The organism is Pseudoxanthomonas sp. LjRoot143 (assembly GCF_964252945.1).
Classification (GTDB): Bacteria; Pseudomonadota; Gammaproteobacteria; order Xanthomonadales; family Xanthomonadaceae; genus Pseudoxanthomonas_A.
Map to the genome: position 1 here is coordinate 2,529,698 of NZ_CAXUPM020000001.1, position 224,071 is coordinate 2,753,768.

The 224,071-nt window shown below is 67.2% G+C and carries 224 protein-coding genes, 4 tRNA genes and 2 pseudogenes (1 of these 230 only partly in view); 74 read left to right on the plus strand and 156 right to left on the minus strand.

Annotation, left to right across the window (positions count from 1 at the left end; translation table 11 throughout):
* Positions 1–34: 34 nt before the first annotated feature.
* The 4 genes from folP to rlmE all read right to left on the minus strand — a co-directional run bounded on the left by folP (position 35) and on the right by rlmE (position 3,812).
* Positions 35–934, minus strand: coding sequence for a dihydropteroate synthase (gene folP, locus ACSQ1W_RS12240; RefSeq protein ID WP_436043824.1), 900 nt, complete (start codon positions 932–934; stop codon positions 35–37).
* Positions 934–1,131, minus strand: coding sequence for a hypothetical protein (locus ACSQ1W_RS12245; RefSeq protein WP_436043826.1), 198 nt, complete (start codon positions 1,129–1,131; stop codon positions 934–936). Before ACSQ1W_RS12245 ends, folP begins: the two co-directional genes overlap by 1 nt.
* Before the next feature lie 67 nt (positions 1,132–1,198).
* Positions 1,199–3,130 carry an ATP-dependent zinc metalloprotease FtsH gene (gene ftsH, locus ACSQ1W_RS12250; protein WP_436043828.1) on the minus strand — a complete coding sequence of 644 codons (1,932 nt, stop codon included), beginning with the start codon at positions 3,128–3,130 and terminating at the stop codon, positions 1,199–1,201.
* A gap of 49 nt (positions 3,131–3,179) precedes the next feature.
* The gene (gene rlmE, locus ACSQ1W_RS12255; RefSeq protein WP_436046177.1) at positions 3,180–3,812 is read right to left on the minus strand and encodes a 23S rRNA (uridine(2552)-2'-O)-methyltransferase RlmE; all 633 of its coding nucleotides are present in this window, start codon (positions 3,810–3,812) and stop codon (positions 3,180–3,182) included.
* Between the two features lie 101 nt (positions 3,813–3,913).
* Here rlmE and yhbY point away from each other — a divergent pair, with 101 nt between their 5' ends.
* Genes yhbY through ACSQ1W_RS12270 form a run of 3 tightly spaced genes read left to right on the plus strand, consistent with a single transcriptional unit; the run spans position 3,914 to position 5,257 of the window.
* On the plus strand, positions 3,914–4,219 hold the full coding sequence (yhbY, locus tag ACSQ1W_RS12260; RefSeq protein WP_436043830.1) for a ribosome assembly RNA-binding protein YhbY: 306 nt from the start codon (positions 3,914–3,916) through the stop codon (positions 4,217–4,219).
* Positions 4,220–4,242: 23 nt separating this feature from the next.
* Positions 4,243–4,620, plus strand: a complete 378-nt coding sequence (locus ACSQ1W_RS12265; protein WP_436043832.1) for an Mth938-like domain-containing protein — start codon at positions 4,243–4,245, stop codon at positions 4,618–4,620.
* Positions 4,621–4,636: 16 nt separating this feature from the next.
* Positions 4,637–5,257 (plus strand): D-Ala-D-Ala carboxypeptidase family metallohydrolase, encoded by a 621-nt coding sequence (locus ACSQ1W_RS12270; RefSeq protein ID WP_436043834.1) that lies wholly within the window; start codon positions 4,637–4,639, stop codon positions 5,255–5,257.
* Positions 5,258–5,281: 24 nt separating this feature from the next.
* Here ACSQ1W_RS12270 and ACSQ1W_RS12275 read toward each other — a convergent pair whose 3' ends face one another.
* Genes ACSQ1W_RS12275 through surE form a run of 4 tightly spaced genes read right to left on the minus strand, consistent with a single transcriptional unit; the run spans position 5,282 to position 8,237 of the window.
* Entirely contained in the window at positions 5,282–6,082 is an 801-nt protein-coding gene (locus ACSQ1W_RS12275; protein WP_436043835.1) for a peptidoglycan DD-metalloendopeptidase family protein, read from the minus strand.
* 39 nt (positions 6,083–6,121) lie between these two features.
* On the minus strand, positions 6,122–6,778 hold the full coding sequence (locus tag ACSQ1W_RS12280) for an exopolysaccharide biosynthesis protein (protein ID WP_436043837.1): 657 nt from the start codon (positions 6,776–6,778) through the stop codon (positions 6,122–6,124).
* 5 nt (positions 6,779–6,783) lie between these two features.
* A complete protein-coding gene (locus tag ACSQ1W_RS12285; RefSeq protein WP_436043838.1) occupies positions 6,784–7,461 on the minus strand; it encodes a protein-L-isoaspartate(D-aspartate) O-methyltransferase in 678 nt (225 codons plus the stop codon).
* Positions 7,458–8,237: a 5'/3'-nucleotidase SurE gene (gene surE / locus ACSQ1W_RS12290; RefSeq protein ID WP_192272058.1), complete on the minus strand. Its 780-nt coding sequence runs from the start codon at positions 8,235–8,237 to the stop codon at positions 7,458–7,460. The genes ACSQ1W_RS12285 and surE overlap by 4 nt, the downstream gene beginning before the upstream one ends.
* Positions 8,238–8,326: 89 nt before the next feature.
* On the opposite strand from surE, the gene ACSQ1W_RS12295 reads away from it, so the two are divergent.
* Positions 8,327–8,869, plus strand: coding sequence for a Smr/MutS family protein (locus ACSQ1W_RS12295; protein ID WP_436043841.1), 543 nt, complete (start codon positions 8,327–8,329; stop codon positions 8,867–8,869).
* Between the two features lie 45 nt (positions 8,870–8,914).
* Here ACSQ1W_RS12295 and ACSQ1W_RS12300 read toward each other — a convergent pair whose 3' ends face one another.
* From ACSQ1W_RS12300 to ACSQ1W_RS12345, 10 genes are all read right to left on the minus strand, one after another.
* Complete coding sequence (locus ACSQ1W_RS12300) at positions 8,915–9,139, minus strand: hypothetical protein (RefSeq protein WP_192272062.1); 225 nt, start codon at positions 9,137–9,139, stop codon at positions 8,915–8,917.
* A 115-nt stretch (positions 9,140–9,254) separates the two neighbouring features.
* Positions 9,255–10,310, minus strand: a complete 1,056-nt coding sequence (gene truD / locus ACSQ1W_RS12305; protein ID WP_436043843.1) for a tRNA pseudouridine(13) synthase TruD — start codon at positions 10,308–10,310, stop codon at positions 9,255–9,257.
* Positions 10,307–10,798 (minus strand): 2-C-methyl-D-erythritol 2,4-cyclodiphosphate synthase, encoded by a 492-nt coding sequence (gene ispF / locus ACSQ1W_RS12310; RefSeq protein ID WP_436043845.1) that lies wholly within the window; start codon positions 10,796–10,798, stop codon positions 10,307–10,309. Before ispF ends, truD begins: the two co-directional genes overlap by 4 nt.
* A gap of 18 nt (positions 10,799–10,816) precedes the next feature.
* Positions 10,817–11,515, minus strand: a complete 699-nt coding sequence (gene ispD / locus ACSQ1W_RS12315) for a 2-C-methyl-D-erythritol 4-phosphate cytidylyltransferase (protein ID WP_436046178.1) — start codon at positions 11,513–11,515, stop codon at positions 10,817–10,819.
* Positions 11,512–11,856, minus strand: coding sequence for a cell division protein FtsB (gene ftsB, locus ACSQ1W_RS12320; protein ID WP_192272068.1), 345 nt, complete (start codon positions 11,854–11,856; stop codon positions 11,512–11,514). Before ftsB ends, ispD begins: the two co-directional genes overlap by 4 nt.
* Positions 11,857–11,859: 3 nt before the next feature.
* Positions 11,860–13,146: a phosphopyruvate hydratase gene (gene eno, locus ACSQ1W_RS12325; protein ID WP_436043847.1), complete on the minus strand. Its 1,287-nt coding sequence runs from the start codon at positions 13,144–13,146 to the stop codon at positions 11,860–11,862.
* Positions 13,143–13,622 carry a hypothetical protein gene (locus tag ACSQ1W_RS12330; RefSeq protein WP_436043849.1) on the minus strand — a complete coding sequence of 160 codons (480 nt, stop codon included), beginning with the start codon at positions 13,620–13,622 and terminating at the stop codon, positions 13,143–13,145. Before ACSQ1W_RS12330 ends, eno begins: the two co-directional genes overlap by 4 nt.
* Positions 13,619–14,452 carry a 3-deoxy-8-phosphooctulonate synthase gene (gene kdsA, locus ACSQ1W_RS12335; RefSeq protein WP_436043851.1) on the minus strand — a complete coding sequence of 278 codons (834 nt, stop codon included), beginning with the start codon at positions 14,450–14,452 and terminating at the stop codon, positions 13,619–13,621. Before kdsA ends, ACSQ1W_RS12330 begins: the two co-directional genes overlap by 4 nt.
* Before the next feature lie 52 nt (positions 14,453–14,504).
* Entirely contained in the window at positions 14,505–16,166 is a 1,662-nt protein-coding gene (locus ACSQ1W_RS12340) for a CTP synthase (protein ID WP_436043852.1), read from the minus strand.
* 140 nt (positions 16,167–16,306) lie between these two features.
* On the minus strand, positions 16,307–16,561 hold the full coding sequence (locus ACSQ1W_RS12345) for a hypothetical protein (protein ID WP_192272076.1): 255 nt from the start codon (positions 16,559–16,561) through the stop codon (positions 16,307–16,309).
* Positions 16,562–16,723: 162 nt separating this feature from the next.
* Here ACSQ1W_RS12345 and ACSQ1W_RS12350 point away from each other — a divergent pair, with 162 nt between their 5' ends.
* From ACSQ1W_RS12350 to ACSQ1W_RS12360, 3 genes are all read left to right on the plus strand, one after another.
* On the plus strand, positions 16,724–17,437 hold the full coding sequence (locus ACSQ1W_RS12350) for a hypothetical protein (protein ID WP_436043854.1): 714 nt from the start codon (positions 16,724–16,726) through the stop codon (positions 17,435–17,437).
* Between the two features lie 15 nt (positions 17,438–17,452).
* Positions 17,453–19,342 (plus strand): DNA topoisomerase IV subunit B, encoded by a 1,890-nt coding sequence (parE, locus tag ACSQ1W_RS12355; RefSeq protein ID WP_436043856.1) that lies wholly within the window; start codon positions 17,453–17,455, stop codon positions 19,340–19,342.
* Positions 19,343–19,455: 113 nt separating this feature from the next.
* Positions 19,456–20,592: a carboxylate-amine ligase gene (locus tag ACSQ1W_RS12360; RefSeq protein WP_436043858.1), complete on the plus strand. Its 1,137-nt coding sequence runs from the start codon at positions 19,456–19,458 to the stop codon at positions 20,590–20,592.
* 8 nt (positions 20,593–20,600) lie between these two features.
* Here the strand turns inward: ACSQ1W_RS12360 and ACSQ1W_RS12365 are convergent, their stop codons facing one another.
* The 6 genes from ACSQ1W_RS12365 to ACSQ1W_RS12390 all read right to left on the minus strand — a co-directional run bounded on the left by ACSQ1W_RS12365 (position 20,601) and on the right by ACSQ1W_RS12390 (position 26,924).
* The gene (locus tag ACSQ1W_RS12365; protein ID WP_192273898.1) at positions 20,601–21,488 is read right to left on the minus strand and encodes a DMT family transporter; all 888 of its coding nucleotides are present in this window, start codon (positions 21,486–21,488) and stop codon (positions 20,601–20,603) included.
* 106 nt (positions 21,489–21,594) lie between these two features.
* Complete coding sequence (gene hutG / locus ACSQ1W_RS12370) at positions 21,595–22,371, minus strand: N-formylglutamate deformylase (protein WP_192272084.1); 777 nt, start codon at positions 22,369–22,371, stop codon at positions 21,595–21,597.
* 35 nt (positions 22,372–22,406) lie between these two features.
* Positions 22,407–23,762 (minus strand): glutathione-disulfide reductase, encoded by a 1,356-nt coding sequence (gene gorA / locus ACSQ1W_RS12375; RefSeq protein WP_436043860.1) that lies wholly within the window; start codon positions 23,760–23,762, stop codon positions 22,407–22,409.
* Entirely contained in the window at positions 23,759–25,009 is a 1,251-nt protein-coding gene (locus tag ACSQ1W_RS12380) for an NAD(P)/FAD-dependent oxidoreductase (RefSeq protein WP_436043861.1), read from the minus strand. The genes gorA and ACSQ1W_RS12380 overlap by 4 nt, the downstream gene beginning before the upstream one ends.
* Positions 25,010–25,083: 74 nt before the next feature.
* Positions 25,084–26,331 carry a DUF418 domain-containing protein gene (locus ACSQ1W_RS12385; RefSeq protein ID WP_436043863.1) on the minus strand — a complete coding sequence of 416 codons (1,248 nt, stop codon included), beginning with the start codon at positions 26,329–26,331 and terminating at the stop codon, positions 25,084–25,086.
* A gap of 113 nt (positions 26,332–26,444) precedes the next feature.
* Positions 26,445–26,924 carry an FKBP-type peptidyl-prolyl cis-trans isomerase gene (locus ACSQ1W_RS12390; protein WP_436043865.1) on the minus strand — a complete coding sequence of 160 codons (480 nt, stop codon included), beginning with the start codon at positions 26,922–26,924 and terminating at the stop codon, positions 26,445–26,447.
* 83 nt (positions 26,925–27,007) lie between these two features.
* Between ACSQ1W_RS12390 and ACSQ1W_RS12395 the strand changes: the two genes are divergently transcribed.
* From ACSQ1W_RS12395 to ACSQ1W_RS12405, 3 genes are all read left to right on the plus strand, one after another.
* Positions 27,008–27,565 (plus strand): C40 family peptidase, encoded by a 558-nt coding sequence (locus ACSQ1W_RS12395; RefSeq protein ID WP_436043867.1) that lies wholly within the window; start codon positions 27,008–27,010, stop codon positions 27,563–27,565.
* 119 nt (positions 27,566–27,684) lie between these two features.
* On the plus strand, positions 27,685–28,464 hold the full coding sequence (locus ACSQ1W_RS12400; protein WP_436043868.1) for a C40 family peptidase: 780 nt from the start codon (positions 27,685–27,687) through the stop codon (positions 28,462–28,464).
* A 173-nt stretch (positions 28,465–28,637) separates the two neighbouring features.
* The gene (locus tag ACSQ1W_RS12405; protein WP_436043870.1) at positions 28,638–29,507 is read left to right on the plus strand and encodes a bile acid:sodium symporter family protein; all 870 of its coding nucleotides are present in this window, start codon (positions 28,638–28,640) and stop codon (positions 29,505–29,507) included.
* Here ACSQ1W_RS12405 and ACSQ1W_RS12410 read toward each other — a convergent pair.
* Both ACSQ1W_RS12410 and ACSQ1W_RS12415 read right to left on the minus strand, forming a co-directional pair.
* Complete coding sequence (locus ACSQ1W_RS12410) at positions 29,504–29,941, minus strand: GNAT family N-acetyltransferase (RefSeq protein WP_436043872.1); 438 nt, start codon at positions 29,939–29,941, stop codon at positions 29,504–29,506. The two genes, ACSQ1W_RS12405 and ACSQ1W_RS12410, sit on opposite strands and share 4 nt — an antisense overlap.
* A complete protein-coding gene (locus ACSQ1W_RS12415) occupies positions 29,938–31,215 on the minus strand; it encodes a dicarboxylate/amino acid:cation symporter (protein ID WP_436043874.1) in 1,278 nt (425 codons plus the stop codon). The genes ACSQ1W_RS12410 and ACSQ1W_RS12415 overlap by 4 nt, the downstream gene beginning before the upstream one ends.
* Before the next feature lie 176 nt (positions 31,216–31,391).
* On the opposite strand from ACSQ1W_RS12415, the gene ACSQ1W_RS12420 reads away from it, so the two are divergent.
* Positions 31,392–33,050 (plus strand): alkaline phosphatase, encoded by a 1,659-nt coding sequence (locus tag ACSQ1W_RS12420; RefSeq protein WP_436043876.1) that lies wholly within the window; start codon positions 31,392–31,394, stop codon positions 33,048–33,050.
* A gap of 112 nt (positions 33,051–33,162) precedes the next feature.
* On the opposite strand, the gene ACSQ1W_RS12425 is transcribed toward ACSQ1W_RS12420, so the two are convergent.
* The 6 genes from ACSQ1W_RS12425 to ACSQ1W_RS12450 all read right to left on the minus strand — a co-directional run bounded on the left by ACSQ1W_RS12425 (position 33,163) and on the right by ACSQ1W_RS12450 (position 38,121).
* Positions 33,163–35,256 carry a peptidase domain-containing ABC transporter gene (locus ACSQ1W_RS12425; protein WP_436043878.1) on the minus strand — a complete coding sequence of 698 codons (2,094 nt, stop codon included), beginning with the start codon at positions 35,254–35,256 and terminating at the stop codon, positions 33,163–33,165.
* 284 nt (positions 35,257–35,540) lie between these two features.
* Positions 35,541–35,714 carry a class IIb bacteriocin, lactobin A/cerein 7B family gene (locus tag ACSQ1W_RS12430; RefSeq protein WP_436043880.1) on the minus strand — a complete coding sequence of 58 codons (174 nt, stop codon included), beginning with the start codon at positions 35,712–35,714 and terminating at the stop codon, positions 35,541–35,543.
* 44 nt (positions 35,715–35,758) lie between these two features.
* Positions 35,759–35,971: a hypothetical protein gene (locus ACSQ1W_RS12435; protein WP_436043881.1), complete on the minus strand. Its 213-nt coding sequence runs from the start codon at positions 35,969–35,971 to the stop codon at positions 35,759–35,761.
* A gap of 173 nt (positions 35,972–36,144) precedes the next feature.
* Positions 36,145–36,597, minus strand: coding sequence for a hypothetical protein (locus ACSQ1W_RS12440; RefSeq protein WP_436043883.1), 453 nt, complete (start codon positions 36,595–36,597; stop codon positions 36,145–36,147).
* The gene (locus ACSQ1W_RS12445) at positions 36,587–36,742 is read right to left on the minus strand and encodes a hypothetical protein (RefSeq protein ID WP_436043885.1); all 156 of its coding nucleotides are present in this window, start codon (positions 36,740–36,742) and stop codon (positions 36,587–36,589) included. The genes ACSQ1W_RS12440 and ACSQ1W_RS12445 overlap by 11 nt, the downstream gene beginning before the upstream one ends.
* Positions 36,743–36,825: 83 nt before the next feature.
* A complete protein-coding gene (locus ACSQ1W_RS12450) occupies positions 36,826–38,121 on the minus strand; it encodes an HlyD family secretion protein (protein ID WP_436043887.1) in 1,296 nt (431 codons plus the stop codon).
* A 286-nt stretch (positions 38,122–38,407) separates the two neighbouring features.
* Here ACSQ1W_RS12450 and ACSQ1W_RS12455 point away from each other — a divergent pair, with 286 nt between their 5' ends.
* A complete protein-coding gene (locus ACSQ1W_RS12455; RefSeq protein ID WP_436043889.1) occupies positions 38,408–38,794 on the plus strand; it encodes a helix-turn-helix domain-containing protein in 387 nt (128 codons plus the stop codon).
* 159 nt (positions 38,795–38,953) lie between these two features.
* Here the strand turns inward: ACSQ1W_RS12455 and ACSQ1W_RS12460 are convergent, their stop codons facing one another.
* The gene (locus ACSQ1W_RS12460) at positions 38,954–39,370 is read right to left on the minus strand and encodes a CopD family protein (protein WP_436043890.1); all 417 of its coding nucleotides are present in this window, start codon (positions 39,368–39,370) and stop codon (positions 38,954–38,956) included.
* A 99-nt stretch (positions 39,371–39,469) separates the two neighbouring features.
* Here ACSQ1W_RS12460 and ACSQ1W_RS12465 point away from each other — a divergent pair, with 99 nt between their 5' ends.
* Positions 39,470–40,078, plus strand: coding sequence for a class I SAM-dependent DNA methyltransferase (locus tag ACSQ1W_RS12465; protein WP_436043891.1), 609 nt, complete (start codon positions 39,470–39,472; stop codon positions 40,076–40,078).
* A gap of 80 nt (positions 40,079–40,158) precedes the next feature.
* Positions 40,159–41,406 (plus strand): polyhydroxyalkanoate depolymerase, encoded by a 1,248-nt coding sequence (locus tag ACSQ1W_RS12470; protein WP_436043893.1) that lies wholly within the window; start codon positions 40,159–40,161, stop codon positions 41,404–41,406.
* A gap of 134 nt (positions 41,407–41,540) precedes the next feature.
* Here the strand turns inward: ACSQ1W_RS12470 and ACSQ1W_RS12475 are convergent, their stop codons facing one another.
* The 9 genes from ACSQ1W_RS12475 to cyoA all read right to left on the minus strand — a co-directional run bounded on the left by ACSQ1W_RS12475 (position 41,541) and on the right by cyoA (position 49,790).
* Entirely contained in the window at positions 41,541–42,461 is a 921-nt protein-coding gene (locus ACSQ1W_RS12475) for a sensor domain-containing protein (protein WP_436043895.1), read from the minus strand.
* Complete coding sequence (locus tag ACSQ1W_RS12480; protein WP_062355736.1) at positions 42,458–42,823, minus strand: PadR family transcriptional regulator; 366 nt, start codon at positions 42,821–42,823, stop codon at positions 42,458–42,460. Before ACSQ1W_RS12480 ends, ACSQ1W_RS12475 begins: the two co-directional genes overlap by 4 nt.
* A gap of 177 nt (positions 42,824–43,000) precedes the next feature.
* Complete coding sequence (locus ACSQ1W_RS12485; protein WP_192272112.1) at positions 43,001–43,540, minus strand: response regulator transcription factor; 540 nt, start codon at positions 43,538–43,540, stop codon at positions 43,001–43,003.
* Positions 43,527–44,822, minus strand: coding sequence for an ATP-binding protein (locus tag ACSQ1W_RS12490; RefSeq protein WP_436043897.1), 1,296 nt, complete (start codon positions 44,820–44,822; stop codon positions 43,527–43,529). The genes ACSQ1W_RS12485 and ACSQ1W_RS12490 overlap by 14 nt, the downstream gene beginning before the upstream one ends.
* A gap of 31 nt (positions 44,823–44,853) precedes the next feature.
* Positions 44,854–45,651, minus strand: a complete 798-nt coding sequence (locus ACSQ1W_RS12495; protein ID WP_436043899.1) for an SURF1 family protein — start codon at positions 45,649–45,651, stop codon at positions 44,854–44,856.
* Positions 45,648–46,052 (minus strand): cytochrome o ubiquinol oxidase subunit IV, encoded by a 405-nt coding sequence (gene cyoD, locus ACSQ1W_RS12500; protein ID WP_436043901.1) that lies wholly within the window; start codon positions 46,050–46,052, stop codon positions 45,648–45,650. Before cyoD ends, ACSQ1W_RS12495 begins: the two co-directional genes overlap by 4 nt.
* Positions 46,052–46,684, minus strand: coding sequence for a cytochrome o ubiquinol oxidase subunit III (gene cyoC / locus ACSQ1W_RS12505; protein ID WP_436043903.1), 633 nt, complete (start codon positions 46,682–46,684; stop codon positions 46,052–46,054). Before cyoC ends, cyoD begins: the two co-directional genes overlap by 1 nt.
* Positions 46,677–48,686: a cytochrome o ubiquinol oxidase subunit I gene (cyoB, locus tag ACSQ1W_RS12510; RefSeq protein ID WP_436043905.1), complete on the minus strand. Its 2,010-nt coding sequence runs from the start codon at positions 48,684–48,686 to the stop codon at positions 46,677–46,679. The genes cyoC and cyoB overlap by 8 nt, the downstream gene beginning before the upstream one ends.
* 42 nt (positions 48,687–48,728) lie before the next feature.
* Positions 48,729–49,790 carry a ubiquinol oxidase subunit II gene (gene cyoA / locus ACSQ1W_RS12515; RefSeq protein WP_436043907.1) on the minus strand — a complete coding sequence of 354 codons (1,062 nt, stop codon included), beginning with the start codon at positions 49,788–49,790 and terminating at the stop codon, positions 48,729–48,731.
* 158 nt (positions 49,791–49,948) lie between these two features.
* Here cyoA and ACSQ1W_RS12520 point away from each other — a divergent pair, with 158 nt between their 5' ends.
* The gene (locus tag ACSQ1W_RS12520) at positions 49,949–51,259 is read left to right on the plus strand and encodes an MFS transporter (protein ID WP_192272124.1); all 1,311 of its coding nucleotides are present in this window, start codon (positions 49,949–49,951) and stop codon (positions 51,257–51,259) included.
* Positions 51,260–51,342: 83 nt separating this feature from the next.
* Complete coding sequence (locus ACSQ1W_RS12525) at positions 51,343–52,248, plus strand: peptidylprolyl isomerase (protein WP_436043909.1); 906 nt, start codon at positions 51,343–51,345, stop codon at positions 52,246–52,248.
* 89 nt (positions 52,249–52,337) lie between these two features.
* Here the strand turns inward: ACSQ1W_RS12525 and ACSQ1W_RS12530 are convergent, their stop codons facing one another.
* Positions 52,338–53,216, minus strand: coding sequence for a DMT family transporter (locus ACSQ1W_RS12530; RefSeq protein ID WP_436043911.1), 879 nt, complete (start codon positions 53,214–53,216; stop codon positions 52,338–52,340).
* Between the two features lie 125 nt (positions 53,217–53,341).
* On the opposite strand from ACSQ1W_RS12530, the gene ACSQ1W_RS12535 reads away from it, so the two are divergent.
* Positions 53,342–54,286: a LysR substrate-binding domain-containing protein gene (locus ACSQ1W_RS12535; protein WP_192272129.1), complete on the plus strand. Its 945-nt coding sequence runs from the start codon at positions 53,342–53,344 to the stop codon at positions 54,284–54,286.
* A 22-nt stretch (positions 54,287–54,308) separates the two neighbouring features.
* On the opposite strand, the gene ACSQ1W_RS12540 is transcribed toward ACSQ1W_RS12535, so the two are convergent.
* Together ACSQ1W_RS12540 and ACSQ1W_RS12545 are read right to left on the minus strand one after the other, a co-directional pair.
* The gene (locus ACSQ1W_RS12540; protein ID WP_436043913.1) at positions 54,309–55,076 is read right to left on the minus strand and encodes a DUF4349 domain-containing protein; all 768 of its coding nucleotides are present in this window, start codon (positions 55,074–55,076) and stop codon (positions 54,309–54,311) included.
* An 11-nt stretch (positions 55,077–55,087) separates the two neighbouring features.
* Positions 55,088–55,438 (minus strand): GFA family protein, encoded by a 351-nt coding sequence (locus ACSQ1W_RS12545; RefSeq protein WP_192272131.1) that lies wholly within the window; start codon positions 55,436–55,438, stop codon positions 55,088–55,090.
* 113 nt (positions 55,439–55,551) lie between these two features.
* On the opposite strand from ACSQ1W_RS12545, the gene ACSQ1W_RS12550 reads away from it, so the two are divergent.
* Positions 55,552–57,363 carry a DUF885 domain-containing protein gene (locus ACSQ1W_RS12550; RefSeq protein WP_436043915.1) on the plus strand — a complete coding sequence of 604 codons (1,812 nt, stop codon included), beginning with the start codon at positions 55,552–55,554 and terminating at the stop codon, positions 57,361–57,363.
* 110 nt (positions 57,364–57,473) lie between these two features.
* Here ACSQ1W_RS12550 and rraA read toward each other — a convergent pair whose 3' ends face one another.
* A complete protein-coding gene (gene rraA / locus ACSQ1W_RS12555) occupies positions 57,474–57,956 on the minus strand; it encodes a ribonuclease E activity regulator RraA (RefSeq protein WP_436043917.1) in 483 nt (160 codons plus the stop codon).
* A gap of 69 nt (positions 57,957–58,025) precedes the next feature.
* On the opposite strand from rraA, the gene ACSQ1W_RS12560 reads away from it, so the two are divergent.
* A complete protein-coding gene (locus tag ACSQ1W_RS12560) occupies positions 58,026–58,850 on the plus strand; it encodes a DUF72 domain-containing protein (protein ID WP_436043919.1) in 825 nt (274 codons plus the stop codon).
* A gap of 9 nt (positions 58,851–58,859) precedes the next feature.
* Here the strand turns inward: ACSQ1W_RS12560 and ACSQ1W_RS12565 are convergent, their stop codons facing one another.
* Positions 58,860–60,161, minus strand: a complete 1,302-nt coding sequence (locus ACSQ1W_RS12565) for an MFS transporter (protein ID WP_436043921.1) — start codon at positions 60,159–60,161, stop codon at positions 58,860–58,862.
* Between the two features lie 300 nt (positions 60,162–60,461).
* On the opposite strand from ACSQ1W_RS12565, the gene ACSQ1W_RS12570 reads away from it, so the two are divergent.
* Positions 60,462–61,409 (plus strand): DMT family transporter, encoded by a 948-nt coding sequence (locus tag ACSQ1W_RS12570; RefSeq protein ID WP_436043923.1) that lies wholly within the window; start codon positions 60,462–60,464, stop codon positions 61,407–61,409.
* 21 nt (positions 61,410–61,430) lie between these two features.
* On the opposite strand, the gene ACSQ1W_RS12575 is transcribed toward ACSQ1W_RS12570, so the two are convergent.
* The 6 genes from ACSQ1W_RS12575 to ACSQ1W_RS12600 all read right to left on the minus strand — a co-directional run bounded on the left by ACSQ1W_RS12575 (position 61,431) and on the right by ACSQ1W_RS12600 (position 70,131).
* Positions 61,431–61,853 carry a universal stress protein gene (locus ACSQ1W_RS12575; protein WP_436043925.1) on the minus strand — a complete coding sequence of 141 codons (423 nt, stop codon included), beginning with the start codon at positions 61,851–61,853 and terminating at the stop codon, positions 61,431–61,433.
* A gap of 93 nt (positions 61,854–61,946) precedes the next feature.
* On the minus strand, positions 61,947–63,017 hold the full coding sequence (locus ACSQ1W_RS12580) for a sensor domain-containing diguanylate cyclase (RefSeq protein WP_436043927.1): 1,071 nt from the start codon (positions 63,015–63,017) through the stop codon (positions 61,947–61,949).
* An 89-nt stretch (positions 63,018–63,106) separates the two neighbouring features.
* Positions 63,107–63,826: a pseudouridine synthase gene (locus ACSQ1W_RS12585; protein WP_192272147.1), complete on the minus strand. Its 720-nt coding sequence runs from the start codon at positions 63,824–63,826 to the stop codon at positions 63,107–63,109.
* A 37-nt stretch (positions 63,827–63,863) separates the two neighbouring features.
* A complete protein-coding gene (locus tag ACSQ1W_RS12590) occupies positions 63,864–66,299 on the minus strand; it encodes a putative bifunctional diguanylate cyclase/phosphodiesterase (RefSeq protein WP_436043929.1) in 2,436 nt (811 codons plus the stop codon).
* 135 nt (positions 66,300–66,434) lie between these two features.
* Entirely contained in the window at positions 66,435–68,093 is a 1,659-nt protein-coding gene (locus tag ACSQ1W_RS12595; protein ID WP_436043931.1) for a sensor domain-containing diguanylate cyclase, read from the minus strand.
* A gap of 139 nt (positions 68,094–68,232) precedes the next feature.
* Positions 68,233–70,131 (minus strand): DEAD/DEAH box helicase, encoded by a 1,899-nt coding sequence (locus ACSQ1W_RS12600; RefSeq protein ID WP_436043933.1) that lies wholly within the window; start codon positions 70,129–70,131, stop codon positions 68,233–68,235.
* A 310-nt stretch (positions 70,132–70,441) separates the two neighbouring features.
* Between ACSQ1W_RS12600 and ACSQ1W_RS12605 the strand changes: the two genes are divergently transcribed.
* The 3 genes from ACSQ1W_RS12605 to ACSQ1W_RS12615 are packed head-to-tail and all read left to right on the plus strand — an operon-like array spanning position 70,442 to position 71,794.
* Positions 70,442–70,873 (plus strand): RNA polymerase sigma factor, encoded by a 432-nt coding sequence (locus ACSQ1W_RS12605; protein ID WP_436046180.1) that lies wholly within the window; start codon positions 70,442–70,444, stop codon positions 70,871–70,873.
* 28 nt (positions 70,874–70,901) lie between these two features.
* Positions 70,902–71,546, plus strand: coding sequence for a hypothetical protein (locus tag ACSQ1W_RS12610; RefSeq protein ID WP_436043935.1), 645 nt, complete (start codon positions 70,902–70,904; stop codon positions 71,544–71,546).
* A gap of 26 nt (positions 71,547–71,572) precedes the next feature.
* Positions 71,573–71,794, plus strand: coding sequence for an RNA-binding S4 domain-containing protein (locus tag ACSQ1W_RS12615; RefSeq protein WP_436043937.1), 222 nt, complete (start codon positions 71,573–71,575; stop codon positions 71,792–71,794).
* A 237-nt stretch (positions 71,795–72,031) separates the two neighbouring features.
* Here ACSQ1W_RS12615 and ACSQ1W_RS12620 read toward each other — a convergent pair whose 3' ends face one another.
* The gene (locus ACSQ1W_RS12620) at positions 72,032–73,186 is read right to left on the minus strand and encodes a hypothetical protein (protein WP_436043939.1); all 1,155 of its coding nucleotides are present in this window, start codon (positions 73,184–73,186) and stop codon (positions 72,032–72,034) included.
* Positions 73,187–73,306: 120 nt separating this feature from the next.
* Positions 73,307–73,696 carry an MAPEG family protein gene (locus ACSQ1W_RS12625; RefSeq protein WP_436043941.1) on the minus strand — a complete coding sequence of 130 codons (390 nt, stop codon included), beginning with the start codon at positions 73,694–73,696 and terminating at the stop codon, positions 73,307–73,309.
* Between the two features lie 320 nt (positions 73,697–74,016).
* Between ACSQ1W_RS12625 and ACSQ1W_RS12630 the strand changes: the two genes are divergently transcribed.
* On the plus strand, positions 74,017–77,220 hold the full coding sequence (locus ACSQ1W_RS12630) for a putative bifunctional diguanylate cyclase/phosphodiesterase (RefSeq protein ID WP_436043942.1): 3,204 nt from the start codon (positions 74,017–74,019) through the stop codon (positions 77,218–77,220).
* Positions 77,221–77,241: 21 nt separating this feature from the next.
* Here the strand turns inward: ACSQ1W_RS12630 and ACSQ1W_RS12635 are convergent, their stop codons facing one another.
* Positions 77,242–78,138 carry a LysR family transcriptional regulator gene (locus ACSQ1W_RS12635; protein ID WP_436043943.1) on the minus strand — a complete coding sequence of 299 codons (897 nt, stop codon included), beginning with the start codon at positions 78,136–78,138 and terminating at the stop codon, positions 77,242–77,244.
* A gap of 113 nt (positions 78,139–78,251) precedes the next feature.
* Between ACSQ1W_RS12635 and ACSQ1W_RS12640 the strand changes: the two genes are divergently transcribed.
* The 7 genes from ACSQ1W_RS12640 (at position 78,252) to ACSQ1W_RS12670 (ending at position 83,147) form a co-directional block, all read left to right on the plus strand.
* Positions 78,252–78,665 carry a DoxX family protein gene (locus tag ACSQ1W_RS12640; RefSeq protein ID WP_436043944.1) on the plus strand — a complete coding sequence of 138 codons (414 nt, stop codon included), beginning with the start codon at positions 78,252–78,254 and terminating at the stop codon, positions 78,663–78,665.
* A gap of 144 nt (positions 78,666–78,809) precedes the next feature.
* Positions 78,810–79,898, plus strand: a complete 1,089-nt coding sequence (locus ACSQ1W_RS12645; protein ID WP_436043945.1) for an SMP-30/gluconolactonase/LRE family protein — start codon at positions 78,810–78,812, stop codon at positions 79,896–79,898.
* 10 nt (positions 79,899–79,908) lie between these two features.
* A complete protein-coding gene (locus tag ACSQ1W_RS12650; protein ID WP_436043946.1) occupies positions 79,909–80,415 on the plus strand; it encodes a hypothetical protein in 507 nt (168 codons plus the stop codon).
* Positions 80,416–80,448: 33 nt separating this feature from the next.
* Positions 80,449–80,970, plus strand: a complete 522-nt coding sequence (locus ACSQ1W_RS12655; RefSeq protein ID WP_436043948.1) for a hypothetical protein — start codon at positions 80,449–80,451, stop codon at positions 80,968–80,970.
* Between the two features lie 74 nt (positions 80,971–81,044).
* The gene (locus tag ACSQ1W_RS12660; protein WP_436043950.1) at positions 81,045–81,686 is read left to right on the plus strand and encodes a MarR family winged helix-turn-helix transcriptional regulator; all 642 of its coding nucleotides are present in this window, start codon (positions 81,045–81,047) and stop codon (positions 81,684–81,686) included.
* 91 nt (positions 81,687–81,777) lie between these two features.
* A complete protein-coding gene (locus ACSQ1W_RS12665; protein ID WP_192272176.1) occupies positions 81,778–82,536 on the plus strand; it encodes a hypothetical protein in 759 nt (252 codons plus the stop codon).
* A gap of 53 nt (positions 82,537–82,589) precedes the next feature.
* Positions 82,590–83,147 carry a redoxin domain-containing protein gene (locus ACSQ1W_RS12670; RefSeq protein ID WP_436043952.1) on the plus strand — a complete coding sequence of 186 codons (558 nt, stop codon included), beginning with the start codon at positions 82,590–82,592 and terminating at the stop codon, positions 83,145–83,147.
* A 193-nt stretch (positions 83,148–83,340) separates the two neighbouring features.
* Here the strand turns inward: ACSQ1W_RS12670 and ACSQ1W_RS12675 are convergent, their stop codons facing one another.
* Positions 83,341–83,730: an STAS/SEC14 domain-containing protein gene (locus tag ACSQ1W_RS12675; protein WP_436043954.1), complete on the minus strand. Its 390-nt coding sequence runs from the start codon at positions 83,728–83,730 to the stop codon at positions 83,341–83,343.
* A gap of 95 nt (positions 83,731–83,825) precedes the next feature.
* Positions 83,826–84,506 (minus strand): GNAT family N-acetyltransferase, encoded by a 681-nt coding sequence (locus ACSQ1W_RS12680; protein ID WP_436043956.1) that lies wholly within the window; start codon positions 84,504–84,506, stop codon positions 83,826–83,828.
* 82 nt (positions 84,507–84,588) lie between these two features.
* On the opposite strand from ACSQ1W_RS12680, the gene ACSQ1W_RS12685 reads away from it, so the two are divergent.
* On the plus strand, positions 84,589–85,689 hold the full coding sequence (locus ACSQ1W_RS12685) for a DUF1615 domain-containing protein (RefSeq protein WP_436043958.1): 1,101 nt from the start codon (positions 84,589–84,591) through the stop codon (positions 85,687–85,689).
* Between the two features lie 7 nt (positions 85,690–85,696).
* Here ACSQ1W_RS12685 and ACSQ1W_RS12690 read toward each other — a convergent pair whose 3' ends face one another.
* Positions 85,697–86,428: a hypothetical protein gene (locus tag ACSQ1W_RS12690; RefSeq protein WP_436043960.1), complete on the minus strand. Its 732-nt coding sequence runs from the start codon at positions 86,426–86,428 to the stop codon at positions 85,697–85,699.
* 138 nt (positions 86,429–86,566) lie between these two features.
* Between ACSQ1W_RS12690 and ACSQ1W_RS12695 the strand changes: the two are divergent.
* The 3 genes and pseudogenes from ACSQ1W_RS12695 to ACSQ1W_RS12705 form a co-directional block, all read left to right on the plus strand.
* Positions 86,567–86,926: pseudogene (locus tag ACSQ1W_RS12695) on the plus strand (DUF1428 domain-containing protein); the annotation flags it as partial.
* Positions 86,915–87,304 (plus strand): DUF1428 domain-containing protein, encoded by a 390-nt coding sequence (locus tag ACSQ1W_RS12700; RefSeq protein WP_225589571.1) that lies wholly within the window; start codon positions 86,915–86,917, stop codon positions 87,302–87,304. The pseudogene ACSQ1W_RS12695 and the gene ACSQ1W_RS12700, both read left to right, overlap by 12 nt.
* Before the next feature lie 504 nt (positions 87,305–87,808).
* Complete coding sequence (locus ACSQ1W_RS12705) at positions 87,809–90,379, plus strand: TonB-dependent receptor plug domain-containing protein (protein ID WP_436043962.1); 2,571 nt, start codon at positions 87,809–87,811, stop codon at positions 90,377–90,379.
* 48 nt (positions 90,380–90,427) lie between these two features.
* Here the strand turns inward: ACSQ1W_RS12705 and ACSQ1W_RS12710 are convergent, their stop codons facing one another.
* On the minus strand, positions 90,428–91,345 hold the full coding sequence (locus ACSQ1W_RS12710) for a LysR substrate-binding domain-containing protein (RefSeq protein ID WP_436043964.1): 918 nt from the start codon (positions 91,343–91,345) through the stop codon (positions 90,428–90,430).
* A gap of 154 nt (positions 91,346–91,499) precedes the next feature.
* Here ACSQ1W_RS12710 and ACSQ1W_RS12715 point away from each other — a divergent pair, with 154 nt between their 5' ends.
* On the plus strand, positions 91,500–92,597 hold the full coding sequence (locus ACSQ1W_RS12715; protein WP_436043966.1) for an alkene reductase: 1,098 nt from the start codon (positions 91,500–91,502) through the stop codon (positions 92,595–92,597).
* Positions 92,598–92,643: 46 nt separating this feature from the next.
* The gene (locus ACSQ1W_RS12720; RefSeq protein WP_436043968.1) at positions 92,644–93,657 is read left to right on the plus strand and encodes an aldo/keto reductase; all 1,014 of its coding nucleotides are present in this window, start codon (positions 92,644–92,646) and stop codon (positions 93,655–93,657) included.
* A 34-nt stretch (positions 93,658–93,691) separates the two neighbouring features.
* Here the strand turns inward: ACSQ1W_RS12720 and ACSQ1W_RS12725 are convergent.
* The 4 genes and pseudogenes from ACSQ1W_RS12725 to ACSQ1W_RS12740 all read right to left on the minus strand — a co-directional run.
* Positions 93,692–94,504, minus strand: a pseudogene (locus ACSQ1W_RS12725) (TIGR03915 family putative DNA repair protein); the annotation flags it as partial.
* A gap of 9 nt (positions 94,505–94,513) precedes the next feature.
* Positions 94,514–95,764, minus strand: coding sequence for a putative DNA modification/repair radical SAM protein (locus ACSQ1W_RS12730; protein ID WP_436043970.1), 1,251 nt, complete (start codon positions 95,762–95,764; stop codon positions 94,514–94,516).
* 157 nt (positions 95,765–95,921) lie between these two features.
* On the minus strand, positions 95,922–96,593 hold the full coding sequence (locus tag ACSQ1W_RS12735; protein ID WP_436043972.1) for a ChrR family anti-sigma-E factor: 672 nt from the start codon (positions 96,591–96,593) through the stop codon (positions 95,922–95,924).
* Complete coding sequence (locus ACSQ1W_RS12740) at positions 96,590–97,216, minus strand: sigma-70 family RNA polymerase sigma factor (RefSeq protein ID WP_436043974.1); 627 nt, start codon at positions 97,214–97,216, stop codon at positions 96,590–96,592. Before ACSQ1W_RS12740 ends, ACSQ1W_RS12735 begins: the two co-directional genes overlap by 4 nt.
* A gap of 144 nt (positions 97,217–97,360) precedes the next feature.
* Between ACSQ1W_RS12740 and ACSQ1W_RS12745 the strand changes: the two genes are divergently transcribed.
* The 8 genes from ACSQ1W_RS12745 (at position 97,361) to ACSQ1W_RS12780 (ending at position 104,880) form a co-directional block, all read left to right on the plus strand.
* Positions 97,361–98,149, plus strand: coding sequence for a hypothetical protein (locus ACSQ1W_RS12745; RefSeq protein ID WP_436043976.1), 789 nt, complete (start codon positions 97,361–97,363; stop codon positions 98,147–98,149).
* A 120-nt stretch (positions 98,150–98,269) separates the two neighbouring features.
* On the plus strand, positions 98,270–99,169 hold the full coding sequence (locus ACSQ1W_RS12750; protein WP_436046181.1) for an acyl-CoA desaturase: 900 nt from the start codon (positions 98,270–98,272) through the stop codon (positions 99,167–99,169).
* A gap of 2 nt (positions 99,170–99,171) precedes the next feature.
* The gene (locus ACSQ1W_RS12755; RefSeq protein WP_436043978.1) at positions 99,172–100,458 is read left to right on the plus strand and encodes an NAD(P)/FAD-dependent oxidoreductase; all 1,287 of its coding nucleotides are present in this window, start codon (positions 99,172–99,174) and stop codon (positions 100,456–100,458) included.
* The gene (locus tag ACSQ1W_RS12760) at positions 100,455–101,231 is read left to right on the plus strand and encodes a DUF1365 domain-containing protein (RefSeq protein ID WP_436043980.1); all 777 of its coding nucleotides are present in this window, start codon (positions 100,455–100,457) and stop codon (positions 101,229–101,231) included. Before ACSQ1W_RS12755 ends, ACSQ1W_RS12760 begins: the two co-directional genes overlap by 4 nt.
* Positions 101,228–102,481 carry a class I SAM-dependent methyltransferase gene (locus tag ACSQ1W_RS12765; protein WP_436043982.1) on the plus strand — a complete coding sequence of 418 codons (1,254 nt, stop codon included), beginning with the start codon at positions 101,228–101,230 and terminating at the stop codon, positions 102,479–102,481. The genes ACSQ1W_RS12760 and ACSQ1W_RS12765 overlap by 4 nt, the downstream gene beginning before the upstream one ends.
* The gene (locus ACSQ1W_RS12770; protein ID WP_436043984.1) at positions 102,478–103,275 is read left to right on the plus strand and encodes a DUF1295 domain-containing protein; all 798 of its coding nucleotides are present in this window, start codon (positions 102,478–102,480) and stop codon (positions 103,273–103,275) included. The genes ACSQ1W_RS12765 and ACSQ1W_RS12770 overlap by 4 nt, the downstream gene beginning before the upstream one ends.
* Complete coding sequence (locus ACSQ1W_RS12775; RefSeq protein ID WP_436043986.1) at positions 103,272–104,351, plus strand: class I SAM-dependent methyltransferase; 1,080 nt, start codon at positions 103,272–103,274, stop codon at positions 104,349–104,351. The genes ACSQ1W_RS12770 and ACSQ1W_RS12775 overlap by 4 nt, the downstream gene beginning before the upstream one ends.
* A 1-nt stretch (position 104,352) precedes the next feature.
* Complete coding sequence (locus tag ACSQ1W_RS12780; RefSeq protein ID WP_436043988.1) at positions 104,353–104,880, plus strand: lipocalin family protein; 528 nt, start codon at positions 104,353–104,355, stop codon at positions 104,878–104,880.
* A gap of 72 nt (positions 104,881–104,952) precedes the next feature.
* Here ACSQ1W_RS12780 and ACSQ1W_RS12785 read toward each other — a convergent pair whose 3' ends face one another.
* Positions 104,953–105,096, minus strand: coding sequence for a hypothetical protein (locus tag ACSQ1W_RS12785; RefSeq protein ID WP_436043990.1), 144 nt, complete (start codon positions 105,094–105,096; stop codon positions 104,953–104,955).
* Between the two features lie 336 nt (positions 105,097–105,432).
* Here ACSQ1W_RS12785 and ACSQ1W_RS12790 point away from each other — a divergent pair, with 336 nt between their 5' ends.
* The 5 genes from ACSQ1W_RS12790 (at position 105,433) to ACSQ1W_RS12810 (ending at position 110,146) form a co-directional block, all read left to right on the plus strand.
* On the plus strand, positions 105,433–106,089 hold the full coding sequence (locus ACSQ1W_RS12790; RefSeq protein WP_436043992.1) for a hydrolase: 657 nt from the start codon (positions 105,433–105,435) through the stop codon (positions 106,087–106,089).
* Between the two features lie 184 nt (positions 106,090–106,273).
* Complete coding sequence (locus ACSQ1W_RS12795) at positions 106,274–108,130, plus strand: amidohydrolase (RefSeq protein WP_436046183.1); 1,857 nt, start codon at positions 106,274–106,276, stop codon at positions 108,128–108,130.
* A gap of 2 nt (positions 108,131–108,132) precedes the next feature.
* A complete protein-coding gene (locus ACSQ1W_RS12800; RefSeq protein WP_436043994.1) occupies positions 108,133–109,767 on the plus strand; it encodes an MFS transporter in 1,635 nt (544 codons plus the stop codon).
* A complete protein-coding gene (locus tag ACSQ1W_RS12805; protein ID WP_436043996.1) occupies positions 109,764–109,994 on the plus strand; it encodes a XapX domain-containing protein in 231 nt (76 codons plus the stop codon). Before ACSQ1W_RS12800 ends, ACSQ1W_RS12805 begins: the two co-directional genes overlap by 4 nt.
* On the plus strand, positions 109,991–110,146 hold the full coding sequence (locus tag ACSQ1W_RS12810) for a DUF1427 family protein (RefSeq protein WP_436043998.1): 156 nt from the start codon (positions 109,991–109,993) through the stop codon (positions 110,144–110,146). The genes ACSQ1W_RS12805 and ACSQ1W_RS12810 overlap by 4 nt, the downstream gene beginning before the upstream one ends.
* Before the next feature lie 323 nt (positions 110,147–110,469).
* Here ACSQ1W_RS12810 and hutU read toward each other — a convergent pair whose 3' ends face one another.
* Positions 110,470–112,137, minus strand: coding sequence for a urocanate hydratase (gene hutU / locus ACSQ1W_RS12815; RefSeq protein ID WP_436044000.1), 1,668 nt, complete (start codon positions 112,135–112,137; stop codon positions 110,470–110,472).
* 107 nt (positions 112,138–112,244) lie between these two features.
* Here hutU and ACSQ1W_RS12820 point away from each other — a divergent pair, with 107 nt between their 5' ends.
* Positions 112,245–112,973 (plus strand): ThuA domain-containing protein, encoded by a 729-nt coding sequence (locus tag ACSQ1W_RS12820; protein WP_436044002.1) that lies wholly within the window; start codon positions 112,245–112,247, stop codon positions 112,971–112,973.
* A 40-nt stretch (positions 112,974–113,013) separates the two neighbouring features.
* Here the strand turns inward: ACSQ1W_RS12820 and ACSQ1W_RS12825 are convergent, their stop codons facing one another.
* Both ACSQ1W_RS12825 and ACSQ1W_RS12830 read right to left on the minus strand, forming a co-directional pair.
* The gene (locus tag ACSQ1W_RS12825) at positions 113,014–113,355 is read right to left on the minus strand and encodes a hypothetical protein (protein WP_436044004.1); all 342 of its coding nucleotides are present in this window, start codon (positions 113,353–113,355) and stop codon (positions 113,014–113,016) included.
* 87 nt (positions 113,356–113,442) lie between these two features.
* Positions 113,443–113,964, minus strand: a complete 522-nt coding sequence (locus ACSQ1W_RS12830; protein WP_436044006.1) for a YybH family protein — start codon at positions 113,962–113,964, stop codon at positions 113,443–113,445.
* A 57-nt stretch (positions 113,965–114,021) separates the two neighbouring features.
* Between ACSQ1W_RS12830 and ACSQ1W_RS12835 the strand changes: the two genes are divergently transcribed.
* From ACSQ1W_RS12835 to ACSQ1W_RS12845, 3 genes are all read left to right on the plus strand, one after another.
* On the plus strand, positions 114,022–115,287 hold the full coding sequence (locus tag ACSQ1W_RS12835; RefSeq protein ID WP_436044008.1) for an ectonucleotide pyrophosphatase/phosphodiesterase: 1,266 nt from the start codon (positions 114,022–114,024) through the stop codon (positions 115,285–115,287).
* A gap of 49 nt (positions 115,288–115,336) precedes the next feature.
* Entirely contained in the window at positions 115,337–116,833 is a 1,497-nt protein-coding gene (locus ACSQ1W_RS12840) for an AlkA N-terminal domain-containing protein (RefSeq protein WP_436044010.1), read from the plus strand.
* A gap of 98 nt (positions 116,834–116,931) precedes the next feature.
* Complete coding sequence (locus ACSQ1W_RS12845; protein WP_436044012.1) at positions 116,932–117,429, plus strand: methylated-DNA--[protein]-cysteine S-methyltransferase; 498 nt, start codon at positions 116,932–116,934, stop codon at positions 117,427–117,429.
* 5 nt (positions 117,430–117,434) lie between these two features.
* Here ACSQ1W_RS12845 and ACSQ1W_RS12850 read toward each other — a convergent pair whose 3' ends face one another.
* The 4 genes from ACSQ1W_RS12850 to ACSQ1W_RS12865 all read right to left on the minus strand — a co-directional run bounded on the left by ACSQ1W_RS12850 (position 117,435) and on the right by ACSQ1W_RS12865 (position 122,454).
* On the minus strand, positions 117,435–118,196 hold the full coding sequence (locus ACSQ1W_RS12850) for a LytR/AlgR family response regulator transcription factor (protein WP_436044014.1): 762 nt from the start codon (positions 118,194–118,196) through the stop codon (positions 117,435–117,437).
* Positions 118,193–119,425 (minus strand): sensor histidine kinase, encoded by a 1,233-nt coding sequence (locus ACSQ1W_RS12855; RefSeq protein WP_436044016.1) that lies wholly within the window; start codon positions 119,423–119,425, stop codon positions 118,193–118,195. Before ACSQ1W_RS12855 ends, ACSQ1W_RS12850 begins: the two co-directional genes overlap by 4 nt.
* Complete coding sequence (locus ACSQ1W_RS12860; protein ID WP_436044018.1) at positions 119,422–121,053, minus strand: serine hydrolase; 1,632 nt, start codon at positions 121,051–121,053, stop codon at positions 119,422–119,424. The genes ACSQ1W_RS12855 and ACSQ1W_RS12860 overlap by 4 nt, the downstream gene beginning before the upstream one ends.
* 144 nt (positions 121,054–121,197) lie before the next feature.
* Entirely contained in the window at positions 121,198–122,454 is a 1,257-nt protein-coding gene (locus ACSQ1W_RS12865; protein WP_436044020.1) for a formimidoylglutamate deiminase, read from the minus strand.
* A gap of 66 nt (positions 122,455–122,520) precedes the next feature.
* On the opposite strand from ACSQ1W_RS12865, the gene ACSQ1W_RS12870 reads away from it, so the two are divergent.
* A complete protein-coding gene (locus tag ACSQ1W_RS12870) occupies positions 122,521–122,742 on the plus strand; it encodes a hypothetical protein (RefSeq protein WP_436046273.1) in 222 nt (73 codons plus the stop codon).
* Positions 122,720–123,976 carry an imidazolonepropionase gene (gene hutI, locus ACSQ1W_RS12875; RefSeq protein ID WP_436046185.1) on the plus strand — a complete coding sequence of 419 codons (1,257 nt, stop codon included), beginning with the start codon at positions 122,720–122,722 and terminating at the stop codon, positions 123,974–123,976. The genes ACSQ1W_RS12870 and hutI overlap by 23 nt, the downstream gene beginning before the upstream one ends.
* A gap of 65 nt (positions 123,977–124,041) precedes the next feature.
* Here the strand turns inward: hutI and ACSQ1W_RS12880 are convergent, their stop codons facing one another.
* Both ACSQ1W_RS12880 and ACSQ1W_RS12885 read right to left on the minus strand, forming a co-directional pair.
* A complete protein-coding gene (locus tag ACSQ1W_RS12880) occupies positions 124,042–124,218 on the minus strand; it encodes a 30S ribosomal protein THX (protein WP_055941418.1) in 177 nt (58 codons plus the stop codon).
* 140 nt (positions 124,219–124,358) lie between these two features.
* A complete protein-coding gene (locus ACSQ1W_RS12885) occupies positions 124,359–124,766 on the minus strand; it encodes a MerC domain-containing protein (RefSeq protein WP_192272333.1) in 408 nt (135 codons plus the stop codon).
* Between the two features lie 89 nt (positions 124,767–124,855).
* Here ACSQ1W_RS12885 and ACSQ1W_RS12890 point away from each other — a divergent pair, with 89 nt between their 5' ends.
* From ACSQ1W_RS12890 to ACSQ1W_RS12900, 3 genes are all read left to right on the plus strand, one after another.
* Positions 124,856–127,027 carry a TonB-dependent receptor gene (locus ACSQ1W_RS12890; protein WP_436044022.1) on the plus strand — a complete coding sequence of 724 codons (2,172 nt, stop codon included), beginning with the start codon at positions 124,856–124,858 and terminating at the stop codon, positions 127,025–127,027.
* A 111-nt stretch (positions 127,028–127,138) separates the two neighbouring features.
* A complete protein-coding gene (locus ACSQ1W_RS12895) occupies positions 127,139–127,594 on the plus strand; it encodes a MarR family winged helix-turn-helix transcriptional regulator (protein WP_436044024.1) in 456 nt (151 codons plus the stop codon).
* The gene (locus ACSQ1W_RS12900) at positions 127,591–128,826 is read left to right on the plus strand and encodes an MFS transporter (RefSeq protein WP_436044026.1); all 1,236 of its coding nucleotides are present in this window, start codon (positions 127,591–127,593) and stop codon (positions 128,824–128,826) included. The genes ACSQ1W_RS12895 and ACSQ1W_RS12900 overlap by 4 nt, the downstream gene beginning before the upstream one ends.
* An 87-nt stretch (positions 128,827–128,913) precedes the next feature.
* On the opposite strand, the gene ACSQ1W_RS12905 is transcribed toward ACSQ1W_RS12900, so the two are convergent.
* Together ACSQ1W_RS12905 and gltX are read right to left on the minus strand one after the other, a co-directional pair.
* On the minus strand, positions 128,914–129,402 hold the full coding sequence (locus ACSQ1W_RS12905) for a Fur family transcriptional regulator (protein WP_192310064.1): 489 nt from the start codon (positions 129,400–129,402) through the stop codon (positions 128,914–128,916).
* Between the two features lie 13 nt (positions 129,403–129,415).
* The gene (gene gltX / locus ACSQ1W_RS12910; protein ID WP_436044028.1) at positions 129,416–130,822 is read right to left on the minus strand and encodes a glutamate--tRNA ligase; all 1,407 of its coding nucleotides are present in this window, start codon (positions 130,820–130,822) and stop codon (positions 129,416–129,418) included.
* A gap of 89 nt (positions 130,823–130,911) precedes the next feature.
* On the opposite strand from gltX, the gene lpxH reads away from it, so the two are divergent.
* Positions 130,912–131,649, plus strand: coding sequence for a UDP-2,3-diacylglucosamine diphosphatase (gene lpxH, locus ACSQ1W_RS12915; RefSeq protein ID WP_436044030.1), 738 nt, complete (start codon positions 130,912–130,914; stop codon positions 131,647–131,649).
* Positions 131,650–131,759: 110 nt separating this feature from the next.
* Here the strand turns inward: lpxH and ACSQ1W_RS12920 are convergent, their stop codons facing one another.
* The 9 genes from ACSQ1W_RS12920 to ACSQ1W_RS12960 form a co-directional block, all read right to left on the minus strand.
* On the minus strand, positions 131,760–132,557 hold the full coding sequence (locus tag ACSQ1W_RS12920; RefSeq protein ID WP_436044032.1) for a ferritin-like domain-containing protein: 798 nt from the start codon (positions 132,555–132,557) through the stop codon (positions 131,760–131,762).
* 16 nt (positions 132,558–132,573) lie between these two features.
* Positions 132,574–134,043 (minus strand): amidophosphoribosyltransferase, encoded by a 1,470-nt coding sequence (purF, locus tag ACSQ1W_RS12925; RefSeq protein ID WP_192272348.1) that lies wholly within the window; start codon positions 134,041–134,043, stop codon positions 132,574–132,576.
* Between the two features lie 7 nt (positions 134,044–134,050).
* Complete coding sequence (locus ACSQ1W_RS12930; RefSeq protein ID WP_436044033.1) at positions 134,051–134,662, minus strand: CvpA family protein; 612 nt, start codon at positions 134,660–134,662, stop codon at positions 134,051–134,053.
* Between the two features lie 43 nt (positions 134,663–134,705).
* Positions 134,706–135,713, minus strand: coding sequence for an SPOR domain-containing protein (locus ACSQ1W_RS12935; RefSeq protein ID WP_436044035.1), 1,008 nt, complete (start codon positions 135,711–135,713; stop codon positions 134,706–134,708).
* Between the two features lie 67 nt (positions 135,714–135,780).
* Positions 135,781–137,058, minus strand: coding sequence for a bifunctional tetrahydrofolate synthase/dihydrofolate synthase (folC, locus tag ACSQ1W_RS12940; protein ID WP_436044037.1), 1,278 nt, complete (start codon positions 137,056–137,058; stop codon positions 135,781–135,783).
* A gap of 22 nt (positions 137,059–137,080) precedes the next feature.
* A complete protein-coding gene (locus ACSQ1W_RS12945) occupies positions 137,081–137,905 on the minus strand; it encodes a TonB family protein (protein WP_436044039.1) in 825 nt (274 codons plus the stop codon).
* Positions 137,906–137,985: 80 nt separating this feature from the next.
* Complete coding sequence (locus ACSQ1W_RS12950; protein ID WP_436044041.1) at positions 137,986–138,774, minus strand: energy transducer TonB; 789 nt, start codon at positions 138,772–138,774, stop codon at positions 137,986–137,988.
* Between the two features lie 49 nt (positions 138,775–138,823).
* On the minus strand, positions 138,824–139,468 hold the full coding sequence (locus ACSQ1W_RS12955; protein WP_436044042.1) for a histidine phosphatase family protein: 645 nt from the start codon (positions 139,466–139,468) through the stop codon (positions 138,824–138,826).
* 113 nt (positions 139,469–139,581) lie between these two features.
* Positions 139,582–141,750: a S46 family peptidase gene (locus tag ACSQ1W_RS12960; protein ID WP_436044044.1), complete on the minus strand. Its 2,169-nt coding sequence runs from the start codon at positions 141,748–141,750 to the stop codon at positions 139,582–139,584.
* 181 nt (positions 141,751–141,931) lie between these two features.
* Between ACSQ1W_RS12960 and tdh the strand changes: the two genes are divergently transcribed.
* Positions 141,932–142,966, plus strand: a complete 1,035-nt coding sequence (gene tdh / locus ACSQ1W_RS12965) for an L-threonine 3-dehydrogenase (protein WP_062354788.1) — start codon at positions 141,932–141,934, stop codon at positions 142,964–142,966.
* A 69-nt stretch (positions 142,967–143,035) separates the two neighbouring features.
* Here the strand turns inward: tdh and ACSQ1W_RS12970 are convergent, their stop codons facing one another.
* From ACSQ1W_RS12970 to ACSQ1W_RS12995, 6 genes are all read right to left on the minus strand, one after another.
* Positions 143,036–143,740 (minus strand): TorF family putative porin, encoded by a 705-nt coding sequence (locus tag ACSQ1W_RS12970; protein ID WP_436044046.1) that lies wholly within the window; start codon positions 143,738–143,740, stop codon positions 143,036–143,038.
* Positions 143,741–143,913: 173 nt separating this feature from the next.
* A complete protein-coding gene (locus ACSQ1W_RS12975; RefSeq protein WP_436044048.1) occupies positions 143,914–144,981 on the minus strand; it encodes a sulfate/molybdate ABC transporter ATP-binding protein in 1,068 nt (355 codons plus the stop codon).
* 11 nt (positions 144,982–144,992) lie between these two features.
* A complete protein-coding gene (gene cysW / locus ACSQ1W_RS12980; protein ID WP_192272366.1) occupies positions 144,993–145,952 on the minus strand; it encodes a sulfate ABC transporter permease subunit CysW in 960 nt (319 codons plus the stop codon).
* A 1-nt stretch (position 145,953) separates the two neighbouring features.
* Positions 145,954–146,814 (minus strand): sulfate ABC transporter permease subunit CysT, encoded by an 861-nt coding sequence (cysT, locus tag ACSQ1W_RS12985; protein ID WP_436044050.1) that lies wholly within the window; start codon positions 146,812–146,814, stop codon positions 145,954–145,956.
* Between the two features lies 1 nt (position 146,815).
* Positions 146,816–147,832 (minus strand): sulfate ABC transporter substrate-binding protein, encoded by a 1,017-nt coding sequence (locus ACSQ1W_RS12990; protein WP_436044052.1) that lies wholly within the window; start codon positions 147,830–147,832, stop codon positions 146,816–146,818.
* A gap of 16 nt (positions 147,833–147,848) precedes the next feature.
* On the minus strand, positions 147,849–149,315 hold the full coding sequence (locus ACSQ1W_RS12995; protein WP_192272372.1) for an OprO/OprP family phosphate-selective porin: 1,467 nt from the start codon (positions 149,313–149,315) through the stop codon (positions 147,849–147,851).
* 172 nt (positions 149,316–149,487) lie between these two features.
* On the opposite strand from ACSQ1W_RS12995, the gene kbl reads away from it, so the two are divergent.
* Entirely contained in the window at positions 149,488–150,687 is a 1,200-nt protein-coding gene (gene kbl, locus ACSQ1W_RS13000) for a glycine C-acetyltransferase (RefSeq protein WP_436044054.1), read from the plus strand.
* 24 nt (positions 150,688–150,711) lie between these two features.
* On the opposite strand, the gene ACSQ1W_RS13005 is transcribed toward kbl, so the two are convergent.
* The 4 genes from ACSQ1W_RS13005 to ACSQ1W_RS13020 form a co-directional block, all read right to left on the minus strand.
* Positions 150,712–151,002 (minus strand): hypothetical protein, encoded by a 291-nt coding sequence (locus tag ACSQ1W_RS13005; RefSeq protein WP_436044056.1) that lies wholly within the window; start codon positions 151,000–151,002, stop codon positions 150,712–150,714.
* Between the two features lie 74 nt (positions 151,003–151,076).
* A complete protein-coding gene (locus ACSQ1W_RS13010; protein WP_436044058.1) occupies positions 151,077–151,871 on the minus strand; it encodes a pseudouridine synthase in 795 nt (264 codons plus the stop codon).
* A gap of 44 nt (positions 151,872–151,915) precedes the next feature.
* Positions 151,916–152,419 carry a hypothetical protein gene (locus ACSQ1W_RS13015; protein WP_436044060.1) on the minus strand — a complete coding sequence of 168 codons (504 nt, stop codon included), beginning with the start codon at positions 152,417–152,419 and terminating at the stop codon, positions 151,916–151,918.
* Positions 152,420–152,618: 199 nt separating this feature from the next.
* Positions 152,619–153,695, minus strand: coding sequence for an OmpA family protein (locus tag ACSQ1W_RS13020; RefSeq protein WP_192272380.1), 1,077 nt, complete (start codon positions 153,693–153,695; stop codon positions 152,619–152,621).
* A gap of 319 nt (positions 153,696–154,014) precedes the next feature.
* Here ACSQ1W_RS13020 and ACSQ1W_RS13025 point away from each other — a divergent pair, with 319 nt between their 5' ends.
* Positions 154,015–154,821: a dioxygenase family protein gene (locus ACSQ1W_RS13025; protein WP_436044062.1), complete on the plus strand. Its 807-nt coding sequence runs from the start codon at positions 154,015–154,017 to the stop codon at positions 154,819–154,821.
* Here the strand turns inward: ACSQ1W_RS13025 and ACSQ1W_RS13030 are convergent, their stop codons facing one another.
* A complete protein-coding gene (locus tag ACSQ1W_RS13030) occupies positions 154,822–155,742 on the minus strand; it encodes a LysR family transcriptional regulator (RefSeq protein ID WP_436044064.1) in 921 nt (306 codons plus the stop codon).
* Between the two features lie 98 nt (positions 155,743–155,840).
* On the opposite strand from ACSQ1W_RS13030, the gene ACSQ1W_RS13035 reads away from it, so the two are divergent.
* Together ACSQ1W_RS13035 and ACSQ1W_RS13040 are read left to right on the plus strand one after the other, a co-directional pair.
* Entirely contained in the window at positions 155,841–157,049 is a 1,209-nt protein-coding gene (locus ACSQ1W_RS13035; RefSeq protein ID WP_436044066.1) for an MFS transporter, read from the plus strand.
* Positions 157,050–157,131: 82 nt separating this feature from the next.
* Positions 157,132–158,148 carry a zinc-binding alcohol dehydrogenase family protein gene (locus ACSQ1W_RS13040; RefSeq protein ID WP_436044068.1) on the plus strand — a complete coding sequence of 339 codons (1,017 nt, stop codon included), beginning with the start codon at positions 157,132–157,134 and terminating at the stop codon, positions 158,146–158,148.
* A 110-nt stretch (positions 158,149–158,258) separates the two neighbouring features.
* Here ACSQ1W_RS13040 and ACSQ1W_RS13045 read toward each other — a convergent pair whose 3' ends face one another.
* Genes ACSQ1W_RS13045 through ACSQ1W_RS13055 form a run of 3 tightly spaced genes read right to left on the minus strand, consistent with a single transcriptional unit; the run spans position 158,259 to position 163,082 of the window.
* A complete protein-coding gene (locus tag ACSQ1W_RS13045; RefSeq protein WP_436044070.1) occupies positions 158,259–161,066 on the minus strand; it encodes an ATP-binding protein in 2,808 nt (935 codons plus the stop codon).
* The gene (locus ACSQ1W_RS13050; protein WP_436044072.1) at positions 161,059–161,766 is read right to left on the minus strand and encodes a hypothetical protein; all 708 of its coding nucleotides are present in this window, start codon (positions 161,764–161,766) and stop codon (positions 161,059–161,061) included. The genes ACSQ1W_RS13045 and ACSQ1W_RS13050 overlap by 8 nt, the downstream gene beginning before the upstream one ends.
* Complete coding sequence (locus tag ACSQ1W_RS13055) at positions 161,763–163,082, minus strand: hypothetical protein (RefSeq protein ID WP_436044073.1); 1,320 nt, start codon at positions 163,080–163,082, stop codon at positions 161,763–161,765. Before ACSQ1W_RS13055 ends, ACSQ1W_RS13050 begins: the two co-directional genes overlap by 4 nt.
* A gap of 168 nt (positions 163,083–163,250) precedes the next feature.
* Here ACSQ1W_RS13055 and ACSQ1W_RS13060 point away from each other — a divergent pair, with 168 nt between their 5' ends.
* The 3 genes from ACSQ1W_RS13060 (at position 163,251) to ACSQ1W_RS13070 (ending at position 166,804) form a co-directional block, all read left to right on the plus strand.
* Positions 163,251–165,293: an FAD-dependent oxidoreductase gene (locus tag ACSQ1W_RS13060; RefSeq protein WP_436044074.1), complete on the plus strand. Its 2,043-nt coding sequence runs from the start codon at positions 163,251–163,253 to the stop codon at positions 165,291–165,293.
* 337 nt (positions 165,294–165,630) lie between these two features.
* The gene (locus ACSQ1W_RS13065) at positions 165,631–166,086 is read left to right on the plus strand and encodes a cell wall hydrolase (RefSeq protein ID WP_093296426.1); all 456 of its coding nucleotides are present in this window, start codon (positions 165,631–165,633) and stop codon (positions 166,084–166,086) included.
* A gap of 106 nt (positions 166,087–166,192) precedes the next feature.
* A complete protein-coding gene (locus ACSQ1W_RS13070) occupies positions 166,193–166,804 on the plus strand; it encodes a glutathione S-transferase family protein (RefSeq protein ID WP_436044077.1) in 612 nt (203 codons plus the stop codon).
* 16 nt (positions 166,805–166,820) lie between these two features.
* Here the strand turns inward: ACSQ1W_RS13070 and ACSQ1W_RS13075 are convergent, their stop codons facing one another.
* From ACSQ1W_RS13075 to prpB, 3 genes are all read right to left on the minus strand, one after another.
* Positions 166,821–167,318 (minus strand): hypothetical protein, encoded by a 498-nt coding sequence (locus tag ACSQ1W_RS13075; RefSeq protein WP_192272398.1) that lies wholly within the window; start codon positions 167,316–167,318, stop codon positions 166,821–166,823.
* A gap of 171 nt (positions 167,319–167,489) precedes the next feature.
* Positions 167,490–168,644, minus strand: a complete 1,155-nt coding sequence (gene prpC / locus ACSQ1W_RS13080; protein WP_192272400.1) for a bifunctional 2-methylcitrate synthase/citrate synthase — start codon at positions 168,642–168,644, stop codon at positions 167,490–167,492.
* Between the two features lie 14 nt (positions 168,645–168,658).
* Positions 168,659–169,543, minus strand: coding sequence for a methylisocitrate lyase (gene prpB / locus ACSQ1W_RS13085; RefSeq protein WP_192272402.1), 885 nt, complete (start codon positions 169,541–169,543; stop codon positions 168,659–168,661).
* A gap of 135 nt (positions 169,544–169,678) precedes the next feature.
* Between prpB and ACSQ1W_RS13090 the strand changes: the two genes are divergently transcribed.
* Together ACSQ1W_RS13090 and ACSQ1W_RS13095 are read left to right on the plus strand one after the other, a co-directional pair.
* Entirely contained in the window at positions 169,679–170,905 is a 1,227-nt protein-coding gene (locus ACSQ1W_RS13090) for a citrate synthase family protein (protein WP_436044079.1), read from the plus strand.
* Positions 170,906–170,992: 87 nt separating this feature from the next.
* Complete coding sequence (locus ACSQ1W_RS13095) at positions 170,993–172,396, plus strand: M14 family zinc carboxypeptidase (RefSeq protein WP_436044081.1); 1,404 nt, start codon at positions 170,993–170,995, stop codon at positions 172,394–172,396.
* Positions 172,397–172,402: 6 nt separating this feature from the next.
* On the opposite strand, the gene prpE is transcribed toward ACSQ1W_RS13095, so the two are convergent.
* The 6 genes from prpE to ACSQ1W_RS13125 all read right to left on the minus strand — a co-directional run bounded on the left by prpE (position 172,403) and on the right by ACSQ1W_RS13125 (position 179,208).
* Entirely contained in the window at positions 172,403–174,304 is a 1,902-nt protein-coding gene (gene prpE / locus ACSQ1W_RS13100; RefSeq protein ID WP_436044083.1) for a propionate--CoA ligase, read from the minus strand.
* Between the two features lie 117 nt (positions 174,305–174,421).
* Positions 174,422–175,402, minus strand: a complete 981-nt coding sequence (locus ACSQ1W_RS13105; RefSeq protein ID WP_436044085.1) for a hypothetical protein — start codon at positions 175,400–175,402, stop codon at positions 174,422–174,424.
* 84 nt (positions 175,403–175,486) lie between these two features.
* Positions 175,487–176,473 carry a malate dehydrogenase gene (locus ACSQ1W_RS13110; RefSeq protein WP_436044087.1) on the minus strand — a complete coding sequence of 329 codons (987 nt, stop codon included), beginning with the start codon at positions 176,471–176,473 and terminating at the stop codon, positions 175,487–175,489.
* A 79-nt stretch (positions 176,474–176,552) separates the two neighbouring features.
* Positions 176,553–177,755, minus strand: a complete 1,203-nt coding sequence (locus tag ACSQ1W_RS13115; RefSeq protein WP_436044088.1) for a pyridoxal phosphate-dependent aminotransferase — start codon at positions 177,753–177,755, stop codon at positions 176,553–176,555.
* Between the two features lie 129 nt (positions 177,756–177,884).
* The gene (locus tag ACSQ1W_RS13120) at positions 177,885–178,706 is read right to left on the minus strand and encodes a hypothetical protein (RefSeq protein ID WP_436044090.1); all 822 of its coding nucleotides are present in this window, start codon (positions 178,704–178,706) and stop codon (positions 177,885–177,887) included.
* Positions 178,707–178,710: 4 nt separating this feature from the next.
* On the minus strand, positions 178,711–179,208 hold the full coding sequence (locus tag ACSQ1W_RS13125) for a peptidylprolyl isomerase (RefSeq protein ID WP_436044091.1): 498 nt from the start codon (positions 179,206–179,208) through the stop codon (positions 178,711–178,713).
* Between the two features lie 359 nt (positions 179,209–179,567).
* Here ACSQ1W_RS13125 and typA point away from each other — a divergent pair, with 359 nt between their 5' ends.
* The 4 genes from typA (at position 179,568) to ACSQ1W_RS13145 (ending at position 187,154) form a co-directional block, all read left to right on the plus strand.
* Positions 179,568–181,397: a translational GTPase TypA gene (gene typA / locus ACSQ1W_RS13130; protein WP_192272421.1), complete on the plus strand. Its 1,830-nt coding sequence runs from the start codon at positions 179,568–179,570 to the stop codon at positions 181,395–181,397.
* Positions 181,398–181,412: 15 nt separating this feature from the next.
* Positions 181,413–181,883, plus strand: a complete 471-nt coding sequence (locus tag ACSQ1W_RS13135; RefSeq protein WP_192272423.1) for a DUF2127 domain-containing protein — start codon at positions 181,413–181,415, stop codon at positions 181,881–181,883.
* Positions 181,884–181,934: 51 nt separating this feature from the next.
* Positions 181,935–183,533 (plus strand): amidase, encoded by a 1,599-nt coding sequence (locus ACSQ1W_RS13140; RefSeq protein WP_436044094.1) that lies wholly within the window; start codon positions 181,935–181,937, stop codon positions 183,531–183,533.
* Between the two features lie 102 nt (positions 183,534–183,635).
* Complete coding sequence (locus tag ACSQ1W_RS13145; RefSeq protein WP_436044096.1) at positions 183,636–187,154, plus strand: bifunctional diguanylate cyclase/phosphodiesterase; 3,519 nt, start codon at positions 183,636–183,638, stop codon at positions 187,152–187,154.
* A gap of 18 nt (positions 187,155–187,172) precedes the next feature.
* Here ACSQ1W_RS13145 and ACSQ1W_RS13150 read toward each other — a convergent pair whose 3' ends face one another.
* The 48 genes from ACSQ1W_RS13150 to pth form a co-directional block, all read right to left on the minus strand.
* Positions 187,173–188,567, minus strand: coding sequence for a class II 3-deoxy-7-phosphoheptulonate synthase (locus tag ACSQ1W_RS13150; RefSeq protein ID WP_436044098.1), 1,395 nt, complete (start codon positions 188,565–188,567; stop codon positions 187,173–187,175).
* A 51-nt stretch (positions 188,568–188,618) separates the two neighbouring features.
* The gene (locus ACSQ1W_RS13155) at positions 188,619–189,134 is read right to left on the minus strand and encodes a disulfide bond formation protein B (RefSeq protein ID WP_436044100.1); all 516 of its coding nucleotides are present in this window, start codon (positions 189,132–189,134) and stop codon (positions 188,619–188,621) included.
* 161 nt (positions 189,135–189,295) lie between these two features.
* Entirely contained in the window at positions 189,296–189,670 is a 375-nt protein-coding gene (rplQ, locus tag ACSQ1W_RS13160; RefSeq protein ID WP_142124587.1) for a 50S ribosomal protein L17, read from the minus strand.
* Positions 189,671–189,862: 192 nt separating this feature from the next.
* A complete protein-coding gene (locus tag ACSQ1W_RS13165; protein WP_056878832.1) occupies positions 189,863–190,861 on the minus strand; it encodes a DNA-directed RNA polymerase subunit alpha in 999 nt (332 codons plus the stop codon).
* Between the two features lie 50 nt (positions 190,862–190,911).
* Entirely contained in the window at positions 190,912–191,541 is a 630-nt protein-coding gene (gene rpsD / locus ACSQ1W_RS13170; protein ID WP_055941309.1) for a 30S ribosomal protein S4, read from the minus strand.
* Positions 191,542–191,555: 14 nt separating this feature from the next.
* Positions 191,556–191,948: a 30S ribosomal protein S11 gene (gene rpsK, locus ACSQ1W_RS13175; RefSeq protein ID WP_055941307.1), complete on the minus strand. Its 393-nt coding sequence runs from the start codon at positions 191,946–191,948 to the stop codon at positions 191,556–191,558.
* A gap of 12 nt (positions 191,949–191,960) precedes the next feature.
* Entirely contained in the window at positions 191,961–192,317 is a 357-nt protein-coding gene (gene rpsM / locus ACSQ1W_RS13180) for a 30S ribosomal protein S13 (protein ID WP_062352394.1), read from the minus strand.
* Between the two features lie 342 nt (positions 192,318–192,659).
* Positions 192,660–194,021 (minus strand): preprotein translocase subunit SecY, encoded by a 1,362-nt coding sequence (gene secY / locus ACSQ1W_RS13185; RefSeq protein ID WP_192272437.1) that lies wholly within the window; start codon positions 194,019–194,021, stop codon positions 192,660–192,662.
* Positions 194,022–194,028: 7 nt separating this feature from the next.
* The gene (gene rplO / locus ACSQ1W_RS13190; protein WP_082563251.1) at positions 194,029–194,472 is read right to left on the minus strand and encodes a 50S ribosomal protein L15; all 444 of its coding nucleotides are present in this window, start codon (positions 194,470–194,472) and stop codon (positions 194,029–194,031) included.
* On the minus strand, positions 194,472–194,663 hold the full coding sequence (gene rpmD / locus ACSQ1W_RS13195; protein WP_055941302.1) for a 50S ribosomal protein L30: 192 nt from the start codon (positions 194,661–194,663) through the stop codon (positions 194,472–194,474). Before rpmD ends, rplO begins: the two co-directional genes overlap by 1 nt.
* Entirely contained in the window at positions 194,656–195,198 is a 543-nt protein-coding gene (gene rpsE / locus ACSQ1W_RS13200) for a 30S ribosomal protein S5 (protein WP_192272439.1), read from the minus strand. Before rpsE ends, rpmD begins: the two co-directional genes overlap by 8 nt.
* A 156-nt stretch (positions 195,199–195,354) precedes the next feature.
* The gene (gene rplR / locus ACSQ1W_RS13205) at positions 195,355–195,711 is read right to left on the minus strand and encodes a 50S ribosomal protein L18 (RefSeq protein WP_055941298.1); all 357 of its coding nucleotides are present in this window, start codon (positions 195,709–195,711) and stop codon (positions 195,355–195,357) included.
* A 29-nt stretch (positions 195,712–195,740) separates the two neighbouring features.
* Positions 195,741–196,268, minus strand: coding sequence for a 50S ribosomal protein L6 (rplF, locus tag ACSQ1W_RS13210; protein WP_062352408.1), 528 nt, complete (start codon positions 196,266–196,268; stop codon positions 195,741–195,743).
* A gap of 16 nt (positions 196,269–196,284) precedes the next feature.
* A complete protein-coding gene (rpsH, locus tag ACSQ1W_RS13215; protein WP_093296356.1) occupies positions 196,285–196,683 on the minus strand; it encodes a 30S ribosomal protein S8 in 399 nt (132 codons plus the stop codon).
* A 204-nt stretch (positions 196,684–196,887) separates the two neighbouring features.
* A complete protein-coding gene (gene rpsN, locus ACSQ1W_RS13220; RefSeq protein WP_062352415.1) occupies positions 196,888–197,193 on the minus strand; it encodes a 30S ribosomal protein S14 in 306 nt (101 codons plus the stop codon).
* Between the two features lie 20 nt (positions 197,194–197,213).
* Positions 197,214–197,756, minus strand: coding sequence for a 50S ribosomal protein L5 (rplE, locus tag ACSQ1W_RS13225; protein ID WP_055941290.1), 543 nt, complete (start codon positions 197,754–197,756; stop codon positions 197,214–197,216).
* 11 nt (positions 197,757–197,767) lie between these two features.
* Positions 197,768–198,085, minus strand: a complete 318-nt coding sequence (rplX, locus tag ACSQ1W_RS13230) for a 50S ribosomal protein L24 (RefSeq protein WP_055941288.1) — start codon at positions 198,083–198,085, stop codon at positions 197,768–197,770.
* Between the two features lie 15 nt (positions 198,086–198,100).
* Positions 198,101–198,469, minus strand: a complete 369-nt coding sequence (rplN, locus tag ACSQ1W_RS13235; protein ID WP_013535986.1) for a 50S ribosomal protein L14 — start codon at positions 198,467–198,469, stop codon at positions 198,101–198,103.
* A gap of 14 nt (positions 198,470–198,483) precedes the next feature.
* A complete protein-coding gene (gene rpsQ / locus ACSQ1W_RS13240) occupies positions 198,484–198,750 on the minus strand; it encodes a 30S ribosomal protein S17 (RefSeq protein WP_055941286.1) in 267 nt (88 codons plus the stop codon).
* A 12-nt stretch (positions 198,751–198,762) separates the two neighbouring features.
* On the minus strand, positions 198,763–198,948 hold the full coding sequence (gene rpmC, locus ACSQ1W_RS13245) for a 50S ribosomal protein L29 (protein WP_055941284.1): 186 nt from the start codon (positions 198,946–198,948) through the stop codon (positions 198,763–198,765).
* A complete protein-coding gene (rplP, locus tag ACSQ1W_RS13250; protein WP_097121890.1) occupies positions 198,948–199,361 on the minus strand; it encodes a 50S ribosomal protein L16 in 414 nt (137 codons plus the stop codon). Before rplP ends, rpmC begins: the two co-directional genes overlap by 1 nt.
* Before the next feature lie 6 nt (positions 199,362–199,367).
* Entirely contained in the window at positions 199,368–200,087 is a 720-nt protein-coding gene (gene rpsC, locus ACSQ1W_RS13255; protein ID WP_056878821.1) for a 30S ribosomal protein S3, read from the minus strand.
* 2 nt (positions 200,088–200,089) lie between these two features.
* Positions 200,090–200,425 (minus strand): 50S ribosomal protein L22, encoded by a 336-nt coding sequence (gene rplV / locus ACSQ1W_RS13260; RefSeq protein WP_055943295.1) that lies wholly within the window; start codon positions 200,423–200,425, stop codon positions 200,090–200,092.
* 12 nt (positions 200,426–200,437) lie between these two features.
* Positions 200,438–200,713 (minus strand): 30S ribosomal protein S19, encoded by a 276-nt coding sequence (gene rpsS, locus ACSQ1W_RS13265; protein WP_055941277.1) that lies wholly within the window; start codon positions 200,711–200,713, stop codon positions 200,438–200,440.
* Positions 200,714–200,719: 6 nt separating this feature from the next.
* Complete coding sequence (gene rplB, locus ACSQ1W_RS13270) at positions 200,720–201,547, minus strand: 50S ribosomal protein L2 (RefSeq protein ID WP_162338027.1); 828 nt, start codon at positions 201,545–201,547, stop codon at positions 200,720–200,722.
* Positions 201,548–201,558: 11 nt separating this feature from the next.
* Positions 201,559–201,858 (minus strand): 50S ribosomal protein L23, encoded by a 300-nt coding sequence (gene rplW / locus ACSQ1W_RS13275; RefSeq protein ID WP_055941273.1) that lies wholly within the window; start codon positions 201,856–201,858, stop codon positions 201,559–201,561.
* Complete coding sequence (gene rplD, locus ACSQ1W_RS13280; protein ID WP_192272441.1) at positions 201,855–202,460, minus strand: 50S ribosomal protein L4; 606 nt, start codon at positions 202,458–202,460, stop codon at positions 201,855–201,857. Before rplD ends, rplW begins: the two co-directional genes overlap by 4 nt.
* Before the next feature lie 11 nt (positions 202,461–202,471).
* The gene (gene rplC, locus ACSQ1W_RS13285) at positions 202,472–203,125 is read right to left on the minus strand and encodes a 50S ribosomal protein L3 (RefSeq protein WP_436044103.1); all 654 of its coding nucleotides are present in this window, start codon (positions 203,123–203,125) and stop codon (positions 202,472–202,474) included.
* 11 nt (positions 203,126–203,136) lie between these two features.
* Positions 203,137–203,448 carry a 30S ribosomal protein S10 gene (gene rpsJ / locus ACSQ1W_RS13290; RefSeq protein ID WP_027070119.1) on the minus strand — a complete coding sequence of 104 codons (312 nt, stop codon included), beginning with the start codon at positions 203,446–203,448 and terminating at the stop codon, positions 203,137–203,139.
* 517 nt (positions 203,449–203,965) lie between these two features.
* Positions 203,966–205,156 carry an elongation factor Tu gene (gene tuf / locus ACSQ1W_RS13295; RefSeq protein WP_192272445.1) on the minus strand — a complete coding sequence of 397 codons (1,191 nt, stop codon included), beginning with the start codon at positions 205,154–205,156 and terminating at the stop codon, positions 203,966–203,968.
* 75 nt (positions 205,157–205,231) lie between these two features.
* Positions 205,232–207,322 (minus strand): elongation factor G, encoded by a 2,091-nt coding sequence (gene fusA, locus ACSQ1W_RS13300; RefSeq protein WP_192272447.1) that lies wholly within the window; start codon positions 207,320–207,322, stop codon positions 205,232–205,234.
* 177 nt (positions 207,323–207,499) lie between these two features.
* A complete protein-coding gene (rpsG, locus tag ACSQ1W_RS13305) occupies positions 207,500–207,967 on the minus strand; it encodes a 30S ribosomal protein S7 (RefSeq protein WP_055945227.1) in 468 nt (155 codons plus the stop codon).
* 12 nt (positions 207,968–207,979) lie between these two features.
* Positions 207,980–208,354, minus strand: coding sequence for a 30S ribosomal protein S12 (gene rpsL, locus ACSQ1W_RS13310; protein ID WP_055945224.1), 375 nt, complete (start codon positions 208,352–208,354; stop codon positions 207,980–207,982).
* Positions 208,355–208,588: 234 nt separating this feature from the next.
* Entirely contained in the window at positions 208,589–212,821 is a 4,233-nt protein-coding gene (rpoC, locus tag ACSQ1W_RS13315) for a DNA-directed RNA polymerase subunit beta' (RefSeq protein WP_436044106.1), read from the minus strand.
* A 92-nt stretch (positions 212,822–212,913) separates the two neighbouring features.
* Positions 212,914–217,065 carry a DNA-directed RNA polymerase subunit beta gene (gene rpoB, locus ACSQ1W_RS13320; RefSeq protein WP_192272451.1) on the minus strand — a complete coding sequence of 1,384 codons (4,152 nt, stop codon included), beginning with the start codon at positions 217,063–217,065 and terminating at the stop codon, positions 212,914–212,916.
* A gap of 237 nt (positions 217,066–217,302) precedes the next feature.
* Complete coding sequence (gene rplL, locus ACSQ1W_RS13325) at positions 217,303–217,674, minus strand: 50S ribosomal protein L7/L12 (RefSeq protein WP_162338033.1); 372 nt, start codon at positions 217,672–217,674, stop codon at positions 217,303–217,305.
* A 60-nt stretch (positions 217,675–217,734) separates the two neighbouring features.
* Complete coding sequence (gene rplJ / locus ACSQ1W_RS13330; RefSeq protein WP_192273911.1) at positions 217,735–218,271, minus strand: 50S ribosomal protein L10; 537 nt, start codon at positions 218,269–218,271, stop codon at positions 217,735–217,737.
* Positions 218,272–218,643: 372 nt separating this feature from the next.
* On the minus strand, positions 218,644–219,342 hold the full coding sequence (gene rplA / locus ACSQ1W_RS13335; protein WP_055945206.1) for a 50S ribosomal protein L1: 699 nt from the start codon (positions 219,340–219,342) through the stop codon (positions 218,644–218,646).
* A gap of 3 nt (positions 219,343–219,345) precedes the next feature.
* The gene (rplK, locus tag ACSQ1W_RS13340) at positions 219,346–219,774 is read right to left on the minus strand and encodes a 50S ribosomal protein L11 (protein WP_055945202.1); all 429 of its coding nucleotides are present in this window, start codon (positions 219,772–219,774) and stop codon (positions 219,346–219,348) included.
* A gap of 200 nt (positions 219,775–219,974) precedes the next feature.
* Positions 219,975–220,532: a transcription termination/antitermination protein NusG gene (gene nusG, locus ACSQ1W_RS13345; RefSeq protein WP_192272453.1), complete on the minus strand. Its 558-nt coding sequence runs from the start codon at positions 220,530–220,532 to the stop codon at positions 219,975–219,977.
* Between the two features lie 13 nt (positions 220,533–220,545).
* Complete coding sequence (gene secE, locus ACSQ1W_RS13350) at positions 220,546–220,935, minus strand: preprotein translocase subunit SecE (protein WP_436044109.1); 390 nt, start codon at positions 220,933–220,935, stop codon at positions 220,546–220,548.
* A 60-nt stretch (positions 220,936–220,995) separates the two neighbouring features.
* A tRNA-Trp gene (locus tag ACSQ1W_RS13355) sits at positions 220,996–221,071 on the minus strand.
* Positions 221,072–221,170: 99 nt separating this feature from the next.
* Entirely contained in the window at positions 221,171–222,361 is a 1,191-nt protein-coding gene (gene tuf, locus ACSQ1W_RS13360; RefSeq protein ID WP_192272445.1) for an elongation factor Tu, read from the minus strand.
* A gap of 36 nt (positions 222,362–222,397) precedes the next feature.
* Positions 222,398–222,473 (minus strand) — tRNA-Thr (locus ACSQ1W_RS13365).
* Between the two features lie 52 nt (positions 222,474–222,525).
* A tRNA-Gly gene (locus ACSQ1W_RS13370) sits at positions 222,526–222,599 on the minus strand.
* A 38-nt stretch (positions 222,600–222,637) separates the two neighbouring features.
* A tRNA-Tyr gene (locus tag ACSQ1W_RS13375) sits at positions 222,638–222,723 on the minus strand.
* A gap of 109 nt (positions 222,724–222,832) precedes the next feature.
* Positions 222,833–223,924, minus strand: coding sequence for a redox-regulated ATPase YchF (ychF, locus tag ACSQ1W_RS13380; RefSeq protein WP_436044110.1), 1,092 nt, complete (start codon positions 223,922–223,924; stop codon positions 222,833–222,835).
* 87 nt (positions 223,925–224,011) lie between these two features.
* A protein-coding gene (gene pth, locus ACSQ1W_RS13385) for an aminoacyl-tRNA hydrolase (protein WP_436044112.1) crosses the window boundary here: on the minus strand, positions 224,012–224,071 show its end. It continues 522 nt past the right edge of the window; 60 of the gene's 582 nt are visible here — the last part of the coding sequence; its start codon lies beyond the right edge, outside the window — the gene reads right to left on this strand; its stop codon occupies positions 224,012–224,014.

Genomic DNA, 224,071 nt, shown 5'->3' on the forward strand with positions numbered 1-224,071 from the left:
GCGCATGCCCTGGCGGGTTTTTGTTGGGCGCCTGTCAGTCGTCGTCGGGCCAGCGGATCGTTGGCGCGGCGGTCGCCTGTCGCGGTAGCGGCACCGCGGCGACGGCGCTCCAGACCTTCAGTGCATCCACCGTCGCAGCCACGTCATGCACGCGCACGATGCGGGCGCCGCGTTGCGCGGCAATCAGGTGCGCGGCCACGGAGCCGGATACCCGCGCCGCCGGCATGTCGCGGCCGGTGAGCTGGCCGATGCTGCGCTTGCGCGACAGGCCAGCCAACACCGGCACCCCCAGTTCGACGAAGCGCTCCAGTTGCGCGAGCAACTGCAGGTTGTGCGCGGTGTCTTTGCCGAAGCCGAAACCCGGATCGACGACGATGCGCTTCTTCGGAATACCCGCCATCTCGGCGGCGAAGATGCGCTCGGCGAGGAAACGGTGGACCTCGCCGACGACGTCACCGTACTCCGGCGCGACCTGCATCGAACGTGGCTCGCCCTGCATGTGCATCAGCACCACCGGCACGCCGAGCGCAGCCGCCGCGTCGAGTGCACCCTCGCGGCGCAGCGCACAGACATCGTTGATCATGCCTGCGCCCGCCTCCACGGCGGCACGCATCACCTCGGGCTTGTAGGTGTCGATGCTGATCGGGACGGCCACGCGGGCGGCGAGCTGCTCGATCACGGGGACCACGCGACGCAGTTCCTCTTCCAGCGACACCTCGCCGGCGCCCGGCCGCGTCGATTCGCCGCCGATGTCGAGCAGGTCGGCGCCCTCTTCCACGAGCTTCAGGGCATGTGCAACGGCGGCAACGGCGGTGTCGTGCGCACCGCCATCAGAGAACGAATCCGGGGTGACATTGACGATGCCCATCACCTGCGGGCGATCCAGTTTCAGCACACGGCCGGCGCAGTCCAGCGTTGGGGTGGTGTCGAACATCACTTCTTCCCATCCCGATCGTCTTCGCGGGACGCGACGCCCGAGCCCACGGCGAACGCGACACCCAGCCCAAGGCCGATGGCGATGCCCGCGCCCAGGTTGTCCATCGCCGTGCCGATCGCGATACCGATCGCGACGCCCGCGCCAATGCCGACCGGCAGCATCGGGTACTTCGGACGCTTGTCGTTGTCTGCCATGGAACCCCGCGCAAAGAAAAAGGCCAGACATCAGTCTGGCCTTTCGTCATCGCACTGGCAACGCGCCTCAGGTCTGCGCGGCAGGCCCCCCGATCGGCGGCAGCGGACGCGACTCGGACTTGTCGTCGTCCTTGCCGCTCTTGTTCCAGCCCATCGGCGGCGGCGGATCGCGGCCTTCCATGATGGCGTCGATCTGCGGCGCATCGATGGTCTCGTACTGCAGCAGCAGGTTGGACATCGTGTGCAGCTTGTCGAGGTTGTCGGTGAGGATCGTCTTGGTCCGTGCGTACGCGCGGTCCAGGATCAGGCGCACGACTTCGTCGATCTTGCGCGCGGTTTCGTTGGAGACGTTCTTGTGCTGCGTCACCGAGCGGCCCAGGAAGACTTCGTCCTCTTCCTCACCGTAGGCGATCGGGCCCATTTCGTCGCTCAGGCCCCACTTGGTGACCATGTTGCGGGCCATCTTGGTGGCACGTTCGATGTCGTTGGACGCGCCGGTGGTGACCTTGTCGGCACCGAAGATAAGCTCCTCGGCGACACGGCCGCCGTACAGCGAGCACAGCTGCGATTCGATGGCCACGCGGTTCAGCGAGTACTTGTCGCCTTCCGGCAGGTACATGGTCACACCCAGCGCGCGACCGCGCGGAATGATGGTGACCTTGTAGACCGGGTCGTGCTCCGGCACCAGGCGGCCGACGATGGCGTGGCCGGCCTCGTGGTAGGCGGTCAGCGTCTTCTCGTCCTCGCTCATCGCCATCGAACGGCGCTCGGCACCCATCAGGATCTTGTCGCGGGCGCGGTCGAAGTGGTCCATGCGGACTTCCTTCGCATTCTCGCGGGCGGCGAACAGCGCGGCTTCGTTGGCGAGGTTCGCCAGATCGGCGCCACTGAAGCCAGGTGTGCCACGGGCGATCACCATCGGCTCGACGTCATCGGCCAGCGGCAGCTTGCGCATGTGCACGCGCAGGATCTGCTCGCGGCCCTTCACGTCGGGCAGGCCCACGACGACCTGGCGATCGAAACGGCCCGGACGCAGCAGCGCCGGATCCAGCACGTCGGGGCGGTTGGTCGCGGCGATCACGATGACGCCTTCGCCGCCCTCGAAACCGTCCATCTCGACCAGCAGCTGGTTGAGGGTCTGCTCACGCTCGTCATGACCGCCGCCCAGGCCGGCGCCACGATGGCGGCCGACGGCGTCGATCTCGTCGATGAAGATGATGCACGGCGCGTGCTTCTTGGCCTGCTCGAACATGTCGCGCACGCGGCTGGCGCCGACGCCGACGAACATCTCGACGAAGTCCGAACCAGAGATGCTGAAGAACGGCACCTTGGCCTCGCCGGCGATGGCCTTGGCCAGCAGCGTCTTGCCGGTACCCGGCTGACCGACCATCAGCACGCCGCGCGGGATCTTGCCGCCCAGCTTCTGGAACTTGCCGGGATCGCGCAGGAACTCGACCAGCTCGCCGACTTCTTCCTTCGCTTCATCGCAGCCCGCGACATCGGCGAAGGTCACCTTCACCTGGTCCTCGCCCTGCAGCTTGGCGCGCGACTTGCCGAAGGACATCGCGCCCTTCGCGCCGCCACCGCCCCCCTGCATCTGCCGCATGATGAAGATCCAGAAACCGATGATCAGCAGCACCGGCAGGAAGTTCAGCAGGATAGTGGTCAGGCTGAGGCCGCTCGGCGGATCCTTCTGGATGATCTCGACCTTCTTGGTGCGAAGGTCGTTGATCAGGTCGCGGTCGAACGGCGCGTTGATGGTCTTGGCTTCGCCGTTGCGCAGGGTGTAGGTGATTTCACCCACGCCGCTGCGGGCGTCGCCACCGAACTCGACGCGCTGCACGTTGCCGCTATCGACCTGGTCGAGGAAGTTCGAATAGGTGGTGCCGCCGGCCATGGCCGCGGTGCTGCCACCCTTCGGCGAGAAGCTCTGGAAGACGACCATCAGCACGACGGCGACGACTACCCACAGCAGCAGATTCTTGGTCAGGTCGTTCATCCGCATCGGCTCCGCTGTTCCTCTTTGCTCATTCGCACGTTACGTCACCTTACTTGATCTGGGCCCGCTTGCCCTGTCCCAGGGCATACACCTCGGGGGAGCGCTTGCGGGACGCGTCCGGCTTGCGGATCGCCACCTTGTCATAGCGGCGGCGAAGCTCGCGGATGTAGTCGTCGGAGCCGGCGCCCTGGAACAGCTTGATCAGGAACGCCCCGCCCGTCTTCAGGTGGGCGTCGGCGAACTCCATCGCCAACTCCGCCAGATGCATCATCCGCGGCTGGTCCACCGCATCCACACCACTCTTATTGGGGGCCATATCGGACAGCACAAGGTCCACCGGCGCGCCGTCGAGCATGGCCTCCAATTGGGATAGGACGCTGTCCTCCCTGAAATCCCCATGAAGGAACTCCACGCCGGCCAGCGGTGGCATGTCCAGGATGTCCATCGCCACCACCCGCCCGCTGTCGCCCAGCGCCTGGCGGACGAATTGCGACCAGCCACCTGGCGCGGCCCCCAGGTCGACCACGACCATGCCCGGCTTGAGCAGGCGGTCGCGCTCCAGCAGTTCCTCCAGCTTGTAGGCGGCACGGGACCGGAGGCCCTCGGCCTGGGCCTTCTTCACGTAAGGATCGGAGAAGTGTTCCTTCAGCCAGCGCTGGCTGCTCTTGCTGCGGGTGGCCATGTCGGCGAGGTCTCCGGGCACGCTGCGACGGGAGCCGCCGGAGCCGTTCGTGGGGGCTGCCATGATACCCTGATCCCCCTTTTCGACCCGTACCGTGCCGCATGCCTGTAGTCCTGACCGCTGCCCAGACCCGTTTCCTGCGCGGCCAGGCCCACGACCTGAAGGCGCTGCTGCAGATCGGCAACAAGGGCATCACGCAGGCCTTCATTGCCGAGCTGGACGCCGTGCTGGAGCAGCACGAACTGGTCAAGGTCAAGGTCGCCGGCGAAGACCGAGAGTCACGCGACGCCATGATCGGGGAACTGGCCGACCAGGCCGATGCCGCCCTCGTGCAGCGGATCGGGCATACCGCCGTGCTGTACCGTCCCAGCAAGGAACGCCGGCAGATCGTGCTGCCGCGCGGCTGAGCCCGGCGCGCAGGCCGCCCGCCGTGCAGTTGAACCACGAACTTCCCGACTACGCCTTCACCCTGCGGGCCGCCGACGGCGTCACGGCCCGGGTGAACGACCGGACGCTTTCGGCCAGCTTCATCCTGTCACCGCAGCAGCTCGTCGAGGACTGGCCGGTGCGCGAGAGCGCCGCGCTGACACCTGACGACCTGACGGCCTTGCTGGCCTTGCAGCCCGAAGTGATCCTGCTCGGCACGGGCGAGCGCCAGGTCTTCCCGCCTGCCGCGGTGATGGCCGCCTGCCTGCGCCAAGGCGTGGGCCTGGAAGTCATGACCAATGCGGCCGCCGCCCGCACGTTCAATGTGCTGGCCAGTGAGTCGCGCAAGGTCGTGGCCGGATTCCTGCTGGCGCCACGCTGACCACCGCGGCGTGACGATGCGGCGCCTGCTCCTGCTGCTCATCGTCCTGTCCACCACCGCCTGCGCCCCTCTTCTGCCGGATGCCACCCAGCGTTACGAGGCGTGGCGACGCAGCAGCGACGCCGAGGCATTAGACGACTACGAACGCATGCTGGCCCGGGCCGGTGTTGGCGGGGTGGTTCCGATGTCTGCCCTGTTGCGGTCCAACCGTCGTTGGCGCATGTGCGGCCCCGAGTTCCTGCTACCACCACGCGAGCATGCGGGCGGGATCGTGCCTACGCTGCGCCTGGTCGCGCAGCTGGAGCGCATGGGTATCGTCGAGGGCGGTAACGTGCGCTCTGGCTACCGTTCGGCCGAAGTGAACCAGTGCGCCGGCGGGAGCACCCGCAGCCGGCACCTGCGCAACAACGCCCTGGATTTCGACCTGGCCGACGACACGCGCACCGAGGTGCTATGCGATTTCTGGCGCAAGCAGGGTCCTTCGCTGCACATGGGGCTGGGCTTCTACACGCCGACGAGGATCCACATCGACACCGCCGGCCACCGTACATGGGGTACGGACTACCGCAGAGGTACGTCGCTGTGCGTCAGACCCCAGGATCGCACCGGCAGCCCCGCCAGCGGACGGCTCCCCTAACGCCCCACCCACACATCATGCCGCTCAGCGCGCCGGCAGGTACAGCAGCGGATCCACCGGCTTGCCGTTGTGGCGGATCTCGAAGTGCAGCATCTCGCGCGACGCGCCGCTGCTGCCCATCTCCGCGATCTGCTGCCCGGCCTTGACGCTCTGGCCTTCGTTCACCAGTCGCTTGCGGTTGTGGCCATACGCCGACAACCAGGCCTCGCTGTGCTTGACGATGATCAGCTCCCCGTAGCCCACCAGGCCTGCGCCGGAATACACCACGACGCCGTCCGCCGCGGCGCGCACCGCCTGTCCGCTGCTGCCGGCGATGTCGACGCCCTGCTTGGTGGCGTCGCCCGCGACATAGCGGCCGATCAGATGACCATCGGCCGGCCAGCGCCAGGAGAATCCGCTGCTTGCGGGCACCGGCGTGGTGGTCGGGCGCGTGACCGTTGCCGGAGGCGGCGTCGGCCTCGTGGGCGTGCCGGTGGCTGGCTTCGTCGGCGTGGTGGCCGTGGTCGCCGGAGGCCGGCTGCCGCTGCCGCCCGGAAACAGCTTGAGCGACTGGCCGGGATAGATGGTGTACGGCGCCGCCAGGTTGTTCCAGCGGGCCAGGTCGTTGACGTCCACGCCGTTGCGGAACGCGATCCCGTAGAGCGTATCGCCGCGCTGCACGCGCACCGTGGCGCCGGGCTTGCCCTGCGATGTCTGTCGCGTCGGCGGCGACGATCCGGAAGGTTCGCGGACCACCGTGGTGGAGCAGGCGCCGAGCACCGCCATGGCGATGCCGATCAGGAAGGCGCGCGTGATGCGATGGCCGGAGCGGAGCGTCGTGGTCATGCGTTCGGTCGTTTCCTCAACAAGGCGGAACCGCAAGGCTCAACCGGTCAGTCGCTGGAACAGCTCGCGGGCGGCGACACCGCCACCGCCGATCAGCACGCTGAAGTAGATGATCGTGCCGATGTTGGCCAAGTGGCCCAGCAGGATCGCCCCCCCGTCGCGCTGGATGAAGCCGATGGCATACAGCAGCAGCGCCAAGGCTGGCAGGGTGTTGCTGAATGGCACGAATCCGAACGGCGCCATCAACAGCAGCGCCGCGAGGATGAAAGCCAGGTTGTTGATGACGCCCTGCCCTGGACCGTCGACGAAGAAACGCAGCCGGTGCGGGCGACTGATCTTCTCCATGCGACGCACCCAGACCAGACCCGCCGTCAGCCCCGGACGCAGGCGATCGGCTGGCAAGGCCTTGTCCTTGATCCGCTGCGGCAACCACAGCGGCCGGTTGAACAGGCGACTGACGCCGACCAGCAGGATGGCCGCACCGAACACCGTGCTCACGCCAGGGATCGAGACCGGGATCAGGAACACCAGCGTCAGCAGGATGGTCAGCAGCAGCAGACCTTCGTCGCTGAAGACATCCAGCAGTTCACCCAGGCTCAACTTGTCGGGCGGCAGCCGTTCGATGATGCCGGCCACCTGCTCGCCCAGCGAGACAGCGCTGTTGGGAAGCCCATCGTGTTGCGCGGAATTCGTCACGTCGTTCAATCCAGCGTGCCGGACAGCAGCGGCACGAACACCACCGGCGCCAGCGTGGTTTCCTCGACGCTGCCATCGGCGCGCTTCACCAGCCGCACCAGCGACTGCGAGCCGCTGCCGCCGACGGGCGCGACGAGTTGCCCGCCGACAGCGAGCTGTTCCACCAGCACCGGCACCAGCGCCGGCGCGGCCGCGGTGACGATGATGGCGTCGTAAGGGCCATGCTCGGCCCAGCCGATCCGACCGTCGTCGTGCTTGCTGCGCACGTTCATGCCCATCTGGCGCAGCCGTTTGCGGGCCTGCCGCAGCAGGTCGCCGATGCGCTCGACGGTGTAGACCTCCAGCCCCAGCACGGCCAGCACCGCAGCCTGGTAACCCGAGCCCGTGCCGATCTCCAGCACCTTCTTGGGTTCGGTCTCCAGCAGCACCTCGGTCATCCGCGCCACCACCCAGGGCTGCGAGATGGTCTGGCTGTGCCCGATCGGCAGTGCGGTGTCTTCGTACGCGCGCGTGGCGAGCGCTTCGTCGACGAACAGGTGGCGCGGCAGCGTGCGAATGGCATTGAGCACGCGCTCGTCGGCGATGCCTGACTCACGGAGGCGCTCGACCAGACGATCGCGCACGCGCTGCGAGGTCATGCCCATGCCTACCGCCTCGGGCTGCAACCGCAACCGTGGCGTCATGCCGAGCCCTCGAGCGCGGCGGTCAGGCCACCGACCCAGCCCGCCACCTTTTCCAGCGCCTGGTAGCGGGTCAGGTCGACGTGGATGGGCGTGATCGAGATGTGGCCGGTGCGCACCGCATGGAAGTCGGTGCCCGGCCCCGCATCCTGCTCACGCCCGGCCGGACCGATCCAGTACACAGTGTGGCCACGCGGATCCGGTTGCGGAACGCAGGGCTCTGACCGGTGCCGGTTGCCGAGACGCGTGACCTCGAAGCCGCGCACGTCGGCCCATGCCAAGTCCGGCACGTTGACGTTGAGGATGGTGTCGGCCGGCAGTGGATCGGCCTTCAGTCGCGCCACGATCTCCACGGCGGCGCGCGCTGCGGTTTCGTAATGCTTCGCATCGTGGTTCTTGGTAACCAGCGACATCGCCACCGCCGGCAGCCCCAGGAAGCGGCCTTCCATCGCCGCGGACACGGTGCCGGAATAGATGACGTCGTCGCCCAGGTTCGCGGTGTTGTTGATGCCCGACACCACGATGTCCGGCTCGAACTCCAGCATGCCGGTCAATGCCAGGTGCACGCAGTCGGTCGGTGTGCCGGCGATGCTGCAGGTGTAGTGATCGATGCGCTTCAGCCGGATCGGCAGGTCGAGCGTCAGCGAGTTGCTGGCACCGGAGCGGTCGCGGTCGGGTGCGACCACGTACACTTCATGGCCCGCGCTGCGCAGGCCCTCTGCCAGGATTCGGATGCCGGGGGCGTCGACGCCGTCGTCGTTGCTGACCAGTACGCGCATGGGTTTCCTCGAGAACGGCCCCATGATACCGGAACCGCGCCGAGGCTTCCCGCGCTTGCGTCACGTCGCGATGCCGCTACGCTGAGGGCATGTCCCGCTCCATGCCGCCCGATGACGATGACGCCGCGCTGTTCCGCGACGCGATAGGCGACGTGCGCAGGCTGCAGGAGGCGCCCCCGCCGCCGCGCAAGGCGCCACCCCGGCCGGCCGCGCGCATGGCCGATCGAGACGAACACGATGCGCGCAGCGAGTTCCACCGTGGCCTGGATACGCTGGATCCGCATGCGGCTGGCGACGTGCTGAGCTATCGCCGCGAAGCGCTGTCGCCGCGCGCGTTCCAGCGCCTCAAGCGCGGACAGTTCTCGGTGCAGGACGAACTGGACCTGCACGGCGCAACAGCCCTGCAGGCGGAAGGATTGCTGCGGCGGTTCCTCGCGGACGCGCATGCGCACGACCATGGCTGCGTGCGTGTGATCCACGGCAAGGGGCAGCGGTCGGGGAGCGAGGCGCCGGTGTTGAAGAACCTGGTCGACCGGATGCTGCGTCAGCGTTCCGACGTGATGGCCTTCCACTCGGCACCGCCCACGCAGGGCGGCACGGGCGCAGTGCTGGTGCTGCTGGCGCACCGCTGACGCGGTCGCGGCCTGCGTTGGACCGCGCCCGCGACGCCAGCGTGCCTACTGCTGGCTGCCGGCTTTTTCTTCGATGCGGGGCGGATTGACCCACGTCAGCTGGATGCCGCGCCGCTTGGCGATGCGCTCCACATAGGCGATGTACTGCTGCTCGGCGGTCAGCGTGCGCTGTTCCGGCGGTGGTGCGGAGGCCGCTCCGCCCGTGCTGGCGCACGCAGCGAGCAGGCCACAGGTGGAAACGACGACGGCAAGACGCATCACGACGTTCATGGCGATCCCTCCGACACAGGGGAAGATGGTCCGGCCCCGCCGATGCACTTCGAAGAAGGCCACGCGGCGGGCCTGATCTCGCTTATACGCCTGCGGTGGGACGCTTCCAGTGCCGTCAGCGGTGTTCCGACGGACGGTCGCCCTGCGATGCGTCGGCAACCTCTCCCAGCTCGTGCAGCACCGCGGTGGCGTAGCTTCCCGGCGGCAGCGAGAACACCAGGCGCAGCGCATCGGGCGACAGCCACGACCACGCCAGCCCGTCGGGCCGGAGGCGCAGCGCACGGCGCTCCTGCCGCAACCCTTCCCGCTCAAGCCCCTGCCGCAACGCCAGTGCATCGTCATCCTGCAGCGCGAGCACCTCGCGCTCGCGGGCGACTGCCTGCGTGCGCGGCTCGCCGGCACCCCACAGAGGTCCGGTGGGATGAATGTCGAAGTCTTCGAGTCGCTGCGCCAGTTGCTCGCTCCACGGTTCGGGCCCGAACACGCTGCGGCTGCCCGCGAGCATCCAGACCTCGCCGTCGATGCCACGATTCCAGCTGCCATCGGCCAGCCGCGCGGCCAGTACCCGGTTGAACAGCTCCGATCGCGCGGCCGATATCAGCAACGAGCGCTGCTCGCGCCGCACGCGCCGTCCCGCGAACATCGCCAGTGCGGCCGCCACGTTGCCGCCGTCGCGCCCGAAGCGCTGTTCGCCGAACCAGTTCGGCAGGCCATGTGCGGCGATATCGCGCAACCGCGCCTCGATGGTTCCGGCATCGCCTTCCATGCCCCGCAGCACCAGTTCGAACCGGTTGCCGGCAAGCGCGCCGCGCGGCAGCTTGCGCGAATGCCAGGTCGACGCCAGCACCGTCAGGTCATCGGAAACGAGTGTTGCCAGATCCGGGGCCACCTTGCGCGGGAAGTGCACGCTGAACCGTTGCCGGGTGACCGCATGGCGATCCTTGAGGCCGGCATAGCCCACGCCCATCTCGGCGATCCCCGCCCACGCGGCGATGCGCTTGGCAGCGAATGCCGTATTCATGCCTCGCTTCTCGACAGTCAGCAGCAGATGCTCGCCTTCGCCGGAAGGTTCGAAGCCGGGCAACTCCTCGACGACGAAGTCCTCCGGCGCGCTGCGTATGCGTGCGGACAGGACGGGGGCGCCGAACGCACGCGGCAACGCCTCGCTCATGCGCGCACCAGCAACACCACGGCCTGTGCCGCGACACCTTCGCCCCGCCCGGTAAAACCCAGTTTTTCAGTCGTGGTCGCCTTGATGCTGACCGCATCCTGGTCGATGCGCAGGTCCTCGGCCACGCAGGCGCGCATGGCGTCGGCGTGGGGGCCGACTTTCGGCCGCTCGCAGATCACGGTGACATCGACATTGCCAACCCGCCAGCCACGCTCGCCGATCAGCGCGTCGCAATGACGGACGAAGGCTCGGCTGTCTGCACCCTTCCAGCGGTCGTCGGACGGCGGGAAGTGCCGTCCGATGTCGCCCAGCGCCAGCGCACCCAGCATCGCATCGCACAACGCGTGCAGCACGACGTCACCGTCGCTATGCGCCAGCACGCCACGCTCGTGCGGCACGCGTACGCCGCCCAGCATGATGTGGTCGCCGTCGCCGAAGGCGTGTACGTCGAAGCCCTGGCCGATACGGATGTTCAATGGGTCGGACATGCTTCTTCCGTTGTCGCGTCAGCGGGTCCGCTGCGCACGTTCATAGGCGAACCGCGCCAGGTCCGCCGGCGTGGTGATCTTGAAGTTGCTTTCGGAGCCTTCCACCAGCAAGGGGCGCAGGCCCAGGCGCTCCATCGCCATCGCCTCGTCGGTGACCTCGACGCCGTCGGCGGTCGCGGCTTCCAGCGCGCGGGTCAACTGCAGGCGGCGGAAAAGTTGCGGCGTGAAGGCGCGCCACAGCCGCTCGCGCGGCTCGGTGCCGTCGATGCCGCCATCGTCGCCGGCACGCTTCAGGGTGTCGCGGACCGGGGCTGCGAGGATCGCGCCGACCAGATCATTGCGACCCCGCTCCAGCAGCTGGGACAGGTCCGTCAGCGACAGGTTCGGACGTGCCGCATCGTGCACCAGCACGAAGTCGTCCGCGCGCACGTGCTCGGGCAGTGCGCGCAGGCCGGCCAGCACGGACGCCGCCCGGGTCGCGCCACCCACACAGACCTGCACGGGCTTGTCGGCGAATGACACCCAGCCGGGCCAGTCGGGATCGTTCTCCGATACCGGCACGACCGCACCTTCCACCGCATCATGCGCGAACAGCGCCGACAGGGTGTGCGCGATCAACAGCGCGCCGTCCACCATCAGATACTGTTTGGGGAGTTCAGCGCCGAAGCGGGTGCCACGTCCCGCCGCGGGCACGACGGCCCAGATACGGGCCATCAGGGTGCAGGCTCTGCGACATCGCTGTCGCCGCCGTCTTCGCTGGCGGCGGCCACCGGAGGGACCGGTTCGACCACGCGGTAGAACTTCTCGCCGGGCTTGATCATGCCCAGCTCGCTGCGCGCACGCTCCTCGACCGCCGATTCGCCGGACTTGAGATCCTCGACTTCAGCGGCCAGGGCGTCGTTGCGTTCCTGCAGGCCCGCGTTCTCGCGCTTCTGCACCTCGACCTGCTGCTCCAGCGCGACGACCTGGCCCGAACTGCCGACGCCGAACCAGAACTTGTACTGCAGCCAACCCAGCAGCAGGACCAGCACCAGCAGGAGCCAGGGCGCCTTGCGCATGGTTTACTTCTTCAGCGACACGAAGGCGTTGCGACCGGCATAGCGCGCCTTGCCGCCCAGCGCCTCTTCGATGCGCAGCAGCTGGTTGTACTTGGCCACGCGGTCGCTGCGGCACAACGAGCCGGTCTTGATCTGCGTCGCAGTGGTGGCGACGGCGATGTCCGCGATCGTCGTGTCTTCGGTTTCACCCGAGCGGTGCGACACCACGGCGGCATAGTTCGCGTGGTGCGCCATCGCGATCGCTTCCAGCGTCTCGGTCAGCGTGCCGATCTGGTTGACCTTGATCAGGATGGCGTTGGCGGTGCCGGACTCGATGCCTTCCTTGAAGATCTTGGGATTGGTGACGAACAGGTCGTCGCCGACCAGCTGCACCTTGCCGCCGATGCGATCGGTCAACAGCTTCCAACCGGCCCAGTCGTCTTCGGCCAGTCCGTCCTCGATGGTGATGATCGGGTACTGCGCGGCCCAATCGGCCAGGAAGTCGACGAACTGCTCGCTGGTCAGGCGCTTGTTCTCGCCGACCAGGTGGTACTTGCCGTTGTCGAAGAACTCGCTGGAGGCCACGTCCAGGCCCAGCAGCACGTCTTCGCCGGCGGTGTAGCCGGCCTTGCCGATGGCTTCCAGGATGGTGTCCAGGGCCTCGACGTTGCTGCGGAAATCGGGGGCGAAGCCGCCCTCGTCGCCGACGGCCGTGCTCAGGCCGTGACCCTTCAGCACCGACTTCAGCGAGTGGAAGATCTCGGTGCCGGCGCGCAACGATTCGGCGAAGGAGTCGAAGCCGACCGGCAGCACCATGAACTCCTGGAAGTCCACGTTGTTGTCGGCATGCGCACCGCCGTTGATGATGTTCATCATCGGCACCGGCAGGGTGACGTCGTTGCCGTTGGCCAGGTGCTGCCACAGCGGGACCTTCTTCGAAGCGGCCACGGCATGTGCGTTGGCCATCGACACGCCGAGCAGCGCGTTGGCGCCCAGGCGGCCTTTGTTCTCGGTGCCATCCAGATCGATCAGGCGACGGTCCAGGCCCTCCTGGTCGGCGGCATCGAAGCCCTTCAGCGCGGACGCGATCGTCGTGTTGACGTTCTCCACCGCCTTGCGCACGCCCTTGCCCAGATAGCGGGTCTTGTCGCCATCACGCAGCTCGACCGCTTCCTTGGTGCCGGTCGAGGCGCCGGACGGCACCATGGCGCGGCCGAAGGAACCGTCTTCCAGCGTGACCTCGGCTTCGAGGGTCGGATTGCCGCGGGAATCGAGGATTTCGCGGGCGTGGATCTTGGCGATATTGGTCATGGGGTTGATTGGACAGTCGAAGGTTGGGATTTAAGAGCGTTCTGCAGTTCCGCCATCAGTCGACGATGTGGCTCGACAGACTCGTAGTAATCCTGCGTCCCCGTTGGAATGCCATCAACCTCGGGAATGCCGAATTTGGTGCGTTGCAAGTCTACAAAGAAAAGTACTTGTGAGCCGACTTGGAGCAAGGCGCCACAATTGCTCGTGCTTGTAACGACCACCCCGACCGCTGGCGGGCGACCCTTCAGCGCTTTGTTCAACCGGTAGGTCGCGACCACGTGGTTGGCATTGCGATTGCTGGCGCTCTTCGGTAGCAGTTCTGCCTTGATGACTTGTGCGACAAATATCTGCTCGGAGCGTCCAACGGCTCCTTCAACGCTCATATCGCGATCGGGTGCCGGCGAACAGGCCAGAACACGGCTGGTTGCCGCCAGCGATATCAACCCGATTGCAGCCGCAATCGAGCTGGTCTTCAAACCGTGGACTCCAGGAACCCGTTCTTCTTGGTGATCGAATCCAGCGCCAGCAACGTTTCCAGCAGCGCTTCCATCTTGTCCAGCGGCCATGCGTTCGGGCCATCGGACAGCGCCTTGGCCGGATCCGGGTGGGTCTCGGCGAACAGGCCGGCGACACCGACGGCGACCGCTGCGCGCGCCAGCACCGGCACGAACTCGCGCTGGCCGCCCGAGCTGCTGCCCTGCCCGCCCGGCAACTGCACCGAATGGGTCGCGTCGAACACCACCGGGCAACCGGTATCGCGCATCACGCTCAGCGAGCGCATGTCGCTGACCAGGTTGTTGTAGCCGAACGAGGCGCCACGTTCGCAGACCATGATGTCCTGGTTGCCGGTGGCCTTGGCCTTCTCGACGACCGGCTTCATGTCCCATGGCGACAGGAACTGGCCCTTCTTGATGTTGACCGGCTTGCCGGCCGAGCAGACCTTCTTGATGAAGTCGGTCTGGCGCACCAGGAACGCCGGCGTCTGCAGCACGTCGACCACGGCGGCGACTTCGTCCATCGGCGTGTATTCGTGTACATCGGTGAGGACCGGTACGCCGACCTGCTTCTTCACCGCGTCGAGCACTTTCAGGCCTTCTTCCATGCCGGGACCGCGGAAACTGGTACCGGACGTGCGATTGGCCTTGTCGAAGCTGGACTTGAAGATGAAGTTCATCCCCAGCTTGCCGGTGATTTCCTTCAGGCGGCCGGCGACGTCGATCTGCAACTGCATCGACTCGATCACGCAGGGGCCGGCGATCAGGAACAGGGGCTGATCCAGGCCGACGTCAAAACCACAGAGCTTCATTCCTCACTCCTTCGTTGCGGGCGCCGCATACCGCGGCGCCGATGCATGACAGTTAGGCCCGCGCTTCCTTCAACAGCTTGCCGCCGGCCTTCTTCTCGCGCGCGGCGCGGATGAAGCCGACGAACAGCGGATGCCCGTCGCGCGGCGTGGACAGGAACTCGGGGTGGGCCTGGCAGGCCAGGAACCAGGGGTGCACGGTACGCGGCAGTTCGACCATTTCCACCAGCAGGTCGTCCATCGACTTGGCGGCGATCACCAGGCCGGCGTCTTCCAGCTGCGTGCGGTAGCGGTTGTTGAACTCGTAACGGTGGCGATGACGTTCGGCGACCACATCCTTGCCGTAGAGATCGCGCGCCAGCGTGCCGGGCTTCAGGCGTTGCTCCTGCAGGCCGAGGCGCATGGTGCCGCCGAGGTCGGAACGTTCGTCGCGCTTCTCGACATCGCCGCTGGCCGTGCGCCACTCGGTGATCAGGCCGATCACCGGATGCGGCGACTGCTTGTCGTTCTCGGTGCTGTTGGCCTCGTCCAGGCCCGCCACATGGCGCGCATAGTCGACCACCGCCGCCTGCATGCCATAGCAGATGCCGAAGTACGGCAACTTCTGCTCGCGGGCGAAGCGCGAGGTCAGCACCTTGCCTTCGAAACCGCGATCACCGAATCCACCCGGCACCAGGATGCCGTCCACGCCCTGCAGCAGGGCCATGTCGGTGTCTTCGAGTTCCTGGGCTTCGATCCATTTCAGGTTGACGCGGGTGCGCTGGCGCAGGCCGCCATGCTTGAGCGCCTCGCCGACGGACTTGTAGGCGTCCTGGTGATCGACGTACTTGCCGACGACCGCGATGGTCACTTCGTCCAGCGGGTTGAGCGTCGCGTCGACCGCGGCTTCCCACTCGGACAGGTCCGCAGACTTCGCGTTCTCGATGCGGAACTGGCGCAGGACGATCTCGTCCAGGCCCTGGCCATGCAGGCCCATCGGGATGCGGTACAGCACGTCCACGTCCGGCACGCTGATGACGGCGCGCTCCGGCACGTTGGTGAACAGCGAGATCTTCCGACGCTCGGAGTCCGGGATCGGCTGCTCGGAACGGCACAGCAGCACGTCGGGCTGGATACCGATCGAGCGGAGTTCCTTCACCGAGTGCTGCGTGGGCTTGGTCTTCAGTTCACCCGCGGCGGCGACGTACGGCACCAGCGTCAGGTGCATGAATAGCGCCTTCTCCGGACCACGCTCGGTGCGGATCTGGCGGATGGCCTCGAGGAACGGCAGCGACTCGATGTCGCCGACGGTGCCGCCGATCTCCACCAGCGCCACGTCGAAGCCTTCGGTGGCCTCGTCGATGCAGCGGCGGATCTCGTCGGTGATGTGCGGGATCACCTGCACGGTGGCGCCCAGGTAGTCGCCGCGGCGCTCCTTGCGGATCACGTTCTCGTAGATCCGGCCGGTGGTGACGGAATTCTTGCGGCTCAGGCGCGTGCGAACGAAGCGCTCGTAGTGGCCCAGGTCCAGGTCGGTCTCGGCGCCGTCGTCGGTGACGTACACCTCACCGTGCTGGAACGGGCTCATGGTGCCCGGGTCGACATTGATGTAGGGGTCCAGCTTCATCATCGTGACCTTGAGGCCACGTGCTTCGAGAATGGACGCAAGCGAAGCGGCGGCGATGCCCTTGCCTAGCGAGGACACAACGCCGCCGGTAACGAAAATCAGGGGAGTCATGGGCGGGGCTCCGGAAAGCCATAGTCTACAGGCAACGCGTGTCGCCCGGAAGCGCGACGCCCCGCCGAAGCGGGGCGTCTGTCAGTGGCCTTGTCGCCGAAAACCCTTGTAACGCCGGGCTTCCAGCATACCTCCGGGACTCAGGGCTTGCGCTCTTCTTCCTCGTCGCCGGCCTTCTTCTGCTGGCCTTCTGCGGCCTTGCGCTGCTTGGCGGCGGCCTCGTTGGCCGCGCGACGGCGCGCCTTGGCCTCGGGATCGGAAGGATCACTGGTCTGGGACTGGTCCTGCTTCGGCTTGTCGGCATCGTTGCCGGTCCGGGACTGGGCGAAGGCCTGGACCGCGAACAGCGCAGCCACGGTGGCGGCGGACAGCAGCAACAGGTTGCGGGACTTCATGGCGATGCTCCTCGAGGATGATGGAAACATGGGGCGCCGGTCGGCGCATTCCAAGGGCATCCCTGTCCACGCGCGCAGTTTCAGGCTGTGCGACTGAACATGGCAAAAATCTGGCCCAGGCGGCACACTGCCGCACCCTTCGATTCCGACAGAGGACGTCGCATGCGCTTCTCCCTCCGGCTGCTCGCCCCCCCCCTCGTCGTTCTGGCCCTGCTGCCTGCGGCGGCATGGGCGCAGCGCGTGCCGCTCCCCCTGAAGGACATCCGTCTGGACCAGATGGCGCAGGACACCCAGCGCACCAAGATCGACGACGACACCATCGAACTGGTCTGGCTGATCCCGTCGCTCTACTGGCAGGTGTCCGCAACGCAGCAGCAGGAGCTGAGCGAGGGCGACAGGAAGCGCTTCCTGGGGCAGCTGGACGACTACCTGCTGATCGCCGCCGTGCGTGGCAAAGTCGGCCTGATGGGCATCGACGAGTTCGCGGGTTCGGACGCACTGCTGGAAGACCTCCGCATCGTCGACGCCGCGGGCACCTCGTATTCCCCCCTTTCGCCGGCGCGCATTCCGTCGCAACTGAAGAACCTGCTCGCCGTATTGCGGCCGGTGATGGCCAACATGCTTGGCCCGATGGGCGACAACATGCACTTCGCTGTATTCAATGCGCGCGACGCCAAGGGCAAGCAACTGTTCGACCCTCTGGTGGACGGCCGTCTTCAGGTGCGCACCGCGAACAACAGCTACCCGTTCCGCACGCCGCTGGGCAGCGTGCTGCCGCCCCAGCACGACCCGAAGACCGGTGAAAGCTTCCCCGGCGACTATCACTACAATCCCTACACCGGCGGAGCCCTGCAGGACTCCGCGCAGCCCCGCTGAGAACACGCACGCACCATGAGCAGCCGCTACAACGCCGCCGACATCGAAGTCCTCTCCGGCCTTGACCCCGTCAAGCGCCGGCCCGGCATGTACACCGACACCGCGCGCCCCAACCATCTGGCGCAGGAAGTCATCGACAACGCGGTGGACGAGGCGCTCGCCGGGCATGCCGGCAGCATCGAGGTCACTTTGTACAAGGATGGCAGCTGCGAAGTCAGCGATGACGGCCGCGGCATGCCGGTCGACATCCATCCCGAGGAAAAGATTCCGGGCGTCGAATTGATCCTCACCCGCCTGCATGCCGGCGGCAAGTTCAGCAACAAGAACTACACGTTCTCCGGCGGCCTGCATGGCGTGGGCGTCAGCGTGGTCAACGCGCTGTCCACGCTGGTGGAAGTGCACATCAAGCGCGAGGGTAGCGAGCACCGCATCACCTTCCGCAACGGCGATCGCGCCACGCCGCTGGAAGTGGTCGGCAGCGTCGGCAAGAAGAATACCGGCACGCGCGTGCGCTTCTGGGCCGACCCCAAATACTTCGACACGCCGAAATTCAACGTGCGCGCGCTCAGGCATCTGTTGCGCGCCAAGGCTGTGCTGTGTCCGGGCCTGAACGTCACTCTGTTCGACGAAGCCACAGGCGAGCGCGACAGTTGGCACTACGAGGACGGCCTGCGCGACTACCTGCGCGGCGAGATGGCCGGCCGCGAGCTGTTGCCCCCGGAGCTGTTCGTCGGCCAGCTGAAGAAGGACAGCGAGGTCGTCGACTGGGCCGTGGCCTGGGTGCCGGACGGCGAGTTGGTGCAGGAAAGCTACGTCAACCTGATTCCCACCGCCCAGCACGGCACGCACGTCAACGGCCTGCGCAGTGGCCTGACCGATGCGCTGCGCGAGTTCTGCGACTTCCGCAACCTGCTGCCGCGTGGCGTGAAGCTGGCGCCGGAGGACGTGTGGGACCGCGTGACCTTCGTGCTGTCGCTGAAGATGACCGACCCGCAGTTCAGCGGCCAGACCAAGGAACGCCTGTCCTCGCGCCAGGCCGCTGGCTTCATCGAGGGCGCCGCACACGATGCCTTCAGCCTGTGGCTGAACCAGCATGTCGACCTCGGCGAGAAGATCGCGCAGATCGCCATCGAGCGCGCCAGCGCGCGCCTGAAGACGGAAAAACAGGTCGTCCGCAAGAAAGTCACCCAGGGTCCCGCCCTGCCCGGCAAGCTGGCCGACTGCATCAGCCAGGACCTGTCGCGCACCGAGCTGTTCCTGGTCGAAGGCGATTCGGCGGGCGGCAGCGCCAAGCAGGCGCGCGACAAGGATTTCCAGGCGATCCTGCCGCTGCGCGGCAAGATCCTCAACACCTGGGAAGTCGCCAGCACGTCGGTGCTCGCCTCCGATGAAGTCCACAACCTTGCCATCGCGATCGGCTGCGATCCAGGCAAGGACGACATCAGCGGACTGCGCTACGGCAAGGTCGTCATCCTCGCCGACGCGGACTCCGACGGCTTGCATATCGCCACGCTGCTGACAGCCCTGTTCCTGCGCCATTTCCCGGCGCTGGTGAATGCAGGCCACGTGTTCGTCGCGATGCCGCCACTGTTCCGCGTCGACGTGGGCAAGCAGGTGTTCTACGCGCTGGACGAGGAAGAAAAGCGCCTGCTGCTGGAGAAGATCGAGCGCGAGAAGATCCGTGGCCAGGTCAACGTCACCCGCTTCAAAGGCCTGGGCGAAATGAACCCGTCGCAGCTGCGCGAGTCGACCATCCATCCCGATACGCGACGCCTGGTGCAGCTGACAGTGGACGACGAGCCTCAGACCCGAGGACTGATGGACATGCTGCTGGCGAAGAAGCGCGCGTCGGACCGCAAGGCGTGGCTGGAGACGAAGGGCGACCTGGCTTCATTGGAAGCCTGATAGCGGAAATTCGTTGCATGGGGCCGATGCGACGGCCTCGCCATGACAGGATCGGATTTTTCGCGGGGCGCGGTTGAACGCATCGTTCACTTCCCCGATGCGATAACCGGCGCATGGCAACGGATCGCGACGCGCACCCCTATACCTTCGGGCTGGAAGAGGAGTACTTCCTCGTCCGCCGCAACGGCCGTCGCCTGCGGCATATGCCGCGGCGATTCTTCAGTGATTGCCGCGAAGCGCTGGGCGAGCGCTTCGGCAGCGAGATGCTGCAGACCCAGGTTGAGGTGCAGACCGGCGTGCACGACGACACGCGAGCCGCCGAAACCGACCTGCGCACGCTGCGCCGTACGGTCGGCGAGATCGCGCATCGGCACGGGCTCGGCATCCTGTCGGCCGGCACGCACCCCTCGGCGCAATGGCGCGGACAGCGCAGCACGGACAAGCCCCACTACGACCAGGTGATGGGCGAGCTGCAGATGCTGGGCCAGCGCAACCTGCTGTGCGGCCTGCACGTGCATGTACAGCCGGCCGATCCCGGCCAGCGTGTTGCCCTGATGGCGCGCATGCAGCCGTTCCTTCCGCTGCTGCTTGCGTTGAGCACCTCCTCCCCCTTCTGGATGGGGCATGCGACCGGCCTGATGGGCTACCGGCAGACGGCCTACCAGGAGATCCCGCGCACCGGGCTGCCGCCGCTGTTCCGCCACCAGGCCGAGTACGAACACTACGTGCAGCGCATGGTCGATGGTCGCGCGATCAAGGATGCGAGCTTCCTCTGGTGGGCGCTGCGACCGTCGCTCGCGTTTCCCACGCTGGAGCTGCGCGTCACCGACGCCTGTACAGACCTGTGCGATGCATTGGCCATCGCACAGGTCTACCGTTGCCTGGTGCGGCACCTCGAGCGCAGGCCCACGCTGTATGCCGGCCTGCAGGCGGGCGACCAGGCGATCGTGGCGGAGAACCTGTGGCGGGCGCAGCGTTATGGATTCGATGCCGGGCTGATCGACCTGGGCAGCCGTCGCCTGGTGTCGGTGCGCGAGATGCTGGAGAACACGCTGGAGGCGCTGGACGACGACATCCGCGCGCTCGACTGCACGCTGCAGGTCGAGCGGGTATGGAAGATCCTGGAGAATGGCACCAGCGCGCACGGACAGCTGGAGCGGTATCGCGCATGCAGGCAGGCCGGCGAAAGCCACGCCGACGCGTTGTCGCAGGTGGTGCAGTGGCTTGCCGACGCGAGCGTGGTCGCCTGACCGGCCCGTCAGCGCGCGATGGTCTTCTGCTGCGAGACCACGAACACGCCCGCCATCACCAGCACGGTGCCCGCGACCTGCCAGGGCCCCATCGGCTCTCCGAGCAGCAGCAGGCTGAGTACGATGGTCGACACGGGGCCGATCATGCCGACCTGCGCGGCGAGCGCGGAGCCGATGCGCGCCACGGCCATCATCACGGCCAGCACCGGGAGTACCGTGCACAGCGTGCCGTTGACCAGCGACAGCGCGTAGACCTCCCAAGGCAGCACCATCGCCTGCATCGGGCGCAGCACCACGAACTGCAGCAGGCACAGTACGCTGGCCACGCTGCTGGCGTACGCGGTCAGCCGCACCGCGCCCACGCGTGCGACCAGTTCGCCACTGCCCACGAGATAGAGCGCATAGGCCAAGGCGCTACCGAAGACCAGCACAGCGCCCAGCAGAATGTTCGATCCGCCTGCTTGCAGATCGTGGCCGAAGGCCAACGCCACGCCCGCATAACTGACCAGTAGCGCGATCGCCTGGCGGCGCGAGATGCGTTTGCCGAACGCCAGCCAGCCGATCAGTGCCACCAGCGTCGGAGTCAGATAGAGGATCAGCCGCTCCAGCGTGGCGGTGATGTAGGCCAGGCCCGCGAAATCGAGGAAGCTCGCGAGGTAGTAGCCGAGGAAACCCAGCAGCAGGATCCGCACGCGGTCCGCGTTCGACAACGGCGCGCTGCGGCGGGCGGCCCAGAACCCCATCAGCAGGAAGAACGGAAAGGCCACCAGCATGCGTAGCGCCAACAACGTGACCGCATCGGTGCCGTACCGGTAACCGAGCTTGACGATGATCGCCTTGCCCGAAAACGCGATGGCGCCCAACGCCGCGAGCACCAGGCCGGAGCGGCTGACCATCTGCAGGACCGGCCGCGACGCAGGCGCATCTACCGCTTCGGCCGGCGCCACGTCCAGCGGCTGCGCCAGTTCGTCTTCCGCCTGCGGGCGCGTCATTGCGGCGACATCAGGCCAGCGTGCATTCCAGCAGGCGCCGGATCAGCACCTGGGTACGCGCTGCGCGGTCCGGCACGTACGCGAACGTGTCCTCGTCCATGTAGTTGAGTTGGGCGAGCTCCAGCTGCACGGCCTGGATACCACGTTCGACATCGGCGTAGTGACGGGTGATGTAACCACCACGGAAGCGTCCGTTGACCACGGAACTGAAGTCCGTCTGCGAGGCCAGCACGTCTTCCAGCGCCTGCTGCAGCGCGGGCGAGCAGCTCGCACCGGCCGCCGTGCCCAGATTGAAATCCGGCAGGCGACCATCGAACAGGAACGGCACCACGCTGCGGATCGAGTGACCCTCCCACAGCACTGCACGCCCATGCACGTCATGGATGCGCGCCAGTTCTTCCTGCAGCGCGCGGTGGTACGGCCGCCAGTAGGTGTCCACGCGCGACGCGATATCGTCGGGTGTCGGCTCCCGTCCCGGCAGATACACGGGATCGCCACTGAAGCGCACGATCGGGCACAGGCCAGTGGTGTTCTGGCCCGGATACAGCGAGACGTCGTCTTCCGGCCGGTTCAAGTCGACCACGTAGCGCGAGTACGCGGGCACGATGATCGAGGCGCCCAGCTGGCGCGCGAAGTCGTACAGCTCGGCGACATGCCAGTCGGTATCCGGCACGCGCCGCGCCTCCGGCGTCAGGCGCGCCGCGATGTGGTCAGGCACCGACGTGCCGTTGTGCGGCAGGCTGATGAACAGCGGCGCCGTGCCGCGATGCAGGGTGAAGGTCTCCATGCCGCCATTGTATCGCCGTGCCCACAGAAGCCGGCTCACCGCATCAGCACGACTTCCTCGGCGCTGGTGGGATGGATGGCAACGGTGTCGTGCAGGTCGGCCAGGGTGATGCCCTTCTTCAGCGCCACCGCGAAGCCCTGGAGCATCTCGTCCGCGCCCTCGCCCAGCAGATGCAGGCCGACGACACGCTTATCCGCGCCCACCAGGACCAGCTTGAACAGGCTGCGTTGCGGCGAATCGGCCAATGCATGAAGCATGGGGCGGAAGCGCGCAGTCAGCACATGGACGTCATCGCCGTGGCGCTCGCGCGCCTCGGCCTCGGTCAGCCCCACCTGTCCAACCGGCGGGTGCGAGAACACCACGGTCGGGATCTGCGTGTAGTCCAATCGGGCGTCGGCCTGCCCGCCGAACAGCCGATCCATCAACCGGCGCGCCGCCGCGATGGCGACCGGCGTCAACGCCGCCTGCCCGGTGACGTCGCCGACGGCATGGATACCGGTAACGCCGGTGTCCTGGTGTGCATCCACCTGCACGAAGCCGTTCGGGTCCAACGCCACGCCGGCAGCTTCCAGCCCCATGCCCTGGGTCGACGCGCGACGGCCTGTTGCGAAGATCACCGTGTCGAAACGCCCGGTGCGCGTGCCATCCTCGGCCAGCATCACCACGCCATCGTCCGGCGCGCGCTCCAGCGCGGCCACCGCATGGCCGAAATGCAGCCGCACACCGTGTTGGCGCATGTCGGCGACCAGTTCGTCGGTGATCTGCGTGTCGAAGCCGTCCAGCACGCGTGGCCCGCGCACGAACATCTCCACCTGGCTGCCCAGCGCCTGCAGCACGCCCGCCAGCTCGACCGCGACGTAACCGCCGCCGATGATCGCCACGCGTGCGGGCGCGACACACAGGTTGAAAAAATCGTCGGACACCTTTCCCAGCTCGGCACCGGGGATGTCCGGGCGTACCGGGTGCCCGCCGGTGGCGATCAGCAGATGCCTGGCGCTGAGCGGAACGCCGTCCGCATTGACCACGGTGTTCGCATCCAGCAGTCGTCCGCGGCATGGCATCAATACGATTCCGTTCTCGTCCAGCCGCTTCATGTAGCTGGCATGGATGCCGGCGATGTAGCGCTGGCGATGGACGATGAACTCTTTCCAGTCCAGCGTGGGCAGTGACGTGTCGAAGCCCAGCGACGACGCCAGCGCGATCCTCTGCGACAGCTCCGCCGCCAGCCACATCGCTTTCTTCGGCACGCAGCCGACGTTGACGCAGGTGCCGCCGAGCTCTTTCGGTTCCAGCAACGCTACCTTCGCGCCGTACGACGCCGCGCGGAATGCACCGGCCAGGCCACCCGAGCCGCCGCCGATCACGATGAGGTCGAACGCCTGGGGGTTCATGCGAATCGCTCCGGTCGGTACGGCGAAGGATCGAAGGCCGGCGCACGGCCCGTCATCAGGTCGGCCATCAGCTGGCCGGTGGCGCTGCTCATGCTGATGCCCAGCATGCCGTGGCCGGCGGCCATCCAGACATGCGCGTGGCCCGGCGCACGCCCCAACAGGGGAAGATCGTCCCACGTCATCGGTCGCCAGCCGCACCAGCGCTCATGCACCTCGGCTCCGACGGGTTCGCGCAGGAACTCGCGCGCGCCCCGTTCCAACGCGGCCAGCCGTGTTTCGTTGAGCGTGTCGTCACGACCGGAGAATTCCATCGTGCTGCCGAGCCGGAATCCGCTCTCCCAGACAGTCACGCACACGGAACGGTCCTTCAGCACCATCGGGTGCCGCGGTACCACCGCCGGGCGCGAATAGGTGATCGAATAGCCCTTGCCCGGCTGGATCGGCGCGCGCAGGCCGAGCCTGCGTGCGAAATCGGGGGTCCAGGCGCCCAGCGCGATCACCGCATCGCGGCCTTCGCGCGGACCCTGCGCCGTCGTCAGCCGCACGCCGGCCGCCGTCGTCTCCAGCCGATCCACGCGGCAGTGCTCTTCGATGACGCCGCCACGCTCGCGCACCACGCGCGCGAGTTCGGCCACGTAGCGATCAGGCCGCAGGCGGGCATCGCCGGGGAAGCGGATCGCGCCAGTGACACCGGGCAGCATTGCAGGCTCTTCAAGCGGGTAGGCGGTGCCGTCGAACACCTGCGTCGCGATGCCGAACTCCGCCAGCACCTTTGCTTCGTCCACGTATTGCTGGAACTTGCGCGGATCGCGGAACACGTAATCGAGCCCTTCTTCCTCGAACTCGCATGCCAACCGATATCGCCCAACCCAATCGGCCAGCCGGGTCCGCGAATCGTTGAGCAGCGCCGCCCGCGCCCGCGTGCTCTGCCGCCAGTCGCGCGCATTGCAGCGTGCAGCGAAACGCAGCAACCAGTGCCACAGGGCCGGGTCGAGGCGGGGCTTGAGGTAGAGCGGCGCGTCGGGGGTGAACATCCAGCGCAGCGCCTGTGCCACCACGCCGGGCGCCGCGAGTGGCGGCGCGTGGCTGGGCGTGATGGTGCCGCAGTTCCCATGGGAGGCACCGCCACCCGCGGCGCCGGCGTCGAGCACACGTACACCGCGTCCGGCTTCCAGCAGCGCCAGAGCGGTCGCCAGGCCGATGGCGCCACCGCCGATGATGAGGACGTCGTCGTGGGGAGAAGTCACCCCGATAGTCTAGGGCCTGTCACCGCTCTTGGCCCCTGACCTGGATCAAAGAGCGGTGACGCGCCCCGGGCGGATCACGCCGTGCGCAGCCGCAGCGGCTGCGGTTTCAGATACGTCGCCGACCGCCACAGCCATTCCATCGGACCGAACCGGAATCGCGCCAGCCACAGATGGCTCACCAGCACCTGCAGGCCGAACAGCGCCAATGCGAACGCCGGCTGCCACGCGCGCGGCAACTGCTCGAAATAGCCCAGCCCGTAGCCGTAGAAGATCCAGGTGCAGACCAGCGACTGCATCAGGTAGTTGGTCAGCGCCATCCGCCCTGCCGGCGCCAGTGCGGACAGCGGCCGCCGCCACAGGGGAGAGCCCAGCGCGCGCACTACCCAGGCCGCGTAGCCCAGGCACATCAGCAGGCTCGCCGTCATCTGCAGCGCGAACGCGGTGGCGATGCGCAGGTCGAACGAGGCGAAGTCCATCGTCGGTTCCAGCGCCACCGACCCCAGCATCGCCAGCAGGCCCACCGGCAAGGCCACCCAGCGCAGGCCGGCATACAGGCGCGGGAGCTCCTGCGGACGCGCGATCGCGCCACTGCGCACGAACCACGCGCCGATCAGGAACATGCCGAATACGATGAAACCGAACATGGTGATGTTGCTGAGCGCCATGCCGGTACTCTTCAGGCGCTGCAGCGTGGCCTCGGCGTAGGTGCCGCTGCCGTAGGCGGTCCGCTCGGCCTCGATCAGCACCTGCATCTGCTTGCCGATCTCGCCCATCATCTTGTCCCATCCCTCGGTACCGCCCATCAGCGATCCCATCGCCCCCATCAGGTACATGAACCCGATCGGCATCACGTAGGCCACCAGTCCCATCCCCACATACCAGCGGTACGGCAACGTGCGGAACGCCAGCAGCAGGAACGAGCACAGCGCGTACATCATCAGGATGTCGCCCGCCCAGATGAAAAGCGCGTGGATCACGCCGATGCAGAGCAGCACCAGCCCGCGACGCCAATACACGCCGGCGAACGGGCGTCCCGCCTGCTCGGCGCGCTGCGACATCACGGCGAACCCCATCCCGAACAGCAGCGAAAACAGCGTGTAGAACTTGCCCTGCACCAGCACGTAGATGAGCAGGTCGACAGTGCGGTCCATGCCGGTGAGCGCCGGATCCAACCCGCTGCCGGAGGCCATCACCGGCCCCACGAAACCCTCCAGGTTCATCAGCAGGATGCCCAGCAGCGCGAATCCACGCAGGACGTCCATCGCTTCAATGCGTTCGGTCACCGCGATCGGTGCCAGGTTCTCCGTGATCGTCGCCGTCATTCCTTTCCCCCGAGTTGGTCCGTCCGATTAGACCACGTGTGCTGCCGCCTCCTGCGTGCCAAAAGAAACGGCCCGCTTGCGCGGGCCGTCCGGATCACACGATGTCGTGCGGCTCAGTGGTGGTGGCCACCGTCGCCGTGCACGTGGCCGTGCTCGAGTTCTTCGGCGCTGGCTTCGCGCACTTCCACGATCTCCACGTCGAAGTGCAGATCCTTGCCGGCCATCGGGTGGTTGAGGTCCACGTCCACCACGCTCATGCCGACCTTCTGGATGGTCACCGCGCGCGGACCGAAGTTGGTCTGCAGCACGACCTGCTGGCCCGGCACCAGGCGCTGGTTGCCGAAATGCTTCTTGGGCACGCGCTGGCCCAGGCCGTCGCGGCGCTCGCCGTAGGCGTCGGCCGCCGACACGTCCACGCCGAAGCTCTCGCCTGCCTCGCGATCCTGCATGGCGTTCTCCAGGCCCGGGATGATGTTGCCGTGGCCGATCAGGATCGCCAGCGGCTCACGGTCCTTCGAGCTTTCGATCGGCTCCTGGCCGGCTTCGGACACGGTGTAGTGGAAACGGACGACGCTGTCTTTTGCGATTTTCATGCGGGACTCTGGACGGGGCCTGCCAGGCGGCAGGACAGGCGCGGCTTGTCGGCCGCAAGGGAATGCGGCGAAGATGCGCCGCGATGAAGGCCCGACATTATCCCGGCTTGCCCGCGCCCGCGCCACTTCGGCCCTGGGCCCTGTCCCTGCTCTGCGCCGGCCTGCTGGCGCTGGCCGGCTGCGGCGGCTCCAAGCCGCAGGCCCACAAGCCATCGCCCCCACCCAGCCAACGCGCCTGGCCGGTGGTGGAGGCCGATGATCCGGCCGCCGCCACCTCCGTCCTGATGCGCGCGATCGGCCTGGTCGGCACGCCCTACCGCTACGGCGGCAACACGCCGGAATCGGGCTTCGACTGCAGCGGCCTGGTGACCTACGTGTACCGGGACATGCTGGATCTGCGCCTGCCGCGCACCTCGCGCGAGCTGGCGCAGGTGCAGGGGCCAAAGATCGAGCCACGCCGCCTGGCACCGGCCGACCTGGTGTTCTTCGGCAGCAAGGGCAACGTCACCCACGTCGGCATTTATGTGGGGGAAGGCCGCTTCGTCCACGCCCCCAGCACCGGAGGGACAGTCCGGCTGGACCAACTCGACGGTCCCTACTGGCGGGACCATTACAGCGGCGCGAAACGCGTGCTTCGTTAGGATTCGGTCAAGTCTGTGACAGCGAACATTCACGCTTAACGAATAAATAACGATTTATGAACCAAATCGGGCCGATCAGCCGGCATTATCGCCCCTGACTTGTTAAACCCTACCCGCGCGTGACGACCGACGACCTGCCGACAGGCCAGCCAGCCGCCACCCACCGCCTGCCGCGGAGGGTTTCCCGACTCCTCATCAGCCTTGGCCTGTGCGCCATGGCGTCCGTTGTGCAGGCCCAGACTGCGCCTGCCGACGTCGACGCGGCGTCAATCCCGGCCTCGCCCGATGTCGTGGCGACCACGCCGGCACCGGCCAGCAAACCCGTCATCACCAGCGTCAAGGAAAAGGCAGCCGAAGCCGCCACCGCGACGCTCTCCGCCCTGCTCCCGCGCCTGGCGGCCAGCGACACGCTGCCGCTGGTCGATCGTTCGGCGATGGTGGCCGGCGACATCAGCAAGCTGCTGGCCGCGTACGACCTGAGCAAGGAAGGTGTGGTCTCGCAGGAACAGCAGGGTGGCAAGGTCCAGGCCGTCCTGCAGCGCGCGCTCGCGCTGATGGGCACACCGTACCGCTGGGGCGGCACCTCACCCGACAGCGGCTTCGACTGCAGTGGCCTGGTCGGCTACGTCTTCCGCACCGCACTGGGCATCGAACTGCCGCGCGTGTCCCGCGACATGGCTTCCAAGGCCGACGCGGAACTGGTCGCTGCACGCGACGAACTGCGCCAGGGCGACCTGGTGTTCTTCGGCCTGAAGGGCCGCATCAACCATGTCGGCATCTATGTCGGTGAAGGCCGCTTCCTGCATTCGCCGAGCAGCGGCAAGGACGTTCGCGTGGACAGCCTGATCACCGGCTATTGGGCCAACCGCTACCTGAGCGGCCGCCGCGTCGCGATGTAACGCGCCGCACGCCGGTGCTGCACCAAGGGAAGGCCGCCTCGTGCGGCCTTCGTGTTTTCCGGTGATCGCGGTGCGCCGCAGCTTGCGTCGAGCGGCGCGTTGCCGCCATTCTCCGGGGGCGCGTCGATCTTCGCGCATCACCTGACCGTTGCGCCGAAGGGGAGTCGTACGCGATGCAGGCTTCACTGTTGACCAATCTGCTGCTCCCGTTGGCCCTGGGCATCATCATGCTCGGGCTGGGACTGGGACTGACGCTGGAGGATTTCCGTCGCGTCGCACGCTATCCGCGCGCCGTCCTGATCGGCCTCGTGCTGCAGACGCTGGTGTTGCCATGGGTGGCGTTCGGCCTGGCGATCGGATTCGGCCTGCCCGCCGAACTCGCCGTGGGCCTGATGCTGCTGGCCGCCTCACCTGGCGGCGCCACCGCCAACATCTACAGCCACCTCGCCCGCGGCGACGTGGCCCTGAACATCACGCTCACCGCGATCAACAGTCTGCTGTGCCTGCTGACGCTGCCGGTGATCCTCAACCTGTCGCTGGAGTATTTCCTCGGCGCCGGCCAGTACGTCCCACCACCGACCAAGAAAGTGGTCGAGGTCGCCGCGATCATCCTGTTGCCCGTGGCCATCGGCATGCTGCTGCGCGCGAAGGCGCCCGGCTTCGCCGCGCGGGCCGAGAAGCCGATCCGCCTGCTCTCCGTGCTGGTGCTCGCCCTGCTGGTGGTGGCCGCAGTCGCGCAGGAGTGGAAGACGCTGACCAGCTACTTCGCCATCGTCGGCCTGGCCTGCCTGCTGTTCAACCTCGCCAGCATGGGCTTCGGCTACGCCGCACCGTTGGCGTTGCGGCTGCCGAAGAAGCAGGCCATCGCCATCGCGATGGAGATCGGCATCCACAACGGCACGCTGGCGATCTTCATCGCGCTCAACGTGCTGCAGAACCCGACCGTCTCGGTACCGGCGGCGGTCTACAGCCTGCTGATGTTCGTCACCGCGGCGGTGTTCGCCTGGTGGGTGTCGCGCGGCACGCGCGAGGCCAGCGCCTAGCGGTCGGCGCCGGGTCCGCGCGCGACATAGGCCATGCCGATCGACGCGGGCGCCGTGTCGGCAAAACCGAACTGCGCATAGAGGTGCTTCGCTCCTCCGTCCGCAACCAGCATGACGTAGGCCGAGGGCGGCGCGTTGGCGCGCAGCCAGGCATCGAGCGCCGCCATGATGCGCCTGCCCAGTCCCTGGCCCTGGTGCTCCCGTTGCACGGCGATGTCCACGACGACGAACACCGTGCCGTTGTCGCCGACCACCCGTCCCATGCCGATGACCTCGCCCGCCTTCACCAGGCTGACGCCGTACAGCGTGTTCGCCAGGCCGCGCGCGGCGGCTTCGGGCGACTTGGGTGACAGGCCGGTCTCGATGCGGAGACGGCGATAGGTCGTTGCGTCGGGAAACGAGGCGACCAGTTCGATCGTCGCGGCGTCACTCATGGCGACGGAGCGGTTTCATCCGCGAGACCCACGTTGCTGGACGCACGCTCATAGACCTCGCGGTCCAGCAGGCCGGTTTCCTTCGCCACCAGGACGGGCACCAGCATCTGGCCGGTGACGTTGGTCATCGTGCGCATCATGTCGAGGATGCGGTCGATCGCCACCAGCAGGCCGATGCCCTCCAGCGGCAGGTTGGCCGCGGTCAGCACCACGGTGACCATCACCGTCGCCGTGCCCGGCACGCCGGCCGTGCCGAAGCTGCCCAGCACCGAGGCCAGCAGGATCAGGAAGTACTGGTTGACCGACAGGTCCAGGCCGAAATACTGAGCCACGAACACCGAGGTCAGTGCGGGATAGATCGCCCCGCAGCCATCCATCTTGATGCTCGCGCCGAGCGGGACGGCGAACGCGGCGTAATCCTTGTCCACGCCCAGGTTGTGGGTGACGCTGCGCAGCGCCACCGGCATCGACGCGAAACTGGACGAACTGGCGAACGCCACCTGCATGCCGGGCGCGGCGCCGCGGAAGAACTTCCACGGGTTCAGGCCATGCGCCAGCAGCAGGCTGCCGTAGACCACGACGATGTGCAGTGCGCAGGCGACGTATAGCGCGCCGATGTAGCTACCCAGCGGCAGCAACTTTTCGAATCCATACGTGCCGACCAGGCTGCCGATCAGGCCGAAGGTCCCGATCGGGGTCATCTCCAGCACGAAGCGCGTGACCTGCACCATGGTGTCGCTGGCCTCACCGGCCAGCTTGCGCAAGCCCGCGCTGCGCTCGCCCAGCTTGACCAGCGCGAAGCCGAGCAGGCCGGCGAAGAAGATCACCTGCAGGATCTTGCCGTCGGTCAGCGCTTTGAACGGATTGGCCGGCACAATATCCAGCAACACCTGCACGGGCGTGGGGACTTCGCGAACCTGATAGTCGGGCGCGGTCATCAAGCCCGTGATTCCCTTGCCGGGCTGCACGATCCAGCCCACCGCCAGGCCCACGCAGACCGCGAGCGCAGCCGTGATGGCGAACCACATGAAGGTGCGTCCACCGAGCGCGGCCACCGACTTCTGCCCGTGCAGGCTGGACACGGCGTTGATCACCGCGAAGAACACCAGCGGCACCGCGATCATCTTGATCAGTGTGACGTAGAGATCTCCGAGCGGCTTGAGCCAGACTTCCGCGTCCGCTCCCATCAGCCAGCCCGCCAGCGCACCCAGCACGAAGCCGGCGACGACGCGCTGCCAGAACGGGATCTTCAACCAGGCCGAGACCAGCTTCATCCAGACGACTCACATAAGCGGACGCGACACCTTAGCCCAAGGCCCCTCGTGCAGCGAGCCTTCACGCGGAATGCCGGGTGTCATGAACAGGACACTGCGCCGGCGTCATAATGGCGCGTCCATCATTCCCCCCGTTTGCCATGCCCTTGCGTTCTTTCGTTTCGCCGCTCGTCGGCATGACCCTGCTCACTGCACTGGCCGGTTGCGCCAGCACCTCGCCCTCCCCGGCTTCCGCGCTCCACGTCGACGTCCCGCCGGTCGCGCACCCGCAGGGTGAAACACCGCAGTGGTGGTATCGGAATGGTGCGGCGAAGGCCGCCGCCAACGGTGCGATGCAGGGTCGCGCGAAGAACGTCATCGTGTTCCTCGGCGACGGCATGAGCCTGACGACGGTGGCCGCCGCGCGCATCTTCGAAGGCCAGCGCAAGGGCACGCCGGGCGAGGAGAACCTGCTGAGCTGGGAGCGCTTCCCGCATACCGCCTTCAGCAAGACCTACAACACCGATTCGCAGACGCCCGACTCCGCCGGCACGATGACCGCCGTCGCCACTGGCGTGAAGACCCATATGGGCGCCATCGGCGTATCCGCCGGCCGCAAGGGCGAATGCACGCCCGACGGCAGCAAGGACCTGCTCAGCTGGCTGACGCTCGCCGACAGCGCAGGGCTCGCTACCGGCATCGTCACCACCGCACGCATCACCCACGCGACGCCGGCCGCCACCTACGCGCATGTCTCGCATCGCGACTGGGAAAACGATACCGACCTGCCGCCGGAAGCCATCGAGGCGGGCTGCAAGGACATCGCGCAGCAGCTGCTGACCGCAGCGCGTTTCGGCCATGGCCCCACCGTCGCGCTGGGTGGCGGTCGCGGCGAATTCCTGCCCATCGACGTGCGTGATCCCGAAGAGGACGACAAGGTCGGCCAGCGCCTCGACGGCCGCAACCTCGTTGCCGAATGGCAGCAGGCGCATCCGCAGGGCGCCTATGTGTGGAACACGCAGCAGCTTGAGGCCGCGGCCGGTGCGCCGCAGCTGCTCGGCCTGTTCGAATACGACCACATGCAGTTCGAGCACGATCGCCGCAAGGACGCCCAGGGCGAGCCGTCGCTGGCCGAACTGACGCGCGTCGCCATCCGCAACCTGTCGCACAACAAGGAAGGCTTCGTGCTGCTGGTGGAAGGCGCGCGCATCGACCACGCCAACCACTACGGCAACGCCTACCGCGCCCTCGACGAGACGGTCGCGATGTCGGACGCCGTGCAGGCGGCAGTGGATGCGACCTCGCGCGACGACACGCTGATCCTGGTCACCGCCGATCACTCGCACACGCTCAACTTCGTCGGCTACCCGGTGCGCGGCAACCCCATCCTCGGCAAGGTCCGTGGTCAGGGCGGCGAAGACGACACGCCGGGCGATCTCGCCCGCGACCAGAATGGCCAGACCTTCACCACGCTCACCTACGCCAACGGTCCCGGCTACACCGGCGCAAGCAACCGTCAGCCCGCAGGCCCGAAGCATTTCCTGCATGCGCCCAGCAGCGTCGAACCGTCGGAAGGCCGCCCGGACCTGAGCCATGTCGACACCGAGCATCCCGACTACCTGCAGGAAGCGCTGGTGCCGCTGAAGTCCGAATCGCACGGCGGCGAGGATGTCGGCATCTGGGCCATCGGCCCGGGCAGCGACGCGGTGCGCGGCACCGTCGAGCAGAACACGATCTACCACTTCGTCGTACAGGCGACACCCGCGTTGCGCGCCCGCCTGTGCGCCGCAGGCACGTGTGATGCGAACGGCGTGCCGGTGGAACTGCCCAAGCCGCGGGATTTCGAGAAGAAGTGATCCCGCTGGGATCAGTAGCGTTTCTGTAGGAGCGGGCCATGCCCGCGATGCTCCTTTCCCCCCATTCCGGGAAAGAGCATCGCGCCCTGGCGGTGCTCCTACAGGGCAGGCGTCAGGCCGGCACGGCCTCGGCCGCCGCGTGCGGCCTGATCTCCTGCACGATCTGCCCCCCCTCCATCACCAACACGCGATCAGCACTGGCGATGGTCTCGGGGCGATGGGCGACGATGACCTTGGTCAGGCTCAGGGCCTTGACCGCATCGTTGACCAGCCGCTCCTTCATCACATCCAGGTGGCTGGTCGCCTCGTCGAGGAACAGTAGCCTGGGGTTGCGATACAGCGCGCGCGCCAGGATCACGCGCTGCTTCTGCCCGCCGGACAGTGAACTTCCCATGTCGCCGATCAGGCTGTGGTACCCCATCGGCATGGCAGCGATCTCGTCGTGGACCGCCGCCAGGCGGGCGGCGGACTCGATGCGCGCCTGGTCCATCTCCGGGTCGAAGAAGCTGATGTTGTCGGCCATGCTGCCGGCAAACAACTGGTCGTCCTGCATCACCGCGCCGACGATGGCGCGGACATTCCTGGGGCCGATCCTGTGCAGGTCATGGCCACCGATGCGGATGACACCCTCACTCGGCGGCAGCAGCCCCAGCAACAGTTTGACCAAGGTGGTCTTGCCGCAACCGGAAGCACCGACGATGGCGACGGACTCGCCAGGCTCGACGGTGAAACGGCAGTCCTTCAGTACCCATGGCTCACCGTCGCCGTAGCGGAACGACAGGTTCTCGACCACGATGCGGGTATCTGCGGGTGGCAATGCCTCGTGCCGGCCCGAATGATCTTCCGGCTCGGTCAACACGATGTCCGCCAGTCGCTCGCCATGAAGGCGCAGCATGCGGAACTCGATCCACTTGTCGATCAAGGCCGCCATGCGGCCCGCAAACTGGTCCTTGTAGGCCAGGTAGGCGATCAGCATGCCCACCGAGAATACGTTCTGCAGGGCCAATGCCGCGCCGATCCAGATCACCGCGATGCGTTCGATGCCGAAGACGAGTTGGCTGGCGCTGTTGAACCCAAGCCCCATCCGCGCCAGCCGAACCTCCTGGTTGACGGTGTCGTGCATCAGGTTGTCGTAGGTGCTGCGGCGCTGCGACTCCTCTCCCGCGACTTTCAGGCTCTGCATGCCGCGCAGGGACTCCAGCAGGTGCGTCTGCTGTTTGGCACCCGCCACCAGCTGCTGCTCGGTACGATCTCGCACAGGCCCGTAGGCGATGGCACGGATACCCAGGTACAGGATGACGGCCAGCAACGTCACCAGCGCGAGCTTCCAGCTGTAGAACAGCATCAATCCCAGGGTAACCACGGCCATCAGGCCATCGATGATGGCCTCGACGAAACTGGTGGTCAGCGTGCGCTGGATGGCCTGCACCGACGACATACGCGAGGTGATGTCGCCGAGATGCCGCTTCTCGAAGTAGTCCAGCGGCAGTTTGAGCAGGTGGGCGAACACGTTGCCCATCCATTGCAGGCCCAGTCGCGACGACAGGTAGACGACGGACCAGCCGCGCAGCAGGCCGATGCCGATCTGCAAGACCAACGCCAGTCCGAAGCCCAGTCCCAGGACCGTCAGCAGGTCGCGATCGGCGGAGACCAGCACTTGGTCCACCACCCACTGCATGTAGAACGGCGCCAGCACCACGAACACCTGCAACGCCACGGACAGCAGCAGGATCTGCGCCAACGCGCGCCACAGGCCACGGATGGGCCCGGTCAGTTGTCGTGCGGTTACCGCAGGCGCTGCCTTTTGCGGCTTGAACTCGGCCGTGGGCGTCAGTTCGAGCGCCACGCCGGTAAAGTGATCGGAGACCTCGGACAGTGAAAGCTTGCGCTCGCCTTTGGCCGGATCAAGGATCGTGACCCTAGACTTGCCTACCTTCGCCAGCACCACGAAATGGTTGAGATCCCAATGCAGGATGCAGGGCAGCTTGAGTTTGTCCAAGTCCTCTATATCGAGCCTGAGCGGTCGTGTGGGAAGACCGAGCTGCTGAGCGATCAGGATCAACTGACTGAGCTTGGCGCCCTTGAGGGACAGCGGGAAGCGGCGACGGAGCTCCGACAGTCCGATCGGCACGCCGTTGGCGCGCGCCACCATGGCCAATGCCGCCAGACCGCACTCGGCGGCCTCGGACTGCATGATCGGCCTCATGCCACTGTCCGATGTGATATCGATGCAGTGGGCGATGCGTGGCGGAAACCTATCCTGACAAGCTTACTTTCCACGGCCCGACTTCTTGTCGAAGAGACCTAGCGACCAAGCGACGACTTCCAGAATCAAGCCCGAGACAAAGACATACGTCACTCCGGAGCGGTCGTACGCAACGTACAGGACGAACGCAAGTAGGAAGCACAGCAACGCAGACACGTGCAGAATTTTCTTCATATGGATCCGAGACGTTAAATCCCCTGAATTCATCATTCAGGGGATCATGATCACCCGACTACTTTCTCGATGGCGGCTTGTATCTTGTCGCCATAGGTCCGGTGGATGGCGGACCCTATCATCCAGCCCAGGTGCGCGGCACCGACCACCGCACCCGCCGCGATGATAACCGGCGGGATGCCGCCCGATACGTTCTCCAGTTCTTCACTATCGATGGTTCTCATGACGTCAGATCCTCCTGACTCAGTTGTCGATTGACGTGATTCGGTTACTTGGTGGCGACCTTGTCCACGAACATGAAACCAAGCCGCGCACCCGTCATGGCGCCTGCCGCCATGCCCACAGGACCGCCTGCGGCACCCAGCAGCGCTCCCACCATGCCCGCTCCCGCCGCCATGATGATGCCGGCCGCCAATTCGCCGCCTGTGTTGATTTCACCGCCGCTGCTCAGTTCGATTTCGCTATCGGACATCTCCCGCATTTTCCATCTCCTTTTGATTTGCCGCAGCACACCCTGCGGCCGGGCCCGGACACTCCGGAAGAACGAATCTTTGTGTCTCAACACCCCGTGCCCGTCCACCGGGCCGTCGTCGCCCCACGGGCTTCGCATGCATACGGAGAAGACGTCCTTCGCGAAGACGGCACGTGACGCGTCTATTCATCCGCTACCGGCAAGGCTTCCCCGACCTGAACGTTGCCTGCCACACAGGTGGAAAACGTCGGCGCCGTGTAATGAGGCTTCCGCGATCCTGGTACGTGGTAGATACCGCGCGAAACAATCACTTCGCCTGCCGTTGCCTGGAACCGCGCGATGGAAACGCCATCCCGTCGGGCCACCACTCGCATAAAGGGAGCGTTGGGCGTTTCCCTTCGGAACAGCACGGCACGGGCGCCGGGACGCAGTTCTCTGCCGCCTGCGCTGTGGCCCTCGATGTGCTCGCACGTTGTGTCATCCAGCATCCGCGATCGCGGCTCAAGGGCCAGCGCTAGGGCTTCCTCCCGTGAGTAGAGCGGCACCGACGATTCTTCCGCCAGCGCCGGTGCCACCGCGAGCAACCACCCGAGCACGCTCAGCCATGCCCGACGGATCGAGCGATCAGAAACCACGAATCGCCCGTTGACGTTCCCGCTCTTCGAGCATCTCCAGAAACTGCTCGATCTGGCGTTCCACTTCTTCGCGGCTCGGACCGGGATAAGGCGCGTCGCTACCGCCATTGACCAGATCCAGTTCCGCCGCATTCAATCCACGCATGGTGCTTCTCCTGTTGAGTTTGGCGCGCTCCCCGCGCCATGGGGCCGGAATCAGTCCGGGCAATTTCATTGCCTCGCATCGAATCAACTGCTGGCCACCTTTCCGCCCAGCGAATACAGCGGCTCGAATATCCATTCGATCAGCGTCCGCTGCTCACCCAGCACATCCGCATCCACCAGCATTCCCGGCTTCAATGCTTCGGGCCTCCCATACGCGGTAATCGCCTGTCGCGCCAGCGACACCGTCACCCGATAGAGCGGCTCCCCTCGCTCCGCGTTGCCGACCAGTGCGCCCAGCTCTCCCGGACTCAACGCACTGCGGCTGATCGCCGCGACGCGCCCTTCCTGATGGCCGAACTTCTGGTACGGGAACGCCTGGTAGCGCAGCAGCACGCGATCCCCGGGCGCGATAAAGCCGATCGCCCGGCTGGGCACCAGCAGCTCCGCTTCGAGCCGACCATCGCCCGGCAGCAGCGTCATCAACGGTTGGCCCGCCTGCACTGCCTGCCCCGGCTTGACCACCTGCGCGGCGACCACTCCGGCGACTGGCGCCTTGACCACCAGCGCCCCGCTGGCTTGCGTCTGCACGCGCTCCTGCTCCAACTGGGCCAGTTCCCGCCGGTAATCCGCTTCGCTGGCCTGCAACTGTCCAGGCGTCTCCTGCCTGGCCTGTTGCAACTGCGCGATCAACCTGCGCGTCCCGATCGCCTGGCGCTGTAGCGCCTGCATCTGCCCGGTGTACTCCAGCACCGTCGCCTCCTGCTGCTTGATCTGCAGCACGCTGACGAACTGCCCCCCCTCAAGCTTGCGCAGGCGCTCCAGCGTTTCGTGGGCGATCCGGATCTGATCCTGGCGGGTGGCGACTTCGGATTCGATCTGCGCCAACTCACGCTGCGCCACCGCCCACTGCATCGACACGCCTTGTAACTGCGCCTGCAACTGCTCCTGCTGTGCTTGCTGCAGCGACCGCAACCCGTCCTGCTTCTCGCGCAATCGCTGTTCCAGCACCACCTGGGTATCGGCGCCGCCTGCGGTCGCTCGCGGCACGGTCACCAACGCCAGCGCGCCGCCCGCCTTCACATGCCCGCCCTCGCCGACATCCACCTGGGTCAGCACCCCGGTTGCCGGCGACAACACCGTGGCGAGCCCCTTGGTGGGCACCAACTGCCCGGTCACCGTGGAGCGCCGCGTATAGGTCGCCAGCGTCACGAACAGGATGATCACTGTCGCCGCGACCACGGCCGCCGTCGTCAACACCCAGAGACGGAGCGGCTGGGCCAACGAGATGCCGCCCAGCCAGCTACCGCGCTTGGCCTGCATGACTTCGGGGCGGAACAGCGATTCCGTCATCGCAATGGATCGTCCTTGTGTGCGGCTCATCAAGTCACTCGGCCGCTCATCTGACTGGATGCACGGCCTTTCCTCGACGCTTGGGGCGATCCTGTCGCAATGACGTTGCGCACATCAATCGGCTCCGCCTCAACGCGCGTCAGCACCACTGGCAATCACACTTTTCGTCGCTCGTCGAATCAATCACTTGCCTCCGACCGCCAGCCAGATTGAACAGATCCGCGCCAGTATTGCTGGCACCCTTCTCGATGTGACTTGAATCACAGCAGGGGTTGCGCGTAGCGTTGCAGGCGCACCACGCACTTCATGGATTTTGATGAAACTCTCGATGCGCATCCGGATCGCGCGCCAACGTGCACGACTCTCGCAGGAAGCCCTCGCCCTGCATCTCGGCGTCACCCGCAGCGCCGTCGCCAACTGGGAATGCGCCGATGGCGTGGTTCCCGCGTCCGCGAGACTGGTCAAGCTCGCTGAACTCACTCACGTCAATATCGAGTGGCTGGCCACGGGGCGCGGCGTCATCAACCATGCGGACAATGAGCAAGAGGCTCCCGCCGTAGAGGGAGAGTTGGTCTACGACGAACTCGAACGTCGCCTGCTCGCCGCCTTCAGACGCATGACAACAACAGCACGTCTGCAGGTTGTCCTGCAGTACGAGTCGATGGACGCTGCAACTACGCGCAGGGAAGAACGCGCGAGCTGACGCCTCGCCCTTCGCGCGTCGTCGTTGTCATCGGCGTTCTCGCGCTGACGGGTCTGCTTCAGAACGGCTTCGCCAGCACCGCGCCCCGACCGAAAGGAAGCGCCGCGATGGGAAACGCGTCGCAACGCGCCGGGGTGCCCCCGCGCTAACGGACCGGCTTCAGAACGGCTTCGCCAGCACCAGCCACACCACCGCGATCAACGCGAACAGCGGCAGTTCGTTGAACCACTTCAGTGCCGTCGGCGAAGGCAGCGACTTGCCCTTCGCCGCGCCCTTCAGCCAGCGGCCGGTGACGATGAAGTGCGCCAGGATAAGCGCGACCAGCGTCAGCTTGGCGTGCAGCCAGCCACCGCTGATCCCGAAGTGGAACCACAGCACGCCGCCGAGGATCACCGCGATCCCGAACATGCTGTGGCCGAAGCCGTACAGCCGGCGACCCATCAGCAGCAGCCGTGCCTGCACATCGGCCTGCCCTGTCGTCTCGGCCAGGTTGACCAGGATGCGCGGCAGGTAGAACACCGTCGCCATCCAGGCGATGACGAAGACGAGATGGAAGGTCTTGACCCACAGGTACATGCGGCTGGCTCCGTCTGGCTGCGCAGGATGGCGTGCGGCGCATAGGATAGCGCGCCGCATCGCGTAAGCTTCCCGCCTTTCCGCACGCCGGACACACGCATGACCAAGCAGTACGACGCCGACTACTTCCAGCGCTGGTACCGCGACGGCGACATCGGCGGCGCCCCGCGCCTCGCGCGCAAGGTGGCGCTGGCGGTCGCGGTGGCCGAATACCACCTGGAGCGTCCGATCCGCACCGTGCTGGACATCGGCTGCGGCGAAGGCGCGTGGCGCGCACCGCTGCTGAAGCTGCGGCCGAAGCTGCAGTACCTCGGCTTCGATGCCAGCGAGTATGCCGTCCGCCGCTTCGGCCGCACGCGCAACCTGCACTACGCGCGCTTCGAGGATTTCGAGTACCTGCGCCCCTGCGAGCCCGCCGACCTGCTGGTGTGCTCGGACGTGCTGCACTACGTGCCGACGCGCGAGCTGAAGCGCGGTCTGCCCGGGCTGGCTGAACTGTGCGGCGGCGTGGCGTTCCTGGAGACGTTCGCGAAGGAAGACGAGTTCGAGGGTGACCACGACGGCTTCCAGCCCCGCAAGGCGGCGTGGTATCGGCAGGCCTTCAACGGCGAGGGCTTCCAGTCCATCGGCAACCACTGCTGGCTGGGTCCGCGTTTGGCGGGCGACGTCGCCGTACTGGAGGCGGCGGACTATCGGCCGATAACCTGAACAGGCTACGCGCGGTGACCCCGGCTTTCCGGTATGCTGCGGCGCAGCACCGCGCACCAAAAGTGGGATTCAGGACCGCCATGACCTTGTACCAACTGCACGAACTTGGACGCGCATGGATGGCGCCGCTGGCCTACATGGCCGAAGCGAACGCGCGCATCTTCTCCGCGCCCACCAGTTGGCTGTCCAACGTGCCGGGTGCCGAGCGCATCGCCGCCGGCAACGAACTGATCTACCGCATCGGCAAGGATTACGAGAAGCCGGCGTGGGAGATCCATGAGGTCGAGGTCGAAGGCCGCACCGTGCCGGTGGTCGAGCAGGAGATCGTCAAGAAGCCGTTCTGCCGCCTGTTGCGCTTCAAGCGCTATACCGACGATGCCGGCACCATCACGGCATTGAAGGATGATCCCACCGTGCTGGTGGTCGCGCCGCTGTCGGGCCACCATGCCACCCTGCTGCGCGACACCGTGCGCACCCTGCTGCGCGACCACAAGGTCTACGTGACCGACTGGGTGGATGCGCGCATGGTGCCGGAGGGCGAAGGCGCTTTCAGCCTCGACGATTACGTCGGCTACGTCGAAGAGTTCATCCGCCACATCGGCGCGGACAACCTGCACGTGATCAGCGTCTGCCAGCCGACCGTGCCGGTGCTGGCCGCCGTCTCGCTGATGGCGGCGCGCGGCGAAGCCACGCCGCGTTCGCTGGTGATGATGGGCGGCCCGATCGACGCCCGCCGCAGCCCCACCGAAGTGAACAGCCTGGCCACGCGCAATCCGCTGTCGTGGTTCGAGAACAACGTCATCCACACGGTGCCGACGCCCTACCCGGGCGAAGGCCGCCGCGTGTATCCCGGCTTCCTGCAGCACGCCGGCTTCATCGCGATGAACCCCAGTCGTCACTTCATGTCGCACTGGGATTTCTACGCCGATCTGGTGAAGGGCGACCAGCAGGACGCCGAATCACACCGCAAATTCTACGACGAGTACAACGCCGTGCTCGACATGCCGGCGGAGTATTACCTGGACACCATCCGCACCGTGTTCCAGGAGTTCCTGTTGCCGCGCGGCAAGTGGAAGGTCAACGGCGAGCTGGTGACGCCTGCGGCGATCAAGAAGACCGCGTTGATGAGCATCGAGGGCGAACTCGACGACATCTCCGGCCAGGGCCAGACCGCCGCCGCGCACGACCTGTGCACCGGCATCGCGAAGGCGCACCACAGGCACCTGACCGTCGAGGGTGCCGGCCACTACGGCATCTTCAGCGGTCGCCGCTGGCGCGAGCAGGTCTATCCGCAGGTACGCGACTTCATCGCCAAGTACGCGGGCTGACGCAGTCCCTCATGTGGGAGCGACGTCAGTCGCGATGCTTTACCTGCACCGCCGCGTGCTCACCGGCGCAATGAAAAGGCCGCCCTCACAGGCGGCCTTTTCGTTCGCGACTGACGTCGCTCCCACACCTGACCTCATACCACCGGCATACGCACCAGCAGGTGCTTGGCCAGCCAGCCGTGGAACAGGCCGACCACGCGCGCCAGATGCAGCGTGGCGAACAGCAGGACGATGCCGACCACCGACGCCAGCGGCAGCAGCCAGGGCGCCTCGATGACGAGGTTCCAGTCGCCGAAATTCATCACGTAGCCGTAGGGCAGGAAGAACGCCACAGGTGCGGCGATCAGCCCCAGTGACAGCGCCAGCAGCGTGATGGCGACGGAGAAGTACAGGATGCCCAGCGGATGCAGCAGCAGCAGGTACAGCATCGCGGTCCAGGTGCGACCATCGGTGAACAGTTCCTTCAGGCGCGTCATCCACGGCTTGTCGCGCTGCGTGTACAGCGGACGACGCGGCATGCGTTCGCCGAGCAGCACTTCGACCACCCGCCCTTCGACCAGCGACAGCATGCGCACCGACATCAGGAACAGCAGCAGCAGCGGAATGCCGATGATCAGGATCAGCAGGCCGGCCGACAGGCTGGCGCCGGTCACGACCCAGGTGAAGTAGAACGTACCGGTCGCCAGCGACAGCAGCATGTAGAACAGCGCACCGTACGTACGCGGATCGGCGGCGACGCCGAAGAACCGGCCGAGCAGCGACTTGCGCTTCGGCGGCACGGGCGGACGCAGTGCCTTGGCGACGGTGACTTCGGTTTCGCGGTAGATGTCGGCCACTTCCTCCGGCGCGCCGTAACTGCCGGCGACCGAGGCGATGACCTCGGCTTCGGACTTGCCGGGGTTCTCCGCCAGTTCCGAGCGCAGGTATTCCTCGGCGTCGTAGACGGCGTCCTGGATCATCGCCTTGTCGGCGCCCAGCAGGGCGGCGCGCAGCTGATCCAGGTATTCGGGGATGGAGGTGGGCAGGCGGCTGCCCGGGGCGGTGGTGGTGTTCATGCAGGAATCCCCTCAAGCACGGAATCGACGGAATCACGGGTGGCACGCCAGGCGGCGGCCCAGGATTGCAGGGTCTGCCGCCCTGCCTCGGTGATGCGGTAGTAGCGGCGCGGCGGTCCGGCGACGGACGGTTCGACGAAGCTGTCCAGCAGCCCGCCGCCCTCCAGATTGCGCAGTACCGGGTACAGCGCGCTCTGCTTGCCGCTGAGGACGCCGTCGCCGACGCGCTCCAGCTGCTTGGCGATCAGGTAGCCGTACAGCGGCTCGCCGGCGCGGGCCAGGACCGCCAGCAGCGCCAGCGACACGGTGCCGGCACTGAGCTCTTTCTGGAACTTCTTCAGGTGGATGTCGGGCTCGTTCATCGCTCCCCCTCTGCGGGACCCCCGCTAGGTTGGAGAGGATGCTATTACGAACTTTGATATAGCGAATGTGCCAGTAGTCACTCTGACCGTCGGGCTGGCCGCGGACGCAGACGGCCGACGGTGCCGATGGCACGGACCGCCCGCGGAACGAGCGTGGGGACAGACAGAAACGTGGCGCTACTTGACCCGACGCTTCTCGAGCTTGCGCGCCAGCGTGCGCCGGTGCAGACCCAAGCGGCGGGCGGCTTCGGAGATGTTGAAGTCGCTGGCGGCCAGCGCCTCGTGGATGTGCTCCCACTCCAGCGTCTTGATGGAGGTGGTGCGCTCGGTCAGCTCGACGTCGGTGTCGCCGGTGGCGCGCTGGAAGGCGGCCTCGATGTCGTCGGTATTGGACGGCTTGGCCAGGTAGTGGCGGGCGCCGAGCTTGATGGCTTCCACCGCGGTCGCGATGCTCGCGTAGCCGGTCAGCACGATGATGACCATCTCCGGATCGAACGCGTGCAGGTGCTTCACGCTGGACAGGCCGGATGCACCGGCGGCGAGCTTGAGGTCGACGACGGCGTGGGTCGGGGCGAATTCCTCCAGCAACGCCGGCATGCCGTCTTCGCCCGCGAGATGACGCACCTGGTAACCGCGGCGTTCGAACGAGCGGACCAGCGTGCGCGCGAATGCAGCGTCGTCCTCGACGATCAGCAACCGGCGATCAGTCTTGCTCATCATCATCGTCGCCCTCCTCGATCGCGATGGCCGCCAGCGGCAGCGCCAGCGTGACGATGGCACCACCCTGCGGCCGGTTCTTCGCCGTCAGGCTGCCACCCAGCGTACGCGCGACGTTCACCGAGAGGAACAGCCCCAGGCCACCGCCCGGCCGGCCCTTGCTGGTGTTATAGGGCGTGCCCACCCGCTGCAGGACGTCCGCCACGAAGCCCGTGCCCGCGTCGCTGATCTCGATCACCAGCATGTCGCCATCGCAGCGCGCGTCCATCGCCACCCAGTGCGGTGACGATTCCAATGCATTGTCCAGCACGTTGAAGACCATCTGTCGCAGGCCGACGTCGGAGACGATGTCCGGATCCACGTCGCACCGGTTGCTGTAACGGAACGACGGCGGGTTGCGCGCGTCGCGCCATTCGTCCGCCAGGTCGTCGAGCATCGCGTGCAACGTGGTTTCGGTCGGCGCCTCGGCGCGCGGCCCACCGGCCGCGAGCAGGATGTTGGTGACGATCGATTTGCAGCGCGCCACCTGCGCCTGCATCTCCAGCACGTCGTTGTGCAGCTCGCCATCGGACGCCATCGTTGGCAGGTGCTGCCAGTCACCGAGGATCACCGAGAGCGTGGATAGCGGCGTGCCCAGTTCGTGCGCCGCACCCGAGGCCAGCAGGCCCATGCGGACGATGTGGTCTTCTTCCGCCGCACGCTGGCGCAGCTCCGCCAGGCGTGCATCGCGCTCGCGCAGGATGCGGCCGATGCGGGTGATGAAGACCACCAGCAGGCTCGCGATCAGCAGGAAGCAGATCAGCAGCCCCTGCACGTAGTGGTCGGCCAGCCCGCGCGCGGGCTCCACCGTCAGTTCGAGCGGCGTGCGCACCAGCGTCAGCCCGGTCACGCACACCGCCGCCGCCGCCGCGATCACCCAGCTCAGCGGTGCACGCAGCAGCACGGTGCCCAGCACGACCTGCAGCAGGTAGAGGAAGACGAACGGATTGGTGATGCCGCCGGACAGGTACAACTGGATCGTCAGCGAGGCCACGTCGACCAGCAGGCCGATCAGCAATGCGACGCTCGACACCTGCTCGCTGCGTCGCCACCACAGGTGGCTGACCAGGTTGAAGACGGCGAGTGCGGCCAGCACGCCGCACATCAGGCCCAGCGGCAGGGCGATGTCCAGGCCGTACTGCACGACAAGGATGGTGGCCACCTGCCCCACCACCGCGATCCAGCGCAGCTGGATCAGCTGCTGCATGTTGCGAACGCCTGCGCGGTCGCGGGAGCTGCTCACCGCAAAGATCCTGCGTGCGCTGGCGGCAACCTCATCCTGGCTCGTGGGTGCGTGCATGATCGGGGTGCGTGCCTTTCCGGCGCCGATCATGGCGCAATCGGCGCTCCGACGCGACTAGATAACCGCCCGCCAGCAGCGTCAGCACGGCCATGCCGAACCAGGTCAGCGCATAGGACAGGTGCGAATCGCGGAACTTCACCACCGTCATGCCGCCGAGTGGCCAGTCCCGGGAGGCCTGGTCGCGGTCGGCATCGATGAAGAACGGCGCAACCCGCCCGACAGGCAATTCCTGCTTCCGCGCGATGGCGGCGACGTCGCGGGAGTACCAGCGATCCTGGTCGGGCACGTTGTGGCGCAGGAAGCCGCCCTCCGGCTCGCTGATGCGCAGCAGGCCTTCCACCACCACGCGATCTACCGGCGCTGGCGCGACGGTGCCCCCGATCGGTACGAACCCCCGGTTCACCAGCACGTAGTCGCTTTCATCGGTCTGCAGGGGCTGCAGCACCCAGAAGCCGCCACCGAGCTCGGTGACCGCCTGCGTGCGCGCTTCACTGTCGGGCACGAAGCGCCCTGTCACCGCGACACGCCGATAGCTGTCGGTCGCCTCGGTGATCGCCGGCCACTGCGCGCGCGAGGGCACAGCCACGGCCTTCGCATGGGTGCGGGCGTCGACGCGGGCGATCAGGTCGTGCTTCCACGCCATCCGCTGCAGCTGCCAGACCCCCAGCGCGATGAATCCGCAGAAGGCGACGGTCAACAACGCGCCGAACGCGACCCGCCACCGCCTGCGCGGCGCATGCAGCGGCGTCGCGGCGGCCGGCTCGGTCACGGCAGGCTCTGCGCCGCTTCCTGCATCTGATGCATGTCGTGCGTGCCGGGCATCATGTTGGTGTTCATGTTGTGCATGACCCACAGGGTACCGATCAGCACGATGACGAGCAGGACCGCGGTGAAGATCAGCGCGAACAGGTTCCAGCCGCCTTCCGACTTCGGATTCATGTGCAGGAAGTAGACCATGTGCACCACCACCTGGACCATGGCGAAGGCCAGGATCACCAGCGTCGTGATGGCGGGCGTCGGCAACACCTTGCCCATCACCAGCCAGAACGGGATCGCAGTCAGGATGACCGACAGCACGAAGCCGGTCACGTACTCCTTCACGCTGACGTGCGGAATGCCGTCCTCGAGGAAGTCGTCGTCGTGGTGGGAATCGGAGGAAGGATGGCTCATCACTGCACGCCCATCAGATAGACGAAGGTGAAGACGCCGATCCAGACGACGTCCAGGAAATGCCAGAACATCGACAGGCAGGCGATGCGGCGCGTGGTGGTGCGGTTGAGGCCCCACTTCTTCACCTGGAAGCACAGCACGACCAGCCAGATGACGCCAAACAGCACGTGCAGGCCATGCGTGCCGACCAGCGTGAAGAACGCCGACAGGAACGCGCTGCGCTGCGGGCCCGCGCCGATGTGGATCAGGTGGTGGAACTCGTAGAGCTCGATCGACAGGAAGCCCAAGCCCAGCAGGCCGGTGACCAGCAGCCAACCGATCGTGGCGCGACTGTTGCGCTTCATCATCGCCAGCATGGCGAAGCCGTAGGTGATCGACGACACCAGCAGGATCGCGGTGTTGATCGCCATCAGGTGCAGGTTCGGGAAGAACAGGTCGCGACCGGACGGACCGGCGGCATAGCTGCCCGAGAACACGCCGAAGGTGGCGAACAGGCTGCCGAAGATCATCAGATCGCTGAGCAGGTAGATCCAGAAGCCCAGCAGCGTGCCGTTCTCCGGTTGATGCTTGCCCTCGGTGTCCAGGAACACCGGCGAGCCATCGGGTCGGTTCAGGGCGATGGACTCAGACATGGACCTGCTCCAGCTGCGCAGTGCGCGCCTGCTCGGTCCTGGCGACCTCGTCGGCGGGGATGTAGTAGTCGCGGTTGCGGTCGAAGCTGTGCCAGATGGCGTAGACGATCGTCGCCAGCAGCGATACGCCCGCCAGCCACCAGACATGCCAGATCATCGCGAAGCCGCACAGCGTGCTCAGCACCGACAGGATCACGCCTGCACCCGTGTTGCTGGGCATGTGGATGGCCTTGAAGCCGCTCTTCGGACGCTCGAACCCGCGCTGCTTCATGTCCGTCCACGCATCGGTGTCGTGCACGACCGGAGTGAAGGCAAAGTTGTAGTCCGGCGGCGGCGAGGACGTCGACCACTCCAGCGTGCGGCCTTGCCACGGGTCGCCGGTGTGGTCGCGCAGCTGCTCGCGGCGGCGGAAGCTGATGTAGATGCAGAACAGGAACGCGGCGATGCCGATGGCCACCAGCACTGCGCCGAAGGCGGCGATCTGGAACCAGATCTGCAGCGACGGATCGTCGAAGTGGCTCATGCGGCGGGTCACGCCCATCAGGCCCAGCACGTACAGCGGGGTGAACGCGAACCAGTAGCCGGCCAGCCAGAACCAGAACGAGACCTTGCCCCAGAAGTCGTCGAGCTTGAAGCCGAAGGCCTTCGGGAACCAGTGCGTCATCGCCGCGAACAGGCCGAACACCACGCCGCCGATGATGACGTTATGGAAGTGCGCGACCAGGAACAGGCTGTTGTGCAGCACGAAGTCCGCCGGCGGCACCGCCAGCAGCACGCCGGTCATGCCGCCCACCACGAAGGTGACCATGAAGCCCATCGTCCACAGCATCGGCACTTCGAAGCGGATGCGGCCGCGGTACATGGTGAACAGCCAGTTGAAGATCTTCGCGCCCGTCGGGATCGAAATGATCATCGTGGTGATGCCGAAGAACGAGTTGACGCTGGCGCCCGAGCCCATGGTGAAGAAATGGTGCAGCCACACCAGGTACGACAGCACGGTGATGCAGACCGTGGCGTAGACCATCGACGAGTAGCCGAACAGGCGCTTGCCCGAGTACGTGGACACGATCTCGGAGAACACGCCGAACAGCGGCAGGATCAGGATGTAGACCTCCGGGTGGCCCCAGATCCAGATCAGGTTGACGTACAGCATGGCGTTGCCGCCAAGGTCGGTGGTGAAGAAGTTGGTGCCGACGTACCGGTCCAGCGTCATCAGCGCGAGCACGGCGGTCAGCACCGGGAACGACACCACGATCAGCACGTTGGTGCACAGCGCCGTCCAGGTGAACACCGGCATCTTCATCATGCCCATGCCGGGCGCACGCATCTTCAGGATGGTCACCAGCAGGTTGACGCCTGATAACAAGGTGCCGACGCCGGCTATCTGCAGCGCCCAGATGTAGTAGTCGAGTCCTACCCCGGGATCCTGGTTGCCGAGGTTGGACAGCGCCAGCCAGCCCGAGGTCGAGAACTCACCCAGGAACAGCGACAGCATGACCAGCACTGCACCGGCGGTGGTCATCCAGAAACTGAAGTTGTTGAGGAACGGGAACGCCACGTCGCGCGCGCCGATCTGCAGCGGCACCAGGTAGTTCATCAGGCCGGTGACCAGCGGCATGGCCACGAAGAAGATCATGATCACGCCGTGGGCAGTGAAGATCTGGTCGTAGTGGTGCGGCGGCAGATAGCCCATGTTGTCGCCGAAGGCCATCGCCTGGTGCAGGCGCATCATGATGGCGTCGGCGAAGCCGCGCAGCAGCATCACCAGGCCCAGCACCATGTACATGATGCCGATCTTCTTGTGGTCGATGCTGGTGAACCACTCGCGCCACAGCCAGCCCCACAGCTTGTACCTGGTGATCACCGCAAGCAGCGCGAGGCCACCGAGGCAGGTGCCGATGAAGGTCGCGGCGATGATCGGGTCGTGCAGCATGGGAATCGCGTCCCAGGCCAGACGACCGGTAATCGGAGAGTGCGTGACGCTGCTGGTATCAAAAGCCATCGGGCGAATCCGGTGTATCCAGGGGTGTGGCGGCAGGGCGCGTCAGGGCGCTTTCAGGCCGCCAGCGGTCGGAACGGGTGAAACGCGGGCCGCCGCTTGCGCGGTCTCGACCGTGCAGAGGTCGGAACGCACGAAGGGACCGCTTGCGAGGTTGCCGCGACGCGGCCGCTGCAACGGGTCGGTGCTGTCCAGGCCACGTCCGCCCATCGCGTCATAGGCCATCATCTGGTCCATGCACAGACGGTCGGTATCGACGCAGCGGTTGACCACCGCCTCGAACAGGCCCGGATCGACGGACGCATACAGGCGCGCCGCTTCGCGGGAGCTCGGCACTTCGAGCTGCAGGTACTCGGCGCGGGTCAGTGCCTTGCCGTCGGCGCGAGCTTCTTCGATCCAGCGGTCGAAGCCGGCATCGGACAGCGCATGGAAACGGAAGCGCATGTGCGAGAAGCCTTCGCCGCTGTAGTGCGACGAGAAACCCTCGTAATCGCCTTCCTTGTTCATCACCGCGTGGAGCTTGGTCTCCATCGCCGGCATCGTGTAGATCATGCCCGCCAGCGCCGGCACGTAGAACGCGTTCATCGTCGACGACGAGGTCAGGCGGAAGCTGATCGGACGGTCGACCGGCGCGGCCATCTGGTTGACCGATGCGACGCCGTATTCCGGGTAGACGAACAGCCACTTCCAGTCGAGTGCGACCACCTGGACTTCCAGCGGCTTGACCTCTTCCGGCACCGGTCGCCCTTCGGCGATGCGGCCCAGCGGACGGTACGGATCCAGCAGGTGCGTGCCGATCCATGTCACCGCACCCAGCGCGATGATGATCAGCAGCGGCACGCCCCAGATGACCAGTTCCAGCTGCGTGGAATGGTCCCAGTCGGGCTTGTAGGTGGCCTGCGTGTTCGACGCGCGATAGCGCCAGGCGAACCAGAACGTCAGCGCGATCACCGGGATGATCACGATCAGCATCAGCGCCGTCGCCACCAGGATCAGGTTGCCCTGGCGGGCGGCGATGTCGCCGGCGGGATTGAGGACCTGCAGGTTGCACCCCGACAGCACGGCGGCGGCGGAGATCGCCACGGCGGCCTGCAGGGCTCTGCGCATGAGGGACATGGGCGTGGGGCTTACAGATTGATCTGGATCAATGTAGTCGGCCGGCCCCGCGCGGAGTATTGGACGTTTTGTCCTATCGCGACGGCGGGTGCGGTCTGCGACCCTATGGGCGTACCTTTCCCCTGGTCCGACCCGGCAGCCCCGTTCCCATGGCGTCCATCAGCCCCACGACTTCCACCCACGACCATGGCACCAAGGCCCATGCCGATGTCGCCCCGGGCGAGATCGCCGTCGGCGTGGTGATCGGGCGCGCGTCCGAATACTTCGACTTCTTCGTCTTCGGCATCGCCTCGGCGCTGATCTTCCCGTCGGTGTTCTTCCCGTTCGTGGATCGCCTGGAAGGCACGCTGTGGTCGTTCGCGCTGTTCGCGCTGGCGTTCGTCGCGCGTCCGTTCGGCACCATGCTGTTCATGAAGATCCAGTCGCGCTGGGGCCGCGGGCTCAAGCTGACCGTGTCGCTGTTCCTGCTGGGCACCGCCACGGCGGGTATCGCGTTCCTGCCGGGCTACGGCTCGCTGGGCGTGGTCTCGATCGTGCTGCTGGCCATCCTGCGCGTGCTGCAGGGCCTGGCGCTGGGCGGTTCGTGGGACGGCCTGCCGTCGCTACTCGCGCTGAATGCACCGAAGGAGCGCCGTGGCTGGTACGCCATGCTGGGCCAGCTGGGTGCACCGGTGGGCTTCATCGTCGCCGCCGGCGTGTTCGCCTTCCTGTACGCCAGCCTGGAAGAAGCCGACCTGCTGACCTGGGGCTGGCGCTATCCGTTCTTCGTCGCCTTCGCCATCAACGTGGTGGCGCTGTTTGCGCGCCTGCGCATCGTGGTAGCCGACGAATACCAGGACAAGATGGGCGAGCTGGAACTGGAACCCACGCCGATCCGCGAGCTGTTCCAGGCCAAGGGCCGCCACGTGGTGATCGGCGCGTTCGCCGCGCTCGCCAGCTACGCGCTGTTCCACATCGTCACCATCTTCCCGCTGTCGTGGATCCTGCTGTATTCGCAGCAGTCGGTCGTCAGCTTCCTGCTGGTGCAGATCCTTGGCGCGTTCATCGCCGCCGGTGCCATCGTGGTGTCGGGCCTGATCGCCGACCGTGTCGGCCGTGCGCGCACGCTCGGCGGCCTGGCCGTCGGCATCGCGATGTTCAGCGGCTTCGCGCCCACGCTGATGGAAGGCGGTCCGGTCGGACAAGGCGCCTTCATCCTGATCGGCTTCGCCCTGCTCGGCCTGTCGTACGGCCAGGCCGCGGGCGCGGTCACCGCCAACTTCGGCCGCCGCTACCGCTACACCGGCGCAGCGCTGACCTCCGACCTGGCGTGGCTGATCGGCGCCGGCTTCGCGCCGCTGGTCGCACTGGGCCTGTGCGCCAACTTCGGCCTGTCGTGGCTGGGCGCCTACCTGCTGTCCGGCGCGCTGGGCACGCTGATCGCGCTGGGCATCAACCGCGCGAAGAACTACAAGACCTGATCGGCCTCGGCTCCGTAGCCCGGGGCCGGCTACCCGCACGCCAGGCGCACTACAATCGGGGCATCCCGTGCCCCGGAGTGTCCATGCGCCGTCTGCCGCTGCTGCTCGCCTGCCTGCTCGCCCTCCCCGTCGCCCATGCGGCCGAACCGCCGAAGCCGCTGACGGCCAAGGACATCCTCGACGCTTCGCCGGACGCCGACTGGCGCACGCTGGATCCCGCGAACACGCTGTACATGGACGTGCCCGGCGGCCGCGTGGTGATCGAGCTGGCACCGGCGTTCGCGCCCGAGCACGTCGCCAACATCCGCACGCTCGCGCACGAAGGTTTCTGGAACGGCCTGGGCATCTACCGCTCGCACGACAACTTCGTCGTGCAGTTCGGCGATGCCGATGCGGAAGACGCGGCCAAGGCCAAGTCGCTCGGCACGGCGAAGACGAAGTTGCCGGCCGAGTTCGCGCGCAAGGCAGCTGGACTGAACTTCACCCGCCTGCCAGACGTGGACGGCTGGGCGCGGCAGGTGGGTTTCGTTGATGGCTTTCCCGCGGCCCGCGACCGGAAGGCCGGCGAAGCCTGGCTTGCGCACTGTTACGGCGCGCTCGGCGCCGGCCGCGGCGGCCCGCCGGACAGCAGCAACGGCAGCGAGCTGTACGTGGTCACCGGACAGTCGCCGCGCCAGCTCGACCGCAACATCACCCTGGTCGGTCGCGTGGTGAAGGGCATGGAACTGCTCAGCGCGATCCCGCGTGGCCCGGAACCGATGGGTTTCTACGAGAAGGCCGAGCAGCGCACACCGATCACCGCCATCCGCCTGGCCCGCGACGTCCCGGAAAGCGAGCGCGTGCCGCTGCAGGTGCTGCGCACCGATTCGAAAACCTTCGCCGCCGCCACCGAAGCGCGCCGCAACCGTCGCGACGACTGGTACGTGCGGACAGCCGGCCACATCGACCTGTGCAACGTGCCGCTGCCAGTGCGCGAAGCGAAGCGCTGAGCCGTTGATCTTCCTGTGGGAGCGACGTCAGTCGCGATGACGCTGCCATGACGCCGTGATCGCGACTGACGTCGCTCCCACAACCATCGTCACGCCGCCCGCTGGCTCACCGCCACGCTGCCCAGGATCAGCGCACCCGCCGCCAGCATCGCCGGCGTGACCGGCTCGTTGAGGAACAGCCAAGCGAAGCCGGCGCCGAACAGCGGCACCAGATAGGTCACCGTCGCCGCGCGTGCCGGGCCGATGCGGTGGATCAGCCGGTAGTACAACAGGAAGGCATAACCGGTGCAGACCACGCCGATGGCGATGGCCGCGCCCCACGCGCCTGCGCCGATCGCATGCGTCGGCCAGTGCGTGGCCGCGAACGGCAGCACCAGCAGTGCCGCGCAGCTGAGCGTGGCGGCGGCCGCTGCCGCGGGCGGGATACCGGCCAGGTGCTTGCGCACCAGGTTCACGCCCACGCCGTACAACAGCGCCGCGGTGGAGCCGGCGATGACCGCACCGCCGACGCTCAATCCGCCGGCCTTGCTGGTCGCCAGCACCACGACGCCGATGAAACCGACCAGCAGCGCCAGCGAGCGGCGCAGGCCGATCTTCTGGCCGAAGAACAGGAAGCCGACCATCGCCGCGAACAGCACTGTCATCGCATTGCAGATCGCACCGATCGCGGCCGGCGAGCGTTGCGCGGCCCAGGCGAACAGCAGGAACGGGATCGCCGAGTTGATCGCGCCGATGATCGCCAGCTTCGGCCACAGGCCGGCACGGAAATGCGCGCGCTCGCGCCACAGGAACGGCAGCAGGACCAGGGCGCCCAGCGCGAGCCGCACCTCGACCAGCGCGAACGGGCCGAACGGATTGGCGGCGATGCGCATGAAGAGGAACGAACTGCCCCAGATCGCACCGAGCACCAGCAACTCCAGCGGGGTGCGCCAGTCGCGCTCCAGCGCTTGCGGCGGTGTCATAGCCATGCTGTCTCCCTGCGCCATCACGGCAGCCCTCGTTCGTGCCTGCGGCCATTCTGGACCACCCGGGGGCGCCTACAAGCGCGTAGCATGCGGGTAAGCCACAAATCTGGCTTGTGCCTGGAACGACCATGAGCCTGCGCCCCGCCCTGCTGCCCGCCCTCGGTGTTTTCGCCGCCGCCGCGCGCCACCAGAACTTCGCCCACGCCGCCGACGAACTGCACCTCACCGCCAGCGCGGTCAGCCACCACGTGCGCAAGCTGGAGGGACTGCTCGGGGTGGTGCTGTTCCAGCGCCATGCGCGCGGGGTGAAGCTCACCGCCGAAGGTCGGCAGCTGGCCGACGCCGCCAATGCAGCACTCGGCGACATCGATGCCGTCGCCTCGCACCTGCGGCTGGCCGGCAGGATCGCGACCCTGCGCATCACCACGCTGCACTCGCTGGCGTACTGCTGGCTGCTGCCGCGGCTACCCCGTTTCTGCGCGCGCCATCCGCATGTGCGCCTGCACGTGGACACCGGCATCGCGCTGACCCGTTTCGACGACGACGGCCCCGAACTCGGCATCCGCCATGGTCCCGGCCAGTGGACCGGACTGACGTCGCATCACTTGATGGACGACGAACTGTTCCCGGTCGCCTCGCCCGCGCTGCCCGGACTCGATGCGGTGCAGGCGCCGCGCCAGATCGCGCAGTTGCCGCTGGTCACCGACCTGGCCCTGCAGGGCTGGCGCGACTGGTTCCGCGCCGCCGGCGTGCGTGGCCTGCGCCTGCCGCCGATGCACAGCTTCAACGACAGCACCGATGCGATGCGCGCCGCCGTCTATGGCGTGGGCGCGGCACTGGCGCGTCGCCACGTGGCGCAACCGTACCTGCAGCGCTACGAACTGGTGCGACTACCCGGCCCCGCGCTGAAAGCCCGCTTCGCCTACTACGCCGTGCATCCGGCGCACCGGCCGCCCAGCGCCGCCGCACAGGCCTTCATCGACTGGCTGAAGGAAGAGGCTCGCGACGAACGTACGCCGCTGCCGCCGATGCCGGACGATTTCCTCGGCCGCGCCGCGCCTGCCGTGCCGTAACACGGCAGGCGCGGCGGAGCGATCACGTGCGGCGTCGGCGCAACCGGCGCCATCCCGCGATCAGGATCGCAAGCACGATCAGCACGGGGATCAGGAACGCGACGGCGCGGATCGTCCACGCGGTGCCGCTGGCCAGCGTCGAGAAGAAGTCACGGACGGCTTGCCGGATTTCGCCGCGACCGCTCTCTCCGCCCGGCGTTTCGAAACGCAACGACAGCTTCTGCGTCTGGATCCTGCGCTGCTGTTGCGCGGCTTCCTGGTCGGCAGCCTCCACCTGCGCCTCCAGCTTCGAGACCTGCTGCGACAGCGCGATCATGTCCGCCACCGAGAGGTCGCGGCGCTGCTGGAACGCCTGCAGACCGGACAACTCCTTCTGCAGCCGCGAGCGCGTCAACGCGTTGTCGCGCACCGCTTCCGCCAGATCCTCCGCGCGCGTGCTGCGGTCTCCCAGGTCGGCGCCCTCGCTGGCGGCCGCGATCAGCGGCTCGACGCCCGACGGCACGATACGGACCGTGAGCATGCCGCGAGGCTCGTCGCCTCCGCGCTGGCTTACCTCCAGTACCGTGCAGTCGCCGTGCTGCTTGCGCAGGCAAGCTTCCTGCAGCGCCTGCACGCGCGCGGGGATCCGCTCCGCCTCCAGTCGCAGCGTGACGTCGTGCTCGTAGGCCAGGAACTCGCCTGCGGAGGATTTCATGACCAGCGCGGCACGCGGCCGGCTGCCACTCTCCTGCTTGGCGCATCCCGTCAGCGCACCGCCCGCGGCCAGCACCACCACGGCCATCCGCAGCATGCCCGGCAACCTCACAGCGCAGCTCCGTCGTACGCCACGACCGTCAGCGAAGCCAGGTCCACCTCCGGCAGGCAACGCACGTTCACCGCCGCCATCTGCGTACCGGTCTTCGGATGGGCGGCTTCCCCGAACGGTGCGATGCCGCACACGGCGCAGAAGTGGTGACGGATGTGGTGCTTGTTGAACGTGTAGGTGGACAGGTCGCCCTCCGGCGTCTTCAGCACCAGCGCCTCGCGCGGCACGAACCACAGCAGGCCGCCACGGCGACGGCACAGCGAGCAATTGCAATCGATCACGTCGCCGATGTCGCCCTCGACATCGAAGGCGACGCGTCCGCAATGACAGCTTCCTTCATGCTTCATGACAGCGGTTCCTGGCCCCGGGGGCGCCAGCGTATATCGAATGGCACGGGTCCGGGCATGACCTTCGGCCTATGCTGTCGTTCCCGACCACCTTGCACCGCAACAGGATTCCCATGCGCAAGACCCTGCTCGCCGCCGCCCTGCTGGCCTCGCTGTCCGCCTGCCAGAAGAGTGAAGCTCCCGTCGCCGCCTCCGGTGCGGAAACCGCCGCCACGGCCACGGATACCGCGAAGGCCGACGCCGCCTTCGCCGACCTGTCAAAGCGCGCGCTCGAGGGCTGGCTGCAGCTGTCGCCGGTCAGCGCCACCCAGATCGGCGAACACAAGTACGACGGTGAGCTGGACGACCTCAGCGCCGACGGCCGCCAGAAGAGCCTCGCCTTCAGCAAGAAGACCCTCGGCGAACTGGACGCGATGGATGTCACCGCGCTGTCGCGCGAGAACCAGGTCGATGCGGCCATCCTGCGCAACCAGCTGCAGTACGACATCTGGACCGCGGAAACGCTGGAAAGCTGGGCGTGGGACCCGCAGGTCTACAACAACGTGGCCGGCGGCGCGATCTACGGGCTGATGGCCCGCGAATTCGCCCCGCTGCCGGAGCGCCTGAAGTCCGCCACCGCGCGCATGCAGAAGATCCCCGCGCTGCTGGCGCAGGCACGCGAGAACCTCGACCCGGCGCGTGTGCCGAAGATCCACGCCGAGACCGTCGCCAAGCAGAACGCCGGCATCCTCAGCATCGTCGACACGTTCATCACACCGAACCTCAAGGACCTGCCCGAGGCCGACCGCCAGCAGGCGCAGGCCGCCATCGACGGCCTGAAGAAGGCGGTCGCCGAACACCAGGCCTGGCTGGACAAGACCCTGGTGCCGAACGCGAAGGGCGACTTCCGCATCGGCCAGACGCTGTATGACCAGAAGCTGCAGTTCGCCCTGCTCTCGTCGCTGTCGCGCGCCGACATCAAGCAGCGCGCGGAAGGCGAACTCAAGCGCGTGCGCGAAGAGATGTACGGCATCGCCCGCACCGTGCTGAAGGACAAGCCCGGCGCCCCGGCGCTGCCCGAGACGCCGACGGCGGACGAGCAACAGAAGGCCATCGAAGCGGCGCTGGAACTGGCCTACGCCGAGCGACCCGCGCGCGACAAGGTGGTGCCGGACGCGGAAGCCGCACTCGCGCAGGCCACCGAGTTCGTGCGCAAGCACGACCTGGTGACGCTGCCCGACGCGCCGGTGGAAATCATCGAGATGCCGGAATTCCAGCGCGGCGTGGCGGTGGCCTACTGCGATTCGCCGGGCCCGCTCGACAAGCACCTGAAGACGTTCTACGCCGTCTCGCCGATCCCGGAAGACTGGGACCAGACGCAGGTCGACTCGTTCCTGCGCGAATACAACAGCCGGATGATCCACCTGCTGAGCATCCACGAAGGCACGCCGGGGCATTACCTGGAAGGCTGGCACTCGGCCAAGTTCCCGTCGACGCTGCGCGCCGTGCTGCGCTCGGGCATGTTCGCCGAAGGCTGGGCGGTCTATACCGAGAAGATGATGTCCGACGCCGGTTACCTGGACAACGATCCGCTGTTCCACCTGGTGCAGATGAAGTTCTACCTGCGCACGATCGCCAACGCGATCCTCGACCAGGGCGTGCAGGTGGACGGCTGGACGCGCGAACAGGCGATGGACCTGATGGTGCGCCAGACCTTCCAGCAGGAGCGCGAAGCCGCGGGCAAGTGGACGCGCGCGCAACTGACCTCGGCGCAGCTGCCCACCTACTTCGTCGGCGTGCAGGAACACTTCGACCTGCGCAAGGCCGCCGAGGCCAAGCAGGGCGCGCAGTTCAACCTGAAGGCCTACCACGACCAGGTGCTGTCCTACGGCGCCCCGCCGGTGAGGTTCGTGCGCCAGCTGATGCTGGACGAACCGATCAAGTGACGTCCCGGCGCGCGCAGCGCCTTTGCCGGGACGTCATCCCCGCGAACGCGGGGATCCAGCGACTTACGCTTCAACGACGAAGGGCAGGCACATCGCCTGCCCTTCTTTTTTCACGCGTCGTGCAATCGGGCGTGGGCGATCAGCACGCCATTGGCGTCGGCGTAGATCCAGTCGCCCGGCGTGACCGAGACGCCGGCGAACGACACCGGCACGTCGACCTCGCCCAGGTCGCGCCGGTCCGTCTTCATCGGATGCGAAGCCAATGCCTGCACACCCAACGGCAACGTGGCGAGCACCTCGACATCGCGCACGCAGCCGAAGATCACCAGGCCGGACCAGCCGTTCTTCACCGCATTGCCCGCGATCAGGTCGCCCAGCAGCGCGCGCCGCAGCGAACCGCCACCATCGACCACGATCACCCGGCCCTCGCCCGGCGTCATCGCCAGTTCGCGCACGCGCGAGTTGTCGTTGAGGCATTTCACCGTCACCGCCGGCCCGGCGAAACGTACCTGTCCGCCGAAGTTGCGGAACACCGGTTCGGCCACCTGCACGTCGGGGAACTGATCGCAGAGGTCGGGCGTGGTCCAGGTCATGCGAGGTCTCCGGCGTGGGATGATCCGATGGTAACGCGGCCGCGACGACGGCCGGGCTATGCTGCCGACATGGACGATCTCTTCGCTTCGGCTCCCTCCACCGCGACCGCCGGCATCCGCGTCGGCATCGGCGGCTGGACCTTCGCGCCCTGGCGCAGCAACTTCTATCCGGCCGGTCTGGTGCAGCGGCGCGAGCTGGAATACGCCAGCCGCCAGCTGACCGCCATCGAGATCAACGGCACCTACTACGGCGCGCAGAAGCCGGCGACCTACGCCAGCTGGCGCGACCAGACCCCGGACGGCTTCGTGTTCTCGGCCAAGGCACCGAAACGCATCATGCAATCGCGCTCGTTGGCGTCGACACGGGCGCAGGTGGAGGACTTCGTCGGCGGCATCGCCGAACTCGGCGCGAAGCTGGGGCCGCTGGTCTGGCAGTTCGAGGCCGGCCGCCGCGTCGATGCGGAGGAACTGGATGCGTTCCTCTCGCTGCTGCCGCGCGAGATCGACGGACGTCCGCTGCGGCATGCGCTGGAAGTGCGCGATCCGGCGGCCGTGACGGCGGACCTGGTCGATCTGGCGCGACGCCACCAGGTCGCCACCGTCTTCACCGATTCCGGCGACTATCCATCGTTCGGCGACCTCACCGCCGACTTCGTCTACGCGCGGCTGATGCGCTCGCAGCCGATCGACACCGGCTACCCGCCGAAGGAACTCGCGCTGTGGGCCGAACGCGCACGCGCCTGGTCGCGCGGCGAAGACATCGCCGGGCTGCCGCACGTGGGCGAACCCGCACCGGCGCTGCCGCGACGCGATGTGTTCGTGTACTTCATCAGCAGTGCGAAGGAACGCAATCCCGCTGCCGCGATGGAACTGATCCACCGGCTGGGCAGCTGACGTCCACGCTCAGTACTGCAGCGGGCGCTTCATCAGCACGAACACCGCAACGCCTACGCCCACCAGGCAGGTGAGGGCGACATAGTGCGCGGGCGCCATCGCGCCCCATGACGTCGACAGCCAGGCGATCATCGGCGGCGTAAGCCCACCGAACACCGCGTACGCGACGTTGTACGAGAACGACAGGCCGGTGAAGCGCACCTCGGGCGGGAACGCGGCCACCATCAGCGCCGGCGTCACGCCGGTCACGCCGCAGCAGAAGCCGGCCAGCGCGTACCACGCGACGAACTGATCGTGGTTACCCGACACCAGTGCGCCGTACAGCGCATAGGCGGACAGGCCCAATCCCAGCGAACCGGCCAACAGCGCGCGTCCCACGCCGAAACGGTCCACCGCCCAGCCCGCCACCAGGCAGCCGGCGATCAGTGCCAGCGTCGCCAGGCTGTTGCCGCGGAAGGCCATGGCGGCATCGATGCCGAAGCTGGTCTGCACCAGCGTCGGCGTGAGCAGCACGATGACCACGATGGCCGCCGTCAGCTGCCACGACGCCAGCATCGACAGCACGACGGCCGGACGGTGTTCGCCGAGCACCTGCTTCACCGGCAGCCTGCGTGCCAGCTGCTTGCGCTCGCGCATCTCCACGAAGACCGGCGTTTCCTCCAGCCAGCGACGCAGCCACACGGCCACAAAGCCGAACACGCCGCCCAACACGAACGGCACGCGCCAGACCCCGGCCTGCACCTCGTCCGGGGTGTAGTTCGCGTTGATCCACGCTGCCAGCAGCGAGCCGATCAGGATGCCCGCCGTCAGTCCCGCCGTCAGCGTTGCGCAGGCAATGCCGACGCAGCGGCGCGGCACGTGCTCGGCGACGAACACCCAGGCGCCCGGCACCTCGCCGCCCACGGCGATGCCCTGTACCAGCCGCATCACCAGCAGCAACACCGGCGCCAGCACGCCGACCTGCGCATAGGTCGGCAGCAGGCCGATCAGCAGCGTGGGCACCGACATCATGAAGACACTGAGGGTGAACATGCGCTTGCGCCCCAGCCGGTCGCCGAAGTGCGCCATCACGATGCCGCCCAGTGGCCGCGCCACGTAGCCTGCCGCGAAAATGCCGTACACCTGCAGCTGCGCCAGCCACGGCTCGGTGCCCGGCGGAAAGAAAAGCACGCCGAGGGTCTTGGCGAAGAACACGAACACGACGAAGTCGTAGAACTCGAGCGCCCCGCCCAGCGCCGACAGGCCCAGCGTCTTCGCATCGCGGCGGTCGAAAGGGCGTTGCGATGGGGGCAGTGCGTCGCCGGTGCTCATGGGGGAATCCTGCGGCCCGGTACGGCCATGGCGCGCGACCATCGCATGGCGCGCGGTAGGCGTCCAGCCTCTGCCATCCTTCCGGTAGGAGCCAGCCACTTTCCTGTGGGAGCGACGTAAGTCGCGATTGCCGGCCGGCCTCGTGAAGCCCCCAAGGGCAAGGTGTCGAGGGCGAAGGGCATTGCGGTCGAAGCCGGGAAAAGCTCGCGACTTACGTCGCTCCCACAAGACAGGTTCCGAGCCCGGTGGTCGCGAGTGGTCCCATCGCCAGCCCCGCAAGGCTTCGGCGACAATGCACGGATGCCGATGACCCCGACCGCCAAGGCCCAGTTGCAGATCCACCTGTGCGTGCTGCTGTGGGGCTTCACCCCGATCCTGGGCAAGCTGATCAGCCTGTCCGCCCTGCCGCTGGTGTGGTGGCGCATGCTGATCGTGGTGGTCGCCCTCGCCTTCCTGCCGCGCGTGTGGCGCGGGCTGCGCGCGATGTCGCCGAAACTGGTGCTGGCCTACTGCGGCATCGGAGTGATCGTGGCCCTGCACTGGTTGACCTTCTATGGCGCGATCAAGCTGTCCAATGCCTCGGTGGCGGTGACCTGTATCGCCCTGGCGCCGGCCTTCACGTCGGTGATCGAGCCCTGGCTGACGCGGCGGCCCTTCTCGTGGCGCGAGCTGCTGTTCGGCGTCGCGGTGCTGCCGGGCGTGGCGCTGGTGGTCGGCGGCATCCCGGATGGCATGCGGCTGGGCGTGCTGGTCGGTGCGATCTCGGCGTTGCTGGTGGCGGTGTTCGGCCCGCTCAACAAGCGCCTGATCGACCATGGCGAACCGCTGACCATCACCGGGCTGGAACTGGGCGCCGGCACGTTGCTGCTGACCCTGCTCGCGCCGCTGATGCCGATGCTGTTCCCCGCCTTCGCCGGCGACCTGTTCGTGTTGCCCGGCCTGAAGGACGGCGCGCTGCTGGTGGTGCTGTCGCTGGCCTGCACGTTGCTGCCGTTCGCGCTGTCGCTGGTGGCGCTGAAACATCTGAGCGCGTACGGCGTGCAGCTGGTGACCAACCTGGAGCCGGTCTACGCCATCGTGCTGGCCATCGTGCTGCTGGGAGAACAGCGCGAACTGACGCCGTTGTTCTACCTCGGCGTGGGCATCATCCTCGCCGCCGTGTTCCTGCACCCGCTGGTGCAGCGCCCGAAGCGCATCGAGCACCCGGAGATGCTGGGCACCTCCGAGGCCAAGAACGTCGTCGACTGAAGCATCGTCGACCGAAGCCGGTCAGCGAGCGACCAGCACCGGCACCGGGCTCAGCGCGATGACCTTCAGCGCGACCGAACCCACGAACAGCTGCTTCAGCGCGCCGCGGCCATGCGTGCCGACGACGACCAGATCGGCCTTCGATGCCTTCGCCTGCTTGACGATGCTTTCCGCGGGCTCGCCGACCAGATAGGTCTCCCGGAACGGCAGCCGCGCGCGCTTGAGCGCGGTGCGTGCCTTCTTCATCGCGTACGCGGCGTTCTCCGCGTGGTAACTCACCACGCCGTCCTTGCCCAGATTCAGTGCGACCGAGCGCAACAGCGGCGGATCGGCATAGAACAGGGTGATGTCCGGCGGTTCCGCCAGCGCCGCACTGAATTCGACCAACTGCCGCACGGCGGCCAGGCCGACCTCGCTTCCATCCACTGCCACCAGGATCTTCATCGTCGTGCTCCGTATGCAGGGCGAGCGCACGATGCGCCGCCGACACGGACACGATGCGTCCGCGGGTCGCAGCGCGCATTGATCGCGATCAAATCAGGCGGCCACCACCACCCGGTCGCGCCCGCTGCGCTTGGCCTCGTACAGGGCCTGGTCGGCGCGACGGAACATGGCCTCGGCGCTGTCGTCCCGCTGCCGGGCGGCCACGCCGATGCTGACGGAGACCGGCAGGCCGATCGGCAGCAGGCCCACGCTCTGGCGCATGAACTCGCACTGCAGGCGCGCCTCTTCCAGCGTGGCCCCGGGCATCAGGATGACGAACTCCTCGCCGCCATGGCGCGCCGCAAGTCCACGGCCCGCCGCCTGCGCCTTCAGCATGTCGCCCAGCGCCACCAGCACGCGGTCGCCCTCGTCGTGGCCGTGGAGGTCGTTGACCGTCTTGAAGTGGTCCACGTCGAGCACCGCAACGGCGAGCGGATCGCCGCTCTGCGCGGCCTTCTGCATGGCGCCGTCCAGCGCCGCCGCGAACGCGCGGCGGTTCGGAAGCCCGGTCAGCGGATCGGTCCTGGTCTGTTCCGAAAGATCGGCATTCTGCTGCTCCAGCTCGTCCTGGTACCGCTGCATCTGCTGCTCGTACCACGTGCGCTCGTGCAGCTGGTGCCGCAGTTGCTTGCTGACGCGACGCAGTTCGAGCAGCTGCACGATCTGCCGCGACAGCGCATCCAGCGCCTGCAACTGGAACGGCGCCAACGCGTGCGGGCGGTCGTCCACCACGCAGAGCGCGCCCAGCGCGAACCCCTCCTGCGTCACCAGCGGCGCGCCGGCGTAGAAGCGGATGCCGTTGGCCGCGGCCACCAGCGGATTAGACGAGAAACGCGGGTCGAGCGTGGCATCCGGCACCACCGTCGCGGCGCCCGGATCCAGCACCGTGTGTGCGCAGAACGAGGTGTCCAGCGACGGATCCGGACTTTCCATGCCCACCTGGGCCTTGAACCACTGGCGGTCGCCGTCGATCAGCGTCACCGCCGCCATCGGCACGCCGCAGATGCCGGCGGCGATGCGGACCAAGTCGTCGAACGCGCGCTCGGGTCCGCTGTCGAGGATGTCGAAGCTGCGTAGCGCGGCCAGACGGGCTTCTTCGTTGTCGGGCTTCGGCGGTCGGCTCATGCCGGCAGTCCTGTACCGGGGATGGGCAGAGTATGCCCGCGTCCGCTTAGCAGGTAAGCACTACTGACGCGACGTCGGTCACGCTACCGCTACCAGGTCTCCTGCTGTGGCAGCAGACCGCGCAGTTCCTGGTCGGTGAGGTTGCGCCAGCGCCCGGCCTTCAGGTCGCCCAGCTTCACGTTGTCGATGCGCACACGCCGCAACTGGGTGACGCGGTAATCGAAGGCTGCGGCCATCAGGCGGATCTGCCGGTTCAGGCCCTGGGTCAGGGTGATGCGGAAACCGAACTTGGCGATCCGGCTGGTGCGGCACGGCAGCGTCATCTGCCCGTGCACGCGTACGCCACGCGCCATGCCGCGCAGGAACTCGTCGGTCACCGGCTTGTTCACCGCCACCAGGTATTCCTTTTCGTGGCGGTTCTCGGCGCGCAGGATCTGGTTGACGATGTCGCCGTTGCTGGTCAGCAGGATCAACCCTTCCGAATCCTTGTCCAGCCGACCGATCGGGAAGATGCGCTGCTCGTGGCCGATGAAGTCGACGATGTTGTCCTTCACCGACGACTCGGTGGTGCAGGTCACGCCGACCGGCTTGTTCAGCACGATGTAGACGTGCTTGCGCTTGCCGGCCTTGGCGGCGCGCACCTTGATCGACTGGCCGTCGACGCGCACCTCGTCGCCCTCGCCGACCACCGCGCCCATGCCGGCGGCAATGCCGTTGACGGTCACGCGGCGCTCGGCGATCAGGCGGTCGGCCTCGCGGCGGGAACAGAAGCCGGTCTCGGCGATGTGTTTGTTGAGGCGGGTGGTCATGCCGCCATTATCCGGGATCGGCCGCCCGGCGTGCGCGTCAGGCGGGTTCGGCCAACGCCTCGGCGGACATCACGTCCACGCTCGCGCCCGCCATGAGTTCACCGATCGGGCACGGGGCATGGACCGCATAGCCCTGCGCATAGCCGATACCCACCTCGCGCAGCTGCGCCAGCACCGCGTCGTTCTCCACCCATTCCGCCACCGTGACCTTCCCCAGTGCCTGGCCCATCTGGCTCATGGAACGGACCAGCGCCAGGTCGGACTCGCCGCGGGCGAGATCGCGGATGAAGGCGCCGTCGATCTTGAGGATGTCCACCGGCAGGCGCTTGAGGTAGGCGAACGACGACAGGCCGCTGCCGAAATCGTCCAGTGCGATCCGGCAACCACGCGCGCGCATCGCATCGATGAAACGGCAGGCATCGTCCAGATTGGCGATCACCGCGGTCTCGGTGATCTCGAAGCACAGCCGCGTCGCGACGCCCGGATGCCGGTCCAGCAGCAGGCCGACGTGCTCCAGGAACGCCGGATCGGCGATGGACTGCGCGGACACGTTGACGTGGCACAGCTCGACCTGCGCGAGATGGCCGGGGTGCCGGGCGAGGAACCCGCACACCGCATCCACCACGAAGCGATCCACCGCCATGCCCTGCCCGTAGCGCTCCATCGCCGGCAGGAAGACGCCCGGCGCATGCACCTCGCCCTCGCGATCGAGCAGGCGCACCAGCACTTCGTACTGCAGGCGTTCCCCGCCCGCCAGCGGAACGATCCGCTGCGCGTACAGCAGCAGGCGCTGTTCGGCGATGGCGAGTTGCGTGTGGGCGACCCATTCCAGTTCGCGCCGCCGGCGCGACAGGCTGGGGTCGGAATCGCGGTAGCAGCGGATGCGGTTGCGGCCCTCTTCCTTCGCCACGTAGCACGCCGCGTCGGCGGCACGCAGCAACCAGTCGACGTCGACCGCGTCGTCGTTGATCTCGGCCACGCCGATACTGCAGTTCAGGCCGAACATGCGGCCGTTCCAGCGGAACGCGTCCTCGCCGAGCGCGGCATGGATCCGCGCCATCGCCGCTTCCGCTTCTTCCAGCGTGGTGTCGTGCAACAGCACGGCGAACTCGTCGCCCCCCAGCCGCCCCACCCAGTCGCCGCGGCGCAGCTGCGCCGCCACGCGCTGCGCGAACTCGCACAGGAAGCGGTCTCCGGCCTCGTGGCCACAGGTATCGTTGACCAGCTTGAACTGGTCGAGGTCGATGAAGCACAGCGTGTGCCGTTGGCGGCATCCACGCGCGCTGCCCAGGGCGCTGCCCAGCCGCCTCGCGATCTCGCGGCGGTTGATCAGGCCGGTCAGTTCGTCATGGCTGGCCTGGTACGCGATCTCGCAGGCCAGTTCGTGCGCCTCGGACACGTCTTCCGCCAGCACGAACACCTGCTCGCCCCGTCCCGCCCGCGCGTCGACCACGGAGGCGGTCCAGCGCACCCAGCGCACTTCGCCGTCCGGGCGCAGGAAGCGGCGTTCGCCCGGCTCCCGCATGCGCGTCCAGTCGATCGCGCCGGCCGCGTCCCGGTGCAGGTCGTCCGGATGCAGCACGTCCTGCAGGCGCAGTTCGCGCAAGTCATGCAACGGCTGCGACAGGATCTGCGCCAGCGCCTCGTTGGCCTGCGCGAACCGCCCCTCCCGGTCCAGCTTGAGCATCCCGACCACCGACTGGTGGAACGCCATGCGGAACTCGCTCTCGGTCTCGCGCACGTGGCGCAGGGTCCCGCGCATCACCCGCAACGCGTAGGCACACAGCGCCACGAAGACGAGCGCGCTCAGACCCAGCAGGATCCGCCGCATGAAGTGCGCGCCTTCGGCCAGCGAGCGCGAGAACGCCAGTTCCTTGGGCCGCAGCCGGGCATCGATGGCCAGCAGGTGCCGCTGGTGGGCCTGCACGCTGGCCGCATCGAGCGGGCCCCGTGCGACCTGCGCCTCGAGCGTATCGGCCATGGCCACCAATTGGTCGACCTCGACCTCGGCTTCACGCCACAGGCGGACGGAGTCGCGGAAGTACGGCGCCTGTCCCAGCGCCCGGTACATCCAGATCAGCCGGTCGATGTCGTCCGGCGCGTTGTTTCCCTGCAGGAAGCCTGCGCGTGCGGCATCGACATCCGCCGGATCCCGCTCCAGCGCAAGCCGGCCGGCACGGTCGCCCAGCGGCACGCGCAACGCCTCGCGCGCGGCCTCCAGGTCGGCCTGGCGCCCATGGCCGGCGTATCGGTAGAGCGCCAGGACGGCGCGCTGGTGCGCCTTCGACCAATGGCTCTCGCCGATGATGTAGGCGGTGGCGCCGGCCTGGGTTTCCAGCACGGCAGCCGTCAGCAGCGCACCCAACGCGGACAGCAGGATGAGCGCGGCCACCCGCGCGGGCAGCCGGTGCAGCCCGCGGTCGTCGTCCTGACGGCCGGGTCGTCCCCGTGCCCTGGCTACTCCGTTGTCCACGTATCGCTCCTGTCGGTCCGCGCGGAAGGAAGGCATCCGCGCCGGCCTCTGCCGTCGTTCATCGGCCGTGGAGCGCATGGCTTGAGGACCACGCTCCGGTCCGGGGATGTCCTGCCGACCAATGGTCGTGCCGCGTCAGCGGTCCAGATCGCCGTCGTCGACGGTCCCGGCGTCGACCACGCGGTCGCGTCCCGCGTGCTTGGCGCGGTACATGGCGCCATCGGCCCGGCGCAGCAGCGACGCGGGATCGGCATCCTCCGGCATCAGGGTGGCCAGGCCGATGCTGGCGGTGACGGTCAGGCCATCGATACCCAGGTCCGCGCCCGCGGCACTGACCTGGCCCCGCATCGCCTCCAGCCGCGCACGCGCGGTCGCACCGCCGATGCCAGGCAGCAGCACCAGGAACTCCTCGCCGCCCATGCGGATCACGTCCGCCGGATCGCGTACGGCACCGGTCAGCGTCGCCGCGACGGCGACCAGTACTCGGTCGCCGGCTTCGTGTCCGTGCACGTCGTTGATGCGCTTGAACAGGTCGATGTCCAGGAAGCCCACCGCCAGCGTGTCGTCGCCGGTGCGCGCGTCGCGCATGTGCTGCTCCAGCCGCTTCAGGCCGGCACGGCGGTTGGGCAGGCCGGTCAGTTCGTCGGTGTCGGCGAGTGCGCGCATCTCGTCGCGCTGGCGGCGCAATTGGCCCAGGCGCAGGTTCAGCACGTAGGCGCTGACGGTCAGGAACCAGGTGATCGAGAGCTGGATCGCCTCGACGCGGTACTCAATCAGCAGGCAGCTGTCGGCCAGGTCCATCGCCGCCATCGCCAGGAACGGCAGCACGGCGGCGATCGCCGGCACGGCATCGGCACGGTGGTGGCGCAGCAGGCCCAGTCCCAGCGCGAACACCACCACGCAGCCCATCACGAAGCCGCTGTCCATCGCCGTCGCCAGTTGCGACAGGCCGGCGGTCGGCAACCACGCCGTCGCCACGGCCAGCGCGCACAGGCCGGCGGTGAACCAGGGCAGCCAGCGCTGCGTCTTCGGCCAGATGCGTGCACCGCCGACCAGCAGCCACATCACGTACAGCAGGATCGGCAAGCCGACGCAGGAGAACGCCACCAGCCAGCGGGATTCCTGCCCGTCCACCGGCAGCCAGGGTTCGGGGTAGCCGCTGAGGCCGCTGAGCACGGACTGCCCCAGCACACTCAACGCGCACAGCAGGGTGTAGCCCAAGAAGACGCGGTCGCGCGTGCTCAGGAAGCCCATCAAGGCCATGAACGCCAGCGCGATGGCGATGGCCACGCAGGCGGTACGCACCAGCAGGCGTGCGGTGTCGAACTGCTGCACGGGACTCGGTGCGCCGATGCGCACGGTGGGTATCCAGCCCGGCTTCAGCGGCTTTTCCCACGCGACCTGGATCGGTTCGCGGTTGCCGGCCGGCGGTACCACCACCATGCCGACGCCGGCGCGGAAGCGCGAGTCGCGCGTGCGCGCATCGTGCATGCGTCCGCAGATCTCGCGGTCGCCGTGGTGCACGCGCACTTCGCCGGCGAAGATGTTGAAGACATTGATCGCCTGCGGCGCGCCCGACCAGCCCTCGGGCGGCGCGGGAATCTCGACGCGTTCGGTCAGTTCCGCCTGCATCCCGGGCGTACAGTGACGCTGCGGGGCCTGTTCGGACGTCGGTTCGCCGGTGACCAGGTAGTCACGGCCGACCTGCGGGGCCGCCAGTGCCGGGCACGACAGGGCCACGAGCAGCAACAGCCACCCCGCGATCCCGCCTGCCCGTCCCCCTATCGACTTCACCAACACTCCGATACGTCGCCGCGTCCCGACATCCGGTGTGCTGGCTTGCGTCTGCGAAATGCAATATCCGTGCCACGTGCCGGCATCCCACGCCGGATCTGCCTCATTGCGCCGACGCTTCCGCGCCGGGCTGCCGCCCTCACTCGCGCGGCGGCCCCTTGCGGTGCGGTTTGCCGGCGCCGAACGGCTTGTCGCCGCGCGGCTTGCCCTTGCCCGGGCCGCCGAACTTGCGCGGCGGCGCCGCGCCTGCGCCGGCACCCCCCCCCTCGCCCGGCTTGTGGATCCGCAGCTGCTGGCCGGACACCCAGACCTTCTTCAGGTGCATCAGCACTTCGCGCGGCATGCCTTCGGGCAGGTCCAGCGTGGTGTGGTCGTGCTGGATGTCGATGCGGCCGATGTAGCGGCTCTCCAGCCCCGCCTCGTTGGCGATCGCGCCGACGATGTTGGCCGGCTTCACGCCATGCGCGTGGCCCACTTCGATGCGGTACGTCTCCATGCCCACGTCCGGCGCACTGCGCGGAGCCTTGTCGGCGCGCGGACGGTCGGTGTCGGGGCGTTCGATCTTCGAGCGTTCCGGCTTGTCGAAACTGCGTGCCGGACGCTCGCCCGGGCCGTCGTCGCGACGCGGACGCTCGTCGCGCTCGCGGCGCGGCGCGTTGCCGTAGGTCTCGCTGCGCACCGGGCGCTGTTCGCGCGGCGTGCGCTCCTGCGACAGCAGCAGCGGCGTGTCGCCCTGCACCAGCTGCGCGAGCGCGGCGGCGATGTCGACCGCCGGCACGTTCTGCTCGCGCTCGTAGCGCTCGATCAGCGCGCGGAACTCGCCGGCCTTGCCGGACGCCAGCGTGTCGGTGATGCGCGCCAGGAACTTCTCCACGCGACGGTCGTTGACCGCCTCCACGCTGGGCAGCTGCATCTCTTCGATCGGCTGGCGCGTGGCGCGCTCGATCGACCGCAGCATGCCCTTCTCGCGCGGGGTGACGAACAGGATCGCGTCACCGGCGCGGCCGGCGCGGCCGGTGCGGCCGATGCGGTGCACGTAGCTCTCGGTGTCGTACGGGATGTCGTAGTTCAGCACGTGGCTGATGCGCTCCACGTCCAGGCCGCGCGCGGCCACGTCGGTGGCGACCAGGATGTCGAGCTTGCCGTCCTTGAGCTGCTGGATGGTCTTCTCGCGCGCCGCCTGCTGCATGTCGCCGTTGATCGCCGCCGCGGCCAGGCCGCGGGCCTGCAGCTTGTCGGCCAGTTCCTCGGTCGCCGCCTTGGTGCGGGCGAAGATGATCATGCCGTCGAACGGCTCGACTTCCAGGATGCGGGTCAGCGCATCCAGCTTGTGCATGCCGCTGACCCACCAGTAGCGCTGGCGGATGTTGGCCGAGGTGGTGGTCTTCGAGGCGATGTTAACCTCGACCGGTTCCTTCAGGTAGGTCTGCGCGATGCGGCGGATGGCCGGCGGCATCGTCGCCGAGAACAGCGCCACCTGGCGCGTTTCCGGTGTCTTCTTCAGCACCGTCTCGACGTCGTCGATGAAGCCCATGCGCAGCATTTCGTCGGCTTCGTCCAGCACCAGGGTGGTCAGGCCGGACAGGTCCAGCGAACCGCGCTCCAGATGGTCGATGACGCGGCCGGGCGTACCGACCACGACGTGCACGCCGCGCTTCAGCGCCTGCAGCTGCGGGTAATAGCTCTGGCCGCCGTAGATCGGCAGCACGTGGAAGCCGGGGATCTTGCCGGCGTACTTCTGGAACGCCTCGGCCACCTGGATCGCCAGCTCGCGCGTCGGCGCCAGCACCAGCGCCTGCGGGCTGCCGGCCTTCAGGTCGATGTTGGCCAGCACCGGCAGCGCGAACGCGGCCGTCTTGCCGGTGCCGGTCTGCGCCGTGCCCAGCACGTCGCGCTTGGCCAGCATGGCCGGGATGGTGGCCGCCTGGATCGGCGACGGGCTCTCGTAGCCCACCTCGGTGACCGCCGCCATGACAGGCGCGGGCAGGCCGAGATCGGCGAACAGGAGGGGGGCTGGCGAGGGGGATTCGGTAGACATGCGGACACTCCGGGGCGTCGCGGAGCCGCACGCCGAGCCGCATATTGTGCGCTTTCGGGCGGCTCCTGTCGCGTTGCAGCACGATCCGGGGGCCGCGGCCGTGATTTTTCCGCCACCCCGGCGAATCACCTTCCAGACCGCACAATCGACGGGTGCCGGGATGGAAACGATCACGATCATGAACCCCCAGACGGACACGGACGCCTCCAAGGACGCCTCCAAGGACGCCTCCAAGGACGCCTCCACGGACGCCTCCACGGACGCCTTCACGGACTTCCCGCGCCTGCTGCGGCAGCACCGCGGCGTCCTGATGAAGGTCGCCGGCACCTACGCCTGGCACCCCGACGACCGCGACGACCTGGTACAGGAGATCGCCGCCCAGCTGTGGCGCGCCTGGCCGGACTACGACCCGGCGCGGCCGTTCTCCACCTGGATGTACCGGATCGCGCTGAACGTGGCCATTTCGCACGTCCGCAGCCGCACCCGCGGCGTGCAGCCCGAGGCCTGGCACGAGGATCACCACGACGTGGCCGACCCGCGCGCGCACGACCACGAAGGCCGCCAGCAGGTCGACCTGCTGTACCGCTTCATCCAGGCGCAGCCGCCGCTCGACCGCGCCCTGCTGCTGCTCTACCTGGAAGACCACAGCTACCGCGAGATGGCCGACGTGCTCGGCCTGAGCGAAACCAACGTCGCCACCAAGATCGGCCGGCTGAAGCAGCGGCTGCGCGACGAACTCTGATCACCCCTCCACGACGGGAGTACACACGATGGAACCGGATGAACTGAAATCCGCCTGGCGCACGCTGGGTGAACGACTGGAACGGCAGGAGGCGGTCCAGTGGGAACTGCTGCGCGACCGCAAGCTCGATACCGTGAAGAGCACGGTGCGCCCGCTGTTCTGGGCGCAGGCGCTGCAGGCGGTGCTGGGCGCCGGTCTGCTCGCCCTCGGCGTGGCGTGCTGGACGCGCAACACCGACGTACCCGGCCTGCTCGCCAGCGGCATCGCCCTGCACGCGTTCGGCGTGGTCACCATGGTCATGGCTTTCATCACCATGAGCCTGATCGGCACCATGGACTACACCGCGCCGGTGCTGAAGATCCAGAAGCGTTTCGCCCTGCTGCAGCGCTTCTACGGCCTCAATGCGATGGTCTGCGGCGCGCCGTGGTGGATCATGTGGCTGCTGGTGATCGTCGGCTTCGCCGGCTTGGGCCCGGTCGATCCGGCCGCAGGCACGCCGGCATGGATCGCCTGGAGCTTCTTCATCAGCGTCGCCGGGTTCGTCGGCACGCTCGCGGCGGTGTACTGGCACCGCCACCGCCATCCACGCACCGAAGCGACATGGGAGGAAAGCGTCGGGGTCCGCCGCAGCCGCACGCTGCTGGAGCAGATCGCGCATTTCGAAAAGGAATGACGCCGGCCCTGGCTTACACTGCGCGCATGCAACGCATCGACTTCGATCTGGACGCCGGCCACGAGTACGTGGAACTCAACCAACTGCTGAAGCTGGTCGGCATCGCCGACAGCGGCGGCCAGGGCAAGGCGATCGTGGCCAGCGGCGACGTATCGGTGGATGGCACGGTGGAACTGCGCAAGACCGCGAAGATCCGCGCCGGCCAGGTGGTGCGGATCGACGACACCGAGATCCGGGTGCAGGGCTGACGGAGCCAGCCCGCCTATCGCGTGAATGCAGCACGCCGCTCTGCTCACACAGAGACTCGCCCGTGACGGAATCCGGGTGGCGCGCGAACGGCATCGCCTCGTTCTACTCACACCAGGACTCGATGTGGAGTCGTTTTGCCTCCCGCGCCAGTGAAAAAGAGTGGCGGGACTGGCGCGGGCACTCGCCATTCCATCGTCCTGCCTGGCGCGCGAGACCCCGCCTAGCGCAGCCGGCGCTCAGCGTGCGGCGCCGGCGTCCAACGGCGCTGCATCCGGCGTCGCACCCGCGTCATCGGGCACGGCTTCCACATCGGCCATGCGATCGAACTCCGACAGCGGGCTGTCGGCCGGGCACTTGGTATCCGGGAACCCGAACTGCGTACGCAGCTCCAGGCCGCAGGACTGCATGTCGTCCAGCCCTGCACCCGCCTTCTTGCACGTGCTGTCGAAGCTGCGCATGAAGGCATCGCGGCGCATCACGAAATCGCCCCCGCAGCGGCGCATCAACTGCAGGCGGTCGAGGTCGTCCTGCGCCGCGTTGGTGCCATCCAGGCCGTATTCCTGCAGTTCGTCCTTGCTCAGCAGGCGCAGGCGGCGGTTGGGCACGGTCATCATCAGGTCGGCGACCGCGACGGCCACGCCGTTGCGCTCCAGGTAGTCCTTGACGCGCCCGTAGACGCCGCGCAGTTCCTCGTTGAGCTCGGCACGCGTGGTGGCGGTGGAGCTCATGCGGATGATGCGGTGCACGCCCACCTTGCCGGAGATCATCCGGTTGTCGCCCGCACCCAGCACGAACACGCAGGCGCTGTGGCAGACCGAGCCCTCACGCACCCAGATCGTCCAGCCGCCGGCGCCGATGACATCGCCGGCCTTGATCGCGTCTTCGACCTGCCCACCGGCGGAATCGAGGTCGAGGATGCGTTTGTGGATGCCCATGCGGCCGGCGATGTCGGCGACCCGTGCGACCAGATCGGTGAAATCGGAGGCGATCTTGCCCTGGTAGCGCAGGCGCAGCACGCCGCCCTTCTGGCACGGCGACAGCGCGTCGACCACGCTGAAGAACGCCAGCGACTCCAGTGCGGCGCCATCGCCTTCCCCGGTGTTGTATTCGGCCTGGCAGCTGACCCAGGCCTGGCCGGAGGTCACTTTTGACACCGGCCAGTCGGTCGGCATGCCCTCGCCCGGGGCGTCGGCCGGCGGCGACACCACCGGTCCGGTCGACACGGCACCATCGCCGCGCTCGGCCTGCCTGGCCGGCGTATCGGCCGGCAGCGCGGGCGGCGCTTCGGCCACCGCATCGGACGCGCTCTCGGGAGCGCCCGGACCACAGGCAGCCAGCAGGACGGCAATCAGCAGCGCAGCAAGGGGAAGGTGGGGATTGCGGGACAGCATCCGGTCGATCACAGCACGACGCCAGGCCGCAAGGGCCTGGCTTGGAGGGGGTCGGCCTAGTCTAGGGTCAAATCGAGCGCGGGGGCCCACCGTGCGATGAACCCGGGGCCGCATTCCGCCTCACAGCAGCGCCCACAGCACCTGCAGCAGCCCCCACAGCGACACGGCCCAGATCACCGTGCGCAGGTACGGAATGCCCGCCGCATACACGGGTACGTAGGCGAGTCGCGCCCAGAAGTAGCACTGCGCGCCGAGCGCGGTGTTGGCATCGCCGCGCCCGAGCGCCACCACCGCGAGAACGGCGGCAGCGAAGAAGGGGAACGTCTCCAGGAAGTTGCGCAACGCGCGGTCCATCCGCGCGGCGACGCCCGTCAGCGGCGGCAACGCGGCATCGCGCGCGCCGACGTTCCACTTCAGCCCGCGCTGGTGGGTGGTCAGTGCGGCGCCGACCAGCACGTGCACCAGGCCCAGGGCAATGGACCAGGCCAGCATCTTCAGTTCGACCGGCATGACGACGACTCCCCGCGGATGGTGCCGTGCACTCTAGCGCAGCCGGCACGCGGCCTGCGTGCCGCAGGTATGGAGCCATGCATCCTGCTTGCCTCGCCGATCGCGCCATCACGCGCGTGGCGGGTGCGGCCTCCGCCCCGGCTGCCCGCATGCCCCTGCGCGAAGCCCGCTCCAGCGTCGTTCTGGTGCTCGCAGCACGAACGATGACGTACATACGGAAACCTACGACGGCGCTCCCTGAACGAAGCAGCCGCGCTTGCGGCCTGTCGGTGATTTCGGTATCACAGTGCTACGGAGTGTCGGCTCCGCAGGGGAATGCAGTGGCGATACACCAGGACCTTTGGCGGCCTGTCCAGTGGGCACAGCGCTTTGCGGCCGCCTTTGCGTGGCTGCTGGCCGCCACGCTGACCCTGGTGGATGCGGGCAGCGGCCACTTCCTGGACGACAGCGTGCCGGTCGTCGGCGTGCTGGTGGCCATCGCCACCTGGCGCAGCACACAGCGTCCGGTCCGGCTGGCCGTGGCGGGCCTGCTGACGAGCCTGTTCCTCATGCACCTGTGGCAGTTCCACGCGCTCGGCATCTGCCTGGTGCTGGCGGCGGCGACCGTCATCGCCTGGATGCGGGTCTGGCGCGGCTTCTGGCCGGAATTCGTCATGCGCATCTTCGCCGCCACCCTGCTGCTCCTCGCCGTGCAGCCGGTGCTGGGTGCGCTGCAACCCGGCACGGTCCAGCCCGAGATCGGCTGGTCGCTGTCGCTGTCGGCGCTGGCGATGTTCCTGCTGGTCTACACCCCCGCGCTACGGGAAGGACGCACGCTGGACACCAGTACCGAACTGGTCGCCTTCGTGATGGCCTTCGCGTTGATCGCGCTGGTCGGCTGGCATGTCCCCGGCAGCCTGGTCGGCAAGATGGGCGTGAATTTTCCGCCGATGCGCCCCCTCTCCACACTGTGCGTCGCCGGTGTGGCGCTGGCGCTGTTGCTGCGCCAGCGCGACCGGGAACGCCCGGCATGGGCGCTGCTCGCGCTCATCGCGGTGCCGCTGCTGCTCACACTGCTGCAGACGCTGGGCGGCGTCACCACGCCGGTCAACGCGCTGCTGCATCAGCTGGGCTGGCTGCCGCGCGCCTCGACACCGCTGATCGGCGGCTACACCGACTATGCGGTGCTTACCGGCTGGCTGGCCGTGGCGGTGCTGCCGCAGGCGCTGCAGCGCTGGGAAAGCATCCGCTGGGGCATCACCCGCGGCTTCGGTATCGCCCTGGCCTCCGTCGCCGGCATGGCGACGCTCGGCTTGCTGATCCAGCTGCCCTACCACCGCGAAGGCCTGTCGATCTACCAGATTTCGCTGACGTCCTCCGCGCAGCTGGTGGCGATGGGCCTGGCGCTGGCGGTCGCCGGCGAGAACTCCCTGCGCGAACGCCTGTTCGGCGTACTGCCGATGGCGGCGGCGCTGATGCTGGGCGGCATGTACTGGGGGGCCGCGACTGCCGACCGCGATGCGATGGCGCGCAACGTCATGAAGACGCAGACGGCCAGCGCGGCGCCGACCTTCCTGCGTGGCATGGAACTCCGCCGCGGCGCCCTGCGCCAGCTGTCCGCGTCGCTGACCGCTGCGGCACCCGACGCCGCCGAAGGCCTGTTCCATCACTACGTCGACGACATGGTCAGCGCGTACGCCGGCTTCCGCGTGGTCCGCAGCGTGGGCGACGGCGGCGAGTTCCGCTGGGTGGAGCCTGGTTTCGACGCCCCGGTCGCACCCTCGCCGCCCGTGCCGGTCGCGCAGACGGGCCATCTGCACGCGGTCCCGGGCGGGTGGTGGCTGACGGTCGATACCGCGGGCCGCCGCACGCAGGGGTTCATCGCGCTGGACGGTTTCGTGAAGACGCTGGTCAAGGCGGTGCTCTCGGATCGCCCGGTGCGCGCGACCGCGGACGGCATGGACACGCTGGAGCAGGGCGAGCCGCAGGGATCGCCGCTGTCGGTGGAGCGCGTGCCCCTGCCCGGCCATGACGTGCAACTCGAACTGTGGGCGCCGCCAGCCCTGAACTCGTTCACGCTGCCGCGCGCGCTCGTCGTCGGCGGCCTCAGCAGCGGTCTGCTGATCGCGTTCGTGCTGTTCCTGCTGGATATCTCGCGGCGCCGATCTTCGGAGGCGGCGGAAACCGCACGCTCGCTGCTGCTGGAAACCGAGCGCCGCCTCGATGCGCAGCGGCGCCTCAACGACGCCGCCGCGATGGACAGCGCCACCGGCCTGCCGCGCTTCTCGGCGCAGGCCAGCCTCATCACCGAACGGATCGCCGCGCCGTCGGCGCACGGTCACGGCCTGGCGATCGTCGACCTCGATGGATTCGGCATGGTCAACGACTCCTTCGGGCACGACGGCGGCGACGAAGTACTGCGCAGGATGGGCCAGCGGATCTCCGCGGCGTGCGAGGGCCAGGGTGCCGTGTACCGCTACGGCGGCGAAGGGTTCCTGGTGCTTTTCCCTGACATCGACATCGACCAGCTCAGCCGGTGCGCGGAAGAGATCCGCCGCGCCGTGGGTCAGCCGGTCGCGCTGTACTCCACCCATCCGTCGTTCACCGTCACCGCCAGCATCGGCCTGGCGCATGCGCCCGAACACGGTGCCGACCTGCAGACGCTGTTGCGCTGCGCCGACGACGCCCGTCACCTGGCCAAGCGCGCGGGGCGCAACCAGGTGCGCCTGCCGTCGGCCACCACGCAGCAGGAAACCAGCGACCGCCTGAGCCGCGTCACCGCCCTGCGCGAGGCCGTCGCCCGGGGCCAGTTGAGGCTGGTCTACCAGCCCGTAGTGGCCGGTGACTCGTCACAGCTCACCGGCTTCGAGGCGCTCGCGCGCTGGCGCCATCCCGCCTGGGGGGACGTGCCGCCGTCGGTCTTCATTCCGCTGGCGGAAAGCGCGGGGCTGATGGAAGACATCGGCCACTTCGTCCTGGAGCAGGCCTGCCAGCAGCTGGCGCGATGGCGCGCCATGGGCCTGCGCACGCTGGGCATGGCGGTGAACCTGTCGCCGAGCCAGCTCGGCCAGCCCACGCTGGCGCCGTGGATCGCCAACTGCCTGCAACGCCACGACCTGCCGCCCGACGCGCTGACCCTGGAGCTGACCGAAAGCGTGCTGGTGGAGGACATGGGCGCCGCGCAGCAGATGCTGCAGACCCTGCATGCGCTCGGGGTACGGCTGGCGCTGGACGATTTCGGCACCGGGTACTCCAGCATGGCGTACCTGCAGCGTCTGCCGCTGGATATCCTCAAGATCGACCGCAGCTTCGTCGACGGCATCGCGGCGGAAAGCACCGACCGCGCCATCGCGCGCACCATCCTCGTGCTGGCGCACGAAATGGGCATGCGCACGATCGCCGAAGGCGTGGAGACCTCCGAACAGATGCATGCACTGCAGCAGATGGGCTGCGACGAGATGCAGGGGTATTTCTTCGGCCGCCCGATGGAGGTCGACGAGGCCACCACGCTGGCGCGCGGCGAACTGCGCCACGCGCAGGCCTGAAGGCGCGGCCGGCGCCCTGCGTCAGCGCACGCCGTCGCGCAGCTGCTCGACGAACGCGCGGCCGGCGGGACCGGGCGGCGTGTCCTTGCGCCACACCGCGCGCATCGGCATCTGCGCGTAGCGTGGGTCCGCCTCCGCGACGCGCAGGCGTTTCAGGCGGCCGGCGGCGAGATCGTCCTCGACGATGTGCAGCGGCATGTGGCCCCAGCCGAGGCCGGCGCGCAGGAAGGCATGTTTCGCGCCGAGGTCCGCCAGTCGCCAGGTCAGCGGCGACTGCACCGCGAAGTCGCGGCCCGAGGTCAACGGCGTGCGGTCGGTCAGCACCAGCTGCACCTGCTTCACCAGCACCTTCGCCGGCACGGCGCCGCGCACCGCCGCCATCGCGTGCGAGGGAGCGACGACGGTGACGAAGGGCACCGGCTGCAGGGGCTCGGTATCGAGCTCGTCCGGCAGCTCCGGCAACGAGCCGACGACGCCGATGCGGCAGGTGCCGTCCAGCACCGGCTGGATCACGCCGCCCAGCACTTCGACGTACAGCCGCAAGGGCGTGTGCGGAAACGCCGTGCCGTTGTGCGCGGCGGCGCGGGTCAGCGCCTGCATCGGGAACATGACGTCCACCGCCACCGACAGTTCCGGCTCCAGGCCTTCGGCCACGCTACGGGCGCGCGCCTTGAACGTGTCCATGTGCTCGGCCACCGCGCGCGCCTCCACCAGCAGTGCGCGGCCGGCATCGGTGAGTTGCGGATAACGGGCGCTGCGGTCGAACAGCGTCACGCCCAGTTGCAACTCCAGGTTGGCGAGCGTCTGGCTGACCACCGATTGCGCGCGTCGCAGCTTGCGTCCCGCTGCGGAAAAACTGCCATGCTCTGCCGCCGCGATGAAGGTGCGCAGCTGGTCGAGGGTGACGGCGTCGAGCATATATCGCTCCAGACGATGGATTTCATCGAAATATATAGGCTTCCGCCATAGATGGCGACGACCTAACCTGCGCTCCGTACCTGCTGCACCCACCCCATTCCCCGGAGCCCACCATGTCCACCGTTACCGCTACCCCCAGCACTCTTCGCGTTCCCGCCCTGCGTGGCGCGGCCGACCTGACCGGCCGCACGCTGCTCGCCTCGCTGTTCGTCATTTCCGGCCTCGGCAAGCTGGCCGCCTATGCCGGCACCGCCGGCTACATGGCATCCGTCGGCGTCCCCGGCGCCCTGCTGCCGCTGGTCATCGCACTGGAAGTCGTCGGCGGCCTGGCGATCATCGCCGGTTACCGGACGCGCATCGTCGCCAGCCTGCTCGCCGCGTTCTCGATTGCGAGTGCGGTGCTGTTCCATAGCAACCTCGGCGACCAGATCCAGCAGATCATGTTCCTGAAGAACATCGCCATCGCCGGTGGCTTCATCACGCTGGCGGCGCGCGGCGCCGGCGGCTGGAGCGTCGACAACCGCTGATCCAGCACCTCACCCGGAATCACGGAAACGCCGGCCTTGCGCCGGCGTCTCCGTGTCCGCGACGGGCGCGGCCCGCACGCCGGTACAAGCCCCACCGGCAGGGGTATGCGAGCGTGCAGGCTGCCCCCGCCGCTGGAGTCCAGCATGCCCGGCCGCTTTCTTCCCCTTCTGTGTCTCTCGGGCCCGTTCGCCTGCGCGGCCGCGGCATCGGCGACGGGGATGGAGCGGCTGCCGGTGACACCGTTCGCCGCGCTGCCCGCCGATGTCCGTCATCCGGAGAGCCTGACGGTCGACCCGGCCAGCGGCGAGGTCTATGTCGGCACGTTCGACGCACGCGAGCCCGCGTCGTCGCGCAACAACCAGCTGCTGCGCTTCGATGCCGACGGTCGCCTGCTTGCGCAACGCAGCTTCGGCGCGACGCCGCTGACGGGCATCGGATTCTTCAAGGGCAAGCTGTACGTGCTGAACTTCGGCGCGTCGACGCTGCAACGGCTCGACGCCGCGTTCACCGCCACGTCGCCGATCGAGGACCTGGCGACGTTCGCCGCGCTGGCGCCTGCGGCACCACCTCCGCGGCCCATCGCCAATCCCGATGGCAGCCAGGACCTGGTCACCTACGGGTCGCAGGGATTTCCGGCGATCAACGGGCTGGTCTTCGACCGTACCGGCGCACTCTATGTGTCGGACTCGTTCCAGGGCGCCATCTACCGCATCGCCCAGGCCGCGACCTGCACGCCGTGCCACGTCGAGGTGTTCGCGCGCGATCCGCTGCTGGCGACCACCGGTGCGCTGCCGTTCGGTGCGAACGGACTGGCGTTCAACGCGGACGAATCGATCCTGTACATCAACAATGCCGGCGACGGCCGCGTGCTGCGGCGGCGCATGCCGCAGGGCGACATCGAGATCCTTGCCGACGGCGTCTACGGCGCCGACGGCCTGCTGTTCCACCAGGGACTGCTGTGGGTGGCGGCGAACCAGATCGACACTCTCGTCGCGCTCGACGAGCGCGGACGCGTGCGCCACCGCGCGGGGGATTTCCTCGGCGTGACCGCGGACGGCGCACCGCGCGGCTTGCTGTTTCCGGCGGCGAGCGCCGTGCAGGGCCATCGCATGATCGTCGCCAATCTCGCCCTGCCGCTCACGCCTGCCGTCGGCGATGAGTGGGAGGAGGACGTCACCCGCTGGAACCTCATGCAGTTCGATCTTCCCGATCCGCCACCGCCTGCCCCGTGAGGAACATCGCATGCTCAACATCACCCCGTTCGGTTGGTTCCATACCGCCATCAGCCTGGTCTCGCTGTTCGGCGGCCTGTACGCGCTGCTGCGCTACCACGACATCCGCTACGCGACCGCCTTGGGCAAGACCTACACCTGGTTCACCGTCGCCACGTGCCTGACCAGTTTTTTCCTGATGCGAACCGGCAAGCTGAGCGAAGCGCACGGGCTGACCGTGCTGACGCTGATCGTGCTGGCCGCCGCGGTGCTGCTGGGCCGCAACGCCGTGCTTGCTTCGTGGCGGCATGTCGCGGCCTCGCTGGCCTTCACGCTGACCGTGTACTTCCACTTCATCCCGGGCTTCACCGAAACGCTGACGCGCGTGCCGATCGGCGCGCCGCTGGTGTCTGGTCCGCAGGATCCGCTGCTGCAGAAGCTGGTAGGCGCGACGTTCCTCGTGTTCCTGGTGGGCATGATCCTGCAGGTGAGGTATCTGCGGCGCGGCCGCCTCCACGTGCCGCATCCTGCGACCTGAGCCTGAGGAATTCCTGGCGCGATGCTCACCGCATTGCCGCTGCTCGACACCTTGCTCGACGCGCACGCGTCGTCGCTGGGTGGTGATGCCATGGGCTATCGGAATCACGCCTACCGGGTGGCGAACTTCTACTGGCGGTTGCTGCCCGGCAATGCGGACATGCTGGAGAAGCTGAGCATCGCGGTGGCTTTCCATGATCTCGGCATCTGGACGGCAGGCACGTTCGACTATCTGCCGCCTTCGCGCGCGCTGGCGCGTGACCACCTGCGCGCGATCGGCCGGGCGGGATGGCAGCGCGATGTGGACGCGATGATCGCCCACCACCACCGGTGCCGGCGCATGCCACCGGAGACGCATGCGAGCGTGGAGACGTTCCGGCGCGCGGACTGGATCGACGTCAGCAACGGCGTGCTGCGTTTCGGCCTGGCCCGCGACGTCGTCCGCGATGTCAGGGCAGCGTTCCCCGACGCGGGCTTCCATCGTCGACTGCTGCATCTCACCTTGCAGCGGCTGCGGCGACACCCGCTCTCGCCCCTGCCGATGATGCGGTGGTGACGATGGGGATCGCCCTGGGTCGCGCCGACGGACGGTCATTGACTTATATAGTTAGGACTCCTAACTTATTCGCCATGATCGATACCCCCTTCCAACGCAGGCAGGCCACGCGCGGACTCGAGCAGTTGTCCTCGCTGGTCCGTGCGCAGTCATGGCGCCAGGACGGCACGCCGTCGCTGCCGCCGACCCAGGCCGCGGTGCTGCGCATGCTGCAGGGCGTACAGGACGGCCTGCGAGCGCGCCAGATCGCCGAGCGTCTGGGCGTGTCGGCGGCGAGCCTCAGCGATTCGCTGAAGGCACTGGAAGGCAAGCAATGGATCCGCCGCACGCCCGATCCCGACGATGCCCGCGCCGCGCGCGTGCGCCTGACCTCGTCCGGCTCGCGCATGGCCACGCAGCTGCAGCGCCCCGACCAGGGCATGGGTTCGTTGGTCGAATCGCTGGGCGAAGCCGATCTCGGCGCGCTGCTGCGCGTGACGCAGTTGCTGGTCAACGAAGCGCAGGAACAGGGCCTGGCCACCGGCCTGCGCACCTGCCTGGGTTGCACCTTTTTCCGCCCCTTCGCTTCCGGCCAGCGCGATGCACCGCATGTCTGCGCGTTCCTGGACAAGGCGTTCGGCGACGCGGAGTTGCGCGTGGATTGCGCGGAGCAGCAGCCCGACGACGAATCCCGCCAGGAGCGCGTGCTGCGCTTCCGGCAACCGACTCCGCCCTAGGCGGAAACAAGAAGGGCGGCGCCCGACTGCCATCGGACGCCGCCCGGTACCCCCCACCCACCCTACGAGAGCAAGCAAGAGGAATTCGATTATGCGCCAGAACATCTCCCGACGTTTCGCGTTGGCCGCGGCACTCGCGCTGGCCATCGGCGGCGTGCACGCCCACGACGGCAAGGCCCACACCGGCGGCATCGCGTCCGCCGCGAACAAGGCCGTGACGGCCGACTTCGACATCGTCCACACCAAGATCACCACCGAAAAGAACATCGCCACCTTCCACATGGCCGTCTCCGGCAAGGCCGGCAAGACCACGCCGGCGGCGACCGGCAAACTGGCCGGCAGCGATGTGTTTTCCTACGTGTGGCCGACCACCATCGACCCGTACGAAGTCGGCTTCGAGAAAGGCGCCGGCATCCTCGCGATGGCGGTCACCGCACATCCCGACTTCGACGACACGCCGCTGTACGACGAGAACGGCGACGGCAAGCTCGACAACGATGGCGACCTCTGGCACAGCCACTGGGTCGTGCTGCAGCCGAACGAGGCCTGCGGTCCCGGTGCGCTGGGCGTGGTCGACATTCCGGAAGGCAGCAAGCCGCGCCTGCCGAAGACGTGGCCGGGCTTCCCCATCCTGCTCGACAGCCCGGGCTGGAGCCCGACGCTCAACGCGGAGACGGTGGAAGTGAAGGTGCCGTTCGACGACATCGGCGTGGTCACCGCCGGCAGCTTCGACGGCGTCACCTCCGGCCTGCGCGTCAATGCCAGCGTGCATGCACCGCTGCTGTGCGTGGTGGACGTGTTCAAGGTCGCCTCCGGCAACCTCAGCCTGCCTGGCAAGCCGAACAAGTAACCGCTCCCGCGCCGGCCTGCACAGGGCCGGCGCGACCCTACGGGACACCCCCCATGAACCTCATCGATCGTCCGGCGCCACCCTGGCAGGTGGACCGCTGGTTCAACACGCCCCACGCCATCACCCTGGAGTCCCTGCGCGGCAAGGTCGTCGTGCTGGAAGCCTTCCAGATGCTCTGCCCCGGATGCGTCGCGCACGGCCTGCCCCAGGCCGCGCGCGTGCACGCCACGTTCCCGCACGACCAGGTTGCCGTCATTGGGCTGCATACCGTCTTCGAGCACCACGCGGCGATGACGCCGGTCGCCCTGGAAGCCTTCCTGCACGAGTACCGCATCGCGTTCCCCGTCGGCGTGGATCGGCCCGGCACGCGCGGACCGATTCCGCAGACGATGGAGGCCTACGCCATGCGCGGCACGCCGACCCTGCTGGTGATCGACGCGCAGGGCCGCCTACGCCACCAGCATTTCGGCCAGGTCAGCGATCTGGTGCTGGGCGCGCAGATCGCATCGCTGGTGCACGAGGCGGAAGCTTTCGCAGCCAGCGAAGAGACGCAATCGCCCCCGCGGGCGGACGCCGGCTGCGACGCGAAGGGTTGTGCGATCCCGGGCTGAGGCCTGTTGGCCGGTCCTTCGTGGTCGCCGCGTTCAAGTGGTCACAGGGGCTTCACGGCGCGTTCGCGCCACTCAGGTTTGGATAGCACCATGCACCGCGCCCCTGCCCCTTTTTCGCTGCTGCACCGCCTGGCCTTCATGGGCCTGGGGATGACGCTTGCGGTGCTCAGCGGGGCGTTATTTCCCTGAGCTGTCAGGACGCCGGCGCCGCGGGATCCAGCTCCGCCGCCCACGCCAGGGCCACGGTCCGCTCCTCGGGCGCGAAGGTCCGCATCTCCGTCCTCGGCATCACCCTGTCGGCCAGTCCGGTGACCGTCACCAGCCAGCGCTTGTCGGTGACCACCGCAGCGCGCGCGAAGCGGTCGTATTCGCCGCGCTTGGACAGCGCGTAGCGCAGGTCCTTGCCGATGACTTCCAACGCCAGCCCATGCAGATCGCTGATGTCGCTGACCACGGCGATGCGCTCGAAGCGCGCCAGCCGCGATTCGATGTCGGAGATGCAAGCGTCGTAATCTGCGCCGGTGAGTTCGTCGGTAAACCGGTATGCCGCGACGTGCGGCGGGCTCGCCAGGATGTCGATCATGCGCGGGCTCCATGAAAACCAGCCGCGACCTTAGCCCGTGCCGGCGGCACCGTGCGTCAAATCCGCTTCACGAAGCTGCACCGTGCCGGCACGCGCTAGCGCTCCTCGCGCGTGAGCGACCAGAAGCCGATATCGCGACGCACCCGGTAGCCGAGCTGTTCGTACAGCGTCTTCGCGCGCGGATTCTCGTGGCTGACGTGCAGGAACGGTTGCACGCCGCGCGCCAGCGTTTCATTGGTCAGCCACGTCGTCAGGCGGCGCGCATAGCCGCGGCCGTTGAAGTCCGGATGCGTGCAGATGGCGCTCATCTCCCGGCTGTCCGCATTGCCCAGTCGTTCACCGATCATCGCCGCGAGTCGGCCGTCATCGTAGATGCCGAAGTAGCGCCCCAGTTCCATCGTGCGTTCGCGGAAGTAGTGGGGATAGACCAGCGCGGTCAGCGCCAGCACCTCGTCGCGCTGCGCATCGCCGAGCGGCACGATGTCCGGACCCTCGCCCACCGCCAGTGGCGCGTCGCACACCATCTGCGCGAGCGGGCGGAAGGCCTGCAGGTTCCAGCCTTCGTGTCGTGATGGCGCGACCCCGATCAGGTACACCGACTCGCCCGGGGCAACCAGCATGTCGAGCGCGCGTTCCGTCGGGACGTCGGCGGACGCGACCCCCAGGAACGGGGCATAGGCGGCCGGGTAGCGCGCCACGTCACCGGCATGCAGGGCGATGTCGCTGTGGATGGAATCCAGAGCGGACCAGAACGGGTTGTCGAGGGCGGTGGTCATGGGCGTGTGTGCCGGGGGAACCACGATTATCCACGCGTGGACCCGTGGTGCATCCGGCGATGGTGCTCCGTATGCTGCGCGCATGACGACCTCGCCCGTTCTCCGGTCCCTTCGCGCCGCGTCCATTGCCTCGGCCCTGTTGCTGGCCGGCTGCGTGACCGCCCCGCCTGCACCCACGCGACCGCCTGCCGACACCCGCAGCGAGATCGTGCGGCGTATGCCCGCCAAGGTCGCTGATCGCGAACGGTGGGCGGCCGACATCGAGACCGCGTTTGCCGCGCAGCGGATCGCACCGAACAGCGAGAACATCTGCGCGGTGCTGGCGGTCACCGAACAGGAGTCGGGCTACGTCGCCAATCCCGCCGTCGCCAACCTGCCGAAGATCGCGCGCGGCGAGATCGACCGTCGCGCCGCGGCCATGCACGTGCCGAGGTTCCTCGTCGACGCCGCGCTGGCGTTGCGCTCACCGGACGGACGCACGTACGCGGAACGCCTGCGCGTGGTGCGCACCGAGCGCGACCTCAGCGACATCTACGAGGACATGATCGGCAGCGTGCCGCTGGGCAAGCGCCTGTTCGCCGATTACAACCCCGTGCAGACCGGCGGACCGATGCAGGTGGGCATTCCTTTTGCCGAATCGAAGGCCGCCGGCTATCCCTATCCGGTCGACGGCAGCATCCGCGACGAAGTGTTCACCCGGCGCGGCGGCCTGTACTTCGGCATCGCCCATCTGCTGGGTTACGAGACGCCCTACACGCGCAAGGTGCACCGCTTCGCCGACTACAACGCCGGCTGGTACGCCAGCCGCAATGCGGCGTTCCAGAGCGCGGTCGGCATCGCGACCGGCGCCACGCTCGCGCTGGATGGCGACCTGCTCGCGCCCGGTGCGCCGCTGGACAAACCGGGCCAGACCGAGCGTGCCGTACGCCGGCTGGCCGGCGCACTGCGCATGGACGAGCGCGCGATCCGCGACGCACTGGAGCGCGGCAGCCGGCTCGATTTCGACGACACCGATCTGTACGCGCGGGTGTACGCCCTGGCCGAAGCGCGCGCAGGAAAACCGCTGCCGCGCGCGATCATCCCGGGCATCCGGCTGGAAAGCCCCAAGATCACCCGCGAACTGACCACCGCCTGGTTCGCCACGCGGGTGGACGAACGCTACCGGAACTGCCTGCAACGCTGAGGGCGCGTCAGCCGCCGAACGTCCCCCACCAGCGCGCGAACGCCTGCCATTCCTGCGTACCGGGCACCAGGTGCATCAGGACGAAGTTGATCGCGAAGACCGCGGTGACGAACGGGAACACGCCGCGCCCACGTGGTGCCCGGCGTTCGAACCACATCAACAACCCCAGCACAACGAACGTCACTGCGTAGCCGCCCCATGAAGGATTGAAGCGCACCCCTTCCGGCAACAGCGCGAGCATCAGGCGCGCCATCGCCGGATCGATCATCACCAGCGCCGTGGCGACCATGTAACGCGCGTGCCGTGCGGGGTCGCGCCGATGGCGGATGGCGAGCCCCCAGAACAGCGCCAGCATCAGCGACGCCGCCATGCCCAGGTACAGCAACATGGCCTGCAATCCGAACATCTCCGCGGGCGCCGCCGCCATGCGCAGATGCGACAGCCACAACGCGGTCAGCACTACGCCGGGCATCACCCCATAGGAGAACTGGCCGATCTGCCGGTGCAGCGCCACGCGCCGTGTCCGGATCAGCCAAGGCTGCACCAGCAGCATCGCCATCCATGCCAGCATCAGGCCGGCATGCAGGTGGGTGACCGCATCGGCCAGGCCCAGCCGGCTGAAGTACGTCTTCCAGAAGCCCAGTCCCGCCAGCGCGAGCAGGCCCCACATCCACACACCACTGCCGACGCCCCAAAGACCCGGCCTGCGCGGGACCGCGCCTGCTGCAGAAACCGCCATCACGCCACCTTCCTGTTGATCGTGGCAGGTTGAACGCCCCGCCGGACCGGCACCGGACAGCCGCCTGTCGAATTCCGCGCCGCCCGCTCGTCGCGTTCAGGAAGGCGCCATTCCGGTGCCGCATTCCCGGAGGTTTCCATGCCGTACATCGATGGTTTCGTGGCCGCCGTGCCCACCGCCAACAAACAGAAGTTCATCGACCACGCGAGTCTCGGCGATCCTGTGTTCATCGAGCAGGGCGCCACGCGCGTGATGGAGTGCTGGGAGGAGGACGTACCCGACGGCAAGGTCACCGACTTCCGCAAGACCGTGCAGGCGAAGGAAGACGAAAGCGTGGTGTTCTCGTGGATCGAATGGCCCGACAAGGCCACCCGCGACGCCGGCATGAAGAAGATGATGGACGACCCGCGCATGTCGCCGGAAAACAACCCGATGCCGTTCGACGGCAAGCGGCTGATCTACGGCGGCTTCGTGCCGGCGCTGGAACTGGGCAAGAACGGTGCGCGCTCGCCCTATGTGGACGGATTCGTGCTTGCCGTTCCCACCCAGGCCAAGGCCGCGTTCACCGAGCACGCCACGCTGTTCGACAAGGTGTTCATGGACTTCGGCGCGACCCGCATCATCGAGGGCTGGGGCGATGACGTGCCGCGCGGCAAGCAGACCGACTTCTATCGTGCCGTCCAGGCGAAGGACGACGAGACCGTGGCGTTCTCGTGGGTCGAATGGCCCGACAAGGCCACGCGCGATGCCGGCATGAAGAAGATGATGGAAGACCCGCGCATGGATCCGGCCAACCAGGACAACCCACCGATGCCGTTCGATGGCAAGCGCATGATCTTCGGCGGCTTCACGCCGGTAGTCGAACTGCACGCATGACCTGAAGATGCCGGGGTGCCGATGCGCCCCGGCATTCCCGGTGGTGCTCGCGCGTAGAAACTTCACGCTGTCATCACGTCGGTCGCATGTCGCTCGCGGCCGACACCATCGCTGCACACGTTTGCGTACACGTGTATCCATGCATTTCCTGACACATGCACGATGCTGGCGCATCGCGCACCACGCCAGTGCGCAACGCAAAAAGCGTATGGAAACTTCGACATTCAGGACATAACGCGAATTACTTTCGCGTCGTTGCGCCTCGCCCTGTGATCGTCGACTCACTTCGAGCACTTCGCTGCCGCCTAAGGTGATTGCGGTAACGCGACGCCGTCGTACGACGGCGTTACGACGGTTACCGCTGTGCCTGGGACAGCACGCCATCCATTGCTGCCCGCACACAAGAGAGATCCACCACTTCCAACGCACTATTCAGGGGCGCAACGCATGGGCAAGAGAGAGAAGCCGTACGCACGTGTTTCCAGGACGCCGCTGGCGTCCGCAGTGAGATGGGCCCTGATCGCCGCCACCGTGGTCGGCAGCAGCCATGCCGCCGCCCAGACGGCGGAACCGGCGGCCGCGCCAGCCGCCACGCCACCGGCCGAGGAGGCCACCACGCTCGACACGGTGTCCGTGCTCGGCAGCCGTGGGTTGCCGCGTTCGGTGTCCACGTCCGCGGTGCCGATCGACATCATCAGCGCCGAGGAATTCCGCAACCAGGGCGCGACCGATGCGCTCGACCAGCTGCGCGTGCTGGTGCCGTCGTTCAACGTCAGTACCATTCCGATCGACGATGCCGCCAGCCTGGTGCGCCCCGCCAACCTGCGCGGCCTGCCGCCGGACAACACGCTGGTACTGGTCAACGGCAAGCGTTTCCATCGCTCGGCCGTCATCACGTTCCTCGGCCATGGCCTGTCGGACGGTTCGCAGGGTCCCGACCTGTCGGTGTTCCCGTCGATGGCGCTGGAACAGGTGGAAGTGCTGCGCGATGGCGCGGCGGCGCAGTACGGCTCCGACGCCATTGCCGGCGTCATCAACTTCGGCCTGAAGAAGATCAGCGAGGGTGGCGCGTTCGAGGCATTCGCCGGCCAGTACTACGAAGGCGACGGCTTCACCACCCAGTACACCGCGCAGATCGGCCTGCCGCTGACCGCACGCGGCTACGCCACGCTGACGGCCGAATGGCGCAATGCCGACGACACCTCGCGCAGCGTGCAGCGCAACGACGCCGCGGCCGCCATCGCCGCGGGCTATCCGGGCGTACCGGACCCTGCACAGATCTGGGGTTCGCCGGAGGTCAACGACGACATCAAGTTCGTCGCCAATCTCGGCATCAGCGGCGACAGCGTCGATGTCTACCTGTTCGGCAACTACGCGAAGCGCGATGTCGATGGCGGCTTCTATTTCCGCGACCCGACCGCGCGTTCCGGCGTGTACTCCAACGATGGCGGCGAGACGCTGCTGATCGGCAACACCACGGGGGTCGGCACCTGTCCGACCATTGCGTTGCGCGACGGCGCAGGCAACCTCATCCCGTACAGCACGGTCAGCGCGGCCGTGGCGACCCTGCCGTCGAACTGCTTCACCTTCCTGTCGTCGCTGCCGGGCGGCTTCACGCCACGCTTCGGCGGCTCGCTGGAGGACGTCTCGGTGGTCGGCGGCGTCAAGGGCACGTGGGGCAACGCGTGGCACTGGGATGCCAGCGTGACCTACGGTCGCAACGACATCGACTTCACCATCTACAACACGGTCAACGCGTCGCTCGGCGCGGCGCAGTCCGACGGCCTGCGCTTCCATCCCGGCGGAAACACACAGACCGAGAAAGGCGTGAACTTCGACGTCGGTACCGACATCGAGACCACGTTCACCGCACAACCGCTGCGCCTGTCGGCCGGTGCGGAATGGCGCGAGGAGAGCTTCGAGGTGAAGGCCGGCGACGGTCCGTCCACCGCCATCGGCCCGCTGACGCAGCAGGGCTTCGCGCTGGGTTCCAACGGCTTCAACGGCTTCAGCCCGCGCACGGCCGGCGAATGGGATCGCAGGAACTGGGCGGTCTACCTCGATCTGGAAGCGCAGTTCACCGAGCAGTTCCTGCTGGCCGCCGCCGTGCGTCGCGAGGATTTCGACGACTTCGGCAGCACCACCAACGGCAAGCTGACCGGTCGCTTCGACGTCACCGACACGTTCGCCCTGCGCGGCGCCCTCAACACCGGCTTCCGCGCGCCCACGCCCGGCCAGGCCAACATCAGCCAGATCACCACGGCGTTCGAAGGCAGCGCGCTGATCGACATCGCCACGCTGCCGCCGACCAATCCCATCGCCCAGCTGAAGGGATCCCGTGCGCTCACCCCCGAGGAATCCAGGAGCGCATCGCTGGGGCTGGTGTGGAGCAGCGGCGACTGGCTGGTGACGGTGGACGGCTACCACATCGAAGTCGAGGACCGCATCGCGCTGAGCACCAGCTTCGAGCTGACCGACGCGGAGCGCGCGGCACTGGTGGCCTCGGGAAATCCGGAAGCGGCCTCGCTCAACTCGGTGACCTACTTCGGCAACGCCTTCGACACCACCACCACCGGCGTCGACGTGGTGACCAGCGTCGAGACCGGGCACTTCGGCGGCAAGACGACGTATGCGCTGGCGGCGAACTGGAACAAGTCCGAGGTGGACCGCTACGACGCCAACTTCATCAACGAGGCCCGCGTCTACAAGATCGAGGAGTCGTTGCCGAAGACCAAGGGCTACTTCAGCGTCAACCACCAGCGCGAGGTCTTCCACGCCAACCTGCGCCTCAGCTACTACGGCTCGTGGTACGAAGATCATCTGGACAGCGGCGCCATCCTGGTCGAAGACGGCGGCCTGCCGATCTACGAAGACAGCAAGGTGATCGTCGATGCCGAGGTGGGCTGGACGTTCCCGTCGGGCCTGTACGTCAACGTCGGTGCGCAGAACCTGTTCGACGAGACCCCGGACGACAATCCGTGGGGCGCGGCGGTCGCGGGCGCGGCGTATCCGGTGCATTCGCCGTACGGCTTCAACGGCGGCTTCTACTACGCCCGCGTGGGCTGGAAGTTCTGACAATGCAGTAGACCGGAGCCGGTGTCCGCGTGGGCACCGGCTTCCGGATCAGCCGGGCGTCGCCCCTCGCGCGACATCCTTCGCCACCTCCGCGACCAGCGCGCGCAGCCACTGGTGCGCCGGATCGTGGCGGTAGCGCACATGCCACGCCATCTCCAGCGGGAACGTGCCCAGATCCACCGGTGTGGGCAGTACCTTCAGGCGCGGATCGCGCGCCAGCTGCGCACAGATCAGCTTCGGCAGCGTGGCGCAGTAGTCGGTGGCCGCCACCAGTTCGGGAATCGACAGGAAATGCGTCACCGACACGGCGACGTCGCGCCGTAGCCCCTGCTTTTCCAGGGCCTGGAACAGGCCGGCGCGCAGCTTGCCCGGCGGTACCACGTTGACGTGCCGCAACTGTTCGTACTGCGCCTTCGACAGGCGCTTGTTGACCACCGGATGATCGGCCCGCACCACGCAGGCGACACCATCGTCGCCCAGGTGCTGCACCACCAGATTGTCCGGGGGCTCGACGAACCGCCCCAGCACCATCGCGGTTTCGCCTGACATCGCCCCTGTCTCGGCCAGGTCGGTACCGAACGGGACCAGGCGCAGGCGGATCCCCGGCGCGCGCTCGCGCAGCCGCGCCGCAATGGCGGGCACCAGCACGAACTCGAAGTAGCTGTTCGGCGCCAGGGTGAAGAGCCGCTCTTCCTTCGCCGGATCGAAGTGGCGCTGACCCAGCACCGCCGCATCCAGCTGCGCCAGCGCCGCGGCGATGCCGGGCGCCAGCTCGACGGCCTTCTGCGTCGGCTGCATGCCGTAGCGCTCACGGATGAACAACGGGTCCTGCAGCATCTCGCGCAAGCGCACCAATGCGTTCGACAGCGCGGGCTGGGTGATGCCCAGCCGTTCGGCGGCGCGGGTGACGTTGCGCTCGTCCATCAGCGCCAGGAACACGGGCAGCAGGTTGAGGTCGTAGCGCATGCAGTCATATTGAATTCCATATATCTGGAATTCAACAAATAAATTGGCCGAATGCCTTGGCGGCGCGCAGGCTGTGTCCATCCCGGCGAGGCGTCGGACCGGCAAGCGAAGGCGCCTCCGCTCTCATCACTGCACCGCCCGTCTGGAGCCCGCCATGTCATCCGTCGCCCTGTTCTCCCCCACCCGCCTCGGCGCCATCGAGGTCCGCAACCGCATCGCCATGGCGCCGCTCACCCGCTCGCGCGCCGGCATGGATGGCGTGCAGACGCCGCTGGCCATCGACTACTACGGCCAGCGCGCCTCGGCCGGGCTGATCATCACCGAGGCCACCAACATCTCCCGCCAGGGCCGCGGATACGCCTACACGCCCGGCCTGTACAGCGATGCCCATGTCGCCGCGTGGAAGCCGGTCACCGACGCCGTGCATGCCCGGGGCGGGCGCATCGTGGTGCAGCTCTGGCACGTCGGCCGCATGTCGCATAGCAGCCTGCAGGAAGGTGGCGCCGCCCCGGTGGCCCCCACGGCGATCCAGGCCGGCGGCAGCGTCTTCACCGAAGCGGGCCACGTGCCGCCGTCGATGCCGCGCGCCCTGGCCACCGACGAGATCGCCGGCATCATCGGCGACTACCGCCAGGCCGCACAGCGGGCGAAGGACGCCGGCTTCGATGGCGTGGAAGTGCACGCCGCCAACGGCTACCTGCTGGAACAGTTCCTGCGCGACAGCACCAACCATCGCGACGACCGCTACGGCGGCTCGCTGGAGAACCGCGCACGGCTGCTGCTTGAGGTTACCGCTGCGGTCGCCGACGTCTGGGGCGCGGATCGCGTGGGCCTGCGCCTGTCGCCGCTGTCCACCGCGGTCGGCGACACGCCGCTGGACAGCCGCACGATGGAGACCCATCTCTACGTCGCACGCCGTCTCGGCGAAATGGGCCTGGCCTACCTGCATGTGGTCGAAGGCCAGCTGCATGCCGGCAACGGCGCCGACGACTTCGATGTGAAGGCGCTGCGTGATGCGTTCGGCGGCGCCTACCTCGCCAACAACGGCTACGACCGCCAGCGCGCGCTCGACGCCACCGCCAACGGCCACGCCGACATGATCGCGTTCGGCAAGCCCTTCATCGGCAACCCCGACCTGGTCGACCGCCTGCGCCACGACACGCCGCTGTTCGACGCGCCGACGGCCGGCTACTTCGGTGGCGGCTCGGAAGGCTATACGCAGTTCACTGCCCCGCAGGCGCACGCGGCCTGATCCCGACATCCCTATCCCCTCCATCTCGATCCCTCAGGAGTCCACCATGTCCCTCCACGACCTGCTTCCCGGCAAGCTCGGTTTCGGCACCGCACCGCTCGGCAACATGTTCCGCGACATTCCGGAAGCCGAAGCGCGCGCCACCGTCGAGGCCGCCTGGAACGACGGCATCCGCTACTTCGACAACGCCCCTTTCTATGGCGCCGGCCTGGCGGAGATCCGCATGGGCGATGCGCTGGCCGACAAGCCACGCGACCAGTACGTCATCAGCACCAAGGTCGGCCGGCTGATCCTGGATGACGTCGAGGACATCAGCGCACGCGACCTGGGCGAGAAAGGCGACGTCTTCAAGTACGGTCGCCCCAACAAGATCGTCAACGATTACGCGTACGACGCCACACTCCGTTCGATCGACGACAGCCTGAAGCGCCTGAAGACCGACCGCATCGACATCGCCTGGGTGCACGACATCGCGCAGGACTTCTACGGCGACGAGTGGCTGTCGATGTTCGAGCAGGCGCGCACCGGTGCGTTCAGGGCGCTCGATCGTCTCCGCGATGAAGGCACCATCAAGGCGTGGGGCCTGGGCGTGAACCGCGTTGAGCCGATCGAACTGCTGCTGGAACTGGAAGGGCCGCGACCCGATGGCTTCCTGCTCGCCGGGCGCTACACGCTGCTCGACCATGCGCGTGCGTTGCAGCGGGTGATGCCCAAGGTGGCGGAACGCGGCCTCGGCATCGTGGTCGGCGGCCCCTACAGCTCGGGCGCACTGGTCGGCGGTCCGAACTTCGAATACGCACCTGCCACGCCGCAGATCCTCGACAAGGTGGCCCGCATCAAGGCGCTTGCCGACCTCTACGGCATCAGCATGAAAGCCGCCGGCCTGCAGTTCGCGCTGGCGAATCCCGCCGTTGCGGCCGTCATTCCCGGCGCGAGCAAACCCGACCGCATCGCCGAGGACAGCGCGGCACTGAAGGAAATCGTCCCCGCCGGCTTCTGGCGCGACCTGCGCAGCGCGGGCCTGGTGCATGCCGACGCGCCGCTGCCGGGTGGCGCCTGAGTGAGGCGGACCGCGGTCGCCTTGGTTAGCGTGAAGGCGGCTTGCGTTCCGGGATGCGACGACGCGGGGCCTGCGCTTCGCGTTCGTCCATCTCGCGCACGCGGCGGCCGGCCTCGCGGATAAGGTCCGGCAGCAGATGGGCCTCCGGCAGGTGCTTCCAGTACTTCTGTGGCATCTCCTGCCGCATCATCCGCGTGTTGAGCCGCGCGGGATTGAAGATGTTGGCGTAGTAGGTGCGCCACAGCGCATCCTCGGCATCGTCGGCCGGTGCATCGGAACGTTGCGCGCCCTCGCCCGCCCACAGATCGGTCCCGTCCCACTGCACGCTGCGATAAGGCGTCAGGATCGCCCAGCGCATGCCGGCGAAGCGGCGCATGAAGAATGGCGCCACGCGATCGACGATGTAGTGGTCGGGTTCGAACCAGGCGATATAGGTATTGTCCTCGCCGTCCACTTGGCGGAAGCGCACGAACGCCTTCATCTTGTGGGTGTCGCGGCGCACCGCCTGTGACCAGCGGGTGGCCCGATGCACGTCGGCATCGGTGGCGCGATCCAGCAGCGCACGCTCGCCGTTGCCGATCCGCCATAGCAGGCGATAGAGCAACGCGTGCCTGCCGACATCGCGATGACACAGCACGGATGCCGCGAACGCCATGAACTCCGCCGGCACCGACAGTCCCTTGCGACGCGCTGATTGATCCATCACGGCCGCTGCCGCGAGCAATTCACCCTGCGCATCGGCCTGCCATTCCACGGACTCCGGTGGCAGTTCCGCCTCCCACGCGTGACGCGCCTGCGCACGCCAGGCATCCAGATCCCATGCGGGCATCACGGTGGCGCGGAACATGCCGATGCCTCAGCCGAACAGGTCGGCCTGGCGCGGAGCCGGCGCCAGTTCGCTGCGCAGCCGCACCGGATCGTCGAGGCGCTGGCGCGGGTGGTGGTCCAGCAGGATGACGAACGGGAGGACCTTCTGCAGCGGCGCGCGCAGGCGCGCCAGATCCGCGACGCGCAACCTGCCCTGCCGACGCGAATCGACGATGCGCTGCACGTTGCGTGCACCCAGGCCCGGCACGCGCAGCAGCATCTCGCGCGGTGCGCTGTTGAGGTCGACCGGAAACCGCTCTGGATGGCGAAGCGCCCAGGCCAGCTTCGGATCGATGTCCAGGTCGAGCATGCCGCCCTGCGTGCCAGTCTCTTCGACGATTTCCTTCACGTCGAACTCGTAGAAGCGGAGCAGCCAGTCGGCTTGGTACAGGCGGTGCTCGCGCTGCAGCGGCGGCGCGCGCAACGGCAGCTGCGTCGATGCGTCCGGAATCGGACTGAAGGCGGAGTAGTAGACGCGGCGCATGCGGAACTGACGATAGAGCGCGTCGCTGCTGGTCAGGATCGCGCGGTCGTCGGCGGCATCCGCGCCGACGATCATCTGCGTGCTCTGCCCCGCGGGTGCGAACTTGGGGGGGCGCTTCCGCTTCGGCTGTGCCTCCTTCCTGTCGGGCTTCGCCGCCTGGATGCGCCAATGCAGCTCGCCCATCGCATCGCGGATGCCCTGCGCCTCCTTCTGCGGCGCCAGTTGCTTGAGGCCGGCCTCGGTCGGCAGTTCGACATTGATGCTCAGGCGGTCCGCGTAGCGGCCGGCGGCGGCGAGCAGTTCGGGCGATGCTTCGGGAATGGTCTTCAGGTGGATGTAGCCGGCGAAACGATGGTCCTCGCGCAGGCTGCGCGCGACTTCGACCATCTGTTCCATCGTGTAGTCGCCGTTGCGGATGATGCCGCTGGAGAGGAACAGGCCTTCGATGTAGTTGCGCTTGTAGAACTCCAGCGTCAGCCGCACGACCTCGGCAGTGGCGAAGCGCGCGCGCGGCACGTTGCTCGACACGCGGTTGACGCAGTAGGCGCAGTCGTAGATGCAGAAGTTGGTCAGCAGGATCTTCAGCAGCGACACGCAGCGTCCGTCCGGCGTGTACGAATGGCAGATGCCCATGCCCTCGGTGCTGCCGATCCCGCCCTTGCCCAGCGAATGCCGCTTGCCCGCGCCGCTGGACGCGCACGATGCGTCGTACTTGGCCGCATCGGCGAGGATCGCGAGCTTGTCTTTCAGTTGCATGCGACGATTCTAGGCAGCGCGCCGTGCAGGAGGTGAGACGGCGACAGCGCGACGTTCCGGGCTCGTGGCCGTCGCCTGCATACCGAGGACAGAGAGCGGAGAAGTCTGTCCTCAACGAATCGATGCAGACAGACCTCGCGCACCATGCAGCCCGTCGCTACAGCTTGAACAACGGCTGCAGCCGCCGCGCCAGCCAGCCGGGGAACCGCAGCGGTGCATCCAGCGCGGAGACGCAGATGCACGCCGCGCCCGGAACGGTCACTGGCTGGTGCTCGACGTCGCTGTCGAGGTCGGCCACGTCGCCGGGGGCGAACTGGCCCAACGCATCGTGGTACGCGCCGCGCAGGATCTGGGTCAGCTCGGTACCGCCATGGCCGTGCACCGGCATGCTGCGGCCGGGACCGATCTTCAGCAACAGCAAGGTGCCGGTCTTCGTGTTGGGCGCGCGGATGCAGTGCACGCCGGGTGCCATCCAGCGCCACTTCAATGCGCGGTACGAACTGCCGAAGTACGGATGCAGCGGCGTCGGCAGCCGATCGTCGTCCTCGTAAGGGGCAACGCGCGGTGCGGGCGCGGCGACCGATGGCGCCGCGTCGTCCAGCCGCTGCAGCATGGCGGCACGCAGGTCGGCGAAGCGGTCCGGGACGACGCCGGCCGGTTGCTGGTGCTCGATCAGCTGGCCGCCGATGCGCTCGGCTTCCTCCACCCGCGCACGGCAATGCGCGCAGGTCTCCAGGTGGGTGGCGGCCACGGTCGCCACTTCGACCGCCAGCGCGCCGGCCGCGTAGCTGACCACGGTGGACGCATCGAGATGATGGTGCGGATTCACGACTGACCTCTTACCAGACCCTGCAGCCGCAGGAACGCGCGCCGCAGGTGGGACTTCACGGTGCCCAGCGGCATCTGCAACTCGTCGGCGATGTCCTGATGGCTCTTGGCTTCGAAATACGACATGCGCATCAGCCGCGCCTGCACGGCGGGCAGTTCCTCGATGCGACGCTGCAGGTGGGCGTGTTCGGCATAGTCCTCGGCCGAACTGAAGGGGCGCGCCAGTTCCTCGTCGCTCGCAGGCAGCGCCTCTTCGAGTATCTGCACCCAGCCCGGTTCGCGACGCACCCGGTCGATATGCAGGTTGCGGCCGATGCGGAACAGCCAGGTCGACACCGCCCCCTGCTGCGGGTCATACATCGACGCGCGTTGCCACAGGCGCAGCAGCGCCTCCTGTGACAGTTCCTCCGCGACCGCCTCGGGACTGCCGAGCCCGCGCAGGTACAGGCACAGGCGCGGCATGAAGTGGTCGTACAGGCGCATGAAGCTGGCGCGGTCGCGCAGCCGCGCGACGGCGACCATCTCGCTGGTCCAGTCATGGATATCGCGCTGAGCGGGCGTAGGCGTGGACACCGTCCGGGCCGCCCCGGGGGGCGACAGTCTCCTGGTGAAGTCGGACGGCATGGTAAGGCCTGCTCCTGTTGTGGCTCGTGACGGCAGGCTCTACGGGGCACCGGGCGATTTGGATGCAGGACGGATCGCGACCGGATCTGCATCCGGACGCGGGATGTCGCCGTATGCCGGACCAAGCCCCCGGAGACCGGTCGCATGCCCGCACGTTCCTCCCCGTCCGCGCTCATCGGTGCGGCCCTCCTGATCGCCCTGAGCCACGCCGCGATGGCGACCACCGAGATCCAGCAGCAGGAAGCCCGTGCCTACGCACGCAAGGGCGATGCGTTGCTGTACCGCGAATCCCACTGGCGCTACCGGCAGGACGGCAATGCACGTCGGCTGGTGCTGTACCGTTGCCCGGACGGACGCGCGTTCGCACGCAAGACCGTGGTCGAACGGACGACGGCGCAGGCCCCGGACTTCGACTTCGAGGACGCACGCGATGGTTACCGCGAAGGCGTGCGCAGCGGATCGCAGGGACGCGTGGTCTATGTCCGGGCGAGTGCGACATCCCTGCTGAAGGAACGACCGCTCGCGGTGCCGGCCGCCGGCGTGATCGATGCCGGCTTCGACGCCAGCGTCCGCCTGCACTGGGCGACATTGCAGGGCGGCAGCCCGGTGACCCAGCCCTTCCTGTTGCCGAGCCGCATGGCGTTCGAGCCGGTGCGACTGGAGCCGGGGCCTGCCGTGCGCTGGAACGGCATCCCCGCGCGGCGCCTGTCGATGCGGCTGGACCGCTGGTACGGCTTCGTCGCACCGACGATGCAGCTCACCTACGCCACGACCGACCAGCGCCTGCTGGAGTTCGCCGGCATCGCGACTATCCGCGACGAACGCGGCGAACACCAGGACGTACGCATCGTCTTTCCCGACGCGCCGTCGCCCGCGGACGACCGCGGATTGCAGCAGGCGCTGGCGATCCCGCTGGTGCGCCGCTGCACCTGATTACGGAAGGCTGCATCCAATCGCGCGGCTGCCGCGTATGCCCCCTTGAACGCAGCGGAGATCCACGCGATGCAGGCAGGCGCTTCCTCCCCCCCGTCCGTGCACCGTGGCCTGGCCGCGCTGCGCCGATGGTTCGATACGCAGGTGCGCGAAGAGGACGCGACGGCGAGCGCGCAGCGGATCGACTGGCTGCGTGCCGTGCCGTTCCTCGGCATGCACCTGGCCTGCGTGGCGGTGCTGTGGGTGGGCGTATCGCCGATCGCGGTGATCGTGGCGGTCGCGCTGTACGCGCTGCGCATGTTCGCCATCACCGCGTTCTACCACCGCTATTTCTCGCACCGCACGTTCCGCGCCTCGCGAGTGGTGCAGTTCGCGTTCGCGCTGATCGGTGCGGCCAGCGTGCAGCGCGGACCGCTGTGGTGGGCCGCGCACCACCGCAACCATCACCGCCATGCCGACACCGCGGCGGATCCGCATTCGCCGAACGTGCACGGCTTCTGGTGGAGCCATGCGGGCTGGTTCCTGACGCGTGAGGGCTTCCGCACAGACTGGTCGCGCATTCCCGACCTGGCCGGCTATCCGGAACTGCGCTGGCTGGACCGCTACGACACGGTGATTCCCGTGATGCTCGCGGCAGGCCTCTACCTGCTCGGCGAGCTACTTGAGCGCTTCACGCCGGCGCTCGGCACCAGTGGTCCGCAACTGCTGGTGTGGGGCTTCTTCGTCTCGACGGTGGTGCTGTTCCATGCCACCGTCACCATCAACTCGCTGGCGCATCGCTTCGGCAAGCGTCGCTTCGACACGCGCGACGACAGCCGCAACAACCTGTGGCTGGCGCTGCTGACGTTCGGCGAGGGCTGGCACAACAACCATCATTTCTTCCCGGGCACTGCGCGCCAGGGCTTCCGCTGGTGGGAAGTGGACCTCACCTGGTACGGCCTGCGCCTGCTGGCGATGCTCGGGCTGGTACACGACCTCAAGCCGGTGCCCGCCTGGGTGCTGGCGAAGGCGAGGCACTGAGCATGCGCATCGCCGTCATCGGATCGGGGATCGCCGGGCTGGCATCGGCCTGGTGGCTGTCGCACCACCACGATGTCGTGCTGTACGAAGCCAACGACTATCTCGGCGGGCATACGCACACGCACGACGTCGAACAGGCCGGCCGGCGCTATGCCATCGACAGCGGCTTCATCGTCTTCAACCAGGACCACTATCCGCGTCTCTGCAGCCTGTTCGACGACCTCGGCGTGGCCTCGCAGCCCACCACGATGAGCTTCTCCGTGCACAGCGAGCGCACCGGCCTGGAGTACAACGCCACCACCCTGGACACGCTGTTCTGCCAGCGCCGCAATCTGGTGTCGCCACGTTTCCTCGGCATGCTTCGGGACCTGGTGCGCTTCTACCGCGAGGCGCCTGCCCTGCTCACCACCAACGAGCCCGGCCCGACCCTCGGCGACTACCTGCAGACCGGCCGCTATGGCGCGGCGTTCCGCAACGAACACCTGATCCCGATGGCGTCCGCACTGTGGTCGTCGCCGCCGCAGCAGATCCTCGATTTCCCTGCGCGTTACCTGGTGCAGTTCATGGCCAATCACCGGATGCTGACGCTGGGGCGGCGCGCACCGTGGCGCGTGGTGAGCGGCGGGTCCGCCACCTATGTGCGGGCACTGCGCGAGCGCTGGCGCGTACAGGAACGCCTGTCGTGCCCGGTCTATGCCGTGCGGCGCGATGCGGGCGGCGTCGAAGTCGTCAGCGAGCACGGGCGCGAGCGCTACGACCACGCCGTGCTCGCCTGCCACAGCGACACCGCGCTCGCCCTGCTGCAGGGCGATGCCGACGCGCGCGAGTGGGAGATCCTCGGGGCGATGCGCTACCAGACCAACGACACCGTACTGCATACCGACGCGTCCCTCCTGCCGCGCCGGCGCAAGGCCTGGGCGGCATGGAATGCGCACATACCCCGCGATCCGGACGCGCCGTGCACCGTCAGCTACTGCATGAACCTGCTGCAGGGCGTTGACGCGCCCGAGCCCTTCATCGTCACGCTCAACCGCAGCGAAGCGATCGATCCCGCGCGCGTCCTGCGGCGCATGCAGTACCGCCATCCGGTACACGACCACGCGATGGTGGCGGCGCAGCGCCGCAAGGCCGAAATCCAGGGCCACCGGCGCACCTGGTTCGCCGGTGCGTACTGGGGCTGGGGCTTCCACGAGGACGGCATCCGCAGCGCGCACGACCTGGTCGACGCCTTTCTTACCCGGCATCACGGCGAAGGCGTCGATCTCGGCATCGAGTTCGCGTCGGCATGACCGTACCATTGGCCAGCGCCGTCTACGAAGGCTGGGTGCGCCATCGCCGGCACACGCCGCGGCCGCATGCGTTCCGGTACCGGATGGCGCAGCTCTACCTGGACCTGGACGAACTGGACCGCGTGTTCGACCGGCGCTGGCTGTGGTCGGTGGACCGTCGCAACCTGGCCGAGTTCCGCCGCAGCGACTATCTCGCGCCGCACGACCTGCCACTCGCCGATGCCGTGCGCGACCGCGTGGCGCGGCAGCTGGGCCGGCGCCCGGCGGGCCCCATCCGTCTGCTGACGCATCTGCGCTACGGCGGCCTGGCCTTCAACCCGGTGAGCTTCTACTACTGCTTCCAGCCCGACGGCGTCACGCTGGACGCGGTTGTCGCGGAAATCACCAACACGCCCTGGCGTGAGCGGCACAGCTACGTGCTGCCGGTGAGCGAGGGCGTGCCGCATGGCGATGGCTGGGAATGGGGTTTCGACAAGGCCTTCCATGTCTCGCCCTTCCTGCCGATGGACTGCGCCTACCGCTGGCGCTTCGGCACGCCCGACGACGCACTGCGCGTGCACATGCAGGTGGACCGCGAGGGCCGGCGCGCCTTCGACGCCACGCTGACGCTGGTGAGGCGACCCTTGCAGGGCACCTCGCTCGCGCGCGTGCTGTGGCGATATCCACTGATGACCGCGCGGGTGGTCGGCGGCATCCACTGGCAGGCCTTGCGCCTGTGGCTGAAGCGCACGCCGGTCCACGACCACCCTTCCCTCTCCCGCGAAACCCCATGAACGAGATCGCCCACGTTTCCTCCCCCGTTGTCTTCGGCGCGTTGGACCGCTGGCTGCGCACGCAGCTGCTCGCCCGTCTCGACGACCTGGACCATGGCACGCTGGTGGTACGCGACGCGCTGGGCGAACACCGCTTCGGCAATGCGAGCGGCGATGCGTTGCCTCCCGTGCACCTGTGGGTGGACGAGCCCGCCTTCTACCGCGCCGTCGCCGCGCAGGGCAGTGTCGGCGCAGGCGAGGCGTACATCGCGGGCCAGTGGCGCTGCGACGACCTGGTCGCGCTGGTGCGCCTGCTGGTGCGCAACCGTGCGCTGCTGGACGGCATGGAAACCGGCCTCGCCCGGCTCGGCGGCTGGGCACTGCGGCGCTGGCATGCGCTGCACCGCAATACGCGCGAAGGCAGCCGCCGCAACATCGCCGCGCACTACGACCTCGGCAACGATTTCTTCGCGCTGTTCCTGTCGCCGGACCTGATGTACTCGTCGGCGATGTTCGCCTCGATGGACGACGATCTGGAGACGGCCTCGTTCCGCAAGCTCGACGCGGTGTGCCGCAAGCTGGCGCTGACGCCGGACGACCGCGTCATCGAGATCGGTACCGGCTGGGGTGGCTTCGCGCTGCATGCCGCGCGCCACTACGGCTGCCACGTCACCACGACCACCATCTCGCAGGAGCAGCACGCGCTCGCGTGCCAGCGCGTGGCCGAAGCGGGCCTGCAGGACCGTGTGACCCTGTTGCAGCAGGATTACCGCGACCTGCAGGGCACGTACGACAAGCTGGTGTCGATCGAGATGATCGAAGCCATCGGCGCGCCGTACCTGGACACTTTCTTCGGCAAGCTGGGCGCACTGTTGCGGCCGGGCGGCCAGGCGCTGCTGCAGGCCATCACCATCGAAGACCACCGCTACGTGCAGGCGCGCGATTCGGTGGACTTCATCAAGCGCTTCGTCTTTCCCGGCAGCTTCATCCCATCGCTGGAAGCCATGTACGGCGCAAAGACCCGTTCCAGCGACCTGCAGGTGCTGCACCAGGAGGACTTCGGCCTGTCCTACGCCTACACGCTGCGCGCGTGGCGCCGCCGCTTCCTGACCCGCCTGAACGACGTGCGCGCGCAGGGTTTCGACGAACGCTTCATCCGCCTGTGGGAGTTCTACCTGGCCTATTGCGAAGGCGGCTTCCTGGAGCGTTCCATCGGCGTGTCGCACCTGCTGATGCAACGCCCGCCGCACGCCGGCGAGGGGGCACGATGAACGCGCTGCCTGCGATCGCGATCGTCTGGGGCGTGTCGCTGCTGGCGATGACCGTCGGCTGGGGGTGGCAACGTCGCCACACCAATGCCGGCATGGTCGATGTGGTGTGGACGGCGTGCGTCGGATTCGCCGCGATCTTCCTGGCCGCGTGCGGCGACGGCGCCTGGCAGGCGCGCGTCGCGCTGGCGGTGCTGGGCGGCAGCTGGGGCCTGCGCCTGGCCTTGCACCTGTGGCAGCGCGTCACCCACGAACCGGAAGACGGCCGTTACCAGTATCTGCGCGCGCACTGGCGCGGCCACCAGGGCAAGTTCTACCTGTTCTTCGCCGGGCAGTCGTTGCTGGTGGTGCTGTTCGCCTTGCCGTTCGCCGCTGTGGCGCGCAGCCCGGTGGCGACGTTCTGGCCGTGGATCACGCTGGCCGCACTGCTCGGCATCGTCAGCGTGGTGGGCGAGACCCTCGCCGACCGCCAGCTCGCCCGCTTCCGCGCCGATCCGGCGAACCGCGGCCGCACCTGCCGCGAAGGGCTGTGGCGCTACTCGCGCCATCCCAACTACTTCTTCGAATGGCTGCACTGGTTCGCCTACATCGCGCTGGCGGCGGGTTCACCGTGGTTCTGGCTGTCGTTGAGCGGTCCGCTGGTGATGTTCGTATTCCTGCGCTGGATCAGCGGCATTCCCTTCACCGAAGCGCAGGCGCTGCGCACGCGCGGCGAGGACTACCGCGACTACCAGCGCACCACGCCGATGCTGTTCCCCTGGTTTCCCAAACCTGCCGCCCGGGAGGCGACGCGATGAATGCCATGGTCGAAGAACTCGCCGCCGACCGCGCGGCCCCGGGCCTGCTCGGCCTGGCCGAGCGCGGACTGCTGCCCGATGCGCTGATCCGCGCCGGCATCCGCCAACTCTGCGCACAACGGCTGCGCGACGAGAGCGCCGGCGGACAGGCCGCACAGTCGGCGCAGCTCGCCCACCGGCTGCGGGCACTGCGCCAGGGCGCCCTGGCGATACACACCGATGAGGCCAATCGCCAGCATTACGAACTGCCTGCGGATTTCTTCCGCCAGTGCCTCGGCCACCGTCTTAAGTACAGCAGCTGCTACTACCCCACCGGCGACGAGACGCTGGACCAGGCCGAGGACGCGATGCTGGCGCTGTACGGCGAACGCGCCGGCCTGGCCGACGGACAGGACATCCTGGAGCTCGGTTGCGGCTGGGGTTCGCTGACGCTGTGGATGGCCGAGCGGTATCCGGACGCACGCATCACCGCGGTATCGAACTCGCACTCGCAACGCCGGTTCATCGAAGCGCGGTGCGACGAACGCGGCCTGCACAACGTCCGCGTCATCACCTGCGACGTCAACCAGTTGCAGCTGGACGAGCAGGCCTTCGACCGCTGCGTGTCGGTGGAGATGTTCGAACACGTCAGCAACCATGCCGCGCTGATGCGGCGCATCCACGATGCGCTGCGCCCGGGCGGCGCGCTGTTCGTGCACATCTTCGTCCATCGCCACCTGATGTATCCGTTCGAGACGCAGGGCGAGGACAACTGGATGGGCCGGCACTTCTTCACCGGTGGCATGATGCCGTCGGCCGACCTGCTGCTGTTTTTCCAGGACCATCTGCACCTGCAGCAGCGCTGGCTGCTGGACGGCACGCACTACCAGCGCACCGCGAACCATTGGTTGGACAATCACGACGCCAACCGCGACGCCGTGATGGCGGTGCTGCGACAGGCCTATGGCGATGCGGCACCGCTGTGGAACCAGCGCTGGCGCATGTTCTGGATGGCCTGCGCCGAACTGTTCGGCTACCGCGACGGTCAGGAATGGCTGGTCGCACACTACCGGTTCCAGCGGCCTGGAGGACACTGACATGCGCACCCTGCCCTTTGCCCTGCTGGCGCTGATGGTCGCCACCACCGCCGCCTGCCGCCAGGGCAACGTCAAACCATCGATCGCCACCGCGGCGCCGGTGGACGTGGCGCGCTTCATGGGCGACTGGTACGTCATCGCCCATATTCCGTCGTTTCCCGAACGCGACGCCTACGCGGCGGTCGAATCGTATGCACAGCGACCGGATGGCCGCATCCAGACCACGTTCCGCTATCGCAAGGGCGCACTCGACGGTCCGGAGAAGACGATGCACCCCGTCGGCACCGTGCGTCCGGAGGGCGGTGGCGCGGTCTGGGGCATGCAGTTCGTCTGGCCGATCCAGGCCGAGTACGTCATCGCCTGGGTCGATGCCGACTACCGGCAGACGATCGTCGGGCGCAGCAAGCGCGACTACGTGTGGCTGATGGCACGCACGCCACGGATCCCGGAGTCGGACTACCAGATGCGGGTGAAGCAGATCGAGGCGATGGGGTACGACATCTCGAAGCTCCGGCGCGTGCCGCACTGACGACGCAGCGGCGACCCGCCCCGCAGGCAGGCGGCAGGCCCGTGAAGGCCGGCCGCCGTACCATCGTAGACGTCAGCCGCGCGTCGCCTTCTTCTCGTTCTTGTCCGCACGCTTTTCCTTCAGCGTTTTCGCGGGCTTCTTCTTCTGCTCTTTCTTCTTGTCCAGGCCCTTCGCCATCACGTGCACTCCCATGGTCGTTGCGACGGCGGCGAGCATGACACATCCATCGACGGCCGGTATGCGCGTCGAAAGGCAATCCCGCCGGACTGCCGGCGAGCACCACCTGCGCTCCAGCCGCCCGCCCCAAGACCCGGGCCCGGTCCGCGAAGCGACACCGACTGACGCCGGGCGGGAAGAATAGGCGAGTAAGAGGGAACGTTGGACTGCTTTTCGGGAAGTGGCGCACGCTGACGGGCGTTGGGCCGCTGCGTCCTGCGGGTTAGGTGGTCCGTTATCGGTCAGAAGAGGACATCAGACGCCAGCGCACGGCAATCCAAGCCAAAGGGTGGTTCACTGAGCGAAGTTAAGGCTCCCATGACGAAGGAGCTCCCCATGCCCACCGCTACCGTAGCTGCCGGAAAGTCACTGCTCACGCCGACCGACCACACCCTGATCCTCATCGATCACCAGTCGCAAATGGCGTTTGCCACCCATTCCATTGATGTCGCGACGCTGCGCAACAACGTAGCCTTGCTCGCGAAAGGGGCTGCCGGCTTTGACGTCTCTACGATACTGACGACCGTGGCTGAGAAATCGTTCTCTGGGCCGCTGTTTCCCGAGGTTCTTCCGTCCCTGCCGAACACACAGGTCCACGACCGGACCACCATGAATTGCTGGGAGGATGCCGCTGTCGTATCTGCCATCAACGCCGCAGGCAAAGGACGTATTGTCCTGTGCGGTCTCTGGACCAGTGTCTGCATTGTCGGTCCCGCCCTTTCTGCCCTGGACCAGGGTTTCGAGGTCTACGTGATCGCCGATGCCTGTGGCGACGTTACCGCCGAAGCTCACGAGCGCGCGATGCAACGCATGATCCAGGCGGGCGTGCGCCCGATGACCAGCATGCAGTACCTGCTGGAGCTGCAAAGGGATTGGGCCCGCGGAAAAACATACGACCTGACCACCGGAATCGCGAAGGTTCATGGCGGCGGTTACGGCTTGGGCATCCAGTATGCGAAGAGCATGTTCGGCGCCTCAGAAGGCGGGCATTGAGCCCCTCGCTTGAGACGCGGTATGGAAACCGATCAGTGCCGTTCAGCATCGCGGGCACTCGTCTCCATTTGCCCGGAGCACGTTGATGGACATTGATGACGCCCGTCGCCACCTGCTGAAGGGCATGGCGGCCGCCGCCACGCTCGCGGCGCTGCCTGGCAACGCCCGACCCGGAGATCCCCGCATGGCCGACCTGATCCTGCGCAACGCGCGCATCACCACGCTGGATGTCGCCCGGCCTTCCGCCAGCGCCATCGCGTTCGCCGACGGTCGCGTGCTGGTGGTGGGCGACGAGGCGCAGGTGATGGCGCACGCCCGCGATGCCACCCGCGTGATCGACGCCGGTGGCCGCCGGCTGGTGCCCGGCCTCAACGACAGCCATACGCACCTGATCCGCGGCGGCCTGAACTACAACCTGGAACTGCGCTGGGACGGTGTGCGCTCGCTGGCCGATGCCATGGCGATGCTGAAGGCGCAGGTCGCCGTCACCCCGGCGCCGCAATGGGTGCGCGTGGTCGGGGGTTTCAGCGAATCGCAGTTCGCCGAAAAGCGCTTGCCGACGCTGGAGGAGTTGAACGCCGCCGCACCTGATACGCCGGTCTTCATCCTGCACCTGTACGACCGCGCCCTGCTCAACCGCGCCGCATTGCGCGCGGTGGGCTACACCAAGGACACACCGGACCCGCCCGGCGGCGAGATCCAGCGCGACAAGGCCGGCAATCCCACCGGCCTGCTGCTGGCGAAGCCCAACGCGTTGATCCTCTATGCGACGCTGGCGATGGGGCCACGCCTGCCGGCGGACTACCAGCTCAACTCCACGCGGCATTTCATGCGCGAGCTCAACCGGCTGGGCATCACCTCGGTGATCGACGCCGGCGGCGGCTTCCAGAACTATCCGGAGGACTACCGGATCATCGAGCAGCTGCACGCCGACGGACAGCTGACGGTGCGCATCGCCTACAACCTCTTCACCCAGAAGAAGGGCGAGGAGCTGGCCGACTTCCAGCGCTGGTCGACGATGCTGAAGCCTGGCCAGGGCGACGATCTGCTGCGCCACAACGGTGCCGGCGAGATGCTGGTGTTCTCGGCGGCGGACTTCGAGGACTTCCGCGAGCCACGCCCCGACCTGCCGGCGACACTCGAGGGCGACCTGGCGAACGTGGTGCGCTTCCTCGCCGAACAGCGCTGGCCGTTCCGCATCCACGCCACTTACGATGAGAGCATCACCCGCGTGCTCGACGTCTACGAGCAGGTGAACCGCGAGGTGCCGTTCGACGGCCTGCACTGGATCGTCGATCACGCGGAAACCATCTCGCCGCGCAACATCGACCGCGTGCGCGCGCTGGGCGGGGGCATCGCCATCCAGCACCGCATGGCCTACCAGGGCGAGTTCTTCGCTGCGCGCTACGGCAAGGACGCGCTGCGACATACGCCGCCGGTGCGGCGCATGCTGCAGGCCGGTGTGCCGGTCGGTGCCGGCACCGACGCCACCCGCGTCGCCAGCTACAACCCGTGGGTGGCCCTGTACTGGCTGGTCAGCGGACGCACGCTCGGCGGCCTGCAGATGTACGGCGACGACAACCGGCTGGAACGCGAAGAAGCCCTGCAACTGTGGACGCACGGCAGCGCGTGGTTTTCCACCGAGCAGGCACGCAAGGGCCGACTGGCGCCCGGCCAGTTCGCCGACTGCGCACTGCTGTCGGCCGACTACTTGGCCGTGGCCGAAGACGACATCCCCGACATCACCAGCGTGCTGACGGTGGTGGGCGGCCGCATCGTGCACGGCACCGGGCCGTTCGCACCGCACGCACCGACGCTGCCGGCGCCGATGCCCGACTGGTCGCCGGTCAACCGCTTCGGCGGCTACCAGGGCGGTACGCTGGCGCAGGCCAGTGCGGCACTGGCCCATGCGCACGGCCCGGCATGCCGCGTGCACGCGCACGACCCTGCCGGCCACCACCACGCGGCCCATCACGCCGTGCCGACGCGCGACCTGCAGGCGTTCTGGGGCACGCTCGGCTGCGCCTGCTTCGCGTTCTGACGATGTCCACGCCCGCTCCGCACGGCCCCTGGTCCCCGTTGGGACAACCGACGTTCCGCGCGCTCTGGCTCGCGATCCTGGTCGGCAACATCGGCACTTGGGTACACGATGTCGCGGCCGCCTGGATCATGGCCGAAACGACGAACTCGCCGTTGATGGTCGCCGCCGTGCAGTCGGCGACCACCCTGCCGGTGGTGGTGCTGGCCATCGTCGCCGGCACGCTGGCGGACATCGTCGACCGTCGCCGCTACCTGATCGTCGCGCAACTGTGGATGCTGCTGGTGGCCAGCACGCTGGCGGTGCTCGCGCACCTCGACGCACTGGGTCCCTGGACCCTCATCGCCCTGACGTTCGCGCTCGGCATCGGCGCGGCGATGGCGATGCCGGCGCAGCAGGCCACCACGCCGGAGCTGGTGCCCAAACCCATGCTTGGACCGGCCGTGGCGCTGGGTTCGCTGAGCATGAACATCGCGCGCGCGACCGGTCCCGCGCTGGGCGGCCTGATCGTGGCGCAGGCCGGCATCGCCTGGGCATTCGCGGTCAACGCACTGACGTTCCTTGCCGTGGCGGTCGTGCTGTGGCGCTGGCGGCGCACGCCGACGGTGTCGGTGCTGCCGCCCGAGACCTTCGGCGTCGCCCTGCGCGCTGGGCTGCGTTATGCCACCCAGGCCAGCGTGCTGCAGGCGGTGCTGGTGAAGGCCGCCTGCTTCTTCACGTTCGCCAGCGCGCTGACGGCGCTGCTACCCATCGTCGTGAAACAGGACCTGGCCGCGAGCGCCGGCACCTACGGCCTGTTGCTCGGATGCATCGGTGCCGGTGCCATCGGCGGCGCGATGCTGCTGCCCGGACTGCGCGCACGCATGGATCCCGACCGCATGGTCATGGTGGCGACGCTGGCCTATGCGTTGTGCATCCTGGCCATCGCCTGGCTGCGCTGGATCCCGCTGCTGTATGCCGTGGCGCTGCTGGCCGGCTTCGCGTGGATCAGCGTGCTGTCGTCGCTGCAGATCGCCGCGCAGACCGCGGTGCCCGCCTGGGTGCGCGCCCGCGCGCTCTCGTTGTACATCGTGGTGTTTTCCGCCGGCATGGCGATCGGCAGCCTCGGCTGGGGCTGGCTGGCGCAGGCCATCGGCTCGCCACAGGCACTCGTGGCGGCCGCCGTGGGAACTGCTGTGGCTGCGCTGGCCAGTATCGGGTTCAAATTGGGGGCGGCGGCACACGTCAACGTCACGCCTTCCGGCCATTGGCCGCAACCGGTGATCGCCGACGACATCCACGACGACCGTGGCCCGGTGCTGGTGACGATCGAGTACCGGGTCGCGCTGACGCAGCGTGAGGAATTTCTGCGCCGCTTGCAGCCGCTCGGACACGCGCGCCGACGCAACGGTGCGCTGCAGTGGGGCGTGGCCGAGGACAGCACCCAGCCCGGGCTTTACCTGGAGTATTTCGTCGACAGTTCGTGGCGCGAACACCTGCGCCAGCACGAACGCGTGACCGAAGACGAACGCGCGATCCAGGACGCCCTGCTGGAGACGCTGGCCGATCCCACGCAGCGGCCGCAGGTGCGCCATTTCATCGGCGGTGCACCGGGGACCGCACCGCCCGCCGCCCCCTCCAACCAGGGGCGCCTCGCATGAAAGGGAAATTCATCGCAGGGCTCCTGCTCGGCTTTGGCATCGGTTTCGGTTGCCGCGCCTTCGGCGTGCCGGTGCCCGCGCCGCCGGTACTGGTCGGCGCCCTGTTGGTGGTCGCGATGACCAGCGGCTATATGCTGGCGGATCGCCTGCTCGTTCGCCGCGAAGCGCAGCATCGGCGCGATTGCGGCGGCCCTACCGGACGGACCTCGAGGAGCGATGCGCCATGATCACTGCCCTGGTAGGCATCTTGTTGGCGCTCTGCATCGGAATCGCCTGCCGTTGGCTGGACATTCCGGTTCCGGCGCCGCCGCGGCTGGAGGGCGCCCTTCTCGTCGTAGCCATGACATGTGGATACATGCTGGCTGGCCATCTCTTGTAGGGCAAGGCAAGGGCCACTGGAGCGAAAGGGGATGCTGCCCTCTTCTGGCCCCACTCTGTCCAATCCTTAACTGGCGGCGCTGGTCGACCGAGTCGACGATCACGTCTGGAGTCGGTCGGACCAGGCTGCATCGGGAGGCCTTCGCTCGCGGACCGAGCAGAACCCTCTCTCCTGGCCCCCTGGGAAGGTAGGGACCCGATCTTTCCAGCGACTCGGTTTGTGTCGACATCCGCTTCGGGACGACAGCAGACTCGCGATCGAAACGACATATACGCAAACGGCCAGCAATCGCGGGCCGTTTGCCTGACGCATTGACCACAGTCTCACACCATCGGCAGCTTCAACCCCTGCTCCTTCGCGCACTGCACAGCGATGTCGTAGCCGGCATCGGCATGACGCATCACGCCGGTGCCGGGGTCGTTCCACAGTACGCGGGCGATGCGCTTGTCCGCTTCCTCGGTGCCGTCGCAGACGATGACCACGCCGGAGTGCTGCGAATAGCCCATGCCGACGCCGCCGCCGTGGTGCAGCGACACCCAGGTGGCGCCGCCCGCGACGTTCAACATCGCGTTCAACAGCGGCCAGTCAGAAACCGCATCGCTGCCGTCCTTCATCGCTTCGGTCTCGCGGTTCGGCGAGGCCACGCTGCCGCTGTCCAGGTGATCGCGGCCGATCACCACCGGCGCCTTCAGTTCACCGTTGCGCACCATCTCGTTGAACGCCAGGCCGAGCTTGTGGCGCAGGCCCAGGCCGACCCAGCAGATGCGCGCCGGCAGGCCCTGGAAGCTGATGCGCTCGCGCGCCATGTCCAGCCAGCGATGCAGGTGGGCATCGTCGGGGATCAGTTCCTTGACCTTGGCATCGGTCTTGTAGATGTCCTCCGGATCGCCGCTCAGCGCAACCCAGCGGAACGGACCCACGCCGCGGCAGAACAGCGGCCGCACATAGGCCGGCACAAAGCCGGGAAAATCGAACGCGTTCTGCAGGCCTTCGTCGAACGCCATCTGGCGGATGTTGTTGCCGTAATCGAACGTCGGCACGCCCATCTGCTGGAATGCCAGCATCGCCTCGACGTGCACGCGCATCGCCTGCTTGGCGGCGTCGCGCACGCGCTCGGGTTCGGCCTTCTGCGCGGCCAGCCACTGCTCGACCGTCCAGCCGATCGGCAGGTAGCCGTGCACGGGATCGTGCGCGCTGGTCTGGTCGGTGACGGCATCCGGACGCACGCCGCGCTTCACCAGTTCCGGCAGGATCTCGGCGGCGTTGCCGAGCAGCGCGATGGATTTCGCTTCTCCTGCCGCGGTGTACTTCGCGATGCGCGCAAGCGCGTCATCGAGGTCGGTGGCCTGCTCGTCCACGTAGCGCGTGCGCAGGCGCATGTCGATGCTCGACTGGCGGCATTCGATGTTCAGCGAACTGGCGCCGGCCAGCGCCGCGGCCAGCGGCTGCGCGCCACCCATGCCACCGAGACCGGCGGTAAGGATCCACTTGCCGGTCAGGTCGCCGCCGTAGTGCTGGCGACCCATCTCGACGAACGTCTCGTAGGTACCCTGCACGATGCCCTGGCTGCCGATGTAGATCCACGAGCCGGCGGTCATCTGGCCGTACATCGCCAGGCCCTTCTTATCGAGCTCGTTGAAGTGCTCCCACGTGGCCCAGTGCGGCACCAGGTTGGAGTTGGCGATCAGCACGCGCGGCGCATCGGCGTGCGTGGGGAAGATGCCGACCGGCTTGCCCGACTGCACCAGCAGCGTCTCGTTGTCGTCGAGCTCGCGCAGCGACGTCAGGATGGCGTCGTAGCAGGCCCAGTCGCGGGCGGCGCGGCCGATACCGCCGTAGACGACCAGCGCGGTGGGATCCTCGGCCACTTCCGCGTCCAGGTTGTTCTGCAGCATCCGGTACGGCGCTTCGCTGAGCCAGGACTTGCAGGTGAGCGTGGCGCCGCGCGGAGCGCGGATGACGCGGGACGGGTCGTGGCGGGGATCGGACATGGCGGGTTCCAGATGCAGATTGGCCGCCATTATCGCGGCGGCCCGCGGTCGGGCGCGAGCCGGGGCGATGCTGCAGTGCGTGATCGCTGGCATGGCAGAATCGGGCCATGACGCTCCTCCGCTTCCCTGCCCTGCTGCTTGCCGGCCTGTTGGTCACGGCGCCCCTGGCCGCTGCAGCACCGGACCGCGTACTGGTGTTCTCGAAGACGGCGAAGTTCCGCCACGAGTCCATTCCGGTGGCCGTGGCGACGCTGCAGCGCCTGGCGGCTGCCGAGGGTATGCCGGTGGATGCGACCGAGGACGCCGACGTGTTCACCGCCGCCAATCTGGCGCGCTACCGCGTGGTGGTGTTCGCCAGCACCACCGGCGACGTGCTGGACGAGGCCCAGCAGGCGGCGATGGAAGGGTTCGTGCGCGGCGGCGGCGGCTTCGTCGGCGTGCATGCCGCCGCAGACACGGAGTACGACTGGCCCTGGTACGGGCGGCTGGTAGGTGCCTACTTCAAGAACCACCCACCGGGACTGCAATCCACGCAGGTGCAGCCGGAGCATGACGGACAGCCCGTCGGCGCACGCTGGCCGATCACCGACGAACTGTACAACTACCGCACCAATCCGCGCGCGCAGGTGCGCGTCATCGCCACGGTGGACGAGCGCGAATACGAGGGCGGACAGATGGGCGACGACCACCCGATCGCCTGGTGCCACGCTTTCGATGGGGGCCGCAGCTGGTACACCGGGTTGGGCCACGAGGCGAAGGTCTACGGCGACGCCAATGTCACGGCGCAGCTGGCGCGCGGGCTGCGCTACGCGGCTGGACGTTCGGACGACTGCTGAGGCGGCGTCGCGCGAAAAGCAGGAGGGCTCGGGCCGGCGGTCAGTTCATCGCCGGATCGAGCGCACGCAGTGCATCGGCGAGGTTGGTGTGGCCGGTACGGTCGATGTCGTCCTTGCTGTAGACGCGACCAGGCTGGCCGGTGCAGCGCGGCTTGCCGTCACGCTGGGTGATGCGGCTGCCGGTGTGGCGCAGGCAGTTCTCCTCGGACAGACGCTTCCTGCCATCGGCTGCCACAGGGGTCTGCCCGTCGGGGGCCGCCTGCGGAACCTGCTCCGCTGGGGCCGGCGCGGCGGTGGGCACCTGTTCGGTGGTGGTCTGCGCCTGTGCGGTCGCAGCGGCCAGGCTGACCGCCAGGGCCAGCATCAGGGGAAGGCGTTTCATGGGCGGCTCCCGGGCGTGAATGTGACTTCACGATACGCCTCCCGCCTGCGGGCAGCACCCCGGCAACGCGCTGCGTTTAGGCCGGCCTCAGCCAGCGGGACAGGCGGCGCCTTCACCGTCGCGGAAGCGCTGCACGGCCACGGCGTCGGCCGGTTGCGGCGGGATGCCATCGTCGAACAGCACCCGCCAGATGCCGTCGTCGCCACGCTGCCAGACCGAGCCGAACCGCCCGAGCCGGGTGGCCCCGGTCTTCGGGTCCTCGTACAGCGCGGGACCGCTCGAATAGACGGTGCGGCCATCGCCGCCCAGCGTGACGACCGCGGGATACCAGCGCAGGACCAGTGCGGTGCCGTCGATCAGGCCAGCCCACTCGCGAGCGATCGCCTCGCGGCCACGGGTCGGTTTTCCGCTGACGCCGAACGCGGCATCCGGGTGCAGGTGCTCCGCGAAGGCGGCGGCGTCGTGCTCGGCGACGGAGCGGGCGAAGCTACGTTCACGCTGCCAGACCGCGCATTCGGCCTCGCGGATGGCATCGGTGGCGCCTGCGCCGCAAGGCGCGATGGCGCACGCCAGCAGCAGCACGGACGAAAGTCGGACGACCTGTGTCATGCGGATGCTCCCTGAGTCTGCCAAGCTGTACGCGATTTCAGCTTCTGCACCTACCGCATGCGCCTGCCATTGGTCAGGGTGACGGTGCTGGCCGCCCTGCTGTGGACGGCCGGCTGCACCACCACCCCCTCCGCTCCCTCCACGACGCCGCCCGCACCGCACAGCGTCGTCCTGATCTCCATCGACGGCCTGCCGGCCAGCGCCCTGGGCCGCGGCAACACCCCCACGCTCGACAGGCTCGCCCGCGAGGGCGTGCGCGCCGACTGGATGAATCCCTCCTACCCGGTGCTGACGTTCCCGAACCACTTCACCCTGGTCACCGGCCTGCGCCCGGACCGCCACGGGATCATCCACAACAGCATGCGCGACGACGCCGTCGGCGGCTTCAAGGTGACCGACAAGGCGGCCGGCGCCGATGCGCGCTGGTGGCAGGGAGAGCCGATCTGGAACACCGCCGGCCAGGCCGGCCTGCGCACCGCCGTCTGGGCATGGCCGGGCAATGCCGCACCGATCAACGGCCTGCGCCCCACGCGCTGGGTACCGTACTCACCGGAGATCGATTCCGCCGCGCGCGCCGACCAGGTCGCGGCATGGATGACCGAACCACCGGCCACCCGCCCGCACCTGGCCGCGCTGTATATCGAGCGCGTCGACAACGTCGGCCACGAAAAGGGGCCCGATGCACCGGAGACGCGCGCGGCGATCCGCGAAGTGGACGCGGCCGTCGGCCGCATCGTGCAGGCACTGGACGCGCACAGCCTGAGGGCATCGACCGACATCGTGGTGGTCTCGGACCACGGCATGGCGCCGGTGCGTCCGGACCAGTACATCGCCATCGAGGACATGGCCACGATCGAGCAGGCCGAAGCGGTCAGCACCGGCCAGGTGATCGGCTTCAACCCGCGTGCGGGTCATGAGGCGTCCACCGCGAAGCGCCTGCTCGGCCGCCACGACCATTACGAATGCTGGCGCAAGCAGGACCTGCCGGCCCGCTGGCATTACGGCGCGCATCCGCGCGTGCCGGCGATCGTCTGCCAGTTCGACGAGGGCTGGAACGGTGTGCCCGCCGAGCAACTGGCGCGGGTGCCGACCGACCGTCTGAACCGCGGTTCGCATGGCTACGACAACACGCTGCCCTCCATGCGCGCGGTGTTCGTGGCCGCAGGCCCGAGCTTTCGCCACGGCATCACGTTGCCCGCGTTCGACAACGTGGACGTCTATCCGCTGCTGGCCACGCTGCTGGGCATCACGCCGGCGCACAACGACGGTTCGACGGACGTGTTCACGCCCGCGCTGACGCCGCGGACAGGCGCCGCCCATTGATGTCCGGAACCGGTGAGTCCGTGCGCAGGGGCGGTGCTAGCCTGCCCCCATGGTCACCGATGCCACCGCCCTGCCCGATCCGCGCGTCTGCGAACAGGCCCGACTGAGCCGCGATGCCCGCTTCGACGGGCTGTTCTTCACCGCCGTCACCAGCACGCGGATCTACTGCCGGCCGGTCTGCCCGGCGCCGGCGCCGAAGCCGTCCAACATCGTCTACTACCGCCATGCGGCGGCGGCCGAAGCGGCCGGCTTCCGTCCCTGCCTGCGCTGCCGACCGGAGCTCGCGCCCGGCGACGGCGCATGGCGGCGCGGCGACGATGTGGTCGCGCGTGCGCTGAAGATGATCGATCAGGGCGCACTGGTCGATGCGCCGCTGGCGAGCCTGGCGGACAAGGTGGGGCTGGGCGAACGGCAGTTGCGCCGCCTCTTCAGCGAACGATTGGGCGCGACCCCTACCGAAGTGCATGGCACGCGCCGGCTGCTGTTCGCCAAGCAATTGCTGACCGAGACCGCGCTGCCGATCACGCAGGTCGCACTCGCCGCCGGCTTCGGCAGCCTGACCCGCTTCAACACCACGTTCCGCGAGGAGTACCGCATGGCGCCGCGCGAACTGCGCAAGCGCGAAGCGATGCCTTCGCATGACGTGATGACGCTGCGGCTGGGCTATCGCCCACCCTACGATCTGGCTGCGATGCTGGATTTCCTGCGCGGGCGCGCGTTGCCGGGCGTGGAAGTGGTCGATGACGCCAGCTACCTGCGCGTGATCGGCACGGCCGATGCGCCGGGCTGGCTGCGCGTCAGCGCGTGGGGGGCGGATACGCATGCGCTCAAGCTGGAACTGCATGGCGCCGCACCGGCGCAACTGCTGGGCATCGTGCATCGGTTGCGTCGCATGTTCGACCTGGATGCGGATCCGCACGTCATCGCGCAGGCGCTCGGCGGCGATCCCCGCCTGCGTCCGCTGCTGGAGGCGCGTCCCGGCCTGCGGCTGCCGAGCGGCTGGGACGGTTTCGAGATTGCGGTGCGCGCGGTGATCGGCCAGCAGGTCAGCGTGGCGGCCGCGCGCACGCTGACCGCACGGTTGGCGCAACGGCATGGCACGCCACTGGACATGGGAACGGAGGGGCTGACGCACCTGTTCCCGACGCCGGACCGGCTGATCGATGTCGACCTGACCGAGATCGGCCTGACCCGCGCGCGGGCCGACACGATCCGCGGACTGTCGCGCGCGCTGCTGGACGGTCGCGTCGACTTCCATCCCGAACGCACGCTGGAGGATTTCACATCGCGCTGGGTCGCGCTGCCCGGTATCGGCCCATGGACCGCGCATTACATGGCGCTGCGCGCGCTCGGCCATCCGGATGCCTTCCCCGCCGACGACCTGGTGCTGCAGAAAGCCGTACCCGCCGATGGCGTACGCATAACCGCGAAGGCGCTGACCGCTCGCGCGGAAGCCTGGCGGCCGTGGCGCGCGTATGCGGTGATCCATGTGTGGAAGGGCAGCATGGCGGCACCGAAAGTTTCCGCTGCTGTAGGAGCGACGTAAGTCGCGACCGGGATCCTTCAGTCCATAAAAATGCTTCATTCAAGCGGTCGCGACTTACGTCGCTCCTACATTCAAGCCCACGTATCCTGCCTGCCCCCATGATCCTCTACCGCCACCTCGACAGCCCCGTCGGCCTGCTCACCGTCGCCGCGACCGATGTCGGCCTGCATGCGATCGAGTTCCCGCGCAATCGGCATCCTGCCGACCGGCACGGCTGGACCGAAGGCGACCACGCGTTGATCGGCCTGGCGGCTCGGCAACTGGACGAATACTTCGCAGCCAAACGCCATGCCTTCGACCTGCCGCTGGCGCCCCGCGGCACAGAATTCCAGCTAACGGTATGGATGACGCTGGCCGGCATCGGCTATGGCGAGACGATCAGCTACGCGCAACTGGCGCAGCGTGTGGGCAAACCCACGGCGATGCGCGCGGTCGGCGCAGCGAACGGGCGCAACCCGTTGCCGATCGTACTGCCCTGCCATCGTGTGATCGGTGCGGACGGCTCGTTGACCGGTTTCGGCGGCGGTCTGACGACCAAGCAGTTCCTGCTGGAACTCGAAGGCGCGTTGAAGAAGGCCGACGACCTGTTCGGCTGACGCACCTACATGCCGCGGAAGCGCTGCTGGAACGCGGCGCTGACCGGCAACACGTCGGTGCGCCCCTTGACGCTGAGGTGATGGCGGCCGAGTTCGTCCTTGCGTACGCGATCGATCGCCTGCACGCGCACCAGCACGCCACGGTGCACCTGCCAGAACACGTCGGGATCGACCCCGCCCAGCAGCTCCTTCAGCGTCATCCGGATGATCGCCTCGTCGGTGGCGGTCACCACGCGCACGTACTTGTCCTGTGCCTGGAAGAACAGCACGTCGTCGACGGCGATCATCCGCACGCTGTCGCCGACACTGGCGGTGATCCAGCGGATCAGCCGGTCGCCCTGCGGGCGCAGGCGCGCCTCCAGATCGTCGATCAGCGTGCGCAGATCCGGAGCACGCGCATCGGCAAGCCGTTCGCGCACGCGGGCGACCGCCTGTTCGAGTCGCGCATCCTGTACCGGCTTCAGCAGATAGTCGGCCGCGCCCGCCTCGAACGCGCGGATCGCGTAGTCCTCGTAGGCCGTGGTGAAGACGACCAGCCCGCCCTGCGCGACGACCTGGCGTGCGACATCCAGTCCGCTGACACCCGGCATGCGGATGTCGAGGAAGGCGACCTGCGGCCGATGCTGCGCGACCGCCTCCATCGCGGACACGCCGTCTTCGCAGACCGCGACCACGTCAAGCTCCGGCCAGGCCGCGCGCAACTGCTGCTGCAGCGCGCGCCGCTGCGGCGCCTCGTCTTCTGCGATCAGGGCGGTCACGGTATTCATTCCGGTGAACCTACCGGCACCCGGATCTCGGCGCAAACCCCGCGACCGGCCGTATTGGGCGTCAACGCGAAGGCGGCACTCGCACCGTAACGTGCCGCCAGTTGTTCGCGCACGTTCGCCAGGCCGACGCCGGTGCTGAGACCGGGCTGCAGGCCGGCGCCATCGTCGCGCACCTGGACGCGCAGCACGCCGTCATCACGGGACGCGTCGATCTCGATCCGGCCCGGGCCGGGACGCGGCTCGATGCCGTGCTTGATCGCGTTTTCCACCAGTGTGATCAACAGTGAAGGCGGGAAAGGCAACGCACGCAGTAGCTCGTCGGCCCGCACGGTGTACGTCAGCCGCCCGCCCATGCGCACCTGCATCAGCACGAGATAACTCGCGCAGATATCGAGTTGCTGGCCCAGCGTCGCATGCAGGCCGCGGTCGTCGCGCAGCTTGGGAATGGTCGCGCGCAGGAAATCGACCAGCGCGTCCAGCGTGGCCTCGGCCTGCGCGGGATCCTGCCGCACCAGCGCGCGCACCGACGCCAGCGTGTTGAACAGGAAATGCGGTTCCACCTGTGCCTGGAGTACGCCCAGGCGCAGGTCGGCTTCGTGCACACGACTTTCCAGGGCGTGCACTTCACGCGCATGGTGGTGATCGTCCCAGCGGCGCCGTTCGCTGAAATAGGCGCGCAAGGCCAGACCGCCACCGAACAGGCCGTAGATGAGCACCAGCGCGGCAACATTGATTGCCAGCCCGATCGCTTTCAGCAGCGGTGCGACCGGCGCCATCTGTTCGGCCATCGGCAGGCCGGCGGCCACCATGCCCGGCCTGATCAGCTGCTCGATGTATGACGAAGCAACGCGGTCCACGAAGAAGCTCAACACCATGCCTGCCAATACCGCCATCACCACGGCCTTGCGCTCACGCGCCTCTGGCCAGCGTGCATGGCGCACCGCCGTGGCCAGCGCGGGGCCCAGGGTCGCCATCAGGCTGAACGCAATGAACTGGATGACCGTGACCTTCGACGCGACCGCAACGTCGCGGACGGCGATCCCGGTGCCCATGCCGATGAACACCGCCACCACGGCGATGACACTGCAGAACAGCAGGCTGCGTCCTGCCAACCAGCGACGGCCGAACACCGGATACTGGCGATAGCGGCTGAGGACGGTGGTGCCACCCACCAGCACGTCCGCAGGCAGCGGCTCACCCAGCAGGTAGTTGTCGCGCGATCCGCTCACTTCCTTTCACCCCGCAGCTGCTGGCCCGCCTGCTTCAGCGTCAGTGCCACCACCTTGCCTGCCGCATCACGCTCGAAGCTGATCTCGGCGCCCACCGCGTCCATCACGAAGACATCCCGTTGCACCGCCTTCACGGGCAAGGCGGGTTGACCCGTGCCCTGCACCGTCAGCGCATCATCCTGCACCTTGACGGTCAGGCCGAAGCCCGGCACCAGCGGATACTCGCCTTCGTAGTCGCGCAGCGTGGCGGCCTCGACGGCAAAGGCTGGCCGGGCCGCCGCCTTGTCGATGCGCGTGGCCGGCACTGCGGCTCCCATCTGCATCCAGATGAACGTGTAGCCATCCGCACCACGCTGCGGCCGCAGCACGGCATCGACATCACGCGGGTAGAAATCGCCGGCACTGTCGTGGCCCATCCTGTACGCGCCCTGCCCGGCGGGATGGATCTCCAGGGCGTCGCCCTGGCGGCGCAGCGTCATCTTCATGCCGCCGGCCAACGCGTAGTCGCCGACCAGCCCATCGAGCAACGCAGCATCGGGTTTGACTTCGACGCGCGGCTTTCCCAGCGGGAAGCTGGCGTCGACCAGGTGCAACCCCAGCGAGCCCAGGCTGCCGATCGAGTTCCATGTCGTATCCGAGAGGATCACCACACCGCGTCGCTGGTCCTTGTCGAATGAGACGAACGACGAGAAGCCCCCCGTGCCGCCTTCATGCACGTGCACCGTGCGGCCGCCGACCGGCATCAGCATCCAGTTCATCGCCATCGGCGGTGCATCGGACACTTTCTGCTGCGACAGCTTCAGCGCCGGGGCGATGATGCTCGCTTCCGCACCCAGTTGACCCTGCACGTAGCGGACCATGTCATCGAGCGTGGCGCGCACGCCACCGACACCGGCGAGATTGGTCTGGAAGTGCCACGCAGGCGTTGGCCTTGCATTCGGCGTGTGTCCGACCGCAGCGCGTACGCCGGCCGGCGGCGTGTTGATATAGGCGTGCTGCATGCCGAGCGGCGCGAACAGCCGCTGCTTCATCAACGTTTCCATGTCCGTGCCGGCGCGTCGTGCGACGGCATACGACAGCACCATCGAGGCGAAGTTGGAGTATTCGAACGTCGTGCCCGGTGCGGCCGCCAACGTGACGTCGCCGAGCGACGCGAGCAACGCCGCTTCGTCCAGCTTCGCGTACGGGTCGGTCATGTCCGGCGCGCCCATGCGCGAGGGCAACGACGGCAGGCCGGAGGTATGGGTGACGATGTGCCGCAGCAGGATGGGCTTGCCCTGGTAGTCCGGCAGCTTCGTGCCCGGGGGAAGCCAGGCGGACAGCGGATCGTCCAGCGACCCCTTGCCCTGCCCGATCAGATCGGCCAGCAGCGCGGCGGTCATGGTCTTGCTGACCGAACCGATCTCGAACGCGGTATCCGGCCCGATGCGGGCGGCATCCTTCGGATCCGCGCACTGGAACGTGCGGGCCACGGATCCGTTCTCGATCACCGCCACCGCCATGCAGGCGCCGGTGCGGTCGCCCTGCAGGCGCCTGGCGACCGTGTCGGCCAGCGTGGCGTCGGTCATGGCATGGGCGGAACCACTGGCGACTGCCAGCGTCAGGGCAAGGGTGTGCGCGTAGGGCATGGCGAAGCTCCTGTAGGGACAAGAGCCATGCTGCCGCAGGCGCTCAACCGGTATGCGCCTATCGGATGGGACCTGGAATGCCGGCGATGGAACCCCCGATCCGGCCGATGACCGATGGCGCAGGCGGGTCATCGCCGGCCGGCCTCAATCACGCAGCAGTCGCCGGAGTGTTTCGCCGTAACGGCGCGCGATGGCCTCGCCGTCCGCATGCCGTCCCTCGGAAACGACGGTGCGTCCCGCCACGCGGACCTGCTTCACCAGCGGCCGATTGCCGGCGAACAGCCAGCGGTCGACGACGTCGTCGACCGCGGCGCCCGCCAGCACCGGAGCGGCGGCATCCAGCAGCACCGCGTCTTCCCTGACGGACTGGAAGCCCGTGGCATCCGATGCGCTGTCCAGTACGCCCCCCAGCAGCGTTTCGCCGACGCTCGGCGAGTGCGTGGTCACGGCGATGTTGCGGTGACGCGTGAACAGGCGCTGGCCGTACTCCAGCCAGCGCAACTCCTCGACCGGCGACACCGACACGTGCGAATCCGAGCCGATGCCCCAGCGGCCGCCTGCCTGCAGGTAGTCGCGCAACGGGAACAGGCCGTCACCGAGGTTGGCCTCCGTGGTCGGGCAGATCGCGACGGTGGCGCCGCTGGATGCGATGCCGCGCGTCTCTTCCTGCGTCAGGTGGGTGGCGTGCACCAGCGTCCAGCGGCGGTCGACGGCAAACTCCCGCAGCAGCCATTCGACGGGGCGCGCGTTGCGGACCGCCAGGCTGTCCTGGACTTCGCCCACCTGTTCGGCGATGTGGATGTGGATCGGCGCGTCGGCCGGCAGCGCCGCCAGCACCTCGCGCATCGCGGCTTCCGGTACCGCACGCAGGCTGTGGAACGCGCAGCCGATGCGCAGTTGCGCGTCCTGCAGCGGATGCAGGTCCTCCAGCAGCCGGAGAAAATCCCCGACACCGTGGCCGAAGCGCTGCTGCCGTGCCGACAGCGCCCGCCCGTCGAAACCGCCCGTCATGTACAGCACCGGCAACAACGTCATGCGGATGCCGGTGTCGCGCGCAGCGGCGGTCAGCGCCTTCGACATGGCGGCCCGATCGGCGTATGGCGTGCCGTCGGGCTGGTGATGCACATAGTGGAACTCGCAGACGGCCGTGTAACCGGCCTCCAGCATTTCGGCATAGAGCTGCGTCGCCACGGCGTACGTGCTGTCCGGATCCATCCGCGCCGCGAAGCGGTACATGATCTCGCGCCAGGTCCAGAAGCTGTCCTCCGGATGCGTCTGCCGCTCCGCCAGACCGGCCATGGCGCGCTGGAAGGCATGCGAATGCAGATTGGCGATGCCCGGTACACGCCAGCCGCCTTCGACAGCGGTAGCCAAGCCTGCGGTGGAATCGGGGTTCGACATGGCGGTGCTTACGGCCGGCGACAGGGGTGCGTTAGGCTACCGCGTCGCCACCGCCAAGGCACCTGCATGGATCCGTCGTCCACACCGTTCATCGCGATCGCCCTTGCGCTGTCCGCCGTCGCGGTTTCGTTGACGGTGGCAGCCATCGCCGTTCACGCGCAGAAGAAGAACGCGCGTGCGACAGCAGGGAGTGCGGGCGGTAGCGAAGGAAGTACCGGCCAGCACAGCGATGCCGGCTGTGGTGTGGACAGCGGCGGTGGTTGCGATGGAGGCGGCGGTGGCGACTGAAGCAGTGGACGTGCGGTGGGATGGCGTACTGGTGAACGCCCGCCTCGTGACCCTCGCCGGTGATACGGGGTATGGCGTGATCGAGGATGGCGCGCTGGGCTGGCGCGACGGCATGCTGGCCTTCGCCGGCCCTCGCGCTACCTTGCCGGCAGCACCCGACGCACTGGCGGACGAAGTGGTCGATGCGCAGGGCGACTGGGTGACGCCCGGCCTGATCGATTGCCATACGCACGTCGTGTTCGGCGGCGACCGCGCGGGCGAGTTCGAGCAGCGCCTGCAAGGGGCGAGCTACGAGGAGATCGCACGCGCCGGCGGCGGTATCGTGTCGACCGTACGTGCCACCCGCGAGGCCGATGAAGACGAACTGTTCGCCCAGTCGCTGCCGCGTGCACGCGCACTGCGCGACGATGGCGTGACCACGCTGGAGATCAAGTCCGGCTACGGGCTGGACCTGGAGAACGAGCGCAAGATGCTGCGCGTGGCGCGCCGCATCGGCGAAGAACTCGGCATCACAGTGCGCACGACGTTCCTTGGCGCCCATGCGCTTCCGCCGGAGTATGCCGGCCGCGCAGACGACTACATCGCTGCAGTCTGCGCGTGGCTGCCCACCTTGCATGCGGAAGGACTGGTGGATGCGGTGGATGCATTCTGCGAGCGCATCGGCTTCACGACGGCGCAGACGCAGCGTGTGTTCGAAACAGCGCGGGCACTCGGACTGCCGGTGAAGCTGCATGCGGACCAGCTCAGCGATGGCGGCGGTGCCGCGCTGGTCGCCGGCTTCGGTGGCCTGTCCGCCGATCACGTCGAATACACCTCGGAGGCCGGCGTGGCCGCGATGAAGCGGGCCGGCAGCGTGGCGGTGCTGCTGCCTGGCGCATTCCATGTGCTGCGCGAAACGACGCTGCCTCCGCTGGACGCGTTCCGTACGCACGGCGTGCCGATGGCGGTGGCTACCGACTGCAATCCGGGCACCTCACCGCTGCAGTCGCTGCGGCTGGCGATGTCGCTGGCCTGCACGCATTTCCGTCTGACGCCCGAGGAAGCGCTGCGCGGCGCGACCGTGCATGCGGCGCAGGCGTTGGGGATGCCGGATCGCGGACGCCTGGTCGCCGGACAGCGCGCGGACTTCGTGCGCTGGCGCATCGGCCAGCCTGCGCAGCTGGCGTACTGGCTCGGCGGCGACCTGGTGTCTGCCGTGCACGCGGGCGGACGCGTGGCGACGACGGGCCTGTAAAAAACGAAAACCCCGGCCTGGGCCGGGGTTCCGTGTTCGCTGCCGGCCGAGCCGGCGCGGATGGCTTACGCCTTGGCGACGGCCTTCTTGGCGACGGCCTTCTTGACCGGCGCCTTCACCACGGCTTTCTTGGCGGTGGCGGTAGCAGCCACGGCGGCCTTGGCGACGGTGCTCTTGCGCGCATTGCCGTAGCTCGACGAATAGCGCTTGCCCTTGGCCGTCTTGCGATCACCCTTGCCCATCTCTGTTCTCCTGATTCGATGAAAAGTCCGCCCGGGTCTGGGCGGCTGCGCGGGCGTCCACCGGTTCGGGGACCGCGCGCGAGGCCGCAAAGCCTATCACAGCAGGGCCTTCCCGGCCGCTGCCGAGTCCCGGAACGGGGTCAGTGCGCGCAGCTGGCGTCGTGCACGTGCCAGTGGTTCAGGCGCAGATTCAACAGATGGGCAAGGCCCACCAGCATGCCACCGACCGTCATCACGATGGCGTGGGGCACCACCGACTCGTGCAGCGGCGCATACAGCACGCCGGCCCACAGCGCGGCCAGGCCGAACAGCAACATGCCCAGCGCGCGGAAGGCGCGATGGCGGCGATAGCCCCAGACCAGGCTGAAAAGGCCAAGCACGGTCACGAACACCACGAAGGCACGTTCGAAGCCATCGCCCAGCCAGACCGACAACCCCAGCGACGGGATGACGGCCAACAGCAACGGCGTGATGGCGCAATGCAACGCGCAGACCAGTGAACCGGCAGCGGCGAAGCGGTCGAGCAGGGAGCGGAAAGAGGACTTCATGGGGGACAAGTATGACTTCTGGGAGGGTTATATTGTCACTATTGGTATATTATAACATCATTCTTCACCCTCACGAGCGCACCACCCCCATGCCCAACGCACACCGCCTGTCTCCTGTCCCCTCGACCCTTGCCGTTGCCCTCGCCCTTGCGCTGATCTCTCCGCTGGCGTCGGCCGACGACGCCTCCGGCGCGACCCCCAAGGATCTGGACGCTGTGGTGGTGACCGCTTCACCGCTGAAGGGCAATGCCGAATCCGTGGCGACCCCGGTCGACGTGCTGTACGGCGAAGACCTCGACAAAGCCAAGGCCGGCACCCTCGGCGAGACCGTCGCAAAGCTGCCCGGCGTGCAGACCACTTACTTCGGTACCGGCGTGGGCCGCCCGATCATCCGCGGCCTGGAAGGCCCGCGCGTGCAGGTGCTGTCCGGTGGCATCGGCTCGATGGATGCGTCCACGGTCAGCGCCGACCATGCGGTCAGCATCGAACCCTTCCTCGCCGACCAGATCGAAGTCCTGAAGGGCCCAGCCACCCTGCTGTTCGGCAGCGGCGCCATTGGCGGCGCGGTCAATGTGGTGGATGGACGGCTTGCCGAGTCGATTCCCGACCAGCCCCTGAGCGGCCGCGCCGAAGTCCGTGGCGGCACGGTGAACGACGAGCGCACCGGCATGTTCCGCCTCGACGGCGTGAACGGGAACTGGGTACTGCATGTCGACGGTCTGGTGCGCGATACCGACGACTACGACATCCCTGGTGTCGCCATCCTGCACGACCACGAGGAAGGCGAGGAGCACGAAGAAGAGCCCCAGCCCAACGGCACGCTGCCCAACAGCTCGGTCCGCACCAAGGCCGGCGCGATCGGTGCGACCTATCTGGGCGACCGCGGCTACTTCGGTCTGGCCGCCAGCACGTACCGCAGCAACTACGGCATTCCCGCCGGCGCGCACGTGCATGGCGAGGAAGACCACGATCACGACCATGACGGTGAAGAAGACCACGACCACGAGGAGCACGAGGAAGGCCCCGTGCGCATCGACATGGTGCAGAACCGGCTGGACATGAAAGCAGGCATCTACAACCCGGTGTCGTTCCTGGAAAGCATCAATCTGCGCGCCGCCTGGAACGACTACGAGCACCTCGAACTGGAAGGCGACGAGATCGGCACGCGCTTCACCAACGAGGGCTACGACGCACGCCTGGAAGCGGTACAGAAGACGTGGAACGGTTGGCGCGGCGCGTTCGGCCTGCAGTTCGGCAGCACCGATTTCAACGCAGTCGGCGCCGAGGCTTTCGTACCCGCCACCATCACCGACACGCTGGGCCTGTTCGTCGTGCAGGAAAAGGATTTCGGCCCTTGGAAGCTGGAACTTGGCGGTCGCTACGACCAGGTCAAGCTGAAGCCCGACGACCGCCCCTCCACCGATTTCGACGCGATCAACCTGTCGGCCGCTGCCATCTGGCGCCTGAGCGAGGGTTTCGACCTGCGATTCGGCCTGGATCGCTCCGAGCGCGCACCGACGAACGAAGAACTGTTCGCGGGCGGCACGCACGTGGCCACGCAGTCGATCGAGATCGGCGATACCGCGCTCGATACCGAGAAGGGCGTGCGTGCCGAGATCGGCGCGCACTGGCACACCGACCGCGTGGACCTGAAGCTCGCGGTGTACCAGACGAAGTTCAAGGACTTCATCTACCTCACCGACACCGGCGTGGAAGAGCATGGCTACCCGGTACGCCTGTGGACGCAGGACGATGCGACCTTCACCGGTGCGGAGGCCGAGGCGAAGATCCAGCTCGCCGACACGGCGGCCGGCGCGTGGGACCTTCGCCTCTATGGCGACTACGTGCGGGCGAAACTCGACGGCAGCGGCTTGCGCACGGTCGCGTTCGAAGTGCCGCACGGCGACCACACGCATGGCTATGAGGTTGATATCGCACAGGGCGGCTACCTGCCCCGCATCTCGCCGATGCGCGTGGGCGCCGACCTTGGCTGGTCCCTGGGTGGCTGGCGCGCTTCGCTCGGCGCGGTGCGCTACAGCAAGCAGGACGACGTGGCGCAGAACGAGCACACCAGCGACGGCTACACGCTGGTCGATGCGCACGTGGCCTACCGTTGGGATCGCACGGCATCGAGCTGGGAGGTGTTCCTGGACGGCAGCAACCTGACCGACGAAGAAGCGCGCCCGCACACCTCGCTGCTGCGCGACTACGCACCGTTGCCGGGTCGCGGCGTGGCGTTCGGCATCCGCGCCTACTTCTGATCCACGTCTGAGTTCCTCCCCCGGGGCGGCTGGCCGGCATGGCAGCCGCCCTTCTTGACAGCAATTATGTGCATATACACATAATCACCACGCCATCTCCTGCCCTGCCCCATGACGCCGCCTACCGCCCCCGTCACGTCCAGCCTATGCACCTGCTTCCGCCTGCGCCGCGCCAGTCGCCGGGTGACCCAGGTGTACGACCATGAACTCGCCGCCGCCGGGCTGAGCCTCAACCAGTACTCGATCCTGCGCCGCACCGAGCGCGAGCCCCGCGTGCTCGGCGGGCTGGCGGATGAGCTGGGCATGGACCGCACCACGCTCACCCGCAACCTGTCGCCGCTGGTCGACGCTGGCTTGGTGGAAACGGTCCGCGGACGCGATGCCCGCCAGCGCATGGTCGGTCTTACCCAGGCCGGTCGCGACCGGCTCGCCAGCGCGAAGCCGTACTGGCGGCGTGCGCAGGACCTCATCGACACGATGCTGGGCGAAACCGGCATCCAGACCCTGCATGGGGATCTCGATCGCCTGGACGAACGGCTGCGCCAGCACCTGGGAGAGGCCCCATGAACGCCACTGTTGCCGCGCCTGCCCCACGCATGCACTGGGGCCTCCTGCTTGCAGCCTCGGCTACGCTGATGATCACCATGGGCGCTCGGCAGACCACCGGCCTGTTCGTCGCGCCGATCCACCAGGACACCGGCATCGGCATCGCGGCGATCAGCTTCGCGCTCGCCATCGGCCAGTTCACCTGGGGGGCGGTGCAGCCGGTGTTCGGCGCGCTTGCCGACAAGCGCGGCTCCACTGGCGTGCTGGTGTTCGGGGCCATCCTGCTATCGCTTGGCCTCGCGCTGACGCCGCAGCTGACCTCGCCCTGGGGTCTGATGTTCACGCTGGGCCTGCTGACGGCCGCAGGCGCGGGCGCCGGCAGCTTCTCCATCCTGATCGGCGCCACCGCGCAACAGCTCGCACCGGAGAAACGTTCGTTCGCCGCCGGCTTCATCAACGCGGGCGGATCGTTGGGACAGTTCGTGTTCGCACCGCTGGTCCAGGCGGTCATCGCGTTCGCCGGCTGGGCCAGCGCCATGTACACGCTGGCGGTCGCCTCGCTGCTGGCGATCCCGCTCGCCTTTCCACTGCGCAAGAAGGCCGTGGCGGCATCCGGCACGCCGACGGCCACCGCGATCGGCGACATCAGCCTGAAGCAGCAGATCGCGATCGCCCTGCGCGATCGCAGTTACTGGATGCTGCATCTCGGCTTCTTCACCTGCGGCGTGCACATCGCCTTCCTGGTCACGCATCTGCCGGGCGAAGTCGCGCTGTGCGGCCTGCCAGCCAGCGTGTCGGCGGCTGCGCTGATGCTGATCGGCCTGTTCAACGTCGCCGGCAGCCTGATCGCTGGTGCACTGGGCCAGCGTGTGCGGATGAAGTGGATCCTGGCAGTGATGTACGCCAGCCGCGCGGTGATGATCGCGCTGTACCTGATGGCGCCTCCCACGCCGCTGACGTTCTACGTATTCGCCGCCGCGCTGGGCTTCACCTGGCTGGCGACCGTCCCGCCGACGGCGGGACTGGTGGGCAAACTGTTCGGCCCGCGCTACCTGGGGACGCTGTTCGGACTGACGCTGCTGTCGCACCAGATCGGTGGCTTCTTCGGCGCCTGGCTTGGCGGCCTGGCACTGGAGCAGTCAGGCGACTACACGTGGATGTGGTATCTCGACATGGGCTTGGCGCTGATCGCCGCGGTCGCCAACCTGCCGATCCGCGAACGCTCGCCGAGACCGGTGCCGACAGCAGCATAAACAGGTTGGTGTGGGAGCGACGTAAGTCGCGATAGACCACCGCGGCGTGTCATCGCGACTTACGTCGCTCCCACACCCACGAATGTGCTACGCCGCCGCGCACCGCGCGCACAGCCCATGCACTTCCAGTGTCTGCGCCTGCGGCTGGAAGCCCAGCGCCTTCGCGCGCGCATCGAGGGCCGCCACCACCTCGCGGTCCTCCAGCTCCACCGCGCTGTGGCAGCGGTCGCAGATGAGGAACGGCACCGAATGCTGGGCGCTGTTGGGGTGATGGCAGGCGACGAAGGCGTTCACCGATTCGAGCTTGTGCACGAAGCCATTGGCCATCAGGAAATCCAGCGCGCGGTACACGGTCGGCGGTGCGTCGGCGCCAACGCCCTTGGTGGCGCGCACCCACTCGAGCAATTCATAGGCTTTCACCGGCTTGCCGGCTTCGGCAATCAGCTGCAGCACGCGCGCGCGGATCGGCGTCAGGCGCAGGCCGCGTTCCTGGCACGCGTGCTCTACCGCGGCCACGAACGCCTGGGCGTCGTGAACGTGGTGGTGCGGGTCGGTACAGGCGTGGGAAGACGGCATGGGCGATCCGGATTCAGGCGGACGTGCCTACTTTGATAAGTGCGGCGTCGATGCGTTTCAAGGCCTCGTCGCGACCGGCCAGGTAGACGGTCTGCGAGATGTCGGGGCTGACCTGGGTGCCGGTGATGGCCACGCGCAGCGGCTGCGCCACCTTGCCCATGCCGAGTTCCAGCGCCGCCGCGGCTTCGTGCAGCGCCGCCGACACGTTCTCCGCGGTCCACTCCGCCAGCGCCGCCAGGCACTCGCGGGCCTTGGCCAATGGAGCCCGGGCGGCGGCCCCCAGATGCTTCGCCACGGCCGCGTCGTCATACACGGTCAGCGGTTGGTACCAGACCACGGCTTTCTCAGCCATGTCCTTCAGCGTCTGCACGCGGTCGCGCAGCGCGACCACCACATCGGCCGGCGCGGGACCCGCCGCCAGGTCGACGCCCAGCTTCTCCAGCTGGTAGACGAGGTGCGGCGCGACGTCTGCCGGCGCATCCGTCTTCAGGTAATGCTGGTTCACCCAGCCCAGCTTGGCCATGTCCAGGCGTGCGGCCTTCGAATTTACGTCCTTCACGTCGAACAGGTCGATCAGCTCCTGCCGCGAGAACAGCTCCTGGTCACCGTGCGACCAACCCAGGCGCGCCAGGTAGTTGATCAGCGCATGCGGCAGGTAGCCGGCGTCCTTGTACTGCATTACATCGGCCGCGCCGGTGCGCTTGGACAGCTTGGCACCCTCCTCGTCCAGGATCATCGGCATGTGCGCGAACTTCGGCACCGGCGCGCCCAGCGCCTCGTAGATGTTGATCTGGCGCGGCGTATTGTTGATGTGGTCGTCGCCGCGGATCACCTCGGTGATGCCCATGTCCCAATCGTCCACCACGACGGCGAAGTTGTAGGTCGGGTAGCCGTCCGGACGGAAGATCACCATGTCGTCGAGCTCGCTGTTGGCGATCTCGATGCGGCCCTTGATCAGGTCGTCGAAGGCGACCACGCCGTCGAGCGGATTCTTGAAGCGGATCACGCGGTTCGGATCGTCGCGGTGCGGCAGGTTCTGCTCGCGCGCGGCACCGTTGTAGCGCGGCTTCTCCTGCTTCGCCATCGCGGCCTCGCGCATGGCGTCCAGTTCCTCACGCGTCTCGTAGGCGTAGTAGGCCTTGCCGGATGCCACCAGTTGTTCGGCGACCTCGCGATAGCGGTCGACGCGCTGGGTCTGGTAGATCGGGCCTTCGTCGTAGCCCAGACCCAGCCAGTCCATCGCATCGAGGATCGCGTCGATGGCCGCCTGCGTGCTGCGCTCGCGGTCGGTGTCCTCGATGCGCAGGATGAAATCGCCGCCGCGATGGCGCGCCTCCAGCCAGCAATACAGCGCCGTGCGGGCTCCGCCGATGTGCAGGTAGCCGGTGGGACTGGGGGCGAAGCGGGTGCGGCAGGCCATGGTGGACTCGATGAACGGTATGACGCCAATTTTAACCTGCATGGGCCGTATTTCCCTGCCCGCTCCGGGGCAGGGCTTAGAATTCGGCCATGACCACGCTCTTCATCTCCGACCTGCACCTGGACGCCGAACGGCCGGCCGTGACCGAACTGTTCGGTGCGTTCATGCAGAAGGAAGGCACGCAGGCCGACGCGCTCTACATCCTCGGCGACCTGTTCGAGGCCTGGGTCGGCGACGACGATCCGTCCGATACCGGCGCCTACGTGGCCGCCCGCATCCGTGAGGTCGCCGACGCTGGCGTACCGGTGTTCTTCATCCGGGGCAACCGCGATTTCCTGCTGGGCAATGCATTCGCGCGGCGCGCCGGCATGCGCATCCTGCCCGACCCGGCCGTGGTCATGCTGTACGGGAAGCCGACCCTGCTGATGCATGGCGACCTGCTGTGTACCGGCGACACCGCCTACCAGGCGTTCCGCGCGCAGACCCGCAACCCGGCCTGGCAGGCGCAGTTCCTGTCGCAGCCGCTCGCGGTCAGACTGGCCTTCGCGGCCCAGGCACGTGCGGCCAGCGCCGCCCACCAGGGCGGCATGAAGCAGAACGACAAGACGCAGTTCGAGATGCTGACCGACGTGGCGCCGGCCACGGTGGACGCAACGTTCGCGCAGTTCGGCATCGACACGATGATCCATGGCCATACGCATCGGCCCGCGATCCACGACCTCACGGTCGGCACCCATGCCTGTCGGCGCATTGTGCTGGGCGACTGGTACGAACAGGGATCGGTGCTGCGCGTGGAGCCGGACGGGATGGCGCTGGACTCGCTCTGAGCGCCGGCTCGGAAGGAATGTCGTCTGTAGGAGCGACGTAAGTCGCGATGAGGGCGCCGCGGCAGTTCATCGCGACTTACGTCGCTCCCACACCGACCCCACCGTCGACGTCATGGCGCCTCGAGCGCCGCCAGTTCGTCCTCATCGAACCCGGCCAGCAGGCGCGCCTCGATGTTGAACGGGCCGTGCAGGTAGCCGCCGGCGTACTCCTTCAGCAGTTCGCGGAAGCGTGCGCGCGGTTCGATGCCGCGTTGCGCGCAGTACCAGCGATACCAGCGGGACCCGGCGGCGACATGCGCGACTTCCTCGCGCAGGATGAGGTCGAGGATGGCAACCGTGCTTTCGTCGCCCAACTCACGCAGCTTGACGATCATCCCCGGCGTCACGTCCAGGCCTCGTGCCTCCAGCACACGCGGCACCAGCGCCATCCGCGCCAGACCGTCGTGCGCGGTCTTCTCGGTCATCTCCCACAGGCCGTTGTGGGCATCGAAGTCGCCGTAGTCGTGGCCGAGCTCGCGCAGCCGATCGCGCAACAGCACGAAATGGCGCGACTCGTCGTGCGCCACGCCCACCCAATCGGCGTAGAACGCCTGAGGCAGATCGCGAAAGCGATAGACCGCGTCCCACGCCAGGTCGATGGCATTCAGTTCGATGTGCGCGATGGCATGGATGAAGGCCGCCCTGCCCTGCAGGCTGCCCAATCCGCGGCGCGGGAGGTCCCGCGGATGCACCAGCGTCGGCTTCGACGGACGGCCGGGCGCGCGGATGGGCTCGGGCGACGGCGCATCGGGCGGAACATCGAGTTCGCCGCGCGCGAACGCATCGGCGTACTGCTGTGTCAGTGCCACCTTCGCATCGACGTCCGCCGCATCCAGGCAGATGCGCGCGGCCTCGAACAACGTGGTCATGCGCTCTGGTGCCGCGTCAGCCGACGCGGCGCTTGCGCTTGGCTTCGTCGGAGCGTGCCTGCTCGATGCGCTCGAAGTACCCCGGCTCGATGCCGGTGACGTACTTGCCATCGAAGCACGACGAATCGAACTCCGCCAGGTTCGGATTGCCCTCGCGCACGGCGGCTTCCAGATCCTCGAGATCCTGGTAGATCAACCAGTCGCAGCCCAGTTCGCGCTCGATATCCTCGACGGTGCGGTTGTGCGCGACCAGTTCGTCCGCAGCCGGCATGTCGATGCCGTAGATGTTCGGGTGACGCACCGGCGGCGCGGCGCTGGCCAGGTAGACCTTGCGCGCACCGGCATCGCGCGCCATCTGCACGATCTGCTTGGAGGTGGTGCCGCGCACGATGGAGTCGTCGACCAGCAGCACCACGCGGTTGCGGAATTCCAGGTTGATCGGGTTGAGCTTGCGGCGCACGGATTTCACGCGCTCGCCCTGCCCCGGCATGATGAACGTGCGGCCGACGTAGCGGTTCTTGATGAACCCCTCGCGGTACTTCACGCCCAGCACGTTGGAGATTTCCAGCGCGGCATCGCGCGAGGTGTCCGGGATCGGGATGATGGTGTCGATGTCGTGGTCGGGACGCAGGCGCAGGATCTTCTCGCCCAGCTTCACGCCCATGCGCATGCGCGCCTTGTGCACCGACACGTTGTCGATCATCGAGTCCGGGCGCGCGAAGTACACGTACTCGAAGATGCACGGGGCATGCTCGGGCGCGTCGGCGACGATCTCGCTGAACAGTTCGCCGCGCGCGGTGATCACGATCGCCTCGCCCGGCTGCACGTCGCGCATGCGCACGAAACCGAGGATGTCGAGCGCGGCGGATTCCGACGCAATGATGTACTCGGTGCCCTCGCCGTGCTCTCGCTTCCCCAGCACCAGCGGACGGATACCGTGCGGATCGCGGAACGCCACCAGGCCCAGGCCGAGCACCACGCTGACGACGGCGTAGCCGCCCTTGACGCGACGGTGCACGCCAGCGACAGCGCGGATCGCCGCTTCCGGGGTCAGCGTACGCTGCAGGTCCAGCTCGTGCGCGAACACGTTCAGCAGCACTTCGCTGTCCGAGTCGGTGTTGATGTTGCGGCGGTCCTGCGCGAACACATCCTGCCGCAGCGACTCGGTATTGATCAGGTTGCCGTTGTGCGCCAGCGCGATGCCGTACGGCGAATTGACGTAGAACGGCTGCGCCTCGTCCATGCCTTCGGAGCCGGCGGTCGGATAACGGCAGTGGGCGATGCCCACGCGGCCTTCCAGCACGCTCATCGCCTTGGCGTTGAACACGTCCCGCACCAGCCCGTTGTCCTTGTGCACGCGCAGGCGCGTGCCGTCGGCGGTGGCGATGCCGGCGGCGTCCTGTCCACGATGCTGGAGGACGGTCAGCCCGTCATAAAGCTGGCCGGCAACGTTCTGGTTGCCGACGATTCCGACGATGCCGCACATGGGGGATCTACTCCGGTTTCGACGCGGGCGAGGCGGGCGGTGGGACGTGCTCCTGCGGTGCGCTGGTCTCTTCCAGCGGCAGGGGCAGGAGGTTTTGCAGGCGCGCATTATCGCCCGCCGGCCGGCCGTTGCCAAAGTCCAGTTCCTGCACAGTCCATTCCGGCAGCCACTGCGACAGCCATTGCGCGCCGGGCAGCAGGACGGGCACGACGGATGAACGCTGCCATTCAGGTTCGCGCGGCAGATCCGTGAATGCGGTCAGCAGCAGCACGATGCAGGCGACGAGCACCCCGCGCGCCAGCCCTAGCGCGAGTCCCAGCACACGGTCCAGGCCCGACAGGCCGACCGATTTGACCAGATGGCGGATGGCCCACCCCGTCAGCCCGACGAAGATCATCACGCCGACGAAGCTCAGCACGTAGCCGCCCAGCAGCTCGCTCGCCGATGGCTGGCCATCGCTGGCCAGCAGGTGCGCGACATCGCCGCCGTAATGGAACGCCACCCAGCCCGACAGCAACCAGGCGACCATCGAGGCGAGCGCACTGATGAAACCCCGCATCAGGCCGAACAGGGTCGACACGCCGATGATGGCCAGCAACGTCAGGTCGAGCGCGCTCACGCAGCGCGCCCGGGGCTATCCGTCATGCGCTCGGGCGATGCCATCAAGGGTGCGGGCGCACCATGCCGTCGACGCCGATCTTCGACGCGACCTGCGTCTTCAACCGGTCCGCATCGGCACGGTTGGCGACCGGGCCTATGCGCACGCGGCTGAGCGTGCCCTTGTCGGTGCGGACCTGCTCGACGAAGGCGCTGAACCCGGCGCCACGTGCACGATCGCGCAAGGCGTTGGCATCGGCAGCATTCGAGAAGGCGCCCAGTTGCACCGCGAAACCGGTACCGGAGGCTGCCGGCTTGGCGCTTTCGGTTGGCTTGAGCGCCGGGGCTGCCGGTTTGACCGCGGGCGGCGGCACCGGCTTGGTCTCGGCCGTCGTCGTGGCGACGGGCCTGGATTCGGTTGCGGCGGGCTTCGGTGCGGGCTTGGCCGGCTCCGGCGGCAGTGCCTGGGTGGTGACCGCCGGTGCGGCGGGCGCGGCGACAGACGCCGCAGGCACGGGCGCCGTTGCCGTCGGCGCCGCGGCGGGAACGTCCAGCGTCACCACCTGCGCGTTGACGTCGCTACGGACCCTGATCGCGTCCAGGCGCGCGGCTTCCGCCTGCGGCCGGTCGACGTAGGGGCCGACACGAACGCGGAAGGCAGGCTTGCCATTGATCGTCGCCGGCTCGACGAAGCCCGGAAGCTTCGCCTGCTTCACGCGGACCAGCACGGCGTCCGCGTCGGACTGCGTGGCGTAGGCACCGAAGCTGACAGCGAAGTTGCCCCCTGCGGTCGCGGCCGGCTGCAGCACGCCGTCGGCAGGTGCCGGCTCCGCGGCAGGCGCAGCGACCTGGCCCTGCAGGCCCACCGCACCGGTGGCGGGCGCATTGCCCGGCGTCACCAGCGGCAGCTCGCGCGTCTCGAACTCGCCACCGGCAGCGGGCGGTACGTCCAGTGGCACGTCGGACACGCCGCTGTCGGGCGCGGGTCCCTTGACCAGCATGGGCAGGAAGATGACGGCCAGCGCCACCAGCACGACCGCGCCGATCAGGCGCTGTTTCAGGGCAGTATCCATCCAGGTCCACGGCTGCTGCGGCGGGAATGCCGCGGCGATTATACGGCGCGCCCTCGCGCGCTTTCCGTCATCGACCTGAATGCAGGACCCGCATTGCGTCGGCCACCGTGTGGAAGGAGCCGAACACCAGCACGCGGTCGCCCGGTACCGACGCGTCGCGCGCCGCCTGCAGTGCGTCGGACACGGTGGCGTACAGCTCCGGCGCATCTTGCTCGAGTGCGCCCTCCAGGCGGGCGGCTAGTTGTTCGGCGGTCTGCGAGCGCTGTCCGAGCGCCAGGCCAGCCAGGAACCAGTGCACCGGCGCACCGGCGAACGCTTCCACCACGCCGACCACGTCCTTGTCGGCAAGTGCGGCGAACACCACGCGGGTCGCGCCCGCGATCGGGTGCGCCTGCAACCACGCGGCCAGTTCGCGTGCCGCCTGGGGGTTGTGGCCGACGTCCAGCACCACGTCCACGCCGTCGCGTTCCGATCGCTGCAGTCGCCCTGGCAATGCCGCCCCGGCTACGCCTTCTGCGAACGCGCCGTCGGGCACCGGCGCGCCCGGCAAGGCGCGCAGCGCGGCGATCGCCGTCGCCGCGTTCGTGCGTTGCGACGGCGCGGACAATGCCGGCGACGGCAGTTCGAGTTCGGCACCGACTTCACGCCAGCGCCAGCGCTGGCTGTCGATCGGCTCGTGGAAGAAGTCGCTGCCGAGCCGCAATGCGTTCGCGCCCAGCGCGTAGGCATGGCGCAGCACACTGGACGGCGAGTCCACTTCGCCCAGCACCAGGGGCTTCCACGCGCGGGCGATGCCGGCCTTCTCGGCCCCGATGGCTTCGCGGTCGTTGCCCAGCCAGTCGGTGTGGTCGATGTCGACGGTGGTGATGACGGCGACATCGGGGTCGACGATGTTCACCGCATCCAGGCGCCCGCCCAGGCCGATCTCCAGCACCGCGAGGTCCAGCCCGGCACGTTCGAACAGCCACAGCGTCGCCAGCGTGCCGAACTCGAAATAGGTCAGCGGCGTGTCGCCGCGCGCGGCCTCGACCGATTCGAATGCGGCCACCAGCGACGCGTCATCGGCCTCCTTGCCATCGATGCGCACGCGCTCGTTGTAGCGCAGCAGGTGCGGCGAGGTGTAGGCACCCACTTTCCAGCCGGCGACGCGCGCGATGGCATCGATGAAGGCCACGGTCGAGCCCTTGCCGTTGGTGCCACCGACCGTGATGACGCGGGCGCCCGGCCTGCCCAGCGGCAACCGCGTCGCGACCGCGCGCACGCGGTCCAGGCCCATCTCGATGGGCCTGGTATGTTGCTGCTCGATATGGGAAAGCCAGTCGTCGAGGGTGCGCATGGCGCGCATTATCCCCTACGGCGGGTCCGGATCAGCGGTGTTCGCCCGGCGGTGTCGGCGGTGGCGGGATGATGCGCTGCCTGCCCTCGGCACGCATCGCGGCATCGAAGCGCTCGCATACCGACGCCTCTTGGGAGCCACAGAGCCCACTGCTGACCCAGAACGCCTTCTTGCCATCGCTGACGAGCCTGCGCCGAATCACAGACGGCGCAAGCGCCGAACCGGCCTGATGCAGTTCCCAGGTCGAGATATCGAGGCCATCGTGGAGCCGATGGACGCTGACGCCGTTCGACGGCGCCTGCACCTGCTCGCCCTTGGACGACAGCAGCGCGACGGCTTCATCGACGCTGTCCACCGGCATCGCCTGGGGATCCGGCAAGTACGACGGTACGGTCGCATCCGCGTCGGCCTGGACCTCCGGTACCTGCATGCGACGCCATTGCTCCAGATCGCGCTCGAAACCGGCCGAACGCGAGGGCGAGTGCGAGTACGTCGCATCGGTGTTGAAGTCGACGGGGACACGCACCCTGCCCGCCACCGCCTTGCCGTCGCGCACCGCAGGAGTGAAGCGCCAGGTACGGGCCGCGTCACTGGCGGCGGCATCGAGCGCAGGGATGCCCGAACTCTTTTCGACCGTCACCCGGGTCGCCATGCCGCATGCGTCGTGGTCGATCACCAGCGTGACGATGCCGCGGTCGCCTTCCTTCAGGCCCTCGGGCAGCGAAGGCGGACGCGGCTCGACTGTTTCGCGGCCGGCGCATTCCGCTGGCAGGGGCGGCAACGCCTCGGCCGTCGCGCACACCACCCGTCCGAACATCAGCACGAGACCCAGACACACCGGTGCAGCAATCTTCATTCCTTTCCCCTGGAGTGACGCGACAAGCTTCGCAACGTATTCCGTTCAGCACTGCGCCGAGGAACGGCGCGATGCGCTCCTCATCGCCCGGGTCCGGGCGCCAGCGGAACAGCACGTTGCCGGTAAGGGCGCTGCACGCCGCGGTCAAGGCGCGCGCATACGTCGGCCTCCATCGCCTCGCACAGTACACGCGTCACCAGATAGGCATGGCGCCCATCGTGCGCCACGCGCTTACGGACCAGGGCCGGCGCATAGTAGTGCGCGCCTTCGTATACGAGCCAACGGGTCCTGTCGTTCTCGCCATCGAGCGTGTAGATGGCGACGCCAGGCGGCATGCCTGCCGTACTGCGCTGGCTACCGCGCGCCTTCAGCATGGCGATGGCGTCCGCCACGTTACCCACCTCAAGCGGAACCGGATCCTCGATGTATCCCGGCACCGTACCATCGGCATCGAGCTCCACCGACGATGCAGGCATCTGCAGCCGCGACGGCAGGGTGAGCGCGCGCTCCCGCATTGCTTCATCCTCGGCATCGCCGGGCTCCCACGCGAACGACACGGGAATACGTACCCTGCCCCGCGCTGGAACGCCATTCACGACCGCAGACGAAAAGCGCCATGTCCTGGCGGCATCGATAGCCGCCTTGTCGAGCGCGCGGTTGCGTGAACTCTGCTCCACGAACACCTGCTCAACCGCGCCATCCAGGCCGACGTCCATGATCAGCACCACCGTGCCGGTGATGCCGAGATAAAACTCCTCGGCGGGATACTGCGGCGGTGGCGATTCGATCACCCCCGGGAAGACGTCTTCGACCGCCCACGCCACCGGCACGGCGGTCAGCATGGCGGCCAGCAGGAGCAGGCGATGCATCGCCAGTCGCCTCATCGTCATTCCTCGTGGACCGTAAACCCCGACGCCCTTACAGCGCCCGATGCTTCGCTTCGCCGAAGAACGGCGTGTGGTGCGCGCAGTCGTTGAGGCGCACGACCTCAAGCTGGTCCACCGACGTGCCTTCCAGCAGGTTGAGCGTGGTCGGCGCCTGGCGGAACGTCCACAGCTTGGCGATCGGCAGGCCCAGGATGCGGCACAGCAGGACGCGATTGACCGCATCGTGCGCGACGATCAGCAACGTATCGTCGTCGCCCAGGCCTTCGGCGGCACGCGCGAGGCCGCGCCACGAGCGGTCGAGCACCTGGCGCAGCGATTCGCCGCCCGGCATCAGCACGGTGTCAGGCTCTTCGCGCCAGGCGAGCAGGCGCGCGGGATCCTTGTCCTGGATCTCGCTGGCCAGCAGGCCTTCCCATTCGCCGTGGGCGATTTCCTGCAGGTCCGCATCCGTCTGCAGCATCTCGGCGCGCGCGTCGCCCAGGGCGAGCTTCGCTGTGAGCTGCGCGCGCGACAGCGGCGATGCCACCGCACGGTCGATGCGAATGTCCTTCAAGCGCTGGCCCAGCGCCTTGGCCTGGCCTTCGCCGACCGGCGACAGCGGGATATCGATCTGGCCCTGGTAACGGCCTTCGGCGTTCCACGGCGTTTCGCCATGGCGGGCAAGCAGGATGCGCATGCGGAGTGTTCCGGTGGGTAAGACGAGTCCGTGTCTGTTCCGACGGCCGGAAACGAAGACGGGAGCGGATGATAACCGCTCCCGTCCCGTGCCTGCCTGCTCGGTTGCAGGTGTTACTTGCCGACGCCCATTTCCGTCAGCAGCTGCGGCGCCGGGTAGACCTCCTGCATGATCCAGCGCAGGTAACGGCCGTCCACGGCGATCATGCGGGTCATCTTCGGGTCGAACACCCAGTTCGAGCTGACCGACTCCCAGTTGCCGTCGAAGGCCAGGCCGATCAGCTTGCCGTGCGCGTCGAGCACCGGCGAGCCCGAATTGCCGCCGGTGATGTCCAGGTTGGACAGGTAGTTCACCGGCACGGAACCGAGGCGCTTGTCTTCCAGCCCGCCGTAGCGCTTGGCCGCGACCGCGTCGAGCAGCGCCTTCGGCGAATCGAACGGATCCTGTCCGGTTTCCTTCGCGACCACGCCTTCCAGCGTGGTGAAGGGGGTGTACTCCACGCCGTCCTTCGGCGTGTAGCCCATCACGTTGCCGAAGGTGATGCGCAGCGACAGGTTGGCATCCGGGTAGACGAACTCGCCCTGGCTCTTCTTGTAGTCGGCCAGCGCCTGCAGGAAGACCGGGCGCGCGGCCAGGTTCTCGCCGGCGCGCGTCTTGCGCTCCTGTTCCAGCTGCAGCAGCGTCGGCATCACGGCGACCGCGTACTGGATGGCAGGGTCTTTGCTCGCTTCGAACGCCTTGCGGTCGGCGGCGAACCACTTCAGCCGCTCATCGGTGCTGCCGAGCTGGGTGCCGGCGAGGCGATCCAGTGCGCGCTTCACCGCGGCGGCATCGTTGCCGCCCAACCACGCATCGATGGCAGCCACGCGCTGGTTGGCCGGGAGCTTGAGGTACTCGTTCAACCAGTACTCCTGCAACTGGCGGTCCATCGCGGCCACGTAACGGCGCTCAAGCTGCTTCTGCGCACCTTCGATGGATGGCAGGTCGCGCTCCTGGTAACCGGACTCGCGCTCGGCGTTCGGCTTCTCGCGCTCGATCGACAGCCGGTACAGCTGGGCGGCGGAACCGACCATCGCGGTGTTGTTGAACATCGCCAGCGTCAGGTCGCGCTCGCGCGTGGCCTTGTTCTGCTCGAGCAGCGCCAGCAGCTTGGCGTGCGCGTCGAGCGCGGGCTTGCCCTTGGCGCCCTGTCCCTTCAGCCAGGCCAGCACCTCGGCTTCCTCGCGCTGCTTCTGGCCGGCGGCATCGATGCGCTTGAAGCCTTCCAGCTGGCCATCGTAGTTCTTGCTGGTGTTGTTCCAGCCGGCCATCGTGTTGGCGTACTTCACCTGGATGTCGGCGTTCTTCTTGCCGGCGTCCTGCACCATCACGATCTGGTTCTTGTAGTGGCGTGCGATGGTCGGGTAGGTCCACGCGGCGGTGTTGTCGAATTCGGCCGCCAGCGCGTAACGGTTGGTCGAACCCGGATAGCCGGCCACCATCACGAAGTCGCCCTCGCCCAGCGGCTGGTCGGCGAACTTCAGCCAGTGCTTCGGCCGGTACGGCACGTTGTCCTTCGAGAACGCCGCCGGCTTGCCGTCCTTGCCCACGTAGGCGCGATAGAAGGCGAAGTCGCCGGTGTGGCGCGGCCACATCCAGTTGTCGATGTCGCCGCCGTACTTGCCCACGCTGCCCGGGGGCGCGTACGCCAGGCGCACGTCCTTGATCTCCAGGTTCTTGAACAGGCGGTAGGTGTTGCCGCCCGAGAAGCTGTAAAGACGGCAGCGGAAACCGGCATCGGCCTCGCAATCGGCGATCAGCTTCTTCTCGAACGCTTCCAGCGCCTTCGTGCGCGCCAGCGCATCGCCGCCGGCAGCCGCAATGGCGGCCTGCGCATCCTTGGTCACGTCGGTGATGTCATCGAGCACGAACACGCGTGCATTCGGGCCCGCGCTGACTTCATCCGTCGTGGCCGGCGCATTGAAGCCGTTCTTGATGAGGTTGTTCTCGGCCGTCGAGTTCAGCTGGATCGCGCCATAGGCGCAGTGGTGGTTGGTCACCACCAGGCCGTTGGGCGACACGAAACTGGCGGTGCAGCCGCCCAGCGCGACCACGGCGCCCATCGGATCACCGGTGAGGTTGGCCAGCTGCTGCGGCGACAGCTTCAGGCCCGCCTTCTTCAGCGGCCCGGCGATTTCGGGCAGCTGCTGCGGCACCCACATACCCTCGCCGGCATGGGCGAGCTGGGCGGCGAGCAGGGACAAGGGAACCGCGATGGCGGCGGCGAGCAGGTTCGGACGCATGGAAACCCCGGGACGGACAGGAAAGTCACGATTGTAATGAACCCGTCATCCCGCCCGACCATGACTAATGTCCTAGGCTGGCGGGACGCTGCGGGCGCGTGGGCTGTCAAGGACCGCCGCAGCAGGGGCGCGTGGGACCGGGGCGTATAATCCGCGCCCTCATTCCCTGGATCGACGCCCGATGGCACAGACGATGAAGGCGCTGGTGAAGCGCGAGGCCGGCAAAGGCATCTGGATGGAGGAACTGCCCGTTCCCCAGCCCGGCCCCAACGAGGTGCTGATCAAGCTGGAAAAGACCGCCATCTGCGGCACCGACCTGCACATCTACCTGTGGGACGAGTGGAGCCAGCGCACCATCAAGCCCGGCCTGACCATCGGCCACGAGTTCGTCGGCCGCATCGCCCAGCTGGGCTCGGCGGTGACCGGTTACGAGGTCGGCCAGCGGGTCTCGGCCGAGGGCCACATCGTCTGCGGCCATTGCCGCAACTGCCGCGGTGGTCGCCAGCATCTGTGTCCGAATACGGTCGGTATCGGCGTGAACCGCAATGGCGCCTTCGCCGAATACATGGTGATGCCGGCCAGCAACCTGTGGCCGATCCCCGACCAGATCCCGTCGGAACTGGCGGCGTTCTTCGACCCCTACGGCAACGCCGCGCACTGCGCGCTGGAGTTCGACGTCGTGGGCGAAGACGTGCTGATCACAGGCGCTGGCCCGATCGGCATCATCGCCGCGGGCATCTGCAAGCACATCGGCGCGCGCAATGTGGTGGTCACCGACGTCAACGATTTCCGCCTGAAGTTGGCCGCCGACATGGGCGCCACCCGCGTGGTCAACGTCGCCAACACCTCATTGAAGGATGTGATGGCCGACCTGCACATGGAAGGCTTCGACGTGGGCCTGGAAATGAGTGGCAACCCGCGCGCGTTCAACGACATGCTCGACTGCATGTACCACGGCGGCAAGATCGCGATGCTCGGCATCATGCCCAAGGGCGCCGGCTGCGACTGGGACAAGATCATCTTCAAGGGCCTCACGGTGCAGGGCATCTACGGCCGCAAGATGTACGAGACCTGGTACAAGATGACGCAACTGGTGCTGAGCGGCTTCCCGCTGGGCAAGGTGCTGACCCACCAGCTGCCGATCGACGATTTCCAGAAGGGTTTCGACCTGATGGAACAGGGCAAGGCCGGCAAGGTCGTGTTGAGCTGGAACTGATTCCGCCACCTCCCGGCGAAAAGAAAAGGGCGCCTTGCGGCGCCCTTTTCCGTTGCAATGCAGCTGCGATCAGTTGCCGACGCTGAGCGTCAGTACCACGCGATCGTCGGCGAACTTGCCGAACAGGTCGTCGCCCTTGCCGTTCGTGCCGACGTAGCCGAGTGAAGCCGACACCACGCCCCAGCTCTTGCTGAAGCCCAGGTTCCAGTCCACGTAGTTCTCACCCAGCGCGTCTTCGGTCTTGTTGTAGCCCACGCCGGCGTTGAAGCTGTAGTCATTCGGCAGGCCCCACTCGCCACCGGCATTGAAGTACCACGCGTCTTCATCGGTACCGCCGAAGTCGTCGCTGTAGGCCACGGTCAGGCTGTAGGTCTCGGCGAACGTGGTCTTGGTGATCAGCTCGGCGAAGTTGAGATCGGCCGCATCCGGATAGGTGTAGCGATTGACCATCACGTCGAAGTTGACGTTCTCGCTGAAATCCACGTTATAGCCGACAAAGTAGTCGACTTCGAAGTCCGGCTTGTTGCCACCGAAATCGACACCCGAAGCCCACGCGCCCGCATAGAAACCGCCGGGGATGTTGAAGGTCAGACCGGCCTGGGCGGTCGGGTTCTCGTCCGACTGCGACACACCGCGCCAGGCGTAGTCGGACGTCGCCGCGAGCGACCAGTTGATCAGCGGGGTTTCTTCTTCCGCGTCCTGAGCAAAGGCCGCCATGGGCAGGGACAGCAGCAGGGCGGTGGCAAGGGCGGTGCAGAGCTTGGCGGGCGTCATCCGGGGTTCTCCTGGGCGGTTGGGGCGTTGGCCGTGAGTTAAACCGTCATCACGACTTCACGGTTTTTTAACTGCGCCCCGATAGTGCGCCGCACCAATCGCTCGCGTCAAGTGCTGGTTGACTTTCCCTGAATTTGGTTTCTTTTTCAATTAATTCAGCAGGTTACGTCGCATCACGCTGGTGCCGTTGCACCGTCGCGGGGAAACCAGCCGAACCGTTTTGGTGCCAAGCGGACCGTCTGCCCCGGCGCGGTGGTGGGTCCCTCGCGCTCGGCCGGCAGCTCGACATCCAGCTCGACCTCACTGCCGGCGACACGTGTGCGTAGACGCAGACGGGGCCCGGTGCGCTGGGCACCGATGATCGTTGCCGGCCACGCTTCAGGATTGGTCGCATCCACCAGGTGGAGATCCTCAGGACGCACGTAGACCTCCGCCTCCCCCCGCCCCGCCTGGCCACGCGACCGCAGGGGCAGTCCCGCAACATGCAGGGCTCCTCCGTCCCACTGCGCCGGCACGCGGTTCACCGCGCCCACGAACGAGTAGACGAAGGGGGACGCCGGCATATCGTAGGCATCGGCGGGACTGCCCAGTTGTTCGATGCGGCCGCGGTTCAGGATGGCCACACGATCTGCGAGTTCGAGGGCCTCCTCCTGGTCGTGGGTCACGAAGATCGTGGTCAGTCCCGTGCGGTCGTGCAGTTCGCGCAGCCAGCGGCGCAGATCGCGGCGCACCTGCGCGTCGAGTGCGCCGAAGGGTTCGTCCAGCAGCAGGACCCGCGGCTCGATGGCCAGCGCGCGGGCCAATGCCACACGTTGCCGCTGGCCGCCGGAGAGCTGCGCCGGATAGCGGGTGCCGAAGCCTTCCAGCTGCACCAGCGAGAGCAACTCGGCGACGCGCGTACGGATGGTCGCGTCGGGCACGCGGTCACGTCCCTTGCGCACGCGCAGGCCGAACGCGATGTTCTCCTCCACCGTCAGGTGACGGAACAGCGCGTAATGCTGGAATACGAAGCCTGCGCGACGTGCCTGCACAGTGAGGCGTGTAGCATCCTCGCCATCGAACAGCACGCGCCCGCTGTCCGCCTGCTCAAGGCCGGCGATCACACGCAGCAGCGTGGTCTTCCCGGAGCCCGACGGGCCGAGCAACGCCAGCAGTTCGCCCTTGCGGATGTCCAGCGATACATCGTCCAAGGCGGCGAAGCTGCCGAAGCGCTTGACCAGGTGTTCGATCTTGATGCCCATGAAATGCCCTGTCAGTGACGGTGGTTGGCGGCCAGCGCTTCGCCGTGGCGCCATTCCAGCCAAGTCTTCAATACCAGTGTCAGCAGCGCGGTCAGCGCCAGCAGCGACGCGGCCGCGAACGCGGCGCTGTACGCGTACTCGTTGTAAAGGATCTCCACGTGCAGCGGCAGCGTGTTGGTGCGGCCACGGATGTGGCCGGACACGACCGATACGGCGCCGAACTCGCCCAGTGCGCGCGCACTGCACAACAGCACGCCGTACAGCAGCGCCCAGCGGATATTCGGCAACGTCACCCGCCAGAACGTCTGCCAGCCGTTGGCGCCCAGGCTGAGAGCAGCCAGCTCCTCGTCCGTGCCCTGCTGCTCCATCAGCGGCATCAGTTCGCGCGCGATGAACGGGAACGTTACGAAGATCGTCGCCAGCACGATGCCCGGCAGCGCGAAGATGATCTTCGGTAACTGCAGGTGCAGATCGCCCAGCAGCGGCAAGGTGACATGCCAGCCCTCGTCGATCAGCGAGTACGCCCAGCCCTGCGCACCGAAGATCAGCACGTAGATCAGGCCCGCCACCACCGGCGACACCGCGAACGGCAGATCGATCAGCGTCACCAGCCAGCGCTTGCCGCGGAACTCGTGCTTGCTGACGGCCCAGGCGGCGGCCACGCCGAAGACGAGGTTGAGCGGCACGACGATGGCGGTCACCAGCAGCGTCAGCTGTACCGCCGCCAGCGCATCCGCTTCGAGAATGGCGGCGACGAACGCGGTCCAACCGCCCCGCAGCGCTTCAACGAACACCAGTGCCAACGGCAGCAGCAGGAACGACAGCAGGAACCCCAGCGCACCCAGCACCAGCAGCACCTGCACCCACACAGGCTCGGTGGTGGCGGCATGGCGACGGACGGGACGTGCGGGCACTTCCACGGCGGACGACTCCGGGGGAATGGCGATGACGGCGGAGATGGTGTCGCCCATGTTAGCCCCCTGCCCGCTTGCCGGTGCGCTGCAGGCGCGCTTGCAGGGTGTTGATAAGCAGCAGCAGCGCGAACGAGAGCAGCAGCATCGCCGCGGCGATCGCGGTGGCGCCTTCGTAATCGAACTCCTCCAGCTTGATGGTGATCAGCAGAGGCGCGATCTCCGAGACGCCCGGCAGGTTGCCGGCGATGAAGATCACCGAGCCGTACTCGCCCACGCCGCGCGCGAACGCCAGCGCGAAACCCGCCAGTACGGCAGGCCACAACGTCGGCAACACCACATGGCGCACCGCCTGCCAGCGACTCGCGCCGAGCGTGGCGGCCGCTTCCTCCAGTTCGGTTTCGATTTCGGCCAGCACGGGCTGCACCACCCGCACCACGAACGGCAGGCCGATGAACACCAGCGCCACGGTGATGCCCAGAGGCGTGTACGCGACCTTGATGCCGGCCGCTTCCAGCCATTGCCCGATCCAGCCGGTCGGTCCGTACAGCGCCGTCAGCGCAATGCCGGCTACGGCCGTGGGCAACGCGAACGGCAGATCGATCATCGCGTCGAACACGCGCTTGCCCGGGAAGCGGTAGCGCACGAACACCCACGCGACCAGCGTACCCATCACTGCGTTGAACGCGGCCGCCGCCAGTGCGGTGCCGAAGCTGATGCGCAGCGCCGCCAGCACGCGCGGCTCGCTCCAGATCGCCCAGATGCCGGCCGGCCCCAACCCGCTGGCCTTGGCGAACACCCCCACCAGCGGAATCAGCACGATCAGCCCCAGCCAGGCCAGCGTATAGCCCAGGCTGAGGCCGAAACCGGGAATGACGCGCTTGGCGCGCGCCTTTCCCGGCCAGGGATGCACTGCCGCCACGTTACTTCGCCTGGATCTGGTCGAACACGCCGCCGTCGGCGAAATGCGTGGCCTGCGCCTTCGCCCAGGAGCCGAAGACGCCATCGATCGTCACCAGCTCCAGCTTGGGGAACCGCGCAATGTCTTCCGGCGCGGCGTACTGCGGATGGCGCGGACGGTAGTAGTGCTTGGCGGCCAGGCGCTGGCCCGTGGGCGAATACAGGTACTTCAGGTAGGCCTGCGCCGCCTCGCGCGTGCCGTGCTTGTCCACGTTGCGGTCGACCAGGGCCACCGGCGGCTCGGCGAGGATCGACAGCGACGGCACCACGATGTCGAACTTGTCCGGACCCAGTTCCTCGATCGACAGGAAGGCTTCGTTCTCCCACGCCAGCAGCACGTCGCCGATCCCGCGCTGCACGAAGGTGGTGGTCGAGCCGCGTGCCCCGGTATCGAGCACCGGCACATTGCGGAACAACCCACGCACGAAGTTGCGCGTCTTCGCCTCGTCGCCCTTGAATATCTTCAGGCCGTAGGCCCATGCCGCCAGGTAGTTCCAGCGCGCACCACCGGAGGTTTTCGGATTCGGCGTGATCACCGAAGTGCCCGGCTTCACCAGGTCGTGCCAGTCGCGGATCTTCTTCGGGTTGCCCTTGCGCACCAGGAACACGATCGTCGACGTGTACGGCGCGCTGTTCTCCGGTAACCGCGATTGCCAGTTCGCCGGAAACAGCTTGGCGCGCTGGGCGATGGAGTCGACGTCGTACGCCAGCGCGAGCGTGACCACGTCGGCCTCGAGGCCGTCGATGACCGAACGTGCCTGCTTGCCCGAACCGCCGTGCGAGGTCTCGATGCTGACCTTCTGTCCTTTCGTCTTCTGCCAGTCGGCGGCGAACGCGGCATTGAACTCGCGGTAGAACTCGCGCGTCGGGTCGTACGACACGTTGAGCAGCTTGATGTCCTTGGCGCCCGCCGCCGCCGCCAGGGTCAGGCCGAGAGCGAGCAGTGCGTTGCGTGTATGGCGTCGGATGGAAGTCTTCATGCGATGTCTCCGGGAATCAGAAGGCGACCTGTAGTCGCGAGAACACGGCCTTTTCGTCTTCGCGATCCGCGCCTGCCGCGGCACCGCCCTCGAACTGCGTGTCCAGGTAGTTGACGACCAGCTTCAGGTTGCTGGTGAGGTACCAGTTGACGCCGACCGTCCACGCCTTTGCTCGACGGGCGGACACCGCGGGATCAGCGAACAGCGGAAATGCGCCATCGTCGATGTCGAGTTCGCCGTAACGGCCTACCAGTTCCCATGCACCCCAACCGCCGCCGGGGCTGAACGGGCTCGACGGTTTGACCACACCGCGATAGCTGGCGTCTTCGCCGGTAAGCACCCAGCTGGCAGTTGCCTGCCACGCCGTGTTCTCCAGGTCCGCACGCGTGCCTGCCGCCGCACCGCTGGTGACCAGCAGTTCCTGCTTCGAGGCGATGTACTCGGCCAGCAGGCCGAAACGGCCACGATAGAGATACCCCTGCGGCGAGAAGCGGCTGTGCTCGCCATCCGCCGCGATCGCACTGCGGTAGTTGAAGAACTGCGCCTGTCCCTGCGTGCGATAGCGCGGCAGGAAGTTGTTGCCCGCGCCCTGCTTGTCGCCGATGCTGCCGGCAATGCCGAAGCCAAGGCCGGACCACGAACTGCTGGTGTTCTTGAACGGCTCGAAGAAGATGCGACCGGCGTACTCGAACTCGTTGTCCGGATTGGTGGTCGCGGCATCGCGGCCATCGGGCGCACCGTTGTAGACGCCCGCCACGTAGCTCACCCGTCCTTCGGCGAACTCGCCCTGCGCCTGGATGCCCAAGTCGCGGTTGGGCGCCAGTTCGGTGGGGAAGCTGCGCTCGATCAGGCCGATCGCGCTGCCGGACTGCAGCCGTTCCAGCCCGATCGGGCCCTTGACCTTGCCCGCGCGCAGCGTGAAGGCCGGATCCAGCTTCACGTCGACGTAGGCGTCGACGATCGTCGCACTGTCGCCGGCGAACTCCGGCGTCAGGCGGAACGACACCAGCTTGCCCAGCGAACCCTCGATGGTCGGGCGGATGCGACGGAACAGGAACGTGTCGTTCTGCGGCAAAGCGTCGTCGTCGAGGAAGAAGCGCGCGTCACCCTGCACCAGCCCGCGCAGCTTGAACTCGAACTCGCCGTTGGCCGACCTGAGCGATGCACCCTTGTCGTTCACCGCGACCACCGGCGCGTCCTTGGCCTTGGCGGCGGTTTCCTCCTGCTGCAGTTCGAGACGACGTTCCAGGATGCGCAGGCGCTGGTCCAGGTCGCCCAGGGTCGCAGGACCCGACTCGCCCTCCGCCGCCACGGGCGCCGGCGCGTCGCCGACGCGGCGCTCCAGGGCTTCCAGTCGTTGCAGCAGTTCCTGCACGCTGGGCTGGCTCTGTGCGGATACGGGGAGGGCCAGCGAACAGGCCAACGCGCCGAGGATGGCGACGCCGCTGCCTTTCCGCTTGCGTGGGCCCGAGTGTGTCCGCATGACCGCATTTCCCCGCGTGAAGGCCCGTCGTGGGCCGGAGACGCGATGCTGCGTGCGCACATCCGGGCAGGGAAATGACGAAACGGGGGTCGCTTATGCCGTATCCGCATGACGCGGCAGGGGTGTTGCGAGCGACGGGTAGAATGGCGCCTTTCCCGCTCATTGCACTGCCATGGCCAACCCGCTGACCGCCCATTACGCCACCACCCTCGATGAGATCCGCGCACAAGGCCTGTTCAAGGCCGAGCGGATCATCACCAGCCCGCAGTCGGCGGAGATCACCCTGGCCGACGGACGGACGGTGCTGAACTTCTGCGCCAACAACTACCTAGGCCTGGCCGACCATCCGGACATCATCGCGGCGGCCAAGGACGCGCTGGACACGCACGGCTTCGGCATGGCGTCGGTGCGCTTCATCTGCGGTACGCAGGACCTGCACAAGCAGTTGGAGCAGACGATCGCCGACTTCTTCGGCACCGAAGACACGATCCTCTATGCCGCCTGCTTCGACGCCAACGGCGGCCTGTTCGAGCCACTGCTGGGCGAAGACGACGCCATCATCTCCGACGCACTGAACCACGCCTCGATCATCGACGGCGTGCGCCTGTGCAAGGCCAAGCGCTTCCGCTACGCCAACTGCGACATGGCCGACCTCGAGGCGCAGCTGCAGGCGGCCGACGCAGCAGGTTGCAAGACCAAGCTGATCACCACCGACGGCGTGTTCTCGATGGATGGCTTCATTGCGCCCCTGGACGAGATCACCGCGCTGGCGAAGAAGTACAACGCTCTGGTGCACATCGACGAATGCCATGCCACCGGCTTCCTTGGCGCCACCGGCCGCGGGTCGGCCGAGGTGAAGGGCGTGCTGGACCGCATCGACATCATCACCGGCACGCTGGGCAAGGCGATGGGCGGCGCGCTGGGCGGCTTCACCACGGCGCGCAGGGAAGTAATCGAACTGCTGCGCCAGCGCTCACGGCCCTACCTGTTCTCCAACTCGCTGCCGCCGCACGTGGTGGCTGCGGGCATCAAGGCGTTCGAGATGCTGTCCGCCGCAGGCCACCTGCGTGAGCAGTTGCAGGAGAACACGCGCTACTTCCGCGAGAAGATGACGGCCGCCGGTTTCGACATCAAGCCGGGCTTGCACCCGATCAGCCCGGTGATGCTGTACGACGCACCGCTGGCGCAGCGCTTCGCCGAGCGTCTGCTCGAGGAAGGCATCTACGCGATCGGCTTCTTTTTCCCTGTGGTGCCCAAGGAACAGGCGCGCATCCGCACGCAGATCAGCGCCGCGCATACGCGCGAACACCTGGACCGTGCGATCGACGCCTTCATCCGCATCGGCCGCGAACTGGGCGTGGTGAAGGCCTGATCGCGACGCCCGCGCTCCTGCGTATCAGCGGGCGCGCTTGGCGGTGCTGGCGGTCTTCGGTTTCGCCGGCGCACCCTTGGCCACGCGGATGCCGCGGGCCTTCATCCACGCATCGAATTCCTCGGCGGTCATGCTGCGGCCGTTCTGCTGCATGTCGAAACGGTGCCCGTGCGGACCGACCTTCACGGTGACCACCTCGTCCGGGGCGGCCTGCTTTGCCGCAGTGGATGAGGGTTTTGTTGCGCAGCCTGTCGACAGGCCAAAGACGAGCAGCACGGCGCAGCACAACGGCAGGCGCGGGATCGAACGGTGCATGGTGATTTCCCCAAGGTCAGCGCGGACGAGTGTAGGCAGCCCCCTTGCCGCGAACCCGGACCGCCGTCTCGCAATCAGCGGCCGGTCGTCGGCGCGAGCACGTCACGCTCGTGCGGTTCCAGCATGCGCCATGCGCCCTTGCCCAGCCCCCCCAACGCCAGTGGTCCGATGGCGACGCGTACGAGCCGCAGAACCCCGATGTCGAACGCGGCCAACAGGCGTCGGATCTGCCGGTTGCGCCCCTCGTCCAGCACGATTTCCAGCCATGCGTTGCGCTCGCCACTCCTGAGCACCTGCGCCGAGCGGGCGGAAAGATGCTCGCCATCGGCGCTTACGCCGGTCTTCAATCGGTGTATCAGGGCATCATCCGGCAGCGTGTCGATCTGCACGTGGTACGTCTTGTCCGGCCCCAGCGCGGGATCGGTAATGCGGGCCGCCCACTCGGGATCGTTGGTGAACAGCAGTAGGCCTTCACTGGCCTTGTCGAGCCTGCCGACCGGCGCGACCCAGGGCAGCTCCCCGCCATCCAGGCATCGGTACACGGTGTCGCGTCCCTGTTCGTCGCGTGCCGTGGTCACCAGGCCGCGCGGTTTGTTGAGCATCAGGTAGTAGCGCTCCAGCGCAGCGCTCGCCACGCCGTCTACGCGGATCACGGCCCGGCCGACGACCACCGGAAACTCTGGATCTCGCACGATGCGCCCATCGACGGACACCCGCCCGTCGACGATCCAGTGCGCGGCTTCGCTACGCGAACACACGCCCTGCTTGGACAGCACACGGGCCAGCCCATGACGCACTCCCTGTCCGGACGGCACACGGGAGCTCGCGGCACGCGAAGTTTCGCGAAAAGGAGGTCTGCGCGTACTCATCGGGCACCGACAGGAGAACGGCCGGGAGACCGGCCGTTCGTGGATCAGTTCTTCTTGGCAGGCTCGGCGGGTGCCGGTGCGGGCGCTGCCGCCGGAGCACCCGGCGCCTTCACCACGCGCACGCCGCGCGATTTCATCCACGCGTCGAACTCGTCGGCCGTCATGCGCTTGCCGTTCTGGCTCATGTCGAAGCGCCACGGCGTGTTGTCGTGCGCGGTCTTCGGCTGGTACGCCGCCGAGCTGGACGTGGCGGCCGCAGCCGACGGCGCAGCCGGCAACGCCTTGGCGATGTTGCGGCAACCTTCGATGCGCAGTCGCATCAGCACGCGCTCGACCGACTGCGATTCGTCGAAGGCATGCGACGCCAGCACGCCCGAGGGCGCGCCCAATTGCGTGGCAGCAGCGGTGAATTCCAGCGCGACCGGTGCGATCACCGTGGCGGGCGTCTTGAGCGGCGGCGGCACCAGGCTGCCACTGCAGTCCGGGGCCGCATGGGCGGCGGGAATCGCGGCGATGCACAGCACACTGGCGAACACATGACGACGCATCGGCACAACTCCTGACGGTTCACAGCTGGACGTGCCCGGAGTGTAGGCAGCGCGCCAGGGCATGGCAAGAAATTGCCCGCTGCGTGACGTCTCAATGCGGAAAGACGGAAGCGCGGTCACGCAAAACCCGCGCACCGTGCCGTAAAAAACGAAGCCCGGCACGAGGCCGGGCTTCGGATGTTGCGGGAAGAGCGTCCGATCAGTTCTGGACGTTCAGTTCCGTACGACGGTTGCGCTCGCTCTTGCAGCCCGGCAGGGTCTGCGCGGTCGGCTCCAGCGGACGGCTCTCGCCGTAACCGATCGGGCCCACCAGACGCGAGGCGCTGACGCCGTTGTTGGTCAGGTAGTCGTACACGGTCTGCGAACGACGCTGCGACAGCGACTGGTTGTAGGCGTCCGCACCGCACAGGTCGGTGTGGCCGGCCACTTCGACGCGCAGGTCGGGGTAGCGCTTCAGGATCTCGGCGGCTTCGCTCAGAATCGCGATCGCGTCCGGACGCAGGGTCGACTTGTCGAAGTCGAAGTTCACGCCCTTCAGGTCGATCGAGACCTGCACCGGGCAGCCGTCCGGACCGATGGTCTGGCCAGCCTGCGAACCGGGGCACTTGTCGTCGCAGTTGTTGACGCCGTCACCGTCGTCATCCAGGTCGGCGCAGCTCGGGGCAGCCGGCGGCGGGGCCGGCGGCGGAGCGGTTTCGGCCTTCGGGCCCAGCGGGATCACGACGCCGACCGAAGCCAGCACGTCGCCGAACCAGTCTTCCTGCGGAGCGGCAGCGCTCTGGTCGTCGAAGTCGGCACGATAGGCAACTTCGGCGCGCACGCCGACGCGCTTGTCGAGCGTGGTCTGCAGACCGACGCCCAGCTTGGCGGCGAGGTTGTTGTCACGACGCTGGTTGGACGCGTTGATCAGCGACTCTTCTTCCGAACGCTGCATGCCCAGACCCGCCACGATGTAGGGGTTCCAGCCGCGGCCTTCCTGGACGAAGTGGCGACGCAGGTCCAGCGAGATGCCGTACTGGCTCCACAGTGCATCACGGTTGTCTTCGAACTTCGGGTTCTGATAGTTCAGCTCACCGTCCAGCGACCAGTTCGGGCTGATGAACTTGCCCAGACCCAGGCCCAGGAAAGGGGCATTGCGGGTGGTGCGGTCATCGTCCTGCAGGTTGAAGCCAGCCGAACCCGTCAGGTACCAGCGGTCATCGAACTCCTGCGCCATCGCGTGGTTCGCGAGGCTCAGGCCGCCCAGCAGCGCGGCGCAGAGAATCTTCTTGTTCATTTGCAGCTCCTTTCCTTGTAAAAGTTCAGTAGTAGAGAAACCGAAGTGCTTCGCTTACGGCAGTTCTAGTTGTTATTCGAGGCGACAGGCTGCCGTCGCCTTGCTGAACAGATTATGCGGGGGTATGTGAAGACTGTGTTAACGGTACCATAACAAGTTGGCCAAGGTTAACACTCTGTAAGAGAACTCGCGCAGATCCGTCCTGTTCCAGCCGCCGTGGCCGCCGACCATCACAGCAGCCGGGCAAGTCCAGTAACGGCAACACACCGGTCCATCCAAGACCCTTGGTAAGTCTCCCTCGGGGGCCGATGCTCGCATCATGAACCTGCCTGCTCCCGCCGTACACCGTCTCCCGAGCCTGTTCCTGTCGCATGGCTCCCCCATGCTGGCGATCGAGGACTCGCCCACCGGCCGATTCCTCGACCAGCTGGGAGGCTTCCTGCCCCGGCCTCGCGCCATCCTGGTGGCCTCTGCGCATTTCGTCCACGTTCGCCCGACGCTCACGGCCACGCCCGCACCGAAGACGATCCACGACTTCGGTGGGTTCCCGGCACCGCTTTACCGGATCCAGTATCCGACGGCCGGTGCGCCGACACTCGCCCACGACATCGCAGCGCGCCTGAACGCCGCTGGATTCGAAGCGCACGAAGACGACCACCATGGGCTGGATCATGGCGTCTGGGTCCCGTTGAGGCGGATGTATCCCGCGTCGGACATCCCGGTGGTCGCGCTGTCCGTAAACCCCTCCCAAAGCGCCGAGTGGCACTACCGGCTGGGCCGGGCACTTGCGCCGTTGCGGGACGAGGGCGTGCTGGTGGTCGGCTCCGGCGGCTTTTCCCACAATCTGCGCGCACTGGATTGGCAGCACGCGCGAGCCAACACATACCCGTGGGTGACGGCGTTCACCGATCCGTTGCGCGCTGCGCTGCTGGAAGGCGACGCGGCCGCCGCGCTCGACTGGACCTCGCTGCCGCATGCGGCCCAGAACCATCCCACCACCGAACACCTCTACCCACTCTACGTGGCGCTCGGTGCAGGCGGCGAGGGCGCGAAGGGACGATTGCTCCATCGCGACGTGGAAATGGGCGGACTGGCGCTGGACGCCTTCGCGTTCGACACAGCCTGACTACACCGCCAGTCCGCGTTCCCACGGCGGATCGTCACCGAACTGGTCGGTCAGGAACTCCACGAACGCACGCACCCGCGGCGGCACCAGTCGGCGCTGCGGCATGACCGCACTGATCGCGGTCGTGGCCAGCGGAAAGTCCGGCAGCACGACCTGCAGCCTCCCTGCACGCAGGTCGTCCGCCACGTGCCACAGCGAATGCACGACGATGCCCTCCCCCGCCAGCGACGCATCGCGCAGCACCTCGCCGAAGTTGCTTTCGAAGCGCCCGTGCACGCGAACCGCGACCTCGCCGCCCTCCGGCGTGCTCAGCCGCCAGACGTCCTGGCGTCCACCTCTGCCGAACAGCAACAGGCAATCATGGTCGGCCAGCTGTTCGGGCGTCCGGGGGGTGCCGCGCCGGCGCAGGTAGTCCGGCGACGCGCACAGCACGCGACGGTTGGGGGCGATGCGCCGTGCGACCAGCCGTGAGTCGTCCAACGCCCCGATGCGGATGGCGAGGTCGAAGCCCTCGCTCACCAGGTCCACCACGTTGTCGCTGAGGTGGACGCTGAGCCGCACCTTCGGGTGGCGCGCCAGGAAGGCCGGCAGCAGCGGCGACACGTACTGGCGCCCGAACGAGGCCGACATGGTGACCCTCAGCGTGCCGGCAACCTCATTGGCGGCCTCGCGCAGGCCGCTGCCCAGCGACTCCAGCTCCTCGACCAGTACCCGCCCCTGCTGCGCCAGGGCCAGCCCTTCAGGCGTGGGATGCAGACTACGCGTGGTCCGGTGCAGCAGCCGCACGCCCAGCTCCTTCTCCAGCCGCTTCAGGCGCTGACTGGCCACCGCCACCGACAGGTCCAGGCTGTGGGCCGCCGCCGTGATGGAGCCGAGGTCGAGCACGCGCAGGAACAGGGTCAGGTCACCGACGCGGTCCATTTTCAATTTTCCATTGAAAGTGATTCGCCATCTTCTCGGTTTTTCGCCAGCGAAGGAAGCGGCACCCTGCACGCCTTCTTCCCCACCCCTCCTCTCCCATGTCACCCGCCTCCTCTTCCTCCCGGATGCCGCTGGGCCTCTATGCGCTGACCGCCGGCGCCTTCGGTATCGGCACCACCGAGTTCGTCATCATGGGCCTGCTGATGCAGGTCGCGGCCGATCTCCACGTCTCCATCGCTGCCGCTGGCCTGCTGATCTCCGGCTATGCGCTCGGTGTCTTCGTCGGCGCGCCGCTGCTGACCGCCGCGACCAGCCGCATGCCGCGAAAGGCGGTGCTGGTGGCACTAATGATCGTGTTCACCCTGGGCAACCTGGCCTGCGCGCTGGCGCCGAACTACGAACTGCTGATGGCGGCGCGCGTGGTGACCTCGCTCGCGCATGGCACTTTCTTCGGCGTTGGCGCCGTGGTCGCCACCGGCATGGTCAGCGAAGACCGCAAGGCCTCGGCCATCTCCATCATGTTCACCGGCCTGACCGTCGCCACCCTGCTCGGTGTGCCGGCGGGCGCGTGGCTGGGCCTGGAGTTCGGCTGGCGCGCGACGTTCTGGGCGGTGACCGCCATCGGCGTACTGGCCACGATCATCATCGCCACCCTGGTGCCAGCCGATCGCAGCGCGCCCGCGCCACTACCGTTCCGCGACGAGCTGCGCGTGGTCGCGCGTCCGCAGGTAGTGCTGGGACTGCTGATGACCGTGCTCGGCTTCGGCGGCATGTTCACCGTGTACACCTATATCCAGCCGTTGCTGACGCAGGTCACCGGCTTCACCGATGCGGCGGTCTCACCGATCCTGCTGGTGTTCGGCGTCGGCATGATCGTCGGCAACCTGCTCGGCGGCCGCTTCGCCGACCGTCGACTGGCGCCTGCTTTGCTCGGCACGCTCGCGCTGCTGGCGCTGGTGATGGGCGCGATGACCTTCGTGCTGCACAGTCAGTGGGCGATGATCGCGTTCACCGGCCTGCTCGGCGCGGCCGCGTTCGCCACGGTCTCGCCGCTGCAGCTCTGGGTGTTGCAGAAGGCCAGCGACGCACAGAGCCTCGCGTCCAGCCTCAACATCGGCGCCTTCAATCTCGGCAATGCACTGGGCGCCTGGCTCGGTGGCGTGGTGATCTCGCAAGGCCTGGGCCTCTCGGCGCTGCCCTGGGTCGCCGCGCTGGTGCCTGCGTCAGCCTTCGCCCTCGCGCTTTGGGCGCTGGCGCTCGAGCGTCGCCAGCGTTTCCCGCTGGTTCCGGAAGCGGACTGCGCCTGATCCGCCCTTCGTCGCATCGCCTCTTTACTGCGCGCGCCGCATCATCGCGACACGCCTCCCGACTCTCCCACGAGGATCCACCATGAAAGCCGTCGCCCTCACCCGCTACCTGCCCATCGACGATCCGCAGTCACTGGTCGATGTCGAACTCGATACACCCACCGCCACCGGCCACGACATCCTGGTGCGCGTGGAAGCGGTGTCAGTGAATCCGGTCGATACCAAAGTCCGTTCCCCCAAGCCGCAGGTCGAAGCGCAGCCGAAGGTGCTGGGCTACGACGCCGCCGGTGTCGTCGAAGCGGTCGGCGACGCCGTCACCCGCTTCAAGCCCGGCGACACCGTGTACTACGCGGGCGACATCACCCGTTCCGGTAGCAATGCGCAGTTCCAGCTGGTCGACGAACGCATCGCCGGGCGCAAACCCGCCTCGCTGGACTTCGCGCAGGCCGCCGCGCTGCCGCTGACCACGATCACCGCCTGGGAGCTCCTGTTCGACCGCATGCCGTACGCCATCGAGGGCGGCGGCAACGGCAAGTCGCTGCTGGTGATCGCCGGTGCCGGCGGCGTCGGTTCGATCGCGATCCAGCTGGCCAAGCGCGCGGGCTTCACCGTCGTTGCGACCGCCTCGCGCCAGGACACCATCGACTGGTGCAAGGCGCTCGGTGCCGACCACGTGATCAACCATCGCGAACCGCTCGGCCCGCAGCTGAAGGCGCTGGGCTTCGACACCATCGACGCGGCACTCAATCTTGCCGACACCGACCGCTACTGGACCGAGCTGGGCGAGTTGCTGTCGCCGCGCGGCCATGTCGGCCTGATCGTCGAACCGCGCGGCGAGCTGCGCATCGGCGACCCCTACAAGGCCAAGAGCATCGGCATCCACTGGGAAATGATGTTCGCCCGCCCGCGCTTCCGCACCGCCGACATGGGCGAACAGGGCGCACTGCTGGATCGCGTCGCCGACCTGATCGATGCCGGTCAGCTGCGCGGCACACTCACCGACACGTTGTCACCGATCGACGCGGCGAACCTGCGCGAAGCACATCGCCGTCTCGAATCCGGCACCACCATCGGCAAGTTGGTGCTCGCCGGCTGGTAAAGGCGAAAAGAGCTGTGGGAGCGACGTAAGTCGCGACTGGACGGCGGAGACATCTTCATCTCCTGACGACTCCATCGCGACTTACGTCGCTCCCACAGCATTATGTTGCCTTACGCGGCTGCGGCATCCCCGCTGCGGTCGCGTTTCAGCACCGCGACCGGTTCGGCCCACGTGCTCGCCGCGCGGCGCTTGCTGGTCGCCAGCACCAGGTCGGACGGCTCGAACACGTTGACGTTGTGCGTGATCGGCGTGGTCAGGATGTACTGCGCATCGGTCGAGCGCAGGAAGCGGCCGACCTTCTCGATGTTGGCGACGTCGAGGTGCGCGAACGGTTCGTCGATGAAGACGAAGCCGCCCGGTTGCTCCTCGTCGCGCAGCAGCGCCACCAGCAGCAGCAGCGACTTCATGACCTGCTGGCCACCCGAGGCTTCGCCGTCGTCCAGGCCGATCCAGCCCTTGCGGTCGAAGTCGAAGCGCACGGTCAGGCCGGCCTGCGCCAGCGCCGTGTCATCGTTGACCAGTTCGGGCAGTTCCGCGTCCACGCCGATGCCGGCGAGATCGCCCAGGGCGGCCAGGTTGCGCTTGTAGCGACGTACCGTAGCGCGCAGCACGTTGATGTACGCGCCACGCGCCTCCTCGGTCAGACGACGGGCACGATGCAGATGCGTTTCGCGCTTGCCGATGGCGGCTTCCAATCCCGCATGGTCGGCGCCGAACTTGTCGCGCAGGGCGACGCAGCCTTCGTCCTCGACATAACCACCGCGTGCGATGCGCTCATCGATGCGCTCGAGTTCACGGCGCACGGCACTGCTGCTTTCGTATTCCTCGCGTGCCGCGCGCAGCACGGCGGCGCTGCGCCACGCCGCCGGCATCTGCGCACGACGGCGACGGAAGTCGACGATCCGCTGCGCCAGCGCCAGACGTTCCTGCCCGATCTGCTGGCCACGCTCCTTCAGCTCGCCGGCCAGCGCCTTGATTTCGCCGGCACGGCTGGCGGCCGCGATGCCTTCCGCCTTGTCGAGTGCTTCCAGACCATCCAGCCGCTGACGTGCCTCTGCCAGTGCCGCGGCCGCCTCGGCGGCGGCATCCGCCAAGGCAGGCAGGCGCTCGGCGGCATCGGCGAACTCCGCCGCGCGCGTGACCAGTTCCTGACCGGCGTCCAGACCGAGCAGGCGCGACTGCGCCCCGTCCAGCTGTCGGCGCAAGGTCGCCAGGGCGTCCTCGCGAACCTGCGCACGGTCCTGCAGCATGGCCTGCTCCGACCGCAGCGATGCCAGATGCGCCTGACGCGCACCGGCGCCGAAGTGATGCGCGCCACCGCCGATGTGGCGGCCACCGCGCTGTTCGCGCAGGTAGCCCTTGGCGGTGATCCAGTCCTGGCCCTTCGACAAGCGATGACCGGCCTCGACGTCGGCCACGCGCTGGATGCGGTCCAGATGGCGCGGCAGCCACGCGGGCGGATCGTCGGAGAAGCGCACGACTTCGAGCAGCGAACCCCGGGTCGCCTTCTCGACGGGTGCGCGGTCGGCGACGACGAAATGCCGGTACTGCAGCTGCTCGCCGAGGCGCCACGCCTCGCGCGCATCCTTCGGATGTTCCAGTAGCACCAGGTGACGGTACGGCGCCAGCACCGCTTCCACGGCCGTCGCCCAGTCGGGATCGACCACGTCGACCAGCTCGGTCAGTACCCGATGCGCAATGCCCTGCCGGTCCAGCGCAGCGCGGAAGTCGCGCTCGAACGGTTCGATCACCCGGCCACCGCCGCTGAGCGCAGCGACCTGCGCGACGATCTCGCCGGTTCGCTGGCGGTCACGCTCGGCTTCCAGCTTCAGTTCGGCCTGGCGACGGCGACCGTCCTCCAGTTCACGACTCAGGGCGTCGACATCGGCGCCGCCGCGTTCGGCCTGCAGCTTCGCCAGCTCATCATGGCGGCGCACCAGCGATTCGGCATCGCGCGCATGGTCGCGCGCCTGGGTGAAGGCGGCTTCGGCCTGCTTGAGCTGCGCGCGCGTGTCGACCAGATCGGAACCGGCGCGATCGCGCTGCAACTGGGCGGCCACTTCCTGCGCCAGCAGGCTGGCATGCGCGCGCTCCCGCTCACGCAGCGCGCGGCGCAGGCCGGTCAGGCGCGGTCGCGCGCCTTCGACGGTGGCGCGCAGGTCGGCGAGTTCCACCTTGGGCGCGATCTCGGTCTGCAGACGGTTGCGCTGCGAGCGCAGCGACAGGCCATCCTCGAACGAGCGCACGTCGGCGCGTGCGGACTCCAGCTTCACGTGCAACTCGGCCAAGCCCTGCTGCAGCTGACCGATCTCCTTCTCCACGTCGAACTGCTCGCTGCGGGCGCGCTGGTAGTCGTCTAGCACCGCCTTGTCTTCGAACACGTCGAACACCAGTTGCAGCAGCTCACGCGGCGATAGCTGGCACAGCTTGTCGGTCGCGCCCTGCTCCAGCGTCAGCACGCGGCAGATCGCGCGGCTCAGACCGGCACCCGCCAGGCGCACGCGGTAGTCGCGCACGCCCAGCCAATCGCCGCCCTGGTCCAGGGTTTCGACCGGCACGTCGCCGGCGACGATCTGGTAGTCGCGCGACCAGTCGCCGCCCCGCTTGCGGATGCGGCAGGCGATGGTCACCTGCTCGTCCATGTGCGGGAAGAACGCGCGCTTGCCGCGGCGGTCGACCGGATTGCTGACCACCGCGCGCAGCCAAGCGTACGGTTTTCCGTTGTGGCGCAGATAGGTCTTGTAGTCGCGCGCCATGTCGCGGTCGTCGATGGCGAGCAGCGTGCGCAGCGCATCAAGCAGGGTGGTCTTGCCGGACCCGTTCGGCCCGACCACGGTGATGACCGACGCGTCCAGCGGCAGCGTGTAGCGCTGCCAGTAGTCCCAGTGGACGACTTCCAGGCTGCGGAACTCAAACATCGGCCGGCTCCTCGTTCACTTCGTCCAGGCTGTCGTCCGCGGGCAACGCAGGCGCACTCGCCTGCGAGGCGCGCGCCTCCTCGATCACGTACGCCAGCGCACCGTCCATCACGCGGCTGGCGATGCGTTCGTAGTCGAACGCCAGGTCGAGCAGCGGGCCTTCCTGGATGCGCTCGCGGCGGCGCACGATGAAGCCGTGCCGCTGCAGCGTGCCGAGATTCATCTGCAAACGCCCCTTGCCACCGAGCTTGTCGGCGAAGTCGGCCAGCAGCGTGCGCTCGTTGATCGGCTCGATCAGCTCTGCGCCGACCGGCACCGGCTTGAGCTCGGCGAACATCTGCTCCTGCTCGTGCTGGCGATCGCCCTCCTGGCGTGCGATCTGGCGTTGGCGTTTCGGCAGCACCAGCAGCGCCCACAGCACGACCAGCAGCGCGATGGTGTCGCGGCCGAGGGACAGGTTGCTGGCCGCCCACGCATCGCCATGGCCGAACACCTCGCTCTCCTGCGCGCGCGCGATGCCGACTGCGACGTGCGCGGCATAGGGATGTTCGAGCAGGCGCAGGCCGGCCGCGGCGAGGCGGCGATCGAGGTCGTCGCGCAGTTCGGCGTCGACGAGCACCTGGCGCACGGCGCGGTCGTCGCGCGGCAGCCAGCGCTCGGCCAGCAGCCGGGCGATCAGGGAAGCGATGGGATCATTCATGCGGTACGGACTTTCTTCTTGCGGGAAGGCGCAGGCGCGGCCTGCATCTCAGGGCTCTGCGGCAGCAGGCGGCCGCGACTCATGTAGGCCACGCCGGCGCGCTGGACGGATTCGAATTCGGCATCGACATGCCACTGCATCGGCAGCTGTGCCAGCGAGGCCGCCACGCCGTTGCGGTTCTCCGCGCCGGCATCACCGATCAGGCCGAGCAGCGACAGGCGGTAGGCGCTGACCGCGAAGCCGTCCTGCGGCACCCAGTCCGACAGCGGCGCTTCGGTGTCGAGCGCGGCGAGCTGGTCGAACCACTGTTCGGCGTGGCCGTAGTCGTTCTGCACGACGGGCGCCTGCGTTTCCATCGGTGCGGCCTGCGACGGTGGCAGCGAGGCATCGTCCTGCGCCGCGCGCTCGCGTTCGACCAGTTCGTACTCGGCCACGTCGAGCGCGATCGGCCCCAGCGCGAACGCCGGCTGCGGCATGCGCGCCAGCACATCGTCGGCCAGTGCGGTCAACGCGGCGGTATCGAGCACGCGCAGGTAACGGTTGACGTCGGACGACGACAACCCACTCGCGCCGAGGTGCACGCGGTGGCGGTCCAGCTGGTTCAGCGCGCGCTGGAACACCGAGGCCTGCCGCAGCAATGCGCTCTGCGCGCGGCCGATCTGCTGGGCGACGCGGTGGGTGGCGGTGTCCAACTCGCCATCGGAGGCGATGTCGCGGATCAGCTCGGTGCCCTTCTCCACCCACTGCCACACGGACTGCAGCGTGTCGGCGGCGCGCTGGATGCGGTGTTCCGAACCGCTGAGCACGGCCTGGTCGAAGTCCTCGCGCAACTCGTTCAACCGCGACAACAGGTGTTGCAGGTCGTCCGCCTTGACACGGCCAACTGCCTGGCCGGCGGCGAGCTGCGCGGTGACGTAGGCGAGTTCGTCGCCCTCGCGCTGGAACTGCAGCAGCAGGCCGATCGAGGCCAGCGCCTGGCGGCCGACCGGACTGATGCGGTAGCGCTGGCTGGCGGCGTCCCACAGCAGCAGGCCGTTCTCGCGCAGGCGGCCGAGCACGGTGTCGAACTTGACCGGGTCCAGGTAGGCGAACTGGTCGCGCAGCTCCTGCGGAGACCAATCCGGCGCTTCGCCGCGCTCGCCGAGGGTGCGCAGGACCAGCAGGCGCACCATGACGCTCTCCTCGCCGCCGTGGAACAGCGTCGAGAAGGCCCGCAGCAGGTCGCGGGCGTTGAGCAGGGGGTGGAGGTCCGGCAGATCGGCGGCGGCGAAGCCGGCGCGGAGGTAGTCGTGCAGGGGCGGTGAGGCGGTGTCCATGAAAGGCCGGGAACCTGGGTACCCCCATGGTCCCCGAGCCGCCCGCGCCGGACAACTCTTGCAAGGCGGGCGGGTCTGTGCCCTGCTTCGCGCCGCGGATGCCGCTTGCGCCGGACGCCCGGGCGCGGCATCGTTCGCTCCTTCCATACGCACGCGTATCTAGCCCGCATGACGTCGACCGCCGCCGCCACCGACTCTTCCGCCTACCCGCACCTGTTCACCCCGCTGGACCTGGGCTTCACCACCGTACGCAACCGCGTGCTGATGGGGTCGATGCACACGGGACTGGAGGACCGGGCGAAGGATTTCCCGCGGCTGGCGGCCTACTTCGCCGAGCGCGCGGCGGGCGGCGTGGGGCTGATCGTCACCGGCGGCTTCTCGCCGAACCTGGTGGGCTGGCTGAAGCCGTTCGGCGGCAAGCTGTCGTGGCCGTGGGAGGCGCGACCGCACAAGTTCGTGACGACGGCGGTGCATGAGCACGGGGCGAAGATCTGCGCGCAGCTGCTGCACGCCGGCCGCTACGGCTACCACCCATTGACGGTGGCGCCGTCGAAGCTGAAGGCGCCGATCAACCCCTTCACCCCGCGTGCGCTGTCGGCCCGCGGCATCGAGCGCCAGATCAGCGCCTATGCCAACGCGGCCAAGCTGGCGCGCGACGCCGGCTACGACGGCGTCGAGATCATGGGCTCGGAGGGGTACTTCATCAACGAGTTCACCGCCCCGCGCACCAACAAGCGCAACGACGCCTGGGGCGGCACGCCGGAGAAGCGCATGCGCTTCGCGGTGGAGATCGTCCGCCGCGTGCGCGAAGCGGTCGGCCCGGATTCCATCATCATCTACCGCCTCTCGCTGCTGGACCTGGTGGACGAGGGCAACCAGTGGGAGGAGATCGTCCAGCAGGCCAAGGCCGTGGAAGCGGCCGGCGCGACGATCATCAATTCCGGCATCGGCTGGCACGAGGCGCGCGTGCCGACCATCGTCACCTCGGTGCCGCGCGCGGCCTTCGTCGACGTCACCGCCAAGCTCAAGCCGCATGTGCGCGTGCCGCTGGTGGCGACCAACCGCATCAACATGCCGGACGTGGCCGAGGGCATCCTCGCCGCCGGCAAGGCCGACATGGTGTCGCTGGCACGCCCGCTGCTGGCCGACCCGCAGTGGGCTGCCAAGGCCCGCGCCGGCACGCCGCAGGCGATCAACACCTGCATCGCCTGCAACCAGGCCTGCCTGGACCACGTGTTCGAGAACAAGCTCGCCAGTTGCCTGGTCAACCCGCGCGCCTGCCACGAGACCGACCTCACCTATAAGAAGACGTTCGCGCCGAAGACGGTCGCCGTCGTCGGCGCAGGACCGGCCGGCCTGGCCTGCGCGACCGTCGCCGCCGAGCGCGGCCACCGGGTGACCCTATTCGATGCGGCGGACGAGATCGGCGGCCAGTTCAACTACGCCAAGCGGATCCCGGGCAAGGAGGAGTTCCACGAGACGCTGCGCTATTTCCGCCACCGGCTGGAGGAAACGCGCGTCGACGTGAAGCTGTCCACGCCGGTGACGGCCGCCGAGCTGACCGGCTTCGACGAGGTCGTGCTGGCGACCGGCATCACCCCTCGCAGGGTCGCGTTCCCGGGCGCGGAGCACACCAAGGTCGTCAGCTATGTGGACGTGCTGTCCGGTCGCGTCGCCGTGGGCGCCCGCGCGGCGCTGATCGGCGCCGGCGGCATCGGCTTCGACGTGGCCGAATACCTGACCCACGAAGGCCATTCGCCCTCGCTGGATCCGAAGCGCTGGATGGCCGAATGGGGCGTCGACCCGACCTTCGAGGCCCGCGGCAGCCTGGTGAAGCCGCAGCCGGAACCGCCGGTGCGCGAGGTCTGGCTGCTGCAGCGCAGTGCCGGCAAGCCCGGCGCCCGCCTGGGCAAGACCAGCGGCTGGGTGCACCGCGCCACGCTGAAGGCCAAGCAGGTGAAGATGCTGGGTGGCGTGGAGTACCTGGGCGTGGACGACGCCGGCCTGCGCATCAAGGTGGACGGCGCCGAGCAGCTGCTGCCGGTCGACCACGTGGTGGTCTGCGCCGGCCAGGAGCCGCGCCGCGACCTGCAGGCCGACCTGATCGCCGCCGGCAAGACGCCGCACCTGATCGGTGGCGCCGACGTGGCCGCGGAACTGGATGCCAAGCGCGCCATCGACCAAGGCAGCCGGCTCGCCGCCGCCCTCTAGAACGCGGTGCTGGTAGGCGGATCCGGAGGTCCGGACGGGGCCGGCGCTGCGACTCCCCTCACAGTTTCCAGCCAGACCGGAGGCCCCTGCGTCAAGCCGACCCGTTCAGGCCGAGTTGGGACTGCCCCCCCTACCTTGCGCCGACTTTCCGGCCCGCCGCCCAGTTCAGGCGGGCTGAGCCCGGCGCTCGGACCCCCTCTTGGTCCGGCCTTGCCGGTCCCCGGGCAGCCCGTGTGAAGGCTGCCTCCCCATGACGCCCTGCCGCATGTCCCAGGTTTGCCGCTCCCATCGTGACGGGAGAGGCAGGGGTGCGGGAAAGACGGAGCAAGGAGTTCCCATGAAACTGGCCTGGATCCTATGGCTGTCGCAGATGTTGCCGCAGCCGGCCGCCGATTCGCTTTGCCTCAGCACCACCGTTTACCTGGAAGCCCGCGACCAGACCCTTCGTGGCCAGCAAGCCGTCGCCGAAGTGGCCCTGCGCCGTCGCGACAGCGGCCTGTGGGGCGACTCCGTCTGCTCCGTGGTCACCGCCCGCAAGCAGTTCGCCCCGACCATCGTGGGCCCGAACACCCGACTGAAGAACCCGGACGCCTGGGCCAAGTCGGTCAGCGTCGCCCTGAACGCCGAGCGCAACTGGGCCCTGCCGCCCGGCCAGCGCAAGGAGATCGTGCCGGGCGCCAGCCACTTCATGGCGCACCAGATCGCCAGCCCGAGCTGGCGCAACGCGTACCACGTGGCCACGATCGGCGACCACACGTTCCTGCGCGTGCAGAAGCTCAAGCCGCGGTCTTGAGACGGCAAGCCGCGACGGCGCGACGATCCGTTGCACCTCGCATCACGCTGCAAGCATTGAAGGCCCGCGATAATCGCGGGCCTTTCTTTTTCCATGGGGACATCGCATGAAGCTCTACACCAAGCCGGGCGCCTGCTCGACCGCCGACCACATCGCGCTGCAATGGACGGGACAGCCGTTCGAGGTGCAGGTGATGACCGCGACCGAGATGAAGGAACCCGCCTACCTGGCGATCAACCCGACCGGCGCGGTGCCGGCCATCGTCGATGGCGAGTTCGTACTGACCCAGAACGCCGCGATCATGGGCTATATCGCCGACACGTATCCGCAGGCGCAGCTCGCCGGCGACGGTTCGCCGCAGCAGCGCGCGCTGGCCGCCAAGTGGCTGGCGTTCGTCAATTCGGACCTGCATCCGGCGTTCCACCCGCTGTTCGGGCCGGCACGCTTCATCGGCGACGAAACGCAGTTCGACGCGGTGAAGGACGCCGCGCGCAAGCGCCTGCGCGGTCTGTTCGAAAGTGCGGAAAAGCAGCTGGAAGGCCGCGACTGGCTGGCCGGCTTCCGCAGTTTCGCCGATCCGTACTTCTACATCACGCTGCGCTGGGCGGCACGCACCGGCGTCGATCTTTCCGGCTTGCCGAACATCGCCGCGTTCACGCAGCGCATGGAGGCGGATCCCGGCGTGCAGGCCGCATTGAAGGCCGAAGGCCTGAACTGACCGCGACGCGCGCGCGTCATGCCACCGACGCGCGCACCTCTTCCAGCCAGCGCGTGGCAAAGGTATGGTCGCGCGCCTTCGTCAGCGCGGTCGCCACGTCCGGCAGCAGCGCCACCAGCTCGTCGGCATCGGCGCAGCGCTCGACCTTGAGCTGCAGGAAGTACCCCTTCAACCCGATATGTGAACGGATGTCGTCGGTGATGCGCGCGTACAGCAGGTTGTAGCGGTCGGCCGCCGTGCGCGTGGCCGCCTGCAGCGTATCGCCCGGCTTGGGGGCGGACACGGCGGCCAGCACCCACGCCGCGCCCGAACGCCGTTCGATCAGTCCTTCCGCTTCCAGTTGTTGCAGGGCGTCGTCGGGCGCATGCAGCCCGCTCATCATCGTCCGCAGTTCATCGTCGTTGCGCTGGCCATCCACCAGCAACAGGATCGAACGCAGCACCGCCGGCAGCTTGCGCGTGCGCTGCTGGATCTCGTTGCGTCCGGCCTCGGTCTTGCACCACATCGTCTGCATGGCGTCCCCCTGCATCGCACGACGGGCCCCTCCCGACGGTCGCGATGCACCCCTAGCGTCCGCCAGTAGTACCGCGCCGGACCCGTTCCGGGCTGCCACGCGGGTCACACAAACGACACGGGGCCGCCCGACCTTCGTCGAAGCGGCCCCGCGGACACCTGTCGGCGCGGCTCAGCGCTGGTCGATCGGCACGAAGGCCAGGTCTTCCGGGCCCGTGTAATTGGCGCTGGGACGGATGATCTTGCCATCGATGCGCTGTTCGATGACGTGCGCGCTCCAGCCGCTGGTGCGGGCGATCACGAACAGCGGCGTGAACATCGCCGTCGGCACGCCCATCATGTGGTAGCTGACCGCACTGAACCAGTCGAGGTTCGGGAACATCTTCTTGATGTCCCACATCACCGACTCCAGCCGCTCGGCGATGTCGTACATCTTCGTGCTCGACTGCTCGACCGACAGCTCCTTCGCCACGTTCTTGATGACGTCGTTGCGCGGATCGCCGGTGGTGTAGACCGGATGACCGAAGCCGATCACCACTTCCTTGCGCTCCACGCGCGCCTTGATGTCGGCCTCGGCTTCGTCCGGCGTTTCGTAGCGCTTCTGCACTTCGAACGCGACCTCGTTGGCGCCGCCGTGCTTCGGACCGCGCAGCGCGCCGATGCCGCCGGCGATGGCCGAGTGCATGTCGCTGCCGGTGCCGGCGATGACACGACAGGTGAAGGTCGAGGCATTGAACTCGTGCTCGGCGTACAGGATCAGCGAGGTGTGCATCGCGCGCACCCAGCTGTCCTTCGGCTTCTCGCCGTGGAGCAGATGCAGGAAGTGACCGCCGATGGAATCGTCGTCGGTCTCCACGTCGATGGCGCGGCCGTTGTGGCTCCAGTGGTACCAGTACAGCAGCATCGAGCCCAGCGAGGCCATCAGCTTGTCGGCGATGTCGCGTGCGCCGGGATGGTTGTGGTCGTCCTTTTCGGGCGACACGCAGCCGAGCACGGACACGCCGGTGCGCATCACGTCCATCGGGTGCGCCGACGGCGGCAGTTCTTCCAGCGCGGCCTTCACTGCGGCCGGGATGCCGCGCAGCGACTTCAGCTTGGCCTTGTAGCCGGCCAGTTCGGCGCGGTTGGGCAGCTTGCCGTGCACCAGCAGGTAGGCGACTTCTTCGAACTCACTGGTCGTGGCCAGGTCGAGGATGTCGTAACCGCGGTAGTGCAGGTCGTTGCCGCTGCGGCCGACCGTGCACAGCGCGGTGTTGCCGGCGGCGGTACCCGACAGCGCGACGGATTTTTTCGGCTTGAAGCCGGGGGCAGGCGTGGTTTCGCTCATGGTGGACTCCCTACTCACTTCTTTGCGGAAAACAGGGTATCGAGCTTCTGCTCGAAGGCGTGGTAGCCGATGCGGTCGTACAGCTCTTCGCGCGTCTGCATGGTATCGACCACGTTCTGCTGGTGACCGTCGCGGCGGATCGCCTGGTAGACGTTCTCGGCGGCCTTGTTCATGGCGCGGAATGCGGACAGCGGATACAGCTGGATCGCCACGCCGACCGAGGCCAGCTCGTCGCGGGTGAACAGCGGCGTCTTGCCGAACTCGGTGATGTTGGCCAGCACCGGCACCTTCACCGCGTCGACGAAGCGCTGGTAGGTCGGCAGGTCGTAGGCGGCTTCAGCGAAGATGCCGTCGGCGCCGGCCTCGACGCAGGCGATGGCGCGTTCGATGGCAGCATCGACGCCCTCGACCTGGATGGCGTCGGTGCGCGCGATCAGGAAGAAGTCCGGATCGGTCTTGGCATCGGCGGCGGCCTTGACGCGGTCGACCATCTCGCCGGCCGACACGATCTCCTTGCCGGGACGATGGCCACAGCGCTTGGCGCCGACCTGGTCCTCGATGTGGCAGGCGGCCGCGCCGGCCTTGATCAACGACTTCACCGTGCGCTCGATGTTGAACGCACTGGGGCCGAAGCCGGTGTCGATGTCGACCATCAGCGGCAGGTCGCAAACATCGGTGATGCGACGGACATCGATCAGCACGTCTTCCAGCGTATTGATGCCCAGGTCGGGCAGGCCCAGCGAGCCCGCGGCGACACCGCCGCCCGACAGGTAGATCGCCTTGTAGCCGGCGCGCTTGGCCAGCAGGGCATGGTTGGCGTTGATGGCGCCGATCACCTGCAGCGGCGATTCGGCGGCGAGGGCGGCGCGGAATTTCGCACCTGCGGAAACGGAACTCATGGGAACTCCTGTCGATCTGGCGCCCGGACGTGCCGGCCGCCGGAGGTGCGTGAAGGGTACGCCCCTCTTCGGGTCGCAAATCTGGCACTATCCGCAGGGTTGATCAATCTTGATCGAATCAATCAATACTTTCGCATGGCGTCCTCCACCGACCTGCTGACCGCGCGCGAGACCTGCCGCCTGCTGGGCATCAGCCAGGCCACGCTGTACGCCTATGTCAGCCGCGGCCTGCTGGAGTCGCGTCCGGGCAAGGACCATCGCAGCCGCCTCTACCTGCTGCAGGACGTGGAGCGGCTGGCGCAGCGCAAACAGGTGGGGCGCGGCGCGGCCCGCGGTGCGGCGCAGAGCCTGGACCGCGGCCTGCCCGTGCTGGAGACGCGGATTTCGCTGATCCGTCCCGACGGCCCCTACTACCGCGGCCGCTCGGCGATCGCGATGGTGCACGAAGGCGCCACGCTGGAAGACGTTGCCCGTCAGCTTTGGGGCGGCGGCGAGGACGATCCGTTCGCCGAGCCGTCGTTGACACGATGGCCGACGGTCGTCGCACCGCTCGCCGGCGACGCCTCGCTGCCGCCGCTGGAACGCGCGATGGCAGCCATCCCGTTGCTCGCACTCGACGTACGCCACTCCTTCAGCTCGGCGCCGCGCGTGCGCCACGAGATCGCCGCCGGGCTGCTGCGCCACAACGCGGCGCTGCTGGTGGCGCGGCCACCCTCCGACGCGCCCGTGCATCGCGTGCTCGCACAGGCGTGGCACCCGGGAGATGACGGCTTCGCCGAACTGGTGCGCGCCGCGCTGGTCGTCTGCGCCGACCACGAACTCAACGTATCCGCCTTCGCCGCACGCGTGGTGGCCTCCACGGGCGCACACCTGCACGCGACCGTGTGCAGCGGTCTGGCGGCACTCTCCGGTCCGCGCCACGGCGGTGCGACCGCCCGCGCCTACGCGCTTATCGGCGACGCCTACGAAGCCCGTTCGCCACGTGCCTTCATCGCACAGCGCTGGCAACGCGGCGACGACCTGCCCGGCTTCGGCCATGCGCTGTATCCGAACGGCGATCCGCGCGGCGCGGAGCTGCTGGCGCGCGCCCGCCTGCGCCATGCCGGCACGCGCGAGATGGCCGCACTGGAAACGCTGGTCGCCGCCACCGAAGAGATCAGCGGGCTGCGTCCGAACATCGACTTCATGCTCGCCGCGATCTGCCACCTCAACCGCCTGCCGGCGACGCCGGCGCTGGTGATGTTCGCCGCCGGCCGTCTCGCCGGCTGGCTGGCGCATGCGCTGGAACAGCAGGCGCAGGGCCGGTTGATCCGCCCACGTGCGAGCTATACCGGTGTCACGCCGCCGACAACATCGGTGTGATCCACTGGCGCCGATCCGGCATGCCGGTTTGACATCACCGGCCCAGGCGGAGACCCTGCGGTCGTCCGCTTTCCACCCGCTGATGCAATGCGCCCTGCCCTTGCCCTGTGCCTGCTGCTGACGATGATGACCCCCACCACCATCGCCCGGAACACCGAAGCACCCGACGTGACCGCGACGTCGCGCGCCACCACGCCCGTTCCACCGCCACCGAGCTGGCTGTCCGATCTGGATGCGCTGTACGACACCGACCTGCGTGCGGCCGGCTTGGACGACCGTACGTTCAATGCCGAGCACTGGTGGTCGATCGCCACGCCGCTGCTGGACAAACGCCATGGCTTCCGCATCGACGAGATCGGACGCAGCGTCGAGGACCGTCCACTGCGCCACGTGCGCTGGGGAACCGGCAAGACCTCCGTGTTGCTGTGGTCGCAGATGCATGGCGACGAAAGCACGGCGTCGATGGCGCTGGCCGACCTGTTCCGCTTCCTGGGCGAACACGCTGACCATCCACTGGTGAAGCAATTGCGGGCGAACACCACGCTCCATTTTTTCCCGATCGTGAACCCCGACGGTGCCGCGCGTTTCCAGCGCCGCAACGCGCAAGGCATCGACCTCAACCGCGATGCGCGGATGCTGGCGACGCCCGAGGCGCGCACGCTGAAAGCCCTGTTCGACCAGGTGAAGCCGACCTATGGTTTCAACCTGCACGACCAGCGCGTCGGCTATCGCGCAGGCGACTCGGATCGCGGCACGGCCATCGCGCTGCTGTCGCCGCCCTACAACCATGCCGCCGACGTCAACGACGTGCGCACGCGCGCCATCGAAGTGGCCGGGGTCATCCGCATCGCGCTGGAACCGTACTTGGCCGGCCACATCGCACGCTGGGACGAGGAGTTCGATCCCCGCGCGTTCGGCGACCTGACCACGCAGTGGGGTGCCAGCACCGTACTGATCGAAGCCGGCGGCATCGAAGGCGACGTGCAGAAGCAGCGCCTGCGCAAGCTCTACTTCCTCGGCCTGGTGGCGGCGCTCGACAGCATCGCCACCGGCCGCCATGCCGGCGTGTCGCATGCGCTGTACCGCGATCTTCCTGAAAACGGCGACGTATGGCCGGATCTGATGCTGCGCGGCGGCATCCTTTCCGTGCCGGGCCATCCGCCGACGCGCGCCGACGTGCTGGTCAACTTCCGCAATCCGCTGACCGAGACCGGTGGCGCGATCGCAGACGTCGGCGACCTCGGCAAGAAGAAGGCGCGCCGCAGCATCGATGCACGCGGCCTGTTCATCGTGCCGATTGCGGGGCATACGGGCGAACGCACCGTCATCGAAGCCAATGACGACAACGATGAAGACGTAGGTTCGCCGATGCCGCTTACGCCAGGCGCTTCGGCGCGCTTCGTGCTCAGCCGCGACCCGCAAGGCCGCGACGTGGTGTGGACGCTGGACGGCGACGTGGATCCGGCGACGCCCTCGCCGCCGGTCCGCTGACGCGTCTCAGCTGCCGACTTCTGGTCCGCGCAGCAGCGCGCGCTTCACTTCCTCCAGCGCGTTCGGATCGTCCAGCGTCGAGAGATCGCCAGGATCGGCGCCTTGCGCCAGCGCCTGCAATGAACGCCGCAGCAGTTTGCCCGACCGCGTCTTCGGCAGCGCGTTGACGATGTAGACGCGTGCCGGCCGCGCCACCGCGCCGAGACTCTGCTCGACGGTGCGGCGCATGCCATCGGCGGCCTGCACGCGTTCGTGCGGCTCGTCGGTGGCCTGGCGCAACGTGGCGAACACCACCGGCACCTGCCCCTTCAGCTCGTCGGCCACGCCGATCACGGCCGCTTCCGCCACCGCGGCGAAGCCGGAGACGGATTCCTCGATCTCGCGCGTGCCCAGGCGGTGGCCGGCGACGTTGATGACGTCATCGGTGCGGCCGAGGATGAAGGTGTAGCCGTCCTCGTCGCGGATCGCCCAGTCCAGCGAGCTGTACAGCAGCTCCTTGAAGTGGCTGAAGTAGCTGGACAGGAAACGCGCATCGTCGTTCCAGATGGTGGTCATGCAGCCCGGCGGCAGCGGCGGCTGCATCACCAGCACGCCCTTCTGTCCGGGACCGACTTCCTCACCGGACGCCTCGTCGATCACCTTCATCCGGTAGCCGAGATTCGGGAAGCCGGGTGAGCCGAACCGCACGGGCTTCATGTCCAGGCCGGGCAGCAGCGTCAGCGCCGGCCAACCCGTTTCGGTCTGCCAGTAGTTGTCGATCACCGGCTTGCCGATCGCATCGGTGATCCAGTGCGCGGTCGGTTCGTCCAGCGGCTCGCCGGCGAGGAACAGGTATTTCAGTTCGGACAGATCGTGGCGTTTGATGAAATCGATGTCGTGCTTCTTCAGCACACGCACCGCCGTCGGCGACGAGAACATCGTGCGCACGCCGTACTGCTCGCACAGCGCCCACCAGATGCCGGCATCCGGATTGATCGGAAGCCCTTCGTACAGCACCGACGTCGCACCGACGATCAGCGGCCCGTACACGTTGTACGAATGGCCGACGGCCCAGCCGACGTCGGAGGTGGAGAACATCACCTGCCCCGGCCCGACATCGAACACCGTGCGCATCGACAGCGCCATCGCCACCGCATAGCCACCAACATCGCGCTGCACGCCCTTCGGCTTGCCGGTGGTGCCGGAGGTGTAGAGCAGGTAACTGGGTTCGTTCGACTCCAGCCATTCCACCGGCACCTCCGCATCGCCAACCTCGGCGCGCAGCGTGGCGTAGTCCTCGTCGCGCCCGGCGACCTTCGGCTCGGCGGGATCCAGCCCTCGCGACACGATCAACACCTTCGGTGGCGGCGTGAGCGCCTTCGCGCAGGCTTCATCGACCAGCGGCTTGTAGGGAATGACCTTGCCGCCCCGGCTGCCGGCATCGGCGGCGATCAGCAGCTTGGGCTGTGCGTCGTCGATGCGCAGCGCCAGGTTGTGCGCAGCGAAACCGCCGAACACCACCGAGTGCACCGCACCGATGCGCGCGCAGGCGAGCATGGCGAACACGGCTTCGGCCATGTTGGGCATGTAGATGACGACACGATCGCCGCGGCCGACATCGAGTTTCTTCAACACCGCCGCGAACGCATTCACCTCGCGATACAGCTCGCGGTAGGTCAGCTCGCGGGTGACGTCGGTTTCGGTGGATACCGCCACCAGCGCCAACTGATCGCCGCGCTCGGCGAGATGACGATCGATCGCGTTGTAGCAGAGGTTGGTCTGCCCACCGACAAACCAGCGGCGGAACGGCGGCGTCGAATAGTCCAGTATCTGCTGCGGCGGGACGTGCCAGTGGATCGCCTTGGCCTCCTCGCCCCAGAAGGCCTCGGGCTGCTCGATCGAGCGCCGATAGACGTCTTCGTATGCCATGCGATCCTCCCAGATGCAGCGACTGGGACGAGCATAGTCCCGCGCTGTGGCAGCGGCCCTCCTACCTTGGTCGCATGGGACACGCGGTCGCATGCAGGCGCGGCGGCCGGCCGTCCATCACGCCAGCGGCAACGCGCTGTCCGCGCGGCACAGGCGGTCGTGCACGATGCGCACGGTGTCGATGCCGGCGTCGGTGCGCCCGTCGCCCAGCGTGCGCACATAGCGGCACGCCGCGAAGCCATCTGAACGCCGCTCGTAGTCGGCCACCCACTGCATGCGATCGGCCATGCGCTCCGGGTTGATCGGCCAGGTGCCCGGACGTGGCCGCATATGCCGATTGATGCCGATGCGCCACGGCTTCGGGCTGACGCGTGCGCGGAAACAATGCTGGCGCACGCACATCACGGCGTACACCGGATCGGTCTGCAACGCGGTGAAACAGGCTTCGACCGCCGGCTCGTGCGGATCGAACGCGCGATGCATCGCCAGCAGCCGGATACCCGCGGGAGTGCGGTACTGACGCAGCTGCCAGTCCGGATGCTGCTCGACAAAGGCCTCGATCCGACGATCCGCCCGTGCCTCCGGACCACCGTCCCTGCCCATGCGGGATGCGTGGATGCGACGGCTGATCCATGCGGCCAGCCACAGCGAGACGACGACCGCCACGATGCCGACCAGCCACGATGAGGCTGCCAGACCGATCACCACTGCCAGGCCCAGCAGCGGCCATCGAACCTTGCGCCTGAGCGCCGGCTCCGGTCCCGGGTCGTGCAGGTCTATATCCACGAACAAAGCGTTCGGCGTATTAAGGCAGAGCGCACCATAGGAATTGCGGGTGATGACGCAGTCGCCTTCCCGCGAAACGATCTCCTCGCGGATCGGCACGCCCACCGCGCCGTTGTACGGCTGCTTGCCTTCGCGGCGCGGCAACGGCTCACCCGCCAGCACACGCTCGAATGCTTCGCGCGTACGCGCATCCGCCAACGCCTGCGCGTCATCCAGGCTGAGGTCGGACCAGCCAAAGCGGCGGACCGTGATCTGCCTTCCCTTCGCGCGGTGCTGGAGCCGTCCTTCGGCCCAATACTTCGGAACGATCATGTCGACTCCCTTCAACCGGACGGATCGAAACAAGAACGCCGGGGCATGCCCGGCGTTCCTGGACTCACGGCAGATGCTGGCGGATCAGCCCAGCAGGTGCGCCACGCCGCTGCGCTCTTCTTCCAGTTCGCCCAGCGTCTTGTCGATCGCGGTCTGACTGAAGGCATCGACCGGCAGATCCTTGACCATCGTGTACTCGCCGTTCTCGGTGGTGACGGCGAAGCCGAACATCACGCCTTCCGGGATACCGTAGCTGCCGTCGGACGGGATACCCATCGTCACCCACTTGCCGTTGCTGCCCAGCACCCAGTCGCGGACGTGGTCGATGGCGGCGTTGGCGGCCGACGCGGCCGACGACAGGCCGCGCGCTTCGATGATCGCGGCGCCACGCTTGCCGACCTGCGGGATGAACGTGTTGGCGTTCCAGTCGGCGTCGTTGATGCTGTCCTTCAGCGACTTGCCGTTGACGGTGGCGAAGCGGTAGTCCGGGTACATGGTCGGGCTGTGGTTGCCCCACACGACCAGCTTCTCGATATCGCCCACGGCCACGCCGGCCTTGTTGGCCAGCTGCGACAGCGCGCGGTTGTGGTCCAGACGCAGCATGGCGGTGAAATTCTTCGACGGCAGGTCCGGCGCGGACTTCATCGCGATGTAGGCATTGGTGTTGGCCGGGTTGCCGACCACCAGCACCTTGACGTTGCGCGATGCGACCTTGTTGAGCGCGGCGCCCTGGGCGGTGAAGATCTTGGCGTTCTCGAGCAGCAGGTCCTTGCGCTCCATGCCCGGGCCGCGCGGGCGCGCACCGACCAGCAGGGCCACGTCGACGTCCTTGAACGCGACTTCCGGATCGTCGGTGCCGACGATGCCGGCCAGCAGCGGGAACGCGCAGTCTTCCAGCTCCATGATCACGCCCTTCAGCGCGGCCTGGGCCTTCTCCAGCGGCAGCTCGAGCAGCTGCAGGATGACCGGCTGGTCCTTGCCCAGCATTTCGCCGGAGGCGATGCGGAACAGCAGCGCGTAGCCGATCTGGCCAGCAGCGCCGGTGACGGCAACACGGACGGGGGTTTTCATGATGCGGATCCTCGGGTTTTCGTAGGGCGGGCAGCGGCCCGCCGCGTGGGGACAGCGTGGGCCGCGGCCCACAGTGCGGTTACTTCAACTCGGCGAAAAATTCCTGGAAGCGTTGCAGGCCCGGCGCCAGCTGCGGCGTCGGGCAGGTGTAGCTGATGCGCAGCGCGCGCGGCTCGCCGAACGCGGAACCCGGCACGCAGGCCACGCCTTTCGCCTCGAGCAGCACGTTGCAGAAGTCGACGTCGTTCTCGATCTTCACGCCATTGTGCGACTTGCCGAACGCGCAGCTGATGTCGGGGAACACGTAGAACGCGCCTTGCGGACGCGGGCAGACCACGCCCGGGATCGCCTCCATCGCTGCCAGCACCTGGTCGCGCTTGGCCTGGAATTCGGCGTTCTTCTGCGCGGGCACGTCCTGCGGACCGGTCAGCGCGGCGATCGCGGCGGCGTTGACCACTTCCGGCACGTTGGTGATGTGGTTGGAGTTCATCGTGGTCAGCGCTTTCGCGACCGACTCCGGACCGGCCATGAAACCCACGCGCCAGCCCGGCATGCCATAGGTCTTCGACAGCGAGTCGACGAACACCGTGCGCTCGCGCAGTTCCGGCCGCGCCTGCACGAAGTTGGTGTAGGCCAGCCCGTCGAACAGCATGCGGTTGTAGATGTCGTCGGTGATGATCCAGGTATCCGGATACTTCACCAGCACGTCGGCCAGCGCGGCGACTTCATCGCGCGTATAGACCATGCCCGTCGGGTTGGACGGGTTGTTGAACAGGAAGACCTTCGGCGCGTGCGTCGCCAGTGCTTCGTCGAGTTGCGACGGCGTCAGCTTGTAATCCTGGCTCGCGGGGCACGGCAGCGGCACGGCCTTGGCATTGACGATGTCGGCGATGTCGGCGTACGTGGTCCAGTACGGCGACGGATAGGCGATGGTGTCGCCCTCGTCGAGCAGCGACTCGGCCAGGTTGTACAGGATGTGCTTCGCGCCGATGCCGGTGGACAGGTTGGCTCGGGTGTAGCCGGTCAGGCCCAGCGCTTCGATGTGCTGCAGGAAGGCATCCAGCAACGCATCGGTGCCACGGTTGCTGCCGTACTGGCCGGAGTCCTTCGCCAGTGCGTCGCGCGCGGCCTGGTAGACGTGGTCGCCGGGCAGGAAATTCGGAACGCCGATCGAAAAGCTGATGATGTCGCGGCCGTCGGCCTTCAGCTTCTTGGCCTTCTCGGCCACCGCCATGATCGCACTTGGCTTGGCGCGACCGATGCGCCGGGCAAGCAGGGGCATTGCACAACCTCGCGTGGGAACGGTTAAGGAGCGTCGCCGCCGTCGTTTTTGCGGCGCAAAATGGTATCACGGCACCCCACCGCGACCGACTAGCCCATGGTCTAGCCCGCCGGGTTCAACAGGAGTCGCTCACTGGTAGTCGACGACGTCGCCCAGGTCGTAATTCTCGTCGAAATAGGCCTGCCACTGGGCGTAGGCCGCGCGCAGGCAGGACGGCGAATCGCAGGCATCCAGCTGCCGGGTCGCGGCGGCCACCGTCCGGTCGCCGTCGGGATACCGGTCGGCCAGCTCCTTGAACTCCCTGCGCATTCCGGCATCCAGCGCGCCGAACTCCTCGTGACCGCAGACCAGCGCCGCGCGCACGCTGCCCGCGGGCGCGTCGGTGTCGCAGGGGCCGCCTTCAGCCTGCCCGGCCGTCCGGATCGCCTCGGCGACATGCTCGCGGTCGCGCGCGGTCAGCCGGCGCACGAATCCCAAGTCCTCGGTCTGACCACCGCCCCAGGTGATGCGCAGGGTGAATGCATCTTCCGTCGTGGCGTCCGGCACCTTGCGCACCGTGACGGTTTCGCTCGGCCCGCTGTCCGAGGTCACGTGCAGGGCCAGCGTGCCGTTGTCCAGGTCGACGTCCTCGACCTTGCCATCCAGCCAGGCGCCGTCGCGCACCACGCGCAGCCCGCCGGCCGCCTGCCATTCGAAGAGATAGAGCGTTTCCGCATCATCGCCCTCGCTCTTCTCGGTGCTCCACAATCCTTCCAGGCTGCGCTGGAAGCTTTCCGACGAGGGCGCCTCCAGTTCCGGCACCGCCTCGATGGAGTCATCGGCATCCTGACGGCACGACGCCACCATCACGACGGTCACGAGCAGCAGGGCCGCGCGCATCAGGCGCAGGCAATGGTCCTTCATGGTGGTGCTCCCAAAGAGAAAGGGCCGGTCAGTGACCGGCCCTTTCATTCCATCATGCGGACAGGAAGCGATTCCACTCCGCCACACGCTCGGCCTTGGCGGCCAGCACGGCCTCGGTGTCGCCGGCGATGGTCACCTTGGTGATCAGGTCGCCCTGCTTCACCGAATCCACGACGTCCTGGCCTTCCAGGACCTTGCCGAACACAGTGTGACGGCCATCCAGGTGGGGAGTCGGCACGTGGGTGATGAAGAACTGGCTGCCGTTGGTGTTCGGGCCGGCATTGGCCATGGACAGCACGCCGCGCTCATGGCGTACGCCGTTGTTGGTCTCGTCCTCGAAGCGGTAGCCCGGACCGCCGCGGCCGGAGCCCTCGGGGCAGCCGCCCTGGATCATGAAGTCCGGGATCACGCGGTGGAAGTTCAGGCCGTCGTAGAAGCCGCGCTTGGCCAGGTTGACGAAATTGGCCACCGTCAGCGGGGCCTTGTCGGGATAAAGCTCGATCGTGATCGGGCCGCGCGAGGTGTCGAAGGTGGCGGTCAGCTGACTCATGGAACGGTTCTCCAAGGGTGATTGAGGGAACGGCGGGGCACTGCCGGCAGCCTCCTGCGTGCGCGGGGCACTCGCGGGGCGGATGCAGCGGGCCCGTCAGCCCGGTCGGCGACGACCGGGATGGCGAAGGGGGAGCGCCGGGTCTGCCAGGCAGGTCCGGCCCTGTTGCCAGATCACGGCGCCGGACCGGGATTTCAAGGGCTGGCCCCCACGGCGGCGTTCATTCTGGCGTTTTTCGATAAATCAGGTGCTTAGCGCACCGCAGCCCGCTATAATACGCCGCTTCTTTCCGCCCACGTCCTCGCGCCCTGCCCCTTTGCAAGGGGGTATCCGGGTGCGCTTTTCCGATCCCAGAATCCATGTCCATCGAAAACCTCCGCAATATCGCGATCGTCGCGCACGTCGACCATGGCAAGACCACCCTCGTCGACCAGCTGCTGAAGCAGTCCGGCACCCTCTCCGAGCGCACCGTGCTGGCCGAGCGTGTGATGGACAGCAACGACCAGGAAAAGGAACGTGGCATCACGATCCTGGCCAAGAACACCGCCATCACCTGGCAGGGCAACCGCATCAACATCGTCGACACCCCGGGCCACGCCGACTTCGGCGGCGAGGTCGAGCGCGTGCTGTCGATGGTCGACACCGTGCTGATCCTGGTCGACGCGATGGACGGCCCGATGCCGCAGACCCGCTTCGTCACCCAGAAGGCGTTCGCGATGGGCTTCAAGCCGATCGTGGTGATCAACAAGGTCGACCGCCCCGGCTCGCGTCCGGAATGGGTCGTGGAGCAGGTGTGGGACCTGTTCGACCGCCTGGGCGCCACGCCCGAGCAGATGGACTTCCCGATCGTCTACGCCTCGGCGCTGAACGGTTACGCCGGCCTGGAAGACAGCGTGCGCGGTGGCGACATGACCCCGCTGTACGAAGCGATCATGCAGCACGCGCCGAAGCCGGAAGTGGATCCGGAAGGCGCCTTCCAGATGCGCATCAGCCAGCTGGACTACAACAACTTCGTCGGCGTCATCGGCATCGGCCGCATCCAGCGCGGCACGCTGAAGAAGAACATGCCGGTCGCCGTCATCGACCGCGAAGGCAAGAAGCGCCAGGGCAAGGTGCTGCAGGTGCTGGGCTTCCTGGGCCTGGAGCGCATCGAGCAGGACAGCGCCGAGGCCGGCGACATCGTCGCCATCTCGGGCATCCAGGACCTGACGATTTCCGACACCGTCTGCGCGCTGGACACCCCGGAAGCGCTGCCGGCGCTGACCGTCGACGAGCCGACGATCTCGATGACCTTCCAGGTCAACAACTCGCCGTTCGCCGGCAACAAGGACCTGTCGGGCGGCAAGTTCCTGACCAGCCGCCAGCTGAAGGAGCGCCTGGAGCGCGAGACCGTGCACAACGTGGCGCTGAAGGTCGAGCAGCTGGAAGACGCGGACAAGTTCCTGGTCTCCGGCCGTGGCGAGCTGCACCTGTCGGTGCTGATCGAGAACATGCGCCGCGAAGGTTATGAACTGGCCGTGTCGCGTCCGGAAGTAATCATCAAGGAAATCGACGGCCAGCAGATGGAGCCGATCGAGCAGCTCGTCGTCGATGTGGAAGAAAACCACCAGGGCGGCGTGATGGAGAAGCTGGGCGTCCGCAAGGGCCAGCTGAAGAACATGGAGCCGGACGGCAAGGGCCGCGTGCGCCTGGACTACCAGATCCCGGCGCGTGGCCTGATCGGCTTCCAGAACGAGTTCAAGACGCTGACCCAGGGCTCGGGCCTGCTGTTCCACGTGTTCGACCACTACGGCCCGAAGGAACAGGGCGCCATCGCCAAGCGCCTCAACGGCGTGATGATCGCCAATGCGCCGGGCGCCACGCCGGCCTACTCGCTGGGCCCGCTGCAGGAGCGCGGCAAGCTGTTCGCCGCCGAAGGCGACAACGTGTACGAAGGTCAGCTGATCGGCATCCACTCCAAGGACAACGACCTGACCGTCAACGCGATCAAGACCAAGCCGCTGACCAACATGCGCGCGTCGGGCAAGGACGATGCCATCCAGCTGACCCCGGCGATCAAGTTCTCGCTGGAACAGGCACTGGACTTCATCGACGACGACGAGCTGGTCGAGATCACGCCGAAGGAAATCCGCCTGCGCAAGAAGTTCCTGACGGAAAGCGACCGCAAGCGCGCCTCGCGCGCCGCCTGATCGCCGCACCGCGCCTTGGAGACCTCCGCGTACAACCCGGATCCCAGGGCGCATCCCGGCCTGCACGCCATCGCCCTGTTCGAGGGCGCCAAGGGCGTGCTGGCCCTGGCCTTCGCCGGCGGACTGCTGGCGCTGGGCCCGGATCGCCTGCGCGAGAGCGTGCAGGCGATCATCAGCCGCTTCGTTCCCAGCGCCGGTCCCGGCGTGATGGGCCAGTGGCTGGACAAGATCAACCCCGAGTCCGTCCATATCGCGGTGCTGATCATCGCTGTCTACGCCGCCATGCGGCTGTTGGAGGCGTGGGGTCTGTGGCGCGCGCGCGCCTGGGCGTCGTGGCTGGGCTGCATCGGCTCGGCCGCCTACCTGCCGCTGGAGGTCAATGCGCTGTACCGCCACCCCGGCTGGCCCACGGCGGCGTTGCTGGTCGTCAACCTCGTGATCGTCTGGGTGCTCTGGCGCGACATCCGCCGCCGCAAGAACATTTGACGCACGGCCCGGCCGCTGCGTAGCCTGCGGCAACCCCGCGAAGGTGACTGCATGCGTCGACTCCTGCTGCCGTTCTGCCTGACGCTCGCCCTGGCCGCCTGCCAGCCGGCGACGCCACCGGCCGCGACGGCACCCGCGCCGACCGACTTCATCTATGCCGAGCTCGACATCGCCGACCTGCAGTCGCGCATGCAGTCGGGCGAACTGGACAGCCGCAAGCTCACCCAGGCCTACCTGGACCGCATCGCCGCCGTCGACAAGACCGGGCCGCAACTGAATGCCGTCATCGAGCTGAATCCCGATGCCCTGAAGGAAGCCGCGCTGCGCGACGTCGAACGGCGCGCCAACACCGTGCGCGGGCCGCTGCATGGCATCCCGGTGTTGCTGAAGGACAACATCGACGCGGTGCCGATGGCCACGTCGGCCGGCTCGTTGGCCCTGAAGGATTTCCGTCCGGGCCAGGACGCCTTCCTGGTCCGCCGGCTGCGCGACGCCGGCGCGGTCATCCTCGGCAAGACCAACCTGAGCGAGTGGGCCAATTTCCGCTCCACGCATTCCACCTCAGGCTGGAGCGGACGCGGTGGCCAGACCCGCAACCCCTACGCCCTGGACCGCAACCCCTGCGGGTCGAGCTCGGGCAGTGCGGTGGCGGTGTCGGCCAACCTCGCCACGATCAGCGTAGGCACCGAAACCGACGGCAGCATCCTGTGCCCGGCAGCCATCAATGGCATCGTGGGACTGAAGCCGACGGTTGGCCTGATCAGTCGGCAAGGCATCCTGCCGATTTCGCACAGCCAGGACACCGCGGGCCCGATGGCCCGCAGCGTGTCGGACGCGGCCCTGCTGCTCGCCGCGCTGGCCGGCCGGGATACCGCGGATGCGGCGACCACCCAGGCCGCCTGGAACACCACACTCGACTACAGCGCGCGCCTGAAACCAGGTGCGCTCAAGGGCGCCCGTATCGGCGTGCTGCGCAGCAAGGCGGCGATCCACCCCGACGCGGCGGCCGCACTGGAAGGCGCGATCCAGGTGATGCGCGAAGCCGGCGCGATCATCGTGGATGCGGAGATCCCCACCGATGGCCAATGGAACGAGGACGAACTCCAGCTGATGCTGTACGAGTTCAAGCACGGCGTGGAGCGGTACCTGACGGAGCGCCGTGCGCCGCTCACGACGCTGACGCAGCTGATCGGTTACAACGAGCAGTACCGCGTCTCCGAGATGCCGTTCTTCGGCCAGGAACTGTTCGAACAGGCCAATGCCAAGGGCGGACTGGGGGATGCGGAGTACATCGCCGCCCGCAGCCGTGCGCGCCGGCTGGCGGGGCCGGAAGGCATCGATGCCGCGCTCAAGGCCCAGCAACTGGTCGCGCTGATCGCGCCGACCACCGGACCGGCCTGGCTGACCGACCACAAGGCAGGCGATCACTTTCCCGGCGCCGGCTACGGTGCAGCGGCCGTGGCCGGCTATCCCAGCCTCACCATCCCGATGGGCCACAGCGATGGCCTGCCGCTTGGCGTCGTGTTCATCGGTCCGGCATGGAGCGAGGCTCAGCTGATCGCGCTGGGTTACGACTATGAACAACGCACGCGGGCACGCAAGCCACCGGAGTACTGGCCCACTCTGCCACCGCGCACGCCACGGCGCTGAGGTCGCGTAGATAAGTGTGAGCCATTTTGTGCACGGAAGCGCTTGCAGGCGATCTCCGTTCGTGGCGTCATAACCGCCAACCAGCAGGCGGGGATCTCACGCGTGGAGTCAGGCGCGGACCGGGCATCGGAACTGCGGGCGTTCAGTGGATCGGAGTCCACCGCCCGCCGACGGCAGCGCAATCTGAATTCGCTGGCGTGGGGCGTACTGGTCATCGCCTGCCTGCTCTCCCTGTGGGCCGGCGCCACGGCCTGGCAGCAGGCACGGGAACACGCCCGTGCGCAGTTCGACGCCCGTGCCGACGCCGTAGCCACCGCTGTCGCCACGCACATGAACGCCTACGAAGACACCGTGCGCGCCGCCGCCGCGGTGCTCGAGGGGCGTGAGGACATCGGGCAGGACGAGTTCCTGGCCTTCGTCGAGAAGCTGCAAGTGCCCACCCGCCATGCCGGCGTGCATGGACTGGGTTTCGCCCGCCGCGTGCAGCTGGGAGAGCGCGACGCCTACGTCGCCGCCCAACGTGCGCACTATGGCGATGGGTTCGCCATCCACCCCTCCGGCGATCGTGCCGAGTACGTGGTGATCGACCTGCTCTATCCGGCGGCACCCGGCATGCGGCCGCTGCTCGGCAAGGACGTGATGGCGGAGGCCTCGCGTCGCAGCGCCATCGAGTCCGCGCGCGACAGCGGCGAGCTGGCTTCGGCGCCGCTGGTTGCGCTGGGCGACGCTGCCAAAGGCAGCACCGGCCTCGCCGGCTTCCTGCTGTACGCGCCGGTCTACGCCGATCCGGTCGACGCACGCGGAAGCATGGAGGCCCGGCGGCGCCTGCTGCGCGGCTTCGCCACCGCCGGCTTCGGCTGGCAGCGCGTGATGGAGGACGCGGTGGGCCACGCGGGCAGCGGCGAGTTCGATCTCCAGCTGCTCGCGCGCGATTCCGGCGACGCGCCGATCTTCCAGTCCGGGACGCTGAAGGCCCGCCACGGCGAAGGCTGGCAGCCCGCCTTCACCGCGCAGCGCGAACTCCGCCTGCTGGGAAGCGACTGGCGCCTCGTCCTGCAGTCGCCCCCCTTGCGCGAGGCGTTGCCCGGGCTGGCCTCCATCGCACTGCTGACGTTGTGCGGCATCGGCCTGGGCGTGCTGTTGTTCCTGCTGCTGCACAATCTCGCGCGCACCGAGCGCCGCAGCCGCGCACTGCTGGACGCCGTGGCCGACCACCTCCCTGCCCTGATCGCCTACATCGACGGCAACGGCCGCTACGGCTTCGCCAATCGCGCCTGCCGTGCGTGGTCGGGATCGCCCGAGGGCTGGAACGATCGCCCCGTGGACGAGGTTCACGCCGATGCCCCGGGCTTCCTCGCCTCGCTCAGGCGCGCGATGCGGGACTGCACGCCGGACCATTGGATCGCATGGGAAACCGAGCTGGGGCAGCCCGCGCGCGCGGTCCACCTGTACCTGGTGCCGGATGTCGCGTCGGGCCGGAAGATCGCTGGCTGGTATCTGATGGGGAACGATGTCAGCGAGCAGGTGCAGGCGCACCGCGAGCTTGCCATGGCCCGCGACCACCTCAAGCGCGTCACCGATCGCCTGCCCGCCCTGATTGCGCAGTTCGATACGCAGCAACGCCTGGTCTTCCACAACCGCGCGTTCGCCGAGCAGGTCCGCTGGCGGACGCCTCCCCGGGCAGGCACGACCATGCGCGACCTGTTCGGTGAAGACGCTTACCAGCGGCGCACGCCGCATATCGAGGCGGCGCTCGCCGGACGCGAAGGCGAATTCGAAAGCAGCTTCTCCACCGCCGACGGCACCCGGAGGATGCACAGCTTCTATACGCCGGATGTCGACGACACAGGCACCGTCTCGGGCTTCTTCGTGATGGCGGTCGACGTCACCGAAAAGACCCGCCTCGAACACGCGCTGCACGACGCCAACGAACTGGCCGAGGTCACGCTGACCTCCATCAGCGAGGCCGTCATCACCGTGGACGTGGCGAGCCGCGTGACGTACATGAATCCGACCGCCGAAGCGCTCTGCGGCTGGAGTCTCGAACAGGCACTCGGCGAGCCGCTGGACCAGGTGGCATCGCTGGCACGCATCGCGTCATCCGAGGACGAGGACGGGTTGCATCCGACCGGGCTTCCGGGCGACCTGCAGCTGGTGCGCCGCGACGGAAGCCGCTTGCTGGTGGAACGTTCGCTGTCCGCCATCCACGATCGCGATGAGCGCATGGTCGGCACGGTGATGGTCCTGCGCGACATCACCGAGTCGCGTGCCCTCAGCTCGCGCATGACCTATCTCGCGCACCACGACGCACTGACCGGCCTGCCCAACCGGCTGCAGCTCAACGCGCGCCTCGGGCAGGCCATCACGCACGCCACCAACCATGGCAACGGCATCGCGGTGCTGTTCCTCGACCTGGACCTGTTCAAGCACGTCAACGATGCGCTCGGCCACCACACCGGCGACGAACTGCTGCAGCAGGTGGCGCGTCGTATCCAGCGCAACATCGGCAATCTCGGCACCGTGTACCGCACCGGCGGCGACGAGTTCGTCGTGCTGCTGCCCGACATCCTGTCGCGCGACAGCGTGCTGCAGATCGCCGACCGGCTGCTGGCCCTCGCCGGTACGCCGTACACGGTAGCCTCGCACGAGCTGCACCAGGCATTCAGCATCGGCATCAGCCTGTTCCCCGAGGACGGCTACGACGCCGCCACGCTGATGATGCGCGCCGACGCCGCCATGTACCTGGCCAAGCGCAACGGCCGCAATGCCACGCGCTTCTATACGCGCGAGTTGGCCACCAGCGTGGACGCGCGCATCGAACTGGAGAACAGCCTGCGCCGCAGCCTGCGCAACGGCGATCTCTCGTTGCACTACCAGCCGCAGGTCGATCGTGTCAGCGGTCGCATCGTCGGTGTCGAGGGCCTGGCCCGCTGGCAGCGCGGCGACCGCCTGATCATGCCGGGCGAGTTCCTGCCGATCGCCGAGGAAACCAACCTCATCGTCGATATCGACCAGTGGGCGATCCGCGCCGCCTGCCGGCAGAACAGGATCTGGCAACAGGCGGGGTTGCCGCCGATCCGCGTCTCCGTCAACGTCGCCGCCGCGAACTTCGATACGGACGACCTCGTGGACACCGTGGTGGAGGCACTGCAGGACAGCGGGCTGCCTGCCGAGTTCCTCGAGCTCGAAGTCACCGAGACCACGCTGATGCGCGACGTGCAACGCACCGACCGCACGCTGCGGGCGTTGAAGGCCCTGGGCGTGCGCATCGCCATCGACGACTTCGGCACCGGCTTCTCGAGCCTCAGCTATCTGGGCAACTACGGCTTCAACGTGCTGAAGATCGACCAGTCGTTCGTCCGTGATGTGTCCGAGCCCAACCAGGCCGCCATCACGCGCGCCATCATCAGCCTCGCTGCGCAGCTGCAATGCCGCACCATCGCCGAGGGCGTCGAAACCCTGGAACAGGCGGCCTGGCTTGCGGCCAACGGCTGCGACGAGTTGCAGGGCAACTACTTCAGCAAACCCTTGCCAGCCACGGAGTTCGCGAAACTCTACGCCCGCGACACGATCTGGGAGATCCCGCAGAACGCCACCGGCGCCGACAACCCGGCGCGGTAAAAGCGACGCGACGACCGCTCAGCGCGCGGCGGGAGCGGCCAGCTGGTTCTGCTTGTGCACGATGCTCATCGCGATCTCCAGCGACTGCTCGTAGTTCAGTCGCGGATCGACGGTCGAGCGGTACGCCCGCTCCAGGTCCGCATCGGTCAGCTCGCGCGCGCCACCGGTGCATTCGGTGACGTCCTCGCCGGTCAGCTCAAGGTGTACGCCACCCAGCCGCGTTCCCGCGGCGGCATGCAGGTCGAACGACTGCTCCACCTCGCTGCGCACGTTGTCGAAGCGGCGCGTCTTGAACCCGTTGCTGGTGCTTTCGGTGTTGCCATGCATGGGGTCGCAGACCCACAGCACGCGACGGCCATCGCGGCGCACCGCGTCCAGCAGCGGCGGCAGCTTGTCGGCGATCTGCGCCGCGCCCATGCGGTGGATGAAGGTCAGGCGCCCGCCTTCGTCCTCCGGGTTCAGCACGTCGATCAACCGCAGCAGCTGGTCCGGGGTGACCGAGGGACCGACCTTGATCGCGATCGGGTTGCGCACGCCGCGCAGGTACTCCACGTGCGCGCCATCGACGGCGGCGGTACGCATGCCGATCCACGGATAGTGCGTGCTGAGGTTGAACCAGCCCCACTGGCGCGGCACCTCGCGGGTCAGCCCTTCCTCGTAAGGCAGCAGCAGCGCCTCGTGCGAGGTGTAGAAATCGATCCGGTTGAGGTTGTGCACTTCGGAGCCCGACAGGGTCTCCATGAACCTCACCGCATCGCCGATGGAGGCGACCATCTGCTGGTACTCCGCCGCCAGCGGCGAGTAACCGACCCAGTTGAGGTTCCAGTATTCGGGATGGTGCAGGTCGGCGAAGCCGCCGTCGATCAGCGCCCGCACGAAGTTCATCGTCATGGCGGAGCGCGCATGCGCCTTGATCATGCGCCGCGGATCGGGCACACGCGCCTCGGCGGTGAATTCCGGCGCGTTGACCACGTCGCCACGGTAGCTGGGCAGCGACACGCCATCGCGCGTCTCGGTGTCCGCCGAACGCGGCTTGGCGTACTGCCCGGCGAAGCGGCCGACGCGCACGACCGGTAGGCGCAGCCCGTGCACCAGCACCAGGCTCATCTGCAGAAGCACCTTCAAACGGTTCGAGATCAGCCCGGACTCGCAGTCGCTGAAATTCTCGGCACAGTCGCCGCCCTGCAGCAGGAAGCGCTTGCCTTCCTGCGCCTCGGCCAGCTGCTTCTTCAGCGAAAAGATCTCCCACGACGTCACCAGCGGCGGCAGCTGGCGCAGCTCGCCCAGCACGGACTCCAGCGCGGCGGCATCCGGATAGGTGGGCATCTGCATCGCAGGCCGCGCGCGCCAGCTGTCCGGCGCCCAGTTCGGCGGCAGGGAGACGGCGCGCAGGTTGCGGTCGGACGGGTTCATGGTGGACTCCTGGGGGCCCACCATCGTGCCAGATTGGTGCGCCGCGTCAAATCAGCGGAAGGTCGAGGTCCTGCGAGCGCGAAAGCCGATCCAGAGCGCCCAGACCGCCAGCAGCACGAACCACACCAGGCTCCACATGGGCATGGTCAGGCCGAGGAAACTCCAATCGATCGTGCTGCAGTCGCCCTTGGCCGCCAGCACCTTCTGCACGACACCGAGCCAGGTGTTGTTCTCGATCATGTAGTCCCAGCCGGGACCGCAGCTCGGCATCAGTGGTGGGTACAGCTGGACCCACACGTGCTTGCCGGCAATGCCGATGCCGGTCGCCGCGCCGAGGAAGGTCAGCACACCGTACGCTTTGCGCCCGCCCGGCCGCCGCGGGCCATGCAGCGCCCCGAGCAGGAACATCACACCCGTCGCCGCGAAGGCCAGACGCTGGAAGATGCAGAACGGGCACGGCTCCAACTGGTGAACGAACTGCACGTACAGCGCATAACCCAGCAGGCCCGCGCAGATCGCGAAACCCAGGAAGCACTGCGCGCGGAAACTCCAGCGAAGAGGATTCATCGGCACCGGTGGCGTAAGGTCTTGCCCGCATTATCCACGCGTAATGGGCCGTACGTCACCTTGCGGCGATCTGCCGCATCCACCGGGACACGTCGGTACCCATCCGAAAACAAAAACCCCGGCATTCGCCGGGGTTTCTGGTGTCCTGCAGGGCGCGAGGCTTACTCGGCCGCCGCTTCCGGGCGGTCGACCAGCTCGACGTACGCCATCGGGGCGTTGTCGCCGGCGCGGAAGCCGCACTTCAGGATGCGCAGGTAACCGCCCGGACGCGACTGGTAGCGCGGGCCGAGGGTGGTGAACAGCGTGCCGACGGCTTCCTTGTCGCGCAGGCGCGAAAACGCCAGGCGGCGGTTGGCCACGCCATCGATCTTGCCGAGGGTGATCAGCGGCTCTGCGACGCGGCGCAGTTCCTTGGCCTTCGGCAGGGTGGTCTTGATCAGGCCGTGCTTGATCAGCGAGGCGGCCATGTTGCGGAACATCGCTTCGCGATGGGCGCTGGTGCGGTTGAACTTGCGACCGGCTTTCTGGTGGCGCATGGATTGGATTCCTGTTGAATGATGGGACGTTGGATTTCGCTGTCGCCGTCCTGGCGTTGAAGCAGTGGACTGCGGGTGGTCCGGACCGGCCATCCTTGACCGGAGCGTCGCGGGCCTTCAGGTCCGTCGACGAGGTAGAACCTTTGAAACAACAGAACTCCCGCGCGAACGCGGGAGTTCCGTATCACTTCATCAACCAAGCATGCCGTGCTGGGCGACACCGGCCGGCGGCCAGTTCTCCAGCTTCATGCCCAGGGACAGGCCGCGCTGCGCCAGGACTTCCTTGATCTCGGTCAGCGACTTCTTGCCGAGGTTCGGGGTCTTGAGCAGTTCGACTTCCGTCTTCTGGATCAGGTCGCCGATGTAGTAGATGCTCTCGGCCTTCAGGCAGTTGGCCGAACGCACGGTCAGCTCCAGGTCGTCGATCGGGCGCAGCAGCACCGGATCCACACCGCTGGCAGCCTGCTTCGGCGCGCCGCGGTCGCGGTGCGTGAAGTCACCGAACACCGACAGCTGGTCGCTGAGGATGTCGGCGGCGGTGCGCACGGCTTCCTCGGCATCGATCGTGCCGTTGGTTTCGATGTCCAGGACCAGCTTGTCCAGGTCGGTGCGCTGCTCGACGCGTGCGGCTTCCACCGCGTACGCGACGCGACGGACCGGCGAGAACGAGGCGTCCAGCACCAGGCGGCCGATCGCACGGGTCTCTTCGTCCGGACGACGACGGGCAGCGGCCGGCTGGTAGCCGAAACCACGCTCGATCTTCAGGCGCATGTTCAGCGCCGTGTCCTTGGTCAGGTTGCAGATGACCAGTTCCGGATTCAGGATCTCGACGTTGTGGTCGGTCTTGATGTCGCCGGCGGTGACCACGCCCGGGCCCTGCTTGGCCAGGCTCAGCGTGGAGGAGTCGCCGCTGTGGATGCGGATGGCCACATCCTTCAGGTTCAACAGCACTTCCAGCACGTCTTCCTGCATGCCTTCGATGGTGCTGTATTCGTGCAGCACGCCATCGATCTCGACTTCGGTGATCGCGAAGCCGGGGATCGACGACAGCAGCACGCGGCGCAACGCATTACCGAGCGTATGGCCGTAACCACGCTCCAGCGGTTCGATGACCACTTTCGCGCGATTGCCGGTCAGGCGCTCGATCTGCGGGCCGCGGGGGCGCAGCACTTGCTGAGTAATACCCGTCATGTTGCTTTGTCTCCTGCGGTCCCCCGGTCGCCCGGGGGTGCGTGAATGAATTACTTCGAGTACAACTCGACGATCAGCGCTTCGTTGATGTCGGCGGGCAGGTCCGAACGCGCCGGAACCGCCTTGAACACGCCGCTGAACTTCTTGGCGTCGACTTCAACCCACGACGGGTTCAGGTCGAGCTGCTCGGCAACGGTCAGCGACTCCTGCACGCGGAGCTGCTTCTGGGCCTTCTCCGACAGCGCGATCGCGTCACCGGCCTTGACCTGGTAGGACGGCAGGTTGACCGGCTTGCCATTGACCAGCACGCCACGGTGCGAGACCAGCTGGCGGGCGGCCGGACGGGTCACGGCGAAGCCCATGCGGTAGATGACGTTGTCGAGACGGGTTTCCAGCAGCTGCAGCAGGTTCTCGCCGGTGTTGCCCTTCTTGGTCGAGGCCTTCTTGTAGTAGTTGCGGAACTGACGCTCCAGCAGACCGTAGATACGCTTGACCTTCTGCTTCTCGCGCAGCTGGGTGGCGTAGTCGGACAGCTTGCCCTTGCGGGCGGTCGCGCCGTGCTGGCCGGGCTTCTGCTCCAGCTTGCACTTCGAGTCCAGCGCACGGGCCGGGCTCTTGAGCGACAGGTCGGCGCCTTCGCGGCGCGCGAGCTTACAGGTAGGACCGATATAACGAGCCATTTCTTATCGCCCCCTTAGACGCGACGCTTTTTCGGCGGACGGCACCCGTTGTGCGGGATCGGCGTCACGTCGATGATGTTGGTGATCTTGTAGCCCACGTTGTTCAACGAACGCACGGCCGACTCACGGCCCGGACCCGGGCCCTTGATGCGGACTTCCAGCGACTTCACGCCGTAGTCCAGTGCTGCACGGCCGGCCTTTTCGGCTGCGACCTGCGCCGCGAACGGCGTGGACTTGCGGGAACCGCGGAAACCGGCACCACCCGAGGTCGCCCACGAGAGCGCATTGCCCTGGCGGTCGGTGATGGTGACGATGGTGTTGTTGAAAGAAGCGTGGACGTGGGCGACGCCGTCGGTGATGACGCGCTTGATCTTCTTCTTGACTTTGGCAGCAGCTGGCTTGGCCATGATGGTCGCCCCTTACTTCTTGATGGCTTTGCGCGGACCCTTACGGGTGCGGGCATTGGTGCGGGTGCGCTGGCCACGCAGCGGCAGGCCGCGACGATGGCGCAGACCGCGGTAGCAACCCAGGTCCATCAGGCGCTTGATCGCGATGCCGACTTCACGGCGCAGGTCGCCCTCGACGACGTACTTGCCGACTTCGGCGCGCAGGCGCTCGACTTCCGGCTCCGACAGGTCGCGGATCTTGGTGGTCGAGGCGACGCCAGCGGCTTCGCAGACCTTCTTGGAACGGGTACGGCCAATGCCGAAAATGCTTTGCAAACCGACCCAGACATGCTTCTGGGCAGGCAGGTTGACACCTGCAATACGCGCCATGACGCGGTTCTCCAACTGTGAGTATTGGCCCGTGTACGGTCATCCCGGGCGGGATTCGCGCAGACAGGCGGAGTGAACTGGAAATTCTAACAAGATCCGGTGTTTACGGGAAGCCCGAGCCGGCAGAGCCGGTTTCGGACCGGCATGGGGAGTGTGCCCATGCTCCGGCGCCGGAACCTGCCTGGCGCAGGACCGGGGTCTCCCCTGGTCCCGCCCCGCCCGCGCTACTCTGGCGCAGGGACTGGCCGGTTCGCACCCCCGCACCGGATCGCTGCGGGGGCCGCCCATCTAAGTCAGCCAGCCATGAGGGCTGGACTGGTGCGGTAAGCCCGCGATTATATCTCAGTTGCGGGGGGCAAGACCGCCCCGCGAACCACCCTTCAGATTCGCCTTCTTCAGCAGGCTCTCGTACTGATGCGACATCAGGTGCGCCTGGATCTGCGCGATGAAGTCCATCACCACCACCACCACGATCAGCAGCGACGTACCGCCGAAGTAGAACGAGGTGTTCAGCTGCGTGCGCATCACTTCCGGCAACAGGCAGACCGCCACCAGGTACATCGAACCGATCGCCGTCAGGCGGGTCAGCACGCCGTCGACGTAGTCGGCCGTCGCCTTGCCCGGACGGATGCCCGGGATCAGTGCGCCCGACTTCTTCAGGTTCTCGGCGGTTTCCTGCGAGTTGAACACCAGGGCCGTGTAGAAAAACGCGAAGCCGATAATCATCGCGGCGAACACGATCATGTGCAGCGGCTCACCCGGGGCCAGCGCATTGGAGATGCGCTGCAACCACGTGGTCGCGCCGCTGTTCTGGCCGGACCACATCGCCAGCGTGGCCGGGAAGGCCAGGATGCTGGACGCGAAGATCGGCGGAATCACGCCGGCCATGTTGAGCTTCAGCGGCAGGAACGAGGTCTGGTTCATGTACGCGTTGCGACCGCCCTGGCGGCGCGCGTAATTCACCGTGATCCGTCGCTGCCCCCGCTCCACGAACACCACCAGGAACGTGAAGCCCAGCACCACGACCGCGATGATCAACAGCGAGATGAAGCTCAGCGTGCCGTCACGGAACGCACCGACGGTCTGGATGACCGCACCCGGAAGGCCCGCGACGATGCCCGCGAAGATGATCAGCGAGACGCCGTTGCCGATGCCGCGCTCGGTCACCTGCTCGCCGATCCACATCAGGAAGATGGTGCCCGCGGTCAACGCCACGACGGCGGTCAGCACGAAGCCCATGCCCGGCGCGTAGACCACCGGCATGCCGCCCGGCGCAACCTGGTTCTGCAGCGCGGTGGCGATGCTGCCGCCTTGCACGATCGCCAGCAGCACGGCACCGATGCGCGAGTACTGGGTGATCTTGCGGCGACCGGACTCGCCTTCCTTCTGCAGCGCCTTCAGGCTGGGGAAGATGTGCACGCCCAACTGCATCACGATCGATGCCGAGATGTAGGGCATGACGTTCAGCGCAAAGATGCTGAAACGGTGCAGGGCGCCGCCCGAGAACATGTTGAACATGTCCACGATGCCGCCGCCCTGCGCCTGCATCATCGCAAGCATGGCATCGGGATTGACGCCCGGGACCGGGATGAAGCAGCCGATCCGGTAGACGATCAGCGCACCCAGGACGAACAGCAGGCGCTGGCGGAGTTCAGTGAACTTGCCTGCGCCTGCCAGTGCACCGGCGGCATTACCCTGCGCCATGCGTCCGTTACTCCTGCACGCTGCCGCCGGCAGCCTCGATGGCGGCCTTGGCACCGGCCGTGGCGGCCACGCCCTTCAGCACGAACTTCTTGGTCAGCTCGCCCTTCTTGACGATCTTGGCGCGCTTGGCGGTGCTGGGCACCAGCTTGGCGGCGCGCAGCGCAGCGAAGTCGATCTCACCGGCTTCCAGCTTCTCGAGCTGGTACGACAGCACTTCGGCGCAATCCAGCTTCAGCTTGGAGCGGAAACCGACCTTCGGCAGACGCTTGATCAGCGGCATCTGGCCACCTTCGAACTTCGCCTTGATCTTGCCCTTACCGGCGCGCGCGAACGAACCCTTGTGACCGCGGCCTGCGGTCTTGCCCAGACCGGAACCGATACCGCGACCGACGCGGGTGCGTTCGGTACGGGCGCCGTCGGCGGGCTTCAGTGTGTTGAGACGCATGTTGATTACTCCTCGACCTTGACGAGGTAGTGAACCTTGGCGATCAGGCCGCGCACCTGCGGGCTGTCCTTCAGTTCACGCACATCGTTGAGCTTGTTCAGGCCCAGCGCCTTCACCGACAGGCGGTGACGCGACTGGGAACCACGCAGGCCGCGCACCAGGCGCACCTTGACGGTCTTGTTGGACTCGTTAGCCATTGAGGAGTTCCTCCACCTTCTTGCCGCGCTTGGCCGCAATGCGGGTCGGCGACTGCATGTCGCTCAGGCCCTTCAGCGTGGCGCGCACCAGGTTGATCGGGTTGCGCGAACCGACGGCCTTCGCCAGCACGTTCTTCACGCCGACCGCTTCCAGCACAGCGCGCATGGCGCCGCCGGCGATGACGCCCGTACCTTCCGACGCCGGCTGCATGAACACACGCGCCGCGCCGTGACCGGCCTTCACCGGGTGCCACAGGGTGCCGTTGTTCAGATCGACGTTCAGCATGCCCTTCCGGGCGTATTCCATCGACTTCTGGATGGCGACCGGCACTTCGCGCGCCTTGCCGTAACCGAAACCGATCTTGCCGTTGCCGTCACCCACCACCGTCAATGCAGTGAAGGTGAACTGGCGACCGCCCTTGACGGTCTTGCTGACACGGTTGACCGCGACCAGCTTCTCGATCATGCCGTCGTCGACTTTCTCTTCGCGGTTGCGGTCGCGATCGCGACCCCGCGACTGACGTTCTTCTGCCATTGCTTGAATTCCTATGTTGTTGAGGTATGTACGGCTTTGCCGCTTATGGTTGTTGTGTGGAGCGGTGACGCAACGGCCGCTGCAGAAGAGCGACCGCGCCCGGCGCAACCTGCGCCGGCAGGACAAGGCATGGGGTCGCCCCCATGCCTTTCAAGATTAGAACTGCAGGCCGCCTTCGCGGGCCGCATCGGCCAGGGCCTTGATGCGGCCGTGGTAGCGGTAACCCGAACGGTCGAATGCGATCTTCTCGATGCCTTCGGCCTTGGCGCGCTCGGCGATGACCTTGCCCACGCGGGCAGCGGCATCGCTGTTCTTGCCGTTCTTCAGGCCATCCTTCACATCGGCCTGCAGCGTGTTTGCCGACGCGATGACCTTGGAGCCATCGGCGGTGAACAGCTGGGCGTAGATGTGCTGGCCGGTGCGTAGCACCGACAGGCGCGGCACGCCGAGTTCGCGGATGTGCGCGCGGGTCGACTTGGCACGGCGCAGGCGGGCGGTGTTCTTAATGCTCATGATCTGGTTCCTCGAAGCCGAAAGCCCGGTTAGGCCTTCTTCGCTTCCTTGCGGATGATGGTTTCGTCGGAGTACTTCACGCCCTTGCCCTTGTAGGGTTCCGGCGGACGGAAACCGCGGATCTTGGCGGCAACTTCACCAACGCGCTGCTTGTCGGCGCCCTGCACCAGGATTTCGGTCTGGGTCGGGGTGACGATGGTGATGCCTTCCGGCGTCTTGAACAGGATCGGATGGGAGAAACCCAGCGACAGGTTCAGGTCCTTGCCCTGCATCGCAGCGCGGTAACCCACGCCGACCAGCTCGAGCTTGCGCTCGAAACCGTCCGACACGCCCTTGACCATGTTGGCCAGGATCGCGCGGATGGTGCCGGTGATGGCGTCGTCGGCCGGGGTGACCGGCGACAGGTTCACCGTACCGTTGTCGACGTTCAGTTCGACGCCGGCCGGCTTGGCGATGGACAGGGTGCCCTTCGGGCCCTTGACGTTGAGGGTTTCACCCTGGGCATTCAGTTCGACGCCCTTGGGGAGATTGATCGGCTTCTTGGCTACGCGGGACATGTCTGGGCTCCTTCGCTTAGGCCACGAAGCACAGGACTTCACCACCCACGCCGGCCGCACGGGCCTGCGCATCGGTCATGATGCCCTTCGAGGTGGAGATGATGGCGACGCCCAGGCCACCGAGGACCTTGGGCAGCTCAGCCTTGCCACGGTACTGGCGCAGGCCCGAACGGGACACGCGGCTCAGCTTCTCGATGACCGGCTTGCCTTCGAAATACTTCAGGACGATCTCGAGCTCGGCCTTGTTGTTCTCGGTCTTCGTCACGCGGACGTCGCCGACATAGCCTTCCGCCTTGAGGACGTTGGCGATCGAGGTCTTGATCTTGGAGGACGGCATCTTCACCGTCGGCTTGCCAACAGCGGCGGCATTGCGAATGCGCACCAGCATGTCGGCGATGGGATCAGTCATGCTCATTAGAGTCTGCCTTATGAGTAGCACCGATATCCGCTTTCGCGAAAATCTTGCGTTGTCCCTGGAATCCCCCAGGCGGGCGGCCGGTTCCCCGACCCTCCCCCAGCCAAGCCGCGGGAGCCGAACATTGTACAACAACAAGTCCGGCATGTGCCGGACTTGTCCTTGAATCCACGGGGGAGCCCTTGTCGGACGCCCTTGGCGTCCTTACCAGCTGGCCTTGCGCAGGCCGGGGACGTCGCCGTTCATGGTGGCCTTGCGCAGCATGTTGCGGCCCAGGCCGAACTTGCGGTACACGCCACGCGAACGACCGGACAGCTCGCAGCGGTTGCGCTGGCGGCTCGGCGAGGAGTCGCGGGGCAGCTTCTGCAGCTTGACGACCGCGTCGGCCTTCTCTTCGTACGAGGCGTTCTGGCTGGAGATGATCTTCTTCAGCGCGTCACGCTTCGCAGCGTACTGCTTGGCCAGCTTTTCCCGCTTGATGTCGCGGTTGACCATCGAGGTCTTTGCCATGATGTCGTTTTCCTAGCGAATCAGTTGCGGAACGGGAACTTGAACGCTTCGAGCAGCGCCTTGGCTTCGGCGTCGTTCTTGGCGGTCGTCGTGATGGCGATATCCATGCCGCGGATCGCGTCGACGGCGTCGAAGTCGATTTCCGGGAAGATGATCTGTTCCTTCACGCCCATGTTGTAGTTGCCGCGACCGTCGAACGAACGGCCGGACACGCCACGGAAGTCGCGGACGCGCGGCAGCGAGATGCTGATCAGGCGATCCAGGAATTCGTACATCTTGGCGCGACGCAGGGTGACCTTGCAGCCGATCGGCCAGCCGTCGCGGATCTTGAACGAAGCCACCGACACGCGGGACTTGGTCGTGATCGGCTTCTGGCCGGTGATCTTGGCCAGGTCGGCCACGGCGTTTTCCAGGATCTTCTTGTTGGTCGCCGCTTCACCCACACCCATGTTGATGGTGATCTTGGTGATCTTCGGCACTTCCATCGGATTGGTGTAGCCGAACTTCTTCATCAGAGCCGGCGCCACTTCTTCCTTGTAGATTTTTTCGAGACGGGTGGTCATGTCCTCATTCCTCAGGCGTCGAGCGCCTCACCGCTGGAGCGGAACACACGCAGTTTGCGTCCATCCTCCAGCACCTTGAAACCGATACGCTCGCCCTTGCCCGTTGCCGGGTTGAACAGCGCGACATTGGAGATGTGGATCGAGCGCTCGCTCTCAACCACGCCACCCGCGACACCGGCCTGCGGGTTCGGCTTGGTATGGCGCTTGACGACGTTGACGTTGGACACGACCACGCGGTCGCCATCCACACGCACCACATCACCCTTCTTGCCCTTGTCCTTGCCGGCGGTGACGACGACCTGGTCGCCCTTCTTGATACGGTTTGCCATTTCTATGTCCTCCGCTCAGAGCACTTCAGGCGCGAGCGAAACGATCTTCATGAACTTCTCGGAACGCAGCTCGCGGGTCACGGGCCCGAAGATACGGGTACCGATCGGCTCCTGCTTGTTGTTCAGCAGGACGGCGGCGTTGCCATCGAAGCGGATCAGCGAGCCATCGGGACGGCGGACACCCTTGCGGGTACGCACGACCACGGCGTCGTAGACTTCGCCCTTCTTGACCTTGCCACGCGGGATGGCGTCCTTGACGGTCACCTTGATGATGTCGCCGATGCCGGCGTAACGGCGCTTGGAGCCGCCCAGCACCTTGATGCACATCAGTTCTTTGGCACCGGAGTTGTCGGCTGCATCAAGGTAGCTCTGCATCTGGATCATGAGTCAGATCTCCTTTATTCAGCCGCGCGGGTGATGATTTCCACCACGCGCCAGTTCTTGGTCTTGGACATCGGGGCGATCTCGGTCACGCGCACCACGTCGCCTTCCTTGCAGCTGTTGTCCGCGTCGTGCGCGTGCAGCTTCGTGGAACGCTTGATGTACTTGCCGTACAGGGCGTGCTTGACCTGACGCTCCACTAGGATGGTGACCGTCTTGTCCATCTTGTTGCTGACGACGCGGCCTTCGATGGTGCGTTGCGCTTTGTCTTTGTTATCGCTCATCTTGGTCGCTCCTTACTTCTGGCTGCCCAGCAGGGTCTTGACGCGAGCGATCTCGCGACGGACCCGGCGGGTTTCATGCGTCTTCGGCAGCTGGCCGGTCACCTTCTGCATGCGCAGGGAGAATTGCTCCTTGCGCAGCTCGGTCAGGTGGGCCTTCAGCTCGTCAGCCGATTTCTCGCGGAGTTGCTTGAGTTCCATTAGCGCACCGTCCGGGTCACGAAAGTGGTGGTGACCGACAGCTTGGCCGCGGCCAGGCGGAACGCCTCGCGCGCGATTTCCTCGCTGACGCCTTCGATTTCATAGATCATGCGGCCCGGCTGGATCTGGGCGACCCAGTACTCGACGTTACCCTTACCCGAACCCATTCGGACTTCGATGGGCTTCTTGGTGATCGGCTTGTCGGGGAACACACGGATCCACATCTTGCCGCCGCGCTTGACGTAGCGGCTGATCGAGCGGCGGGCCGCTTCGATCTGGCGCGCGGTCAGCTGACCGTGCGCCGTGGCCTTCAGGCCGTACTCGCCGAAACTGACGAGGTTTCCGCTCCAGCTCAGGCCTTCGTTACGGCCCTTGTGCATCTTGCGGTATTTGGTTCGCTTGGGTTGCAACATGACTGATTACCTCGCGTCGCGGTCACGAGCCGGGCGCGACGGACGTTCGCTGCGCTCGGGGCGCGCGTCGTCCTGCTTCTCCTGACCCACCTGGCTGAAATCGAAGATTTCGCCCTTGTAGACCCACACCTTGATGCCGATGATGCCGTAGGTGGTCTTCGCCTCGGCAAAACCGTAATCGATGTCGGCACGCAGCGTGTGCAGCGGCACGCGGCCTTCGCGGTACCACTCCGAACGGGCGATTTCCGCACCGTTCAAGCGGCCGGCGACGTTGACCTTGATGCCCAGGGCACCCAGGCGCATCGCATTGCCCACGGCGCGCTTCATGGCGCGACGGAACATGATGCGGCGTTCCAGCTGCTGCGCGATCGATTCGGCCACCAGCTGGGCGTCCAGCTCGGGCTTGCGCACTTCGGTGACGTTGATGTGCGCCGGGACGCCCATCAGGTCGCTCACTTCCTTGCGCAGCTTCTCGATGTCCTCACCGCGCTTGCCGATCACCACGCCCGGACGGGCGGTGTGGATGGTCACGCGGGCGGTCTTGGCCGGACGCTCGATCAGGATCTTGGAAATGCCCGCCTGCGCCAGCTTCTTGCGAAGCATCTCGCGCACCTTCAGGTCCGCGGCGAGGTAGTCGGCGTAGTCGCGCTTGTTGGCGAACCACTTGGAATTCCAGTCCTTGGCGATGCCCAGGCGGATACCGGTCGGATGAACTTTGTGACCCATACTTATTTGCCCTCGCCCACGACCACGGTGATGTGGCTGGTGCGCTTCAGAATGCGGGTGCCACGGCCCTTGGCGCGGGCCATGAAACGCTTCAGCATCGGACCTTCGTCGACCATGATGGTCTTGACCTTCAGCTCGTCGACGTCGGCGCCCTGGTTGTTCTCGGCGTTGGCGATGGCGGACTCCACGACCTTCTTGATCAGGTGGGCAGCCTTCTTGTCCGAGAACTTCAGCAGGTTGACGGCGCGTTCGGCCGGCAGGCCACGCACCTGGTCAGCGACCAGGCGGGCCTTCTGGGGGGAGATGCGCGCAGTGCGCAGGATGGCTTTCGCTTCCATGGTCATCTCTCCTTACTTCTTGCCGCCGGCTTTCTTGTCGCCACCGTGACCCTTGAAGGTACGGGTGACGGCAAATTCGCCGAGCTTGTGGCCGACCATGTTCTCGTTGACCAGCACCGGAACGTGGTTCTTGCCGTTGTGGATGGCGATCGTGAAGCCCACCATTTCCGGCAGGATCATCGAACGGCGCGACCAGGTCTTGATCGGCTTCTTGCTGCCGCCCGCGGCCTCCACCTTCTTGACGAGGTGGTGATCGACGAACGGGCCCTTCTTGAGTGAACGTGCCATGGTCGATTAGCCCCTACGATCGCGGACGATGAATTGCTGCGTGCGCTTGTTCTTGCGCGTCTTGTAACCCTTGGTCGGCACACCCCACGGGGTGACCGGATGCGGATTACCCTGGCCGGCCTTGGCTTCACCACCACCGTGCGGGTGGTCGACCGGGTTCATGGCCGCACCGCGGACGGTCGGCTTGATACCACGCCAGCGCTTCGCACCGGCCTTGCCGAGCTTCTCCAGGCTGTGCTCGTCGTTGCCGACTTCGCCAACCGTGGCGCGGCACTCGACCTGCACCTTGCGCATTTCGCCGGAGCGGAGGCGCAGCGTGGCGAAGCCCTGCTCGCGGGCGACCAGCTGCACGGCGGCGCCGGCGGCGCGGGCGATCTGTGCGCCCTTGCCGGGCTTCAGCTCGATGCCGTGGATCGTCGTACCGACCGGGATATTGCGCAGCGGCAGCGTGTTGCCGGCCTTGATCGGGGCATCGCTACCGGCGATGACCTGGTCACCGGCCTTCAGGCCCTTCGGGGCGATGATGTAGCGACGCTCGCCATCGACGTAGCACAGCAGCGCGATGTGCGCGGTGCGGTTGGGATCGTATTCGATCCGCTCCACACGCGCCGGGATGCCTTCCTTGTCGCGCTTGAAGTCGATGATGCGGTAATGCTGCTTGTGGCCACCGCCGATATGACGGGTGGTGATGCGACCGTGGTGGTTGCGACCGCCGGACTTGCTCTGCTTCTCGAGCAGCGCAGCATGCGGAGCACCCTTGTGCAGGTCGGGCGTCACCACGCGGACCGCCGAACGGCGACCGGGGGAGGTGGGCTTGAATTTCATCAATGGCATGTGGGTCTACCTCAGGCCTTGGCCGACACGTCGATGGCCTGACCATCGGCCAGACGCACGTACGCCTTGCGCCAGTCGCCGCGGCGGCCGGCGCGGTTACGGAAGGACTTGTTCTTGCCCTTGACGTTGACCACGTTGACCGTCTCGACCTTGACGTCGAACAACTGCTCGACCGCGGCCTTCACATCGGCCTTGGTGGCATCGTTCGAGACTTCGAAGACGTATTGGTTGGAGAGTTCCTGCAGGCGCACGGTCTTTTCGGAGACGCGCGGAGCACGCAGCACGGCAAAAATCTTTTCGTTGCTGATCATGCCAGCCACTCCTCGATCTTCTTGACGGCGTCGGCCGTGATCAGCACGGAGTCGGCACCGACCAGCGCCGCCGGGTCCAAGCCCTGCACGTCGCGCACTTCCACGTAGGGAAGGTTGCGGGCGGACAGGTACAGGTGCTCGGAGGCATCTTCGGTGACGATCAGCGGACGCCGACCCAGGTCCAGGCCCTTCAGCTTTTCAACCAGGGCGCTGGTTTTGGTGGCGTCCACGTCGAACGCTTCCACGACCTTCAGGCGGTTCTGGCGGTTCAGCTCGGACAGGATCGAGCTGATGGCCGCGCGGTACATCTTGCGGTTGACCTTCTGCGCGAAGCTGCGCGGCTTGGCCGCGAAGGTCACGCCGCCGCCGACGAAGATCGGCGCGGTCAGGGCGCCGTGACGAGCACCGCCACCCTTCTGCTTCTTGGACTTCTTGGTGGTGCCGTTCACTTCGGCGCGCGTCTTCTGCGCCTTGGTGCCGGCACGACCGGCGTTGCGGTAGGCAACGACGACCTGGTGGACCAGATCTTCGCTGAATTCGCGGCCGAACACGTCGTCGGAGACCGACAGCTTGTTGGCGCTACCTGTAATGGCTAGTTCCATGGTCGTTCTCCTCAACCCTTGCTCGCCGGACGCACGATCACGTCGCCACCCGGCGCACCCGGCACGGCGCCGCGAACGGCGATCAGGCCGCGCTCGGCGTCCACGCGGACGACTTCCAGGTTCTGCGTGCTCTGCTGCACGGCCCCCATGTGGCCCGACATCTTCTTGCCCGGGAACACGCGGCCCGGCGTCTGGCGCTGACCCAGCGAACCCGGCGCGCGATGCGACAGCGAGTTACCGTGGGTAGCGTCACCCATGCGGAAGTTCCAGCGCTTGATGGTGCCCTGGAAGCCCTTGCCCTTGGTGACGCCCTGGACGTCGACGATCTGGCCGACTTCGAAGATGTCAGCCTTGATCTCGCCGCCGACGGCGAAGTCGCCCAGCTTGTCGGCTTCCACGCGCAGCTCCCACAGGCCACGACCGGCTTCGACCTTGGCCTTGGCCAGGTGACCGGCGACCGGCTTGGTGATCAGCGAGGCGCGACGGCTGCCCACGGCGACCTGCACGGCGCTGTAGCCGTCGGCTTCCGGGGTCTTGATCTGGGTGATGCGGTTCGGGGTAGCTTCGATCAGCGTCACCGGAATGGACTTGCCATCTTCGGTGAACACGCGGGTCATGCCAGCCTTGCGGCCGACGAGACCCAACGAATATTTCTTCGCGGTCATGGTCGTGGGCCTCAGGTCAGCTTGATCTGCACGTCGACGCCAGCCGCGAGCTCGAGCTTCATCAGCGCGTCCACGGTCTTGTCGTTGGGATCGACGATGTCGAGCACGCGCTTGTGCGTGCGGGTTTCGTACTGGTCACGCGCGTCCTTGTCGACGTGCGGGGAAACCAGGATGGTGTAGCGCTCGATCTTGGTCGGCAGCGGGATCGGGCCGCGCACTTGCGCGCCGGTCCGCTTGGCTGTCTCGACGATCTCGCTGGCCGAGCGGTCGATCAGACGATGATCGTACGCCTTGAGCCGGATTCGGATCTTTTGGTCCGCCATGACGGTGTTCCTTCGTTAAAGAGCGACGGGCGCGGCCTCTGGGATGCCTTGCCCCGGTTAGTCCAAGCTGTTCCAGTTCCCCACCGTCCGCGTGAACTCCACGGACGGAAAGTGCCGGAATCGGCCGGGGATCTTCCTGAAAAACTAGGCAGGCCGGTAAACCGGCCCGCCCAGACATGAAAGTATAGGACGCGTGACGCACCCCGTCAACCACCGAGGCACCCCGCCCGACCCGAAGGCCTGCAGGAAGGCACGCGACACTCCGTGTCTGGCGAACACGAGGCGCTTCCTGCACCTCTTTTCGCGGTAGAACCAACGGCCTCCCAGGGGGCGCTGGCGGATCAAGCGATTCCTATCGGGCCAACCGGCTTTCAAGGGGCGCGCATCATAGCGCATATTTTGCCGTTTTGCAGCATTTCCATCCCGTTACGAATGGATTTCTGCAAACAAAAGGCGGACCGAGGTTCCGGTCCGCCCTTGTCGCTGTCCGGCGAGTCCTCGCCGGGACCGCAGGGGCTTACTTGATGATCTTGGCCACCACGCCGGCGCCGACCGTACGACCGCCTTCGCGGATCGCGAAGCGCAGGCCTTCGTCCATCGCCACCGGGTTGATCAGGGTGACCACCATCTTGATGTTGTCACCCGGCATCACCATTTCCACGCCTTCCGGCAGGGTCACGGCGCCCGTGATGTCGGTCGTGCGGAAGTAGAACTGCGGACGGTAGCCCTTGAAGAACGGGGTGTGACGGCCGCCTTCGTCCTTGCTCAGCACGTAGACTTCGGCTTCGAACTCGGTGTGCGGGGTGATCGAACCCGGCTTGGCCAGCACCTGGCCACGCTCCACGTCGTCACGCTTGGTGCCGCGCAGCAGCAGACCGGCGTTGTCGCCCGCCTGACCCTGGTCCAGCAGCTTGCGGAACATTTCCACGCCCGTGACCGTGGTCTTCTGGGTCGGACGGATACCGACGATTTCGATTTCCTCGCCCACCTTGATCACGCCGCGCTCGATACGGCCGGTCACCACGGTGCCGCGGCCCGAGATCGAGAACACGTCTTCCACCGGCATCAGGAACGGCTTGTCGACGTCGCGCTCCGGGGTCGGGATCCAGGTGTCCAGCGCATCGACCAGCTTCAGGATCGCCGGCACGCCGATTTCGCTCTGGTCGCCTTCCAGCGCCAGACGGGCCGAGCCCGAGATGATCGGGGTGTCATCGCCCGGGAACTCGTACTTGCTCAGCAGTTCACGGACTTCCATTTCGACCAGCTCGAGCAGCTCGGCGTCGTCCACCATGTCGGCCTTGTTCAGGAACACGACGATGTACGGCACACCGACCTGGCGCGAGAGCAGGATGTGCTCGCGGGTCTGCGGCATCGGGCCGTCAGCGGCCGAGCACACCAGGATCGCGCCGTCCATCTGGGCAGCACCGGTGATCATGTTCTTCACGTAGTCGGCGTGGCCGGGGCAATCCACGTGCGCGTAGTGGCGCGAGGCGGATTCGTATTCCACGTGGGCCGTGGAGATCGTGATGCCGCGCGCCTTCTCTTCCGGCGCCGCGTCGATCGCGTCATAGGCCTTGAACTCGCCACCGAAACGCTCCGCGCCGATCTTCGTCAGCGCCGCCGTCAGCGTCGTCTTGCCGTGGTCAACGTGACCAATCGTGCCCACGTTCACGTGGGGCTTGGTGCGTTCGAACTTACCCTTTGCCATTGTCTTCTACCTTGTTATGCGTGATTCGTGACGGGAATGCAGGGCATCGCGACCGCGATGCCCTGCCCCAAACTCTTAGTTCTTCTTGACGACCGCGTCGGCGATGTTGGCCGGCGCTTCCGCGTAGTGGTCGAACTCCATCGAGAACGTGGCGCGACCCTGCGACATCGAACGCAGCGTGGTGGCGTAGCCGAACATTTCGCCCAGCGGCACCATCGCGGCGATCACCTTGCCGGACGGACTGTCGTCCTGACCCTGCAGGATGCCGCGACGACGGCTCACGTCGCCCATCACGTCGCCCAGATAGTCTTCCGGGGTGACGATCTCGACCTTCATCATCGGCTCCAGCAGGACCGGCTGGGCCTTGCTGAAAGCTTCCTTGAAGGCCATCGAGCCGGCGACCTTGAACGCCATTTCGTTGGAGTCGACGTCATGGAACGAACCGTCCACGGCCTTGATGGCGATGTCGACCACCGGGAAGCCGGCCAGCGGGCCGCTCTTCATGGCGTCTTCGATGCCCTTACCGGCAGCGGCAACGTATTCCTTCGGCACGACGCCGCCGACGATGGCGCTCTCGTACGAGAAGCCCACGCCACGCTCGACCGGCGACATTTCGATGACGATGTGGCCGTACTGGCCGCGACCGCCCGACTGGCGCACGAACTTGCCGTCCTGCTTGACCGACTTGCGGATGGTCTCGCGGTAGGCCACCTGCGGCTTGCCGACGTTGGCTTCCACGTTGAACTCGCGCTTCATGCGGTCCACCAGGATTTCCAGGTGCAGCTCGCCCATGCCCGAGATGATCGTCTGGCCGGATTCTTCGTCCGTCTTGACGCGGAACGAGGGATCTTCCTGTGCCAGGCGGCCCAGGGCCAGACCCATCTTTTCCTGGTCGGACTTGGTCTTCGGCTCCACTGCCATCGAGATGACGGGCTCCGGGAACACCATGCGCTCCAGGGTGATGATGTGGTCCAGCGAGCACAGCGTGTCACCGGTGGTGACGTCCTTTAGGCCGACGGCTGCGGCGATGTCACCGGCGCGCACTTCCTTGATTTCATCGCGCTGGTTGGAGTGCATCTGCAGGATGCGACCCACACGCTCCTTCTTCGACTTGACCGGGTTGTACACCGCGTCGCCGGAGTTCAGCACGCCCGAATAGACGCGGAAGAACGTCAGCGAACCCACGAACGGATCCGTCATGATCTTGAACGCCAGCGCCGAGAACGGCTCGTTGTCGCCCGCCTTGCGGCTGTCTTCCTTCTCGTTCTCGTCGATGCCCTGCACCGGCGGACGATCGGTCGGCGACGGCAGCAGCTGGATCACGCCGTCGAGCATGGCCTGCACGCCCTTGTTCTTGAACGCGGAACCGCAGTAGACCGGGATCACCTCCACCTTCAGCGTGCGCTCGCGCAGGCCGGCGATGATTTCGGCTTCGGACAGGTCGCCCTCATTGAGGTACTTGTCCATCAGCTCTTCGCTGGCTTCCGCGGCCGCTTCGACCATGAAGGCACGGTCCGCCGCGGCCTTGTCGGCCAGCTCGGCAGGAATGTCGCGGTACTCGAACTTGGTGCCCTGCGAAGCCACATCCCAGTGGATGTACTTCATCTTGAGCAGGTCGATGACGCCCTCGAAGCCGTCTTCGGCACCGACCGGCACCTGCATCGGCACCGGGTACGCACCCAGGCGCGTCTTCAGCTGGTCGACGACCTTGAAGAAGTCGGCACCGGTACGGTCCATCTTGTTGACGAACGCGAGGCGCGGCACAGCGTACTTGTTGGCCTGGCGCCACACGGTCTCGGACTGCGGCTGCACGCCGCCGACGGCGCACAGCACGAACACCGCGCCGTCGAGCACGCGCAGCGAACGCTCGACTTCGATGGTGAAGTCGACGTGGCCGGGGGTGTCGATGATGTTGAAGCGGTGCTGCGGCAGGGACTTGTCCATGCCCGTCCAGAACGCCGTGGTGGCGGCGGACGTGATGGTGATGCCGCGCTCCTGCTCCTGCTCCATCCAGTCCATGGTCGCGGCACCGTCGTGCACTTCACCGATCTTGTGGCTGACGCCGGTGTAGAACAGGATGCGCTCGGACGTGGTGGTCTTGCCGGCGTCGATGTGCGCCATGATGCCGAAATTGCGGTAACGCTCGATGGGAGTGGTGCGAGCCACGACAGTCTCTCTTTTCTGATGGAGGGCCAGCGGGATGCGGGGGCCTTCCGTGGAGGGCGGATCTTCAGATGGCCGAATGCCGCCTTTCGGCGGCCTTCGGTGCGGGGCGCGGAATGCGCGCCCCAAGTGGCACCTAGATGGTGCCGATGACCCTTGCTTGCAAGGGTCCGGAGGCCGTTACCAGCGGTAGTGCGCGAACGCCTTGTTCGCTTCCGCCATGCGGTGGGTCTCTTCACGCTTCTTGATGGCGCCGCCGCGGTTCTCGGAGGCATCCAGCAGTTCGGCGGCCAGCTTGCGCGGCATGGTGTTCTCGCCACGCTTGCGCGCGGACTCGATCAGCCAGCGCATCGCCAGCGCCATGCGGCGCGACGAACGCACTTCGACCGGCACCTGATAGGTGGCACCGCCGACGCGGCGCGACTTCACTTCGACGGCCGGCGACACGTTGTCCAGCGCCTTCTCGACCAGCTCGAGGGCGTTGGGGTTCTTTTCGCCAATGACGTCCATGGCGCCATAGACGATCTTCTCGGCGACCGACTTCTTGCCGCTCAGCATCACCATATTGATGAAGCGGGCAATCGTCTGGCTGCCGTGCTTGGGGTCCGGCAGGATTTCACGTTGGGGGGCAGAGCCTTTGCGCGACATGATTCTTTTTCCTTAAGCCTTGGGACGCTTGGCGCCGTACTTGGAACGGCCCTGGCGACGCTTGGCGACGCCCGAGGCGTCGAGCGAGCCGCGCACGGTGTGGTAGCGCACGCCCGGCAGATCCTTCACACGGCCGCCACGCACGAGCACCACGGAGTGCTCCTGCAGGTTGTGACCTTCACCGCCGATGTAGCTGATGATTTCTTCCTGGTTGGTCAGGCGCACCTTGGCGACCTTGCGAAGCGCCGAGTTCGGCTTCTTCGGGGTGGTCGTATAGACACGGGTGCACACGCCGCGACGCTGCGGGCAGTTGTCCAGCGCGGGCGACTGGCTCTTGTACGTGGGGGCCTGCCGCGGCTTGCGGACCAGCTGATTGACGGTTGCCATAGTGGATTCTTCGTGTGAAGGCCGGAGCCTTGTTTGACATGAAAACGAAGGCAGGCCGTATGACGGCCCACCTAGACGGAAAAGTATAGCCGGCAACCCGCCCGACCGTCAACGCGACGGAGGTAGGTGCCTGCCAACTGACTGCGATCCCGCCCTTCCTGGGCCGAAAACGAGGCGCGTCCTGCGCCTCTTTTCGTGGTCTGGGACGGCCCGAGGGCCGTCAGGTAGTACGGTTTAGCTGGCGCTGGACTCCTCGCCGGCTTCGTCGGTGGCCACGGCCGCGGCCGCCGGAGCGGACTCGGTGCTGCCGCCCGACAGGGCATTCACTTCCGCCTCGGTCAGGCCGGAAGCATTGCGGCGGCGCTGGTTGTGGTACGCCAGGCCGGTGCCGGCCGGGATGAGCCGGCCGACGATGACGTTTTCCTTCAGGCCGCGCAGCGTGTCGCGGGTACCGCGAACGGCCGCCTCGGTCAGCACGCGGGTGGTCTCCTGGAACGACGCCGCCGAGATGAACGACTCGGTCGCCAGCGAGGCCTTGGTGATACCCAGCAGGACCGGATCGTACTTCGCGGGCAGCTCGTTGCGGGCCAGCAGCTTGGCGTTCTCTTCGATGAAACGCTGCTTCTCGACCTGCTCGCCGGCCAGGAACTTGCTGTTGCCGGCGTCGGTGATTTCCACCTTGCGCAGCATCTGGCGGGTGATGACCTCGATGTGCTTGTCGTTGATCTTCACGCCCTGCAGGCGGTAGACGTCCTGGATTTCCTTGACCAGGTAGGCCGCCAGCGGCTCGACACCCAGCAGGCGCAGGATGTCCTGCGGGCTCGGCTCGCCGTCCACGATGGTTTCGCCCTTGGCCACGTGCTCGCCTTCGAACACGATGATCTGGCGGAACTTCGGGATCAGCTCCTCGTGCTCCGAACCATCGGTGTCCTTGATGATCAGGCGCTGCTTGCCCTTGGTGTCCTTGCCGAAGCTGATGACACCCGAGCGCTCGGCCAGGATCGCGGGATCCTTCGGCTTGCGGGCTTCGAACAGGTCGGCGACGCGCGGCAGACCACCGGTGATGTCGCGGGTCTTCGACGCTTCCTGCGGCACCTTGGTGACCACGTCACCCACGCCGACGGGCGCGCCGTCCTGCAGGTTGACGATCGAGCGCGGCGGCAGCAGGTACTGCGCCGGCAGGTCGGTACCGGGAATGCTGAGGTCCTTGCCGTCCTTGTCCACGATGCGGACGATCGGACGCAGGTCCTTGCCCTGCGAACCGCGACGCTTCGGATCGGTGATCTCGCGCGACGCCAGACCGGTCAGGTCGTCGGTTTTCTCGATAACGGTGACGCCGTCGACGAAGTCGACGAAGCGCACGAAACCGGCCACTTCCGAGACGATCGGGTGGTTGTGCGGATCCCAGTTGGCCACGGCCTGGCCGGCGGTGATCTGGTCGCCGTCCTTGACGTTGATGGTGGCGCCGTAGGGCAGCTTGTAGCGCTCGCGCTCGCGACCATGGCCGTCGAGTACCGACAGTTCGCCCGAACGCGAGACCGCGACCAGGCTGCCGTTCGCGTGCTCGACGAACTTCAGGTTGTTGAACTTGATCGAGCCGGTCGTCTTGACGGTGATGTTGTCCACGGCAGCGGCACGCGATGCGGCACCACCGATGTGGAACGTACGCATGGTCAGCTGGGTGCCGGGCTCGCCGATCGACTGCGCGGCGATGACGCCGACCGCTTCACCGATGTTGACGATGTGGCCACGGGCCAGGTCGCGGCCGTAGCAGTGTGCGCAGACGCCGAAGTTGGATTCGCAGGTGATGGTGGAACGCACCTTCAGGGCCTGCACACCCGCATCTTCCAGCTTCTGCACCCACGCTTCGTCGAGCAGCGTGTTGCGGGTGACGATCGGATCCTCGTCGTTGCCCGGCAGGAACACGTCCTCGGCCACGATACGGCCCAGCACGCGGTCGCGCAGCGGCTCGACCACGTCGCCACCTTCCACGATCGGGGTCATGGTCAGGCCTTCGGTGCCGCCGCAGTCGACCTCGGTGATCACCACGTCCTGCGCCACGTCGACCAGGCGACGGGTCAGGTAACCGGAGTTCGCCGTCTTCAACGCGGTGTCGGCCAGACCCTTACGGGCACCGTGCGTGGAGTTGAAGTACTCCTGCACGTTCAGGCCTTCGCGGAAGTTCGCCTTGATGGGCGTCTCGATGATCGAGCCGTCGGGACGGGCCATCAGGCCGCGCATGCCGGCCAGCTGGCGGATCTGCGCCTGGCTACCACGGGCACCGGAGTCGGCCATGATGTACAGCGAGTTCATCGACTTCTCGTTGATGGTCTCGCCCTTGGCGTTCTGCACCTTGTCGGTACCGATGGTGTCCATCATCGCCTTGGCGATGCGCTCGTTGGTGCGCGACCAGATGTCGACCACCTTGTTGTAGCGCTCGCCGGCGGTGACCAGACCGCTCTGGTACTGCTCCTGGATTTCCAGCACTTCCTGTTCGGCTTCGCCCAGGATGCCCTTCTTCTCGGCCGGGATCAGCATGTCGTCGATGCCGATGGAGACGCCGGCGCGCGTGGCGTACGCGAAGCCGGTGTACATCAGCTTGTCGGCGAACACGACCGTGTCCTTCAGGCCCAGCATGCGGTAGCTGGAGTTGATCAGGCGGCTGATGGCCTTCTTGTTCAACTCGGTGTTGACCAGCGCGAACGGCAGGCCTTCCGGCAGGATCTCGGCGAGCAGCGCGCGACCGATCGTGGTCTCCACGATGCTGGTCTGCTGGCTGCGGCCGCCTTCCTCGTCGATCACGGTGCCGCTGATGCGGACCTTGACCTTCGCGTGCAGCTCGACGGCGCGGTTGTCGTAGGCGCGCTTGACTTCGGCGATGTTGGCGAACGCCATGCCCTCGCCCTTCTTGTTCTCCAGCGCGCGGGTCATGTAGTACAGGCCCAGCACGACGTCCTGCGACGGCACGATGATCGGCTCGCCGTTGGCGGGCGACAGGATGTTGTTGGAGGACATCATCAGCGCGCGCGCTTCAAGCTGGGCTTCCAGCGAGAGCGGCACGTGGACGGCCATCTGGTCACCGTCGAAGTCGGCGTTGAACGCGGTGCAGACCAGCGGGTGCAGCTGGATGGCCTTGCCTTCGATCAGCACCGGCTCGAACGCCTGGATGCCCAGGCGGTGCAGCGTCGGTGCGCGGTTCAGCAGCACCGGGTGCTCGCGGATGACCTCTTCCAGGATGTCCCAGACGTCGGCTTCTTCGCGCTCGACCAGCTTCTTGGCGGCCTTGATGGTGGTGGCCAGGCCGCGACGCTGCAGCTTGGCGAACACGAACGGCTTGAACAGCTCCAGCGCCATCTTCTTCGGCAGGCCGCACTCGTGCAGGCGCAGGGTCGGACCGACCACGATGACCGAACGGCCGGAGTAGTCGACGCGCTTGCCCAGCAGGTTCTGGCGGAAGCGACCCTGCTTGCCCTTGATCATGTCGGCCAGCGACTTCAGCGGACGCTTGTTGGTGCCGGTGATGGCGCGGCCGCGACGGCCGTTGTCCATCAGGGCGTCAACCGACTCCTGCAGCATGCGCTTTTCGTTGCGCACGATGATGTCCGGCGCATTGAGTTCCAGCAGGCGGCGCAGGCGGTTGTTGCGGTTGATGACGCGGCGGTACAGGTCGTTCAGATCGGAGGTCGCGAAGCGGCCGCCGTCCAGCGGGACCAGCGGACGCAGGTCCGGCGGCAGCACCGGCAGCACGGTCATGACCATCCATTCCGGACGGTTGCCCGACTCCAGGAACGCTTCCATCAGCTTGATGCGCTTGGTGAGGCGCTTGAGCTTGGTTTCCGAACCGGTGCTGGCGATGTCCTCGCGCAGGTTCACCATCTCGGCCTGCAGGTCGATCGTGCGCAGCAGGTCGTAGACGGCCTCGGCGCCCATGGCGGCGTCGAAGTCGTCGCCGTGTTCCTGGCGCGCCTGCATGAACTGCTCTTCGGTCAGCAGCTGGCGGCGCTCGAGCGAGGTCAGGCCCGGCTCGGTGACGACATAGGCTTCGAAGTACAGCACGCGCTCGATGTCGCGCAGGGTCATGTCCAGCATCAGGCCGATGCGCGACGGCAGCGACTTGAGGAACCAGATATGCGCGACCGGGCTGGCCAGGTCGATGTGGCCCATGCGCTCGCGGCGCACCTTGGCCAGCGTCACTTCCGTGCCGCACTTCTCGCAGACCACACCGCGGTGCTTCATGCGCTTGTACTTGCCGCACAGGCACTCGTAGTCCTTGATCGGGCCGAAGATGGCCGAGCAGAACAGGCCGTCGCGTTCCGGCTTGAAGGTACGGTAGTTGATGGTTTCCGGCTTCTTCACTTCGCCGAAGGACCACGAACGGATCAGGTCCGGCGAGGCCAGCGCGATCTTGATCGCGTCGAAGTCCAGCGTCTGGCGCTGCTGGTTGAAGAGGTTGAGCAGGTCTTTCATGGTGTTTCTCCGTCAGGAGGAATCTTTGTCGATGGCGGGTTGACCAGGGTCGATCGGCGCAGCGGCAGGTCAGTGCCGCCGCGCCACATCGATCAGTCTTCCAGCTCCATGTTGATGGCGAGCGAGCGGATTTCCTTCACCAGCACGTTGAAGGATTCCGGCATGCCCGCGACCATCTCGTGGGCACCATCGACGATGTTCTTGTACATCTGGTTGCGGCCCTGCACGTCGTCCGACTTGACCGTCAGCATTTCCTGCAGGGTGTGCGCCGCGCCGTAGGCTTCCAGCGCCCAGACTTCCATTTCACCGAAGCGCTGGCCGCCGAACTGCGCCTTGCCGCCCAGCGGCTGCTGGGTGACGAGCGAGTACGGGCCGGTGGAGCGCGCGTGCATCTTGTCGTCGACCAGGTGGTTCAGCTTCAGCATGTGCATGTAGCCGACCGTGGTGTGGCGATCGAACGCCTCGCCGGTACGGCCGTCGAACAGCTGCGTCTGGCCGCTGATCGGCAGGTCCGCGAGCTCGAGCATGTGCTTGATTTCGGTTTCCGCGGCACCGTCGAACACCGGGGTGGCCATCGGCACGCCGTCGGTCAGATTCTTCGCCAGCGCGATCAGTTCCGCATCGCTGAACTGGTCCAGGTCCACGCGGTCCTCGCCCAGTTTCTGGTCGTGGTTGTAGATCTGGGTCAGGAACTTGCGCAGGTCGGCCACCTTGGCCTGGGCTTCCAGCATCTCCTGGATCTTGCGACCCAGGCCCTTGGCGGCCCAGCCCAGGTGCACTTCCAGCACCTGGCCGATGTTCATACGCGACGGCACGCCCAGCGGGTTCAGCACGATGTCCACGGTCTCGCCGGTGGCCATGTACGGCATGTCCTCGACGGGCACGATGGTCGACACGACACCCTTGTTGCCGTGGCGGCCGGCCATCTTGTCGCCCGGCTGGATGCGGCGCTTCACGGCCAGGTAGACCTTGACCATCTTCAGCACGCCCGGGGCGAGGTCGTCGCCGGCGGTGATCTTGCCGCGCTTGTCGGCGAAGCGACGCTCGAACTCCTTCTCGTGCGCCTGGATCTGCATCTGGGCGCGCTCGATGGCGTCGGACGCGTCATCGTCCTTCATGCGCAGGGTGAACCACTCGGACTTCTTCAGGCCGTCGAGGTAGGCGTCGGAGATCGCGTCGCCCTTCTTCAGCGTGCCCGGACCGCCGTTGGCGACCTTGCCGACCAGCTGCGAACGCAGGCGGGCGTAGATGGCTCCTTCGAGGATGCGGAACTGGTCGTCGAAGTCCTTCTTGACGCGCTTGATCTCGTTTTCCTCGATCTGGCGCGCACGCTTGTCCTTCTCGATGCCGTCGCGGGTGAAGACCTGCACGTCGATGACGGTACCGTCCATGCCCGGCGGCACGCGCAGCGAGCTGTCCTTCACGTCCGAAGCCTTCTCGCCGAAGATCGCGCGCAGCAGCTTCTCTTCCGGGGTCAGCTGGCTCTCGCCCTTCGGCGTGACCTTGCCGACCATGATGTCGCCGGCGCGCACTTCCGCACCGATGTACACCACGCCGCTCTCGTCGAGGCGGTTCAGTGCCTGCTCGGAGACGTTCGGGATATCGGCGGAGATTTCCTCCGGCCCCAGCTTGGTGTCGCGCGCGACGCAGGTCAGCTCTTCGATGTGGATCGTGGTGTAGCGATCCTCTTCCACCACGCGCTCGGAGAGCAGGATGGAGTCTTCGAAGTTGTAGCCGTTCCACGGCATGAACGCGATCAGCATGTTCTGACCAAGCGCCAGCTCGCCGATGTCGGTCGAAGGACCGTCGGCCAGCACGTCGCCGCGCGCGACCACGTCACCCACGTTCACCAGCGGACGCTGGTTGATGCAGGTGTTCTGGTTGGAGCGCGTGTACTTGATCAGCGAGTAGATGTCGACGCCGGCATCGGTTTCGCCGGAGATCTCGACCTCGTTGACCTTCACCACGATGCGGCCGGCGTCGATCTGCTCGACCACGCCGCCACGACGGGCGTTCACGGTCACGCCCGAGTCGCGCGCCACGGCGCGCTCGATACCGGTACCGACCAGCGGCTTCTGCGCACGCAGCGTCGGCACGGCCTGGCGCTGCATGTTGGCGCCCATCAGTGCGCGGTTGGCGTCATCGTGCTCCAGGAACGGCACCAGCGCCGCGGCGACCGACACGGTCTGCATCGGCGAGACGTCCATGTAGTCCACTTCGCTCGGCGGCTTCAGCAGCGACTCGCCCTGGTAGCGGCACGGCACGAACTGCTCGGTCAGGCGGCTCTTGGCGTCATGCAGCGCGTTGGCCTGCGCGATGACGTACTCGTTCTCTTCGATCGCCGACAGGTACTCGATCTCGTCGGTGATCGTGCCGTCCACGACCTTGCGGTACGGCGTCTCGAGGAAGCCGTAGCTGTTGGTGCGCGCGTACACGGCCAGCGAGTTGATCAGGCCGATGTTCGGGCCTTCCGGCGTCTCGATGGTGCAGACGCGGCCGTAATGGGTCGGATGCACGTCGCGGACTTCGAAGCCGGCGCGCTCGCGGGTCAGGCCGCCCGGGCCGAGGGCCGAGACGCGACGCTTGTGCGTGACTTCCGACAGCGGGTTGTTCTGATCCATGAACTGCGACAGCTGCGAGGAGCCGAAGAACTCCTTGATCGCGGCGGCCACGGGCTTGGCGTTGATCAGTTCCTGCGGGGTAAGACCCTCGGACTCCGCCATCGACAGGCGTTCCTTCACGGCGCGCTCGACGCGGACCAGGCCCACGCGGAACACGTTCTCGGCCATTTCGCCGACCGAACGCACGCGACGGTTGCCCAGGTGGTCGATGTCGTCGACGGTGCCGCGGCCATTGCGGATCTCGGTCAGGACCTTGATGACGTCCAGGATGTCCGAGGTCTCGCCCAGGCTGGCGACCAGGCGCTTGGCTTCTTCGTCGTTGCGCGCACCGAAGTACTTCTTGTCGTACAGCACGGCTTCGCCGGTGGTTTCCTTGCGGCCCACGCGGCGGTTGAACTTCATGCGGCCGACGTTCGACAGGTCGTAGCGCTCGAACGTGAAGAACAGGTTGTGGAACAGGTTCTGCGCAGCATCCTTGGTCGGCGGCTCGCCGGGACGCATCATGCGGTAGATCTCGACCAGCGCTTCCAGCTGGGTCTTGGTCGGATCGATGCGCAGGGTGTTGGACAGGTACGGACCACGGTCCAGGTCGTTGACCCACAGCGTGCCCACGGCGTCCACGCCGGCCTTGCGGAACTTGGCCAGCTGGTCATCGGTGATCTCGTCGTTGGCGGCGGCCAGCAGCTCGCCGGTGTTCGCGTCGATCACGTCGTGCGACAGGATGCGGCCAACCAGATACTCATCCGGCACGGCCAGCGCGGCGATGCCGGACTGTTCCAGCTGCTTCACGTGACGCGCGGTGATGCGCTTGCCGGCTTCCACGATGACCTTGTCGCCATCGGCCAAGTCGAAGTTCAGCGTCTCGCCGCGCAGGCGCTCGGAGACCAGCTCCAGCTGCACGCCTTCCGGCAGGATGTGGAAGGTGTTGACGTCGAAGAACTCGTTGAGCATCTCCTCGTTGGAGTAGCCCAGCGCACGCAGCAGGATCGAGACCGGCAGCTTGCGGCGACGGTCGATACGCGTGAACAGCGCGTCCTTCGGGTCGAACTCGAAGTCCAGCCAGGAGCCGCGGTAAGGAATGATGCGGGCGCTGTACAGCAGCTTGCCCGAGCTGTGCGTCTTGCCGCGGTCGTGGTCGAAGAACACGCCCGGCGAACGGTGCAGCTGCGAGACGATGACGCGCTCGGTACCGTTCACGATGAAGGTGCCGTTGTCGGTCATCAGCGGGATTTCGCCCAGATAGACCTCCTGCTCCTTCACGTACTTGATGGCCTTGGTCGACGACTCGCGGTCGTAGATCACCAGGCGCACGGTGACGCGCAGCGGGGCGCCGTAGCTCAGGCCACGATTGCGGCACTCGCGCTCGTCGAACACGGGCTCGCCGAGCTTGTAGCCGACGTATTCCAGCGCGGCGTTGCCGCTGTAGCTGGCGATCGGGAAGACCGACTTCAGCGCAGCGTGCAAGCCACGGTCTTCGCGCTTGGCGGGATCGGTGTGCTCCTGCAGGAACTCACGGTAGGAGTCGACCTGGATGGCCAGCAGGAACGGGACCTCGAGGATCGACCGCTGCTTGCCGAAATCCTTGCGGATGCGCTTCTTCTCGGTGAACGAATATGTCGTCATGTTGACTGTGCCTTTGGCAGCGTGGGGCGCGCGTCCGCGACCACACGGGGGACATTCTTTCGAACGGGGGAATTTTCAGTTGGAAGTCGCTGGTATTGCCGGCACCAGCACGCCTTCTGCCGCTACTTCCAACTACAAACTCGCGTTTACATCGCTACGTCTTGAAACGACCGAAGGCCAGGGGCTTTCGCCCCCGGCCTCGGGTTGTCGCCTGGGTGAACCGGCGACGGATACGACTTACTTGACTTCGACGCTCGCACCAGCGGCTTCGAGTTCCTTCTTGAACTTGTCGGCGTCTTCCTTCGACACGCCTTCCTTCAGCACGCCGCCGGCCTCGGTGAGGTCCTTGGCTTCCTTCAGGCCCAGGCCGGTGATTGCGCGGACAGCCTTGATGACGTCGACCTTCTTGGCACCGGCGTCCTTCAGGACGATGGTGAACTCGGTCTGCTCTTCGACCGGGGCGGCGGCAGCGGCCGGACCGGCAGCAGCGGCGACCGGGGCGGCGGCGGAAACGCCGAACTTCTCTTCGATGGCCTTGACCAGCTCCATCACTTCCATCAGGGTCTTGCCGGCAATGGCGTCGACGATCTGTTCGTTGGAAAGGGACATTGTGTTTACCTTTGGAAATTATCTGGGATTAGGGTTCGTAGAACCGTAAAGACGTCGAACTCAGGCTTCAGCCGGGGCTTCTGCAGCGGCTTCCGCCGGTGCATCGCCACCACCCTGCTGATCGGCCACGGCCTTGACGGCGCGGGCGAACATCGTGGCGGGCTCGGCCAGCACGCGGGCCAGCATGGCCAGCGCCTGATCACGGGTCGGCAGCGATGCCAGGACTTCCACATGGCTGGCCGGATACAGCTGGCCACCCACGGAGACGACCTTCGGCTGCAGCTTGTCGTTACCCTTGGCGAATTCCTTGATCAGGCGACCGGCAGCGCCGGGCTCCTCGGTCGAAAACGCATACAGCAGCGGACCGACGAGCTTGTCCTGGACAACCTCGAATTCGGTACCGGCGATGGCACGCACGGCCAGGGTGTTCTTGACAACTTTCAAGAACACGCCGGTCTCGCGAGCCTTCTTGCGCATCGCGGTCATCTGGGTGACCGTGGTGCCTGCGTATTCGGCAGCGACCAGGGAGTGCGCCTTGGAGGCGACGTCTGCCAGTTCGGCGACTACTTCTTGCTTCTGGGACAGATTGAGAGCCATACACTCCTCACTAATTGACTCCGCTCGCGGCTCCTGCCGCTCGCGGTCCTGGACGGCGTCCATCCTGGATGCCGGGGACTTGCGGTCCCGTCGGTGGCCTGTCTGACTGGCCGGCCTTGCGGCCAGCACCAGAAAACTTCCAGAAGGCGGCACCATCTGCGCAGGCGCACTCCCTGACGGGAATGGATTAAGCGATCCCGCTAGCCACGACGGCGATTCCCTGCCAACACGAGCCTCCGTGCCCGTCGTCGTTGCGCGCTGACCGCACCTGCGGTCTTTGACGGCTGTCGCTTGCACCGGGACCCCGGCCTGGGCGACTGCCCTCAAAATTCGTTGCGCCCTGTCCCGCGTCGCGGGACAGGGGTGATGCGATTACTTCAGGGACAGCGAGGACTGGTCCACGGTCACGCCGGGGCCCATGGTCGAGCTGACCGAGATCTTCTGCAGGTACTGACCCTTCGAGGTGGCCGGCTTGGCCTTCACCAGGTCGATCAGCAGCGCCTGCAGGTTCGACTTCAGCGCTTCGTCCTCGAAGCTGGCCTTGCCGATGGTGCAGTGGATGATGCCGGCCTTGTCGGTGCGGTAACGCACCTGGCCCGACTTGGCGTTCTTGACCGCCTCGGCCGGGTTCGGCGACACGGTGCCGACCTTCGGGTTCGGCATCAGGCCGCGCGGGCCCAGCACCGTACCGAGCTTACCGACCACGCGCATCGCGTCCGGCGTGGCGATGACCACGTCGTAGTTGATGTCGCCGGCCAGCATCTTCTCGGCCAGGTCGTCCATGCCGACGGCTTCGGCGCCAGCGGCGGCGGCTTCGTCAGCCTTCGCGCCGGCCGGGGCGAACACCGCCACGCGGACCGACTTGCCGGTACCGGCGGGCAGCACGGTCGAACCGCGCACCTGCTGGTCGGACTTCTTGGCGTCCACGCCCAGGCGAACGGCGACGTCCACGGACTCGACGAACTTGGACTTGACCGCGGTCTTGATGATCTTCAGGGCCTCGTCAATGGCGTACGCCTTGCCGGGGGTCACGGCGGCCAGGATGGCCTTCTGTCGCTTGTTCTGTGCCATCTCTTAACCCTCTACCGTCAGGCCCATGGAGCGGGCCGAACCCGCGATCGTGCGCACCGCTGCGTCCAGGTCGGCCGCGGTCAGGTCGGGCTCCTTCGCCTTGGCGATGTCCTCGAGCTGCTTGCGGGTGACCTTGCCCACCTTCTCGGTGTTCGGGCGCTTGGAGCCGGACGTGATGCCGACGGCCTTCTTCAGCAGGATCGACGCCGGCGGCGTCTTCGTGATGAAGGTGAACGTACGGTCGGAATAGGCCGTGATGACCACCGGAATCGGCAGGCCCGGCTCCAGCTTCTGCGTGGCGGCGTTGAACGCCTTGCAGAATTCCATGATGTTCAGGCCGCGCTGACCCAGCGCAGGACCGACCGGCGGCGAGGGGTTGGCCTGACCGGCCTTCACCTGCAGCTTGATGTAACCGACAACTTTCTTTGCCATGTGAGTACTCTCCGGGTGCTAGCGCCTGGGTAACAGGCTCCCCATCGGACCGGGAAAATCACGCGTCCCGGCATCGCGTTTTCTTGAACGCACCAATGGCCGCCCGAAGGCGGCCATGGCTCCTGCCCGGCATCGCCGTCAGGGAGCCGCGCAGTATATCAGGGTTTTACGGCTCCGGCCGAACCTGCCGGGCCGCCGGATCAGGCCTTCTCGACCTGACCGAACTCCAGCTCCACCGGGGTGGAACGGCCGAAGATCAGCACCGCGACCCGCAGGCGGCTCTTCTCGTAATTGACTTCCTCGACCACGCCATTGAAGTCGTTGAACGGGCCGTCGGTGACGCGCACCATCTCGCCCGGCTCGAACAACACCTTGGGCCGGGGCTTCTCGACGCCTTCCTGGACGCGATCGAGGATGGCGGCAGCCTCTTCGTCGCGGATCGGCAGCGGACGGTCCGCGGTGCCGCCAATGAAGCCGAGAACCTTGGAGGTGTCCTTCACCAGGTGCCAGCTCTCGTTGTCCATGCGCGGGATACCCGCCTCATCATGGGTTTCGATCTGGACCAGCACGTAGCCCGGGAAAAACTTGCGCTCGGAACGGCGCTTCTGGCCGGAGCGCATTTCCACGACTTCTTCGGTCGGGACCAGGACATCGCCGAACTTTTCCTGCATGTCGTCGCGGACGATGCGGTCGCGGAGGGCCTGGGCCACCGACTTCTCGAAGCCCGAGTAGGCATGGACGACATACCAACGCTTCACTGTGGCACTCTCCTCAACGGCCAAAATTCAGGAACAGCTCGATCGCCTTCTGGATGCCGAAATCGAAGGCAGCCAGGATCAGGCTGAGGATGATGACCACAATGACGACCACCCAGGTCGTGCGGGTCGCTTCCTCACGGGTCGGCCACACCACCTTGCGCAGCTCGAAGCGGGATTCGGACAGGAACTCGCGCGTATCGCGACCCTTGCCGGTCTGCAGGAACACCAGCACACCCAGCACCAGGCCAGCCACCACCGCCAGCGCACGCACCGGCGTGGCCCACTGGCCGTTGAACCACCACCATGCGACCAGCCCGGCCACGACCAGCGCAAGCGCCAGGACGTACTTGGCGATGTCGGCTGCAGGCGTGCCGGCTTTGGATTGTTCGACCTTGCTGTTCAAGTCAATTGTCGCTCTTTGCTTTGGGGAGCACCGGGGACCCGGGCTCCGCGAGGAAGGAAGTGGCACGCCAGGAGGGACTCGAACCCCCAACCTGCGGTTTTGGAGACCGCTGCTCTGCCAATTGAGCTACTGGCGTATCGATTTGCTACAACCTTCCCTTAGACGGCGAAGGCGGACCGAGGTTCCGGTCCGCCCTTGTCGCTGTCCGGCGAGTCCTCGCCGGGACCGCAGGGGCTTACTTGATGATCTTGGCCACCACGCCGGCGCCGACCGTACGACCGCCTTCGCGGATCGCGAAGCGCAGGCCTTCGTCCATCGCCACCGGGTTGATCAGGGTGACCACCATCTTGATGTTGTCACCCGGCATCACCATTTCCACGCCTTCCGGCAGGGTCACGGCGCCCGTGATGTCGGTCGTGCGGAAGTAGAACTGCGGACGGTAGCCCTTGAAGAACGGGGTGTGACGGCCGCCTTCGTCCTTGCTCAGCACGTAGACTTCGGCTTCGAACTCGGTGTGCGGGGTGATCGAACCCGGCTTGGCCAGCACCTGGCCACGCTCCACGTCGTCACGCTTGGTGCCGCGCAGCAGCAGACCGGCGTTGTCGCCCGCCTGACCCTGGTCCAGCAGCTTGCGGAACATTTCCACGCCCGTGACCGTGGTCTTCTGGGTCGGACGGATACCGACGATTTCGATTTCCTCGCCCACCTTGATCACGCCGCGCTCGATACGGCCGGTCACCACGGTGCCGCGGCCCGAGATCGAGAACACGTCTTCCACCGGCATCAGGAACGGCTTGTCGACGTCGCGCTCCGGGGTCGGGATCCAGGTGTCCAGCGCATCGACCAGCTTCAGGATCGCCGGCACGCCGATTTCGCTCTGGTCGCCTTCCAGCGCCAGACGGGCCGAGCCCGAGATGATCGGGGTGTCATCGCCCGGGAACTCGTACTTGCTCAGCAGTTCACGGACTTCCATTTCGACCAGCTCGAGCAGCTCGGCGTCGTCCACCATGTCGGCCTTGTTCAGGAACACGACGATGTACGGCACACCGACCTGGCGCGAGAGCAGGATGTGCTCGCGGGTCTGCGGCATCGGGCCGTCAGCGGCCGAGCACACCAGGATCGCGCCGTCCATCTGGGCAGCACCGGTGATCATGTTCTTCACGTAGTCGGCGTGGCCGGGGCAATCCACGTGCGCGTAGTGGCGCGAGGCGGATTCGTATTCCACGTGGGCCGTGGAGATCGTGATGCCGCGCGCCTTCTCTTCCGGCGCCGCGTCGATCGCGTCATAGGCCTTGAACTCGCCACCGAAACGCTCCGCGCCGATCTTCGTCAGCGCCGCCGTCAGCGTCGTCTTGCCGTGGTCAACGTGACCAATCGTGCCCACGTTCACGTGGGGCTTGGTGCGTTCGAACTTACCCTTTGCCATGGCTGCTGGTTCTCGAGTGGATCAAATGGATGGAAGTGGTGCTCACGAAAGGAATCGAACCTTCGACCTCCTCCTTACCAAGGAGGTGCTCTACCGACTGAGCTACGTGAGCGTGAAACCGGTTGTGTTGCCTGGATTGCCGCTGGTCCTGCACGGGTGTTCAGTGGAGCGGGAGACGGGAATCGAACCCGCACTAGTAGCTTGGAAGGCTACAGTTCTACCATTGAACTACTCCCGCACCGGGAGACCACTACAACTCGAAACAACAACGAAAACTGGTGGAGGGAGGTGGATTCGAACCACCGAAGGCGTAAGCCAGCAGATTTACAGTCTGCCCCCGTTGGCCGCTTGGGTATCCCTCCGGGATCACCGGACTGACCCGGCCGGGAGGCCAAATCAAACCAGGGTGAAACAGCCCGAGATTTTGGCGTGTGCCGACACGTCTGTCAACGCGTCCGGGACACTTTTTTCTCAGACATTGAACCGGAAATGCAGGACATCGCCTTCCTGCACGCGATATTCCTTGCCTTCCAGGCGCAGGCGGCCGGCGTCACGGGCACCGGCTTCGCCCTTGTACTTGAGGAAGTCGTCGAACGCGATGGTCTCGGCGCGGATGAAGCCCTTCTCGAAATCGGTATGGATCACCGCCGCTGCCTGGGGAGCCGTGGAGCCACCCCGCACCGTCCAGGCCCGCACTTCTTTCACGCCCGCGGTGAAGTAGGTCTGCAGGCCCAGCAGGGTGTAGGCCGCGCGGATCACCCGGTTCAGGCCCGGCTCGTCCAGCCCCAGGTCGGCCAGGAAGGCATCGCGGTCGGCGTCGTCGAGCTGGGACAGCTCTTCTTCGATCGCCGCCGAGACCGGCACCACCTGGGCGCCCTCGGTCGCGGCGCGCGCGCGCACGGCGTCCAGGTGCGGGTTGTTCTCGAAGCCGTCCTCGAGCACGTTGGCCACGTACATCACCGGCTTCAGCGTCAGCAGGAACAGGTCGCGGACCAGCGCCTTCTCTTCGTCATCCAGACCCAGCGCGCGACCCGGCTTGCCATCGTTGAGTCCGGCCTGCAGCTTCTGCAGCACGGGCTTACGGGCGATGGCGTCCTTCTCGCCCTGCTTGGCCGAGCGCTCTGCACGATTCAGCGCTTTCTCGACGCTATCGAGGTCCGCCAAGGCCAGCTCGGTATCGATGGTGTCGATATCCGAGATCGGATCGATGCGGTTGTTGACGTGGATGACGTCGTCGTTCTCGAAGCAGCGCACCACATGGGTGATCGCGTCCACCTCGCGGATGTGCGCCAGGAACTTGTTGCCCAGGCCTTCACCACTGGCCGCACCCGCCACCAGACCGGCGATGTCGACGAACTCGACCGCCGTCGGGATGACCTTCTGCGGCTTGACGATCTCGGCCAGCTGGTTGAGGCGCAGGTCCGGCACCGGCACCACGCCGACGTTCGGCTCGATAGTGCAGAACGGGAAGTTGGCCGCGGCGATGCCCGCCTTGGTCAGCGCATTGAACAGGGTGGACTTGCCGACGTTCGGCAGACCCACGATGCCGCATTTGATGCCCATGTCTACTTCCCGGATTCGTGATTCTTCACTCGTGATTGGCGATTCGCGACGCATGTCGCCCGCAAATCGCCAATCACCAGTGACCCATCACGTCTTCTGCGTGTGCAGCCGTGTCATCGCATCCATGAAGTTGCCGGCCACTGCCAG

Coding starts and splice junctions, on each gene's coding strand:
- gltX (WP_436044028.1), bottom strand. CDS start 130,822: ATGGCCTGCCGCACCCGCTTCGCCCCCAGTCCCACCGGCTACCTGCAC.
- ACSQ1W_RS12945 (WP_436044039.1), bottom strand. CDS start 137,905: ATGAAGATTGCTGCACCGGTGTGTCTGGGTCTCGTGCTGATGTTCGGA.
- rplV (WP_055943295.1), bottom strand. CDS start 200,425: ATGGAAGCGAAAGCCATCCTGCGCACTGCGCGCATCTCCCCCCAGAAG.
- ACSQ1W_RS12795 (WP_436046183.1), top strand. CDS start 106,274: ATGGCCGACCTGATCCTGCGCAACGCGCGCATCACCACGCTGGATGTC.
- ACSQ1W_RS12545 (WP_192272131.1), bottom strand. CDS start 55,438: ATGAAGCATGAAGGAAGCTGTCATTGCGGACGCGTCGCCTTCGATGTC.
- rlmE (WP_436046177.1), bottom strand. CDS start 3,812: ATGGCCACCCGCAGCAAGAGCAGCCAGCGCTGGCTGAAGGAACACTTC.
- rpmC (WP_055941284.1), bottom strand. CDS start 198,948: ATGGAACTCAAGCAACTCCGCGAGAAATCGGCTGACGAGCTGAAGGCC.
- rpsM (WP_062352394.1), bottom strand. CDS start 192,317: ATGGCGCGTATTGCAGGTGTCAACCTGCCTGCCCAGAAGCATGTCTGG.
- ACSQ1W_RS12760 (WP_436043980.1), top strand. CDS start 100,455: ATGACCGTACCATTGGCCAGCGCCGTCTACGAAGGCTGGGTGCGCCAT.
- prpB (WP_192272402.1), bottom strand. CDS start 169,543: ATGAGTTCCGTTTCCGCAGGTGCGAAATTCCGCGCCGCCCTCGCCGCC.
- rplL (WP_162338033.1), bottom strand. CDS start 217,674: ATGTCCCTTTCCAACGAACAGATCGTCGACGCCATTGCCGGCAAGACC.
- ACSQ1W_RS12610 (WP_436043935.1), top strand. CDS start 70,902: ATGGAACCGGATGAACTGAAATCCGCCTGGCGCACGCTGGGTGAACGA.
- ACSQ1W_RS12905 (WP_192310064.1), bottom strand. CDS start 129,402: ATGCCGTCTTCCCACGCCTGTACCGACCCGCACCACCACGTTCACGAC.
- ACSQ1W_RS13030 (WP_436044064.1), bottom strand. CDS start 155,742: ATGGACCGCGTCGGTGACCTGACCCTGTTCCTGCGCGTGCTCGACCTC.
- rplK (WP_055945202.1), bottom strand. CDS start 219,774: ATGGCAAAGAAAGTTGTCGGTTACATCAAGCTGCAGGTGAAGGCCGGT.
- ACSQ1W_RS13095 (WP_436044081.1), top strand. CDS start 170,993: ATGCGCCCTGCCCTTGCCCTGTGCCTGCTGCTGACGATGATGACCCCC.
- ACSQ1W_RS12970 (WP_436044046.1), bottom strand. CDS start 143,740: ATGACGCCCGCCAAGCTCTGCACCGCCCTTGCCACCGCCCTGCTGCTG.
- ACSQ1W_RS12900 (WP_436044026.1), top strand. CDS start 127,591: ATGAACGCCACTGTTGCCGCGCCTGCCCCACGCATGCACTGGGGCCTC.
- ACSQ1W_RS13035 (WP_436044066.1), top strand. CDS start 155,841: ATGTCACCCGCCTCCTCTTCCTCCCGGATGCCGCTGGGCCTCTATGCG.
- ACSQ1W_RS12950 (WP_436044041.1), bottom strand. CDS start 138,774: ATGCATCGCCTGCTCCTGCTGGCCGCCATGCTGACCGCCGTGCCGGTG.
- ACSQ1W_RS12650 (WP_436043946.1), top strand. CDS start 79,909: ATGCTCAACATCACCCCGTTCGGTTGGTTCCATACCGCCATCAGCCTG.
- cysW (WP_192272366.1), bottom strand. CDS start 145,952: ATGGGCGACACCATCTCCGCCGTCATCGCCATTCCCCCGGAGTCGTCC.
- rplN (WP_013535986.1), bottom strand. CDS start 198,469: ATGATCCAGATGCAGAGCTACCTTGATGCAGCCGACAACTCCGGTGCC.
- ACSQ1W_RS12845 (WP_436044012.1), top strand. CDS start 116,932: ATGATCCTCTACCGCCACCTCGACAGCCCCGTCGGCCTGCTCACCGTC.
- ychF (WP_436044110.1), bottom strand. CDS start 223,924: ATGGGCATCAAATGCGGCATCGTGGGTCTGCCGAACGTCGGCAAGTCC.
- ftsH (WP_436043828.1), bottom strand. CDS start 3,130: ATGAACGACCTGACCAAGAATCTGCTGCTGTGGGTAGTCGTCGCCGTC.
- ACSQ1W_RS13105 (WP_436044085.1), bottom strand. CDS start 175,402: ATGATCGTTCCGAAGTATTGGGCCGAAGGACGGCTCCAGCACCGCGCG.
- folP (WP_436043824.1), bottom strand. CDS start 934: ATGTTCGACACCACCCCAACGCTGGACTGCGCCGGCCGTGTGCTGAAA.
- ACSQ1W_RS12895 (WP_436044024.1), top strand. CDS start 127,139: ATGACGCCGCCTACCGCCCCCGTCACGTCCAGCCTATGCACCTGCTTC.
- ACSQ1W_RS12470 (WP_436043893.1), top strand. CDS start 40,159: ATGACCTTGTACCAACTGCACGAACTTGGACGCGCATGGATGGCGCCG.
- ACSQ1W_RS12550 (WP_436043915.1), top strand. CDS start 55,552: ATGCGCAAGACCCTGCTCGCCGCCGCCCTGCTGGCCTCGCTGTCCGCC.
- ACSQ1W_RS12390 (WP_436043865.1), bottom strand. CDS start 26,924: ATGAAAATCGCAAAAGACAGCGTCGTCCGTTTCCACTACACCGTGTCC.
- ACSQ1W_RS12850 (WP_436044014.1), bottom strand. CDS start 118,196: ATGAATACCGTGACCGCCCTGATCGCAGAAGACGAGGCGCCGCAGCGG.
- ACSQ1W_RS12340 (WP_436043852.1), bottom strand. CDS start 16,166: ATGACTCCCCTGATTTTCGTTACCGGCGGCGTTGTGTCCTCGCTAGGC.
- rpsH (WP_093296356.1), bottom strand. CDS start 196,683: ATGAGCATGACTGATCCCATCGCCGACATGCTGGTGCGCATTCGCAAT.
- ACSQ1W_RS12645 (WP_436043945.1), top strand. CDS start 78,810: ATGCCCGGCCGCTTTCTTCCCCTTCTGTGTCTCTCGGGCCCGTTCGCC.
- ACSQ1W_RS12410 (WP_436043872.1), bottom strand. CDS start 29,941: ATGAGTGACGCCGCGACGATCGAACTGGTCGCCTCGTTTCCCGACGCA.
- ACSQ1W_RS12475 (WP_436043895.1), bottom strand. CDS start 42,461: ATGAACACCACCACCGCCCCGGGCAGCCGCCTGCCCACCTCCATCCCC.
- ACSQ1W_RS12885 (WP_192272333.1), bottom strand. CDS start 124,766: ATGAAGTCCTCTTTCCGCTCCCTGCTCGACCGCTTCGCCGCTGCCGGT.
- ACSQ1W_RS12395 (WP_436043867.1), top strand. CDS start 27,008: ATGAAGGCCCGACATTATCCCGGCTTGCCCGCGCCCGCGCCACTTCGG.
- surE (WP_192272058.1), bottom strand. CDS start 8,237: ATGCGCGTACTGGTCAGCAACGACGACGGCGTCGACGCCCCCGGCATC.
- eno (WP_436043847.1), bottom strand. CDS start 13,146: ATGACCAATATCGCCAAGATCCACGCCCGCGAAATCCTCGATTCCCGC.
- ACSQ1W_RS12860 (WP_436044018.1), bottom strand. CDS start 121,053: ATGCCCTACGCGCACACCCTTGCCCTGACGCTGGCAGTCGCCAGTGGT.
- ACSQ1W_RS12465 (WP_436043891.1), top strand. CDS start 39,470: ATGACCAAGCAGTACGACGCCGACTACTTCCAGCGCTGGTACCGCGAC.
- prpC (WP_192272400.1), bottom strand. CDS start 168,644: ATGAGCGAAACCACGCCTGCCCCCGGCTTCAAGCCGAAAAAATCCGTC.
- ACSQ1W_RS12685 (WP_436043958.1), top strand. CDS start 84,589: ATGACGACCTCGCCCGTTCTCCGGTCCCTTCGCGCCGCGTCCATTGCC.
- ACSQ1W_RS12785 (WP_436043990.1), bottom strand. CDS start 105,096: ATGCTCGCCGCCGTCGCAACGACCATGGGAGTGCACGTGATGGCGAAG.
- ACSQ1W_RS12345 (WP_192272076.1), bottom strand. CDS start 16,561: ATGAAGTCCCGCAACCTGTTGCTGCTGTCCGCCGCCACCGTGGCTGCG.
- rplA (WP_055945206.1), bottom strand. CDS start 219,342: ATGGCACAGAACAAGCGACAGAAGGCCATCCTGGCCGCCGTGACCCCC.
- ACSQ1W_RS13150 (WP_436044098.1), bottom strand. CDS start 188,567: ATGAACCCGTCCGACCGCAACCTGCGCGCCGTCTCCCTGCCGCCGAAC.
- rplD (WP_192272441.1), bottom strand. CDS start 202,460: ATGGAACTAGCCATTACAGGTAGCGCCAACAAGCTGTCGGTCTCCGAC.
- ACSQ1W_RS12805 (WP_436043996.1), top strand. CDS start 109,764: ATGAAAGGGAAATTCATCGCAGGGCTCCTGCTCGGCTTTGGCATCGGT.
- ACSQ1W_RS12605 (WP_436046180.1), top strand. CDS start 70,442: ATGAAGGTCGCCGGCACCTACGCCTGGCACCCCGACGACCGCGACGAC.
- rpsC (WP_056878821.1), bottom strand. CDS start 200,087: ATGGGTCACAAAGTTCATCCGACCGGTATCCGCCTGGGCATCGCCAAG.
- prpE (WP_436044083.1), bottom strand. CDS start 174,304: ATGGCATACGAAGACGTCTATCGGCGCTCGATCGAGCAGCCCGAGGCC.
- ACSQ1W_RS12765 (WP_436043982.1), top strand. CDS start 101,228: ATGAACGAGATCGCCCACGTTTCCTCCCCCGTTGTCTTCGGCGCGTTG.
- tuf (WP_192272445.1), bottom strand. CDS start 222,361: ATGGCAAAGGGTAAGTTCGAACGCACCAAGCCCCACGTGAACGTGGGC.
- ACSQ1W_RS13065 (WP_093296426.1), top strand. CDS start 165,631: ATGAAACTGGCCTGGATCCTATGGCTGTCGCAGATGTTGCCGCAGCCG.
- ACSQ1W_RS12690 (WP_436043960.1), bottom strand. CDS start 86,428: ATGGCGGTTTCTGCAGCAGGCGCGGTCCCGCGCAGGCCGGGTCTTTGG.
- ACSQ1W_RS12665 (WP_192272176.1), top strand. CDS start 81,778: ATGCGCCAGAACATCTCCCGACGTTTCGCGTTGGCCGCGGCACTCGCG.
- ACSQ1W_RS12680 (WP_436043956.1), bottom strand. CDS start 84,506: ATGACCACCGCCCTCGACAACCCGTTCTGGTCCGCTCTGGATTCCATC.
- ACSQ1W_RS13120 (WP_436044090.1), bottom strand. CDS start 178,706: ATGAAAGGGCCGGTCACTGACCGGCCCTTTCTCTTTGGGAGCACCACC.
- rplC (WP_436044103.1), bottom strand. CDS start 203,125: ATGACCGCGAAGAAATATTCGTTGGGTCTCGTCGGCCGCAAGGCTGGC.
- rplF (WP_062352408.1), bottom strand. CDS start 196,268: ATGTCCCGCGTAGCCAAGAAGCCGATCAATCTCCCCAAGGGCGTCGAA.
- ACSQ1W_RS12245 (WP_436043826.1), bottom strand. CDS start 1,131: ATGGCAGACAACGACAAGCGTCCGAAGTACCCGATGCTGCCGGTCGGC.
- ACSQ1W_RS12995 (WP_192272372.1), bottom strand. CDS start 149,315: ATGCGGACACACTCGGGCCCACGCAAGCGGAAAGGCAGCGGCGTCGCC.
- rplP (WP_097121890.1), bottom strand. CDS start 199,361: ATGTTGCAACCCAAGCGAACCAAATACCGCAAGATGCACAAGGGCCGT.
- ACSQ1W_RS12820 (WP_436044002.1), top strand. CDS start 112,245: ATGACGCTCCTCCGCTTCCCTGCCCTGCTGCTTGCCGGCCTGTTGGTC.
- ACSQ1W_RS12670 (WP_436043952.1), top strand. CDS start 82,590: ATGAACCTCATCGATCGTCCGGCGCCACCCTGGCAGGTGGACCGCTGG.
- hutI (WP_436046185.1), top strand. CDS start 122,720: ATGGAGGCGGCGGTGGCGACTGAAGCAGTGGACGTGCGGTGGGATGGC.
- ACSQ1W_RS13060 (WP_436044074.1), top strand. CDS start 163,251: ATGACGTCGACCGCCGCCGCCACCGACTCTTCCGCCTACCCGCACCTG.
- ACSQ1W_RS13115 (WP_436044088.1), bottom strand. CDS start 177,755: ATGCCCCTGCTTGCCCGGCGCATCGGTCGCGCCAAGCCAAGTGCGATC.
- ACSQ1W_RS13025 (WP_436044062.1), top strand. CDS start 154,015: ATGAACCTGCCTGCTCCCGCCGTACACCGTCTCCCGAGCCTGTTCCTG.
- ACSQ1W_RS13055 (WP_436044073.1), bottom strand. CDS start 163,082: ATGGACACCGCCTCACCGCCCCTGCACGACTACCTCCGCGCCGGCTTC.
- ACSQ1W_RS12715 (WP_436043966.1), top strand. CDS start 91,500: ATGTCATCCGTCGCCCTGTTCTCCCCCACCCGCCTCGGCGCCATCGAG.
- ACSQ1W_RS12620 (WP_436043939.1), bottom strand. CDS start 73,186: ATGCTGTCCCGCAATCCCCACCTTCCCCTTGCTGCGCTGCTGATTGCC.
- rpsD (WP_055941309.1), bottom strand. CDS start 191,541: ATGGCTCGTTATATCGGTCCTACCTGTAAGCTCGCGCGCCGCGAAGGC.
- ACSQ1W_RS12730 (WP_436043970.1), bottom strand. CDS start 95,764: ATGCAACTGAAAGACAAGCTCGCGATCCTCGCCGATGCGGCCAAGTAC.
- ACSQ1W_RS13165 (WP_056878832.1), bottom strand. CDS start 190,861: ATGACGGGTATTACTCAGCAAGTGCTGCGCCCCCGCGGCCCGCAGATC.
- rpoB (WP_192272451.1), bottom strand. CDS start 217,065: ATGACGACATATTCGTTCACCGAGAAGAAGCGCATCCGCAAGGATTTC.
- ACSQ1W_RS12430 (WP_436043880.1), bottom strand. CDS start 35,714: ATGAGAACCATCGATAGTGAAGAACTGGAGAACGTATCGGGCGGCATC.
- rpoC (WP_436044106.1), bottom strand. CDS start 212,821: ATGAAAGACCTGCTCAACCTCTTCAACCAGCAGCGCCAGACGCTGGAC.
- rplW (WP_055941273.1), bottom strand. CDS start 201,858: ATGATCAGCAACGAAAAGATTTTTGCCGTGCTGCGTGCTCCGCGCGTC.
- ACSQ1W_RS12600 (WP_436043933.1), bottom strand. CDS start 70,131: ATGTCTACCGAATCCCCCTCGCCAGCCCCCCTCCTGTTCGCCGATCTC.
- ACSQ1W_RS12865 (WP_436044020.1), bottom strand. CDS start 122,454: ATGTCGAACCCCGATTCCACCGCAGGCTTGGCTACCGCTGTCGAAGGC.
- cyoB (WP_436043905.1), bottom strand. CDS start 48,686: ATGGCTTTTGATACCAGCAGCGTCACGCACTCTCCGATTACCGGTCGT.
- ACSQ1W_RS12800 (WP_436043994.1), top strand. CDS start 108,133: ATGTCCACGCCCGCTCCGCACGGCCCCTGGTCCCCGTTGGGACAACCG.
- ACSQ1W_RS13155 (WP_436044100.1), bottom strand. CDS start 189,134: ATGAATCCTCTTCGCTGGAGTTTCCGCGCGCAGTGCTTCCTGGGTTTC.
- ACSQ1W_RS12525 (WP_436043909.1), top strand. CDS start 51,343: ATGCGCCGTCTGCCGCTGCTGCTCGCCTGCCTGCTCGCCCTCCCCGTC.
- ACSQ1W_RS12740 (WP_436043974.1), bottom strand. CDS start 97,216: ATGCCGTCCGACTTCACCAGGAGACTGTCGCCCCCCGGGGCGGCCCGG.
- ACSQ1W_RS12445 (WP_436043885.1), bottom strand. CDS start 36,742: ATGCGTGGATTGAATGCGGCGGAACTGGATCTGGTCAATGGCGGTAGC.
- ACSQ1W_RS13075 (WP_192272398.1), bottom strand. CDS start 167,318: ATGCAGACGATGTGGTGCAAGACCGAGGCCGGACGCAACGAGATCCAG.
- truD (WP_436043843.1), bottom strand. CDS start 10,310: ATGAGCGAGGCGTTGCCGCGTGCGTTCGGCGCCCCCGTCCTGTCCGCA.
- ACSQ1W_RS12460 (WP_436043890.1), bottom strand. CDS start 39,370: ATGTACCTGTGGGTCAAGACCTTCCATCTCGTCTTCGTCATCGCCTGG.
- rpsK (WP_055941307.1), bottom strand. CDS start 191,948: ATGGCCAAGCCAGCTGCTGCCAAAGTCAAGAAGAAGATCAAGCGCGTC.
- ACSQ1W_RS13040 (WP_436044068.1), top strand. CDS start 157,132: ATGAAAGCCGTCGCCCTCACCCGCTACCTGCCCATCGACGATCCGCAG.
- ACSQ1W_RS12450 (WP_436043887.1), bottom strand. CDS start 38,121: ATGAGCCGCACACAAGGACGATCCATTGCGATGACGGAATCGCTGTTC.
- ACSQ1W_RS12520 (WP_192272124.1), top strand. CDS start 49,949: ATGGCGTCCATCAGCCCCACGACTTCCACCCACGACCATGGCACCAAG.
- ACSQ1W_RS12770 (WP_436043984.1), top strand. CDS start 102,478: ATGAACGCGCTGCCTGCGATCGCGATCGTCTGGGGCGTGTCGCTGCTG.
- ACSQ1W_RS13090 (WP_436044079.1), top strand. CDS start 169,679: ATGGCGTCCTCCACCGACCTGCTGACCGCGCGCGAGACCTGCCGCCTG.
- yhbY (WP_436043830.1), top strand. CDS start 3,914: ATGCCTGTAGTCCTGACCGCTGCCCAGACCCGTTTCCTGCGCGGCCAG.
- rpsJ (WP_027070119.1), bottom strand. CDS start 203,448: ATGGCGGACCAAAAGATCCGAATCCGGCTCAAGGCGTACGATCATCGT.
- ACSQ1W_RS13140 (WP_436044094.1), top strand. CDS start 181,935: ATGCGTCGACTCCTGCTGCCGTTCTGCCTGACGCTCGCCCTGGCCGCC.
- ACSQ1W_RS12975 (WP_436044048.1), bottom strand. CDS start 144,981: ATGGGCATCAAGATCGAACACCTGGTCAAGCGCTTCGGCAGCTTCGCC.
- ACSQ1W_RS12530 (WP_436043911.1), bottom strand. CDS start 53,216: ATGGCTATGACACCGCCGCAAGCGCTGGAGCGCGACTGGCGCACCCCG.
- rraA (WP_436043917.1), bottom strand. CDS start 57,956: ATGACCTGGACCACGCCCGACCTCTGCGATCAGTTCCCCGACGTGCAG.
- ACSQ1W_RS12625 (WP_436043941.1), bottom strand. CDS start 73,696: ATGCCGGTCGAACTGAAGATGCTGGCCTGGTCCATTGCCCTGGGCCTG.
- ACSQ1W_RS12755 (WP_436043978.1), top strand. CDS start 99,172: ATGCGCATCGCCGTCATCGGATCGGGGATCGCCGGGCTGGCATCGGCC.
- rplR (WP_055941298.1), bottom strand. CDS start 195,711: ATGAGCATTAAGAACACCGCCCGCCTGCGCCGTGCCAAGTCGACCCGC.
- ACSQ1W_RS12990 (WP_436044052.1), bottom strand. CDS start 147,832: ATGAAGACTTCCATCCGACGCCATACACGCAACGCACTGCTCGCTCTC.
- ACSQ1W_RS12540 (WP_436043913.1), bottom strand. CDS start 55,076: ATGCTGCGGATGGCCGTGGTGGTGCTGGCCGCGGGCGGTGCGCTGACG.
- ACSQ1W_RS12580 (WP_436043927.1), bottom strand. CDS start 63,017: ATGAGCCGACCGCCGAAGCCCGACAACGAAGAAGCCCGTCTGGCCGCG.
- ftsB (WP_192272068.1), bottom strand. CDS start 11,856: ATGCGCAAGGCGCCCTGGCTCCTGCTGGTGCTGGTCCTGCTGCTGGGT.
- ACSQ1W_RS12640 (WP_436043944.1), top strand. CDS start 78,252: ATGTCCACCGTTACCGCTACCCCCAGCACTCTTCGCGTTCCCGCCCTG.
- rpsG (WP_055945227.1), bottom strand. CDS start 207,967: ATGTCGCGCAAAGGCTCTGCCCCCCAACGTGAAATCCTGCCGGACCCC.
- ACSQ1W_RS12585 (WP_192272147.1), bottom strand. CDS start 63,826: ATGACCACCCGCCTCAACAAACACATCGCCGAGACCGGCTTCTGTTCC.
- ACSQ1W_RS12720 (WP_436043968.1), top strand. CDS start 92,644: ATGTCCCTCCACGACCTGCTTCCCGGCAAGCTCGGTTTCGGCACCGCA.
- ACSQ1W_RS12350 (WP_436043854.1), top strand. CDS start 16,724: ATGCGCTTCTCCCTCCGGCTGCTCGCCCCCCCCCTCGTCGTTCTGGCC.
- ACSQ1W_RS12660 (WP_436043950.1), top strand. CDS start 81,045: ATGATCGATACCCCCTTCCAACGCAGGCAGGCCACGCGCGGACTCGAG.
- ACSQ1W_RS12745 (WP_436043976.1), top strand. CDS start 97,361: ATGCCCGCACGTTCCTCCCCGTCCGCGCTCATCGGTGCGGCCCTCCTG.
- ispF (WP_436043845.1), bottom strand. CDS start 10,798: ATGTCCGACCCATTGAACATCCGTATCGGCCAGGGCTTCGACGTACAC.
- rpsN (WP_062352415.1), bottom strand. CDS start 197,193: ATGGCAAAGACCTCGATGGTCAACCGCGACATCAAGCGGGAAAAGCTG.
- cyoA (WP_436043907.1), bottom strand. CDS start 49,790: ATGCGCAGAGCCCTGCAGGCCGCCGTGGCGATCTCCGCCGCCGCCGTG.
- ACSQ1W_RS13020 (WP_192272380.1), bottom strand. CDS start 153,695: ATGAACAAGAAGATTCTCTGCGCCGCGCTGCTGGGCGGCCTGAGCCTC.
- hutG (WP_192272084.1), bottom strand. CDS start 22,371: ATGGAGACCTTCACCCTGCATCGCGGCACGGCGCCGCTGTTCATCAGC.
- ACSQ1W_RS12535 (WP_192272129.1), top strand. CDS start 53,342: ATGAGCCTGCGCCCCGCCCTGCTGCCCGCCCTCGGTGTTTTCGCCGCC.
- ACSQ1W_RS12415 (WP_436043874.1), bottom strand. CDS start 31,215: ATGAAGCTGGTCTCGGCCTGGTTGAAGATCCCGTTCTGGCAGCGCGTC.
- rpmD (WP_055941302.1), bottom strand. CDS start 194,663: ATGGCTAACGAGTCCAACAAGACCGTCAAGGTGCGCCTGGTGCGCGGC.
- ACSQ1W_RS12420 (WP_436043876.1), top strand. CDS start 31,392: ATGACCCTGCTCACTGCACTGGCCGGTTGCGCCAGCACCTCGCCCTCC.
- ACSQ1W_RS12920 (WP_436044032.1), bottom strand. CDS start 132,557: ATGACCACGTTGTTCGAGGCCGCGCGCATCTGCCTGGATGCGGCGGAC.
- ACSQ1W_RS12790 (WP_436043992.1), top strand. CDS start 105,433: ATGCCCACCGCTACCGTAGCTGCCGGAAAGTCACTGCTCACGCCGACC.
- rplQ (WP_142124587.1), bottom strand. CDS start 189,670: ATGCGCCACCAGAAAGCCGGTCGCAAGTTCAACCGCACCAGCGCCCAT.
- ACSQ1W_RS12615 (WP_436043937.1), top strand. CDS start 71,573: ATGCAACGCATCGACTTCGATCTGGACGCCGGCCACGAGTACGTGGAA.
- ACSQ1W_RS12480 (WP_062355736.1), bottom strand. CDS start 42,823: ATGAACGAGCCCGACATCCACCTGAAGAAGTTCCAGAAAGAGCTCAGT.
- ACSQ1W_RS12780 (WP_436043988.1), top strand. CDS start 104,353: ATGCGCACCCTGCCCTTTGCCCTGCTGGCGCTGATGGTCGCCACCACC.
- ACSQ1W_RS12825 (WP_436044004.1), bottom strand. CDS start 113,355: ATGAAACGCCTTCCCCTGATGCTGGCCCTGGCGGTCAGCCTGGCCGCT.
- ACSQ1W_RS12435 (WP_436043881.1), bottom strand. CDS start 35,971: ATGCGGGAGATGTCCGATAGCGAAATCGAACTGAGCAGCGGCGGTGAA.
- ACSQ1W_RS12710 (WP_436043964.1), bottom strand. CDS start 91,345: ATGCGCTACGACCTCAACCTGCTGCCCGTGTTCCTGGCGCTGATGGAC.
- ACSQ1W_RS12270 (WP_436043834.1), top strand. CDS start 4,637: ATGCGGCGCCTGCTCCTGCTGCTCATCGTCCTGTCCACCACCGCCTGC.
- ACSQ1W_RS12955 (WP_436044042.1), bottom strand. CDS start 139,468: ATGCGCATCCTGCTTGCCCGCCATGGCGAAACGCCGTGGAACGCCGAA.
- rpsS (WP_055941277.1), bottom strand. CDS start 200,713: ATGGCACGTTCACTCAAGAAGGGCCCGTTCGTCGATCACCACCTCGTC.
- kbl (WP_436044054.1), top strand. CDS start 149,488: ATGGCCAACCCGCTGACCGCCCATTACGCCACCACCCTCGATGAGATC.
- rpsQ (WP_055941286.1), bottom strand. CDS start 198,750: ATGAGCGATAACAAAGACAAAGCGCAACGCACCATCGAAGGCCGCGTC.
- folC (WP_436044037.1), bottom strand. CDS start 137,058: ATGCGCGCCATGCGCACCCTCGACGACTGGCTTTCCCATATCGAGCAG.
- rplE (WP_055941290.1), bottom strand. CDS start 197,756: ATGACCACCCGTCTCGAAAAAATCTACAAGGAAGAAGTGGCGCCGGCT.
- ACSQ1W_RS12775 (WP_436043986.1), top strand. CDS start 103,272: ATGAATGCCATGGTCGAAGAACTCGCCGCCGACCGCGCGGCCCCGGGC.
- ACSQ1W_RS12830 (WP_436044006.1), bottom strand. CDS start 113,964: ATGACACAGGTCGTCCGACTTTCGTCCGTGCTGCTGCTGGCGTGCGCC.
- ACSQ1W_RS12365 (WP_192273898.1), bottom strand. CDS start 21,488: ATGGTCAGCCGCTCCGGCCTGGTGCTCGCGGCGTTGGGCGCCATCGCG.
- ACSQ1W_RS12810 (WP_436043998.1), top strand. CDS start 109,991: ATGATCACTGCCCTGGTAGGCATCTTGTTGGCGCTCTGCATCGGAATC.
- ACSQ1W_RS12935 (WP_436044035.1), bottom strand. CDS start 135,713: ATGGATACTGCCCTGAAACAGCGCCTGATCGGCGCGGTCGTGCTGGTG.
- ACSQ1W_RS12565 (WP_436043921.1), bottom strand. CDS start 60,161: ATGAGCACCGGCGACGCACTGCCCCCATCGCAACGCCCTTTCGACCGC.
- rplX (WP_055941288.1), bottom strand. CDS start 198,085: ATGGCAAACCGTATCAAGAAGGGCGACCAGGTCGTCGTCACCGCCGGC.
- ACSQ1W_RS13010 (WP_436044058.1), bottom strand. CDS start 151,871: ATGAGTACGCGCAGACCTCCTTTTCGCGAAACTTCGCGTGCCGCGAGC.
- tuf (WP_192272445.1), bottom strand. CDS start 205,156: ATGGCAAAGGGTAAGTTCGAACGCACCAAGCCCCACGTGAACGTGGGC.
- secY (WP_192272437.1), bottom strand. CDS start 194,021: ATGGCGCAGGGTAATGCCGCCGGTGCACTGGCAGGCGCAGGCAAGTTC.
- ACSQ1W_RS12835 (WP_436044008.1), top strand. CDS start 114,022: ATGCGCCTGCCATTGGTCAGGGTGACGGTGCTGGCCGCCCTGCTGTGG.
- ACSQ1W_RS13015 (WP_436044060.1), bottom strand. CDS start 152,419: ATGCGTCGTCATGTGTTCGCCAGTGTGCTGTGCATCGCCGCGATTCCC.
- rpsL (WP_055945224.1), bottom strand. CDS start 208,354: ATGGCAACCGTCAATCAGCTGGTCCGCAAGCCGCGGCAGGCCCCCACG.
- gorA (WP_436043860.1), bottom strand. CDS start 23,762: ATGAACCCCCAGGCGTTCGACCTCATCGTGATCGGCGGCGGCTCGGGT.
- ACSQ1W_RS12300 (WP_192272062.1), bottom strand. CDS start 9,139: ATGAACGTCGTGATGCGTCTTGCCGTCGTCGTTTCCACCTGTGGCCTG.
- ACSQ1W_RS12870 (WP_436046273.1), top strand. CDS start 122,521: ATGGATCCGTCGTCCACACCGTTCATCGCGATCGCCCTTGCGCTGTCC.
- rplB (WP_162338027.1), bottom strand. CDS start 201,547: ATGCCATTGATGAAATTCAAGCCCACCTCCCCCGGTCGCCGTTCGGCG.
- ACSQ1W_RS13070 (WP_436044077.1), top strand. CDS start 166,193: ATGAAGCTCTACACCAAGCCGGGCGCCTGCTCGACCGCCGACCACATC.
- ACSQ1W_RS13045 (WP_436044070.1), bottom strand. CDS start 161,066: ATGTTTGAGTTCCGCAGCCTGGAAGTCGTCCACTGGGACTACTGGCAG.
- rplJ (WP_192273911.1), bottom strand. CDS start 218,271: ATGGCTCTCAATCTGTCCCAGAAGCAAGAAGTAGTCGCCGAACTGGCA.
- ACSQ1W_RS12455 (WP_436043889.1), top strand. CDS start 38,408: ATGAAACTCTCGATGCGCATCCGGATCGCGCGCCAACGTGCACGACTC.
- rpsE (WP_192272439.1), bottom strand. CDS start 195,198: ATGGCAGAAGAACGTCAGTCGCGGGGTCGCGATCGCGACCGCAACCGC.
- kdsA (WP_436043851.1), bottom strand. CDS start 14,452: ATGAAGCTCTGTGGTTTTGACGTCGGCCTGGATCAGCCCCTGTTCCTG.
- ACSQ1W_RS12285 (WP_436043838.1), bottom strand. CDS start 7,461: ATGACGCCACGGTTGCGGTTGCAGCCCGAGGCGGTAGGCATGGGCATG.
- ACSQ1W_RS13005 (WP_436044056.1), bottom strand. CDS start 151,002: ATGCACCGTTCGATCCCGCGCCTGCCGTTGTGCTGCGCCGTGCTGCTC.
- purF (WP_192272348.1), bottom strand. CDS start 134,043: ATGTGCGGCATCGTCGGAATCGTCGGCAACCAGAACGTTGCCGGCCAG.
- ACSQ1W_RS12840 (WP_436044010.1), top strand. CDS start 115,337: ATGGTCACCGATGCCACCGCCCTGCCCGATCCGCGCGTCTGCGAACAG.
- tdh (WP_062354788.1), top strand. CDS start 141,932: ATGGCACAGACGATGAAGGCGCTGGTGAAGCGCGAGGCCGGCAAAGGC.
- lpxH (WP_436044030.1), top strand. CDS start 130,912: ATGACCACGCTCTTCATCTCCGACCTGCACCTGGACGCCGAACGGCCG.
- ACSQ1W_RS12880 (WP_055941418.1), bottom strand. CDS start 124,218: ATGGGCAAGGGTGATCGCAAGACGGCCAAGGGCAAGCGCTATTCGTCG.
- ACSQ1W_RS12635 (WP_436043943.1), bottom strand. CDS start 78,138: ATGCTCGACGCCGTCACCCTCGACCAGCTGCGCACCTTCATCGCGGCG.
- ACSQ1W_RS12425 (WP_436043878.1), bottom strand. CDS start 35,256: ATGAGGCCGATCATGCAGTCCGAGGCCGCCGAGTGCGGTCTGGCGGCA.
- parE (WP_436043856.1), top strand. CDS start 17,453: ATGAGCAGCCGCTACAACGCCGCCGACATCGAAGTCCTCTCCGGCCTT.
- ACSQ1W_RS12575 (WP_436043925.1), bottom strand. CDS start 61,853: ATGAAGATCCTGGTGGCAGTGGATGGAAGCGAGGTCGGCCTGGCCGCC.
- hutU (WP_436044000.1), bottom strand. CDS start 112,137: ATGTCCGATCCCCGCCACGACCCGTCCCGCGTCATCCGCGCTCCGCGC.
- ACSQ1W_RS12560 (WP_436043919.1), top strand. CDS start 58,026: ATGGACGATCTCTTCGCTTCGGCTCCCTCCACCGCGACCGCCGGCATC.
- ACSQ1W_RS12960 (WP_436044044.1), bottom strand. CDS start 141,750: ATGCGTCCGAACCTGCTCGCCGCCGCCATCGCGGTTCCCTTGTCCCTG.
- cyoD (WP_436043901.1), bottom strand. CDS start 46,052: ATGAGCCATCCTTCCTCCGATTCCCACCACGACGACGACTTCCTCGAG.
- ACSQ1W_RS13110 (WP_436044087.1), bottom strand. CDS start 176,473: ATGAAAACCCCCGTCCGTGTTGCCGTCACCGGCGCTGCTGGCCAGATC.
- ACSQ1W_RS12275 (WP_436043835.1), bottom strand. CDS start 6,082: ATGACCACGACGCTCCGCTCCGGCCATCGCATCACGCGCGCCTTCCTG.
- typA (WP_192272421.1), top strand. CDS start 179,568: ATGTCCATCGAAAACCTCCGCAATATCGCGATCGTCGCGCACGTCGAC.
- ACSQ1W_RS12360 (WP_436043858.1), top strand. CDS start 19,456: ATGGCAACGGATCGCGACGCGCACCCCTATACCTTCGGGCTGGAAGAG.
- ACSQ1W_RS12570 (WP_436043923.1), top strand. CDS start 60,462: ATGCCGATGACCCCGACCGCCAAGGCCCAGTTGCAGATCCACCTGTGC.
- ACSQ1W_RS12405 (WP_436043870.1), top strand. CDS start 28,638: ATGCAGGCTTCACTGTTGACCAATCTGCTGCTCCCGTTGGCCCTGGGC.
- ACSQ1W_RS13125 (WP_436044091.1), bottom strand. CDS start 179,208: ATGAGTCAGCTGACCGCCACCTTCGACACCTCGCGCGGCCCGATCACG.
- ACSQ1W_RS13050 (WP_436044072.1), bottom strand. CDS start 161,766: ATGAATGATCCCATCGCTTCCCTGATCGCCCGGCTGCTGGCCGAGCGC.
- ACSQ1W_RS12485 (WP_192272112.1), bottom strand. CDS start 43,540: ATGAGCAAGACTGATCGCCGGTTGCTGATCGTCGAGGACGACGCTGCA.
- ACSQ1W_RS12675 (WP_436043954.1), bottom strand. CDS start 83,730: ATGATCGACATCCTGGCGAGCCCGCCGCACGTCGCGGCATACCGGTTT.
- ACSQ1W_RS12890 (WP_436044022.1), top strand. CDS start 124,856: ATGCCCAACGCACACCGCCTGTCTCCTGTCCCCTCGACCCTTGCCGTT.
- ACSQ1W_RS12385 (WP_436043863.1), bottom strand. CDS start 26,331: ATGACGGCGACGATCACGGAGAACCTGGCACCGATCGCGGTGACCGAA.
- ACSQ1W_RS12295 (WP_436043841.1), top strand. CDS start 8,327: ATGTCCCGCTCCATGCCGCCCGATGACGATGACGCCGCGCTGTTCCGC.
- cyoC (WP_436043903.1), bottom strand. CDS start 46,684: ATGTCTGAGTCCATCGCCCTGAACCGACCCGATGGCTCGCCGGTGTTC.